At 68.9% G+C, this 222,785-nt stretch carries 230 protein-coding genes, 1 tRNA gene and 1 pseudogene (1 of these 232 running past the window's edge); 105 read left to right on the forward strand and 127 right to left on the reverse strand.

Annotated features, from left to right (window positions below; translation table 11 throughout):
- Positions 1-458 precede the first annotated feature (458 nt).
- On the reverse strand, positions 459-773 hold the full coding sequence (locus tag BM310_RS00005) for a non-histone chromosomal MC1 family protein (RefSeq protein ID WP_089803704.1): 315 nt from the start codon (positions 771-773) through the stop codon (positions 459-461).
- A gap of 243 nt (positions 774-1,016) precedes the next feature.
- Here BM310_RS00005 and BM310_RS00010 point away from each other — a divergent pair, with 243 nt between their 5' ends.
- The 4 genes from BM310_RS00010 to BM310_RS00025 all read left to right on the forward strand — a co-directional run bounded on the left by BM310_RS00010 (position 1,017) and on the right by BM310_RS00025 (position 3,977).
- Positions 1,017-1,214, forward strand: a complete 198-nt coding sequence (locus BM310_RS00010; protein WP_006055708.1) for a hypothetical protein — start codon at positions 1,017-1,019, stop codon at positions 1,212-1,214.
- Positions 1,215-1,223: 9 nt separating this feature from the next.
- On the forward strand, positions 1,224-2,333 hold the full coding sequence (locus tag BM310_RS00015; protein ID WP_089803705.1) for a quinone-dependent dihydroorotate dehydrogenase: 1,110 nt from the start codon (positions 1,224-1,226) through the stop codon (positions 2,331-2,333).
- A 56-nt stretch (positions 2,334-2,389) separates the two neighbouring features.
- A complete protein-coding gene (locus tag BM310_RS00020) occupies positions 2,390-3,670 on the forward strand; it encodes a DUF6498-containing protein (RefSeq protein WP_089803706.1) in 1,281 nt (426 codons plus the stop codon).
- A 100-nt stretch (positions 3,671-3,770) separates the two neighbouring features.
- Entirely contained in the window at positions 3,771-3,977 is a 207-nt protein-coding gene (locus BM310_RS00025; protein WP_089803707.1) for a hypothetical protein, read from the forward strand.
- A gap of 46 nt (positions 3,978-4,023) precedes the next feature.
- Here BM310_RS00025 and BM310_RS00030 read toward each other — a convergent pair whose 3' ends face one another.
- From BM310_RS00030 to pheS, 4 genes are all read right to left on the reverse strand, one after another.
- Positions 4,024-6,681 carry a valine--tRNA ligase gene (locus BM310_RS00030; protein WP_089803708.1) on the reverse strand — a complete coding sequence of 886 codons (2,658 nt, stop codon included), beginning with the start codon at positions 6,679-6,681 and terminating at the stop codon, positions 4,024-4,026.
- Positions 6,682-6,845: 164 nt separating this feature from the next.
- Complete coding sequence (locus BM310_RS00035) at positions 6,846-8,051, reverse strand: trans-sulfuration enzyme family protein (RefSeq protein WP_089803709.1); 1,206 nt, start codon at positions 8,049-8,051, stop codon at positions 6,846-6,848.
- A 181-nt stretch (positions 8,052-8,232) separates the two neighbouring features.
- Positions 8,233-9,966, reverse strand: a complete 1,734-nt coding sequence (gene pheT, locus BM310_RS00040) for a phenylalanine--tRNA ligase subunit beta (protein WP_089803710.1) — start codon at positions 9,964-9,966, stop codon at positions 8,233-8,235.
- On the reverse strand, positions 9,966-11,471 hold the full coding sequence (gene pheS, locus BM310_RS00045) for a phenylalanine--tRNA ligase subunit alpha (RefSeq protein ID WP_089806890.1): 1,506 nt from the start codon (positions 11,469-11,471) through the stop codon (positions 9,966-9,968). Before pheS ends, pheT begins: the two co-directional genes overlap by 1 nt.
- A 584-nt stretch (positions 11,472-12,055) precedes the next feature.
- Between pheS and BM310_RS00050 the strand changes: the two genes are divergently transcribed.
- Positions 12,056-12,463 (forward strand): hypothetical protein, encoded by a 408-nt coding sequence (locus BM310_RS00050; RefSeq protein WP_089803711.1) that lies wholly within the window; start codon positions 12,056-12,058, stop codon positions 12,461-12,463.
- A gap of 86 nt (positions 12,464-12,549) precedes the next feature.
- Positions 12,550-12,807, forward strand: a complete 258-nt coding sequence (locus tag BM310_RS00055) for an amphi-Trp domain-containing protein (RefSeq protein ID WP_089803712.1) — start codon at positions 12,550-12,552, stop codon at positions 12,805-12,807.
- A 36-nt stretch (positions 12,808-12,843) separates the two neighbouring features.
- On the opposite strand, the gene BM310_RS00060 is transcribed toward BM310_RS00055, so the two are convergent.
- Positions 12,844-13,992, reverse strand: coding sequence for an NAD(P)/FAD-dependent oxidoreductase (locus BM310_RS00060; protein WP_089803713.1), 1,149 nt, complete (start codon positions 13,990-13,992; stop codon positions 12,844-12,846).
- A gap of 112 nt (positions 13,993-14,104) precedes the next feature.
- Here BM310_RS00060 and BM310_RS00065 point away from each other — a divergent pair, with 112 nt between their 5' ends.
- Positions 14,105-15,073, forward strand: coding sequence for an ornithine cyclodeaminase family protein (locus BM310_RS00065; protein WP_089803714.1), 969 nt, complete (start codon positions 14,105-14,107; stop codon positions 15,071-15,073).
- Between the two features lie 6 nt (positions 15,074-15,079).
- On the opposite strand, the gene BM310_RS00070 is transcribed toward BM310_RS00065, so the two are convergent.
- A complete protein-coding gene (locus tag BM310_RS00070; RefSeq protein ID WP_089803715.1) occupies positions 15,080-16,696 on the reverse strand; it encodes a tryptophan--tRNA ligase in 1,617 nt (538 codons plus the stop codon).
- Positions 16,693-17,715: a tRNA-intron lyase gene (gene endA / locus BM310_RS00075; RefSeq protein ID WP_177232490.1), complete on the reverse strand. Its 1,023-nt coding sequence runs from the start codon at positions 17,713-17,715 to the stop codon at positions 16,693-16,695. Before endA ends, BM310_RS00070 begins: the two co-directional genes overlap by 4 nt.
- A 135-nt stretch (positions 17,716-17,850) precedes the next feature.
- On the opposite strand from endA, the gene BM310_RS00080 reads away from it, so the two are divergent.
- Positions 17,851-18,096, forward strand: coding sequence for a hypothetical protein (locus BM310_RS00080; RefSeq protein ID WP_089803717.1), 246 nt, complete (start codon positions 17,851-17,853; stop codon positions 18,094-18,096).
- Between the two features lie 81 nt (positions 18,097-18,177).
- On the opposite strand, the gene BM310_RS00085 is transcribed toward BM310_RS00080, so the two are convergent.
- Positions 18,178-18,918, reverse strand: coding sequence for an Sjogren's syndrome/scleroderma autoantigen 1 family protein (locus BM310_RS00085; protein ID WP_089803718.1), 741 nt, complete (start codon positions 18,916-18,918; stop codon positions 18,178-18,180).
- A 75-nt stretch (positions 18,919-18,993) separates the two neighbouring features.
- Here BM310_RS00085 and BM310_RS00090 point away from each other — a divergent pair, with 75 nt between their 5' ends.
- On the forward strand, positions 18,994-19,644 hold the full coding sequence (locus BM310_RS00090) for an HAD family hydrolase (RefSeq protein ID WP_089803719.1): 651 nt from the start codon (positions 18,994-18,996) through the stop codon (positions 19,642-19,644).
- Positions 19,645-19,785: 141 nt separating this feature from the next.
- Here the strand turns inward: BM310_RS00090 and BM310_RS00095 are convergent, their stop codons facing one another.
- Positions 19,786-22,137 carry a DEAD/DEAH box helicase gene (locus BM310_RS00095; RefSeq protein ID WP_089803720.1) on the reverse strand — a complete coding sequence of 784 codons (2,352 nt, stop codon included), beginning with the start codon at positions 22,135-22,137 and terminating at the stop codon, positions 19,786-19,788.
- A 512-nt stretch (positions 22,138-22,649) separates the two neighbouring features.
- Positions 22,650-23,336 carry a helix-turn-helix domain-containing protein gene (locus BM310_RS00100; RefSeq protein WP_089803721.1) on the reverse strand — a complete coding sequence of 229 codons (687 nt, stop codon included), beginning with the start codon at positions 23,334-23,336 and terminating at the stop codon, positions 22,650-22,652.
- Between the two features lie 294 nt (positions 23,337-23,630).
- Here BM310_RS00100 and BM310_RS00105 point away from each other — a divergent pair, with 294 nt between their 5' ends.
- The 10 genes and pseudogenes from BM310_RS00105 to BM310_RS00150 all read left to right on the forward strand — a co-directional run bounded on the left by BM310_RS00105 (position 23,631) and on the right by BM310_RS00150 (position 34,033).
- Positions 23,631-24,092 carry a hypothetical protein gene (locus BM310_RS00105; RefSeq protein ID WP_089803722.1) on the forward strand — a complete coding sequence of 154 codons (462 nt, stop codon included), beginning with the start codon at positions 23,631-23,633 and terminating at the stop codon, positions 24,090-24,092.
- A gap of 9 nt (positions 24,093-24,101) precedes the next feature.
- On the forward strand, positions 24,102-25,649 hold the full coding sequence (locus tag BM310_RS00110; RefSeq protein ID WP_089806892.1) for an alpha,alpha-trehalose-phosphate synthase (UDP-forming): 1,548 nt from the start codon (positions 24,102-24,104) through the stop codon (positions 25,647-25,649).
- A complete protein-coding gene (otsB, locus tag BM310_RS00115; RefSeq protein WP_143105080.1) occupies positions 25,642-26,520 on the forward strand; it encodes a trehalose-phosphatase in 879 nt (292 codons plus the stop codon). The genes BM310_RS00110 and otsB overlap by 8 nt, the downstream gene beginning before the upstream one ends.
- Positions 26,521-26,584: 64 nt before the next feature.
- Positions 26,585-27,523, forward strand: a pseudogene (lipA, locus tag BM310_RS00120) (lipoyl synthase); the annotation flags it as partial.
- 272 nt (positions 27,524-27,795) lie between these two features.
- Positions 27,796-28,899, forward strand: a complete 1,104-nt coding sequence (gene pdhA / locus BM310_RS00125) for a pyruvate dehydrogenase (acetyl-transferring) E1 component subunit alpha (RefSeq protein ID WP_089803725.1) — start codon at positions 27,796-27,798, stop codon at positions 28,897-28,899.
- Between the two features lie 3 nt (positions 28,900-28,902).
- Positions 28,903-29,898: an alpha-ketoacid dehydrogenase subunit beta gene (locus BM310_RS00130; RefSeq protein ID WP_089803726.1), complete on the forward strand. Its 996-nt coding sequence runs from the start codon at positions 28,903-28,905 to the stop codon at positions 29,896-29,898.
- Between the two features lie 3 nt (positions 29,899-29,901).
- Positions 29,902-31,485, forward strand: coding sequence for a dihydrolipoamide acetyltransferase family protein (locus tag BM310_RS00135; RefSeq protein ID WP_089803727.1), 1,584 nt, complete (start codon positions 29,902-29,904; stop codon positions 31,483-31,485).
- A complete protein-coding gene (gene lpdA, locus BM310_RS00140; protein WP_089803728.1) occupies positions 31,486-32,913 on the forward strand; it encodes a dihydrolipoyl dehydrogenase in 1,428 nt (475 codons plus the stop codon).
- 83 nt (positions 32,914-32,996) lie between these two features.
- On the forward strand, positions 32,997-33,512 hold the full coding sequence (locus BM310_RS00145; RefSeq protein WP_089803729.1) for a universal stress protein: 516 nt from the start codon (positions 32,997-32,999) through the stop codon (positions 33,510-33,512).
- An 86-nt stretch (positions 33,513-33,598) separates the two neighbouring features.
- The gene (locus BM310_RS00150) at positions 33,599-34,033 is read left to right on the forward strand and encodes a VOC family protein (RefSeq protein ID WP_089803730.1); all 435 of its coding nucleotides are present in this window, start codon (positions 33,599-33,601) and stop codon (positions 34,031-34,033) included.
- Between the two features lie 486 nt (positions 34,034-34,519).
- Here BM310_RS00150 and BM310_RS00155 read toward each other — a convergent pair whose 3' ends face one another.
- Together BM310_RS00155 and serB are read right to left on the reverse strand one after the other, a co-directional pair.
- Positions 34,520-35,020: a hypothetical protein gene (locus tag BM310_RS00155; protein ID WP_342714002.1), complete on the reverse strand. Its 501-nt coding sequence runs from the start codon at positions 35,018-35,020 to the stop codon at positions 34,520-34,522.
- Between the two features lie 151 nt (positions 35,021-35,171).
- Complete coding sequence (serB, locus tag BM310_RS00160; protein ID WP_089803731.1) at positions 35,172-35,822, reverse strand: phosphoserine phosphatase SerB; 651 nt, start codon at positions 35,820-35,822, stop codon at positions 35,172-35,174.
- A gap of 156 nt (positions 35,823-35,978) precedes the next feature.
- Between serB and serA the strand changes: the two genes are divergently transcribed.
- Complete coding sequence (serA, locus tag BM310_RS00165; RefSeq protein ID WP_089803732.1) at positions 35,979-37,571, forward strand: phosphoglycerate dehydrogenase; 1,593 nt, start codon at positions 35,979-35,981, stop codon at positions 37,569-37,571.
- Between the two features lie 51 nt (positions 37,572-37,622).
- On the opposite strand, the gene BM310_RS00170 is transcribed toward serA, so the two are convergent.
- Complete coding sequence (locus BM310_RS00170; RefSeq protein ID WP_089803733.1) at positions 37,623-38,165, reverse strand: hypothetical protein; 543 nt, start codon at positions 38,163-38,165, stop codon at positions 37,623-37,625.
- 84 nt (positions 38,166-38,249) lie between these two features.
- Complete coding sequence (gene thrC, locus BM310_RS00175) at positions 38,250-39,515, reverse strand: threonine synthase (protein ID WP_089803734.1); 1,266 nt, start codon at positions 39,513-39,515, stop codon at positions 38,250-38,252.
- 100 nt (positions 39,516-39,615) lie between these two features.
- Here thrC and BM310_RS00180 point away from each other — a divergent pair, with 100 nt between their 5' ends.
- Positions 39,616-40,803, forward strand: a complete 1,188-nt coding sequence (locus BM310_RS00180; protein WP_177232491.1) for an outer membrane protein assembly factor BamB family protein — start codon at positions 39,616-39,618, stop codon at positions 40,801-40,803.
- Positions 40,804-40,869: 66 nt separating this feature from the next.
- On the opposite strand, the gene BM310_RS00185 is transcribed toward BM310_RS00180, so the two are convergent.
- From BM310_RS00185 to BM310_RS00195, 3 genes are all read right to left on the reverse strand, one after another.
- Positions 40,870-41,241 (reverse strand): helix-turn-helix domain-containing protein, encoded by a 372-nt coding sequence (locus BM310_RS00185; RefSeq protein ID WP_089803736.1) that lies wholly within the window; start codon positions 41,239-41,241, stop codon positions 40,870-40,872.
- 152 nt (positions 41,242-41,393) lie between these two features.
- Positions 41,394-41,633, reverse strand: coding sequence for a hypothetical protein (locus tag BM310_RS00190; RefSeq protein WP_089803737.1), 240 nt, complete (start codon positions 41,631-41,633; stop codon positions 41,394-41,396).
- Between the two features lie 93 nt (positions 41,634-41,726).
- Positions 41,727-42,389, reverse strand: a complete 663-nt coding sequence (locus BM310_RS00195; RefSeq protein WP_089803738.1) for a DUF7519 family protein — start codon at positions 42,387-42,389, stop codon at positions 41,727-41,729.
- A 37-nt stretch (positions 42,390-42,426) separates the two neighbouring features.
- Between BM310_RS00195 and BM310_RS00200 the strand changes: the two genes are divergently transcribed.
- The gene (locus BM310_RS00200) at positions 42,427-42,735 is read left to right on the forward strand and encodes a hypothetical protein (protein WP_089803739.1); all 309 of its coding nucleotides are present in this window, start codon (positions 42,427-42,429) and stop codon (positions 42,733-42,735) included.
- A 45-nt stretch (positions 42,736-42,780) separates the two neighbouring features.
- On the opposite strand, the gene BM310_RS00205 is transcribed toward BM310_RS00200, so the two are convergent.
- Complete coding sequence (locus BM310_RS00205; protein ID WP_089803740.1) at positions 42,781-43,467, reverse strand: DUF5828 family protein; 687 nt, start codon at positions 43,465-43,467, stop codon at positions 42,781-42,783.
- A 91-nt stretch (positions 43,468-43,558) separates the two neighbouring features.
- Positions 43,559-43,774, reverse strand: a complete 216-nt coding sequence (locus tag BM310_RS00210; protein WP_089803741.1) for a hypothetical protein — start codon at positions 43,772-43,774, stop codon at positions 43,559-43,561.
- Between the two features lie 95 nt (positions 43,775-43,869).
- Between BM310_RS00210 and BM310_RS00215 the strand changes: the two genes are divergently transcribed.
- Together BM310_RS00215 and BM310_RS00220 are read left to right on the forward strand one after the other, a co-directional pair.
- Entirely contained in the window at positions 43,870-44,256 is a 387-nt protein-coding gene (locus tag BM310_RS00215; protein WP_089803742.1) for a cupin domain-containing protein, read from the forward strand.
- Positions 44,253-44,891: a hypothetical protein gene (locus BM310_RS00220; RefSeq protein ID WP_089803743.1), complete on the forward strand. Its 639-nt coding sequence runs from the start codon at positions 44,253-44,255 to the stop codon at positions 44,889-44,891. Before BM310_RS00215 ends, BM310_RS00220 begins: the two co-directional genes overlap by 4 nt.
- Positions 44,892-45,020: 129 nt before the next feature.
- Here BM310_RS00220 and BM310_RS00225 read toward each other — a convergent pair whose 3' ends face one another.
- The 3 genes from BM310_RS00225 to BM310_RS00235 all read right to left on the reverse strand — a co-directional run bounded on the left by BM310_RS00225 (position 45,021) and on the right by BM310_RS00235 (position 48,351).
- Positions 45,021-46,832 (reverse strand): carbon starvation CstA family protein, encoded by a 1,812-nt coding sequence (locus BM310_RS00225; RefSeq protein WP_089803744.1) that lies wholly within the window; start codon positions 46,830-46,832, stop codon positions 45,021-45,023.
- A 251-nt stretch (positions 46,833-47,083) separates the two neighbouring features.
- Complete coding sequence (locus tag BM310_RS00230) at positions 47,084-48,052, reverse strand: ArsA family ATPase (protein WP_089803745.1); 969 nt, start codon at positions 48,050-48,052, stop codon at positions 47,084-47,086.
- Positions 48,053-48,054: 2 nt separating this feature from the next.
- On the reverse strand, positions 48,055-48,351 hold the full coding sequence (locus BM310_RS00235) for a hypothetical protein (RefSeq protein ID WP_089803746.1): 297 nt from the start codon (positions 48,349-48,351) through the stop codon (positions 48,055-48,057).
- Between the two features lie 257 nt (positions 48,352-48,608).
- Here BM310_RS00235 and BM310_RS00240 point away from each other — a divergent pair, with 257 nt between their 5' ends.
- The 3 genes from BM310_RS00240 (at position 48,609) to BM310_RS00250 (ending at position 51,948) form a co-directional block, all read left to right on the forward strand.
- Complete coding sequence (locus BM310_RS00240; RefSeq protein ID WP_089803747.1) at positions 48,609-50,210, forward strand: lamin tail domain-containing protein; 1,602 nt, start codon at positions 48,609-48,611, stop codon at positions 50,208-50,210.
- Positions 50,207-50,521 carry a DUF3006 family protein gene (locus tag BM310_RS00245; RefSeq protein ID WP_089803748.1) on the forward strand — a complete coding sequence of 105 codons (315 nt, stop codon included), beginning with the start codon at positions 50,207-50,209 and terminating at the stop codon, positions 50,519-50,521. Before BM310_RS00240 ends, BM310_RS00245 begins: the two co-directional genes overlap by 4 nt.
- An 80-nt stretch (positions 50,522-50,601) precedes the next feature.
- Complete coding sequence (locus BM310_RS00250) at positions 50,602-51,948, forward strand: GTP-binding protein (protein ID WP_449271702.1); 1,347 nt, start codon at positions 50,602-50,604, stop codon at positions 51,946-51,948.
- A 37-nt stretch (positions 51,949-51,985) separates the two neighbouring features.
- Here BM310_RS00250 and BM310_RS00255 read toward each other — a convergent pair whose 3' ends face one another.
- The 5 genes from BM310_RS00255 to BM310_RS00270 all read right to left on the reverse strand — a co-directional run bounded on the left by BM310_RS00255 (position 51,986) and on the right by BM310_RS00270 (position 53,602).
- Positions 51,986-52,204, reverse strand: coding sequence for a zinc-ribbon domain-containing protein (locus BM310_RS00255; protein ID WP_089803750.1), 219 nt, complete (start codon positions 52,202-52,204; stop codon positions 51,986-51,988).
- 130 nt (positions 52,205-52,334) lie between these two features.
- A complete protein-coding gene (locus BM310_RS00260) occupies positions 52,335-52,742 on the reverse strand; it encodes an SRPBCC family protein (protein ID WP_089803751.1) in 408 nt (135 codons plus the stop codon).
- An 85-nt stretch (positions 52,743-52,827) separates the two neighbouring features.
- A complete protein-coding gene (locus BM310_RS00265) occupies positions 52,828-53,043 on the reverse strand; it encodes a hypothetical protein (RefSeq protein WP_089803752.1) in 216 nt (71 codons plus the stop codon).
- 3 nt (positions 53,044-53,046) lie between these two features.
- The gene (locus BM310_RS21120) at positions 53,047-53,184 is read right to left on the reverse strand and encodes a hypothetical protein (protein WP_177232492.1); all 138 of its coding nucleotides are present in this window, start codon (positions 53,182-53,184) and stop codon (positions 53,047-53,049) included.
- Between the two features lie 103 nt (positions 53,185-53,287).
- Complete coding sequence (locus BM310_RS00270; protein ID WP_089803753.1) at positions 53,288-53,602, reverse strand: hypothetical protein; 315 nt, start codon at positions 53,600-53,602, stop codon at positions 53,288-53,290.
- 58 nt (positions 53,603-53,660) lie between these two features.
- Between BM310_RS00270 and BM310_RS00275 the strand changes: the two genes are divergently transcribed.
- The 3 genes from BM310_RS00275 (at position 53,661) to BM310_RS00285 (ending at position 55,023) form a co-directional block, all read left to right on the forward strand.
- Positions 53,661-53,849, forward strand: a complete 189-nt coding sequence (locus BM310_RS00275; RefSeq protein ID WP_089806894.1) for a hypothetical protein — start codon at positions 53,661-53,663, stop codon at positions 53,847-53,849.
- A 143-nt stretch (positions 53,850-53,992) separates the two neighbouring features.
- Positions 53,993-54,673, forward strand: a complete 681-nt coding sequence (gene upp / locus BM310_RS00280) for a uracil phosphoribosyltransferase (protein WP_089803754.1) — start codon at positions 53,993-53,995, stop codon at positions 54,671-54,673.
- Between the two features lie 146 nt (positions 54,674-54,819).
- A complete protein-coding gene (locus BM310_RS00285) occupies positions 54,820-55,023 on the forward strand; it encodes a DUF7569 family protein (RefSeq protein WP_089803755.1) in 204 nt (67 codons plus the stop codon).
- 9 nt (positions 55,024-55,032) lie between these two features.
- On the opposite strand, the gene BM310_RS00290 is transcribed toward BM310_RS00285, so the two are convergent.
- The 5 genes from BM310_RS00290 to BM310_RS00310 form a co-directional block, all read right to left on the reverse strand.
- Positions 55,033-55,416: a hypothetical protein gene (locus BM310_RS00290; RefSeq protein WP_089803756.1), complete on the reverse strand. Its 384-nt coding sequence runs from the start codon at positions 55,414-55,416 to the stop codon at positions 55,033-55,035.
- 346 nt (positions 55,417-55,762) lie between these two features.
- Complete coding sequence (locus BM310_RS00295; protein WP_089803757.1) at positions 55,763-57,859, reverse strand: S9 family peptidase; 2,097 nt, start codon at positions 57,857-57,859, stop codon at positions 55,763-55,765.
- Positions 57,860-57,925: 66 nt separating this feature from the next.
- Complete coding sequence (locus tag BM310_RS00300; protein WP_089803758.1) at positions 57,926-59,059, reverse strand: NAD(P)/FAD-dependent oxidoreductase; 1,134 nt, start codon at positions 59,057-59,059, stop codon at positions 57,926-57,928.
- 67 nt (positions 59,060-59,126) lie between these two features.
- Positions 59,127-59,747 (reverse strand): IMPACT family protein, encoded by a 621-nt coding sequence (locus BM310_RS00305; protein WP_089803759.1) that lies wholly within the window; start codon positions 59,745-59,747, stop codon positions 59,127-59,129.
- 82 nt (positions 59,748-59,829) lie between these two features.
- Positions 59,830-60,333, reverse strand: coding sequence for an amino acid-binding protein (locus tag BM310_RS00310; protein WP_089803760.1), 504 nt, complete (start codon positions 60,331-60,333; stop codon positions 59,830-59,832).
- Between the two features lie 130 nt (positions 60,334-60,463).
- Here BM310_RS00310 and BM310_RS00315 point away from each other — a divergent pair, with 130 nt between their 5' ends.
- Positions 60,464-61,387 carry a prolipoprotein diacylglyceryl transferase gene (locus tag BM310_RS00315; protein WP_245778404.1) on the forward strand — a complete coding sequence of 308 codons (924 nt, stop codon included), beginning with the start codon at positions 60,464-60,466 and terminating at the stop codon, positions 61,385-61,387.
- Positions 61,388-61,459: 72 nt separating this feature from the next.
- Here the strand turns inward: BM310_RS00315 and hisB are convergent, their stop codons facing one another.
- Positions 61,460-62,071, reverse strand: coding sequence for an imidazoleglycerol-phosphate dehydratase HisB (gene hisB, locus BM310_RS00320; protein ID WP_089803761.1), 612 nt, complete (start codon positions 62,069-62,071; stop codon positions 61,460-61,462).
- A gap of 63 nt (positions 62,072-62,134) precedes the next feature.
- The gene (locus BM310_RS00325) at positions 62,135-62,893 is read right to left on the reverse strand and encodes a glucose 1-dehydrogenase (RefSeq protein ID WP_089803762.1); all 759 of its coding nucleotides are present in this window, start codon (positions 62,891-62,893) and stop codon (positions 62,135-62,137) included.
- A 198-nt stretch (positions 62,894-63,091) separates the two neighbouring features.
- Between BM310_RS00325 and BM310_RS00330 the strand changes: the two genes are divergently transcribed.
- Complete coding sequence (locus BM310_RS00330; protein WP_143105081.1) at positions 63,092-63,301, forward strand: hypothetical protein; 210 nt, start codon at positions 63,092-63,094, stop codon at positions 63,299-63,301.
- Between the two features lie 143 nt (positions 63,302-63,444).
- On the opposite strand, the gene BM310_RS00335 is transcribed toward BM310_RS00330, so the two are convergent.
- A complete protein-coding gene (locus BM310_RS00335; protein ID WP_089803764.1) occupies positions 63,445-63,999 on the reverse strand; it encodes a hypothetical protein in 555 nt (184 codons plus the stop codon).
- Positions 63,996-64,664 (reverse strand): DUF7344 domain-containing protein, encoded by a 669-nt coding sequence (locus tag BM310_RS00340; RefSeq protein ID WP_089803765.1) that lies wholly within the window; start codon positions 64,662-64,664, stop codon positions 63,996-63,998. The genes BM310_RS00335 and BM310_RS00340 overlap by 4 nt, the downstream gene beginning before the upstream one ends.
- Before the next feature lie 336 nt (positions 64,665-65,000).
- Here BM310_RS00340 and BM310_RS00345 point away from each other — a divergent pair, with 336 nt between their 5' ends.
- The 4 genes from BM310_RS00345 (at position 65,001) to BM310_RS00355 (ending at position 69,102) form a co-directional block, all read left to right on the forward strand.
- Positions 65,001-65,534 carry a DUF1102 domain-containing protein gene (locus BM310_RS00345; protein WP_089803766.1) on the forward strand — a complete coding sequence of 178 codons (534 nt, stop codon included), beginning with the start codon at positions 65,001-65,003 and terminating at the stop codon, positions 65,532-65,534.
- Between the two features lie 319 nt (positions 65,535-65,853).
- Positions 65,854-66,483 carry a DUF1102 domain-containing protein gene (locus BM310_RS20800; protein WP_143105082.1) on the forward strand — a complete coding sequence of 210 codons (630 nt, stop codon included), beginning with the start codon at positions 65,854-65,856 and terminating at the stop codon, positions 66,481-66,483.
- 135 nt (positions 66,484-66,618) lie between these two features.
- Positions 66,619-67,788 carry a signal peptidase I gene (locus tag BM310_RS00350; protein WP_089803767.1) on the forward strand — a complete coding sequence of 390 codons (1,170 nt, stop codon included), beginning with the start codon at positions 66,619-66,621 and terminating at the stop codon, positions 67,786-67,788.
- Between the two features lie 156 nt (positions 67,789-67,944).
- The gene (locus BM310_RS00355) at positions 67,945-69,102 is read left to right on the forward strand and encodes a DUF5305 domain-containing protein (protein ID WP_089803768.1); all 1,158 of its coding nucleotides are present in this window, start codon (positions 67,945-67,947) and stop codon (positions 69,100-69,102) included.
- Between the two features lie 4 nt (positions 69,103-69,106).
- Here BM310_RS00355 and hisA read toward each other — a convergent pair whose 3' ends face one another.
- The gene (hisA, locus tag BM310_RS00360) at positions 69,107-69,832 is read right to left on the reverse strand and encodes a 1-(5-phosphoribosyl)-5-[(5-phosphoribosylamino)methylideneamino]imidazole-4-carboxamide isomerase (protein WP_089803769.1); all 726 of its coding nucleotides are present in this window, start codon (positions 69,830-69,832) and stop codon (positions 69,107-69,109) included.
- Between the two features lie 239 nt (positions 69,833-70,071).
- Between hisA and glmM the strand changes: the two genes are divergently transcribed.
- Together glmM and BM310_RS00370 are read left to right on the forward strand one after the other, a co-directional pair.
- Entirely contained in the window at positions 70,072-71,436 is a 1,365-nt protein-coding gene (gene glmM, locus BM310_RS00365) for a phosphoglucosamine mutase (RefSeq protein WP_089803770.1), read from the forward strand.
- A 104-nt stretch (positions 71,437-71,540) separates the two neighbouring features.
- On the forward strand, positions 71,541-72,167 hold the full coding sequence (locus BM310_RS00370) for a GNAT family N-acetyltransferase (protein ID WP_089803771.1): 627 nt from the start codon (positions 71,541-71,543) through the stop codon (positions 72,165-72,167).
- Here the strand turns inward: BM310_RS00370 and BM310_RS00375 are convergent.
- The 16 genes from BM310_RS00375 to BM310_RS00440 all read right to left on the reverse strand — a co-directional run bounded on the left by BM310_RS00375 (position 72,144) and on the right by BM310_RS00440 (position 85,699).
- Positions 72,144-72,425, reverse strand: a complete 282-nt coding sequence (locus BM310_RS00375) for a hypothetical protein (RefSeq protein WP_089803772.1) — start codon at positions 72,423-72,425, stop codon at positions 72,144-72,146. The genes BM310_RS00370 and BM310_RS00375 overlap by 24 nt on opposite strands.
- A 3-nt stretch (positions 72,426-72,428) precedes the next feature.
- Positions 72,429-73,568 carry a DUF7118 family protein gene (locus tag BM310_RS00380; protein WP_089803773.1) on the reverse strand — a complete coding sequence of 380 codons (1,140 nt, stop codon included), beginning with the start codon at positions 73,566-73,568 and terminating at the stop codon, positions 72,429-72,431.
- Between the two features lie 3 nt (positions 73,569-73,571).
- Positions 73,572-73,937: a phosphoribosyl-AMP cyclohydrolase gene (gene hisI, locus BM310_RS00385; protein ID WP_089803774.1), complete on the reverse strand. Its 366-nt coding sequence runs from the start codon at positions 73,935-73,937 to the stop codon at positions 73,572-73,574.
- Positions 73,938-74,073: 136 nt separating this feature from the next.
- Entirely contained in the window at positions 74,074-74,460 is a 387-nt protein-coding gene (locus BM310_RS00390) for a hypothetical protein (RefSeq protein WP_089803775.1), read from the reverse strand.
- Positions 74,461-74,548: 88 nt separating this feature from the next.
- On the reverse strand, positions 74,549-75,508 hold the full coding sequence (locus BM310_RS00395) for an A24 family peptidase (RefSeq protein ID WP_089803776.1): 960 nt from the start codon (positions 75,506-75,508) through the stop codon (positions 74,549-74,551).
- A gap of 165 nt (positions 75,509-75,673) precedes the next feature.
- Positions 75,674-75,838: a DUF7331 family protein gene (locus BM310_RS21125; protein WP_177232493.1), complete on the reverse strand. Its 165-nt coding sequence runs from the start codon at positions 75,836-75,838 to the stop codon at positions 75,674-75,676.
- Positions 75,839-75,905: 67 nt separating this feature from the next.
- Positions 75,906-76,109, reverse strand: coding sequence for a DUF7576 family protein (locus BM310_RS00400; protein WP_089803777.1), 204 nt, complete (start codon positions 76,107-76,109; stop codon positions 75,906-75,908).
- A gap of 75 nt (positions 76,110-76,184) precedes the next feature.
- Positions 76,185-76,529: a HalOD1 output domain-containing protein gene (locus BM310_RS00405; protein ID WP_089803778.1), complete on the reverse strand. Its 345-nt coding sequence runs from the start codon at positions 76,527-76,529 to the stop codon at positions 76,185-76,187.
- Between the two features lie 88 nt (positions 76,530-76,617).
- A complete protein-coding gene (locus tag BM310_RS00410; protein WP_089803779.1) occupies positions 76,618-79,179 on the reverse strand; it encodes a bacterio-opsin activator domain-containing protein in 2,562 nt (853 codons plus the stop codon).
- Positions 79,180-79,325: 146 nt separating this feature from the next.
- A complete protein-coding gene (fer, locus tag BM310_RS00415; RefSeq protein ID WP_089803780.1) occupies positions 79,326-79,715 on the reverse strand; it encodes a ferredoxin Fer in 390 nt (129 codons plus the stop codon).
- 112 nt (positions 79,716-79,827) lie between these two features.
- A complete protein-coding gene (locus BM310_RS00420) occupies positions 79,828-80,982 on the reverse strand; it encodes an inorganic phosphate transporter (RefSeq protein ID WP_089806898.1) in 1,155 nt (384 codons plus the stop codon).
- Positions 80,983-81,052: 70 nt separating this feature from the next.
- Positions 81,053-81,184, reverse strand: a complete 132-nt coding sequence (locus BM310_RS21805; protein ID WP_281246514.1) for a hypothetical protein — start codon at positions 81,182-81,184, stop codon at positions 81,053-81,055.
- Entirely contained in the window at positions 81,181-82,491 is a 1,311-nt protein-coding gene (locus BM310_RS00425; RefSeq protein WP_089803781.1) for an O-acetylhomoserine aminocarboxypropyltransferase/cysteine synthase family protein, read from the reverse strand. The genes BM310_RS21805 and BM310_RS00425 overlap by 4 nt, the downstream gene beginning before the upstream one ends.
- A gap of 134 nt (positions 82,492-82,625) precedes the next feature.
- Positions 82,626-83,003, reverse strand: coding sequence for a hypothetical protein (locus BM310_RS00430; RefSeq protein WP_089803782.1), 378 nt, complete (start codon positions 83,001-83,003; stop codon positions 82,626-82,628).
- Between the two features lie 91 nt (positions 83,004-83,094).
- Positions 83,095-84,354, reverse strand: coding sequence for a homoserine O-acetyltransferase MetX (gene metX, locus BM310_RS00435; protein WP_089803783.1), 1,260 nt, complete (start codon positions 84,352-84,354; stop codon positions 83,095-83,097).
- Between the two features lie 61 nt (positions 84,355-84,415).
- Positions 84,416-85,699 (reverse strand): O-acetylhomoserine aminocarboxypropyltransferase/cysteine synthase family protein, encoded by a 1,284-nt coding sequence (locus BM310_RS00440; RefSeq protein ID WP_089803784.1) that lies wholly within the window; start codon positions 85,697-85,699, stop codon positions 84,416-84,418.
- 107 nt (positions 85,700-85,806) lie between these two features.
- Between BM310_RS00440 and BM310_RS00445 the strand changes: the two genes are divergently transcribed.
- Together BM310_RS00445 and ligA are read left to right on the forward strand one after the other, a co-directional pair.
- Positions 85,807-88,065: a HEAT repeat domain-containing protein gene (locus BM310_RS00445; RefSeq protein ID WP_089803785.1), complete on the forward strand. Its 2,259-nt coding sequence runs from the start codon at positions 85,807-85,809 to the stop codon at positions 88,063-88,065.
- Positions 88,066-88,173: 108 nt separating this feature from the next.
- Entirely contained in the window at positions 88,174-90,288 is a 2,115-nt protein-coding gene (gene ligA / locus BM310_RS00450; protein WP_089803786.1) for an NAD-dependent DNA ligase LigA, read from the forward strand.
- Positions 90,289-90,388: 100 nt separating this feature from the next.
- On the opposite strand, the gene BM310_RS00455 is transcribed toward ligA, so the two are convergent.
- From BM310_RS00455 to BM310_RS00465, 3 genes are all read right to left on the reverse strand, one after another.
- Positions 90,389-91,309, reverse strand: coding sequence for an ABC transporter permease (locus BM310_RS00455; protein WP_089803787.1), 921 nt, complete (start codon positions 91,307-91,309; stop codon positions 90,389-90,391).
- On the reverse strand, positions 91,306-92,340 hold the full coding sequence (locus BM310_RS00460; protein ID WP_089803788.1) for an ABC transporter ATP-binding protein: 1,035 nt from the start codon (positions 92,338-92,340) through the stop codon (positions 91,306-91,308). Before BM310_RS00460 ends, BM310_RS00455 begins: the two co-directional genes overlap by 4 nt.
- An 88-nt stretch (positions 92,341-92,428) precedes the next feature.
- Positions 92,429-92,719, reverse strand: coding sequence for a hypothetical protein (locus BM310_RS00465; protein ID WP_089803789.1), 291 nt, complete (start codon positions 92,717-92,719; stop codon positions 92,429-92,431).
- A gap of 117 nt (positions 92,720-92,836) precedes the next feature.
- Between BM310_RS00465 and BM310_RS00470 the strand changes: the two genes are divergently transcribed.
- The 3 genes from BM310_RS00470 to BM310_RS21675 all read left to right on the forward strand — a co-directional run bounded on the left by BM310_RS00470 (position 92,837) and on the right by BM310_RS21675 (position 95,349).
- The gene (locus tag BM310_RS00470; protein ID WP_089803790.1) at positions 92,837-93,244 is read left to right on the forward strand and encodes a DUF7344 domain-containing protein; all 408 of its coding nucleotides are present in this window, start codon (positions 92,837-92,839) and stop codon (positions 93,242-93,244) included.
- Between the two features lie 45 nt (positions 93,245-93,289).
- Complete coding sequence (locus tag BM310_RS00475) at positions 93,290-95,035, forward strand: excinuclease ABC subunit C (protein WP_089803791.1); 1,746 nt, start codon at positions 93,290-93,292, stop codon at positions 95,033-95,035.
- A gap of 173 nt (positions 95,036-95,208) precedes the next feature.
- Positions 95,209-95,349, forward strand: a complete 141-nt coding sequence (locus BM310_RS21675; protein ID WP_245778406.1) for a hypothetical protein — start codon at positions 95,209-95,211, stop codon at positions 95,347-95,349.
- A gap of 81 nt (positions 95,350-95,430) precedes the next feature.
- Here BM310_RS21675 and BM310_RS00485 read toward each other — a convergent pair whose 3' ends face one another.
- Positions 95,431-95,793: a hypothetical protein gene (locus BM310_RS00485; protein ID WP_089803792.1), complete on the reverse strand. Its 363-nt coding sequence runs from the start codon at positions 95,791-95,793 to the stop codon at positions 95,431-95,433.
- Between the two features lie 174 nt (positions 95,794-95,967).
- Here BM310_RS00485 and BM310_RS00490 point away from each other — a divergent pair, with 174 nt between their 5' ends.
- Positions 95,968-97,245 (forward strand): hypothetical protein, encoded by a 1,278-nt coding sequence (locus tag BM310_RS00490; protein WP_089803793.1) that lies wholly within the window; start codon positions 95,968-95,970, stop codon positions 97,243-97,245.
- A 182-nt stretch (positions 97,246-97,427) separates the two neighbouring features.
- Here the strand turns inward: BM310_RS00490 and mdh are convergent, their stop codons facing one another.
- The gene (gene mdh, locus BM310_RS00495; protein WP_089803794.1) at positions 97,428-98,342 is read right to left on the reverse strand and encodes a malate dehydrogenase; all 915 of its coding nucleotides are present in this window, start codon (positions 98,340-98,342) and stop codon (positions 97,428-97,430) included.
- Positions 98,343-98,508: 166 nt separating this feature from the next.
- On the opposite strand from mdh, the gene BM310_RS00500 reads away from it, so the two are divergent.
- Both BM310_RS00500 and BM310_RS00505 read left to right on the forward strand, forming a co-directional pair.
- Positions 98,509-99,222, forward strand: coding sequence for an Sjogren's syndrome/scleroderma autoantigen 1 family protein (locus tag BM310_RS00500; RefSeq protein WP_089803795.1), 714 nt, complete (start codon positions 98,509-98,511; stop codon positions 99,220-99,222).
- Between the two features lie 37 nt (positions 99,223-99,259).
- A complete protein-coding gene (locus BM310_RS00505) occupies positions 99,260-99,649 on the forward strand; it encodes a universal stress protein (RefSeq protein WP_089803796.1) in 390 nt (129 codons plus the stop codon).
- 35 nt (positions 99,650-99,684) lie between these two features.
- Here the strand turns inward: BM310_RS00505 and BM310_RS00510 are convergent, their stop codons facing one another.
- The 4 genes from BM310_RS00510 to BM310_RS00520 form a co-directional block, all read right to left on the reverse strand.
- Positions 99,685-99,894, reverse strand: coding sequence for a hypothetical protein (locus BM310_RS00510; protein WP_089803797.1), 210 nt, complete (start codon positions 99,892-99,894; stop codon positions 99,685-99,687).
- A gap of 101 nt (positions 99,895-99,995) precedes the next feature.
- Entirely contained in the window at positions 99,996-102,560 is a 2,565-nt protein-coding gene (locus BM310_RS00515; protein WP_089803798.1) for a DEAD/DEAH box helicase, read from the reverse strand.
- Positions 102,561-102,647: 87 nt separating this feature from the next.
- On the reverse strand, positions 102,648-102,779 hold the full coding sequence (locus BM310_RS21810) for a hypothetical protein (RefSeq protein ID WP_281246515.1): 132 nt from the start codon (positions 102,777-102,779) through the stop codon (positions 102,648-102,650).
- Positions 102,780-102,885: 106 nt separating this feature from the next.
- Positions 102,886-103,128 (reverse strand): ferredoxin, encoded by a 243-nt coding sequence (locus BM310_RS00520; RefSeq protein ID WP_089803799.1) that lies wholly within the window; start codon positions 103,126-103,128, stop codon positions 102,886-102,888.
- Positions 103,129-103,262: 134 nt separating this feature from the next.
- Here BM310_RS00520 and BM310_RS00525 point away from each other — a divergent pair, with 134 nt between their 5' ends.
- The 4 genes from BM310_RS00525 to BM310_RS21130 all read left to right on the forward strand — a co-directional run bounded on the left by BM310_RS00525 (position 103,263) and on the right by BM310_RS21130 (position 107,618).
- The gene (locus BM310_RS00525; RefSeq protein ID WP_089803800.1) at positions 103,263-105,689 is read left to right on the forward strand and encodes an ATP-dependent DNA helicase; all 2,427 of its coding nucleotides are present in this window, start codon (positions 103,263-103,265) and stop codon (positions 105,687-105,689) included.
- Positions 105,686-106,174, forward strand: coding sequence for a KEOPS complex subunit Cgi121 (gene cgi121, locus BM310_RS00530; RefSeq protein WP_089803801.1), 489 nt, complete (start codon positions 105,686-105,688; stop codon positions 106,172-106,174). Before BM310_RS00525 ends, cgi121 begins: the two co-directional genes overlap by 4 nt.
- Before the next feature lie 754 nt (positions 106,175-106,928).
- Entirely contained in the window at positions 106,929-107,384 is a 456-nt protein-coding gene (locus BM310_RS00535; protein ID WP_089803802.1) for a pyridoxamine 5'-phosphate oxidase family protein, read from the forward strand.
- A gap of 69 nt (positions 107,385-107,453) precedes the next feature.
- Positions 107,454-107,618, forward strand: a complete 165-nt coding sequence (locus BM310_RS21130) for a hypothetical protein (RefSeq protein ID WP_177232494.1) — start codon at positions 107,454-107,456, stop codon at positions 107,616-107,618.
- Between the two features lie 53 nt (positions 107,619-107,671).
- On the opposite strand, the gene BM310_RS00540 is transcribed toward BM310_RS21130, so the two are convergent.
- Positions 107,672-107,744: transfer RNA gene (locus tag BM310_RS00540), tRNA-Gln, on the reverse strand.
- A gap of 133 nt (positions 107,745-107,877) precedes the next feature.
- On the opposite strand from BM310_RS00540, the gene BM310_RS00545 reads away from it, so the two are divergent.
- Entirely contained in the window at positions 107,878-108,456 is a 579-nt protein-coding gene (locus tag BM310_RS00545) for an IMP cyclohydrolase (RefSeq protein ID WP_089803803.1), read from the forward strand.
- Between the two features lie 7 nt (positions 108,457-108,463).
- On the opposite strand, the gene BM310_RS00550 is transcribed toward BM310_RS00545, so the two are convergent.
- Entirely contained in the window at positions 108,464-109,678 is a 1,215-nt protein-coding gene (locus BM310_RS00550; protein WP_089803804.1) for an MFS transporter, read from the reverse strand.
- A gap of 129 nt (positions 109,679-109,807) precedes the next feature.
- On the opposite strand from BM310_RS00550, the gene BM310_RS00555 reads away from it, so the two are divergent.
- A complete protein-coding gene (locus BM310_RS00555) occupies positions 109,808-110,467 on the forward strand; it encodes a metallophosphoesterase family protein (protein WP_089803805.1) in 660 nt (219 codons plus the stop codon).
- Positions 110,468-110,499: 32 nt separating this feature from the next.
- On the opposite strand, the gene BM310_RS00560 is transcribed toward BM310_RS00555, so the two are convergent.
- Positions 110,500-111,294, reverse strand: a complete 795-nt coding sequence (locus BM310_RS00560) for a 2-oxo acid dehydrogenase subunit E2 (RefSeq protein ID WP_089806900.1) — start codon at positions 111,292-111,294, stop codon at positions 110,500-110,502.
- A gap of 64 nt (positions 111,295-111,358) precedes the next feature.
- On the reverse strand, positions 111,359-112,720 hold the full coding sequence (locus tag BM310_RS00565) for a tryptophanase (RefSeq protein ID WP_089803806.1): 1,362 nt from the start codon (positions 112,718-112,720) through the stop codon (positions 111,359-111,361).
- Positions 112,721-112,919: 199 nt separating this feature from the next.
- Between BM310_RS00565 and BM310_RS00570 the strand changes: the two genes are divergently transcribed.
- Positions 112,920-113,423, forward strand: coding sequence for an acyl-CoA thioesterase (locus tag BM310_RS00570; protein ID WP_089803807.1), 504 nt, complete (start codon positions 112,920-112,922; stop codon positions 113,421-113,423).
- 54 nt (positions 113,424-113,477) lie between these two features.
- On the opposite strand, the gene BM310_RS00575 is transcribed toward BM310_RS00570, so the two are convergent.
- The gene (locus BM310_RS00575) at positions 113,478-114,656 is read right to left on the reverse strand and encodes an aspartate kinase (protein ID WP_089803808.1); all 1,179 of its coding nucleotides are present in this window, start codon (positions 114,654-114,656) and stop codon (positions 113,478-113,480) included.
- Positions 114,657-114,867: 211 nt separating this feature from the next.
- Between BM310_RS00575 and BM310_RS00580 the strand changes: the two genes are divergently transcribed.
- The gene (locus BM310_RS00580) at positions 114,868-115,299 is read left to right on the forward strand and encodes a hypothetical protein (protein ID WP_089803809.1); all 432 of its coding nucleotides are present in this window, start codon (positions 114,868-114,870) and stop codon (positions 115,297-115,299) included.
- Positions 115,300-115,378: 79 nt separating this feature from the next.
- Here BM310_RS00580 and BM310_RS00585 read toward each other — a convergent pair whose 3' ends face one another.
- The gene (locus tag BM310_RS00585) at positions 115,379-116,986 is read right to left on the reverse strand and encodes a DNA-directed DNA polymerase II small subunit (RefSeq protein ID WP_089803810.1); all 1,608 of its coding nucleotides are present in this window, start codon (positions 116,984-116,986) and stop codon (positions 115,379-115,381) included.
- Positions 116,987-117,129: 143 nt separating this feature from the next.
- On the opposite strand from BM310_RS00585, the gene BM310_RS00590 reads away from it, so the two are divergent.
- Positions 117,130-117,954 carry a S26 family signal peptidase gene (locus tag BM310_RS00590; RefSeq protein WP_245778407.1) on the forward strand — a complete coding sequence of 275 codons (825 nt, stop codon included), beginning with the start codon at positions 117,130-117,132 and terminating at the stop codon, positions 117,952-117,954.
- Positions 117,955-118,161: 207 nt separating this feature from the next.
- Here BM310_RS00590 and BM310_RS00595 read toward each other — a convergent pair whose 3' ends face one another.
- On the reverse strand, positions 118,162-119,937 hold the full coding sequence (locus tag BM310_RS00595) for a Cdc6/Cdc18 family protein (RefSeq protein WP_089803811.1): 1,776 nt from the start codon (positions 119,935-119,937) through the stop codon (positions 118,162-118,164).
- 1,253 nt (positions 119,938-121,190) lie between these two features.
- Between BM310_RS00595 and BM310_RS00600 the strand changes: the two genes are divergently transcribed.
- From BM310_RS00600 to BM310_RS00620, 6 genes are all read left to right on the forward strand, one after another.
- A complete protein-coding gene (locus tag BM310_RS00600; RefSeq protein ID WP_089803812.1) occupies positions 121,191-121,832 on the forward strand; it encodes an Era-like GTP-binding protein in 642 nt (213 codons plus the stop codon).
- 65 nt (positions 121,833-121,897) lie between these two features.
- Complete coding sequence (locus BM310_RS00605; RefSeq protein ID WP_191452724.1) at positions 121,898-122,218, forward strand: DUF2073 domain-containing protein; 321 nt, start codon at positions 121,898-121,900, stop codon at positions 122,216-122,218.
- Positions 122,219-122,351: 133 nt separating this feature from the next.
- On the forward strand, positions 122,352-123,482 hold the full coding sequence (locus tag BM310_RS00610; protein WP_089803813.1) for an OapC/ArvC family zinc-ribbon domain-containing protein: 1,131 nt from the start codon (positions 122,352-122,354) through the stop codon (positions 123,480-123,482).
- A 290-nt stretch (positions 123,483-123,772) separates the two neighbouring features.
- The gene (locus BM310_RS00615) at positions 123,773-125,242 is read left to right on the forward strand and encodes an MATE family efflux transporter (RefSeq protein WP_089803814.1); all 1,470 of its coding nucleotides are present in this window, start codon (positions 123,773-123,775) and stop codon (positions 125,240-125,242) included.
- Between the two features lie 207 nt (positions 125,243-125,449).
- Positions 125,450-125,539: a hypothetical protein gene (locus BM310_RS21905; RefSeq protein ID WP_006055598.1), complete on the forward strand. Its 90-nt coding sequence runs from the start codon at positions 125,450-125,452 to the stop codon at positions 125,537-125,539.
- A gap of 119 nt (positions 125,540-125,658) precedes the next feature.
- Positions 125,659-126,468 carry a DUF7089 family protein gene (locus tag BM310_RS00620; protein WP_089803815.1) on the forward strand — a complete coding sequence of 270 codons (810 nt, stop codon included), beginning with the start codon at positions 125,659-125,661 and terminating at the stop codon, positions 126,466-126,468.
- A gap of 33 nt (positions 126,469-126,501) precedes the next feature.
- On the opposite strand, the gene BM310_RS00625 is transcribed toward BM310_RS00620, so the two are convergent.
- Positions 126,502-127,080 carry a DUF7090 family protein gene (locus BM310_RS00625; RefSeq protein ID WP_089803816.1) on the reverse strand — a complete coding sequence of 193 codons (579 nt, stop codon included), beginning with the start codon at positions 127,078-127,080 and terminating at the stop codon, positions 126,502-126,504.
- 178 nt (positions 127,081-127,258) lie between these two features.
- Positions 127,259-127,714: a DUF2391 family protein gene (locus BM310_RS00630; protein ID WP_089803817.1), complete on the reverse strand. Its 456-nt coding sequence runs from the start codon at positions 127,712-127,714 to the stop codon at positions 127,259-127,261.
- Between the two features lie 128 nt (positions 127,715-127,842).
- On the opposite strand from BM310_RS00630, the gene BM310_RS00635 reads away from it, so the two are divergent.
- Positions 127,843-128,523 carry a class I SAM-dependent methyltransferase gene (locus BM310_RS00635; protein ID WP_089803818.1) on the forward strand — a complete coding sequence of 227 codons (681 nt, stop codon included), beginning with the start codon at positions 127,843-127,845 and terminating at the stop codon, positions 128,521-128,523.
- A gap of 69 nt (positions 128,524-128,592) precedes the next feature.
- On the opposite strand, the gene BM310_RS21680 is transcribed toward BM310_RS00635, so the two are convergent.
- The 3 genes from BM310_RS21680 to BM310_RS00650 form a co-directional block, all read right to left on the reverse strand.
- The gene (locus BM310_RS21680) at positions 128,593-128,895 is read right to left on the reverse strand and encodes a Rieske 2Fe-2S domain-containing protein (protein ID WP_245778408.1); all 303 of its coding nucleotides are present in this window, start codon (positions 128,893-128,895) and stop codon (positions 128,593-128,595) included.
- 437 nt (positions 128,896-129,332) lie between these two features.
- On the reverse strand, positions 129,333-131,045 hold the full coding sequence (locus tag BM310_RS00645) for an ABC transporter permease (RefSeq protein WP_089803820.1): 1,713 nt from the start codon (positions 131,043-131,045) through the stop codon (positions 129,333-129,335).
- Positions 131,046-131,049: 4 nt separating this feature from the next.
- Positions 131,050-132,192 carry a thiamine ABC transporter substrate-binding protein gene (locus tag BM310_RS00650; protein WP_089803821.1) on the reverse strand — a complete coding sequence of 381 codons (1,143 nt, stop codon included), beginning with the start codon at positions 132,190-132,192 and terminating at the stop codon, positions 131,050-131,052.
- 180 nt (positions 132,193-132,372) lie between these two features.
- On the opposite strand from BM310_RS00650, the gene BM310_RS00655 reads away from it, so the two are divergent.
- From BM310_RS00655 to BM310_RS00670, 5 genes are all read left to right on the forward strand, one after another.
- Positions 132,373-133,374: an AI-2E family transporter gene (locus BM310_RS00655; RefSeq protein WP_089803822.1), complete on the forward strand. Its 1,002-nt coding sequence runs from the start codon at positions 132,373-132,375 to the stop codon at positions 133,372-133,374.
- Between the two features lie 146 nt (positions 133,375-133,520).
- Positions 133,521-133,658: a hypothetical protein gene (locus BM310_RS21135; protein ID WP_177232495.1), complete on the forward strand. Its 138-nt coding sequence runs from the start codon at positions 133,521-133,523 to the stop codon at positions 133,656-133,658.
- A gap of 274 nt (positions 133,659-133,932) precedes the next feature.
- A complete protein-coding gene (locus tag BM310_RS00660) occupies positions 133,933-134,598 on the forward strand; it encodes a helix-turn-helix domain-containing protein (protein WP_089803823.1) in 666 nt (221 codons plus the stop codon).
- A gap of 151 nt (positions 134,599-134,749) precedes the next feature.
- Positions 134,750-135,925 carry a thiolase C-terminal domain-containing protein gene (locus tag BM310_RS00665; protein ID WP_089803824.1) on the forward strand — a complete coding sequence of 392 codons (1,176 nt, stop codon included), beginning with the start codon at positions 134,750-134,752 and terminating at the stop codon, positions 135,923-135,925.
- A complete protein-coding gene (locus BM310_RS00670) occupies positions 135,922-136,353 on the forward strand; it encodes a Zn-ribbon domain-containing OB-fold protein (protein ID WP_089803825.1) in 432 nt (143 codons plus the stop codon). The genes BM310_RS00665 and BM310_RS00670 overlap by 4 nt, the downstream gene beginning before the upstream one ends.
- 146 nt (positions 136,354-136,499) lie before the next feature.
- On the opposite strand, the gene BM310_RS00675 is transcribed toward BM310_RS00670, so the two are convergent.
- On the reverse strand, positions 136,500-137,282 hold the full coding sequence (locus tag BM310_RS00675; protein WP_089803826.1) for a sulfurtransferase: 783 nt from the start codon (positions 137,280-137,282) through the stop codon (positions 136,500-136,502).
- Between the two features lie 242 nt (positions 137,283-137,524).
- Here BM310_RS00675 and BM310_RS00680 point away from each other — a divergent pair, with 242 nt between their 5' ends.
- Positions 137,525-138,385 carry a sulfurtransferase gene (locus BM310_RS00680; RefSeq protein ID WP_089803827.1) on the forward strand — a complete coding sequence of 287 codons (861 nt, stop codon included), beginning with the start codon at positions 137,525-137,527 and terminating at the stop codon, positions 138,383-138,385.
- A 118-nt stretch (positions 138,386-138,503) separates the two neighbouring features.
- Here BM310_RS00680 and BM310_RS00685 read toward each other — a convergent pair whose 3' ends face one another.
- Positions 138,504-139,988, reverse strand: coding sequence for a stage II sporulation protein M (locus BM310_RS00685; RefSeq protein ID WP_245778409.1), 1,485 nt, complete (start codon positions 139,986-139,988; stop codon positions 138,504-138,506).
- Positions 139,989-140,076: 88 nt separating this feature from the next.
- On the opposite strand from BM310_RS00685, the gene BM310_RS00690 reads away from it, so the two are divergent.
- Positions 140,077-140,694 (forward strand): transcription antitermination protein, encoded by a 618-nt coding sequence (locus BM310_RS00690; protein WP_089803828.1) that lies wholly within the window; start codon positions 140,077-140,079, stop codon positions 140,692-140,694.
- 190 nt (positions 140,695-140,884) lie between these two features.
- Here BM310_RS00690 and BM310_RS00695 read toward each other — a convergent pair whose 3' ends face one another.
- Together BM310_RS00695 and BM310_RS00700 are read right to left on the reverse strand one after the other, a co-directional pair.
- On the reverse strand, positions 140,885-141,154 hold the full coding sequence (locus tag BM310_RS00695) for a DUF7553 family protein (RefSeq protein ID WP_089803829.1): 270 nt from the start codon (positions 141,152-141,154) through the stop codon (positions 140,885-140,887).
- A 65-nt stretch (positions 141,155-141,219) separates the two neighbouring features.
- On the reverse strand, positions 141,220-141,495 hold the full coding sequence (locus BM310_RS00700; RefSeq protein ID WP_089803830.1) for a hypothetical protein: 276 nt from the start codon (positions 141,493-141,495) through the stop codon (positions 141,220-141,222).
- A gap of 147 nt (positions 141,496-141,642) precedes the next feature.
- Between BM310_RS00700 and uvrB the strand changes: the two genes are divergently transcribed.
- On the forward strand, positions 141,643-143,745 hold the full coding sequence (gene uvrB, locus BM310_RS00705; protein WP_089803831.1) for an excinuclease ABC subunit UvrB: 2,103 nt from the start codon (positions 141,643-141,645) through the stop codon (positions 143,743-143,745).
- 197 nt (positions 143,746-143,942) lie between these two features.
- Here the strand turns inward: uvrB and BM310_RS00710 are convergent, their stop codons facing one another.
- Positions 143,943-144,563, reverse strand: coding sequence for a DUF3426 domain-containing protein (locus tag BM310_RS00710; RefSeq protein ID WP_089803832.1), 621 nt, complete (start codon positions 144,561-144,563; stop codon positions 143,943-143,945).
- A 131-nt stretch (positions 144,564-144,694) separates the two neighbouring features.
- Here BM310_RS00710 and BM310_RS00715 point away from each other — a divergent pair, with 131 nt between their 5' ends.
- Positions 144,695-145,078: an NUDIX hydrolase gene (locus tag BM310_RS00715; RefSeq protein ID WP_089803833.1), complete on the forward strand. Its 384-nt coding sequence runs from the start codon at positions 144,695-144,697 to the stop codon at positions 145,076-145,078.
- A 253-nt stretch (positions 145,079-145,331) separates the two neighbouring features.
- A complete protein-coding gene (locus tag BM310_RS00720) occupies positions 145,332-146,414 on the forward strand; it encodes a sulfite exporter TauE/SafE family protein (RefSeq protein WP_089803834.1) in 1,083 nt (360 codons plus the stop codon).
- Positions 146,415-146,926: 512 nt separating this feature from the next.
- Here the strand turns inward: BM310_RS00720 and BM310_RS00725 are convergent.
- Positions 146,927-148,060 (reverse strand): SPFH domain-containing protein, encoded by a 1,134-nt coding sequence (locus tag BM310_RS00725; RefSeq protein ID WP_089803835.1) that lies wholly within the window; start codon positions 148,058-148,060, stop codon positions 146,927-146,929.
- Positions 148,061-148,165: 105 nt separating this feature from the next.
- Between BM310_RS00725 and BM310_RS00730 the strand changes: the two genes are divergently transcribed.
- Both BM310_RS00730 and BM310_RS00735 read left to right on the forward strand, forming a co-directional pair.
- Entirely contained in the window at positions 148,166-148,363 is a 198-nt protein-coding gene (locus BM310_RS00730) for a DUF7554 family protein (RefSeq protein WP_089803836.1), read from the forward strand.
- A gap of 73 nt (positions 148,364-148,436) precedes the next feature.
- Positions 148,437-148,949: a 2'-5' RNA ligase family protein gene (locus BM310_RS00735; RefSeq protein WP_089803837.1), complete on the forward strand. Its 513-nt coding sequence runs from the start codon at positions 148,437-148,439 to the stop codon at positions 148,947-148,949.
- A 27-nt stretch (positions 148,950-148,976) separates the two neighbouring features.
- Here the strand turns inward: BM310_RS00735 and BM310_RS00740 are convergent, their stop codons facing one another.
- The 3 genes from BM310_RS00740 to BM310_RS00750 form a co-directional block, all read right to left on the reverse strand.
- The gene (locus tag BM310_RS00740; protein ID WP_089803838.1) at positions 148,977-150,335 is read right to left on the reverse strand and encodes a cytochrome P450; all 1,359 of its coding nucleotides are present in this window, start codon (positions 150,333-150,335) and stop codon (positions 148,977-148,979) included.
- 156 nt (positions 150,336-150,491) lie between these two features.
- Positions 150,492-150,971, reverse strand: a complete 480-nt coding sequence (locus tag BM310_RS00745) for a hypothetical protein (protein ID WP_218156413.1) — start codon at positions 150,969-150,971, stop codon at positions 150,492-150,494.
- A gap of 95 nt (positions 150,972-151,066) precedes the next feature.
- Positions 151,067-153,223 carry an ATP-dependent DNA helicase gene (locus BM310_RS00750; RefSeq protein ID WP_089806908.1) on the reverse strand — a complete coding sequence of 719 codons (2,157 nt, stop codon included), beginning with the start codon at positions 153,221-153,223 and terminating at the stop codon, positions 151,067-151,069.
- A gap of 240 nt (positions 153,224-153,463) precedes the next feature.
- Between BM310_RS00750 and BM310_RS00755 the strand changes: the two genes are divergently transcribed.
- The 5 genes from BM310_RS00755 (at position 153,464) to BM310_RS21620 (ending at position 157,328) form a co-directional block, all read left to right on the forward strand.
- Positions 153,464-154,384, forward strand: a complete 921-nt coding sequence (locus BM310_RS00755) for a mechanosensitive ion channel family protein (protein WP_089803839.1) — start codon at positions 153,464-153,466, stop codon at positions 154,382-154,384.
- Between the two features lie 166 nt (positions 154,385-154,550).
- Entirely contained in the window at positions 154,551-155,051 is a 501-nt protein-coding gene (locus BM310_RS00760) for a histidine kinase (RefSeq protein ID WP_089803840.1), read from the forward strand.
- A 164-nt stretch (positions 155,052-155,215) separates the two neighbouring features.
- On the forward strand, positions 155,216-155,680 hold the full coding sequence (locus BM310_RS00765; RefSeq protein ID WP_089803841.1) for a histidine kinase: 465 nt from the start codon (positions 155,216-155,218) through the stop codon (positions 155,678-155,680).
- A 69-nt stretch (positions 155,681-155,749) separates the two neighbouring features.
- Positions 155,750-156,670: a DUF7537 family lipoprotein gene (locus BM310_RS00770; protein ID WP_089803842.1), complete on the forward strand. Its 921-nt coding sequence runs from the start codon at positions 155,750-155,752 to the stop codon at positions 156,668-156,670.
- 106 nt (positions 156,671-156,776) lie between these two features.
- Positions 156,777-157,328, forward strand: a complete 552-nt coding sequence (locus BM310_RS21620) for a hypothetical protein (protein WP_218156414.1) — start codon at positions 156,777-156,779, stop codon at positions 157,326-157,328.
- Positions 157,329-157,406: 78 nt separating this feature from the next.
- On the opposite strand, the gene argF is transcribed toward BM310_RS21620, so the two are convergent.
- From argF to BM310_RS00850, 15 genes are all read right to left on the reverse strand, one after another.
- Positions 157,407-158,306 carry an ornithine carbamoyltransferase gene (argF, locus tag BM310_RS00780; protein WP_089803843.1) on the reverse strand — a complete coding sequence of 300 codons (900 nt, stop codon included), beginning with the start codon at positions 158,304-158,306 and terminating at the stop codon, positions 157,407-157,409.
- Between the two features lie 5 nt (positions 158,307-158,311).
- Positions 158,312-159,373: a [LysW]-lysine hydrolase gene (locus BM310_RS00785; RefSeq protein WP_089806910.1), complete on the reverse strand. Its 1,062-nt coding sequence runs from the start codon at positions 159,371-159,373 to the stop codon at positions 158,312-158,314.
- 149 nt (positions 159,374-159,522) lie between these two features.
- Entirely contained in the window at positions 159,523-160,659 is a 1,137-nt protein-coding gene (locus tag BM310_RS00790) for an aspartate aminotransferase family protein (protein WP_089803844.1), read from the reverse strand.
- Positions 160,656-161,594: an acetylglutamate/acetylaminoadipate kinase gene (locus BM310_RS00795; RefSeq protein WP_089803845.1), complete on the reverse strand. Its 939-nt coding sequence runs from the start codon at positions 161,592-161,594 to the stop codon at positions 160,656-160,658. The genes BM310_RS00790 and BM310_RS00795 overlap by 4 nt, the downstream gene beginning before the upstream one ends.
- A 72-nt stretch (positions 161,595-161,666) precedes the next feature.
- Complete coding sequence (gene argC, locus BM310_RS00800) at positions 161,667-162,713, reverse strand: N-acetyl-gamma-glutamyl-phosphate reductase (RefSeq protein ID WP_089803846.1); 1,047 nt, start codon at positions 162,711-162,713, stop codon at positions 161,667-161,669.
- The gene (gene lysX, locus BM310_RS00805; RefSeq protein WP_089803847.1) at positions 162,710-163,588 is read right to left on the reverse strand and encodes a lysine biosynthesis protein LysX; all 879 of its coding nucleotides are present in this window, start codon (positions 163,586-163,588) and stop codon (positions 162,710-162,712) included. The genes argC and lysX overlap by 4 nt, the downstream gene beginning before the upstream one ends.
- Before the next feature lies 1 nt (position 163,589).
- Entirely contained in the window at positions 163,590-163,769 is a 180-nt protein-coding gene (lysW, locus tag BM310_RS00810) for a lysine biosynthesis protein LysW (RefSeq protein WP_089803848.1), read from the reverse strand.
- A 235-nt stretch (positions 163,770-164,004) separates the two neighbouring features.
- Positions 164,005-165,474, reverse strand: a complete 1,470-nt coding sequence (gene argH / locus BM310_RS00815; protein ID WP_089803849.1) for an argininosuccinate lyase — start codon at positions 165,472-165,474, stop codon at positions 164,005-164,007.
- Positions 165,475-165,477: 3 nt separating this feature from the next.
- Positions 165,478-166,734: an argininosuccinate synthase gene (locus tag BM310_RS00820; RefSeq protein ID WP_342714017.1), complete on the reverse strand. Its 1,257-nt coding sequence runs from the start codon at positions 166,732-166,734 to the stop codon at positions 165,478-165,480.
- 602 nt (positions 166,735-167,336) lie between these two features.
- Positions 167,337-168,536: a cation:proton antiporter gene (locus BM310_RS00825; RefSeq protein WP_089803851.1), complete on the reverse strand. Its 1,200-nt coding sequence runs from the start codon at positions 168,534-168,536 to the stop codon at positions 167,337-167,339.
- A complete protein-coding gene (locus BM310_RS00830) occupies positions 168,536-169,021 on the reverse strand; it encodes a cation:proton antiporter regulatory subunit (RefSeq protein WP_089803852.1) in 486 nt (161 codons plus the stop codon). Before BM310_RS00830 ends, BM310_RS00825 begins: the two co-directional genes overlap by 1 nt.
- 70 nt (positions 169,022-169,091) lie before the next feature.
- The gene (locus BM310_RS00835) at positions 169,092-169,715 is read right to left on the reverse strand and encodes a diacylglycerol/polyprenol kinase family protein (RefSeq protein WP_089803853.1); all 624 of its coding nucleotides are present in this window, start codon (positions 169,713-169,715) and stop codon (positions 169,092-169,094) included.
- 6 nt (positions 169,716-169,721) lie between these two features.
- Positions 169,722-171,512, reverse strand: a complete 1,791-nt coding sequence (gene glyS, locus BM310_RS00840; protein WP_089803854.1) for a glycine--tRNA ligase — start codon at positions 171,510-171,512, stop codon at positions 169,722-169,724.
- Complete coding sequence (locus BM310_RS00845) at positions 171,513-172,358, reverse strand: CBS domain-containing protein (protein WP_089803855.1); 846 nt, start codon at positions 172,356-172,358, stop codon at positions 171,513-171,515.
- Between the two features lie 118 nt (positions 172,359-172,476).
- Positions 172,477-172,968, reverse strand: a complete 492-nt coding sequence (locus BM310_RS00850) for a DUF7555 family protein (protein WP_089803856.1) — start codon at positions 172,966-172,968, stop codon at positions 172,477-172,479.
- A 124-nt stretch (positions 172,969-173,092) separates the two neighbouring features.
- Between BM310_RS00850 and BM310_RS21140 the strand changes: the two genes are divergently transcribed.
- The 3 genes from BM310_RS21140 (at position 173,093) to BM310_RS00860 (ending at position 179,016) form a co-directional block, all read left to right on the forward strand.
- Entirely contained in the window at positions 173,093-173,260 is a 168-nt protein-coding gene (locus tag BM310_RS21140) for a DUF7556 family protein (protein ID WP_177232496.1), read from the forward strand.
- A 179-nt stretch (positions 173,261-173,439) separates the two neighbouring features.
- A complete protein-coding gene (locus tag BM310_RS00855; RefSeq protein ID WP_089803857.1) occupies positions 173,440-173,859 on the forward strand; it encodes a PPC domain-containing DNA-binding protein in 420 nt (139 codons plus the stop codon).
- Positions 173,860-173,862: 3 nt separating this feature from the next.
- Positions 173,863-179,016 carry an LAGLIDADG family homing endonuclease gene (locus BM310_RS00860; protein WP_089803858.1) on the forward strand — a complete coding sequence of 1,718 codons (5,154 nt, stop codon included), beginning with the start codon at positions 173,863-173,865 and terminating at the stop codon, positions 179,014-179,016.
- Positions 179,017-179,269: 253 nt separating this feature from the next.
- Here BM310_RS00860 and BM310_RS00865 read toward each other — a convergent pair whose 3' ends face one another.
- Positions 179,270-180,568, reverse strand: coding sequence for an outer membrane protein assembly factor BamB family protein (locus BM310_RS00865; protein WP_089803859.1), 1,299 nt, complete (start codon positions 180,566-180,568; stop codon positions 179,270-179,272).
- A gap of 83 nt (positions 180,569-180,651) precedes the next feature.
- On the opposite strand from BM310_RS00865, the gene BM310_RS00870 reads away from it, so the two are divergent.
- The 3 genes from BM310_RS00870 to BM310_RS00880 all read left to right on the forward strand — a co-directional run bounded on the left by BM310_RS00870 (position 180,652) and on the right by BM310_RS00880 (position 182,325).
- On the forward strand, positions 180,652-180,942 hold the full coding sequence (locus BM310_RS00870; RefSeq protein ID WP_089803860.1) for a DUF7130 family rubredoxin-like protein: 291 nt from the start codon (positions 180,652-180,654) through the stop codon (positions 180,940-180,942).
- 90 nt (positions 180,943-181,032) lie between these two features.
- A complete protein-coding gene (locus tag BM310_RS00875) occupies positions 181,033-181,935 on the forward strand; it encodes a ketopantoate reductase family protein (protein WP_089803861.1) in 903 nt (300 codons plus the stop codon).
- A gap of 63 nt (positions 181,936-181,998) precedes the next feature.
- A complete protein-coding gene (locus BM310_RS00880; RefSeq protein WP_089803862.1) occupies positions 181,999-182,325 on the forward strand; it encodes a DMT family transporter in 327 nt (108 codons plus the stop codon).
- 28 nt (positions 182,326-182,353) lie between these two features.
- Here the strand turns inward: BM310_RS00880 and BM310_RS00885 are convergent, their stop codons facing one another.
- The 10 genes from BM310_RS00885 to hemC form a co-directional block, all read right to left on the reverse strand.
- Entirely contained in the window at positions 182,354-183,895 is a 1,542-nt protein-coding gene (locus tag BM310_RS00885) for a sulfatase (protein WP_089803863.1), read from the reverse strand.
- A gap of 66 nt (positions 183,896-183,961) precedes the next feature.
- Positions 183,962-184,330, reverse strand: a complete 369-nt coding sequence (locus tag BM310_RS00890; RefSeq protein WP_089803864.1) for a NifU family protein — start codon at positions 184,328-184,330, stop codon at positions 183,962-183,964.
- Between the two features lie 52 nt (positions 184,331-184,382).
- Positions 184,383-184,700 (reverse strand): DUF5783 family protein, encoded by a 318-nt coding sequence (locus BM310_RS00895; RefSeq protein ID WP_089803865.1) that lies wholly within the window; start codon positions 184,698-184,700, stop codon positions 184,383-184,385.
- Between the two features lie 141 nt (positions 184,701-184,841).
- Positions 184,842-185,288, reverse strand: coding sequence for an ester cyclase (locus BM310_RS00900; protein ID WP_089803866.1), 447 nt, complete (start codon positions 185,286-185,288; stop codon positions 184,842-184,844).
- 893 nt (positions 185,289-186,181) lie between these two features.
- Entirely contained in the window at positions 186,182-186,592 is a 411-nt protein-coding gene (locus tag BM310_RS00905) for a hypothetical protein (protein WP_089803867.1), read from the reverse strand.
- Positions 186,593-186,689: 97 nt separating this feature from the next.
- Entirely contained in the window at positions 186,690-188,126 is a 1,437-nt protein-coding gene (locus BM310_RS00910) for a DHH family phosphoesterase (protein WP_089803868.1), read from the reverse strand.
- A 68-nt stretch (positions 188,127-188,194) separates the two neighbouring features.
- Positions 188,195-189,361 (reverse strand): MFS transporter, encoded by a 1,167-nt coding sequence (locus tag BM310_RS00915; RefSeq protein WP_245778410.1) that lies wholly within the window; start codon positions 189,359-189,361, stop codon positions 188,195-188,197.
- Positions 189,362-189,412: 51 nt separating this feature from the next.
- Positions 189,413-190,156, reverse strand: a complete 744-nt coding sequence (locus BM310_RS00920) for a uroporphyrinogen-III synthase (protein ID WP_089803870.1) — start codon at positions 190,154-190,156, stop codon at positions 189,413-189,415.
- Entirely contained in the window at positions 190,153-190,911 is a 759-nt protein-coding gene (gene cobA, locus BM310_RS00925; protein ID WP_245778454.1) for a uroporphyrinogen-III C-methyltransferase, read from the reverse strand. Before cobA ends, BM310_RS00920 begins: the two co-directional genes overlap by 4 nt.
- A gap of 53 nt (positions 190,912-190,964) precedes the next feature.
- On the reverse strand, positions 190,965-192,158 hold the full coding sequence (gene hemC, locus BM310_RS00930) for a hydroxymethylbilane synthase (RefSeq protein ID WP_089803872.1): 1,194 nt from the start codon (positions 192,156-192,158) through the stop codon (positions 190,965-190,967).
- Positions 192,159-192,305: 147 nt separating this feature from the next.
- Here hemC and BM310_RS00935 point away from each other — a divergent pair, with 147 nt between their 5' ends.
- Positions 192,306-193,493: an outer membrane protein assembly factor BamB family protein gene (locus tag BM310_RS00935; RefSeq protein WP_245778411.1), complete on the forward strand. Its 1,188-nt coding sequence runs from the start codon at positions 192,306-192,308 to the stop codon at positions 193,491-193,493.
- A complete protein-coding gene (locus tag BM310_RS00940; RefSeq protein ID WP_089803873.1) occupies positions 193,490-193,951 on the forward strand; it encodes a hypothetical protein in 462 nt (153 codons plus the stop codon). Before BM310_RS00935 ends, BM310_RS00940 begins: the two co-directional genes overlap by 4 nt.
- Before the next feature lie 13 nt (positions 193,952-193,964).
- Here BM310_RS00940 and BM310_RS00945 read toward each other — a convergent pair whose 3' ends face one another.
- Positions 193,965-194,507: a hypothetical protein gene (locus tag BM310_RS00945; protein ID WP_089803874.1), complete on the reverse strand. Its 543-nt coding sequence runs from the start codon at positions 194,505-194,507 to the stop codon at positions 193,965-193,967.
- Between the two features lie 117 nt (positions 194,508-194,624).
- On the opposite strand from BM310_RS00945, the gene BM310_RS00950 reads away from it, so the two are divergent.
- The gene (locus BM310_RS00950; protein WP_089803875.1) at positions 194,625-195,386 is read left to right on the forward strand and encodes a YihY/virulence factor BrkB family protein; all 762 of its coding nucleotides are present in this window, start codon (positions 194,625-194,627) and stop codon (positions 195,384-195,386) included.
- A gap of 44 nt (positions 195,387-195,430) precedes the next feature.
- Here the strand turns inward: BM310_RS00950 and hemL are convergent, their stop codons facing one another.
- The 6 genes from hemL to hemB form a co-directional block, all read right to left on the reverse strand.
- Positions 195,431-196,768 carry a glutamate-1-semialdehyde 2,1-aminomutase gene (hemL, locus tag BM310_RS00955; protein ID WP_089803876.1) on the reverse strand — a complete coding sequence of 446 codons (1,338 nt, stop codon included), beginning with the start codon at positions 196,766-196,768 and terminating at the stop codon, positions 195,431-195,433.
- A 65-nt stretch (positions 196,769-196,833) separates the two neighbouring features.
- Positions 196,834-197,547 (reverse strand): CPBP family glutamic-type intramembrane protease, encoded by a 714-nt coding sequence (locus BM310_RS00960; protein ID WP_089803877.1) that lies wholly within the window; start codon positions 197,545-197,547, stop codon positions 196,834-196,836.
- Positions 197,548-197,647: 100 nt separating this feature from the next.
- A complete protein-coding gene (locus tag BM310_RS00965; protein ID WP_089803878.1) occupies positions 197,648-198,016 on the reverse strand; it encodes a P-II family nitrogen regulator in 369 nt (122 codons plus the stop codon).
- A 221-nt stretch (positions 198,017-198,237) separates the two neighbouring features.
- A complete protein-coding gene (locus BM310_RS00970; RefSeq protein WP_089803879.1) occupies positions 198,238-198,594 on the reverse strand; it encodes a P-II family nitrogen regulator in 357 nt (118 codons plus the stop codon).
- A complete protein-coding gene (locus BM310_RS00975; RefSeq protein WP_177232497.1) occupies positions 198,591-199,970 on the reverse strand; it encodes an ammonium transporter in 1,380 nt (459 codons plus the stop codon). Before BM310_RS00975 ends, BM310_RS00970 begins: the two co-directional genes overlap by 4 nt.
- 292 nt (positions 199,971-200,262) lie before the next feature.
- Positions 200,263-201,243, reverse strand: a complete 981-nt coding sequence (gene hemB / locus BM310_RS00980) for a porphobilinogen synthase (protein ID WP_089803880.1) — start codon at positions 201,241-201,243, stop codon at positions 200,263-200,265.
- A gap of 127 nt (positions 201,244-201,370) precedes the next feature.
- On the opposite strand from hemB, the gene BM310_RS00985 reads away from it, so the two are divergent.
- The gene (locus tag BM310_RS00985; protein WP_089803881.1) at positions 201,371-201,886 is read left to right on the forward strand and encodes a DedA family protein; all 516 of its coding nucleotides are present in this window, start codon (positions 201,371-201,373) and stop codon (positions 201,884-201,886) included.
- Positions 201,887-201,996: 110 nt separating this feature from the next.
- Here the strand turns inward: BM310_RS00985 and BM310_RS21145 are convergent, their stop codons facing one another.
- Positions 201,997-202,161 carry a DUF6757 family protein gene (locus BM310_RS21145; protein ID WP_167313653.1) on the reverse strand — a complete coding sequence of 55 codons (165 nt, stop codon included), beginning with the start codon at positions 202,159-202,161 and terminating at the stop codon, positions 201,997-201,999.
- A 65-nt stretch (positions 202,162-202,226) separates the two neighbouring features.
- Positions 202,227-203,057, reverse strand: a complete 831-nt coding sequence (locus BM310_RS00990) for a PHP domain-containing protein (protein WP_089803882.1) — start codon at positions 203,055-203,057, stop codon at positions 202,227-202,229.
- Positions 203,058-203,196: 139 nt separating this feature from the next.
- Here BM310_RS00990 and BM310_RS00995 point away from each other — a divergent pair, with 139 nt between their 5' ends.
- Positions 203,197-203,481: a DUF5789 family protein gene (locus BM310_RS00995; protein WP_089803883.1), complete on the forward strand. Its 285-nt coding sequence runs from the start codon at positions 203,197-203,199 to the stop codon at positions 203,479-203,481.
- Here the strand turns inward: BM310_RS00995 and BM310_RS01000 are convergent.
- On the reverse strand, positions 203,478-204,467 hold the full coding sequence (locus BM310_RS01000) for a DUF5784 family protein (RefSeq protein ID WP_089803884.1): 990 nt from the start codon (positions 204,465-204,467) through the stop codon (positions 203,478-203,480). The two genes, BM310_RS00995 and BM310_RS01000, sit on opposite strands and share 4 nt — an antisense overlap.
- A 100-nt stretch (positions 204,468-204,567) precedes the next feature.
- On the opposite strand from BM310_RS01000, the gene BM310_RS20810 reads away from it, so the two are divergent.
- Positions 204,568-204,741, forward strand: coding sequence for a DUF5786 family protein (locus BM310_RS20810; RefSeq protein ID WP_143105085.1), 174 nt, complete (start codon positions 204,568-204,570; stop codon positions 204,739-204,741).
- A gap of 4 nt (positions 204,742-204,745) precedes the next feature.
- Here BM310_RS20810 and BM310_RS01005 read toward each other — a convergent pair whose 3' ends face one another.
- From BM310_RS01005 to BM310_RS01015, 3 genes are all read right to left on the reverse strand, one after another.
- On the reverse strand, positions 204,746-205,471 hold the full coding sequence (locus BM310_RS01005; RefSeq protein WP_089803885.1) for a DUF7530 family protein: 726 nt from the start codon (positions 205,469-205,471) through the stop codon (positions 204,746-204,748).
- Positions 205,472-206,545: an NAD(P)H-binding protein gene (locus BM310_RS01010; RefSeq protein ID WP_089803886.1), complete on the reverse strand. Its 1,074-nt coding sequence runs from the start codon at positions 206,543-206,545 to the stop codon at positions 205,472-205,474.
- Positions 206,546-206,616: 71 nt separating this feature from the next.
- Complete coding sequence (locus tag BM310_RS01015) at positions 206,617-207,489, reverse strand: YkgJ family cysteine cluster protein (protein WP_089803887.1); 873 nt, start codon at positions 207,487-207,489, stop codon at positions 206,617-206,619.
- A 168-nt stretch (positions 207,490-207,657) separates the two neighbouring features.
- Here BM310_RS01015 and BM310_RS01020 point away from each other — a divergent pair, with 168 nt between their 5' ends.
- From BM310_RS01020 to BM310_RS01030, 3 genes are all read left to right on the forward strand, one after another.
- On the forward strand, positions 207,658-207,861 hold the full coding sequence (locus BM310_RS01020) for a DUF7561 family protein (RefSeq protein ID WP_089806916.1): 204 nt from the start codon (positions 207,658-207,660) through the stop codon (positions 207,859-207,861).
- Between the two features lie 124 nt (positions 207,862-207,985).
- On the forward strand, positions 207,986-209,842 hold the full coding sequence (locus tag BM310_RS01025; RefSeq protein ID WP_089803888.1) for a helicase C-terminal domain-containing protein: 1,857 nt from the start codon (positions 207,986-207,988) through the stop codon (positions 209,840-209,842).
- 358 nt (positions 209,843-210,200) lie between these two features.
- Positions 210,201-210,392: a DUF7317 family protein gene (locus BM310_RS01030; RefSeq protein ID WP_089803889.1), complete on the forward strand. Its 192-nt coding sequence runs from the start codon at positions 210,201-210,203 to the stop codon at positions 210,390-210,392.
- An 18-nt stretch (positions 210,393-210,410) separates the two neighbouring features.
- On the opposite strand, the gene BM310_RS01035 is transcribed toward BM310_RS01030, so the two are convergent.
- Both BM310_RS01035 and BM310_RS01040 read right to left on the reverse strand, forming a co-directional pair.
- A complete protein-coding gene (locus tag BM310_RS01035; RefSeq protein ID WP_089803890.1) occupies positions 210,411-211,541 on the reverse strand; it encodes a 60S ribosomal export protein NMD3 in 1,131 nt (376 codons plus the stop codon).
- A gap of 79 nt (positions 211,542-211,620) precedes the next feature.
- The gene (locus tag BM310_RS01040; RefSeq protein WP_089803891.1) at positions 211,621-212,250 is read right to left on the reverse strand and encodes a phosphoribosyltransferase; all 630 of its coding nucleotides are present in this window, start codon (positions 212,248-212,250) and stop codon (positions 211,621-211,623) included.
- Between the two features lie 180 nt (positions 212,251-212,430).
- On the opposite strand from BM310_RS01040, the gene htpX reads away from it, so the two are divergent.
- From htpX to BM310_RS01060, 4 genes are all read left to right on the forward strand, one after another.
- Positions 212,431-213,300, forward strand: a complete 870-nt coding sequence (gene htpX, locus BM310_RS01045; protein ID WP_089803892.1) for a zinc metalloprotease HtpX — start codon at positions 212,431-212,433, stop codon at positions 213,298-213,300.
- Between the two features lies 1 nt (position 213,301).
- The gene (gene pspAB, locus BM310_RS01050) at positions 213,302-213,907 is read left to right on the forward strand and encodes a PspA-associated protein PspAB (protein ID WP_089803893.1); all 606 of its coding nucleotides are present in this window, start codon (positions 213,302-213,304) and stop codon (positions 213,905-213,907) included.
- Positions 213,908-214,182: 275 nt separating this feature from the next.
- Positions 214,183-215,214: a DNA repair and recombination protein RadA gene (radA, locus tag BM310_RS01055; protein WP_089803894.1), complete on the forward strand. Its 1,032-nt coding sequence runs from the start codon at positions 214,183-214,185 to the stop codon at positions 215,212-215,214.
- A 130-nt stretch (positions 215,215-215,344) separates the two neighbouring features.
- Complete coding sequence (locus tag BM310_RS01060; RefSeq protein WP_089803895.1) at positions 215,345-215,701, forward strand: DUF7475 family protein; 357 nt, start codon at positions 215,345-215,347, stop codon at positions 215,699-215,701.
- Here the strand turns inward: BM310_RS01060 and BM310_RS01065 are convergent.
- Positions 215,698-216,537, reverse strand: coding sequence for a CDP-alcohol phosphatidyltransferase family protein (locus BM310_RS01065; RefSeq protein ID WP_177232498.1), 840 nt, complete (start codon positions 216,535-216,537; stop codon positions 215,698-215,700). The genes BM310_RS01060 and BM310_RS01065 overlap by 4 nt on opposite strands.
- 137 nt (positions 216,538-216,674) lie before the next feature.
- Here BM310_RS01065 and BM310_RS01070 point away from each other — a divergent pair, with 137 nt between their 5' ends.
- From BM310_RS01070 to BM310_RS01100, 7 genes are all read left to right on the forward strand, one after another.
- On the forward strand, positions 216,675-217,685 hold the full coding sequence (locus BM310_RS01070; protein WP_089803897.1) for a zinc-dependent alcohol dehydrogenase: 1,011 nt from the start codon (positions 216,675-216,677) through the stop codon (positions 217,683-217,685).
- Between the two features lie 36 nt (positions 217,686-217,721).
- Positions 217,722-218,099, forward strand: coding sequence for a 6-pyruvoyl trahydropterin synthase family protein (locus BM310_RS01075; protein WP_089803898.1), 378 nt, complete (start codon positions 217,722-217,724; stop codon positions 218,097-218,099).
- Positions 218,099-219,289, forward strand: a complete 1,191-nt coding sequence (locus BM310_RS01080; RefSeq protein WP_089803899.1) for a glycosyltransferase family 4 protein — start codon at positions 218,099-218,101, stop codon at positions 219,287-219,289. Before BM310_RS01075 ends, BM310_RS01080 begins: the two co-directional genes overlap by 1 nt.
- Complete coding sequence (locus BM310_RS01085; RefSeq protein WP_089803900.1) at positions 219,286-220,173, forward strand: hypothetical protein; 888 nt, start codon at positions 219,286-219,288, stop codon at positions 220,171-220,173. The genes BM310_RS01080 and BM310_RS01085 overlap by 4 nt, the downstream gene beginning before the upstream one ends.
- 280 nt (positions 220,174-220,453) lie before the next feature.
- Entirely contained in the window at positions 220,454-220,696 is a 243-nt protein-coding gene (locus tag BM310_RS01090) for a sulfurtransferase TusA family protein (RefSeq protein ID WP_089803901.1), read from the forward strand.
- Positions 220,697-220,752: 56 nt separating this feature from the next.
- The gene (locus BM310_RS01095; protein WP_089803902.1) at positions 220,753-221,895 is read left to right on the forward strand and encodes an NAD(P)/FAD-dependent oxidoreductase; all 1,143 of its coding nucleotides are present in this window, start codon (positions 220,753-220,755) and stop codon (positions 221,893-221,895) included.
- A 9-nt stretch (positions 221,896-221,904) separates the two neighbouring features.
- Positions 221,905-222,540, forward strand: coding sequence for a DUF1641 domain-containing protein (locus BM310_RS01100; protein WP_089803903.1), 636 nt, complete (start codon positions 221,905-221,907; stop codon positions 222,538-222,540).
- 24 nt (positions 222,541-222,564) lie between these two features.
- Here BM310_RS01100 and sufU read toward each other — a convergent pair whose 3' ends face one another.
- Positions 222,565-222,785: the 3' portion of a Fe-S cluster assembly sulfur transfer protein SufU gene (gene sufU, locus BM310_RS01105; protein WP_089803904.1), read on the reverse strand. The gene runs 199 nt beyond the window's last position; 221 of the gene's 420 nt are visible here — the last part of the coding sequence; its start codon lies beyond the right edge, outside the window — the gene reads right to left on this strand; it ends in the stop codon at positions 222,565-222,567.

Genomic DNA, 222,785 nt, shown 5'->3' on the forward strand with positions numbered 1-222,785 from the left:
GCGGCCGACGTGTCGGCGGTGGGGTCGAGGGCGTTCGGAGAGTGGCGCGCCGGGAGTGTCCCGGGGCGCCCCGCGTATTTCTACGAATGGCAGGGGAACATAAAAGGCCGTCGAACCGGCGGCGCTTCGTCATGCGGTTTCATACCTTCGTGGCCGCCCTGCCGCGAGGGCTCACGCGGGCGAGGGAAGTGACGCGTCGCTCAGCGGTCGAGTGCACGGAGATGTCGCGCGGTCGGAGGCCGGTCGCTCATCCCTCGCGTCTCACGTCGGGTCGGACCGGGTGGTAGCCGCGCGAGTGAGTCTCGTCAGGGGACGGCCAAAGCCGTGTCGGATGCGTGCGGACGAACCCCCTCGGCGGCCACCGACGCACGTCGCGTGGTCGGACGGTGCTGAACGGGCGGGACTGCGACGAGTCTCGCCTCTCGCGTGCGCGAAGAAAACGTCGGCGTCGTCCGGACCTACTCCTCGATGTGTTCTATCCCCTGTTTCGAGACGTTTCCTTTCGTGATGTCCCCCTCCATCCAGTCCGGTTTGTCGTCGGGGGCGTTGTCCACCCACGCCCACGCGTGGAAGATGTGTACCTTGTCGGTCCCCTTCTCGCGGAGCCGAATCTCTGTTGCGTGTTCCCGGGCCTCGTCCTCGGAACCGTGCGGGTCGAGTCGTCGGGCGGCCTTCAGGGCGGCTTGGCGGGGCATGCTTCCGGAGAAGACACTCGACTCCGTGCCGTCCTCCTCACGCAGTACGAAGTTCCGCTTACCGTCCTCGCGTACCATGGTTTGTGACCTCCATGGCAACCGAACACATGGTCCGGCTTAAATATATCGGCGAAAAATGGGGGGCGGCGGCGAGGTGCTTATAAAGAATCGCTCAGTCTGCGGTGCGTCCGTTCCGATTCGAAGAACGACCGACACCGAGCGCACCAGCGCCGTTTGTTTACAGGTTTGTTTACAGACTTGAGAACGGGTAGACAACACTTATGTATATCCTACGGCGAAGCATCGAACAGAGAGACCCCGATGGTCCGGAAAAAGAAGCTCAGCCCGAGTGGCGCGAAAGACGAGAACGGCGAGTACCACAACGTCCACGTGAACCTCCACGAGGACGAACTCGCCGTCGCCGGAATGGAGATTGGCGACGAGGTGTTCGTTCGAGTCCGCGACGGCAAGATCATCATCCAGAAGGCCGACCCCGACGAAGTCGAACACGACTTCTGACCGCGCCAGATGGAGCGACCCGTCTCGGACGACAGACGCACCGCACAGCGGCCATCACCTCTGCGCGGTCTCTATCGACTCTTCAAGCCCGTACTGTTCTCGTTACCGCCGGAGACGGCGCACGGACTCGTCCACCGCGGACTGCGTGCCGTCCAGCACACGCCCGTCGCCGACGCCCTCGCCGCGCGGTGTCGCGTGGCGGACGACAGACTCCGCACGGAGGCGTTCGGCGTCTCCTTCGACAACCCCATCGGCGTCGCCGCCGGGTTCGACAAGAACGCCGAGGTGCCCGACGTTCTCGGCGCACTCGGCTTCGGTCACGTCGAAGTCGGCGGCGTGACGGCGCGGGCGCAGGACGGGAACCCCCGCCCGCGGATGTTCCGCCTGCCCGAGGACCGGGCCATCGTCAACCGGATGGGGCTGAACAACGAGGGCGCGGACGCCGTCGGCGCGCGCCTCGCCGCGGGGCCGCGTCCCGAGATACCCGTCGGCGTCAACCTCGCCCTCTCGGAGTCGGCCACGCCGGCCGACGCGCCCGAGGACTACCGCTACACCTACGAGCGAGTGGCCGAACACGCCGACTACGTCGCGGTCAACGTCTCCTGTCCGAACAGCGAGGGGTTCCGCGACCTGCAGAACCGCGACTCGCTGGAGGCTATCCTCGGTGAACTCGTCGACGCCGGCGCCGACCCCCTGCTGGTGAAACTGTCGCCGGACCTCCCGGCTCCCGCCGTCGAGGACGCCCTCGACGTCGTCGCCGAGTACGGCCTTGACGGCGTCGTCGCCACCAACACCACCACCGACCGTCCGTCGGGACTGCGGAATCCGAACCGGGCGGAACGCGGCGGACTGTCGGGCGCACCCATCGAGGACCGCGCCACCGAGATGGTCCGCTTCGTCGCCGAGCGAACGGACGTGCCCGTCGTCGGCGTCGGCGGCGTCTCCTCGGCCGAGGGGGCCTACGCGAAGATTCGCGCCGGGGCGAGCCTCGTCCAACTGTACACCGGCCTCGTCTTCGAGGGACCGACGCTCGCGCACGACATCAACGAGGGACTGCTGGAACTCCTCGACCGCGACGGCTTCGACTCGGTGGACGAGGCCGTCGGCGCGGACCTGTAACCGGGCGTCCGACGGCGGACCGTAACCTGTTTGTCTCCCGACTCGTTCGCACGACTGTGCGTCGTCCCTCCACGCCGCGACTCGGACTCCTCGCGATTCTCGGGTCCAACGCCGTCGCACCGCTCGGTGTCCTGTTTCTCGGGTGGTCCACGACGGTTCTCCTCGCCGTCTTCGCCGTCGAAGTCGTCGCCGTCCTCTGCTGGTCGCTCGTGAAGATACCGTTCGCGCGGAAGCGCCCGAACGACGGCGTCGAGGACGACAGTCGGCTGTTCGGCCCGTTCCATGGCAAGCGCGGCAGCGTGACGCTCCCCGGACCGGTACCGCCGCTCTACCCGCGAAACCTCCTGCCGCTACTCGTCGCCGCGGCGTTTCTCGCACCGCTGGAACTCGGTCTCGTCCTCGGCCTGTTCGGACTCGCCGACCCGACGGTCACGGACGAGATGGTCGGGCGCATCGCCCTCGGCGGGGTGGGCGTGTTCGTCGGCCACGGCGTCGAGACGGCGAGCGACTACTTCCACGACGAGGGGTACAGACACCACTCGCCGCGGTCGGCGTTCTCGCCCGCGTTCAGACAGTTCTTCGCCGTCGGCGCGCTCCTGTTTCTCGCCGGGGCGGTGACGGCCGTCGGCACCGAGGCCCTCGTGACAGTCGTCGTCGTCGGGAAGTTCGCGCACGACCTCCGGACGTATCAGGTCGAACACGACCCGGAGAAGCGCGGACTGTTCGCCCGCCTGTTCGGGAGCGCGGAGACGGAGATAGCTCCCGTTCCGGTCGCCGTCCCCGCCGAGTCTCCGGCCTACCGGACGCGCCCCGGTCGTCTCGTGACCGGCTTCGACGCCGTCTACCGCGGCGTCAGGTACACCGTCACGAGTGCCGTCCTGTATCTCTACGTCCTCGTCGGGGCGGCGGTGTTCGTCGGCGCGCCGCAACTCGCCGTGTACCCGCTCGTCCTCGCGAGTGCGTTCGCGGCGCTGAGAGCGCTCTCCCGCTACGTCCGGGTCGGGACGGTCGAGTATCGCTGCTACGGCGACGTACTCGTCGTCTACGACACCGTCTTGGACGAACCGCAGGCCCGCCTCGAACGCGGGGCCGTGACCGGCGTCGCCGTCCGGACGGACGTCGTCGACCGACTGTTCGGGACGCGGACCGTCACCTTCGACGCGGCCACGGACGACGCCACGGCGGTTCGACTCACGGCACCCGACCCCGACGAGGTCGAAGACGACGCGAACGCGAACCGCCCGCTGACGCTCCCGCACGTCGAGGACGCGGCGGCCGTCGCCGAGGCGTTCGGCGTCGGGTGGCAGTTCGAACGCGACGTAGGCGGGACCGACTGACCGCGGCGGCCGGCGGCGACGGCCACCGCATCCGGGGCGTCTGCGGCCGCGACCGACCGCGGCCACCACCGTTATCGACGCGCCCGCAGACCACACGACCGTGCCAGACCTCGGCAACCCCGCCGGATTCGACCTCGCGACCGTTCTGACCGGGTCAGGACTCACACTCCTGCTGTCTGCCGGTATCGTCCGATACGGCGACCGATTCCAGTACACCGCCGCGGAACTGTACGGCATCGGCGGTGCCGCCCTCGTCGCCCTCGGCGTCCTGTTCGGACTCGTCCTCGTGGTGATGGGTCACCGGTAGCGACGGAGAAAAGGAGAGAAGGCGAGTCGTCGGAGTCGTCGCCGCTTCAGTCGCCGTGACGGACGATGACGACGGCGTCGCCCGCTTCGAGCATGTCGCCCTCGCCGGTGTACCTGCGCTCTTCCTCGATGGTGAACATCTCCGGGTCGAGTTCGACGCCCGCGGCGTGGAGTTCGCCGTCGACCACCTCGTACTCCTCGGCTTCGAGGGCGGCCTCGATGTCGGGCACCTGCGCGCCGAACTCCGGCCCGACCAGCGAGTAGTCGAGGTCGACGCCGGTGACGACCGACTCTATCTGCGGTTCCTCGTCCAGCGTCTCCAGTTCCTCGACGTGCATGACGCCGCTGACGTCCGCCTCGAAGCCGCGAACGTCGCCGTACACCTGCACCAGGTCGACCGGCGCGTTCATCGACAGTTGGTTGTCGCTCTTGTACTTGCGGAGGGCCCCGACGACGGCCATCGCCGTCTCGCCCGCCGCGAAGTCGGCGTCGAGTCCGAGCGGTTCGGGCCACGCCGTCCCGTGGACGCTCTCGTCGCCGTGCATCTCGCGCCACAGTTCCTCGGTGACGTGTGCGAGGACGGGCGCGAACAGTTTGAGGAAGCGACGGTGCGCCGTCCGGAGCGTGTAGGCCGCGGAGGCGTCGCCGCCGTCGCGGACGCGCTGTTTGGCGATTTCGAGGTAGTCGTCGCAGAACGTGTTCCAGAAGAAGCTCCGCAGGTCGTCGCGGGCCTTCGAGAACTCGCGGGTCTCCAGTTTCTCGGTGACGTGCTGAATCTCCCGGTCCAAAGAGGCCAGAAGCCACCGGTCGATGGCGCGCAACTCGTCGTGGTCGAACGTCTCGGGGGCGTCGTCGGTGAGGCTATCGACCAGTTTCGAGGCGTTCCACAGTTTCCGGAGGAGTTTCTCGCCCGCGCGGAGGCCCTTCTCGGAGTAGGGCAGGTCGTCGCCGACGGCCGACCCCGCGGCCCAGTAGCGCGCGGCGTCGACGGGGTACTTCGACATGACCTCGTCCGGCGAGACGACGTTGCCCTTCGACTTCGACATCTTCTCGCGGTTCTCGTCCAGGACCATCCCGTTTATCATCACGCTGTCGAACGGCACCTCGCCGGTGTGCTCGTAGCACTTGACGACGGTGTGGAACAGCCAGAAGGAGATGATGTCGTGGCCCTGCGGGCGCATATCGAACGAGTAGAGTTCCTCGCGGTCCAGCGTGGTCTCGCCGCTCTCGGCGTCCCAATCCCACCCGGCGTTGATGAGGGGCGTGAGCGACGAGGTGGCCCACGTGTCGAACACGTCGTCCTCGGGGACGAACTCGTCGTGGCCGCACTCGGGGCAGGCGTCGACGGGCGGGTCGTCGCTCAGGGGGTCCACCGGCAGGTCCTCGCGGTCGGCGACGACGACGTGTTCGCAGTCGCCGCAGTACCAGACGGGGAACGGGATGCCGGAGGAACGCTGCCGGGAGATGGACCAGTCCCACTGGAGCCCCTCGATCCAGTTCTTGTACCGCGTGAACATCTTCTCGGGGTACCAGTCCATCTCGCGGCCGGCTTCGAGGTACTCGTCGGTCTTGTCCAGCAGTTCGACGTACCACTGGTCTTTGACGAGGAACTCGACGCTCGTCCCGCAGCGTTCGTGGACGTTCACCGTGTGGGTGATGGCGCGGCGGTCCAGCAGTGCGCCCGCGTCGTCGAGGTCAGCGACGATTTCCTCGCGCGCCGCCTCCGAGGACAGACCTTCGTACTCGCCCGCGACGTCGGTCAGGGTGCCGGACTCGTCGATGGCGATGCGGAGGTCCAGGTCGTGCGCCTGGTACCACTCGATGTCGGTCTGGTCGCCGAACGTACAGCACATGACGATGCCGGACCCCGTCTCCAGGTCCACGCGTTCGTCCTCGATGATGGGCACCTCCTGTCCGAACAGCGGAATCCGCGCCTCCTCGCCGACGAGATGCTGGTTCGAGTCGTCGTCGGGGTGGACGAAGACGGCGACGCACGCGGGGAGCAGTTCCGGGCGCGTCGTGGAGATGACGAACTCCTCCTGGCTGTCGTCGGACTCCGTCCGACTGTCCGAGGAACTCCGTTCCTCGCTGTCCACGACTTCGAAGGCGATGTCGTGGAAGTGGCTGTCCTGTTCGTCGTCCTCGGTCTCGACCTGCGAGATGGCCGTCTCGCACTCGGGACACCAGATGGCCGGGGCGCGCTGGCGGTACTCGCGACCCTCGTCGTACAGTTCGACGAACGAGAGCTGCGAGATGCGCTGGACCTCCGGCGAGATGGTCTGGTACGTCTGCTCCCAGTCGATGGAGATGCCGAGGTTCTGCATCTTCTCGGTGAACTCGGCCTCGTAGCGTTCGCACACCTCGCGGCACATCTGTTGGAACTCGCGCCGGTCGTAGTCCTGATGGCGAACGTCGAGTTCCTCCTCGGTCAGTCGCTCCGAGGCGATGCCGTTGTCGTCGAAGCCGAACGGGAAGAACACCTCCTTTCCGCGCATCCGCTCGAACCGAGCGACGAAGTCCTGCAGCGTGAAGCCGTAGGCGTGGCCCCAGTGGAGACTCCCCGAAACCGTCGGCGGCGGCGAGTCGATGGAGAAGGCGGTGTCGGCGTCTACGGCGCTGTCGTCGTACGCGTACGTGTCCTCCTCGACCCACCTGTCTTGCCACTTCGCTTCGACCGTCTCGGGGTCGTATTCTCCGCTCGGCATTGATAGGAAAGTGTACCACCGGAAGGCGTGTTAAGTCACTCGATTGGTCGGGGGAGACGCCCCGAGCGTGCCGCCTGCGCCGACGGCCGGGACGGCGGACGCGGCGGTGACCGCGCGACCGGAGCGACGGACGGTGTGCCCGAGAAGACGGACGGCGTGGCCGGTCAGACGGCGTCGAGCGCGTTCGAGAGGTCCGCGAGCAGGTCCGCCTCGTGTTCGACGCCGACGGAGATGCGGAGGAGGCTGTCGGAGATGCCGAGCGAGTCGCGTTCGGTCTGCGAGAGCGGCGAGTGCGTCATCGACGCCGGGTGCTCGACGAGCGACTCGACCCCGCCCAGACTGACCGCCAGCGGGAAGTGGTCGAGAGCGGCGACGAACCGCGCGACCCCGTCGAGGTCCGTCCCCAACTCGACGGAGAGGACCCCGCCGTAGCCCGACATCTGCCGGGAGGCGAGTTCGTGTTGCGGGTGCGACGCCAGCCCGGGGTAGTGGACGGCTTCGACGGCCGAGTGGTCGGCGAGGAACTCGGCGACGGCCTGCGCGTTCGAGGCGTGCTTCTCCATCCGGAGCGGGAGCGTCTTCAGGCCGCGGAGGGTGAGGTAGGCGTCGAACGGCGCGAGCATGTTGCCCATCCCGACGCGTTGGAGGAACTGCACCTCCTCGAAGTACGCCTCGTCGTTCGTCGCGAGTGCGCCGCCGATGGAGTCCGAGTGCCCGTTGAGGTACTTCGTCGTCGAGTGGACGACCACGTCCGCGCCGAGTTCGAGCGGTCGCTGGAACTGCGGCCCGACGAACGTGTTGTCGACGCCGAGCGTCGCCCCGTACTCCTCGGCGACGGCGGCGACGGCCTCCACGTCGCAGAGTCGCAGCAGCGGGTTCGTCGGCGTCTCCATCCACACCAGCGACGTCTCCTCGCGCATCGCCGCCTCGACTTCCGCCGTATCACGCGCGTCCACGAACGTGGTCTCGACGCCGAGTCGATCCTCGAAGTAGCGCGTGAGCATCGACCTCGTACCGCCGTAGAGGTCCTCGAACGCGACGACGTGGTCGCCGGGTTCGACGGCCGCCGAGATGGCCGTCACGATGGCGGCCGTCCCGGAGGCGAACGCCAGCGCGTCGTCGGCGCCGCACAGCGCCGCGAGACGGTGTTCCAGCGCGTTCCGCGTCGGGTTCGAAAGCCGCGAGTAGAGATACTCGCCCGCGTCCGGGTCGAGCGTCTCCAGCGACGCATCGGGGTCTATCTCCGGCACCGCGTACGTCGAGGAGAGGTGGATGGGGACGGCCACGTCTTCGACGCCCGGGGCGGGTCGTTGCCCTCGTTCGCCGTAGGTCACGGCCAGCGTCTCGAATCGCTCGTCAGAATCGTTCATGAAAGATACCGCGCCGACGGCGTACTAAACATTTCGATGATTTCGAGAAAAATACTTGAAGATAATTTTGCCTCGCGTACGATTAGCTTGGGTTATTTTTCTCGGCCGCCGTCGGCACCGTAGTGGCACCGCGGCCGGCGAGCAGACGGCAAACGGTGCGAGACGACGAGACGCCGCCGGTCTACCGCAGTGCGTCGAGGTCGAACTCGAACGCCGCGACGGGCAGTTCCAGGTCGTGTTCGACCAGCACCGCAGGGTGAATCTCGCCGACGACGCCCACGTCCGCGCCGTCGACGACGACGCTGGCGACGCGGCCGTCGATGAACGACGGGTGGTCGGTGGCGGGCGTCTCCAGTTCGACGCCGAAGTCGCGGCAGAGCGTCTGGAGACGGGCCTTCGCGTCCTCGAAGGTGGCGTCGTGACGGGCGAGGACGCCGGCGACGTGCCGCCGTTCGGCGACGCGCGTGTTCACCGAGTCGTCGCGTTCGGCGACCAATCCGATTTCGGCGAGGTCCTGCGGGTACGCGCGGTGGGTGTTGTTCTCCAGGACCATCAGCAGGGAGGGGAGCGCCCACGTGCGGAGGATGGTGTAGTCCTCGCTGTACGGGCCGGTTATCTCCGCGGCGTCGCCGCCGCCGAGAACCGAACGTCCGGGTTCGACGCGCATCCGGTCGTACACCTCCGCCTCGCTGGTCATGTGGAAGTTCAGCATGTCCTCGAAGCCGAGTCCCACGAGGGAGTTGCGGGCCGCGTCCTCCAGTCGGGAGCGTTCGTGGCGGCCGCCGACCGTCCCCACGTTCGGATAGCGCGGTTCGAGTTCGTTGAAGCCGTACGCGCGTCCCACGTCGTCGATGAGGTCCAACGGGTGGAGCACGTCCACGCGGTACGGCGGAATCGACACCTCGTAGACCACGTCGTCGCTTTCGGCGTCCGCGTCGGCACCGTCGTCCGCGTTCGCGTCGAGGCCGGACCGTTCGAACAGGTCCACCACCTCGCGCGGTTCGAGGTCGACGCCGAGCATCGTCTCGATGCGGTCGTGCGAGACGTGCTTCGTGTCCACCTCGAAGTCCGGCCGGACGAGAGAGCCCGACTCGTACTCGACTTCGACCTCCTCGATGGTCGCGCCGCGCGCGTCGAGGGCGTAGCAGACGATGTTGCACATCCGGTCGATGGTCCACTGGTCGGTCCCCGTGAGTTCGACGAGCAGTTCGCGGGACTCGGTGGACACCTCGGTCCGGCGGCCGTTGATGACCGGCGGGAACGAGAACAGGCCGAGTTCGTCGTATATCGCCGGGTAGCGGTCGTACTCCGAGACGAGGTCGGCGTACGTCTGACCCGTCTGGTGGCGTTCGAGGACCTCGGCGGGCGTCATCTCCGCGTCGGCGTCGAGGGGGACGAACGTGTCGCCGTCGGGGTCGACGCCGGTGTAGGTGATGGAGTTGCCGCCCGACTCCTCGGTGAGCACCTCGCCCTTCAGCATCGTCAGGTCGTGGATGCCGATTGCGCCCTTCGCGCGCTTGCGGCCCATCGTCGCGTGCAGTTTCTCCTGCAGTTGGATGAGCGAGTCGAGGGCGTCCTCGTCCAGGTCGACCCCGCGGATTATCGCGCCGGTGACGTACGGCCGTTGGTCCGGCACGTCCTCGTCCACGACGAACGTGAAGTCGGGGTCGTTCGTCTTCGGGACGTAGACGCCGCGGGAGTCGCCGTACTGGTAGCGGAGCGACCGCGCGACGCCCTCCACGGAGAGCCTGTCGAGTCGGTCGGGGCCGAACTCCAGTTGGAACGCCCCCTCCTCGGTCTCGCCTTCGAACTCCAGTCCGAGGGCGAACAGGTCCTCCTTGAACTCCTCGTCGGACTTCTCGTCGTGCCCGGTCAGGTCGCGCAGTTCGTCGGGGTGAACGTCGACGACGGGCATTATCGGAGCACCTCCGTCTCGCGGAGCAGTTCGAGGTCGGACATCGTCCCGTGCACGTCGCGTATGTCGTCGAAGCCGTACATGAGCATCAGCAGGCGTTCCAGCGCGAGGCCCCACGCCATCACGTCGCAGTCGACGCCCAGCGGTTCGAGCACCTCGTCGCGGAACATACCCGAGTTCCCTATCTCTATCAGTTCGCCCGTCTCGGGGTGCCGTCCGAACAGTTCGAACGACGGCTCCGTGTAGGGGTTGTAGTGCGGCTTGAACTGGATGTCCGTGATGCCGAACTGCGCGTAGAACTCCTCGAAGGTGCCCATCAGGTCGCGCACCGAGAGGTCGTCGGCCATCACCCAGCCCTCTATCTGGTAGAACTCCAGCAGGTGGGTCGGGTCCAGCGTGTCGTTGCGGTACACCTTCTCGACGGAGAAGTACCGCTGCGGCGGTTCCAACTCGCCGACTTCGTGCCCCGAGAGGTAGCGCATCGACAGCGAGGTGGTGTGTCCCCGGAGGGCGATGGCGCGGGCGAAGTCCTCGGACCACGGCGAGTGGTAGCCGTCGCCGTCCGGGCCGACGCCGTTCCGGTGGGCGTCCTCGACCCGGTCGACCAGGTCCTCGGGCACCTCCTCGATGGGCGGCACGTCGAGGGCGAACCGGTCCCAGTGGGTCCGCGCCGGGTGGTCCTGCGGCATGAACAGGCAGTCGTTGATCCAGAAGTCCGCGTCGGCGTGCGGTCCCTCCATCTCCTGAAAGCCCATGCCGACGAGCACGTCCTTCACTCGGTCCGCGGTCTGTCGGAGGATGTGCGTCTTGCCGCCGCGCGCGTCGGGCGCGTCGGCCTCGACGTTGTACTCGGTGAACTCGACGTCCTGCCACTCGCCGGAGGTGAGCATCTCGGGGGTGAGGCGGTCCACCGTCTCCGCCGCCTCGACGCCCTCCATGAGGAGGGTGACGCCCGCATCGGTGAGGGTGACCGAGCGGACCGTCTCCTCGTGGCGTTCGACGAGGTTGCGCGAGACGAGTTGGTCGAGTGTGTCCTCGTCGTCGACCGTCTCGCCGTCCGCGAGGGCGGCCAGGGCGACGGACTCGGCGTCGCTCTCGGCGTCCGCGTCGCCGTCGGCGGCGAGTTCGCCGCCGTCGATGTCGCCGTAGCCCTTCCGGCCGAAGTTCGCGAGGGCGATATCCACCTCGGGGCCGCCCAGTCCGGCGGCGCCGATGACCTGCCCCATCGGAACCGGGTCGTCCGTCGCGCCCGCCTCGACGGCGGCGCGGTAGAGTCGCACCTCGGGGAGATCGGACTCGACGTACTCGCGGCCCTCCTCGGTGAGTTCGTGCGTCACCGCCTCCGCCTCCTCGACGGCGACGTAGCCCTCGTCGCGCAGTTCGAAGGCGGCCTGCGTCACCGTCTCGGGTTTCAGTCCCGTCTCGTCGGCGAGTTCGCCGACGGTCGTTGCGTCCGTCGCACTCGCGGCGTTCAACACCGCGACCTGTGATTCGGGTAGTTTCATTTCGTGTTCGCGTCGGTCGTTGTCGCGTCTACCGGCCGAAGGCCAGTTAGCAGTTCCGAAGCGCGCGAGCGAGACCGCTCGCACGGGGCCGGTTCGGGCGGTTTCGTCGCCGGCGGCCGTCGGGACGGCGTGTGCCGCGCCGACACCCGGCGACGAGTCCGCCGCCCTCACGAGCGCGATTGCATCGGTGCGACGGTGGTCGCCGCCGTCGCGGCAGCGACCCCGGCGCGAGACGACAATCGCGCTCGTCAGTCGACCCCGAAGAAGAAGCCGAACCCGTCGGTTGCGGTCGGTTCGGACGCGACGCCTCCGCCGTCGGTGGGTCCGGTCGGCATGGTCCCAACGAGCGAGTCGCGGGACAAAACGGTTCCGACTCCGTGCGACGGCGTAGCACGTCCGACGCGCGCCGTCGACGTTCGACGCCCCGCGTCGGTCTTCGACGCCGCGCGCCCCCGGCCCGCAGCTTCATGTCTGCCGCCGGACATCGATACACCGGGATGAGTGTGCCACGTCCGACTCGCTGGCCGCGACGCACCGGAGCGACAGAGTCGCCGTCTCGACCGACCGTCCGGAGGGGTCGATAGATGCTCGAACTCGAACCCCTCCTGCTGCAGGGGGGCGGTCCGAGTCGGTCGCTGGGCGGCGCGATATTCGTCTTCGTCGTCAACCTCCTCATCGGTGCCGTCGGTATCCACACCGGCGCGCGCCTCATCATCGACAGAGACGTGGGCTACGGGCGCGCGGTGTTCACCGCCTTCGTCGGTGCCCTCGTCTGGGCCGTCGTCGCGTTCTTCCTCGGGTGGATTCCGCTCCTCGGCCCGATACTCGCGCTCGCCGCGTGGATAGGGGTCATCAACTGGCAGTACCCCGGCGGCTGGCTGGCGGCGGCGACCATCGGCGGCGTCGCGTGGCTGGTGGCCGCCCTCGTCCTCTACGCCCTCGCGGCGCTGGGACTGTTCAGGTTCGCGGCGTTCGGCATCCCCGGCGTCTGACGCGGCACCGCCGCCGGGGCGGACGGCCCGTCGCGCCGACCGAGACGGCCGTGCGCTTTATTCGCGCACCGTCCTCAGCACCGGACATGGTCAGCAAGACGCTCAACGCGGAGAAACTCACGCGCGAAGAGGCCGCCAGCCGCCTGCGAGCGCTCGCGGACGCCATCGAGAGCGGCGGCGACGCGGACGTCAGCGTCGGCAACAAGCGGATACGGCTCAGCCCGCGGTCGTCGCTCGCCTACGAAATCGGCGTGCGCGAACGGTCGTCCATCCTCCGCGGGAGCAGAGAGAGCATCACCGTCACGATGGACTGGAAGGCCGCGTCCGGGCGACGGAGCGAGTAACCGTCCGGTCCGGCGTGACGGCGACGGGCGGCCCCCTCACGCCACGTTCTGTTCGACCAGTCCCTCGTCGTCGGCCTCGAACCGGTCCAGCGACAGCGCAGAGACGTCGACGTGCGAGGCCGCGCCGTCGAGACACAACTCGGCGACGCACCGGCCCGTCGCGGGGGCGTGCTGGAAGCCGTGGCCGGAGAACCCCGCGGCGACGACGAACCCCGGCGCCACCTCGTCCACGACGGCGTGGTGGTCGGGCGTGACGGCGTACAGGCCGGCCCACCCGTTCCGGACGCGCGTCTCGGGACCGAAGTAGCGCGCCACGTCCGCCGCGCGTTCGACCGCCTCGGCCGTCCACGCCAAATCGGGCGACTCCGAGAAGTCGTCGGGGTCCACGTCCGGGTCCTCGTCGGCGAAGTGGCCGCCGACGAGGGCCGTCCCCTCGCGTTCGGGGCGGAAGTATGCCCCCCTGTCGAGGTCGATGGTGAGCGGGACGGACTCGGGGAGGAGGCGTTCGGGTTCGACGACGGCGGCCTGTCGGCGGCGCGGCGCGACGGGGAGCGCCACGTCGGCGAGGCGGCCGACGCGTCTGGCCCACGCGCCGGCGGCGTTGACGACGGCGTCGGCCGCGAACGTCTCCGCGGGCGTCTCGACGCGCCAGCCGTCGCCCTCGCGGTCCAGGCCCGTGACCGGCGTCTTCGTCCGCACGTCCACGCCCGCCTCGTCGACGGCCCGCGAGTAGCCCTGCACCGCCGAGTGCGGGTCGGCGACGCCGTCGTCCGGGCAGTACGTCGCCGCGACGAACTCGTCGGCGCGGAGTTCCGGACAGACTTCGGTCGCCTCCGCGGGCGAGAGCAGTCGGCTGGGGACGCCGCGAGCCGTCTGCATCTCGACGTTCGACTCGAAGTCGGCGGCCGTCGACGCCTCGCGCGCGAGGAACAGGTAGCCGTTCCGCCGGTAGTCGATGTCGACGCCGAACCGCTCCTCGAACGACTCCCAGACGGGGACGCTGGCGACGGAGAGGTCGACGTTCACGGGCGTGGAAAACTGCATCCGAATCCCGCCGGCGGCCCGGCCGGTGCTGCCCCCGCCGAGTGTGCCGGCCTCGCAGAGCGTCACGTCCGCGCCGCGTTCGGCGAGTGCGTGGGCGGACGACAGTCCGACGACGCCCCCGCCGACGATGACGACGTGCATGGTCCCGCTTCGATTGCGGTGGGTATGAATGTCACCCACGGTAGCTGGCGACGAGCGAGCCCCTCGCCGCGCAGGCGGAAGAACGATTCGCCTCCGCGTCGAACGGGGAGACATGACCGACGTACGCGTCCTCTCGGACGAACGGGTCGCCTCGTTGCTCTCCCTGCCGGACCTCCTGCCCGAGATAGAGCGGGCGTTCGTGAAACAGGGCCGCGGCGAGGTCGAACGGCCGCCGCGGCCGCACTACTCAGTCGGGGCGGAGACGCCCGGCACCGCGCTGACGATGCCCGCCTACGTCCACGGCGACCCGACGTACGCGACGAAACTCGCCGCCGTCCACGAGTCGAACGCCGAGAAGGGACTGCCGACCGTGAACGCGCAGATTGCCGTCACGGACGCCGAGACGGGACTCCCCCTCGCCTACCTCGCCGGCACTCGCGTGACGAACGCGCGGACGGGGTGTATCGGCGGTCTGGCGGCGCGGGAACTCGCCGACGCCCCCGTCCGACTGGGCGTGTTCGGCGCGGGCGCGCAGGCGCGGTGGCAGACGCGCGCCGTCGCGGCGGCGACGGACCTCGAACGGGTGCGAATCTACTCCCCGTCGGACTCCCGCGAGGCGTGCGCCGCGGACCTGCGCGCGCGACTGCCGGACGTGGACGTGTCGGCCGTCGACTCGCCGGACGAGGTGCTGGCGGGGTCGAACGTCGTCGTGACGGCGACGACCAGCACCGAACCGGTGTTCGACGGCGACCGACTGGAGACGGGGACGCTCGTCGTCGCCGTCGGCGCGTTCACCCCGGAGATGCGCGAACTCGACGGGGTGACCGTCCGCCGCGCGAGTCGCCTGTTCGCCGACGTGCCCGAGGAGGCCGTCGAGACGGGCGACTTCGCCGAGGCGGGCGTGGAGGCGACGGACCTGACGCCGTTCTCGGACGTGTTCGAGGCGGGGACGGGCCGCGAGAACGACGGCGAGATAGTCGTCGTCGAGAGCGTCGGGTCGGCGGTGCTGGACGCGGTGACGGCCGGCCACCTGTACGAGGCGGCCGAAGAAGCGGACGCGGGAACGGTCGTCGAACTGTAACCCGAGTCAGTCGTCGCCGGGGGCGACGCCGCGGCGGCCCGACTCGGTGGAGATGTCGAGTTCGTCCAGCAGTTCCTCCATCTCCGCGCGCTTCTCCTGGTGGTCTGCGAGGAACTCCCGCATCAGTTCGGCGGCCTGCTCCTTGCACCCGCCACAGAGGCGTTCGCCGCCGACGCACTCGTCGTACACCTCCTTGGCGAACTCGTCGTCGTCGCCGGCCAGCAGGTAGGCGTACAGTTCGTAGACGGGGCACTTGTCCGCCTCGCCGCCGAGTTCGCGCTGTTTCTCGGCCGTCTCGCGCCCGCCCGTCGTCGCGGACTTCACCTTGTCGTAGCCCTCCTCGGGGTCGTCCAACAGGGAGATGTGACTCGCCGGAACCGACGAGGACATCTTCCCGCCCGTCAGCCCGGTCATGAACCGGTGGTAGACCGAGGAGGGGTGGACGAAGCCGTAGCCGCCGTGGTCGACTTCCACCTCGCGGGCGAGTTCGTCGGCGTCGGCGAACGACAGGTCGAAGGCGTCGATGTGCTCGTCGTAGCGGCGTTTCTCGCCGTCGATTGCCTCCACGAGGGCGTCGAACGCCGCGTCGGTGGCGTTGGCGTCGAGGAAGCGGACGCGCCGGCGGAGGGGTTCCATCCCGGCGTTCGTCAGTTTCTCGACGGCGCTCTCGCGGACGTCCTCGGCGACGACGACGCCGAGTGCGTCGAGGTTCGCCTCCGAGAGCCACTCGCCCGCCTCCTCACAGCGCGGCGTCTCGGGGTCCTCGGCGAACGCCTCGCGGTCCTCGTAGGCGGCGGCGACGAGCGAGCGTTCGGCGTCCGTCAGTTCGAAACTCGCGTACGCCTCGGTCACCTTGAAGAAGCGCATCCGGTCCGACAGGTCGCGGGCGAGGCGGACGTGCGGGTCCTGGTCGGGGCCGACGGGGATGACCGTCGGTTTCGGCTCGTCCAGTTGGGGGTAGAGGATGTCCGCCATCTGCGTGACGACCGACTGCACGTGCGAGACGTTCGTACTGCCGTCGAAGCCGTAGATGGCCTCGAACTCCGAGTAGTTCGCCTTCGACCCGAGTTCGAAGGCGAGGTCCTGCAGTTCGCGGTTGTCGGACTGCCGGTAGAGTTCGCCCTCCTCGGGGTCGAATCCGAGTGCGAGCAGCGACAGCAGGTAGTCGCGCGCGTGTTCGTCTATCTCCTCCCACGTCATGCCGCGCGCGGAGTGGGCCTCCAGGTCGGCGATGAGACCGTACGCGTCGCCGCCCTGCTGCTGATGCCAGATTATCTCGTCGAAGACGAGTTTGTGGCCGATGTGGGGATCGCCGGTCGGCATGAACCCCGAGAGGACCGCGAACGGGTCGCCGTCGCGCATCGCCTCGGCGACGGGCCGGTAGTCGCGGTGGCCGAAGATGACGCCGCGGCGCATCAGGTAGTGCGGGTCCGGAATCTCCGGGAGCACCTCGTCGAACTCCTCGATGCCGAACTCCTCGAACAGTTTGCGGTAGTCCGAGATTGTCGAGGAACCCCACGGGTCCAAGGCCACGTCGTCAGCTCCTTCCGCCGAGGTACCCCCGTCCGTGCGGGGGTCCTCGCGTCCCGACGCGTCCGTCTCGGTGTCGTGGTCTCGTGTCATGGGGTGAGTCGGGCTACCGAAAGCCAGTCTATTCCACCGTTGGCGTCGGTGAGCGCAAAAACCATTCGTTTCCGCACCCCGCCGGAGAGCCGCACGTCCAAGGAGAGGTCGCGGGGCAGGAACGCGTGGTCGGGCGCGACGACGCGCACGAGGTCCGCGGAGTGGCTCAGGTCCGACACCGTCTCGAAGTCGGTGTAGACGCGGAAGTCCGCGCCGAACTTGAACCCGCTCTTGGGGACGGCGCCGGCGTCTCTGAGCGCCGCGTAGGCGTGGAGGCGGCGGTCGAATCGGCCGCCCTCCACGTCGCGGGCGAGCGCAACCACCTCGTCGGCCGCCACGTCGATGACGCCGCGGCGCGCGAGGTACGCGCCCTCGACGAGCGACAGTTGGAGCGGACCCTCCTCGGCGTTGCGGCCGAACAGTCGCTGCCCGTAGAAGCCGTGTTCGTACACCTCGTCGGGCGACTCGTAGCAGACCACCCGGTCGAGCAACAGGTCGGCGTCGAGTCCCGCCGGCGGAGCGTAGTCGTCGGTGCCGCTCACGTCCGGGTCGGCGTCGGTGTCGAAGTACGTCAGGTCGCCGTCCTCGTCGACGATGGCGAGGACGACGTCGCCGAGAGAGGCGGCGGCGACGGGTTCCCGTTCGCCGGTGAGGCGGACGCGGTACTCCACGTCGCCGTCCGTCGGTCCCTTCCCGCGCGGGTAGACGACGAAGTCGACGCCGTCGGCGTCCTCGACGCCCGGCCAGTCCTCGCGCGCGGGCGAGAGGTAGAATCCCCTGTCCCTGAGGTCCTTGTAGACGACGAACTCCAGCACCGCGCCGGTCCGAACCAGGAACTCGCGGAAGTCCATCCCGTCGATGTCGTCGAGGTCACCGCGCGAGAGCAGGTGCGCCGCCTCGACCGGCGCGAGTTCGAGGCGGTTGCCGTCCAGCGGCCGGCCGTAGCCCCGAGCGTCGTAGAACCGCTGACGCGCGTCGTCCCCGACCCGAACGACGCCGTCGTGCAGTGTCGCGTCCATGTTGAGGAACGCGCCCGGCGTGGACATAGGGGCTACGATGCGGTGGCGTGGGTGCGAGAACGGACCGCGGAAGCTCCGGCACGGCGGGCCAGCGGACGGGGGCAGTTCTATCCCCGCGACGACCCATACAGCGGTATGGAAGACCACCGGGCGACGTTCGAAATCGACTCGAAGACCGACGCGCACGCCGTCGAACGACTGCTGGACCGCCTGTACGATTCGGTTCGAGAGGAGTCGCGGACGGTTCGCATGAACACGGAGGACTCGACGGCGACGCTGGCCGAGTTCGAGAGCGTCCGCGAGGCCGCCCGCCGTCCTCGGCCCGGCAGGCTGACCGTGGTCCTCGAACAGCGAGACGAACCGTTCGAGACGACCGACTGACCGGAACGACGCCGTACTCGGCCGCCCGCTCAGGCCGACCGACGGACGGCGAACACGCCCGTGAGGGGTGCGCTCGAACGCTCACCCGCCGAACGCCTCGCACGTCCCGTCGAGGCACCGCCGCCCGCGGGCCGTCTCGAACACGGGGAGTCCGCAGTCGCAGTCGGCGACGACGACGCCGGCGGGAATCGCGAACGCCGCCTCGCAGTCCGGGTACGCCGAACACCCGGCGAGGAGGCGGCCGCCGCGGCGGACGACGGAGAGGGGGGACTCGCAGTCCGGGCAGGTCCACTCGCCGTCGAACCGGTCGCGGACGGCGTCGTCCAGCGACTCGCAGGCGCGGTCCACGCAGAGTTCGAAGGCGGCGCCGCACTCGGCGCGCATCCTCGGCAGGCCGCAGTCCTCGCACGTCTCCTCCAGCACCGTCGCCCCCGCGGGGAGTTTGTACGTCGCGTCGGAGTCGAGTCCGACGACGGCGCCGCCGACGCGGACGAGTGGTTCGCCCGTCCGCGGGTGCGACCCGACGGGGACGCCCGCCTCGGTGGCCGGGTACTCCGCCCGTCCGCTCGACTCGTGACTCCGGACGCGGAGCACCTGGTCGCCCGCGCGGGCGACGAGTCCGAACCCGGCGTCGTCCGTCTCGACCGTGAGCGAGTCGGGGCGGGTCAGCCACGACACGGGCTGGTAGCCGTCCGCGTCGTGGACGAGGACGGTGCGGTCGGGTTTCACGACGACCACGACGCGTCCGCGCTGGGTACGGGCGCGCGAACCCTCGAACGTGGTCGTGCAGTCGCCGGCGAAGACGCGAATCGTCTCTGGCATGGGGTCGCTGGCCGCGCCCTGCGATAAAAACCGTCTCACGAAGACCTTTGAGTGATAGCGCCCCTTGAGGGAGGCATGGACGTCCCCGACGACGCGGTGTTGTTCGACATGGACGGCGTGTTGGTCGACTCAGAGACGTACTGGCACCGGTTCGAGGACGACTGGGTGTACGCGGAGGCCATCGAGTCCGGCGACCCCTCCCACGAGGAGGTGACGGGCATGAACTACCGCGAGATTCACGACTACCTCACCGCGGAGTACGGCACCACGGTGACCAAAGAGGAGTTCGTGGCGGCGTACGACGACCGCGCGCAGTCGCTGTACGGCGAGCAGGTCGAGTTGATGGACGGGGCGAACGACCTGTTCGACGCCATCCGCGCGGCCGGGCGGAAACTCGGCATCGTCTCCTCGGCGCCGCAGGCGTGGATCGGAATCGTCCGCGACCGGTTCGGGCTGGACCCCCTCGACCTGATTCTCAGCGCGGACGACATCGACGACCCGGGCAAGCCGGAACCGCACATCTACGAACACGCCGCGGCCGAACTCGGCCTCTCGCCGGGCGATTGCGTCGTCGTCGAGGACTCCGTCCACGGCGTCGAGGCGGCCGCCCGGTCCGGCGCGTTCACCGTCGCCTACCGCTCGACGCACAACGCCGAGTTGGACCTCTCGCGGGCGGACGTGGTGGTCGACGGTCCCGAGGAACTGCGTCGGACACTCCTCGACTGAGCGAGCGAGTGCGGTCGAGAACCGACGAGAGGCGACGAGAGCGCTCACTCCGATGCAGACGAGAGCCCGTAGCCGAGGCCAACCCCCCCGTTTCGCGTCGAGTAAACCCGGTGTTAGTTGCGAACGAGTCCGAGAGCGGTGTCAGTCCACGCGCACGGTGCGCGTCTCCGTGACCGGGTGGAGGGGGTCGTCCGGGAACGTCACCTCGACGCGGTAGGTCACCTCGTCGGCGGGCGCGCCGAAGACGCCGACGTGGACGCTCGTCTCGTCCGAGAGGTAGGTCCGCTTCGTCGTCATCTCCGCCTCGTTGTCCCCCGCGACGGCGGTCACGCGGACGCCCACGGCCGCGCCGCCCGCGCGGTTGCGGACGCGGACCTCGCACATCTGGTTCTCCCCCGTCGCGATGCTGTCGGGGAAGTCCCCCCAGACGATGTCGACGTCCGGGTGGGCGCGGGCGTTCTGCACCACCTGTCGCGCCACGCCGTCCGAGAGGCCCGCCCGCGTCAGTTCGGCGGTGCCGGCCTCGACCACGTCCCGCGGCGACCGGAGGCCGCCGGTGGCGAGTTTGCTCGCGCGGTTCGGCCCGATGCCGTCCACCGCGGTGAGGGCGACGGCGTCGCGGGAGACGCCGTGTTCGACCCGCGCCTCGACGCGGCGGGCGAGGTTCGCCGCGCGCGGCCCGGCGAAGGCGTCGAGGAACTCCCGGAGCGCCGAGAGCAGTCGGAGCGCGTTCTGCCGGATTATCCACGCGTCCGAGCGCAGGTCCGAGGGCGTGCTGTTCGACATCCCGGCGTGGAGGATGGCCAGCACCTTCCGCGGGCCGTCCTCCAGCGTCGTCTGGACGCCCGTGAGGACCGAGTCGACGGCGTCCACCTCCGACTGCCGGGCGGACACGTCGTGGAACTCCGCCGCTCCGGCGACCGCCTCCAGAATCGAGTCGTCGGTGATGGTGTCTCGCTCCGTGAGCGAGGCGAACCGGCGGGCGGTGTCGAGCCTGAGGTAGTACTTCGAGGCGAGGCGGCCGAGGCGCGTCGCCTCGATGGAGAGGTCCTCGCCCATCTCGACGAACCCGCGGGCGACGAGGGTTTCGAGCGTCTCGCGCACCCGGTCGCGGAGGCCGTCGAAGTCGTACCGGTCGGGCTTCGAGCGCGCGCGCTGGTAGTAGAACGTCGTCCGCAACCACGACATCACGTCCTCTAAGTCGCCGATGGTGCCCATCGCTATCTCGGCGTTGAGGTGGGAGTCGAGGTCCTCGGCGAGGCGGGACTCTATCTCCTTGCCCTCGCGGAGGAGTCGCCGGTACTTGTCGGCGTCCGAGCGGTCGCAGACGACCCAGCCGTACCCCACGTCGTCGTAGCCGGGGCGGCCCGCGCGCCCGAGCATCTGGAGGATGTCCAGCGGCGAGATGTCCACCTCGCCCTCCAGCGGGTCGTGGTACTTCGTGTCGCGGATGACGACGCACCGCGCGGGGAGGTTGACGCCCCACGCCAGCGTCGAGGTGGAGAACAGGAGCTGAATCTTCCCCTGCTTGAACCACTCCTCGACCCTGTCGCGGTCGTCTTTCGCCAGTCCGGCGTGGTGGAAGCCGACGCCGTCGGGGACCGCCTTCCGCAACGAGTCGTTGCTGAGTTCCTTGGCCTCGTTGTGGAAGTCGTAGTCGCCGCGCGCGCCGATGGGGATGTCCCGCTTGCCGATTTCGTCGCGGGCCTTGCCGGCGGCGCGGACGGTGTCCTGTCTGGAGGAGACGAAGACGAGGGCCTGCCCGCCGTCGCGGATGTGTTCCTCCGAGAGGTCGAGCGCGCGGTAGAGCCGCCGGTACTTGTCCGCGAAGGAGTTCTCGCCGTGCGAGTACGTCTTCACGCCGGCGTGCAGGTCCACCGGGCGGTAGTCGTCGCCGAACTCGAACGTCGTCTCCGGCGGCGCGTCCAGCCAGTTGGCCACGTCCTCGATGTTCGGCATCGTCGCCGACAGGGCGACGACGCGCGGGTCGCAGATGCGGCGCAGGCGGGAGACGGTGACCTCGAGGACGCCGCCGCGGGTGTCCGAGTCGAGGAGGTGGACTTCGTCGATGACGCAGCAGTCCACGTCGGTGATGAACGAGTAGCGCGCGGACTCGTGCTTCCTGGTGGCGGAGTCCGTCTTCTCGGGCGTCATGACGAGGATGTCGGCGCGTTCGGCGCGGCGGGGGTTCAGGTCGCGTTCGCCGGTGACGACGTAGACGGAGTAGCCGAGCGACTCGAAGCGTTCCCACTCGGACTCCTTCTCGTTCGTGAGGGCGCGGAGGGGGGCGATGAACAGGGCGGTGCCGCCGTTGCGGAGGGCGCGGCAGATGGCCAACTCGGCCAGCGCCGTCTTCCCGCTGGCCGTCGGGGCGGCGGCGACGACGTTGTCGTCGCGGTCCAGGATGGCGGGCGCCGCCTCCCGTTGCATCCGGTTGAACTCGTCGAACCCGAAGGCGTCGGCGAACTCGGGGACGACCGATTCGACCTTCACGCGAGCGACCTCCGAGGCGACGCGACAGCGAGAGTCATACGCGACACCCGGTTCTACGGACTAAAAGGCGTTTCTCCACGCGGACGCGAGCGGTCCGACGGCTGCCTGTGACGCCGAAGTAAAAATGGAAGTCGCGTTACGCGACACCGATGGCGGCCGCGACGAACGACCAGTCGGTGCCGGTCTTGGGCTCTTCTTTCTTCGATTCGGCTTTCGTTCGGTTACGGGGGTGCTTCCAGTTCACACCGACGTTAGGATTTACTCGCTCTTGAGTATTTCGAATATGTGATACGTCTGTCACGGTCTTCGATGGTCGATGCGAAACAGTCGTGAGGGACTGTCGGTCCGAGAACGGAAGGAGAGACCGTGAGAGACGGCGACGGTGCCGAGGACGGGACGGCGACGGGAGAAGCGAGGACGGGACGGCGACGGGGGGACCGAGGACGGGACGAGCGAAAACGAGGGGTGGAGCGGAGACGGTCACAGACCGGGACAGCGACCGACAGTCGCCGTCACTGGAGTCGTTGCTTGGTCGGTTCGCCGAACGAGGACTCGCCCACTTCGAGCGTGCTCTCGAGGAGGTTCTTGTGACCGCGCCGGAGTCGTTCGGAGACGGCCTGCTGGGAGATGTCGAGTTCGGCGGCGAGGTCACCCATCGTGACGTTCCGCGGGACGTCGAAGTAGCCCTGTCCGAGAGCCGTCGTGAGGACTTCGTACTGGTCCCTCGACAGGCCGTACTGGCCGCGGCCGACCGACCCGTCGAGTTCGTAGATGTGCTTGATGGCGAACGTCAGGTCGCGTTCCTCGCAGAACTGCGCCGTCTCCGTGAGCGAGTCCCGGTCCGGGAGGAGGACCCGGAGTCGCCACGTGCCCCGCCCGCCGTGCATCTCGAGGACGGCCCCCTCCTCCTCCAAGAGGAGGTGAACGACGACGAGGATGTCCTCCGTCCACTCCATCCGGTACAGTCGTTCGTCGCCCAGGTCGTCCACGAGGCGCCACGTCTCGACCGACGAGTCCGACGACAGCGACTCCTCGAACGCGTCCAACCCGTCGCCGGAGACGCGGACGTAGGGGACGACGGTGTTCTCGTTCGTCGCGGCGACGCGAATGACCTCCAGTTCGCCGTCGTCGAGGGCGGGTAGTGACTCGCCGAGTGCGAACTCGTCTGCGTCGAGTTCGACGGCCGCGATTGTGCTCATCGTCTGAGAACGCATCCGCGACGAGTATCAAAGCGTCGGCCACCCGATACGGTCTAGATTCGGTCACGAACGGGCCGCCTCGCAGTCCCGGAATTCGTCGACGTATCGTCGCTATCTTTCATGATACATACACGTTTCAAACAGTCGTTTCTCGACGTGTGTGGCCTTCCCGAGATTGTATGTGGCAGCCGATAGTGTCGAAACCAGATATAATTTCGCCCCTTCTGTTATAAAATCCAAGAATATACAACCACAATCAAGTACGGTGAGAGAGCCCATGTTTATTTCACCCCGATGGACCCCTACAAGAGACTCGACAGGGACCAGATGCCCTGTCACTGGCACGTCGTACGCTCGGACGACGGCATCGGCTTTCGGCACCGCGAACGCGACGTGACAGTCGAAGCCGTCGAGGCGGACGGTCCCCACCGAGAGTTCTCGGGTCGGTGGCAGTTGCGGTTCCGACACCGGGTCAACGAGGCGGAGTCGTGCCGAATCGTCGGGCACGTGACGAGCGAGTCCGAAGCGCTCGGCGCGCTGTTCTCGTGGATGGAGCGCATCAACGCCGCCGTCGAGAACTCCGATTCGGCGCTGAACGTCGCCAGCATCGGCCGGCAGGTCGCGTCGGACGTGACCCCCCAGAGCAGCACGCACTGGACGGCGTCCGACCAGCCCGACGACGGCGGCCCCCGCGGCCCGGGCCCGAACGACCGGCGACTGCAGGGCGGCGGTTCGCCCGAACGGGTGCGGAGGTGACAGGTGCTCATGTCTGAGACCCCAGCGGAAGCCGTCGACGATTTCCGACCGAGCGCCGAGAACGAGATGGAACCGACGCGAGGGACGCGTCGGGCCGGCGGGACCGAACGCGACCTCGTCGTCGTCTCGAACCGCGAACCGTACCAGCACGGGTACGACGCCGACGGCGGCGTCGTCGTCGACGAACCCGTCGGCGGACTGACCGCGGGACTCGACCCCGTGGTCCAGCGGACGGGCGGCGACTGGGTCGCGTGGGGCGACGGCGAGGCGGACGCCGTCGTCACCGACGAGGACGACTGCGTGGCGGTTCCGCCGGACGACGAACGGTACACGCTGCGCCGCGTCTGGCTGACCGACGACGAGGTGACGGACTACTACTACGGCTACAGCAACCGGGTCCTGTGGCCGCTCTGTCACGACCTGGTCGGCCGGGTCGAGGTCGAGCCGAGGTACTGGGAGACGTACGAGTCGGTCAACGAGTCGTTCGGCGAGGCGGCGGCCGAACGGGCGACCGAGGACTCGACCGTCTGGATACAGGACTACCACTTCTGCCTCGCGCCGAAGACGATTCGGGAGTCGCTACCCGAGGGCGCGAACACGGTCCAGTTCTGGCACATCCCGTGGCCGTCGTGGGAGACGTTCCGGGTCGTCCCCCACGCCGGGGAACTCGTCGAGGGACTGCTCGCGAACGACCTGCTCGGCTTCCACGTCGAACGCTACCGGGACAACTTCCTCGACTGCGCCGCCGCCCTCGACGGGACGCGCGTGGACCGCGAGGCCGGCGTCGTCCACGTCGACGGCCGGACGGTCCGCGTCGGCGCGTTCCCGATGGGCGTCGACGCCGAGCGAATCGCCTCGACGGCGGCGAACTTCGACCAGCACGCGTGGGCGCACCTCGCCGGGACGTACGGCATCGACCCCAACGTCGCCGTCGCCGTCGGCGTGGACCGCCTCGACTACACGAAGGGCATCCCCGAGCGAATCGGCGCGCTCGAACGCTTCTGGGAGGACCACCCCGAGTGGCGCGGCGAACTGACGTTCGTCCAGAAGTCGAGCCACAGTCGGTCGCGGATACCCGCCTACGAACGCATCGCCGAGGAGGTCACCGCGGCCGTCGACCGGGTGAACGACCGGTTCGGCACAGCGACGTGGCAGCCCATCGTCCACGTGGACGACCACCTCGACCAGCGCGAACTGTACGGGCTGTACCGCCACAGCGACCTCGCACTCGTGAGCCCCCTCAAGGACGGGATGAACCTCGTCGCCAAGGAGTACGCCGCCGCGCAGGTCGACGACGACGGCGTCCTCCTCCTGAGCGAGTTCGCGGGCGCACACGAGGAACTCGACGAGGCGGTACAGATCAACCCGCACTCCCGCGACGGGTTCGCGACGGCCATCCACCGGGCGCTGTCGATGTCCACCGTCGAACGCCGCCGCCGGATGCGGTCGCTGCGCGAACGGGTCCGCGACAACGACCTGGACGCGTGGGTGACGGACGTCCTCGACGCCGCGAGTCGGGACCCCGAGGCGCTTCGGGCGGGTGGTCGCGATGTCTGAGGCGCGGAGCGAGGCGCTGGACGCCGCGGTGGAGACGCTCGCGTCCCGCCTGCCCGAACGGGAGGAACTCCTCCTGTGTCTGGAGTTCGACGGGACGCTCGCAGTCCCGGGAGAGACCCCCGACGAGGCGACGGTTCGGCCGGAGATGCGCGCCGCGGTGGCGGAACTGCACAGTCGTCCGAGCGTCACCGTCGCGGTGACGAGCGGACGGCCACTCGACGACGTGCGGACGCGCGTCGACCTGCCGGGCGTGACCTACGCCGGCAACCACGGCCTCGAACTGCGCACCGAGGGCGTGCGGAACGTCCACCCGGTCGCGGAGACGTACCGGCCGGACGTGGACCACGTCTGCGAGGAACTCCGCGACGACTTCGCCGACGAGGCGAACGTCGCCGTCGAACACCGGGGGCAGACGCTGGCCGTCCACCACCGGCGCGTTCCCGACTCGCGCGTGCCCGCCGTCTGGAAGGCCGTCGCGCGCGCCGTCGGCGAGTTCGCCAGCGGGACGCTCGCGGTCCGCGAGGGCGCCGGCGAAGTCGAGGTCCGACCGGCCGTCGCGTGGGACAGGGGCAGCGTCGTCTCGTCGCTCCTGGACGAACGCGCCGCCTGTCTCCCCGTGTTCGTCGGCGACGCGCGGACGGACGAGGCGGGGTTCCGCGCGGTCGAACGCGACGGCGTCGGCGTCCGCGTCGGCGACGCCGAGGAACGGGCGACGGCGGCGACGGAGTTCGTCCGCGACGCCGACGAGGCGACGGCGCTCGTGGAGTGGCTCTGTCGGACGGGCGTCGAGCGACTCGGCGCACCGGGACCGACGACGCAGCGAGGGCCGGCGGCCGGCGCGACGGGCGACCGGTCCACGAAGTCCGACTGACGGAACGCGGGCCGAGCGGGGTCCGAGTAATCCTCACGCTTTTCACCTCTCCGACGAAGAAGTTCGTATGAGCGGCAGGCGGAAGCCCGACTGGTTGAAGATGCGCCCGCCGTCGGGGCGACGCTTCACGGACATCAAACAGACGCTGCGGGACCGCGACCTGCACACCGTCTGCGAGGAGGCGAACTGCCCGAACATGGGCGAGTGCTGGAGCGGCCGCGACGGCCCCGGCACGGCGACGTTCATGCTGATGGGCGACCGGTGTTCGCGCGGGTGTAACTTCTGCGACGTGGAGACGGGCGGGATGGAACCGCTGGACCCCGAGGAACCCGCGAACGTCGCCAGCGCGGTGGCGGAAATCGGGCTGGACTACGTCGTCCTCACGTCCGTGGACCGCGACGACTTGCCGGACCAGGGGGCCGCGCACTTCGCGCAGACCATCCGCGAGATAAAGCGCCGCGACCCGAGCGTCCTCGTGGAGGTGCTCATCCCCGACTTCCAGGGCGACGAGGACGCCGTCCGGAAGATAATCGACGCCGACCCCGACGTCATCGCGCACAACATCGAGACGGTCGAACGCCTCCAGTGGCCCGTCCGCGACAGGCGGGCGAACTACGCGCAGTCGCTGTCCGTCCTCGAACAGGTGAAGCGCGAGTCGGACATCTACACGAAGACGAGCGTCATGCTCGGACTCGGCGAGTACGACCACGAGATATACCAGACGCTGTCGGACCTGCGCGAGGCGGACGTGGACGTGGTGACGCTGGGACAGTACCTCCAACCGTCGCGGACGCACCTCGACGTGTTCGAGTACGTCCACCCCGACGCGTTCGAGACGTGGCGGCGGGTGGCCGAAGACGAACTGGACTTCCTCTACTGTGCGTCCGGCCCGATGGTCCGGTCGTCCTACAAGGCCGGCGAACTGTTCGTGGACGCCGTCGTCCGCGACGGCAAGTCGGTCGAACAGGCGCGCCGAGAGGCCCGGAGCGCGGCCGGCGACTGACACCGTATCGCACGACCGCGGCGCGACGCGACGACCGGCGGCGGTATCCTGCCCCTAATTCTACACGTTCGTCCATTATCGTCCACCGTCAGCCGCACATCGGGGATAAACGTCAGCGTTCTCGGCGTGAAAATTGACGGTTTCGATTTCTCGGGTGGGTGGTTTGAAACTCTGTCGCGTTGGTGGCAGTATTTCTGCCCATAGTAAACTATTTACGAAAACACTATACGCGGGGCGGGTGACCTGCGGAACATGAGAAGGTGGGTTCACCCATGAGCGTACTGCAGCGAGACCCGCAGGACATGCTTCGCGTCATCGACGAAGACGGGAACCCGGTCGGCGACGTCCCCGACCTGAGCGACGAGGAGTTGGTGACGATGTACCGGGAGATGTACCTGGCCCGCCACTTCGACACGCGGGCGGTGAGTCTCCAGCGACAGGGTCGGATGGGGACGTACCCGCCGTTGTCCGGACAGGAGGGGGCCCAGATAGGGAGCGCGTTCGCGTTGGACGAGGAGGACTGGATGTTCCCGAGTTACCGCGAACACGGCGCGGCCCTCCACCGCGGCCTCCCCCTGAAGCGGACCCTCCTCTACTGGATGGGCCACGAGAAGGGGAACCGCATCCCCGAGGACGTGAACATGTTCCCCGTCGCCGTCCCCATCGCGACGCAGGTGCTCCACGCGACGGGCGCGGGGTGGGCCAAGAAGTTGCAGAACGAGGACGAGGCCGTCCTCTGTTACTTCGGCGACGGCGCGACCAGCGAGGGCGACTTCCACGAGGGGCTCAACTTCGCGGGCGTCTTCGACACGCCGAACGTGTTCTTCTGTAACAACAACCAGTGGGCCATCTCGGTCCCCAGAGAGCGACAGACGGCCGCGGAGACCATCGCGCAGAAGGCCGTCGCCTACGGCTTCGAGGGCGTGCAGGTGGACGGGATGGACCCCCTCGCCGTCTACGCCGCCACGCGGGCGGCCGTCGACAAGGCGAAGAATCCCGGCGAGGGCGAACGCCGGCCGACGCTCATCGAGGCGGTGCAGTACCGCTTCGGCGCGCACACCACGGCGGACGACCCGAGCGTCTACCGCGACGACGACGAGGTGGAGAAGTGGAAGGCGAAGGACCCGATTCCGCGACTGGAGACGTTCCTCCGGGAGACCGGCCGCCTCGACGACGAGGCGGTCGAGGCGATTCAGGCCGACGTGAAAGACCAGGTCGCAGAAGCAATCAAGGCAGCCGAGGCCGAACCCCGACCCGAACCGGACGAGATGTTCACGCACGTCTTCGCTGAGATGACGCCCGAGATAGAGGCGCAAGCCGAGGCGTTCGCGGAACTGTACGCGGAGTACGGCGACGAAGGGTTCCTCCGAGAGTAAACAATGAGTCAGAGTCAACAGACGCAGAATCTCACGTTGGTACAGGCGGTACGGGACGGTCTCTACACCGAAATGAAAGCGGACGATAGCGTAGTCGTCATGGGCGAGGACGTCGGCAAGAACGGCGGCGTCTTCCGCGCGACCGAGGGCCTCTGGGACGAGTTCGGCGACGACCGGGTCATCGACACCCCCCTCGCGGAGTCCGGCATCGCCGGGACGGCCATCGGCATGGCCGCGATGGGGATGCGACCGGTCGCGGAGATGCAGTTCTCCGGCTTCATGTACCCCGCGTTCGACCAGATAGTGAGCCACGCGGCCCGCCTGCGCACCCGCAGTCGCGGCCGGTTCACCTGTCCCCTCGTCGTCCGCGCCCCCTACGGCGGCGGCATCCGCGCGCCGGAACACCACTCGGAGTCCAAGGAGGCGTTCTACGTCCACGAGGCGGGCCTGAAAGTCGTCATGCCCTCCACGCCGTACGACACGAAGGGGCTCCTCATCTCGGCCATCCGCGACCCCGACCCGGTCATCTTCCTCGAACCGAAACTCATCTACCGCGCGTTCCGCGGCGACGTGCCCGAGGACGACTACGAGGTGCCCCTCGGCGAGGCGGCCGTCCGCCGCGAGGGGACGGACATCTCCGTCTACACCTACGGCGCGATGACCCGGCCGACCCTCGAAGCGGCCGAGAACCTCGACGAGGAGGGCGTCAGCGTCGAAGTCGTCGACCTGCGCACCGTCTCGCCGATGGACGAGGAGACCATCGTGGAGTCGTTCAAGAAGACGGGGCGCGGCGCCGTCGTCCACGAGGCGCCGAAGACGGGCGGCCTCGGCGCGGAGATAACCGCGACGATTCAGGAGGAAGCGCTGCTCCACCAGGAGGCACCCATCACGCGCATCGCGGGCTACGACGTGCCGTACCCCCTCTACGCCCTCGAAGACTACTACCTCCCGTCGGTCGCACGGGTCGAAGAAGGTATCCGCGACGCGGTGGAGTTCTGAACGATGGCTACGAAGGAATTCAAACTGCCCGACGTGGGCGAGGGCGTCGCCGAGGGCGAACTCGTCACGTGGCACGTCTCCCCCGGCGACACGGTCACCGAGGACCAGGTGGTCGCGGAGGTGGAGACGGACAAGGCGCTGGTCGACGTTCCGTCGCCGTACGACGGGACGGTGAAGGAACTGCTCGCCGAGGAGGGCGAGATGGTCCCCGTCGGCACCGTCATCATCACCTTCGACGTCGAAGGCGAGGGTGACGAGGCCGCCGCCGAGAGCGAGGCGGGCGACGGTACCGAGGCGAGCGCAGACGCCGAGGCGACCGACGAGGGCGCGACGGCCGAAGAGACGGCGGAGACGGAGACGTCGTCCGGCCGCGTGTTCGCGTCCCCGAGCGTCCGCAAACTCGCGCGCGAACTCGACGTGGACGTGGCCGCCGTCTCGGGCACGGGTCCGAGCGGCCGGGTGACCGAGTCCGACGTGCGCGCGGCCGCGGAGTCCGACGACGAGGCGGAGACGGGCGGGCCGCGGGAGGTGTCGTTCTCCGGCGAGTCGGCCGTCTCGAAGCGCGGCGACGCCGGCAACGGCGAAGTCTCGTCGGCCGCGTCGGCGTCGCAGTCGGCGGCCGGCCGGGAGAAGACGCTGGCCGCGCCCGCGACGCGGCGCGTCGCCCAGGAGGAGGGCGTGAACATCGACGACGTGCCGGCGACCGAACGACGGGACGGCGAGGCGTTCGTCTCCGCCGCGGCCGTCCGGGAGTACGCCGAGGCCCAGCGCGCGGCACAGGAGGCCGACGCGGAGGCGCTTGCGGCCGAGGAGGGCGCCGGCGAGGCGGCCGAGGCGGCCGACGCGGAGACGGCGTCCGCCGCGACCGAATCCGCGGATGCGGCTCCCGCGGCCGGCGAACGCGTCCCCTACCGGGGCGTCCGCCGGGCCATCGGGAACCAGATGGAGACGTCGAAGTACACCGCCCCGCACGTCACGCACCACGACGAGGTGGACGTGACCGAGTTGGTCGAACTCCGCGAGGAACTGAAGCCCCTCGCCGAGGAACAGGGCGTCTCGCTCACGTACATGCCGTTCGTGATGAAGGCCGTCGTCGCGGCCCTGAAAGAGTTCCCGTTCATGAACTCCCAACTCGACGAGGAGAACGAGGAGATAGTGCTCCGCGAGGAGTACAACGTCGGCGTCGCCACCGCGACGGACGTCGGCCTGATGGTGCCCGTCGTCCACGGCGCGGACGGCAAGGGCCTGTTGGACCTCGCGCGCGAGATGAACGAGAAGGTGCAGAAGGCCCGCGAGCGGAAGATATCCCCCGACGAGATGCAGGGCGGCACCTTCACCATCACCAACGTCGGGGGTATCGGCGGCGAGTACGCGACGCCCATCATCAACTACCCCGAGGTGGGTATCCTCGCTCTCGGTGCCATCAAGGAGAAACCCCGCGTCGTCGACGGCGACGTCGTCCCGCGGAAGGTGCTCACGCTGTCGCTATCGTTCGACCACCGCGTCGTCGACGGCGCGGTCGGTGCGCGATTCACGAACAAGGTCAGGGAGTACCTCGCGAACCCCAAACTCCTCATGCTCGAATAAATGGTCGTTGGAGACATCTCGACAGGAACTGAGGTACTGGTCGTCGGCGCGGGACCGGGCGGCTACGTCGCCGCCATCCGCGCGGCGCAACACGGACTGGACACGACGCTGGTGGAGAAGGACGCCTACGGCGGCACCTGCCTGAACCACGGCTGTATCCCCTCGAAGGCGTTCATCACCGCGTCGTCGCTGGCCCACGAGGCGGGCCACGCCGAGGAGATGGGCATCCACGCGAACCCCGCGGTGGACATGTCGCAGATGCGCAGTTGGAAGGACGACGTGGTGGACGGACTCACCGGCGGCGTCGAGAAACTGTGCAAGGCCAACGGCGTCAACCTCATCGAGGGGACGGCGCGGTTCAAGGACGACGGCGCGGTGCGCATCGAACACGGCGGCGAGGGGCAGGGCTCCGAAACCGTCGAGTTCGAGCACTGCATCGTCGCCACAGGCTCTCGCCCGATACAGATTCCGGGGTTCGAGTTCGCCGACGACCCCATCTGGTCGTCGCGGGACGCACTCGCGGCCGACTCGGTGCCGGACGAACTCGTCGTCGTCGGCGCGGGCTACATCGGCATGGAACTGTCGACGACGTTCGCGAAACTCGGCTCCGACGTGACCGTCGTGGAGATGCTGGACGACGTGCTCCCGGGCTACGAGGACGACGTCGCCCGCGTCGTCCGCACGCACGCCGAGAGCCTCGGCATCGACTTCCACTTCGGCGAGGGCGCGAGCGGTTGGTCGCCCGACGGCGACGGCGTCGTCGTCGAGACGGAGACGGAGGACGGCGAGACGGCGTCGTACCACGCCGACAAGGTGCTCGTCGCCGTCGGCCGGTCGCCGGTCACCGACACCCTCGACGTGGCGAACGCCGGTCTGGAACCGAACGAGAACGGCTTCCTCGAGACGGACGACCGGATGCGGACGGACGTCGAGCACATCTACGCCGTCGGCGACGTGGTGGCCGACTCGCCGATGCTGGCGCACGTCGGGTCGAAAGAGGGCATCGTCGCGGCCGAACACGTCGCGGGCGAACCCGCGGCCTACGACGCGCAGGCCGTCCCCGCCGCGGTGTTCACCGACCCCGAGATAGGGACGGTGGGCATGACCGAGGCGGAGGCCGAGGAGGCGGGCTTCACTCCCGCCGTCGGCCAGATGCCGTTCAACGCCTCCGGGCGCGCGATGACGACGGGCCACACCGACGGCTTCGTCCGCGTCGTCGCCGACGAGGACAGCGGCTTCGTCCTCGGGGGCCAGATAGTCGGCCCCGAAGCCTCGGAACTCGTCGCCGAACTCGCACTCGCCATCGAGATGGGCGCGACGCTCGAAGACGTGGCCGGCACCATCCACACCCACCCCACCCTCGCCGAGGCGGTCATGGAAGCCGCCGAGAACGCGCAGGGACAGGCGATTCACACGCTGAACCGGTGAGCTAAGCCGCCGGGCAGCGCCCTCTGCTCTCCGCATCGAGGGCGACTAGAAGGCTATTTGTCGGATCGAGCGAATGTCGAAACATGGCACTTCTCGTCCCCTTCGACGGGTCGGAACTCGCGGCGGCGGCGCTCACGCGGGCGACGCAGTTCGGGTACGCCTTCGACGAGGACACCCTCGCGGTGAGCGTGATTCCCGACGGGAACGTCGAGTACGCCCGCGAGCGGGGGTGGCTCGACGCGGGCGAGGCGTTCGACCGAGAGACGGTGGTCTCGCGACTGCACGAACGGGTGGCCGACCGCAGTCCGAGCGCCGACTTCCAGTACGAGGCGGTGGACCGCTACGCGACGCCGGGGACGATAGCGAACCGGCTTCGCAAGGTGGCCAGACGCGAGGAGGCGTCGATGGTGTTCGTCGGCAGCGAGAACGCCGGCCACATCGTCACGACTCTCAGTAGCGTCGGGAGCAGAGTCGCCGCGGACGGAGCGTACGACGTGGTGGTCGTCCGCCACCGCCAGCCCCGCGAAATCCCCGCGCTGTCGGCGGCCAGCGAGCACCGTACGTCGGAGCCGAGGGTCGACCGCTCCGACGAGGACTGACCGGGGCGTCCCGACCGGTCAGACGCCGGTATCGTCCGCGGGAGCGTCAACTATAGCTATTCTTTCGACGCGCGTACGGGGAGTGTATGAGCAAGACACAGCAGCGAGCGGAGATAACCGGCCTGCGCATCGTCTCGCTGGTCGTCGACGACGTCGACGACGCCATCGAGTTCTACACGCAGACGCTCGGCTTCGAGGTGAAGGCGGACGACGACTTCGAGATGGACGGACAGGCGGGCCGGTGGGTCACGGTGGGTGTCCCCGAACAGGACGTCGAGATTTCGCTCGTCGAGGCCGAGGAACCGTACTACGACGAGAACACGCAGACGCTCCTGGAGTCGAAGCGCGGGACCGAGACGTGGTGGACGTTCCGGACGCCGGACTGCGAGGCGTCCGTCGCCGCCCTCCGGGACGCCGGCGTCGAAATCACGCAGGAACCGCGGACGTACCCGTGGGGCACCGAAGCGATGTTCGCGGACCCCTCCGGCAACCAGTTCAGCCTGTTCGAGTACGCCGAGTGAACCGTCACGGCCGCCGCGGTCACCCGGGTCCACCGCGGTCCCTTCGTCGCCGTCACTCCGTACTGTCTCACTCCAGCGTCACCGTCACTCCAGCATCGCCTCAGTCTACCATCGCCGTCACTCCAGCATCGCCTCAGTCTACCATCGCCGTCACTCCAGCATCGCCTCAGTCTACCATCACCGTCACTCCAGCATCGCCTCAGTCTACCATCGCCGTCACTCCAGCATCGCCTCAGTCTACCATCGCCGTCACTCCAGCATCGCCTCAGTCTACCATCGCCGTCACTCCAGCATCGCCGTCACCGCCGCGCGGACCTGCGACAGCCCGTTCTCCCGAAGCGCCCGCGGCAGCCGTCTTCGGCCGTTCTCGACCGCGTCTCTGAGCGCCGCCGTCGCCTCCCGTGAGACGCCTTCGCCGTGGCCGACGAGGACGCGTTCGGGGTCGTAGTCGAGGAGGAACCGGGGCGTCAGCAGTCGCTGGGTGAGTTACAGGCCGAGGCGTTCGTCGCCGACGGTGTAGGGCGAGGCGGTGCCGAGCGACTCCGGGACGTACAGCGTGTCGTCGGACGGCCGGTGGGCGACGCCCTCCGACCAGCCCGGAAACGGCGCGAGTTCGCGGACGCGGAAGCCCGAGTCGCCGAGGCGGCCGTCGAACCGTTCGACGGGGGCGTCGACCCGGTCCGCGACGCGCGGGAGCCACCGCGGGATCGACACGGGAACGTCGTGGCGGGCGGCGAACGCGCCGGCGTCGCGGGCGTGGTACGCCGAGAGGACGGCCACGCCGGCGACCGAACCGAGTTCGGCGACGGCGTCGTCGATTCCGGCGGCGTCGAGCGGGTCGAACAGCCAGACGCCGCCGCCGTCGCCGACGACGGCGTGACTCGCCCTGCGCGCCGTCTCCCGCGGATGGGAGAGCCAACTCAACCCGCGGTCCCAGTCGGCGGCGACGACGAAGTCGGCCGACGGCGACCGGTCGTACATCGTCATAGTTCGGCCGTCGACCGAGCGAGGTAAAAACGTGTCCCGAAGGGGCGAGAGTGCGTTCGGTGGGAGCGGTCTCTGCGGGCGGGAGACGGCGGGCGACGGAGGACGGGCGACGCTGCGGTCGGTGCCGCGCCCGCCGTCGTCCGCGTCGGCGCTACTGGTCGGACTTCGGCAGGATACTGTACCCCTCGAACACCTTGCCGAGGCGGTACATCGAGGCGACGACGGCGTCGCAGGACGGTCGGACGGCCGGTTTCGGGACGAAGCCGACGGAGAGGCCGGCGACTTCGAGCATCGGCAGGTCGTTCGCGCCGTCGCCGACGGCGACGGTGCGGGAGAGTTTCACGCCGAGGTCGGCGGCCAGCGACTCCAGCGCCTCGTCCTTCGTCCCCTCGACGAGCGGTCCCTCCACCTCGCCGGTGAGACGCCCGCCCTCGACGGGGAGACGGTTGGCGACGATAGTGTCCACTTCGACGCCCTCCGCCTCCAGAGCGCGTTCGACGCCGCGTTCGAAGCCGCCGGTGAGGATGGCGACGTGGTGGCCGGCGTCCCGGAGGCGGGCGATGAGGTCCGCGGCGCCCGGCCGGAGGGTCACGTCACCGTACGCCTCCTCGGCGGACTCCTCGTCGAGTCCGTCGAGGAGGGCGGCGCGTTCGCGGAGGCTGTCGGCGTAGGAGATCTCGTCGTTCATCGCGCGGTCGGTGATGTCGGCCATCTCGTCGGCCACGTCCATCCGGCGGCCGAGGAGTACCGTCATCTCCGAGTCCGAGAGCGTTCCGTCGAAGTCGAAGGCCACGAGTCGCATGTCCCCCACTTCGCTCCGCAGGGTTTGAAACCAACCCATCCAGTCGGACTCCGAACCGGCCCCGACGAGCGACCGGAGTGACGAACGTGAGCAGTTCACACAGCTAAAACCGCCGTCGAAGAAACCCTTAACCGCGGACATACGGTGGTTACGCGCATGAAGGTACTCGTCACAGACCCCATCGACGATGCGGGTCTGGAACGCCTTCGTGAAGCGGGTCACGAAGTCGAGACTGCCTACGACGTAGCGGGCGATGCACTGTTGGACGCGGTGGCCGACGCGAACGCACTCGTGGTCCGCTCCGGTACCGAGGTGACCGACGAGGTGTTCGAGGCCGCACCCGACCTCGTCATCGTCGGACGCGCCGGCATCGGCGTCGACAACATCGACATCGACGCCGCCACCGACCACGGTGTCATCGTCGCGAACGCGCCGGAGGGGAACGTCCGCGCCGCCGCCGAACACACGGTGGCGATGGCGTTCGCCGCCGCGCGGTCCATCCCGCAGGCGCACGCCCGACTCAAGACCGGCGAGTGGGCCAAGGGCGACTACCTCGGCACGGAACTGAACGCAAAGACGCTGGGCATCGTCGGCCTCGGCCGCGTCGGGCAGGAGGTGGCCAAGCGACTCGACGGCATCGGCATGGACCTCGTGGCCTACGACCCCTACATCAGCGAGGAACGCGCCGACCGCCTCGGCGCGGAACTCGTCGAGTTCGAGGCGTGTCTCGAACGCGCTGACTTCCTGACGGTCCACACGCCGTTGACGCCCGAGACGAAGGACCTCATCTCGACCGAGGAGTTGGAACTGATGGGCGGCGGCTACCTCGTCAACTGCGCCCGCGGCGGCGTCGTGGACGAAGCGGCCCTCGCCGCGGCCGTCGAGAACGGGACGCTCGACGGGGCGGCCATCGACGTGTTCGCGGACGAACCGGTCTCGCCGGACAACCCGCTGTTGACCGTCGACGAAGTCGTCGTCACGCCGCACCTCGGCGCGTCCACCGAGGCGGCACAGGAGAACGTCGCCACCTCAATCGCCGACCAGATAGACGCCGCGTTCCACGGCGAACCCGTGATGAACGCGCTGAACGCGCCGTCGGTCGACAAGAGCGCGTTCCCGCGCATCCGCCCCTACATCGACCTGGCGGAGACGGCGGGCAAGATAGCCGCGCAACTGCTCGACGGCCGCATCTCCAAGGTCGAAGTCTCCTACGAGGGCGACATCGCCGAGGAGGAGGTGGAACTCGTCACCGCCTCCGCGCTGAAGGGCGTCTTCGAACCGCTGGAGTGGCAGGTGAACGCGGTCAACGCGCCGAGCATCGCCGAGGAACGCGGCATCGACGTCACGGAGTCGAAGTCCCGACAGGCGGAGGACTTCCAGAGCCTCGTCACCGTCACCGTCGGCAACGACGAGAACTCGCTGTCCATCTGCGGCACCCTGTTCGCCGGGGACGACCCGCGCATCGTCCGCATCGACGGCTACCGCGTCGACGCCATCCCGCACGGCCAGATGCTCGTCGCCCGCAACTACGACAAGCCCGGCGTCATCGGCTTCATCGGCACCGTCCTCGGCGACAACGACGTCAACATCGCGGGGATGTTCAACGCTCGTCGCCACGAGGAGGGCGGCGAGGCAATCACCGTCTACAACCTCGACGACCCCGTCCCGGACGCGGTCAGAGAGAAACTGCTGGCGGACGAACGCATCACCGACGTGAAGTACCTCACGCTGAACGGCACGGACGAGTAGCGAACGGAGCGAGAACGAAGGACCGCTTTCGACTCGGTCGGACCGACGCCGTCAGAGACCCGACTGCCGCACCCACGCCTTGTAGCGCCGTCTGAGGCGCGTCCACTGCTCGTCGACCGTCTCGGCTAGCCGCCGGAAGACGGGCGTCGTGGATTCGGACGAGGCGCGCGACGCGGGCGGCGCCCGCGCGAGTTCTTCCGGCGACGGCGCTTCCGGTGACGGCGCTTCCGGCGACTGCGCTTCCGCCGACGCGGCGGCGTCCGGCGACGCGGCACCGTCCGCGTCGATGAGTCGCTCGTAGCGGTCGATGACGTCCTGTCGCTGGTCGCGCGTCTCCCGGAGCGTGCGGCGGAGTTCCTCGTTCTCGCGGCGTAACCGCGTCACTTCCTCTCTGAGTGACGACACGTTCCCGTGTCCGTCGGTCCGAGCGCTCAGTTCGTCTGTCCGAGCGCTCGGGTCACCGGTTCGCGCGTTCTGTTCGGCGTCTCCCGACGCGTCGCGGGGTTCGGTTCGCGACTCCTCGCGAACCGGGAACGTCCGCGACCCGTTCGACCCACCGCTCACCGTCCCGGTCGGCATCGTTGGCGAGGGCATGTCCGGGAGGAAGGACCGCGGCGGCAAGAAGTTACGTCAGACCGGCGTCATTCACAGTTCAGAAGGCGTGAGAGTCGAGTTTTCTTACTCTGCGCCGATGTGCTCCAGCACCTGTTCCGTCGAGTTCGGCACGGGTTCGGGTTCGCCGCCCGCCTCGAACGCCGCGTCGGGGTCCTTCAGGAGGTGCCCGGTGGTGAGACAGACCACGTCCTCGTCGGCGGCGACGACGCCATCACCGCGGAGTTTGCGGAGGCCGGCGACGGAGGCGGCGGAGGCGGGTTCGACGCCGATGCCCTCGCGCGCTAAGTCGCGTTGCGCCTCGGTTATCTCCTCGTCCGAGACGGCGACGGCCGTCCCGCCCGTCTCGCGGATGCCCGGGAGGGCTTTCGGGGCGTTGACCGGGTTGCCGATGCGGATGGCCGTCGCCCGCGTCTCCACCTCCTCCCAGCGCTTCGTGTCTGCCCACCCGTGCTCGATGGCCTCGACCATCGGAGCCGCGCCCTCGGCCTGCACGCCGGTGAGTTTCGGCACCTGTTCGGGGTCGAGCGACCCCGACTGGACGAGTTCGCGGAACGCCTTGTAGAGCGCCGAGGTGTTGCCCGCGTTGCCGACCGGCAGGACGATTCGGTCGGGGAAGCGGCCGTAGTCGTCGCGGAACTCCTCCAGAATCTCCAGCCCGATGGTCTTCTGTCCCTCCAGTCGGAACGGGTTGAGCGAGTTCAGGAGGTAGACCTCGCCGCGTTCGGCGAGGTCCTGCACGATGTCGAGACAGGAGTCGAAGTTGCCGTCGACTTCGAGGATGCGCGCGTCGTGGAGGGCGGCCTGTGCGATCTTCCCGGCGGCGACTTTGCCGGAGGGGAGCAGCACCAACGTCTCCATGCCGCCGCGGGCGCCGTAGGCGGCGAGGGCGGCGGAGGTGTTGCCGGTGGAGGCGCAGGCGAGGCGGCCCACGCCCAGTTCCTGCGCCACGCGGACGCCGACGGTCATGCCGCGGTCTTTGAAACTGCCCGTCGGGTTCATGCCCTCGTGCTTGATGCGGAGGGTGTCGACGCCGATGTCCTCGCGGAGGCGGGGCGCCTCGTGGAGGGGCGTGTCGCCCTCGGGGAGACTCACGCCCTCCTCGAACGGGAGCGCCGCCCGGTAGCGCCAGACGCCGCGGCCCTGCCCTTCGAAGTCGTCCAGCGTCGGCGGGTCCGCGTAGCGCACTTCCAACAGGTGGCCGTGGTCGCTCGTGTACCGAATCTCGTCGAACGGAGCGTACGCGTCGCCCGTCTCGATACACTCCAGCCACACGCCGTCGTCCGCGACGTCCGGGACGTCCGGCGCGGGAGCGGTGAGTTCGAGGCTCATTGTCCGAAGCGAGACGTTCGGCGGGCAAAAGGGGGACGGTTCGGGCGCGTACTGCCGTCGGAACGAAAGCGACATGTCGGTCCACCGCGAGTTTCCGCCGATGCCCTCCATCTCGCGACGCGGCGTGCTCGCCGGACTGACCGCGGCGGCGACGACCGGTCTGGCGGGCTGTCTCGGCGACGACGGCGCCTTCCCCGACGGCGACTGGCCGATGCCGGGACGGACGCCGCAGAACGCGAGCGCCCTGCCGGAGACGACGCTGCCGAACGCGGTGACGGAGGCGTGGGCGGCGCCCGTCGGGTCGTACTGGCAGAGCGCACCCGTCGTCTACGACGGCGACGTGGCGGTGGCGACCGGGTCGGAACTCGCCACGTTCGACGCGGACAGCGGCGACGAACGGATGACCCGGCCGCTGGACGCTGAGGTGTGCGCGAACCCGGCGTACGACGCCGCGACGGAGACGCTCGTCGTCCCGACGTACGACCACGGAACCGACGGCGACGGCGGGTCCGTCTCCGCGCACGACGCGGCGTCCGGCGAGGAGCGCTGGTCGCTCGACGCGGGCGACGCTCGCCCGTACAGCGTCCGAATCGCCGACGGCGTGGCCTACGTCCGCACCTCGACGGCGTGTCTCGCGGTGGCGACGGGCGACGGCGCCGTCCGGTGGCGGCGCGACGACTTCGAACCCGTCGCCTACGAGCAGTACAACGCCGGCGAGGACCTGAGCGCCAGCGTCGCACCGACCGTCGCGGGCGACACGGTGTACGTGACGGACGCCAACCGCGTTCGAGCGCTCGCCCGTGAGGACGGCCGGGAGCGCTGGCGGCTGTCGGCGCCGTTCGTCCTGTCCGCGCCCGCGTTCGACGACGACAGACTGTACGTCAGCGAGTACGCGGGCGACACCGCGGCGTTCGACGCCGACGGCGAGGAGGTGTGGCGCGCGCCCGTCAGCGGCGTGGCCGCCCCCTCGGCGGGGCCCGAGACGGTGTACGCGGTGGACGGCGAAATCGTCGCGCTGGACGCCGAGACGGGCGAGGAGCGGTGGCGGTGGGACCTGCGGGCCAGCACCGTGGACGCGACGCCGGTGGCGACGGCCGACGGCGTCCTCGCCGTCGGCAACCGGTCGGCGGCCCTGCGCGACCGGCGCCGGTTCGGCGGGTCGGGGAGTCGCGTCCGGTGGTCGCTGCCCGACCAGGTGTCGTACTTCGTCTCGCCGGCCGTCGGCGCCGGGCACCTGTTCGTCCTCGACCCGTTCCGGTCGCGACTCGTCGCGTACGAGTCGGCGTGAGGAGAGCGGCGGGACGGGTCGGAGACGGGAGCGACCCGCCGACGGCGACGGTGGCGGTGACGGCGGCTACTCGCCGCCGTAGTCGTCGATGCTGTCGTGGACCCGTTCGGCCCACTCGTCGAGTGCCTCGTGGAGCATCTCCTTGGCCTCCGGAAGCGGCGTGCCCGTGTACTGGTAGACGTAGCCGCCGGGGTCCAGCAGTCGGCGCTCCCGTCCGGCGAGTCCCTTCTCCATCAGCGTCGTCAGGGAGCGGTTGACGTTGCTCCGGTCCCTGTCGAGGATGTCCGCGAGTTCGGCCACGGTGCTGCCGGGGTTGTCGAGGAGGGTGAGGTACGTCCGACTCTCGTGTTCCTGCACCCCGAAGACGCACGCGAGTACGTGCTGGAAACTGGGGTCGTCCGTCTCGATGAGGTCCCCCATGTCTGGCGCGTCGCTCATACGTCGTATAGTCCGCCCGGCCGATTAAAAGGACCCGCCACCGGTAACGGGCGCGCCGACGCCGTGACGCGCGACGATGGACGCGTCGAATGCGGTAGATTCGACGAACGCGGCGGCCGCCCGAGTCGCGACGTCGACGGCTGTCGTTCGGTTCACTCGTCGCGGGCGTACCCCATCTTCAGGATGCAGTCGCGCATCCCCTCCTCGTCGGGGTGTTTGTGCAGCGTCGTCGGCGTGTCGCAGTAGAACGTCGTCCCGTCGTGGCGGAGCGACACCTCGTGGACCCCGCCCAGCATCTCGGCCTCCACGATGACGCGTCGGCCCTCGCGGAGCGCGTCGAGTATCTCGTCGGCCGTCAACTCGCCGGACTTCGCACGAAGTGGCTCGGGCATCGGCCGTACCGAGGGGCGTCTCGATATTTATAGTACCGTTCGCTCGCGCGGCGAACGGGAAGCCGGGGGCGAAAGCGGAGACGACGCGCCCGGTCAGTCGCGGACCGTCGCCACCGCGAGAGCGAGGAACGCCACGAGGGCGAGGAGCAACGCGAGTCGCGCGCGGCCCGCGGGGACCGAGAGCGGTCCGAGGACGTACAGCGAGAGCGACGCGAGGGCGACGGCTCCGGCGACGACGGCGACGCTCCCGGCGGCGTGGACCGCCTCGCCGCGGCGCGTCTCCGCGTCGGTGCCGAGCGTCGCGCCCACGTCCACGGCGTTCTCCCCCACGTCCCAGACGAGGAGGGCGGCCCCGACAGTCGCCACCGTGACGACCGGCGCGGCGTCGGCGACGGCCGCCAGCAACGCCGCGAGGAACAGCAGACCGCTCCCGAGGGCGAACCCGCCCGCGGCGGGCGGGACGACCCCGCGTTCGACGAGGGTGGCGACGACGGCGACGACGGAGAGGACGACGAACAGCGTCCCCGCCGCGACGCCGAGGAGCGTCGCGCCGACGCCGTAGCCAGTCGCGAACGCCCACAGTACGGTCCCCTCGGAGAACAGGCCGGTGGCGGCCGAGGCGACGGGCGGAATCAGGCTCGCGACGAAGACGAGCGACCCGACGAGGAGGCCGCCCGCCGCGGACGACAGCGTCTCCGGCGGGTCCGACCCCAGCCAGAACAGGACGAGCGAGTGGGCCGCCTCGGCGACGAACACCGCGAGCAGGAGCGCCGCGAGGAGGCCGAGCGGCCCGGTGACGACGCCGGAGCGGAGGAGGAACGCGACGCCGTCGCCGAGCGTCGAGAGCGAGGCGAGGAAGGCGTCGAAGGTCGCCCGCCCCCAGTCGGAACCGGCGAGGGCGGCGGTGCCGGCGACGAGGAGCCAGACGCTCCGGGGCCTCTGTTTCCTGCCGCCCGGGTTCGGAACCGACGGCGGCGACGACGGCGACGCACACGGCCGCGACGCGGACGGTAGTGCGGCCGTCGCCGCGCGGACGCATCCCTCGGTCGCGGAGCGACTGTCGAACCTGCGCGCGGTGGCGGCGTCGCTGGAAGGACGGTAAAGTGAAGAGGAAAAGAGAGCGGGGAGCGAACGCGGCCGGTCGCGGTCAGTTCGTCGTGTAGTTCGACTCCGTCTTGGACTCGGGGGGTTCGACGCCCTCGGCCGCCTCGGCCGTCGTCGTCTCCTTCTCGATGTCCACGTGCCAGCGGTCCACCTCGTCGTCGTACTCGCCGAGGCGACTGCTGACGTGCGACTTCAACTCGTCGTCGTTGACGTTCACCTCGAAGATGAACGTCACGTCGCCCTCACCGCGCGTGGACTTCTGGATGTTCGCGCTGATGAGTTCGTTGTCGAAGTAGTACGGGGCGAGTTGGGTCATCACCTTCCGGTAGACGGTGTCTTCGACCTTCCGCAGGGCCTTTCGGCCGGCGGAGTCGGCCGCGCGGGCGACGTAGCCGATGGACTCGCTCCAGCGTTCGACGGCGCCGTCGCTGTCGCCCTCGTCCACCTTCTGGTACGACTCGGACAGTTTCTCGCCGGCGGTCTGGAGGTCCTCGTTCGGGTCCTTCCCCGCCTTCTCGCCCTGTCCTTCGCCGACGCTGGCCTGCGCGGCCGTCTTCTCGTTGACGTCCTCGTTCAGCCGTTCGTGCGCCTTGGGGCGCCACTCGTCCCACTCCTCGAAGGCGTCGCTGTCCACGCCCGCCTCGCGGAGGGCACGCGTGATACGTTCGCCGTGCTCGACGACGTCACCCCACGACCCCCGCGTTTTGAAGCCGGAAACGCTCTCTTCCATCTCGATGGCAGGTCTAAGTCCGGAGGGCTATAAAACTCTACTTGCGTGTTGGTTCTCTGTCACACGTCGACGGGCGACACGAGACGCGTCGTCACCGACGGCCGTAGACCAACCGGGTGGCGGCGCCGTCGAGGCGCGAGACCAGTCGGGACGCCCACGCGGCGGGCGAGGTGGTCCGCAACTCGCGGTCGGACAGTTCGATTCGGTCCCCGTCGAACGGGTTCGACCCCTCGCTGCCGTCGTCTGCGGCGTCCACGACGGTGGACATCGCACACCGGCCGCAGGACTCGGTCTTCTTCCCGGACATGAGTGCTGTTCACGTGCGGTTGGGTGGCTCGCGGCTAAAGTGTTGGGACGGCGTCGCACCGAGGCGCTTTTTTAGCCGTACTCGCTTGACCCGGTATGGGATATCGTGTCGTGGACTGCGACGAGGTGGAGACGGTCGAGGACCGACCCTGCGAGATGCGACGGCTGTCGGCGGCGGCGGGGTTGGAGCACGTCGCCATCAACCGCTTCCGCGCGGCCCCCGGCGAGCAGGTGCCGCTGGCGTACCACTACCACGAGGAGCAGGAGGAGGCGTTCTACGTCCTCTCCGGCACGCTGTTCGTCGAGACGCCCGCGGAGACGTACGAGGTGCCGGCGGGGGACCTGTTCGCCGTCGACCCGAACAGCCCGCAGCGAGCGTACAACCCCGCGGACGCGACCGAGCCGGTGGAACTGCTCGCCGTCGGCGCACCCGCCGTCTCCGGCGACGCGGTGGCGTACGACCCGGAGGACGCGGCGGAATGAGCGAGGCGGCCGACGACGCCTTCGACCCGAAGGCCGCCGCCGAGGAGGCGGGCATCGACCTCTCGGACGTGCCCGACTGGGAGGACGAGTACCTCGACAGGGTGTCGGATCGACTGCTGTTCAACTACGACCTCGAACGCGGGCGGACGGTCGAGGGCGAGCGGTTCGACCTGTTCGGCGAGATGCGTATCGAGTCGGAGAAGCACTTCTTCCACCCGGCGCTGAACTACGCCAACCACGAGAGCCACGAGTTCCTGTTCGCCCGGCGCGTCGCCCACACCTCCGTCGGCGAACTGGAGCGACTGGTCGAACTCGCCCACGAACTGGCCGACGGCGACGACTGGTTCGTCGCCGACGAGGAACACTACGGCACGGACTTCACGTTCGTCGTCGTCGCCGACGAGATAGCCGACGACGTGCGGTCGTTCGTCGCCGACTTCTCCGACCGCAACCTCATCAAGTTCGGCTACTACGGCCACTACGAGGTGAACCTCGCCGTCGTCGCCCCCGACGAGGAAGACAGCGTCGCGAGCGACGGCGCGGACGTGGCGCAGGCGTTCACCCTCTGGGACGACGTGACCACGCCGAACCGCCGCGGCGTCGTCGCCCGCGTGCTGGACCGTCTGCGGCGCTGAACGACTTCTGAATCCGCCGTCGAAGAGCGATTTCCGAAGCGACGGTCTGAGCCGTCGCTGGCGAACGGCGAAAGAGAGAGGAGGAGGGCTCGGGCGGCGGGTCTCGTCTGCCGTCGCGTCGGCGACGGCTCAGTCGTCGCCCGGCGAGAAGCCGCCTTCGCTGGGGTTCTCGCGGACGCGCTGGATGTTCCGATAGCCCATCACGACCAGCGACAGCGCCAGGTAGATGAGCACGAACGCGATGAGTATCTGGACGACCGCCGACACCATCGCGAACGTCGTCGCCTCGGCCATCCACGCGCTGTCGAGGAACTTCGCGTAGATGTTGTCGTGGATGGCGAGCCACAGCAGGCCGATGACGGTGATGGTCACCATGACGACCATCGGGCCGCCGGTGCTGACGAGCTGCTTGGACTCGCTCCAGTTGGCCAGCCACACCGTCGCGGTGAGCAGCGCGAGCGCGGCGAGCAGCTGGTTCGCGCCGCCGAACAGTTGCCACAGCGTCAGCCACGACCCGCTCGTGATGAGGACGTACGCCGGGACGGCCTGCACGACGGCGTTCCCGTAGCGGTCCGCGGCGAACGACTCGACGGAGGACTCGGGCGTGCCGATTATCTCCTCCATCATGTACCGACCGAGGCGGACGGCCGTGTCCGTCGAGGTGAGGAGGAAGCTCACGAGGACGAGCGCCATGAACGGCCCCCCGAACGAGGTGGGGATACCGAAGCTCGTCAGGATGATGCCGCCGCCCGTCGCGAACGTCGGCAGTGCGAGTCCGATGCCGCCGCCGACTTCGGGCGCGACGAGCGCGACGCTGATGAGCGCGACGGTGGCGAGGAGGCCCTCGCCGAGCATCCCGCCGTACCCGATGAGGCGCGCGTCGGACTCCTGATTGAGCTGCTTCGAAGTCGTCCCCGAAGAGACGAGCGAGTGGAAGCCGCTGATGGTCCCGCAGGCGATGGTGATGAAGAGCAGCGGGAACAGCGGCGCGCCGGAGCGGCCGATGAAGCCGTAGAACGGTTCGAGGTTGGTCACGAGCGGCTGGCTCGACGTTCCGAGGACGGTCCCGACGATGATGGCGAGCAGCGCCCCGCCGACGCCGGTGTACAGCAGGAACGACGAGAGGTAGTCGCGCGGTTGCAGGAGCACCCACACCGGAAGCGCGCTCGCGAGCGCACCGTAGAGGAGGATGATGGGCACCCACGCCGCGGTGTTCGCGCCGAGCGACCCGGCGGCCGGAATCCACGACCCGCTCCCGCTGAACAGGACGAACGTCGACGCGGGAGCGCGCGACGCCGGTTCGAACAGCGCGAGGGGGTACTGCGTCCCCACCCAGACGCCGACGAACATCGCGGTGACGAACGCCACCGTCCCCGGGATGAACGGGAGGTTCAGCTGGTACAGGTACGCCCCGAGCAGCACGGCCAGCCCGATGTATATCAGGCTCGCCGTGGCCGCCTCGGGGTAGGCGTTGAACACGATGGCGACCACGAGCGCGAACACCGCCACGACGAGGATGATGGTCAGGAACGCGAACCACAACAGCATGTTCTTGCCGCGTTCGCCGACGTACTCGCCGATGATGTAGCCGATAGACTTCCCCTCGTGTCGGAGGCTGGCCGACAGCGAGACGAAGTCGTGGACGCTTCCCATCAGCGGGTTGCCGATGGCGATCCACGCCAAGGCGGGGACCCATCCCCAGACGACCCCCGCGGTTATCGGCCCCACGATGGGCGCTCCGCCCGCGATACTCGAATAGTGATGCCCGAGGAGTACCGGCTTCTTCGCCGGGACGTACTCCTGTCCGTCTTCGTACTTGTGGGCCGGTGTCGCACGACTGTCGTCGAGTTCGACGAACTGCGCGAGATATCTCGAATAGCCGAGATACCCCACCGAGAACAGCGCTAGCACCGCCGCCACGAGCCAGATGACTTGTACCATGGTGTCGAGCCTCATTCTTGCTCATGGAAAACCGTGACTTAATGCTAACGATTGTTACGTTCGAAACCGCTCGGAGAGTCGCCTCTACCGCGAGAATTCGGCAAAATACGCTCGTTCTCGCCGGCCGGTTTGTGGGAGGTCGTCCACCAACTTCGCTGAATTGTTCCGATTGTCCGAATTTCGCCGGAATAAAAGTCACGAGTCGTGCGGAGTCCCCCCAACGACGCCCGACGTGACCGCTTTTCGGGCAGTCAGGTTCGAGGTTCGACGGCGACGTCGATGTCGAGTTCGTCGGCCACCTCCGCCAGGAAGTCGCCCTTCACCTCCGAGACGCGGGTGACGACTTCGGCGACGACCGGATAGTCGAACGTCTCGTGGAGTTCCCGGAGGCGTTCGCGTTCGGTCTCGACTCTGTCTCGGAGGAAGCGCGCGCCGCGGCCCTCCTCGTGCGGTTCGGGTTCCGGGGTGAGGCGGTTGACCGCGAGGCCGCGAATCGTCAGGCCGTACTCCTCCAAGTCTTCGACGGCGCGGCGCGTCTCCCGGATGGAGAGTTCGTCGGGGTTGACGACGAGGAAGAAGGCGGCGTCCTCCCGGAGCGTCTTCCCGGCGAACTCGAACCGCTCCTTCCGGGTTCGGAGTCGGTCGAGGATGGGGTCGCCCTCCATCACGCGCCGGGGTTCGTTGTTGCCGATGGCCGCCTTCTCGTACAGGTCGATGGACTTCTCGCGCTTGTAGACGAGTCGGTCTATCCAGCCCTCCAGCAGTTCCGGAAGCGAGAGGAGGCGGAGGGTGCCGCCCGTCGGCGACGTGTCGAAGACGACCCGGTCGAACTCCTCGGCGGACCGCATCACCTCGATGAAGCGGTCCATCAGGGCCGCCTCGTACGCCCCCGGCGTCTGGTGGGCCATCTCTATCTGCCGGTCTATCTCGTTGACCATCGCGGGACTCACCTGGTCGCCCATCGCCCGCTTGGTCTCCATCAGGTGCCGTTCCACCTCGGTGTCCGGGTCCACCTCCATCCCGTAGAGGTTCTCCTCGCCCTCGACCGCCCGCGGGTCGTCGTCGAACTGCTGGTCGAACACGTCCGAGGTGCTGTGTGCGGGGTCCGTGGAGACGACGAGCGTTCGGAGGCCCTCGCGGGCGCACTTCAGCGCGTACGCCGACGACATGGTGGTCTTGCCGACGCCGCCCTTACCGCCGAAGAAGACGAACTTGCGCATCGTCAGAAGTGGTACTGGTGCCCCTTGCGTTCGAGAAGCGACCCGCGGTCCCACATCCGCCGTTCCCACGCCTCGAACTCGTCTTCGAGGTACGGCAGGAGTTCGGCGGTGTAGTAGGAGACGGGACTCGGGATGCCGAACGCCTCGGGGAAACACGCCAGCATGAACGCGTCCTCCTGGTCTTCGGCCTCCTGCTCTATCTTCTCGTACGCCGGGTGCGAGATGAGTCCGTGGTAGAACCCGCGAAGCCACTCCGCGACGGCCTCCCGGTACTCGGCGATTCGGTCCGCAAGTGTCATTGATTCACGTACCCCCTCGGCCGCGGAAAAGGGTATCGCTCACGGACGAACGCGCGGGTTCCGGGTCGTCCGCGCCGAAGACTGCCGGTCGTCTCGACGGCCTGGCAGTTCGGCGCGGAAGGGCCGGGCGCGACACACGGCCGGCGTTCGGGCGAGAGGCGGTCCGCGTTCCGGCCAACTACGCCGACTGTCGCGTCTGAACGAAGTTCACGGACGCCGCGACCGCCACTTTTGTCGTCGGGCCGTCACGTCTGCGCATGAGTTATCAGCGGTCGCTCGCGGTGGTCGCCGTCGTACTCCTCCTCGTCGTCGCCGGGTGCGCCGGCGCCCCCGGTGCGGCGACGGACGGGACGGGAGCGACGGCGCAGACGGACGCGCCGCAGGCGTCTCCGACGCCCGTTCGAGACACCGACTCGTCGACGCTGCGGACCGGGGCGGCGCGGAACGGGACCGCGGCGAACCTCACCGGGGCGACGAACGGGACGCTCGAAGTGCACTTCGTCCACGTCGGGCAGTCGTCGAGTACGCTGCTCGTCGCGCCGAACGGCGAGACGCTCCTCGTCGACACCGGCGACTGGCGCGACGACGGCCGCCACGTCCTCCAGTACCTGCGGGCGAACGACGTCACCCGCATCGACCACCTCGTCACCTCGCACGCGGACGCCGACCACGTGGGCGGGCACGCCGCCGTCGTCGAGTACTTCGAGACGGAGGCGGACGGCGTCGGCGCGGTGTACGACTCCGGCATCGTCTCGTCGTCCGAGACGTACGGCCGGTACCTCGACGCCGTCGAGGCGCACGACGTGCCGCTCTACCGGACGGGCGCGAACGACACGATTCCGTTCGGCGGCGTCGAGACGCGGGTGTTAGCGCCGCCGGCGGAACCGCTGGCAGACGGCCAGCGGAACGAGAACAGCGTCGTCCTCGCCGTCGAACACGGCGGGCACGAGTTCCTGTTCCCCGGCGACGGCGAGAACGAAGCCGAGTCGTACCTCGTCGGGCGTTACGGCGCGGCGCTCGATTCGACGGCGCTGGCTGCCGGCCACCACGGGAGTCGGTCGAGTTCGAGCGAAGCGTTCCTCGACGCGACGGCGCCCCGCGTCGTCGTCGTCTCCAGCGCGTACGACTCGCAGTACGGCCACCCGCACGACGAGACGCTCCGGCGACTCGCGAACCGGTCGGTTCCGACGTACTGGACGGGGACGCACGGCGACGTCGTCCTCCGGAGCGACGGCCGCAACCTGAGCGTCTGGACGCAGCGAAACGCGACGACGAACGCGACGCGACTCCGCTCCGCGCCGCCGGTCGAACCCGAGGCGAACGGGTCGGTGTCGTACCGCCGGTACTTCGTCGCCGCGAACGACAGCGAGGCGAACGAGTCGGTCGTCGGGACGCCGCAGACGGTGACGGCGATGCCGACGCCGACGCCGGAACAGACCGCGACGCCGACTGCGACGCCGGTGCCGACTGCGGCGGTCACTTCGACGCCCGCGTCGCCCTCCACCGTGACGGATGCGCCCACAGCGGGGACGCTGTCGCTCGTCGAGGTGCACGCGGACGCGTCGGGCGACGAGTGGGACAACCTGAACGACGAGTACCTCGTCTTCACGAACGCGGGCGACGCCGCACTCGACCTCTCGGGGTGGACGGTGCGCGACGAGGCGGACCACACCTACCGGTTCCCGGACGGCGTCACGCTCGACCCGGGCGCGTCGGTGACGCTCCACACCGGGACCGGGACGGATAGCGCGACCGACCGCTACTGGGGGTCGGGCGCGCCCGTCTGGAACAACGGCGGCGACACCGTCGTCGTGACCGACGACGAGGGGACGGTCGTCCTCAGGGAGACGTACTCGTGAGCGACCGAACCTACGGCGCCGTCCTCGACCGGTTCGAGGACGAGCGCGCGGTGCTGCTGCTCGAAGCGGACGGTACGACGACGGACGAACTCGTCGTCCCGACGGCGTTGCTCCCTCCCGAGGGTCGGCACCAGGACGCGCGGTTCACCGTCTCGGTTCGCGGGAGCGACCGGACCGAAATCGCGTACGAACCGGCGGAGACGCGTCGGCGGCGCGAGTCGGCCCAGCGCCGGTTCGACCGGCTCTCGGAACCGCTCTCGTCGGACGACGGCGGCGGTGCGGGCGGCCGAGACGGCGACGAGGACGACTGACCCCGTGTAGCGGCCGTCGCGTTCCGCGTCGGCGAGTCCGTGCGTTGATATACCGTGACGAACCAATCGCGGTTATGGGTCTGGGCACGACGGACGCGACGCCGGTGACGGTTCTCAGCGGCAGTCTCGGCGCGGGGAAGACGACGCTCCTGAACCACATCCTCCGGAACGCCGGCGACAGGGACATCGCCGTCCTCGTCAACGACATGGGCGAGTTGAACGTCGACGCCGAACTCGTCAGCGAGGAGTCGGAACTCTCCGTCGCCGACGGCACCGTCGCGGAACTGTCGAACGGGTGCATCTGCTGTGAACTCCGCGACGACCTCGAAACCGCGGTGGTCCGCCTCGCCCGCGAACGCGACTTCGACCACCTCGTCGTCGAACCCTCCGGCATCAGCGAACCCGCCCCGGTGGCCCGCCTGTTCACGGGCGGGTCGCCGGCGGCCGCGCAGTACGACGTGGACGCCGTCGTCGCCGTCGTGGACGCGCGCCTGTTCGCCGACACGTTCGACGGCGACGGCGCCCCCGAGAAGACGGTCGCCGAGGGCGGCGAAGGGGAACGGCGACCCCTCTCGGACCTCCTGGTCGAACAGGTGGAGTTCGCGGACGTCGTCGTCCTCAACAAGTGTGACCTCGTGACCGAGGCCGAACGCGCGCGGGTGGAGTCAGTCGTTCGCGCCCTCCGGCCGGACGCCGACGTCGTCGCCGCCGAGTACGGCGAGGTGCCGATAGACCGCCTCCTCGGCGTCGGCCTGTTCGACCCGCAGACCGCCGCCGAACGCGCCGGCTGGAAGCGGGTGCTGGACGCCGAGGAATCGGCGGACGACGCCGACGGTGGGCACGGTCACGAGGCCGAGGACCGTGAATACGAGGGGCACGACCACGAACACGGCGAACACGGCGGACACGCCGACCACGACCACCAGCACTCCCACCCCGAGGAGGAGTACGGCATCAACTCGTTCGTCTACCGCCGGCGGCGGCCGTTCCACCCCGGCAGAGTCGCCGCCGTCCTCGCGGACCTGCCCGACGCCGTCGTCCGTGCGAAGGGGTCGATGTGGGTCGCCGGCCGCGAGGACGCACACCTCACCTACAGTCAGGCCGGCCCGTCGGCGTACGCCGAGGTCACCGGCCGGTGGGTGGCGAGTCTCCCCGAGTTCGAACAGGACGCCTACCGGCGGAACCGCTCGGACCTCGGGTTCCGGTGGGACGAGGAGTGGGGCGACAGGCGGACCGGACTGGTGTTCATCGGCCGAGACGTGGACGAGGAGTCGCTGACGGCCGCCTTGGACGACGCGCTACTCACCGACGCGGAGATGGCCGCCGAGTGGGCGGCGTTCGAGAACCCGTTCCCCGAGGAACCCGGCGACCGGACGACGCTGGCGGAACCGACGCCGACGCCGGACTCGGGGCCCGTCCGGCGGTAGGGCACGTCGGGACGCATCGCGGCGCGTCGGAAACCCGTCAGCAGGCGCACCCGGTGGACCCGGGCGAACGTTCGAGGTCCATCTCGTCGCCGCAGTCGGGACACGCGGGAGCGTCGTCGCCGGCGTCCCGCGCGGGAACCCGTTCCGCGCAGTCGTGACACCAGTACGACCCCTGCACCTCACTCGTGCCGGTTCCGCGGTCCGGCGACTGCGTCGACGCCGCGAGCACGTCCTTGAGCGTGCCAATGATACTCATAGTCGTTCGTGATACTGTAGGGAGATAGTCGCCACCCGGTCGTGCGTCCACCGCGGACGACCGAAGCGAGGGAGCGACGCGTCGGCCGCGCGCCGCGACTCGGACACCGGTCGAAATCGGCGGTCGGACGTCAGACGTCGGCCGCGAGGGCGTCGAGGGCGCGTTCCAACTCGCCGCGGCGTTTCCACGCGGCGACGCGGTCGGTCAGGGAGGCAAGCGGCAAGCCGAGACTGACGGCCGACCGCGCGGTGACGGTGACGCCGCCGTCGGCGGGTTCGACGGTCACCGTCGTCTCCATCGCGTCGAACGGACCCGCCTCGCCCGCCTGTTCGTAGCGGAGTCCGTCCTCGCGCGTCCGGAAGCGGAGGGCGAACTCCACGCCGCGCGCGCCGACGACGACGACAGTCTCCGCACCCTCGTCGTGGACCTCGCGCACGTCGAAACTCCCCTCGTAGGTGACCATCGCCTCGGGCGTGAGTCGCCGGAGGACGGTCGGCTTCGACCGCGGGACGAACTGCGACGCCGTCACCTCGTGCATACACCGTCTGCCGTGACCGCCCGTGTATAGCTGACGACTCCGCCCGGCGTCGTGGGTGGGTCGAGAGCGAGCGTCGACGGCGCAGTTACCGAACGTCCGTGAGCGAGACGGCCGCCGACCGGTCCACCGTCAGCCACTCCGTCGCCATCCGGTGGTCTGCCGGCGAGAAGACAGTCAACTCGCGGGGGTTCGACGGGTCGCCGTACAGACACGCCAGTTCGAACTCCGGGGCGTCCTCCGGGCCGGCGTCGTTCGGCCCGGCGTCGTCGTTCGGTGCGGGGTCGGACGGGTCGGACGACATCCGTCAGGCCGCCCGCTTCGCGCAGTTCGCGCACCGCTTCCGCCGCGTCGAGACGTACTCCCCGCACTCCAGACAGCGGAACCGACTGCGTACGTACTCCGTGTGCGATTCGATACTCGTTCTTCCACCAGTTTCGGACATATACCATTCATACGCACATCTACTAATAGATTTTTTGGACGCTGAATAGCCTTTTATCGTTATTCGTGATGAGACAGGCACATCTATCGGTGTTCCCGTGCGGTCAGACCAACGGCAGCAAGAGGAGGAGGAACAGGGCGAACAGGAGCAGTCCGCCGTACCACAGTCGGCGGAACCGGGCGTCCACCGGGCGTTCGCCGCGGAGGGAGGGGTCGATCGTCCAGACGAAGCGATAGTAGGCTGCGACGCAGACGCCGGCGGCGACGAGGATGGAGAGCGGGACGCCGACGGCGAAGTCGACGCCGAGGGCGTCCAGATACAGCGGGCCGAACGAGATGCACAGGAGGACCCCCAAGCCCGCGACGACCACGAACGGGACGGGGTCGACTAGGTCGCCGCGTCGGTTGCGGGGTCGCATACGGGTTCGTACGCCCGAATTACAAAGAATCTAAGTGCGGGAGGTCGAAGCGTCGTGTATGGGAACTAGCCCCACGTCCCGCGGCGACCCGCGCGTGTTGTTCGCGATGAACCTCGTCCTCTCGTCGCTGTTCGCGGCCGTCGTCGTGTGGGGGCTGGACTTCATCGGGCTGTTGGAGTTGACGTTCGTGAACGTCGCGTCGTTAGCGCTCGTCCTGATGGCTGTCACGTACCTCGTGACGCGATGACGACGCGGTAACGACGCGGAGGGGTGCAGCGACCGAACGACAGTGGGACCGAGGCAGACTGCTTCGCGTGAACCTCCCGCACGAGTTTTCTCCGGCGGATTCATCGGCATTTATGTCGGTGGACGGCCCGCGTTTCGAACAACATGCCCATCGAAGACCGAGACGACGCGTACCTCATCACGCACGCGCTGGCGAAAGACACCCTCCTCAGACTCCGGGACGTCGAGACCGAACAGGTGGCGTTCCGGAAGGGGCTGGTGAAACTCGGCCGTATCTGCGGGTACGAGATAATAGACGGCGTGATGGAGACGGAGTACGTCACCGTCCAGACGCCGCTGACCGAGACCACCGGCGAGCGCGTGAAGGGGCTCGACGACGTGGTCATCATCAACGTCCTGCGGGCGGCGACGCCGTTCGTGGAGGGGCTGCTGAAGGCGTTCCCGCGGGCGAAGCAGGGCGTCATCAGCGCCGGGCGCGACGAGGAGGCCGGGATGGACGAGGACGGCGAGTTCCCCATCACCATCGACTACGTGAAACTGCCCGAGATAACCGAGAAGGACACCGTCATCGTCGCCGACCCGATGCTGGCGACGGGGAGCACGATGTGCGCCGTCCTCGACCACGTGCTGGAGAGCACCGCGGCCGACCCGACGGACCTGTTCGTCCTCTCGGCCGTCTCCGCGCCGGACGGCCTGCTCCGCGTCGGCGAGCAGTTCCCCGACGCCGACCTGCTCACCGTCGCCATCGACGACTACCTCGACGACGACGGCTACATCGTCCCCGGACTCGGCGACGCGGGCGACCGGGCGTTCCGCACGAAGTAGCGGCCCGTCACCTGCCCCCGCCCCCGGTTCTCACCTCACTCTCTCCGCTACCGCCCCTCCCGTCGCTCGGCCCCACCGCTCGTTCTCCGGTCCGACGCGTCGGTGGGGAACAACGACTATAGCGGCGGCCGATAGAGGTGGGACCGATGAGCGACACCGACCCATGTGACGCGTGCGGAGAGCAGGTGACGGACGCCCTCGCGCGCACGGTCAGAGTCTCCGTGGACCGCTCGGAAGTCGACAGCCAGCGACTCTGTCCGAACTGCTTCGCCGGATGGATCGAGCGCTACCGGACCGAGATGGCCTCCGGAGGGACGGGCGACGACGAGTCGGGCATCATCGTCGACTAGTTCGGACCGTCAGTCGTCGCCGGGGAGCGGTCGGAGGAGACCGTACCAGCACCGGTAGCAGACGGTGCCTACGCCTCGTCCGAGCCAGAAGCCGTCGCCGAACGCCGCCGGGTCCGCTGACCGGCGGCGGAGCGCCCGTTCGACCCCGATTTCGCAGAGGCCGAGGAGGAAGCCGCGACGGCGACGCGTCCGAATCCGCCAAGCGTCGCGGTCGTACAGCGAGAGGTGGACGACCTGACTCAGCGTGCCGGCCGCGAGGCCGGACAGAGCGTAGTCCCGGAGTTCGTCGCCCTCGTCGTGACGGCGCAGGACTCGTCTGAGCCACAGCGAGAAACCGAGCGTCGCCACGGCGACGGCCAGTTCGAGGCGGGCGCGAGTGCGTCGGGAGACCATGCGACCCGATACGGGGGATTCGCTCGTCAGTGTTGCGACGCGGGAGGCGGCGCGCCCGTCTCGCCTCACCTCAGAACCCCCTCGCTTCGGGTCGAACCTCGCCGCAGTCGGGCGGTCTCGTTTCGAACCGAACGAGTCGAAACGGACCACCGTCCCCGCTCCATGCGAAACGTACCCGTACCTACCCGAACCGTCCGAACCCATCCGAACCGAGTCGTACGCGGGCCCGTTCGGTCTGAACCCCTTCGCTTCGCCTCGAAAACGAGTGACTACGGTTCGGTGCCGTGTCCGAAACGGGGGTGCGAAACGGCCCCCCGGAGCGGTCGGGAACGGTATATAGGGGTGGTTACCGGCCGGCGGCGTCCGCGTCGGCGTCGTCGCCACCGCTCTCACCGTCGTCTCCACCGTCCTCGGCCGCCGAGAGGCCGTCGTCGCCGCGTTCGAGCGCTCTCGGTACGTCGTGATGGTCGGAGTAGCCGTCGAACCACCGGACGGTGCGTTCGAGGCGGTCCACGACGTGTCCGGGTTCGCCCGAACGCGACAGTTCGTGGCCCTCGCGCGGGTAGCGCACCAGGCGCGTCTCGACGCCGTTCTTCTTCATGAACAGGTAGAACATCTCGCCGTTGTTGACGGGGACGCGGAAGTCGTCGTCAGCGTGCATCACCAGCGTCGGCGTCGTCACGTCGTCGGCGTAGGCGACGGGCGACTGCTCCCAGAGGAACTCGGGCTCCTCCCACGGCGTCGTGTCGTAGTCGCCCTCGACGAGTTTGAACGCGTCCGTCGACCCGTAGAACGACGCGAGGTCGAACACGCCGCGTTGGGCGACGGCGCCGTCGAAGAAGTCGGTGTGGCCGACGATCCAACCGGTCATGTACCCGCCGAACGACCCGCCCGTGACGAACGCGTTCTCCTCGTCCACGTAGTCGCGTTCTGCGACCAGTTCGACGCCGTTCATCACGTCCGTCATCGTCACGTCGCCCCAGTCGGACTCGATGGCCATGCTGAACGCCTCGCCGTAGCCCGTGGACCCGCGCGGGTTCGACCAGAAGACGACGTAGCCGCGGGCCGCCAGCAGTTGGAACTCGTGCCACATCGTCCCCGACGCGGACCACATCGCGTGCGGGCCGCCGTGAATCTCGACCGCGAGGGGGTACGTCTCGTCCTCGCTGAAGTCCGGCGGCGTCAGCACCCAGCCCTGCACCTCGTCGCCGTCGGACTCGAACCACAGTTCCTCGGGTTCCTGCACGTCCACGTCGGCGAGGTAGTCGGCGTTCACCTCGGTCAGGCGCGTCTCCTCGCCGTCGGCGAACGCGAACACGTCGCCGCGGTGGTCCCACTCGCTCTTCGCGAGTGCGAGGACGGGCGCGTCGCCGTCCCCGCCGACCGAGAACCCGGTGGCGTGGCCCTCGTCGGCGAGGAGTTCGGGGTCTGTCGAGGCATCTGCGGCCACGCGACGGGCGACGTAGTGACCCTCGTCGGGCGTGAGGAAGTAGACGTGCTCCTCCGACGGCCCCCACGCGAACCCGGCCGAGAGGTCGACGGTCCGGTCGAGGTTCTCCGTTGGGACGACCGTCTCGTCTCTCTCGGGGTCGTACACTTCGAGGTCCGTGCTCCGCATCGACAGGCGTTCTTCCGGCGTGCGGCCGTAGGCGACGCGGCCGTCCGAGGCCACGTCCATCACGAGTCCCCAGCAGGTCGTCCGCGTCACGTCGGTCAGGTCGCCGGTGGCGAGGTCCACCGACTGGATGTCGATGACGACGCTGTCGTCGGGTTCGACGTCGCCCTGCGGGTACTTCACGCCGACGTAGAGCGTGTCGTCGTCGCGCCACGCGGGCGCCACGTGGTCGAGTTCGCCGTCGGTGACGCGTTCGACGCGGCCGTCGTCGGCCTCGCCGTCGACGTGGGCGAGGTAGACGTGGTCGACCGTGCCGTCGCGGTAGCGTTCGTGCTGGCGGTACACCAGTCGGTCGACGACCCGCGGGTCGGGCGTCTCGCGTTCGTACTCCTCGTCCGGGAGGGCGACGTCGACGCCCGCCTCGCGTTCCGCCTCGGTCGTCGCCTGCTGGAAGGCGATGCGGGTGCCGTCGGGACTCCACTCGATGCCGGAGACGCCGCCGGGAACGTCGGTCACCCGTTCGGCCTCGCCGCCCGCCATCGGGAGGACCCACAACTGCGGTCGGTCGTCGTCCGCGCCGCGGGTGGAGACGAAGGCGAGTCGGTCGCCGGACGGACTCCACCGGGGCGCGGAGTCGACGCCCTCGCTGATGGTGAGTCGGCGCGGGTCGGCGCCGCCGTCGGTCGGGACGACGTACACCGTCTGTTCGTACGATTTCTCGTCCGTCGGCACCTTGCGGACGAACGCGACGCGCGTCCCGTCGGGAGAGACCTGCGGGTCCTCGACCTGCACGATGTCGTGGTAGTCCGTCGCGGAGACCGGATTCATGCCCCGGCTTTCGACACGTCCGGTGAAAGTGTTACGCCCACCGGCGGAGACGGCCGCGAGGTCGCCTCAGAACCGGCCGACGCCGAACCGCTCGCACTCGGACGCACCGTCACCGCGCACCGCGTCGGCGACCAGTTTCCCGCTGTACGGACCCAACTGCAGGCCGGTCGGGCCGTGTCCCGTGCAGAGGTACGCGCCCGAGACGCCCGGAACCGGCCCGAGGACGGGCAGACCGTCGGGGGTCAGCGGCCGCAGACCGACGCGTTCCTCGCGCACCGCGGCGTCGGCGAGGCCGGGCGCGACGCGGACCACCTCTTCGAACACCTCCAGGAGTCCCTCGACGGTGGTCTGCGGGGCGTAGCCCGCGCCGGTCTCTCGGGTCGCGCCGGCGACGACGCGCCCGTCGTCCCACGGCACCAGGTACTGCTCGCGGAACGCGCTGACGATGGGCCAGTCCTCGGTGTCGGCGGCGACGTCGAGGTGGACTATCTGCCCGCGTTGCGGTTCCACCGGCACCTCGACACCGAGTTGCGACGCGAACGTCTTCGACCACGCGCCGCCGGCGACGACGACGTTCGCGGCGTCGATTCGCTGGCCGGATTCGAGTACGACGCCGCGGACGGTGTCGGCGGCGACGGAGAGCCGTTCCACGCTCGCCTCGCGCGTCCGGAGTCCGTGCGTCCGCCCCGCCCGCCGGAGTGCCCCCTCGAACTCGCGGCCGTCGACGCGCGCGGCGTCGTCGGAGCGGAACGCCCGTTTCGGCTCCGCCAGCGGCGGAAACGCCGCCTTCGCCGCCGCTGGGTCGAGTTCGTGAACCGTCCCCGGTTCGGGCGTCCCGAGTCGCGCCTGTCGGTCCCGGACGCGTTCCAGTGCCGCCTCGTAGGCGTCGACTTCGGCGTCGTTCAGGGCGGCGGTCAAGAGGTCACATTGCGTGTAGCCGTGCGGGCCGTCCTGCTCCCGTTCGAGGGCCGCGACCAACTCCTCGTAGTAGTCGACGGCCTCGACGGCGAACTCGACCCACGTCTCGTCGTCCCGGCTGGTCGTTCCCGGCGAGAGGATACCCGCGCCGGCGTCGGTGGCGCGGCCCTCGTCGCGGCGGTCCGCGAGAAGCGTCTCGACGCCCGCACGTGCGAGGTGGTAGGCCACGGACGACCCGACGATGCCGCCGCCGACCACGACTGCCTCGTATCGGTCGGTCATGGTGCTGGGCACGGCGGCCCGCGGCGTGATACTGTCGGTGCCGGCGGTGCGGGTGGGCGAGTCGGAGTCACTCGATGTCGGCCCGACCGCTGGTCGCACTTCGAATCCGGTCGCGCAGGTCCGCGGCGTCCTCGACGGACGCGCGCACCGCGAACGACACGTCCGCCTCGTAGTCGGCGTCGAACTCGACGCCCGCGCTCTCCAACAGGCCGCGCACGGACCCCGAGTCGTCGTAGGCGACGGTGACGGCGAACGTCTCGTGCGGCACCTCCTCGACGGTGCCGGCGTCGGCGACGGCGTCCTTCACGCCGCGGGAGTACGCGCGCGCGAGGCCGCCGACGCCGAGGTTGGTGCCGCCGTAGTAGCGCGTGACGACGGCGACGACGTTCCTGATGTCCTGTTGCACGAGGACGTTCAGCGCGGGCTTGCCCGACGACCCGGAGGGTTCGCCGTCGTCCGAGGAGTACTCGCGGAGCATGGTGCTCCCGCCGGACGATTCGCCCCCGGCCGGGACGCGGTAGGCGGGGACGTTGTGCGTCGCGTCGGGGTGTCGCGCCTCTATCTGCTCGACGAACGCCTCCGCCTCCGCGACGGTGTTCGCGCGGTCCACGTAGCCGACGAACTCCGAGCCGCGGACCTCGAAACTGGCCTCGCCGGGGCCGGCGACGGTGCGGTAGGCGTCGGTCATGGACGAAGTTGGCGCGGGTTCGGTCAAAAGGGTTCGGTCGCGGCCGGGTCGGGTCGGGCCGGGGCGGGTCGACGAGGGGCCGTCAGGCGATGCTGATTCGCCGGACGAACGAGAGTTCCGAGAGTTCGTTCAGCAGGTCACCGGGCAGGGGTTCCTCCGTGACGAGGTAGAGTTTCGGGTCGTCGGTGAACTCGGGGTCCTCGCTGATGGTCTGGCGGATGGAGATGTCGTGGTCGGCGATGCGAGAGGTTATCTCGGCGACGATACCGGGCGCGTCGGCGTCGGCCACTTCGACGGTCAGGACCGAGAGGTCCAGCACGGGCGCGAGGTCCATCAGGCTCGGAATCGACGAGATGTTCTGGAAGATGCGGCGCAGGTCCTCGTCTTCGAGGATGGCGCTCGTCGTGGAGTCGACGACCCGGCGGTCGACGCCGATTTCGCGGGCGATGCCGGTGTTCGGTATCTCGATGCCGCCGGAGACGACGCGGCCCTCGTCGTTGACGGAGAACCCCCGTTCGAGGAGGAGGCGGATGACCGCCTGTTGGCTCGGACTCCCCTCGAACTTCCGCATTATCTCGTCGAACATTCCTCGCGGGGAGATAGACGCCGGGAGTCATTAATGCACACGTTCGACGCCGTTGCTCGCCGGACGCCGAAGCCGTCCCCCACTGACGCCGGCGGCAGGGTTTAACCGCGTTCCGAGAGACGACTCGCGTATGCCCATGCGTCAACTGCGCACCTGCGACTTCTGCGGCGACGACGCCGCCGGAATCTACGAGGTCCTGCCCGCGGAACTGTCCCCGACGGAGGCCGAACAGCGTCGCGTCGTCCTCTGCGACGACTGCTTCGGCACGCTCGAAACGGTCGTCAGCCCGCTTCTCGCCCGACTGGGTATCGAAGAGACCGGCGGCGACTCGGGCGCCGAACGACGGAGCGCCTCGCCCGAACCCGTCCCGGCGGCTTCGGAGTCGGACGAACGCGAGGGTGGAGAGCGACGAGAGCGCCCCCTCGACCCCGCGGCGACCGACCGGTCGACGGACGAGACGCAGACGACGACTGCCGCCGGTGACGAGGGAGACGCCTACGTCGACGCCGAGACCCTCACCGGAGAGGACGCGGACGCAGCGACGACCGGCGCCGAGGACGGAGAATCCGCGGAGGCCGCCGCCGAGGACTACGAGGTGGAGGACGCCGCCGCGGACGCCGAGGAACCGCCCAGAGCGCACGCCGACGCGGACGACGCGCCCGGCGGCGACGACGCGTCCGACGGCGACGGGGACGCCACCGACGACGCGGACGCCGAAGTCGACGAGGAGGAACCGAACGCCGACTACGAGGTGGACGACCCGGACCGGAAGCAGGACGCCGAGGATCCGGCCGAGGACTACGAGGTCACCGAGGAGGAGACGGGCGAGGGGGGCGACGACGACGGCGCGGAGTCCGTCGGGTCGGAGCCGCCCAACTTCAGGAAGGTGATGCGCCTGTTGAACAACCGGGAGTTCCCGGTGGACAGAGCCGAGATAACTGACATCGCGAGCGGAGCCTACGACTTGGACCGGAGGCAGGTGGACGACATCATCGACCACGCGGTCCAGCGTGACGTGTTGGCCGAGGACGACGGCCAGTTGCGCAAGGCCTGAGCGCCCGGAGACCCGCGACGGGCGGCGTTCGCGGCGGGGCGGGCCGCACCCGCGTCGCCGCGGCGTGGGCGTTCAGAGTTCGCCTTTCGTGCTGGGCGTGTCGCTCCGGCGGGGGTCCACGCGGGTGGCGTCGTCGAGCGACCGGGCGAGCGCTTTGAACAGCGCTTCGACCTCGTGGTGGGCGTTGTCGCCGCGCACCTCCGCGTGGAGCGCCAGGCCGGCGTGCATCGCCAGCGAGTAACCGAAATGCCGCGCCATGTCGCTGGTGAAGTCGCCGATGGACTCCTGGGAGAACTCGCCGTCGAACGCGAAGTGCGGTCGTCCGCTCACGTCCACGACGACGCCCGCGACGGCCTCGTCCAGCGGAACCTGCCGGTCGGCGTAGCGGACGATGCCGCGCTTGTCGCCGAGGGCCTCCGCGAGGGCGTCGCCGAGGACGATGGCCACGTCTTCGACGGTGTGGTGGTCGTCGATGTGCAGGTCGCCGTCGCACTGAACCGTCAGGTCGAACAGGCCGTGCTTGGCGAACGCTTCGAGCATGTGGTCGAAGAAGCCGATGCCCGTGTCGACGGCGGCGTCGCCGTCGCCGTCTATCGTCAGCGTCACCTCGATGGTCGTCTCGGCCGTCTCGCGGGAGACGGCGGCCGTCCGCGACGTGGCGTCCGCGTCGGCGTCGTCGCTCATACTCGCGTGTCGGCGGCCGCCGGTATCACGGTTGCGCTCTCGGCGACGAAAAAGGACGCTCGGTCACTGGGCGACGTACCCGCCGTCGACCGGCATCGGGACGCCGGTGACGAAGGACGCCTCGTCGGAGCAGAGCCACACCACCGCGGCGGCTATCTCCGACGGGTCGGCGGCGCGCTTCATCGCCTGGGGCGCGACGATTCCCTCCATGGCGGCGTCGTCGCCGCCCGTGAACCGCGAGACCATCGGCGTGTCGACGACGCCCGGACAGACGGCGTTGACGCGGATGCCGTCGTCGGCCACCTCGACGGCGACGGACTTCGTGAGTCCGACGACGCCGTGTTTCGAGGCGTAGTACGGGCTCAGGTCCGCCGCGCCGACGAGGCCCGCGATAGACGCCGTGTTGACGATGGCGCCGCCGCCGCGTTCGCGGAGCGCGGGAATCTCGTGTTTCGTGCAGAGGAACACCCCGCCGAGGTTGACGTCGACGACGCGCTTCCAGTCCTCGAACGACTGGTCGGTTATCGGCCCCGGCGTCCCCTCGATACCCGCGTTGTTGAACGCGACGTCGAGGCCGCCGAACGTCGAGACGACGTCGTCGACGAGGGCCTTCACGCTCTCCTCGTCGCTCACGTCGACCGCGAAGAACTCCGCCTCCCCGCCGGCCTCGGAGACGAGACGTACCGTCTCTTCGCCCCCTTCCTCGTCCAGGTCCGCGACGGCAACCGTCGCCCCGGCCTCGGCGAATCGAAGCGCCGTCGCCCGTCCGATACCCGACCCAGCGCCCGTCGCGAGCGCGACTTTACCGCTGATTCCGTCCATTGAACTCACCGGTGACGTTCGTCACCGCCGCTAGAAGGCGCCGGGATAGCATATCGATTCCGCAGAAATACCCGAGATACCCGTATATATGGCAGTTTTTCTCGGATTGGGAGCCGAATCGTGCGTTCTTCTCGGTCGTCCGGTCGGGTCGTTACCTCGCCGCTCGCCGTCTGACGCTCGTCTGCCGGAGATTCATGGATGTCGGCTTCCGACGTAGGAGACACCATGGGCGTGAAGGGAGCGGTACTGGCGCTGTACACGCTCGGACTCGGGTGCCTCCTCCTGTTCGAACAGTCGGGGACGGGGACGGCACTCGGCGTCGCACTCATCGCACTCGTCTCGACTGCCGTCGTCGCGAAACTCACCGCGCGCGGCCCGACCGGCAGAAGCGGACGCCGCGACCTGTGACCGCGACACCGAGGGGTCGGAAGGCCGCCCGGTAGCGCGCCGCGAGTGCGTGGCGTGGAGAGGCGGCCACGCCCGCGTTTCGCCCGACTCGTCGCCCACGCGTCCCGTTCTCGGTCGTCGTTCTCGCGTCCCCACGGTACCCCTCACGCCTCGCAGGGCACCGGGCGGGTGAACGCTATCCTGACGTCTTCGCTCTGGACGACGACGCGGACCCTGTCGTCGCAGGCGACTGGCGTGAGGGTGGCCGTCGCCTCGTCGTCGACGACGACGCGGTCCGAGACGGTCCGTACGTCGCCGTCGCGGGTGCCTTCGACGCTCACCACGGCGACGAAGCCGCCGAGGTCGGGCACCCGGTTCGTGACGGTCACGAACAGCGTGCGCGCCGTCGGCGCGGCGGCCGGCAGCGACTCGCCGCTTCGACCGACGGCTCCGTTCGCCGCCGGCGTCCCGTTCCGAACGTCCGAGGCGACCCGCGTTCCGTTTGCGGCCGGCCGGGACCCGTTCGCCCGGACGCTGGCGTTTCCGGGACTGGGTCGCTCCCGTTCGAGACGCATCTCGACGCCCACGTACGCGCTCGCGTCCGAGGCGACGGTTCCGGTCACCCCACGGTCCGCCTGCGTCGCGCTCAGACTCCCCGTCGGTATCGCCGTCAGGACCACGATACCGGCGGCGACGAGGAGTATCCCCGCTCGCCTCATCGGTCGGTCGCCTCCGGCGGCGGGCCGTCGTGCCCGACGTGCATCCGCGTCCACGTGTCGTAGGCGAACACCGCGCTGGACGTGAGCGACGTCACCGCGACGAAGACGGCCAGCGACTCGTGGGAGAGTCCCGAGAGCACCGGGACGCCCACGAGCGAGCCGAACACGACGGCCGAGAGTATCGAGGAGACCAGCAGCAGGTACGGCCCCCAGGCCAACTCACGACCCGACGTGGTCTCCAGATAGATGTTCACCGCTTCGGCGCGGTCGGTGAGTTCGACGACGCTCTCCTCGCGGTCGAACTCGACGAAGCCGAGGTCCTCCAACTTCGGCGCGTGGAACTGCGACAGCGACGTGTGCACGTTCTTCCGGTCGGCGTACGACAGGCTCTCGGCGTCGATTCCCCGCTCCCACGCCGTCACCTGCGCGGAGAGGTCGGCCAACTCCACCGGTTCGTCGGCCCCCTGCTGTTTCAGGTAGTGGATGACGAACCGGCGACGCTGGTTGCTCAGCGCCTCGAACAGCGCCTCGTGCGTCGGCTGTCGGTCGTCCCCCCGCGCTCCGTCGTCCGCCTCGTCGTCGTCGGTCACCGCATCCGCGGGCGACGACGACTCGCTCGCCTCGCGATACTGCCCGTTTTCGGTCAGGTGAGTCCCCTCACTCATCGTGACCCCCCTGACGCTGCCCCACTTGTCATCGCAGCCACACCAATGGAACCGGGGTCTTTAGTTACACACCGGGGGAGTCGGCCCCCCGCGTACGAAGGCCGCGTGTGCGCGACCCGCAATCACACCCATCGTTCGATTAAGCCGGCGTGAAACTCAGTTCCGCGGGACGACCGCATCTGTCTGAGAGTCGCCGCGTGCCGACCTGTCGGCGTCGGGACGCGTTTGCGTCGAGCGTGGACCGCGTTCGTCACGCGACGTTCGAACTCTAACAATAGGTTCGGCGAGCGTCGACGGAGGTGAGCGCCGCGAACGCACTCGCGGGGCGGACACACCATGCAACGACGAACGTTCATCGGGGGACTCGGGGTACTGGCCGCGGCGGGGAGTGCGGTGTTCGGCACCGCCGCCGTCTCGAACGTCACGGCGGAGCGAAACATCACCGCCAGCGTCGCGGGCGACGGCAGCGCGTATCTGGAGATACGCGAGGGCGCCGCCAACGGCTTCGCCGTCGAGAACTTGGACGGCGCGTTCCGCCTGAACTTCGCGAACGACCCGGACGGCGGCAACGGCCTGAACGAGGACGCCGTCAGTTCGTTCGACGACGCGTTCCGCATCAACAACACCGGCGACGAGACGCTGGCGGTTCACATCGAGGACGGGAAGGACCGCATCGAGTTCTACTTCGGCGAGGACGCAAGCGACGGGGACTACGGCAACGACACCACGGTGACGACGACCCTCGAACCGGGCGACGACCCGTTGATGGTCGGCGTCCGCATCGACCTACGGGACGTGGCGGCGGCGGGCGTGTTCGCCGGCGACGACGACTTCACCATCGTCGCCGAGGACGTGGACGACAACGCCTGAATCGCCGACCCCCTCTTTTTCGAATCGCGTCAAGGCGGCGAGCGTTCGCTCGGCTTTCGAACCGAATCGGGCCGTATCGAGGGAATACGCGGGTTTAATCCGACGTGAAGGTTCGGCGACCGGTCGCCTCTCGTGGGGGAGGGGTCCGTTTGCGGGGGACCAATCGAGGCGAACGGCCGGGCGCGGAGTCGGTTGGCGGCGCGCCGGGAGCGCGTTCGTCAAGAAATGTTCGAACTGTAACAATATGGCGTCCGGTCCACGTGGGAAGTGAGCACGACGGGTCGCGGTGGCCCGGGTGCGACAGGAGACAACTACGACAATGCAACGACGAAAGTATCTGGCCGCGTTGGGATCGCTTGCCGCCGGTGGGGCGGCGATGACTGGGACTGGGGCGTTCGCATCCGTTCGAGCAGAACGGAATCTGAATGTTAGCACTGCTGGGGATCTCAGTGCCTACCTAGGTCTCAAACCGACTAGCGAATACACAAATCTCGATAATGGGAAACTCAATATTGAATTTTCAGGAGGTAACGGGGAAGGTGGACAGGGCCTGAATAAGAACGCAGATACTCTGTTCGCGAACGTATTCAAAATCGTTAATCAGGGTACGAATACAATAAGAGTCCAACTTGGCGATGATGATGACCAGAGTTCATTAATTGGATCGCTTCCGGACGGACCAATGGCCGTATTCTACTCATTTAGCGGTCTCAGCTCGCCGAATGTGTCGAATTTCACGCCCTTTGACGCAAGTCCGGCCCCCAGTTACTACCCCAGTTCAGACGTTACTAATCAAGATCTGTCACCGGGTGATGAAATGTATGTTCACATGGGGTTCTACCTAAACGCCGATACTCAAGAACTGGGCGGTGCCTCGACCAATATCGTTGATGTTCCCGACGATATCGGGATTTATGCTGATTCGACGCCTGATTCAGACGGATTATAGAAGTCGAACTCACTACCCGCATATTTTAATTGGATAGCCGTCGAGGAGAAGAACTGCCAATTACGCAGAGATCACACCATCGATAACTACAAAGATAGATGAACTATCGTAAAATATTTGTAATTTTCTAAATCGATGAATGTAAACCAGATATTTCACGACAGCTTGAAACTTCTTGCTCTCTGCTTGATACTCGCTCTCCTCGTCGGCGCCGCCCTCGGCCAACCAGTCCTCCTCGGCTACGTCGAAACCGGCTCCATGTCCCCGACGATGGAACCGGGCGACGGCTTCGTCGCCGTCCCCTCCGCCCTCACCGACGAACCCGAGGCGGGCGACGTCGTCGTCTTCCGCGCGGAGGAGATACAGGGCGGCGGCCTGACCACCCACCGAATCGTCGGGGAGACGCCACAGGGATACGTCACCAGAGGCGACGCGAACCCGTTCACCGACCAGGACGGCGACGAACCGCCGGTGAAAGAGGCGCAGATAGTCGCCGAGGCGTGGCAGGTGGGCGGGAACGTCGTCGTGATTCCGCAGTTGGGCACCGCAGTGACGGGAATCCGCGGCGCCGTCGAGACGGTGCAACGGACCGTCTCCTCGCTACTGGGGACGCGCGCCCTCCTCGGCCCGCAGGGACTCGCGTACCTGTTCTTCGGCGCGACGGCCCTCTACTACCTCGTCGGCGAACTCCGCGGCGACGGGCGGGAGCGTCGGCGTCGGGAGACGAACCGCGACGGGGGTATCGACCCGCGCCTGTTCGCCCTCGGCTTCACCCTCCTCCTCGTCGGCGGCGCGACGGCGGCGATGGTCGGACCGGCGGGCACACAGCAGTACGGCGTCGTCAGCGCGGAGTTCGACTCCGAGCGACCGACGGTGATTCCGGCGGGCACGTCCGCGAACGTCACCTACGCCGTCGGCAACGGCGGGTCCGTCCCCGTCCACGTCTTCCTCGAACCCGCCAGCGAAGGCGTGGCCGTCCACCCCGAGGAACTGACCGTCGACGGCCGGCGCGTCGCCAACGCCACGGTGACGCTGTCGGCGCCGCCGCAGACGGGGTACTACCGCCGGTTCGTCACTGAACACCGCTACCTCGCGGTGCTTCCCCACTCCGTGACGGAGTCGCTCTACCGGGTCCACCCGTGGGCACCAATCGTCGCCATCGACGCTCTCCTCGGCGTGCCGTTCTACCTCCTCGCAGTCGCTCTCGTCGGCACTGGACGAGTGCGGAGTCGGAGTCGGAACCGAGCGGTGCCGATGCGGCGGCGGATTCGACGGGCGGTGCGGGGCCTGTACGCCCGCGAGTGACCGGCGCGCTCCAACGTCACGCCTGTAACGAGACCTGAAACTACGTTACCCACGACGTTACTATCGTGTTACTCTCTCGACAGACGAGCGATGTCTGACTGGGAGATTCGGGCACGGGGAGTGATAACAGGCAACTTCGCGCTGGTGGTCGGGTGTATGCTCGTCCTCGCCGCGGCGGGCGGGTGGGTGACGTACGCGACTCACGTCGACCCGGGGACGCACGTCGAGGAGCGTCCGGGAGCGTGGTGGGAGACGACGGCCGAGTTCGGCCACGCCGCGACGGTCACAGAACCGAACCCGGTGTACCCCGTCGGCGCCACGCTGACGGACCGGTCGGCGTACTACGGTGCCATCGCGCCGCGACTCGACGGCAACTTCACGTACGGGTACGCCGCCAGCGAGGGCGGGTCGCTGACCCTCCGCGTCGACGCGGACGTGGTGTTGCAGGCCGTCGAGCGGAACCAATCCGGGGCGGTCCAGACGCGGTACTGGCAACGGACGCGGAACCTCGGCGAGTCGGAGGCGCGCGGCGTCGCACCCGGCGAGTCCGTCCGCGTCCCGTTCTCGTTCAACGCCACCGAACTCGCACGCGAGACGGACCGGATAGACGAGGAACTGGGGGCGTCACTGGGCGAAACCGAAGCGCTCGTTCGCACCACCGTCACGCTCACGGGGACGGTGAACGGGGAGTCCGTCGACCGGACCGAGCGGTACGCCCTGCCCGTCGGACTGGGGAACGCGTACACCGTCGAGGACCCGGGGCCGACGACCGACCGGCACGCGCCGACCCGGACGGTCACCGTGCCGAACCGGTACGGACCGGTGCGGCAACTCGGGGGGCCGGTGCTCCTCGGCGTCGGACTGGGCGGCGCCGTCGGACTCGTCTGGGCGCGCCGGCGGGGCCGTCTGGCGCCGCCGACGCCGGCCGAGACGGAACGGCTCTCGTTCCGCGAGGCCCGGTCGGAGTTCGACGAGTGGATTCACGCCATCGACCTGCCCGCCTCGGCGTTCGAACGCCCCCGCGCGGAGGCCGAGTCGCTCGCGGACCTCGTCGACTTCGCCATCGACACGAACAGCAGCGTCGTCGAGGACGCCGAGGCGGGGACGTACTACGTCCTCCACGACGGCTACCTCTACACGTACGCCCCGCCGGCGTTCGACCGTCCGGACGACGGCACCGGTGACGGCGAGAGCGGCGGTGCGAACGGCGACGGTGACGGGGAGAGTGACGCGATGGACGGCGGAGAGCGCCGACCGGACGACGCCTCCGAGTCGGCGACGGCCGCGTCGGCGGACGGAGAACGGTCGCCGTAGCGCGTCAGACGTCGTTCGCGTCGCGGAGCGTGAACGCGCCCTCGTACAGGGCCGTCCCGACGACGGCGGCGGCCGCGCCCGCCTCCTTCAGCGCCCGGACGTCGGAGAGCGAGGCGACGCCGCCGGAGGCGACGACGGGGATGTCGACGGCGTCGACGACGCGGCGGGTCACGTCCGTCTGGACTCCCTCTAGCTTCCCCTCCACGTCCACGTCGGTGAACAGAATCGCGCCCGCGCCGAGTTCCTCGTAGCGCGCCGCGGCCTCTGCGGGGTCCAGTCCCGTCCCCTCGGTCCACCCGGAGACGACGACTTCGCCGTCCCGCGCGTCGAGGCTCACCATCACGGAGCCGGGGTGCGTCTCGCTTATCTCGGCGACCACGTCCGGGTTCTCCACGGCGGCCGTCCCGAGGATGACGCGTTCGACGCCGAGTTCGAGGAGTTCGCGGGCGTCCGCGGCCGTCCGGATGCCGCCGCCCAACTGGACGGGCACGTCGACGGCGGCGACGACGGCTTCGACGGCGTCGGCGTTCTGGCGTTCGCCCTCGAACGCGCCGTCCAAGTCGACCAGGTGGAGCGTGGACGCGCCCTCGTCCACCCAGCGTTCGGCGGCCGCGACGGGGTCGCCGTACCGTTTCTCCGTGCCGCGTTCGCCCTGCACCAACTGGACGACTTCGCCGTCCTGCATGTCTACCGCCGGAATCACCTCGAACGTCGGGAACGCCTCTGACATGCGAGAGCGTGGGCGCCCGGCGCGCCTAAAGTCACCGAAGGCGGCGGGGCGGGGGCGGTGACGGCGACGGCGGCGGGAAGTGGGTGGTGACGGCGACGGCGGCGGGAAGGGGCGGTGACGGCGGACCGAGCGGAGTCGAACGACGGACGGCGACGAGTCGGACGCGACGGGTGCGAACGAAACCCGCCGGAGGGTACGATTCGCAACCGCTTTGATGCCGGGCGAATCAGCAACTGGTAATGAAACTGTTCGGTTCGAGCGGGACCCGTGGCGTCGTGGGGGACGGCCTCACGCCCGAGTTCGTCCTGCGCGTCGCCAAAGCGGCCGGGACGGTCTGGGGGTCGGACCGTGCGGTGGTCGCGCGCGACACGCGAACGACCGGGGAGATGTTCTCGAACGCCGCCGCGAGCGGTCTCACCAGCGTCGGCGTGGACGTGGACGTGCTGGGCGCCGTCCCCACGCCCGGCGCGGTCCGCTACTGCGGGGCCGAGGAGGTTCCGGCCGTGGTCATCACGGCCTCTCACAATCCGCCGGAGTACAACGGCATCAAACTCGTCGGCGACGACGGCGTCGAACTCGCCGTCGCCGACCTCGAACGCATCGAGGACCACGTCCTCGCCGAGGAGTTCGCCACCGCGTCGTGGGACGAGGTGGGCGAGATTCGGCACGTCGACTCGGCGAACCGCGAGTACGTCGAGGACCTCCTGACCGCCATCGACGGCGACGCCATCGCGGACGCGGACCTGACCGTCGCGCTCGACCCCGGCCACGGCGCCGGCTGTCTCACCAGCCCCGACTTCTTCCGCGAACTCGGCTGTGAGGTCGTCACGGTCAACGCCAACCCCGACGGCCACTTCCCCGGCCGCGAGTCCGAACCCGTCGGCAGCAAACTCGGCGACCTCTGCCGCCTCGTGAAGGCCAGCGACGCCGACGTGGGCATCGCGCACGACGGCGACGCCGACCGGGCCGTCTTCGTGGACGAGGCGGGCGAGTTCGTCGCCGGCGAAGCCTCGCTGGCCGCCCTCGCCGCCGCCCACCTCGACGAGGGCGACACCACCGTCGCCGCCGTCAACGTCTCCCAGCGTCTCGTGGACGTCTGCGACGACGTCGGCGCGAACCTCGAACTGACGCCCATCGGCGCGACGAACCTCATCACGCGGATTCGCGACCTGTGGGCCGAGGGCGAGTCCGTCCCCATCGCGGGCGAGGGCAACGGGGGGATATTCTTCCCGAACTACCGACTCGTGCGCGACGGCGCCTACACCGCCGCGAAGTTCCTCGAACTCGTCGCCGACCGGCCGGTGAGCGAGGTCATCGCCCCCTACACCGACTACGTGAACGTCCGCGTCAACCTCGCGTACGAGGACGAGGCGGAACTCGAAGCGATGCTGGAGGCGGCCCGCGACTACGCCGAGTCCTCGGAGGCGACGCCGAACACGACGGACGGCTACCGCCTCGACTACGGCGACGCGTGGGTGCTCGTTCGGCCCTCCGGCACCGAACCGAAGGTGCGCGTCTACGCCGAGGCCCGCGATGAGGGCCGCGCACGCGAACTCGCCGGCGGCGCCGAGGCGGCCCTGCGCGCCGCGATCGACGACTCCTGAGAGGGGCCACACCGCACCCGGACCGAGCCGAACCCGGCACTCGGCGGCCGACGGAGTCTGTCCGGTCGTGTCACCTTTTACGCACGAATCCGTCTAGCGCCGTGATGCAGGGTCCCGTGACCGTCCGCCCCGTCGCCTCGTTCGCGGAGTACTGCGACGCCATGCGGACGTGGCGTCTCGCGTGGCGCGCCGCGTTCGACCACATCCTCCCGGCCGCGTCGCTGCCGGCCGCGGACGTACCCGCCGACCGACTGGACCGACTCGAAGCGGCGTACGAGGACGTGACGCTCCACGACGACGTGTTCGTCGCCACGGCCGCCGGCGCGGGGGCGGCCGGCGCAGACTCGTCGCCCGCCGCCGCGAACTCGCCGCCCGCCGACGCCGACACCGGTGTCGTCGGGTTCGCACACGCCGTCTGGGACGCCGACCGCACGGAGTCGTTCGTCCCTGCCGACGATGCCGAACTGCGCGCACTGTACGTTCGCCCCGACGACTGGGGCGACGGCGTCGGCTCCGCCCTCCTCTCGCACGTCGAACGGGCCGCCCCCGCCGACGGCGACGCGCGGCGACTCGTCCTCCAGACGTTCGCCGACAACGAGGACGGCCGCGCGTTCTACCGCGCCCGCGGCTTCGATGCGGTCGGCGAGGGCTCGTACGAGGTGGACGACGAGTCGTATCCGACGGTGGTGTTCGCGAAGTCGCTGCGGCTAGAAACTGAGGAGGCCGAATAGGCAGACCACCGCGCCGAGGGCGAGGAGGGCGACGCCGCGTTCCACGGAGACGTCCTCGGCCGGGTCAGCGGGCATCTCGGGCCGTTCCTCCGGCGGGAGCAACCACGCCATCGGCGCGTCGTCGACGCCGGTCACGTTCTCGGCGGGGTCGTCCGGTCGGTTCACGCGGGCGACGGCGCGCCGCAGTTCGAGCGCCCGCGCGCCGTAGTAGAAGCAGGCGAACCCGGAGAGCAACGCGAGGACGCCGACGGCGGACATCGGTCAGCCGCCGTCCTCGGAGAGCGCCTCGGCGAGTGCGTCGCGGGCGTCGCGGAGTTCGGCCAGGTCCGACTCGACGGCGCCCGAACGCAGTCGCTCCAGTTCGTCGTCGGTGAGTTCCGTCCGCGCGCGCGTCGCCGTCCGGAGTCGCTCGTAGTCGTCGCGGCGAGTCAACTCGCGGACCCGTCGGAGCGCGGCTATCGTCTCCTCGTCGGCGAACCGCGACAGCACGGAGACGAGTTCGTTCGCCCGCCGGCGAAGCGTCTCGGCGTCCGGCGGCGGCGACGGCACGCGGAGGGGGCCGGCGTCGAGGCGTTCGAGGTACGTCCGGTGGACGGCGACGGACGTCTGGAGCATCGCCGGGTCCTCGGCGTAGTGGTCGAGTTTCGACCCGGTGTAGTCGGCGTAGTCGAGGAGCGTCGGAATCGGTTCGTCGGCGTCGGGGCTCTCGCGGGCGAACTCGCGCAGGTCCCGCGGCGGCGAGCGGAACTCGACCAGCGGGTACCACTCGGCGGCCTCGACCACCGACAGCACCTCGCGGATGGACGCCGACGACTTGAACGACCGGAACTCCTCGGTCACGCGTTCGTCGTACGCCTCGATGGGGTCGCGCAGGCGTTCGACCGGCGCGTCCACGTCCGCCTCGCCGAGTTTCACCAGTCGTTCCAACTCCTCGATTCGGTCGTCGAGGTCGTTCAGGAGGAGTTTCGCGTCGCGCCGCGCCTCCGTGAGAGCGTCCGTCGTCTCCGTCCTGCGGTCGAGGCGGTCGACGTACGCCGCGGCCGGTTCGAGGTCCGCGCGGGCCCCCTCGAAGTCGCGTTCGCGGAGGCGACGGCGGTCCATCCGGTCGGCCGCCGCCTCGAACGCGTCGCGGTCGGGCAGGTCCTCCGGCAGGTCCTCGACGAGTCCGAGGAACTTGTCCTGGAACTCGACGTACGCCTGGAAGTCGCCGGTACCGACGGCGGACTCCTCGTAGTCGTCGAGGAGGCGAGTCGCCTTCCGGTAGGCGTCGGCGGCCGCGACGACGGACTCCTCGCCCGTCTCCGCGATGGCCGCCTCGGCGTCGTCGCGGTCAGCGCGCGCCGCGAGCAGTCGCTCGCGCAGGTCGTCCGCATCGTCGGCGTTCGGCGTCTCGTCGGACATCGGTCAGTAGACGTCGTCGGGGTCGAACACTGTCTCGCCCACCTCCTCGCCGTCGACGGTGCGGTAGAAACACGAGCGGTGGCCGGTGTGGCACGCCCCGCCGGTCTGGTCGACGAGGTACAGCAGGGTGTCCGCGTCGCAGTCCACGCGGACCTCGCGGACCGACTGGGTGTGCCCGCTGGTCGCGCCCTTCTCCCAGAGTTCGTCACGACTGCGGGAGTAGTAGTGCGCTCGGCCCGTCTCGCGCGTGCGTTCGAGCGCCTCGGGCGAGACGTACGCGAGCATCAACACTTCACCGGAGTCGGCGTCCTGCGCGACGGCGGGGACGAGTCCGTCGTCGCCGAAGTCCACCTCGACGTCCTCGGTCATCGACTCGAATCACGGCGTAACCGCCGATATGTCTTGTGTCACGACGACGCGCGGTCCACGCTCGCAGTCGCCGCCCAGTCGTCCCCTCGTCGCCGCCCTGCCGTCCCCTCGTCGCCGCGCCGCCCGCGGGCCGCCGTCAGTCCGCCGACGCCGACGACTCCGCCGCCTCCTCGGAGCGCTCGACCGACCGCCGGCCGAGGACCATCCCGATGCCGACGGCGAAGAAGACGGCGCCGAAGACGAGGACGACGAGGGCCCAGCGGAGCGAGTCGGGCAGTTCGACGCCGGCGTTGACGATGCCGAACGAGACGGCGACGAAGAGGACGGCGGGGAGTCCGTCCGCGAGGGAGGCCCCGTCCGAGTCGCCCGACCACGCCTCGCGCTCCCGGAGGAGGAGGGCGCACCCGCCGGCCCAACAGACGCCGGCGTTGGCCGCGAGAAGCGGGGCTGAGGAGAGCCAGTACGCGACGGCACCGCCGAGAAGACCCCCGAGAATCCCGGCGGCGCGGGTGCTGCGCGACATGGCCTCGTGTGGTCGCCCGACCGAGAAAAGTGAGTCGCCCGCGGCGGCCGGCCCCACCGACGTGCCGACCGACCCTTCGACGCGGCAGTCAGACCAGACCGAGTGCGCCGACGATACCGAACACGATGTCGCCGTAGGTGAACGCGACGACGGTACCGAGGAACATCGGGACGATGAACGGGATGCCCGGCGAAATCCACACCGACTCGCGCGTCGTCACCACCTGCAGGCCGTCGCGGAGTTTCTCCGGCGTCGTGCCGTACGCCGTCGAGTCGATGTCCGCTAAGAACGCCTCCGCGCCCCACGGGTCCGCCTCGGCGACGGTGCCGCCGTCGACGGCCATCCCGTCGCCGACGGCGCCGTCCGTCGGGTCGTGCGTCTCGGTGATGCTCGTCGGGTCGCGGTGCCTGTCGGGGTGTTCGCGGAGTTCCGACAGGCTCGTCCCCCGCCAGCGGAGGTACATCCGCAGGGCGTCGATGTCGAGGCCGTTGCGGGTGTAGCCCGTCGTCGTCTCGAACAGGCGGCCGTGCGCCGTCGACAGCGACGAGACGGGGATGCGGCGGCCGAGGAACATCAGCGGCAGTTCGACGGTTCCCTCGAGGAGGTTCCGCGCGGCGAGGGCGAGCGGATAGCCCACCGCCAGCACGACGGTGTTCGTGAGGACGGTCATCGAGAACACGCCGAGCGTCGTCCTGACCGTCGGGAGTGACAGTCCCGGCAGGAGATACTGCGGAAAGGTCGGCAGGAGGACGGCGATGGTGATGAGCGCTTTCGCGTCCGCCCCGCCGAACCCGCCGAGTCGCCAGAACAGGTACGAGAGGGGCGCGACGAACAGGAGGCTGATTCCCACGCGGAGGAAGTAGAGTTGGTCGGCGGGCCTGAACGCCAGGTGAGACAGCGAGTCCCACGCGAGGAGGAGGACGCCGAGAACGACGAGCGGATACCACACGACTGAGGGGACCCGTCGCGTCTCGACGTCGCGCCACGCCGCCCACCCTAACAGGGGGACGATGGCGAGACGAAGGATGTCGGGTACGGACGCGAACATAGTGGGCGAAGGAGTCCGGGGGGAGTTATCGTTTTGGAATTCTGAAACGCGCCGGACAGGAACCGGAGGCGTCGGGGGAGCGACCGGGGGACGCGACCCGGCGGGCGTCGTCGCGTTCGCTCGCGGTGTCGCGTCCGGTCGCGGGTCGACCCGTGCTGCGTCGCGTCACCGTTCGACGGCGACGGTGTGGGTGGACTGGAGCCACGCCCGGTGGTTCTCGGCGTCCTGAACGATGCAGACGGTGGTGCCGTCGTCGTCGTACTGGATGAATCTGTAGCGGCCGCGGTTCGTCGCGTTCGATGCGGGTTCGGTGTCGGTGTCGGTGGGCATGGATGGGTGTGTGGTGTCGGCAGGTGGTACGTCGGGAGTCGGTCGGCGGGGGGTACGTCGCGGACGGTCAGTCAGCGTCGTCGGTCCACGCGACTCTGCAGTCCTCGCTGCAGAACAGGTAGACCGTCGAGGGGTCGTCCGGGGCAGTCGCGGCGAGGTGGCGGCGGGAGGGGTCTATCTCGGCGGCGCAGGTCGCACAGCGCTTCAGATACGTTCCGTCGCGGGGGTGCTGCGACGCGTCGGCGATCTCCTGGTCGGGTGAGTCTGTCACGGGAGATCGACCTCCTACCTCGTCACCCGGACGCGTCCCACGCGCGGGGAACCCGCGTCGGCGGTCCGCCTCGCGTTATCGGTAGTTTGCATCGTATCGGTCGCCGGCCGCCGAGTTCGCGTCGGTGCCGAGCGAGATGGGCTGGTCGACGTCGGCGGGCGTGGGCGCGCGCGTCACCGAGACGCTCCCGTCGCTGTCGACGGCGACGCTGCAGCCCTCGTAGCGGAACGTCAGGTAAGCGTCGTGTTCAGCCGTTTCGCGGGCGGGACCGAACAGCGTTTCGAGAGCGTCCGTCTCGACCACGTTCCCCAACGGGTCGAGTTCGAGCGGCGGGGTGTTCGTCAGGTCGGAGACCGTCTCGACGATAGTGAAACAGAGATCCTCTTCGGGGCGTACGGTGACGTTCTTTCGCTCGTTCATTGGGTTACATCGTTCCGTACGGACGAAGCGGGCATGTTCCTGTGGCGTATATAGATAGAGTCCGCCCCGACGGGAGGTGTATATTGATTCAGGCGTCGGGGTCGTCCGTCTCGTCGCTCCCGAACACCAGCGAGAACAGTTCGTGCTCTCCCTTTCGGATGTGTCGGTTCACGGTGGGCTGGGACACGTCGAGAATCTCGGCGACCTCTCGCCCGGTCGCCCGCCGCGGCCAGTCGAAGAAGCCGGCGACGAACGCCGTCCGGAGGACCTCCTCCTGCCGGTCGGTGAGTCGCTCCCGGTAGAGCGCGCGGAACTCCGACTCGGTCTGAATCGGCCGGTCGAGTTCCCGGCGCGCGACGAGTTCGACGCCGTCGTACGCTTGCAGGAACATCTCCAAGAACGCGCGGATGTCGCCGGTGCGCGGGAGTTCGACCGTCAGCGTGGCTCTGTCGGCCGTCGCCGTGAACGCCGTCGGGTGCGCGCCGTAGCCGAGGAGCGTCGCGAAGAAGCTCTCGTCTTCGAGCGTTGCCTCGTACAGGTAGCCGTCGTCGCGTTCGGCGAGGAGGTTCGCGTCGCTGATGTACGGCATCTGAGTCGCCTGCGACAGGACGGTGTCGGGGTCGACGCCGTCGACGACGAAGAACGAGCGAATCGTGCCGTCGCCCTGTTCGACGAGGGCGTCGAGCGAGAACCGCCCCTCGGTGTCGGCGACGTGCGTGACCGGCGGAACCGACGGGTCGTCGATGCGGAACTCCAGTTCGACCGCCTGGTCGCCGACGAGCGCTTTGCGCCGTTCCAGCGCGTTGATGGCGAACCCGATGGTCCGGCCCAGTTCGCCCAGCACCTCCACCTCCAGTTCGTCGAAGACGCCGGGGCCCCCCGCGTAGAGGTTCAACACCCCGTACAGCGTCTCTTTGTACACGAGCGGTATCGAGATACCCGCTCGGAGGCCGCGCTTGAGCGCCTGCGCGCGCCACGGTTCGAAGGGCGGGTCGGTGTGGAAGTCGTTCTGTACCTGCGGTTCGTGCGTCCGGAGTGCCCGACCTGCGGGCCCCCGACCCGTCGGTTCGTCGGCGGCGGCGGTCACCGTGATGTCGTCGAGGTAGCCGCGTCCGACGCCGGCCGACGCCACGGGGACGAGTTCGCCGCCCACCGTCTCCTGTTCGCCGATCCACGCGAAGCGGTACGGCTCCGCGTTCGCCAACTGCGTGCAGACGACTTCCTCTATCTCCTCGCGGGAGGTGGCCTCGGTCAGCGCCCGCGTCATGTCGCGGATGACGTCGTTGATGCGGTTCACCCGTTCGAGCGTCTCCGTCCGCGCCTCCAGTTCCGCCGTCCGTTCGCGGAGGCGTTCCTCCCGGTCGGTCCGCTCCAGCGCCGCCCTGACGTTGGCGACGAGGATGTTCGCGAGGACGACGTCCGTCTCGGAGAACGCGTTCGGCTCCGTCTCGCCGGTGACGAACACGCCGTACTTGCCGATGGGGAGGAGGATGGCGCTGCGGAGCGGCGTCTCCGAGACGTCGCGTTCGGCGGGAAGGTCGTCGAACGCCGCGCTGGAACTGGTGGCGTACACCTCCCACGGCAGGTCGGCGTCGGATGCGAACAGCGACCCCTCACCGACGAGGTTCGCCGCGGCCTCCGTCCGCGCAGTGACGACGAGTTCGCCGCGCTCGTCGTACAGTTTGATGTCGGACACCGGGAGGTCGAGCGTCTCGGCGGCCGCGCGGACGGCCAACTCGCTCACCTCCTGTGACGTCTCGGCCGTCGCCAGCGCCTGCGCCGTCTCGTTGAGCGACGCCAGTTGCGCCTCCCGGCGTCGGCGCTCGGAGATGTCGCGGACGACGCCGACGCGGCCGGACTCACCGCCTCCCAGCGGAAACGACGAGATGTTGGTCTCCACGGGCACCTCTCCCCGCGGCGTCTCCAGCGTCGTCTCGTACGTCACGTCGCCGCCGTCCGCGTTCGCCGATTCGAGCAGCGCGTTCACCTCCTCGTGAGTCTCCTCGCTCGTCACCGCCGTCGCGTGCGCGCCGACGAGTTCCGTCCGTGGGCGGCCGACCAACTCGACGAACGCCCGGTTGACGGCGACGAACCGACCCGCCTCGTCGAGGACGTACAGGCCGTCGCGGACGGTCTCGACCATCGCCTCGTACCGCTCTAACTCCCGTTCGCGACGCTGTCGGTCGGTCGAGGCGGGCGCGTCGCCGGCGGACCGACGGTCGTCGGGCGCGTCCGCTTCGGGCGCCGCCGAACTCGGCTCGGTCGCCGAGGCGACGACGTGGTCACCGAGGACCGAGACGTGGTCGGCGCTCCCGTCGTGGACGTACGCGTCGATGCCCGCGGCGCGCGCCCGCCGGAGGAGGTCCGGCGAGTGCTCGTCGCCGTACAGAATCGTGGCGGCCGAAGGCGACCGGTCGCGAACCGTCGCGAGGTACTGGACCGCGTCGACGCCGTGGAGGTCGGCGCGGACGACGACGCAGTCCCGCGGTTCCGCGGCGAGTGACCGGTCGGCTGCCGCCCGCGACGGGACGGTGTCGAGGGCGACGCACGGATGTGTATCTCGGAGCGCCGAGCGGACGGACTCGGCGCGGTCGGGGTCCGAATCGACGTAGAGCGTCGAGATGGGGTCGCTGTTCAGGGGGGATGCCACGACGGGGTATCAACAGCAGACTTGTGACGGGGACCTGATAAGCGTCGTGGGCGGTCGGTCGAACGGCGGTGCCCGTGCCGACGGTCGACGCGAAAGAAAAATTCGAGGCTGTGTCGCTCGCCTGCAGCGTGCGACGCGAGAGCGTCTTAGATGACGCGGTTCTGGAGGTAGTCGAGGTGCTTCGCGTTGTAGACGATCTTGACCTCGTCGGTCTCCGGCGAACCGATGCAGGTGAGACGGACGTTCTTGTCAGAGACCTCCTCGTCGGAGAGAATCTGCTGCATGTCCATCTCGATTTCGCCCTCTTTCACGATGGCTGCGCAGTTCGCGCAGGCGCCGGCGCGGCACGAGAAGGGCCAGTCGTAGCCCTGTGCCTCCGCGGCTTCGAGGATGTACTCGCCCTGGTTGACTTCGAGAGTGCCGTAGTCCTCGTCGCCGAGGCCGGCGTCCGCTGCGTTCTCGAAGAGGTCGTCGTCATCCATGTCCCAGCCGTTGTCGTCGAGTACTTCGTAGTTGAGGTATTCTACCGTGGGCATCACCGTTCGGTTCGCGACCCATGCCATTAGACTTTGCTGTTTTTCCCGCGCAGTGATCCGATTTCAGACGCTCAGCGGCCGAAATCGTGCGAACTAGTACCGTGCGAGCGGGTCAGATGGGGGACACGGAGAACAGCGCGTAGGAGGCGAGGGCGGACAGCGAGGGCGTGAGCAGCCAGAAGAAGATGACCCGTCCGGTCGTCCCGGGGTCGAACAGGTCGGAGCCGGCGAGGTCCGTCTCCTCCTCCTGTCCCATCGGCGGCACGTCCTCGCGCGTCTCCGTGGTGAGCGCGTTCACGGACATCTCGGGCGTCTTGCCGCCGAGCGCTTCGCCGATGGTGACCGTCCGGGTCGCCCGGCCCCAACCGAGCCCGACGATGCACATCGTCGCCGAGACGGCGAGACTCGCCGGGATGCCGATGTACGAGAGGAAGGCGATGAGCGACGCCGAGACCGTCTCGACGATGAGGGCCGCGAGGATGGGCAACTCCGTAAGGTCGTTGCCGACGGTGTCGAGCGTCCGGCGGGCGATGGTGAACGCGCCGAGGCCGATGGCGCCCGCGCCGAGGAGGATGCCCTCGTTGATGCCGAGTGCGCCGTTGCCGACCAGCGGTGCGACGGCGTTCGCGGCGTTCGACGCGCCCGCCGAGTACGCCATGTAGCAGGCGATGGCGACGACGAGGACGGTGCTCCCGGCCTCGCGCGGCGTCGTGTTCGGTCCGAGCGTCGGCGTGGGGAACCCGTCCCGGTCGAGTTCCACCAGCGGCCCCGGCGAACTGTCGAGTTTGAGCGTCGCGTCGAGGTACGGGTAGACGTACCGGCCGACCATCGCGCAGATCCAGAACGCGATGACGGGGGCGACGATCCACCACGAGACGATTTCGAGCATCACGCCCTCGTCGAGCGTTCCCGTGGCGACGCCGAGGCCGGCGATGGCGCCGACGGCGGTCATCGAGGTGGAGGCGGGGACGCCGAACGTGTTCGAGATGAGGAGGGCGAGGCCGACGAAGAAGAGGACGGCCACGCTCGCGGCGAGGGTGAACTCGCTCTGCGGGACGATCTGTCCGCCCATCGTCTTGATGACCTCGCGGCCGGCGGTCCACGCGCCGAGGAGGGCGAACGCCGTCATGAGCGTCGCCGCGAGCAGTTTGCTCAGGAGCCCGCTCCCGACGGCCGGACCGAAGGCGACGCCCGTGGACGACCCGCCGATGTTGAAGCCGACGAAGGCGGCGACCAACAGACCGACGACGAGGAGTATTTCGACCACGGACGCACGTTCGGCGGTGTAGTGGATAAGCGTCATCATCCCGCTTCGGCGGCGTCGGACGCGCCGCCGGTCACGCGCCGACGGCCGACCCGACGAGCGAGAGGGCGGCGTTGGCGACGTTCGACGCCGCCGCGAACGCCGTGGAACGACCGGTCGCGGCGACGAGGAGCGAGCCGCTCGGGTCGTCGTCCGGCGCGTTCACTCCGTCGCCGCCTCGATGGCCTGCGACAGGTCGGCGACGATGTCGTCGGCGTCCTCGACGCCGACCGAGAGGCGGACCATGTCGGGCGTGACGCCCGCGGCGACCTGTTCCTCCTCGGTCAACTGCTGGTGGGTCGTCGAGGCGGGGTGGATGACGAGCGTCTTGGCGTCGCCGACGTTGGCGAGCAACGAGGCGAGTTCCACCTCGTTCACCGTCTCGCGGGCCGCCTCGTAGCCGTCGGCGAGGCCGAACGTTATCATGCCGCCGTAGCCGCCGTCGAGGTACTCCGACGCCTCCGCGTGCGTCTCGTGGGACTCCAGACCGGGGTAGTTCACCCACGACACCGCGTCGTGGTCCTCGAGGAACTCCGCGACGGCCATCGCGTTCTCGCAGTGCCGGTCCATCCGCATCGGGAGCGACTCCACCTTCTCCAGCGTGTTCCACGCGTCGAACGGCGACTGGGCGCTCCCCAGGTCGCGCAGGCCGCGGGCGATGGCGGCGTAGGTGAACGCCGCGTCGCCGAACCGTTCCGAGAAGTCGACGCCGTGGTAGGCGGGGTTCGGCTTCGCGATTTCGGGGTAGTCGTCGGCGTACTCGGCCCACGGGAACGACCCGCCGTCGACGAGGACGCCGCCGATGGTGGTGCCCGCCCCGTGAATCCACTTCGTCGTCGACTCCCAGACGAGGTCCGCGCCGTGTTCGAGGGGGCGGCAGAGGTACGGCGTCGCGAACGTGTTGTCCACGAACAGGGGGACGCCGTTGTCGTGGGCCACCTCGGCCAACTTCTCGAAGTCCGGCGTGACCAGCGCGGGGTTGCCGATGGTCTCGACGTGGACGAACGCGGTGTCGTCGTCGATGGCCTCGTCGTAGGCGTCGTAGTCCAGCGTGTCCACGAACTTCGTCGTCACGCCGCGGCGCTCGACGGTGTGCGTCAGGTAGGTGTACGTCCCGCCGTACAGCGACGACGAGGAGACGATGTTGTCGCCCGCCGAGGCGAGGAGGAACGTCGCGAGGTCGAACGCGGCCATCCCGGACGCCGTCGCCGCCGCGCCGACGCCGCCCTCCAGCGAGGCGAGTCGCTCCTGCAGCATCGCCACCGTGGGGTTCATCAGCCGCGAGTAGATGTAGCCCTCCTTCTCCAGGGCGAACTGGCTCGCGGCGTCCTCGGCGTCGTCGAAGACGTAGGAGGTGGTCTGGTAGATGGGCGGCGCGCGCGAACCCGTCGCGGCGTCCGGTTCCTGTCCCGCGTGGAGACTCCGCGTGCTGAAGCCGGGCGTCTCGGTATCGTCGTCTGCGTCGTCGGACATACGGTGCACGACGCACGAGGCGGTGTTAAAACGGGCTGTCGGCTGCAAGACCCGCCGGACTCGGTGACGCGAGCGACCCGACGGCTTCTGACGCGACCGACCCGTCGACGGCGACGACGCCGCGGGCGGCCCGTTCAGGCCGCGTCCGGGCGGTGTCCGTTCAGCGACGCGCCGGCGAAGAACAGGACGAGACCGACCGCGAGGACGGCCAGCGCGACGGGCCACGCGAGGAGGGGGAGCGCGAGGACGACGAACCCGACGACGGCGAGGAGGCCGCCGACGGAGACGGCCGCGGCCCGTCCCCGCCCCGCGACGACGGCGAGGCCGACGACGGCGAGGAGGACGCCGCCGACGCCGAGAAGGTCGAACGCCGTCAACGGCCCGACCGTATCCGGTCGGGTGCCCAGCGTGAAGTTCGGCGCGGCGGCGACGAGTCCGAAGTAGGCGACGGCGGCGCCGACGAGGGCGACGACGAACCCGCCGACGCGACCGAGAGAGCGAGCGAGCGACATACCGGGACGGTCGGCCGGGGACGGCAAAGTCGCTTCGGGTCGGGGGTGGGCAGGACGGCGTGGGTCACACCGCGCGGCGCGCCGACGGCGACTACCGACTGAACAGCGAGGAGTGGACGGGCGCGAAGTCCCGGTCGTCGGGGAGCGACTCGGGTTCCTCCTCGGTGTCGTGGACCGACCGCCCTTCGACGCCCGATTCGAGGAAGTCCCGGACCGGCGGGCCGACCTTCTCCGGTTCGACGAGGAAGGCGTCGTGGCCGTGGTCGGACTCGACGACGTGGTGGGCGACGGGGACGGACGTCTCGCGGAACGACTCCGCGAGCGACTCGGCCTGTTCGGTCGTGAAGTGCCAGTCGCCCGTGAAGGAGAGCAGGAGCGCCTCGCCCTCGAAGGCGGCCACCGCGTCGGCGTCGTCCTCGTAGCCCTCCGAGAGGTCGTAGTCGTCCATCGCGCGCGTGAGGTAGAGGTAGGAGTTGGCGTCGAACCGTTCGACGAACTTCTCGGCCTGGTAGTCGAGGTACGACTCCACGTCGCGGTAGGGGAAGAACGACGCCGCCGGGTCGGTCGGGAACGAGTCGCGTTGGGCGTCGCGGCCGGCGGCGCGGCGGCCGAACTTCCGCTCCATCGACGCCTTCGAGAGGTACATCACGTGGCCGAGTTGGCGCGCGAGTGCGAGGCCGTCATCCGGCGTCTTCCCCCCGTCGGACGAGTCCGACGACCCGTCCGACTCGGTGCCCTCGTCGGAGACGCCGTAGTAGTCGCCGCCGTTCCAGTTCGGGTCGGTGGTGATGGCGCGGCGGGCGATGGCGTCGAGAGCGAGACACTGCGGGTCCAGACGCCCGGCGGTGGCGACGGCCAGCAGGTAGCGCACGTCGTCGGGGTAGCGCTGGACCCAGTCGAGGGCGTTCATGCCGCCGACGCTCCCCCCGACGACGGCGTGCAGGCGGCCGACGCCGAGTTCGTCGAGGAGGAGTCGCTGCGAACGCGTCCAGTCGCCCACGGTGACCGGCGGGAAGTCGGTGCCGTAGGGGTCGCCGTCGGGTCCCTCCGAGGCCGGTCCGGTCGTCCCGTAGCAGGACCCGGGGACGTTCGCGCAGACGACGTAGTACTCGTTCGTGTCGATGGCCTTGCCGGGGCCGACGATGTCGTTCCACCACGCGCGGGCCTGCCCGGCCGTGTCGGAGCCGTAGCCCGCGACGTTCTGACTGCCGGTGAGGGCGTGGCAGACGAGGACGGCGTTGTCGCCGGTGAACTCGCCGTAGGACTCGTAGGCGACTTCGAGCGAGGGAATCTCCACGCCGCACTCGAAGTCGAACGCGCCGAGGTCGACCGTGCCGCTATCGGTCTTCACGCCGGACGCACCTCCGTCGGGCGCGCCGTCGCGGCGGGCGCGTGCGTCGTGACCGCGGCTATCATCGCGCCGCCTCCGCGGCCCGCCGAATCGAGCGGTCCAAGTCGGCGATTACGTCCGCGGCGTCCTCGATGCCGACCGAGAGGCGCAGCATGTCGGGGCCGACGCCCGCGGCGCGTTGCTCGTCGGCGCTCAACTGCGCGTGCGTCGTCGAGGCGGGGTGGATTATCAGCGTCTTCGCGTCGCCGATGTTGGCGAGGAACGAGGCGAGTTCGGTGTTCTCGCAGGTGGCCTTGGCCGCCTCGAAGCCGTCTGCGAGGCCGAACGTCACCATGCCGCCGTACCCTCCCTCCAGATACTCCGTCGCCTCCGCGTGCGTCTCGTGGTCCTCGAACCCGGGGTACGACACCCACGCCACGTCGTCGTGGTCGCGGAGGAACGTCGCCACCTCGCGGGCGTTCGCGCAGTGTTTCTCCATCCGAAGCGGGAGCGTCTCCAGTCCCTGCAGCGTCTGCCACGCGTCGAACGGCGACTGCTGGTTGCCGAGCGTCCGCAGCGACCGCTGTCTGGCGGCCGCCGCGAACGCCCGGTCGCCGAACCGCTTCACGAAGTCGACGCCGAACGCCGGGTTCTCCCCGGACAGTTCGTCGTAGTCGGCGTGCTCCCACGGGAACGTCCCGCCGTCGACGAGGACGCCCCCGACCGTCGTCCCCGACCCGTGAATCCACTTCGTCGTGGACTCCCAGACGATGTCCGCGCCGTGTTCGATGGGGCGACAGAGGTACGGGGTCGCGAACGTGTTGTCCACGACCAGCGGTGCGCCGGCCGCGTGGGCCACGTCGGCCAGTCGCTCGAAGTCCGGCGTCTTCAGCGAGGGGTTGGCGATGGTCTCGACGTGGACGAACGCGGTGTCGTCGTCGACGGCGTCGGCGTAGCCGTCGTAGTCCAGCGTGTCCACCACGCGCGTCTCGACGCCCCGCCGCGTCGCCATCTTCGTGAGGTACGTCGAGGTGCCGCCGTACATGTCCGCCGAGGCGACGACGTTGTCGCCCGCGGAGGCGAGGATGCTCGTCGCGGCGTCGAGGGCGGCCATCCCCGAGGCGGTGGCGACGGCGGCGACGCCCGCTTCGAGGGCGGCGAGCCGGTTCTCGAGCACGCGCGTCGTCGGGTTCGAGATGCGCGAGTAGACGTCGCCCTCCGCATCCAGCGCGTAGAGGTCGGCGGCGTGGTCGGCGTCCTCGAACACGTACGACGTCGTCTGGTAGATGGGCGGCGCGCGCGAACCCGTCGCGGCGTCCGGCTCCTGCCCGGCGTGGAGGCTCCGGGTGTGGAACCCGTGTGTCATATACAACACGCATATTCTTTGAGAGAGATATAACCTGCGGTTACAGCACGGTCGGCCGCGACCCCCCGACCGAAGCCCTTTTTCGCTCCGCCGGGAGTGTCCGACTCATGTCGAGTCAGGCGGGCGTGGAGGACGCCCGAATCGAGGTGGGGTACGACGCCGCGGTGTACGAGCGTCTTCGGGGCGGCGACCCGAACCCCGACGCGGCCGTCCGCGTGGTCTGCGGCGGACGGGTCCTCGTCAGCGGTCGCGACGGCCTCCGCTGGCACTGTGCGCAGTTGGTTCGCGCGCTGGAGCCGTTGTTCGAGGACGAACCCGCGACCGTCGAGTTCTACGAGGCGGACGAGTGCTACCACCTCGTCCCCGACGGCGACGCGGTTCGACTCCGCTGCGAGCGGACGGCCGACGACGGGGACGCCGGACCGTCGGCCGTCGTCGACCGGGAGGCGTTCGTGACGGAACTGCTCCGCACCGTCGAGACGTTCTGCGACGTGGTCGTCGGCGCGAACCCGGCGCTCGCCGACGAGGTGGCCGAGGTACGCGAACGCGCCGGCGACGCCCGCGTCGCCGCCGCCGGCTTCGGCGACTGGGGCCTCCCGGTCCGACTCCTCGATACGGAGCCCGAGACGGCGCACGGCGGCACCGTGTACACGCAGACAGCCGTCCTCGCCGTCGGAGACGCCCGGTTCGGCGCGTTCGACGGCGACGTGCTCGCGGACGAGGAGTCCCGCGACGCGCCCGCCGCCGCCCGACTGTGGCTCTCGGACCCCACCGCCGTCGAACGCGGCGCGGACGTCGGCCTCCACGTCGAACCGAACCCGGACGCACTCGCGTGGCACGACCACGCGTTCTCCGGGGAAGTGGTGGACGTGGCCGACCTCCCCGCGTCGGCGCGGACGCCCTCGGACGACAGCCCGGACCGGCGCGCCCTCCTCCACGTCGGCGCGGGCACCGTCGCGTTCGACCCCGACGCGGTGGCCACCGCGGCCGAGGGGACCGCCGGAGACGACGAACCCCCCGCGGTCACCGTCGGCCAGCGCCTCCGCCTCCGCGCCGCCAGCGTCCACCTGAGCGACGTCGTCGTCACCGACGCCCCGTCGATGGCGGACCGCACGGAGGCGGAACTGAGAGACGCGCTCTCCGACCCGGCGCGTCGGGCCGCGGCCGCGACCGAACTCGCCCGGCGCGACGCGGAGGACGCCGCCGCGGCCATCACCGACTGTCTCCGGACCGACCCGCCGGCCTCTGACCGCCGCGCCCTCGTCCGCGCGCTGGACGTCCTCGCCGACGAGTCGGCCGTGCCGGGACTGATCGAACGGCTGGGCGACGCGGACCCCGACGTGCGACGCGCCGCCGCCGTCGCCCTCGCCACCGTCGGCGACCCGGCGGCGCTGGACCCCCTCTTGGCCGCCGTCCGCTCGGAGTCCGACTCGGCCACGCGGCGCGCCGTCGCCCGCGCCGCCCGCGACGTCGACCCGACGAGGGCGCTCGACCACTTCGCCTCGCTCGTCCGCACCGACAGCGACCCCGCGGTGCGCGAGAGCGTCGTCCGCGTCCTCGGCGGGACCGGCAACGTCCACGCCGAGGCCCTCGTCGTCGAAGCCGTGGACGACCCGGACCCCGACGTCGCCCGCGAGGCCATCTCGGCCGTCCGGTGGTTCACCGACGAACGGCCCGTCGGCGGCCTGCTCCGCCGCCTCGGGGACGACGACCCGACGGTCCGCGTCGCCGCCGCGGACGCCTTCGTCGAACTCGGCGCGCGGGCCGCCCACTACCACGACGGCGACGAACTCTCCGCCGAGACCCGGACGCGCGTGGTCCGCGCGCTCTTAGACCGACTGGACGACGAGAACGCCGCCGTCAGGAGGACGGCGATGGAGGCGCTCGGGTCGCAGGCTCATCCCGAGTCGGTGATGCCGCTCTGTGCGGCCTACGACGACGACGAGGCGTGCCGGCCGGCGGCCGTCGACGCCCTCGGGCGCATCGGCGACCCGCGCGCGATTCCCACCGTCGTCGCCGCACTCGACGACGACGACCCGGGCGTGCGGCGGCGCGCCTGCCGCGCCTGCGCCCGCCTCGGCACGAGTGCGGGCGTCCCCCGCCTCGGCCGCCTCGCGCGGGCCGACCCGCGACTGGCCGTCCGGGTCGAGGCCGTCGAGGCCCTCGGTCACGTCGGCGACGACAGGGACGAGGTGTTCGAGGCGCTGGAGGCCGTCCTCGACGACGGCGAGGCCGACCTGCGCTGGGAGGCGGTGACGGCGCTCGGCCGACTCGACCATCCGCGGGCGCGGTTCGTCCTCCGGCAGGTGGTCGAGGACGACCCCGACGAGTCCGTCAGGGAACGGGCCCGCAGTCGGCTGGAGTGACGCCGGCCTGAACCGGCGAGTCGTCGTCGGACCGCGTTCGCCAGTCTCCTCGACCCCCGTTCGTTCGCCTCCAGATGACTTTTCGCGTCGGAGTCCGACGTGCCGACAATGAGCGACGAGGCGGCCGACGCCGACGGCGAACTGTCGTCCGACGAACTGGAGTACGCCGACCCGGAGAACCCGTACCTCGCGGACCCCGACACCGACTTCGAACCGGTCGAGTCGCTCTCGACCAGTGCGGCCGAGGGGCAGGTTCGCCTCCTCCGCGACGCCGTCCGCGAACACGACTACCGCTACTACGTCGCGGCCGACCCCCTCGTCGCCGACCGGACGTACGACGCCCTGTTCGACCGCCTGCAGGAACTCGAAGACGCGTTCGGCTTCGACGACGAGGCGAGTCCCACCCGGCGCGTCGGCGGGGAACCGCTGGACGAACTCGACACCGTCGAGCACGTCGCGCCGATGCTCTCTATCGACCAGTCCGTCGAGGAGGCGGACGTGCGCGACTTCGACAGGCGCGTCCGGGACGCCGTCGGCGACGTGACCTACGTCTGCGAACCGAAGTTCGACGGCCTCTCGGTCGAAGTCGTCTACGAGGACGGCGAGTACGTCCGCGCGGCCACCCGCGGCGACGGCGAACGCGGCGACGACGTGACCCGACAGGTGCGGACCATCCGTTCGGTCCCCCTGCGACTCCGCGGCGACCACCCGGACTTTCTCGCCGTCCGCGGCGAGGTGTACATGCCGAAGGACGCGTTCCGGGAGTTGAACCGCGAGCGAACCGAGGCGGGCGAGGACGCGTTCGCCAACCCGCGCAACGCCGCCGTCGGCACCCTCAGGCAGTTGGACCCGTCGGTGACCGCCGAGCGACCGCTGGACTGCTTCTTCTACGACGTCCTCGACGCCAGCGAGGTGCCCGACACGCAGACGGAGACGCTGTCTCGACTGGAAACGTGGGGGTTGCGGACGAACGACCGCGTGGCGTCCGCCGACACCATCGACGACGCCGTCGCCTACCGCGACGACCTGATGGCCGACCGGGAGGACCTGAACTACGAGATAGACGGCACCGTCGTCAAGGTGGACCGGCGGGACCACCGCGAGCGACTGGGCGAGACGAGTCGGTCGGTCCGGTGGGCGTTCGCCTACAAGTTCCCCGCCCGGTCGGAGGTGACGACGGTGACGGACGTGGTGGTGCAGGTGGGGCGGACGGGTCGGCTCACCCCCGTCGCCCTGCTGGAACCCGTCGACGTGGGCGGCGTCACCGTCTCGCGGGCGTCGCTACACAACCCCGACGAAATCGAGCGACTGGGCGTGAACGTCGGCGACGAGGTGCGAATCAAGCGCGCGGGCGACGTCATCCCCGACGTGGAGGAGGTGGTCGAGAAGCGTTCGGCGGGGACGTTCGACTTCCCCGACGCGTGCCCGGTCTGCAGCAGTCCGGTCGACCGCGAGGGACCGCTGGCGTTCTGTACCGGCGGGCTGACATGCGAGGCGCAACTGGTGCGCGCCGTCGACCACTACGCGATGCGGGGCGCACTCGACATCGAGGGCCTCGGCGGCGAACGCGTCGAGCAGTTGGTCGACGCCGGCCTCGTCGAGAGCCTGCCGGACCTCTACCGCCTCGAACGCGACGAACTCGCGGAACTGGAGGGCTGGGGCGAGACGAGCGCGGACAACCTCGTGCGCGAGATAGAGGCGGCGAAGTCGCCCTCGCTGTCGAACTTCCTCGTCGGCCTCGGCGTCCCCGAGGTGGGCGGGGCGACTGCGCGCAACCTCGCCCGCGCGTTCGGCAGTCTCGACGCCGTGATGGACGCCTCCACGGAGGAACTGGAGGCCGTCGACGACGTGGGGCCGACCGTCGCCGAGCGGATTCGCGAGTTCTTCGCCAACGAACGGAACCGCGACGCCGTCGCGGAACTGCGGTCGCTCGGCGTCGAACCCGAGACGGAGGCGACGGCGGGCGGCGACGAACTCGACGGCCTCACGTTCGTCTTCACCGGGTCGCTGTCGGTGACGCGGAGCGAGGCGCAGGAACTCGTACAGTCCCACGGCGCGAACGCCACGTCCAGCGTCTCCGGCAACACCGACTACCTCGTCGCCGGCGAGGACCCCGGGCGGTCCAAGCGCGACGACGCCGACGCGAACGACGTGCCGGTGCTGGACGAGGAGGGGTTCGCCGCGTTGCTGGCCGAGAAGGGAATCGACTACCCGCCGGCGTGAGCGGCGACGGCGAGTCGGGGCGACGATGGGCCGGAGCGACGACGACGCGTTCGCTCGGCGGTTCGAGAACGATAACCGACGAGACGAGACGGTCGCCCGCTCAGAGGTCCTCGCGCTGGAAGACGTAGTAGCCGACGACGGTGGGGACGATAATCCACGCCAGCAGGATGGTCATCATCGCGCCGCCGGAGAGGTACGCCGGCACGCCCGCCTCGAGGACCGGCGAGATGACTATCTGCTCGCCCGTCGTCGCGCCGACGAGGCGGGCGCGGGCGGCACCGTAGTACACCTGCGCCGTCAGCGTCTCGTACGTCCGGAGCGGGTTGAGGTACTTCAGGAACAGTCCTATCTTCACCCGCGTGACGTTCTCCAGTGCGCCGGCGCCGGCCTGCTCGAACGCGTAGTTGACGAGCTTCGGGATGCCCTCGGCGATGGGCTTCCAGAGGATGCCGAAGATGAGGTACAGTCCAAGCGTCGCCAGCGTCGCCTCGCGGTTCGAGTCGGCGACGGCGGAGATGCCGAGGCCGACGGAGACGAACGCGATGGCCAGGAGCGCCGTCAGCGCGACCATCGGGACGAACGAGCCGTAGCCGATGCCCGTCCCGGTGGCCACGAGAACGACGAACGCGACCAGAAAGCCCGCGAGGAGGGCGGCGACGACGACGGCGCCGCGGCCGAGCAGTTTCCCGACCACGAGGTCGCGGCGGGAGTTCGGCAGCGACAGGGCGAGCTTTATCGTCCCTGTCTCGCGCTCCTCGGTTATCGACCCGTACGACGTCGAGAGGGCGATGAAGCCGAGGACGAGGGCGAGCAGTCCGGGGAACGAGAGGCTGAAGATACCGAGGTCGACGAAGAAGCCGAACAGGTTCGAGGCGTCCTTCAGTTCGGCGGGCAGGAGGAAGCCGAACGCCAGCAGCGCCGCGCCGCCGACGAACAGGACGAAGAAGGCCGTCGCGCCGTGGAGCCACCGCGAGCGAATCGCGTCGTCGAACTCCTTGCGGGCGACCGCTTGCCACGTCATGCGCGCACCTCCGCCTCGTCGTCCGACTCGTCGGCCGCGTCGTCCTCGGCCGTGCCGTGACCGGTGTACGAGAGGAACAGGTCCTCCAGTGACGCCTCGCGGGTCTCGAAGTCGGTCACCTCCAGTCCCTGCGACTCCAGTTCGGCGATGACGGCCGTCTTGGCGTCGCCGGCGCAGGAGACGACGAGTGCGTCGTCTTCGGCCTCGACGGCGACGGAGCGGACGCCGTCGAGGGCGGTCAGAGCGTCGGCGTCGACGGCGGCGACGTCGCCCGCGACGCTGACCGAGAGCGTCGAGTCGGCGTCGGACTTCGCGCGCAGGCTATCGATGGTGTCGACGGCGACGAGTTCGCCCTCGCGCATGATGCCGACGCGGTCACAGACCGCCTCGACCTGTTCGAGGATGTGGCTGGAGAAGAACACCGTCGTGCCGCGTTCGGCCTCCTCGGCGACGATGTCGCGCATCTCCTTGGCCCCCGCGGGGTCGAGTCCGCTGGAGGGTTCGTCGAGGACGAGGAGGTCGGGGTCGCCGACGAGAGCCATCGCGAGGGCGAGGCGTTGACGCATCCCCTTCGAGTAGCCCCCGGCCTTCCGACCGGCGGCGTCGGCGAGTCCGACCCGGTCGAGGACGGTTTCGACCGCCGCGTCGGCGTCGTCGAGGCCCTTCGACTCGGCGGCGAACGCCACGTGTTCGCGGCCGGTGAGGCGGTCGTACACGTCGAATCCTTCGGGGAGGACACCGGTTCGAGCGCGGACCTCGACGCTCTGGTCGTGGGCGTCGAAACCGAGGACGCGTATCGTTCCTGCCGTCGGGCGAACGAAGTCGAGGAGCATGTTGATGGTCGTGGACTTCCCCGCTCCGTTCGGACCGAGGAAACCGAACACTTCGCCTTCCTCGACCGTCAGCGAGAGGTCCCTGACCGCGGTAACGTCGTCGGAACGCTCGGCGTCCCGGGCGGCGTCGACGAGGCGTGAGAGTCTCCCACCCTCCTCGAACCGCTTTGTCACCGCGTCGAGTTCGATGGCGGCCATGGGCGTGGGTAGTCAGGTCCCGGGATAAAGTGTTTGGTGCGAGAATCAAGCCTGAGACTGACGACCCGCCGGCCGGCGGTGCGGTCGGTCAGAGTTCGTCGTCGGGCGCGTGCGCCGCCCGGACGCGTTCGACCTCCTCCCGGTAGCGGTCGCGCGTCGCCTCGTCGTCGACTGGTTCGAGGTCCGACGCCGCCACCGTCGTCGCGGCGGTGGTCTCCACGTCGCGTTGGCGCATGATGGTCGCGGATATCTGCTTGCGCCGCACGCGCCCGCCGTCCGGCGTCGCGTACACGAGGTCGATGAGGCCGCGGTCGGTGTACGTCCGTTCGACCAGCCAACAGCGAACCGTCTCCGCCGCGTCGGTGTCCGAGTCGCTCATACCGTCGCCTCGGTCAGCGGACGTTTGTAGCTACCGACGGGACCTGTCTTCGGGTGTGAAATAGAGATTCGTCGTGAGTAAACGTTATCTACTACTAGTTCAGTTGACACCATAGAGATGGGGACGGAAGCCTTGAATACGCTGTACGAACTGCTGTCGTCCGAGCGACGGCGTCTGGCGCTCGGGGCCCTGATCGACGCAGAGACCCCGCTCGTCAGAGAGGAACTCGCGCGGCGAATCGCAGTTCGTCGGGACGGCCGGGACGCCGAGGCGGCGAGCGAGACGGCCGTGAACGAGGTGGCCATCTCGCTCGGCCACGTCCACCTGCCGAAACTGGTGGCCGGCGGACTGGTGGACCGGACCGGTGACGACCGGTACGGCGTGACCGAACTGGGACGGTCCGCCGAGTGCGCCGCGTGCGCGTTCGAGACCAGTCTGGCGAGCGACGTCGAGGCGTTCGACGGCGAGTTGCGCCCCTCGGCCGCGCGTCGCGCCGTCTCCCTCGAGCGAGACGACGACTGCTGACCGCCGCGCGTCAGCCTCAAGCCCGTCGGGCCAGTACCCCGTGTGATGGACGCGAGCGACGTTCGCGAACGCGCGGCCGGCCTGCCGACGGGCCCCGGCGTCTACCAGTTCCTCGACGGCGACACCGTCCTCTACGTCGGGAAGGCCGTCGACATCCGCGCGCGGGTCAGGTCCTACGCCGACCCGCGGGGCGAACGCATCCGGCAGATGGTCGAACGCGCGGGGGCCATCGACTTCGCCGTCACGGACACGGAGACGCAGGCACTCCTCCTCGAAGCGAACCTCGTCAAGCGACACCAACCCCGGTACAACGTCCGCCTGAAGGACGACAAGTCCTACCCGCTGGTCCAACTCACCGACCACGCCGTCCCCCGAATCGAGGTGACGCGCGACCCCGAGGAGGGCGCGACGGTGTTCGGCCCGTACACCGACAAGGGGCGCGTCGAGACGGTGGTGAAGGCGCTCCGCGAGACGTACGGCGTCCGCGGGTGTTCGGACCACAAGTACGCCAATCGGGACCGACCCTGTCTCGACTACGAGATGGGGCTGTGTACCGCCCCCTGCACGGGCGAAATCTCCGAGGACGCGTACCGCGACGACGTGGAGAGCGTCGTGCGGTTCTTCGAGGGCGAGACGGGCGTGCTGGCGGACCCCCTCCGGCGGGAGATGGAGGCGGCGGCGCAGGCGGAGAACTTCGAGCGCGCGGCGAACACCCGCGACAGACTCGAAGCCGTCGAGTCGTTCCACGGCGCGGGCGAGGAAGCCGTCGCGTCGCAGTCGGACGAACGCGCGGTGGACGTTCTCGGCGTCGCCATCGAGGGGGACGCGGCCACCGTCGCGCGCCTGCACAGCGAACGCGGCCAACTCGTCGACCGGTCGCGCCACCGCCTCGACGCGCCCGAGGGCGGCGAGCGGTCGGCGGCCGTCCTGTCGGCGTTTCTGACCCAGTACTACGCCGAACGGGAGTTGCCCGACGCCGTCCTCCTGTCGGAACGGCCGGACGACGACGACGTGGTGGAGTGGCTGAACGTCGAGGGCGTGCGCGTCGGCGTCCCCGGCGCGGGCCGGGAGGCGAAACTGGTCGACTTGGCGCTGAAGAACGCCCGCCGCGGGCCGACGCGGGACGACGGCCTCGCCGCACTCGGGGAGCGACTCGGCACCGCTCGACCCGCGCGCATCGAGGGGTTCGACGTGAGCCACGCGCAGGGGAAGGCCGTCGTCGGCAGCGACGTCTGCTTCGTCGAGGGCGACGCCGAGAAGGCCGACTACCGCCGGAAGAAACTGCCCGAGCGCAACGACGACTACGACAACATGCGGGCGCTGATTCGCTGGCGCGCCGAACGCGCCGTCGAGGGGCGCGACGACAGGCCGGACCCGGACCTCCTGCTCGTCGACGGCGGCGACGGGCAACTCCGGGCGGCGACGGACGCCCTGAGCGAAGTCGGCTGGGACGTCCCCGCCGTCGCCCTCGCGAAAGACGAGGAACTGGTAATCACGCCCGACGGCGTGTACGACTGGCCGTCGGACGCCCCGCACCTGCACGTCCTGCAACGCGTCCGCGACGAGGCGCACCGCTTCGCCGTCCAGTACCACCAGACGCTCCGCGACGACGTGCGGACCGTGCTGGACGACGTGCCCGGTATCGGCGAGAAGACGCGGCGCGCCCTCCTGCGGCGGTTCGGCAGCGTCGAGAACGTGCGGGCGGCGACGACGGCGGACCTGACGGACGTGCCCGGCGTCGGCGAGAAGACGGCGGCGGAACTCCAGCGGCGACTGTCGGGCGGCGAGTGAAGCGCGGGAGCGGGTGGTAGCGACGAATCCCCGACGCCGACAGCGGGTCCGTCGACCTGAGCGGCGAACGGTCGCCGCGCGCCCGGACCGACGGCGAGTACGCCGTCAGCGGCGGTCACTCCGAGTTCGTCTACCGCGTCGCCGAACCGGCCGCCGGCGAGTGGACGCTCCGAGTGACGCCGGAGAACACCATCGGCTTCCAGTACGAGATAACGCGCGAGGAAGCCACCGAGAGCGGCGACGGCGCCGGTGACGACGGTTCCGGTGACGACGCCGCCGGTGACGACACCACCGACACCGAGACGGACGCGTAACCCCGAACCGACACCGAACCGCCCGAATCGGTTCCGAGTCGGTTCCGAATCGGCTCCGAACCGACGCCGAATCGCTCTTTTTCAGGCGCGCGCCCAGTCCACCGCCTCCTGCGGCGTCTCCGGCGTCTCGACGACGACGTTCGTCCCGCGGAGACGCCCCCGGAGCGCCACCTGTTTCGCCGGCGGCCCGACGAAGGCGGCGCGCGAGACGCCGAGCGACTCCATGCGGGCGGCCAGCGAGTCGAAGCGCTCGAAGAACCACTTGCTGATGCCGCCCGACTCGCTCAACACGAACACCGACGCGCTCACGTCGGGCCGCGAGAGGACGTTCTGGACCGTCTCGAAGAACTCTTCGAGGAGGACGCCGCCGCTGGCTTCGAACTCCGTGAGGTCGAACAGGGCGACGCCGTCCCCCACGTCGTACCGGTACACGTCTGCGCTCATGGTTCCCGACGACGGCGTGCGCACGCCTAACTACGCACATCATATCGGACGGGTAACGGGCCGTTAACCCCGAGCGACGCGGAGTTACCGGCCGACTGATTCTCTGCCGGGGACGCGCCCGCGCGCCGGCCACCGGGTAGAAGATATTTAGTCCGGAACTGACAATCGTCTCGCGTGAACGGTCCCTCCCTCTCGCGCCGGTCCCTCCTCCGCGGCGGCGCCGTCGCCGGCGTCGCCGCCCTCGCCGGGTGCGCCGCCGTCGGCACGTCCGCACTCCCGTCGCCGAACGGCGCGGCGTACAGCGACGTGGCGCACGTCCGCGAGGCGCACCGCGACGCCGCCGTCGGACACCTCCGAAGCCTCCTCGACCGGGGTGCGCCGATAGTCGAACGCGCCGCGGAGGCCGGCGCGTTCGAGGACACCAGGCTCTCCGTCGACCCCGGCTACCTCGACTCGGCCCGCGAGTTCCTCGACGGGCGGACGCCACCGACGTTCGACACCGTGAACGAAGTGCGGTACCACGTCACGTACGTCGCGGAGACGTTCGGTGCCGCGGCGGCCGCACTGGACGACGTGCGCGTCGGCGGCGACGACTCGCACGCGACCGTCGGCCCCGCACCCGGCATCGCCGACCTGCGCGAGACGATTCGCTACGCGGGCGACGACCCGGCGACGGCCGTGGCGTGGGTCGAACTCGTGGAGTCGTGGCTCCACGTGGCGATGGTCGCCGGCGGGAACGCCGAGGTGGACCGCGACGAACTGGCGGAACTGGACGAGGCGGTCCGCGAACGAGCGCTCGCGCGCGCCGTCCGGAACCGCGAGCGGTCGGTTCGCTACCTGAGCGACGCCCGGCAGTTCTACCGAACCTTCCGGAGCACGCTGGACGACGCGGCGTCGCTGGACCTCGCGTCGGCCCGCGAGACGTACCGCGACCGGACGGCCGGCGCGTCGCACGACCACGAGTGGTACCGCGCCCGGCGCGTCGCCGAAGACGCCGCGTCGCCGCCGCCGCGGGCGACGGCGCTGAACCGGGTGCTGACGCTCCGACCGGGCGAGAACAGCCTCGACGACGCCGAGTGGGCGCACCAGGACGGCCTGCACGGACTGGAGACGGTGCGCCTCGCCGAGGCCGTCGCCGAGTTCGCGGGGTTCGACACCGGGCGGGCGGCGGTCGAACGGGTGGCGGAGGAGTCGTCCGTCCCCGGCGGACTGCTGTTCGAGACGAAACGGCGGGCGGTCCAGCGCGCGTACCGAGTCGCCTCGACGGGCGACGTCTTCGAGCGCTGTCTCCTGCGTCGGGCCCTCCTGTACCTCTCGAAGGGCGACCGGTTCCTCGTCGAGGAGGACGGCGTCGCCGACCACAACCCGCGGGCCCACGCGTTGGCGTGCTACGGCGTCGCGGGCGGCGTCGCGGACGCGATTCCGGCGGCGGCGAGCGTCGTCACCGACTGAGTCGCCGCGCGGGCGCGGACGGGAGCCGGAGGGAGAAGCGAGTTCGGGCGGCCCCGCACGGCACCGCGTCCGGCGGCGGCGAGCGTCTCGTGGCCGCGGCTCCGCGTCGGACCGTCGTGCGCAAAAGTGAGGCGTCTCCGTATCTGCGGTGCGCCGCCGCGACTGACGGCGCACGTTTCGGCTTACGCGATTTTGTCGTACTGGTCGCGGAGTTTCTCCGCGGCGTCGTCCATCAGGTCCCGTTCGTAGTCGTCCAGGTCCCACTCGACGACTTCCTCGATGCCGTCGGAGCCGAGTTTGACCGGGACGCCGAACGCGGTGTCCTCGTAGCCGTACTCGCCGTCGAGTGCGAGCGACCCCGGCAGGACTTCGCCCGTGTCGTTCAGGATGGCCTCGACCATGTGGGCGACGCCCGTCGCGGGCCCCCACTGGGTCGCGCCCTTCCGGGAGATGACGTCCATCGCGGACTCCTGCAGGTCCGAGAGAATCTCCTCGCGTTCGTCGGCGGTGAACTCGGGGTCCGCGCCGTCGACGCGGACCTTCGAGAACACGGGCACCTGCGCGTCGCCGTGTTCGCCGAGGATGGTCGCCTCGACGTTCTTCACGGGTACGTCGAAGCGCTGACTGAGGACGTAGCGGAAGCGCGCCGAGTCGAGTCGGCCGCCGAAGCCGACGACCTTGTGTCGGTCGCGGTCGCCCGCCTCGTACAGGTGGCGGTTCAGGAGGTCCACCGGGTTCGAGGTGGTGACGGAGACGAAGTCGTCGTTGTGTTCGGCCAGCGAGGAGCCGATGTCCTCCATGATGGGCGCGTTGTCGCCCGCGAGGTCGATGCGGGTCTGGCCCTCCTTCCGCGGAATCCCGGCCGTGATGACCACCACGTCGGAGCCGGCGGTGTCCTCGTAGGTGCCCTGGTACACCTCCGTGTTCGAGTCGTACGCGATGCCGTGGTTGGTGTCCGCTGCCTGCCCGACCGTCTTGTCCTCCATGTCCGGGATGTCGACGAAGACGAGTTCGTCCACGACGTCCCGAAGCGCGAGGTTGTACCCGGCGGCGGCGCCGACAGTGCCGGCGGCCCCGACCACGCTAACTTTCGTCATACCACGTAAACGACGCCGCGGATTCCGATTAAACGCTTCGGAACGGCCTTCTCCGCGGCTGTACCGTCGTAACAGTGTTCGTCGTTCGTCGAATATCCGAGCGTTCGCTCGGGTGCGGCCCCGCTTCCCGGAGGGTTTTTCGACGCACGGCGCATTCGTGGCGTGTATGAGCGACTTCGACAAGGAAGCGGAGCGACAGCGCCTCCGCGAAAAATACGAGAAAGACACGGAGCGACGGGAGGAGACGCAGCGGATGAGCGAACTCCTCCTGCAGGGCGCGACGATGACGAACAGCCACTGCAACGAGTGCGGGACGCCCATCTTCCGGTATCAGGGGACGGAGTTCTGCCCGAACTGCCAGCACAAGCAGGCGAGCGCCGCCGCGGAGCAGGCGGACGCCGCCGCCGCGGAGGTGGCCGAGGGGCAGGCGGAGGCGAACGGCGCGACGACGCCGCCGGCGACGGCGGACGGCCAAGCCGACGCGGAGGGAGCGACCGAATCGGGCGCTGCCGACGCGGACGCTTCGGGGACGGCGGAGACACCGACCGCCGAGGCGGCGTCGCCGCAGTCGGCGTCGCAGTCCGGGTCGGGCGCGCCGACGCCCGCCTCGGCGGCGACGCGGACGGACGAGGCCGTCTCCGGGGTGGAGACAGAGACTCCCGCGACGACGGCAGACGCGACAGCGACGGACGCGACAGCGACGCCCGCGACGACGGCGCCGGAGACGGGTGCCTCGATGCAGACGGCGCGCGAGTCGCTCCTCGAAGCCGTCACCCGGCACGCGCGACGGGCGACGGCGGCGGACGAACCCCGTCGGGCCAAACAGCACCTCGAAGCGGCGCGCGAGGCGGCCGAAGCGCTCGACGCCCTCGGGCGATAACACCTACCTCTTTGCATCTCCCTTCCGTACGGCGGATATGAAGATTCTCGCCCCCATCGACGGCTCCGACTGCAGCATCCGCGCCGTGGAGTTCGCCGTCGAACTCGCGGTCCGATTCGACGCCGAACTCCACGTCGTCCACTTCTCCGACAGCGAGACGGACGCGACGGACATCGTGCTGGACCGCGCGCGCGACGCCATCGCGGGTACCGACTTAGACTCGGAGCCGGAACTGTCGCTCCTGGAGTTGGACGTCGTCCCCGGAAATCAGGTCGGCAAGGAGATTCTGCGACTGGTGCGCGAACGCGACGTCGACCACGTCGTGATGGGACACCACGGCTCCGGCACCATCGAGCGCGCCATCCTCGGGAGCGCGGCGGAGACGGTGGTGCGTGACGAGAGCGTTCCCGTCACCGTCGTCCCCTGAAGCCCCGAGTCGCGACGGGCGGTCGGTGGCCCGTCTCAGGCCGTCTGCGCGTCCGCCGAGAGCGCGTTCGCCGGGCCGGGCGTCCGGTCGCGGGAGCGTTGCGCGTAGTCGTACAACGCGCGCTCAGACTGGGGCGTCGGCGTGCTGACGCCCACCCGTTCGGCGTCGGTCGGCGAATCCGTCTCGTGTTGCGGATCACCGTAGAACGACGGCACCACACCGCAGCCTGAGAAATTGGTACTCATTCTGTAGTAAATACTTGGTGTCGAGAGGATATAGTCGTTGCTCCGACAGTTATCGCGTGAAGCTCGTTCGCAGAATCTGAGAGCTGCGGTGCGGGGGTCGGCTACTCGTACGCCGACCCGACCACGTCGCGGATGCGTTCGGCCGTGACCGACCCGACGCCGGACACCTCCAACAGGTCGTCCTCGCGGGCGGTCATCACCGCCTCGACGGTGCCGAACTCCTCCAGCAGAGTGCGGGCGGTGACGGGACCGATGTCCGCGATGGCGGAGACGACGTACTCCTGCTGTTCGGCGAGCGTCTTCGCGCTCTTGCCGCCGTGGACGCTGACGGAGCGTTCGCGCTCGGTCTGTTCGCGCGTCGCGATGGTCTCGAGGAGTTCGGCCGTGTCGTCCTCGTCGCGCGTCTGGAGGACGCTCACGTCGAAGTCGACGGCGAGTGAGGCGAGTGCGCCCCGAATCGCGCCGGGGTGGACGTTCCGCTCCTCGTAGATGCCCTCGCCTTCGAGAATCAGGATCGGTCGCGCGTAGGCCCGCGAGAGGTCACCTATCTGCTCGAACAGCGACCGGTCGCCACCGGTGAGCGTGTCGAGGAAGTCCGCGACGGACTTTCGCTCGACGGCGACGCGGTCCGAGAGGACGTAGTCGCCGACGGCCAGCGTCTCCAGTCGCGTCTCGACGCCCTCGCGCGTCGAGAGGTCCTTCGCGATGTTCGAGTCGAGTTCGCGCTGGTCGACGACGATTTCGACCGTCTCGTCGTCCCGTCCCGCGGTGGCGACGGTGCCGTCGCGTTCTTCGACCGGGGCGTCCCCGTCTTCCTCGTCGGCGCGGGCTATCTCCTCGTCCGTCGCGGCGAACGCGTCCAGTCCCGCCTGCCCGTCGCCGTCGTCGCCATTCGCGTCGGCGTCGGCGGACGCCGCGGACTCGCTCGCGTCGCCGTCGCCCGTCTCCCCCGTGGCCGGCGACTGCGGCGAGGCGTCGGGCGTCTCGGCGGGCGCGGCGGCCGTCTCGCCGTTCGACGCGCCGCCCGCCTCCGTCGCCGCACCGTTCGCTCCCGCCTTCGTCGCCGCGGCGTCGCCGGCGAACGCGTCCAGCCCCTTCTGGGAGTCGTCGAGTTCCTCCTCCACCTCGTCGGCGACGCCCTTCAGGTCACGGAGTTCCGACTCCATCTCCTTCTCGCGGCGGCGAGAGATCCAGAAGTACGCCTCGTCGCGCGTGTTCTCGGCCATCAGGACGACGACGCGCCCCTCGGCCTGCCGGCCGGTCCGGCCCTTCCGCTGGATGGAGCGAATCGCCGTCGGGACGGGTTCGAAGAAGAGCACGAGGTCCACCTCGGGCACGTCCAGACCCTCCTCGGCGACGGAGGTGGAGACGAGCACCTCGAACTCGCCGTTGCGGAACTCGTCCAACGTCTCCTGTTGCTCCGTCTGGGTCATCCCGTCCGACCCCTCCCTGTCGCCCTGCCCGACGAACCGCCGGACGTCGAACGACTCCGAGAGGAACTCCGTGAGGGCCTCGGCGGTGTCGCGCGACTCGGTGAAGACGATGACGCGCTGGCCGCCCTCGATGCCGAGCGTCTGCGCGAGGAGGATTCTGGTACGAGAGAACTTCGGGTGCAGGCCGTCGAACGACTCGGCCTTCCGCATCGCCTCTCTCACTTTGGGTTCCGCGACGAGTCGCTGACTCGCCTTCGACGCGCCCGACGAACGCGCGGCGTTGCGCTGACGCTCGAAGTACCGGCGGACAGACTCGACGGACTGCGTCTCGACTAGTTCGACGGCGCGGCGGAGTTTCATCACCTCCGCGTGCGTGGACATCCCCTTGTAGCCCTCCGACTGGTCGTTGTTCATCAGCTTCTGCAACTCCGCGCGCATCCCGTTCAACTGCTTCTGCGAGACGTCCGGACTCGTCGTGTTCGTCACGCCGAGGGACTTCAGCTTCTCCAGTCGGTCCGTGATGACCTCGTTGAGCGCGTCGCGTATCCCGAGAATCTCGTCGGGGAGTTGGATGCGTTCCCACTCCACGTCGGTGTCGTAGGTGTACTCGTCGACGTCGGCGTCCTCCTCGGTCATCACCTCCACCTCGACCAGACCGAGGTTCTCGCACACTTCGAGGATGGACTCCTCGTCGCCGCCGGGTGAGGCGCTCATCCCGGTGACGAGGGGGTGCTCGGCGTCGGCGTGGTAGCGCTCGGCGATGTAGACGTAGGCGTAGTCGCCGGTGCCGCGGTGGCACTCGTCGAACGTGAGATGCGTCACGTCGCGGAGCGACACCCGGTTGCCGATGAGGTCGTTCTCCACCACCTGCGGCGTCGCGATGACGATGCGGGCGTCGTCCCAGAGGGCCGCCCTGTCGTCCGGGCGGACGTCGCCGGTGAAGACGACGATCTCGTCGTCGGGTATCTGGAGGGCCTCGCGGTAGAAGTCGGCGTGCTGCTGGACCAGCGGTTTCGTCGGCGCGAGGAAGAGCGCCTTCCCGCCCACCTCGTGGAGTCGTTCGGCGGTCACGAGGAGGCTGACCGTGGTCTTGCCGAGACCCGTGGGGAGACAGACCAGCGTGTGCGCGTCGCGGGCGGCGCTCGCCAGTCGAATCTGATACAGCCGTCGCTCGATGAACGACGGACTCAAGAGCGGATGGTCTACGTGCGAGGGGTCGTCGGCGGCCGCCATCGACCCTCGCTTCGGTGCGGTGGCGGTTAAGCGTTGGCGAACCGTGGCGAAAGTGAACGCCGTCGGCTCACCGCGTCTCGGGTGGTCTCAGCGGCGTTCGGGGTCGTCGTCCCAGACGGACCGCGGCGGTTCGTCCCTCTCGTCGACGGCGTCCGGGACGGACTCGCCGACGAGGTCGGCCCACTCGGCGAGGTGGTGGTCGCGGGTCTCTCGGGTCATTGGCTCTCGGGAGAAAGGGTCACGGCGTGCGTATATAACGATTGTGCCTGTGTATCACAATTCTGGAACGACCGCAACGAACGCCCCCCGCTCTCGGGTGCGGCCCTCAGACGACCTGTTCGCCGTCGTCGTCGTACAGTTCGATGGCGTCGACGGGACAGACGCGGGCGGCGAACTTCGCGTCGAACTCCGCGTCCTCCGGGACTTCGAGTTCGAAGACGTCCTCTTCGACCTCCTCGGCGCCGACCAGGTCGGCCTTGCCCGCGTCGAGGTTCTTCTCGAACGCCTCCCACTCGTCGACGCACTGGAACATCCCGATGCAGGTGTCGCGGTCGTAGCGAATCTTCATGCGCGGTGCTTCGGCGAGGGCGTACAAAGCGGTGACGACGCGGGGGCGTCAGCGTCGCGGACGACGCGCCGCCACCGGCGACTCGCGCCGCGGGGTCCGACCATTTAAACCGGGTGACGGCTTACTCCGGCGCAATGAGACCGGAGGACGTGCCCGGCTTACCCGAGGGGGTGCCCGAGCAGTTGCAGTCGGAGGGCATCGAGGAACTGTACCCCCCGCAGGCCGAGGCGGTGGAGGCGGGCGTGACGGAGGGCGAGAGCGTCCTCGCCTCCATCCCGACGGCGTCCGGCAAGACGTTCGTCGCGGAGATGGCGATGCTGTCGAGCGTCCAGCGCGGCGGGAAGGCGCTCTACATCGTTCCCCTCCGCGCGCTGGCCTCCGAGAAGAAGGCCGAGTTCGAGCGCTGGGAGGAGTTCGGCGTCGACGTGGGCGTCTCCACCGGCAACTACGAGTCCAGCGGCGAGTGGCTCTCCTCGCGGGACGTCATCGTCGCCACCTCGGAGAAAGTGGACTCGCTCATCCGGAACAACGCGCCGTGGGTGAGCGAACTCTCCTGCGTCGTCGCCGACGAAGTCCACCTCGTCGACGACAGCCACCGCGGGCCCACTCTCGAAGTCACCCTCGGCAAACTCCGGAAGATAAACCCCGGCCTGCAGGTGGTCGCCCTCTCGGCCACCGTGGGCAACGCCGACGAGGTGGCCGAGTGGCTGGACGCCACCCTCGTCGAGTCCGACTGGCGGCCCATCGACCTGAAGATGGGCGTCCACTACGGCAACGCCGTCTCGTTCGACGACGGGAGTCAGCGGGAGGTGCCGGTTGGAAAGGGCGACCGGAAGACGAACGCCCTCGTCGCCGACGCGCTGGACGAGGGAGGGTCCTCGCTCGTCTTCGTCAACTCCCGGCGGAACGCCGAGGCGGCGGCGAAGCGACTGAAGGACGTGACCGCGCGGTATCTCACCCCCGAAGAGGAGGGGGAGTTGGCCGAACTCGCGGGGGAGATACGCGACGTCTCCGACACCGAGACGAGCGACACCCTCGCGAACTGCGTGGCGAAGGGCGCGGCGTTCCACCACGCCGGACTCGCCGCCGACCACCGCAGTCTGGTCGAGGACGCCTTCCGCGACAGACTCGTGAAGACGGTGTCGGCGACGCCGACGCTGGCCGCCGGCGTGAACACGCCGAGTCGACGGGTCGTCGTCCGCGACTGGCAGCGCTACGACGGCGAGTTCGGCGGCATGAAACCGCTCGACGTGCTGGAGGTCCACCAGATGATGGGACGGGCGGGCCGCCCCGGACTCGACCCCTACGGCGAGGCCGTCCTGTTGGCGAAGGACGCCGACACGCGCGACGAACTGTTCGAGCGGTACGTCTGGGCCGACCCCGAGCCCGTCCGCTCGAAACTGGCCGCCGAACCCGCCCTGCGGACGCACCTGCTCGCCACCGTCGCCTCCGGGTTCGCCCACACCCGCGAGGGACTGCTGGAGTTCCTCGACCGGACGCTGTACGCGACGCAGACGGACGAGCCCGGCCGACTCGAACGCGTCACCGACACCGTCCTCGACTACCTCGAAGCGAACGGTTTCGTCGAACGCGAGGACGGCACCGTGAGCGCGACGTCCGTCGGCCACACCGTCTCGCGACTCTACCTCGACCCGATGAGCGCGGCGGAGATACTCGACGGACTGGAGTGGGCCGCCGACCACCGCGAGGAGAGCCTGCGGAAACTCGAAGGCGTCGAGTCGGCCTCCGAACCCGCCGAATCGGGCGGCTTCCAGCGCGCGAGCGAGATGGTCGACGACGGAGACGGCGACGACGCGGGGTCGTTCGAGACGGACCGGACGTATCCGACCGCGCTCGGCCTGTTCCACCTCGTCTCGCGCACCCCGGACATGTACCAGCTCTACCTCAAATCCGGCGACAGAGAGACGTACACCGAGGAGTGCTACGAGCGCGAACCCGAGTTGCTCGGGAAGACGCCCTCGGAGTACGAGGACGTGCGCTTCGAGGAGTGGCTCTCCGCGCTGAAGACCGCCCGACTGCTCGAAGACTGGGCGAGCGAGGTGGACGAGGACCGGATAACCGAACGCTACGGCGTCGGCCCCGGCGACATCAGAGGGAAGGTCGAGACGGCGCAGTGGTTGCTCGGCGCGGCGGAGCGACTCGCCGGGGAGTTGGACCGCGCTTCGACCGTCGCCGTCCGCGAGGCGAAAAAGCGCGTCGAGTACGGCGTCCGCGACGAACTGCTCGACCTCGCCGGGGTCCGCGGCGTCGGGCGGAAGCGGGCCCGCCGACTGTTCGAGGCCGGCATCGAGACGCGGAACGACCTGCGCGAGGCGGACAAGTCCGTCGTCCTCGCCGCGTTGCGGGGGCGACGGAAGACGGCCGAGAACGTCCTCGAAGCCGCCGGCCGACGGGACCCCTCGATGGACGACGTGGACGAGGCCGAGGGCGTCTCCGACGCGACGTTCGAACGGGCGAGCGGTCGGACCGACGGCGAACGGGACGAAGGCGACGACGCCGACGACCCGCAGGAACAGGCCAGTCTGGGTGATTTCGGGTGAGGTTCGTCGAGGGCGTCGCGACCGTCGAGGAAGTGGACGCGTTCGTCGCCGCCGTGGGCGCAGTCGCCGACGAGACGGGCGCGACCGTGCAGGTGTTCGACGCGCGGTACGTCGTGAGCGAGACGCACCTCCGCCGCGCCGTCGAACTCGCGGACCGCGCCATCGAACGGGGCGAGAACGTCGCCCGCGACAGGGCGGTGGAGATTCTCTTGTACGCCGCCGGTCGGCGGCAGATAGACGACGCACTGGCGATGGGCGTCTCCGCGGGGGAGACGGCGGTGGTGGCAGTCGTGGACGGCGGCGACGAGAGCGAGGCGGCGGCGCGACTCCGTGACCTGTTCGCCCCGCGACAGACGCTCGGCCGGTACGACGAGGAACGCGTCCGCGAGTTCTTCGACGTGACCGACGCCGAACTCGCGACCGTCGACGGCGATATCGAGCGTCTCGTCTGCGAGCGGGTGGCGCTTCTGAACGTCGAGAAGTGAGCGAACCCCTTCGTTTCGTGTGGAGAATCCGAGCCGTCGCTCGCGGCCGATACCCCTTCGTTTCGACTGGAGAACGGGAGACTGCGCGTGTGTTCGGCGTCGAGACGAAACGCGAGGACGGCGACGCCGAACCGAACTGGGGATTACCGACTAACGGGAGCGGGGACTAAAACGATTCGAATCGAGAGCGCCGGTGGCGGTCCGACGGCGACCGGTTCGACGGTGACCAGTTCGGCGGGGGTCGACGGTGTTCGCTTCGACGGCAGTCGACGTCGCGACCCGTCGGCTTGTATTCACAGTCAATACCCTACGTCGGCGGCGGCGGAACGACCGGACGCCCCGTTGGACGGGGCCCCTCACGGCTCTGGAGGGTGATCCCCGCGTGTTCTCGTCCGCGGGCACTTCCGCGCCGGAGCGACCGGCGCACGTGGCGACGCGCTTCTCACACCGGTTAGCCGGTCCATACTTGTATGGGAGACGCGAGTAGGTCGGCCCGATGGCCCCACACGCCGTCGAATCTCGCGTCTGCCTCGACTGTGCTCGCGACGACCTCGCGCGGGAAGACGAGGTCCTCGAACGCTGCCCCGACTGCGGCGGACCGATTCGATAGCCCGGGCGGTCGGCGCACGCATCCGCGGCGTGGGGGGAGCCTGCGCGATTCGCCGGGACGAACGTCGAACAGTCTCCGTTCGGAGACTGTCAACCGGCTGAACGGACGGTAGTCGTTATTCCTCTGGACCGAATACTGTCACCTATGGAAGAATTCCGCTGGACGCGGCTGACGGACGACGAAGTGGACGCGTTCCTCGGCGACGGCGGCACGGGGACGATATCGTTCGCGACGGACGCCGGGGACCCGCCGTTCACGCTCCCCGTCTCCTACGGCTACGACGAGGCGTCGGGCAGTCTCTACTTCCGACTCGCCTTTCCGCCGGGGACCGGGAAGGACGACGTCGTGGAGAACCCCCTCTCGTTCGTCGTCCACGACCGGACGGGCGACGGGTGGCAGAGCGTGGTCGCGGCGGGGGAACTGGAGGAACTGTCCGACCTGCCGTACGAGTCGAGCGCGGTGCAGGCGATGTGGGCCGTGAGCATCCCCAAAGTCGACATCTTCGACGTCCCGCCCGGAGACATCACGTTCCGGTACTTCCGACTCGTCCCCGACGAACTGTCCGGGCGGAAGGCGGTCGGTGACGAGTTCGACGACTGACGCCGGACGGCGGGCGTCGGGTGCCGGGCGTCGGGTCCCGCTTTTGGTCGCGCGGCCCCTAGGAGGGTCGTGCTCAGACCGAGGTTCTTCGCCTGCGACCGGTGCGACACCGTCTTCGCGGACCCGGAGCGACCGCCGTACTGCGATTCCTGCGGCGAGCCGTCGCTCACGGAGATAACGCGGGCCTTGCAGGCCGACCGGTACTTCACGCGGGCGGACGAGCGTCGTCGGTGACGGTAGCCGTCCGTCGACGGCGTGAACGCTCGACGGTGAGAGTTCGAGAGAAGTAGTCCCACCAGGATTCGAACCTGGGTCGTTGCCCCCAGAAGGCAACAGGATTGGCCACTACCCCATGGGACTTCGGTCGCACCAGTTCGTAACGCGGGAGCCTTTGTAAGCGTTGCGCGTTCGGAGCGCCGTGCCACGCACCGGCATACAGGACGAACGTGCACAATCCACCACCTATTTATCGTCAGTCTATGCACTCACGTGTATGTACGTCGGACGGTTCATCGTCGTCGGTCCCGACTTCGCAGCGTATCGCGTCTCATCCCGGTCGTTCCCCAACCGTCGAGTCGTCGAACGCGACGGGACGCTCACCGTCGCGCCGACGCCGGACGCGCCGGAGACGGACAACCCCTACATCGCCTACAACTGCGTCCGCGAGGGCGGTGAGGGCGTCGTCGTCGGCAACGGGTCGCACGTCGACCCCATCGCGGAGAAGTTGGACCTCGGCTACCCCGCCCGCGACGCCCTCGCCGAGTCGTTGCTCGCACTCGACTACGAGAAGGACGACTACGACACGCCGCGTATCGCCGGTGTGGTGGGCGAGGAGTCGTACGTCGGCATCGTCCGCAAGGACGCCCTCCTCGTCCGCCCCGTCGCGGAGAACCCGATGCTCGTCGCCACCTACGAGGAGGACGACCCCGCGGTGGTCGTGTTCGACGGCGAGGGGTCGCCCGCGGACCTCGCCGAACGCGCCTACGAGATGGACTACGAACACGCCGTCTGCGCCGCCGGCGTCACCTACGACGACGGCGACGTGAGCGTCGGCTTCTACAACGGCGAGTAGTCGGGCGTCAGTCCGACTGCGCCGACGTCGGCAGTCTGAGCGTGAGGAGGACGACGACGACCAGCACCGCGGCCAACAGCAGGTAGCCCTCGTCGAAGTAGCCGCGGTCCGCGATGCCGCCGAACAGCACCGGCCCCGCCGCGCCCAGCGTCGCGACGGAGGTGCGGACGACGCCGAGACCGGTGCCGCGGACGTCCTCGGAGAACGCCTCCGAGAGGAACGACTGCGTGATGGCGCCCGACCCGAGCATCGTGCTCACGACGGCGGTGACGGCGGCGAGCGACCAGAACCCCTCGACGAACGGGAGCAGTGCGAGGCCGACGATGGGTCCGACGAGGACGGCGACGAGGGCGTTCCGCATGCCGATTCGGTCGTAGGCCGCCCCCGCGAGCGGTTTGACGAGGACACCGACGGCGAAGAACCCGCTGAACAGCAGCCCGGCGGCCGACGACGAGAGTTCCTTGACTTCGACGAGGTACGTCGGGTACAGCCCGGTGAACGACTGCCAGATGAGGATGTACAGAAACAGGATGAACGAGACGAACAGCAGGTTCGAGCCGCGGAGGTCGGCGACCACGTCGCGAAGGCCCGCGGACGGGGCCGGGTCGGCCGCGTCGTCGGCGTCGGGAGCCGACGGGAGCGTCGCCCAGACGAACAGTCCGGCGACGAGGAGGAGCGGAACGATGAACAGCAGGCCCGCCTGCCAGACGAACGCCGCCGCGAGTACCCCCGCGACGGGCGGAAGTACCGTCTGCCCGAGGTCGCCAGTCGCCATCGTCACGCCGAGCGCGCTCCCGATGCGGTCGGGGTAGATGTCCGAGAGGATGGTGATGCGCGCGATGGGGTAGAGCGACTGGCCGAGTCCGACCAGTCCGGTCGCGGCGAACAGGACGAGGGCCGTCGGAGCGGTCACGACGACCACGAGCGCCGCCGCGACGACGACAGCGCCGGCGGTCATCACCGACCGCTCGCTGTACCGGTCCGCGAGGACGCCCCCGGGCAACTGTCCGACGGCCGAACCGAGCCACAGCACCGTCACCAAGAAGCCGGCGACGGTGAGGCTGATGTCGAACGACTCGCGGAGGTAGGGGAGCAACACGGGGTAGACCATCCGCGCTCCGAGCAGTATCCCCCACCCGCCCGCGATGGCGACGAGCGACGGCCCCCGCCCGTCCGCCCACAGCGCCTTCGCCTCTCGTACGACGGACTGGAGGACGCGCATGCGACGATAGTCCGTGCTACCCGGAGTCCGGTGATAAGTATTCACGTACCCGTGGTTCTCACCGGCTGTTCCGGACGGGACGACGCCGCGCCCACGGCCGTTTTGGGCGTCGCGTGCGTAGCCCCGAGCATGCGAGTCGCCGTCATCTCGGACGTGCACGCGAACCGGGTCGCACTCGACGCCGTCCTCGACGACGTACCCGACGTGGACGCGACGGTCTGTGCGGGCGACGTGGTCGGGTACAACCCGTGGCCCGCCGAGTGCGTCGCCGCGCTCCGCGACCGAGACGTGCCGACGGTGATGGGCAACCACGACAGGGCCGTCGCCTCGGACTCGACGTTCCGGTTCAACAGCATGGCCGCCGCGGGCGTCGAGTACGCTCGCGCGGAACTGGACGACGACGCCCTGTCGTGGCTCTCCGCCCTCCCGGACGAACGCACGGAACTGGACGGCCGGGTCAGACTCGTCCACGACCACCCGTGGATTCAGGACAAGTACACCTACCCCGAGGAGTTCCACGCGGACTTCCTCGACGACGAGGACGTCCTCGTGTTGGGGCACACGCACGTGCAGGATCACCGCGTGTTCGACGAGGGAATCGTGATGAACCCCGGGAGCGTCGGCCAACCCCGCGACGGCGACCACCGCGCGGCCTACGCGATACTGGACTTAGACGACCTCTCGGTCGAGGAACGGCGCGTCGACTACGACATCGAGGCGGTCGTGGAGGCGGTCGAGGAGGCCGGCCTCCCCGAGCGAATCGGGACGCGGTTGTACGACGGACGATAGCGACGACGGACGATAGCGACGGCGACGGACCGCTACGACTCGTCGGCAGGTAATTCGAGGCCGTGAGCGCCCTCGACGAGTTCGCGCAGGCGTTCGACGAACCGGGCCGCGGGCGCGCCGTCGACGACGTCGTGGTCCACGGTCACCGTGAGGTGGAGGAACTCCCGCGGTTCGAGTTCACCGTCGACGTACCGTGGCTTCTCGGAGATGCCGCCGACCGTCAACTGGAGCGGGTAGTTCGTCGGCGTGACGCCCCACCCGCCGCCCGACCCGAACATCCCCACCGACGTGACGCCGACGGTTCCGGCGACCCGCTTCCACAGACGCGGGGACCACCGCGGGAGACGGTAGAACTGTCGGCGCACGACGCCCGGGAGTCGCTCCGAGAGCGAGAGCAACGACGACCAGCCGGTGGACGGCCGTGAGCGCTGTGCGGCCCGAATCTCTCGATGGACGGACGCGAGCGACCGGTCGTTCACGCGCCTGAGAACTCGCGGAACACCCAGTTTCTCCCCGTCCACCGTCGTCTCCACGACGACCATCACGTCCACGTCTTCGAACCCGACGAGTCGCCCGCGCCAGTCGAGGTATCGCTGGACGTTCGGGTGGTCGCGAACCGCCCGCCCGAGGCAGTGGACGAGGAACGCCGTGAACGACGTGCGAGTTCCGGTCGCGTCCGCGGCGTCGTCGATTCGTCGCCGCGCCTCGGTCACGTCGAACTCGACGAGTCCGTGGACGTCGTTTCGCCTCCCGGCCATCCGCATCGCGTCGACCACCGTTCGTCGACCGACGGGGAACGGTTCGGTTCGACTGCCATCGCCGTTCATGTCCGACTGTTGGGGGACGGACAGCATACGTCCAGCGGAGGGGGCGGGTGGAAGGCGGTGGCCGTCAGTCCGCCGTCGACGACGCCTCGGTCGGTTCGAGGCGCGCCGAGAAGTGTCGGAGTTCGCGCATCGACGGTTCCTCGACGATTTCGAGGCCGCCGTAGGATTCGGCCGACTCCTTCACCGCGGCGGCCGTCTCCGCGACGTGTTCGAGGTGTTCGCGGGAGTACGTCCGGCGCGGGAGGGCGAGTCGCACGAGGTCCGGTCGGTCGGTTCCGGGGAAGGCGAACCCGCCGAGTTCGACGCCGCGGACGCCGCCCTCCAGATACAGGGCGCAGACGAGTTCCTGCCCGGGGAACTGCTCTTTCGGGACGTGCGGGAGGACGGACTCGGCGTCGACGTAGACGGCGTGGCCGCCGGTGGGTTCGTAGACGGGGACGCCGGCGTCGGTGAGCAGACGGCCGAGTTCGGCCACCTGTTCGACCCGTTCTTCCACGTACGGCGGTTCGACGGCCTCGCGGAGGCCGACGGCCATCGCCGCCACGTCGCGTCCGGCGAGGCCGCCGTAGGTGGGGAAGCCCTCGTAGAGGATGCCGCGTTGCTTGGCCGCCTCGAACAGGTCGGGGTCGTCCATCGCGGCGAAGCCGCCGATGTTGACGAGGGCGTCCTTCTTCCCCGACATCGTCACCGCGTCGGCGTAGGAGAGTTGCTCGCGGGCCACGTCGGCGACGGAGGCGTCCGCGAACTCCGCCTCGCGTTCGCGGACGAAGTGTGCGTTCTCGGCGAACCGGCAGGCGTCGACGACGAACGTGGCGTCTATCTCGTCGGCGAAAGCGGCCACCTCGCGGGTGTTCTCGACGCTGACGGGTTGACCGGCGACGGAGTTGTTCGTGATGGTCTGGACGACGACCGGAATCGACTCCGCGCCGACTTCCTCGACGAGTTCCCACCCCTTCTCCAGGTCGAAGTTCCCCTTGAACGGGTGGTCGGCGTCGGGGTCGGTCGCGAGTTCGTGCGGACAGTCCACGGGGTCGGCCCCCTGGTTGGCGACGTGGGCGCGCGTCGTGTCGAAGTGGGCGTTGTTCGGCACCACGTCGCCCTCCTCGACGAGGACGCCGTAGACGACGTTCTCCGCGCCGCGGCCCTGATGCGTGGGGACGACGTGGTCGAACCCCATCACGTCGCGGACGGCCTTGCGGAGTTCGTCGAAGCTTCGACTGCCGGCGTAGGCCTCGTCGCCGCGCATCATCGCGGCCCACTGGTCGGCGCTCATCGTGCCGGTGCCGGAGTCCGTCAGGAGGTCGACGTAGACGTCTTCGGCGTCGAGATTGAACGCGTTGTACCCCGCCGCCTCGAGTGCCGCCTCGCGGTCCTCGCGCGAGGGGAGGTGGATGGGTTCGACCATCTTCGCCTTGTAGGAGCGCATGGAGGCACGGACGCCGGCCGGCGTGAAGGTCGTTCCCGACGATAATCGGGAGCGGACGGCCAGTTCGGGGGAACGATGCACGAACTCGTCCGTCGTCGTCCGAAGCCGACGACCGACGGGGGAAGGCGACAGTTGTGAAATCTCAGTTTCAATAGAACAAATGAGATAGCGTTTTGTGCGGGCGGGGGCTGGCACCCGTATGGCGACCCAACGAACGGACGGCGAGGCGGTGTCGCTACGGGAGTCGTTCACGGAGATGAGCGAGATACTGATGCCGAACGACACGAACAACCTCGGACGCGCCCTCGGCGGGACGGTGCTCCACTGGATGGACATCTGTGGGGCCATCGCCGCCCGTCGGTTCTCGAAGCGACAGGTCGTCACGGCGTCGATGGACCACGTCGACTTCCTCGCGCCGATCGAACTCGGCGACGTCGTCACCGTCACGGGCTACGTGTTCGACACCGGGCGGACGAGTATGGACGTGCACGTGGCCGTTCGGGCGGAACGGCCGAGCGACGGCGTGCGGCGTGAGACTGCGAGTTCGTTCTTCAGTTTCGTCGCCCTCGACGAGACGGAGTCGCCCGCCGCCGTCCCGACGCTTCGGTGTCCGTCGGCGTCACAGACAGGGCTCCGGGACGAGGCGCTCGAACGCCGGAACCGTCGCCGCGCGGAACTGGCCGACGAACTCGGCGGGGAGTGACCGGGAACGGGCGGCGGGCGTCGAGAACGATGCAGACGGCGGCGCGAACGGCGCTCAGAACTCCTCTTGGACGATCTTCAGCGTCTCCTCGCGGTCGTCCCACGCGACGAAGATGGCGACGGAGGTGGCGGAGGTGATGACGTCGTGGATGTTGATGCCCGCCTCCGAGACGGGTTGGACGATGTCGAGCATGACGCCGGGGCGGTTCGGCAGTTCGCCGCCCGTGACGCGAATGACCGCGATGTCGTCGTCGACGGTGACCGACGAGAGCGACGGTTCGTCCACGACCTTCTCGTGCAGGAGGTTCTCGGCCTCCTCGGCGAGGTCCTCGCTGACGTAGAACGTCACAGAGTCCATCCCGGAGGCGACGGCGTCGACGTTCACGTCGTGTTCGCGGAGCGCCTGCGAGAGGTCCGCGAGGATGCCCGGCCGGTTTCGGATGGAGCGACCGGCGACGGTGACGCAGGCGAGGGGGTTCTCCTGCATGTCGATGAGGTTCTGGAACTCGCCCTCGATGAGGGTGCCGCCGGTCAGGAGGTCACCGTGCTGGTAGTGGACGACTCGGACGGCCAGGTCGTCGTCCTTGTACGAGAGCGCGGAGGGGGCGACGACTTCGGCCCCGCGGAACGAGAGGTTCCGGAGTTCGTCGACGGTGATGCGACCGACGTTCCGCGCGCCCTCGACCACGTGGGGGTCGCCGGTCATGACGCCCTCGACGTCGGTGACGATGACGACTTCGTCGGCGTCCATGTAGCGACCGAGCATGACGGCCGTCGTGTCGGACCCGCCGCGGCCGAGCGTGGTTATCTCGCCGTCGTGGTTCTGCGCGAGAAAGCCCGTGACGACGGGGACTACGCCGTCGAGTCCGGCGGCGAGTTCGGCGGCGCGTCGTTTCGTCTCCTCGACGTCGACTTCGCCGACGTCGTCCGTGATGACCGGCCACGCCTCGGAGCCGGGTTCGACGAACAGCGCGTTCACGCCGCGGGCGGCCAGCGCCGCCTTCAGCATCCGGACGCTCGTCCGTTCGCCCATCGAGACGATTTCGGCGCGGTCGCGGTCGTCCGCCTCGAACTGTATCTCGTCCAGCAGGTCGTCCGTCGTGTTCCCCATCGCGGAGGCGACGACGGCTATCTCGTGTCCCTGTTCGACCGCGGCGGCGATGGAGTCCGCCGCGCGGTTGATGCGGTCACCGCTGCCGAGGGAGGTCCCCCCGAACTTCGCGACTACTCGCACGGTCGTTCCTCCGGTCGATTCGGGCAGCGAGACTGGTGCGTAGGCATTGCCGGGGGTAGCGCAGGACCGCGTATAACTGTGTCTCCCCCTTCAACCGTTGCCGACGCCGACAGTCCGGAGGTCGTGAAGCAGTCGGGTCGAACACGGCCGACTGCGCTGGAACCGACCGTCCGAGAGTTGTCTTTATCCGTGCAGGGTGGTAACGCACGGTATGGACGCGGAGGTACGTGACGCCCTGGAGACCGACGCCGAATCGTTGGCCGCCATCGCCGACGTTCCGACAGACGTGATGCGAAACGTCGTCCACGACCGCACGGTCCGCGTCGCGGAACGACACCGCGAGACGACGGACCCGAACGCCGACGCCGACTCGGCCGACGCGGAACTGCTCGGCTTCGTCGCCTTCGACGTGCGCGGGGGGACGGTCCACGTGACCCAGATCGGCGGGTCGGCCGAGGCGGTCGAACGACTCCTCGGCGAACCCGTCCGGTTCGCCTCGAACGAACGGTTCGACGTGGAGTTTCTCGCTCCGATGTCGGAGACGGAGGTTCAGGAGGCCGCCGAACGCGCCGGCTTCGACCGAGTCGGCGACGGTCCTCGGTTTCTGGGCGAGGAGACGGTGAAGTTCCGGATGGACCCCTGACCGGCGACGGAGACGCGGTCGGCGTCGCTCGAACGGGCCTCGGGAGAACGTTCAGACGGTCAGGAGAACGTTCGGACAGTCAGGAGAACTTGCGGACGGTCATGTCTAAGGTGTCGAGGTCCACGATGGGGGCGTAGCCCGAGTCGGGGTCGATGTTGACGGACTTCTGGAAGTCGGTCTGCGCCTGCCAGCACCCGGAGTTGACGGCGAGGACGTTGTGGTACTTCCCCCAGCCGAGTTTGTGGACGTGACCGGTGTGGAAGATGTCGGGCACCTCCTCCATGACGAGGTAGTCCTGCTTCTCGGGTGCGAGACGTGTGTGACCGCCGTACTGCGGGGCGACGTGCCGCTTCTTCAGCAGTTGGTACATCGCCTTGTGCGGGTCGTCGTAACTCGCCGACTCGGCGGGGAGTTCGGCGATGACCTCGTCCAGGGAGACGCCGTGGTACATCAGCACGTTCACCCCTTCGAGGGTGACGGTGGAGGGGTTGCTGGTGATGCGCGCGTCGTGGACGTCCATGATGTCGCGGAGTTCCTCGTCGAAGCCGGGTTGAGGTTCCGCCAGTCGCACCGCGTCGTGGTTCCCCGGAATCATCACTATCTCGATGTCACCCGGTACCTCCTTGAGGTGTTCCGAGAACTGCTCGTACTGGTCGTAGATGTCGACGATGTCCAACTCCTCGTCCTGATTCGGGTAGACGCCGACGCCCTCGACCATGTCGCCGGCGACGAGGAGGTACTCGACGCGTTCGGCCTCCTCGGTGTGGAGCCAGTCTGCGAAGCGGTGCCACGCGTCCGCCATGAACTCCTGGCTGCCGACGTGGACGTCCGAGATGAGGGCGGCCTGCACGTGTCTGTCCGCCGTGTTCGGCCGGTACGTCCGCGGCACGTCGGGCCAATGCATCGAGTCGACGAACATGATGCCCGCGTCGTCCGATAGCGTTCCCTCGACGGCGATGCACTCGTCCATCAGGAGTTCGTCCACGCCGGCGGCGAAGTCGCGGTCCTTCATCACGAGACAGGGGAACGTCCCCGTCGTGTCCTCCAGTTCGACCAGCCAGTGACCGCTGGCGGTCGACCGGATGTCGTTGACGAGTCCGACCATCGCGGCGTCGCTCCCGCCGGACATCGACTGGATGGCCTCGGCCGGCCGGTGGTTCACCCGGCCGCGGAGTTGCCGCGAGAGTTTCTCGTAGCGGTCCTTGAACACCTTCACGAAGTCGGCGTACTCGCCGGTCCCGGTACTCTGTCCGGTCATGTCGCCCGTGATGGACAGCGACCGGAGCGACGGGTCGGACCGACGACCGCTCGGTGACTCCGTCGTTTCGGGTGGAGCTGAATCGGCCGCTGTTCCCTCGACTGCGGTCGAATCTCCAGTCGAAGTGGAGGGGTCTACGGAGGGTTCCGCAGAGGACTCTGTGGACGGGTCGCCGGCGGCGCGTTCGGAGGCGGCGGGCGAGTCGGGTGTGGAGACGGGCGCGTCGGTGGCGTTCGGGCCGCCGTCGAGGACGGCGCGGACGTCGTCGGCCGTGACGCGGAACGCGTCGGCACCGGCGTGTTCCACCGCCCGCGCGAGCGTCGTCTCGGGGTCGGCCGCGCCCGCGATGAGCGTCACGGCCTCCCGTTCGGCGTTGTAGCCGTGACGAGCGAGTTCGCGGACGACCAGCGTCGGCGTCTCCAGAGGCACACCGGTCGAAGGACGACGCCGAAGAAAAGCATATTGAAAGTCGAGGCGGCGCGAGGCGAGGGAACGCGACGGGCGAACCCGACCGACAGGCGAGGTGGTCGTTCCCAGAAGGTTGAAACTGGGCGACGGCGAAAGCAGGGTAGATGAACGACGACCAGGGCGAGACGGACGTCGGCGACGACGCCCCTCGCCCGGAACCCGACGCGACGAGCACCGAGTCGTCGGACACGCCCCTCCACCGGTTCCTCCACGCACAGGACGGCATCCTCCTGTTCGTCCGCGAAGTGCTGGTCAGCGTGTCGGCCGTCGTCGCACTCGGACTCGTCCTCTACACCATCAGCGGCGTCTGGCCGCCGATGGTCGCCGTCGAGAGCGGCAGCATGGAACCGCACATGCACCGCGGTGACCTCGTGTTCATCACCGCGCCCGACCGCTTCTCGCCCGACTACGCCCTCGACGACACGGGCGTCGTGACGGCCGACGTGGGAAGCCAGCGCGGTCACGCGTCGTTCGGCGGCGCGGGGTCGGTCGTCGTCTTCGACCCGCCGTCCAGATACGGGTCCCCCATCATCCACCGCGCGCACTTCTACGTCGAGGAGGGGGAGAACTGGTACGGCGAGACCGACCCCGACTACGTCAACGCCGAGAACTGCGAGCAGTTACAGTACTGTCCCGCACCGCACGCGGGGTTCATCACGAAGGGCGACGCGAACGCTCGCTACGACCAGGCCAGCGGTATCGCCGAACCCGTCAAGACCGAGTGGATAGACGGCGTCGCGCACCTCCGCGTGCCCTACCTCGGGTACGTTCGACTCGAACTGGCGGGGGCGTTCGTTCCGACGCCGGTGGCGGCCGACGCTCCGGTCGAATCACCCGACCGAGCGGTGAACGCGTCCGCGACGGTCGCCGACGCGACGGCTGGACCCCCGGACTTCGAGTCCACCAGACGGACCGTCTCGGTTGCGTAACTGTCGCGGATCTGTCGGATAGGTGTCGATTTCTGCGCCGAGCGAACCGGTTCGAGAGCGGTGGCTGAGAACGGAGTCGAGGATCGAGGAACCGGGTGCCGGTTCGAGTCGAACCGACGCCCTCGTCGTCGGTCGTCTCCGTTCTGGTGTCGTCGTCTACCCCGGTCGGTCGTCGTCGTTCGTCGCGACTCGGATACAGTCGCGCGGTCAGTTGTCGAACCGGGCCTGTACGAACGGTTGCGCGTTCTCGATGTCGCCGAGGCGGGAGTCCGAGAGGAGGACCGCCTCCGTCTCGTCGATGGGGACCGACAGCGAGATTTCCTTCGTGCGACCGTAGCGACCCTTCGAGACGACGACGGCGTTGACGATGCCGAGCATGTCGAGTTCGGAGATGAGGTCCGTCACGCGGCGTTGCGTGAGGATGTCGGCGTCTATCTCCTCGCAGAGTCGCTTGTAGATGTTGAACACCTCGCCGGTGTTGATGTTGCGGACGCCGTTCTTCTCCAGGAGGATGATGGCGAAGAGGACTATTTTGGACTGCGTGGGGAGCGTTCGGACGACTTCGACGACGCGGTCCAACTCTATCTTGTCCTGCGCCTGCCGGACGTGCGCCTCCTCGACGGTGTCGGCCTGCCCGCGTTCGGCGAGTTCGCCCGCGGTTCTGAGCAGGTCGAGGGCGCGGCGCGCGTCGCCGTGTTCCTGCGCGGCGAAGGCGGCGCAGAGCGGAATCACGTCCTCGGTGAGTGCGCCCGATTTGAACGCCACGTCGGCGCGGTGCTGGAGGATGTCGCGGAGTTGGTTCGCGTCGTACGGCGGGAACACGATCTCCTCCTCGCCCAGACTGGACTTCACGCGCGGGTCGAGGAAGTCGGTGAACTTCAGGTCGTTCGAGATGCCCATGATGGAGATGCGCGAGTTGTCCAACTCGGAGTTCATCCGCGAGAGGTTGTAGAGGGTGTCGTCGCCGGACTTCTCGACGAGTTTGTCTATCTCGTCCAGCATGATGACGACGACGCGTTCGTTGTAGTCGACGGCGTCGAAAAACGTCGAGTAGACGCGGTCGGTCGGCCACCCCGTCATCGGCACCGTCTCCATCTCCTCTCGGTCGGTCTCCAACTGGTCGATTCGCTCCTCGACGTCCGACAGCGAGTCGAACGCGGTGTCCGCCAGCAGGTCCGGCGTCTCTCGCGCACGCGTGCGAAGGTCTTCCAGACGGTCGAGTTCGTCCTCGATGACGCCGAAGTTCTTCTCGATGAACTTGTTGGCCAGTTGGGCGAGGACACGGTACTGGGTGTCCGTCACCTCGCAGTTGATGTACTCGACTTCGCAGGGGACGTCGTACTTCTGGGAGGTCGACTCCAGTTCCTGACTGACGAACTTCGCACTCGCCGTCTTCCCCGTCCCCGTCTTCCCGTAGATGAGGATGTTCGACGGCGTCTCCCCGCGGAGGGCGGAGACGAGAATCGTCGCCATCTGATTTATCTGCTCGGTTCGGTGGGGGAGTTCGTGCGGCGTGTACGACGGGCGCAGGACCTCCTTGTTCTCGAAGATGGGTTCACCCGAGAGCAGGTCGTCGAACAGGCCGCGACTGTCGCTGCCGCCCTCGTCGAGGACGACTTCGTCGAGACTCACGTCCGTCGACGGGTCGTCCGCCACCTCGTCGTCGGCCCCACTCGGTCCGATACTCTCCTGGATGTCGATGTCCTCGGCGGTGACCGGGTCGTCCCCCGCGTCGTCGCTTACCGGTCCGTCGCTCTCCGCGTCGTCGTCCGTCGTCCCCCCGCTCTCCGCGTCGGCCCCTCGGTCGTCGTCCGCGACGGTACCGTCGTCACCGACGCGTTCGCCGTCGCTCTCGCCGTCGGCGTCGGACGAGGCGGAGGCGGACGACTCGCGGCCGTCGCCGGACGGAGCGTCGTCGGCCGTCGAGTGATTCGTCCGCCCTTCGCCGTCGTCGTCGTCGCGTCTCGATGTATCGTCGTCCATGCGTGAATCCCCCCTATTTCGACTGGAAGACGCTCCGTCAGCGGCCCGCAACCGGCAGAATGCCGCGTGAAACTGCGGCATTCGGTGAGAAGGCCGACGGTGGAACGTCCAGATGATGCAGACGAACCAGACGAACAGGTGCTACAAAAAACTTGTCTATCAGTAGCCCCGTGTCCGTCGGTGAGTCCCCAGAAGTACCGGTGCTAAATACAAGGACACTAGTAGAATATAGTGATTCGAGCCGATGTATGAGGCTATACGGACGAAACGGCGGGGTTCGTCGAATCGACCCGTGACCGAATAGAGAGAAAGCGTCGTCGTCGCGAGAACGAGTCGTTCTTTTGCGGTCACGTCCTTCCCCTCCGGTCACGTCCTCTACGTGGCAGTTTGGCGACACGAAGAGGCGTCGCAGAACTCGGGTACGGGCGCGTTCGACTGGAAGTCGGGGGATGGCCGTCGACGAAGGGGACCGTTTCGGGTGAAGTCACTCCACTATACCCTCTCGAATCGGACGATACAGGGGATTTCACGGGGGCACGGGTCGTCTGGACTCGAAGTCGAGGGGAGTGGCACCTCCCCCACCCCTTCGTTTCGGGTGGAACGGTCGAGACGGGGGGAGGGGGGTCGCGCCGACTTCTTCGAAGCGGGAGTTTTATGTATATATACATTCAACGATACCCGTAGTAGAGAAAAAGCGATTATTTCTACTCTGTCTCTGCTGTATTAACCTAGTGCTAGGCTCGGCTCGCGTCCCTCCGGGGGCTTCCCGACGAGTTCCACTCGAAACGAAGGGGTGGGGGTGTGTCGGAGGTGATGGTGGGACGAGACGACACGGAGGGACAACACGGAGGGACGGCAGAGGGAGACGGCGCGGAGAGAGGACGTTGGGTCGGCGTTCTGGGAGGCAGTCAGTCGTTCGAATCGAAACGGAGGGTAGTACCGCCGGGATACCGGGTGGGGGAACGACTATGCGAGCGAAGCGGCTGGAGGGGAGCGTCGAACGCGAAGCGAACGTCAGTCAGGACCGATGGGACCGTGAAGACCAGCGACGCGGCGAGTCGTCGGGAGCCGGCCGCAACTGTCCGCTCTCGGCGGACCTCGGTCGTCGTGTACGTCGATGTTAATCTCGGTTCGGTCGGATAAAGCAGAGGTAAATGTGACCGGCGTCTGACGTAGTGCTTAAGTTAGTTCAGAAATGTGGGTACTTCATACGCCCCTCCGCGATGATAAGTCGGGAGGTGCGGGAGGACAGGATGGGACTGCTCACAGAACTTAGAGACAGCATCTCACGGGTCGTCGACCGGATGTTCTCGGACGCAGAGCCGAGACGAATCGGCATCTACGGACCGCCGAACGCCGGAAAGACGACCCTCGCAAACCGTATCGCCCGTGACTGGACCGGTGACGCCATCGGCCCCGAGAGCCACATCCCGCACGAGACGCGTCGCGCGCGCCGAAAGGAGAACGTGGAGATAGAGCGCAACGGGAAGAAAGTCACCATCGACATCGTCGACACGCCGGGGGTCACGACGAAAGTCGATTACAAAGAGTTCCTCGACCACGACATGCAGAAAGACGACGCCGTCCGTCGGTCCCGTGAGGCCACGGAGGGCGTCGCCGAAGCGATGCACTGGCTTCGCGAAGACGTCGACGGCGTCATCTACGTGCTCGACAGCACCGAAGACCCGTTCACGCAGGTCAACACGATGCTCATCGGCATCATCGAAAGTCAGGACCTGCCCGTACTCATCTTCGCGAACAAGACCGACCTGGAGGAGTCGAACGTCCAGCGCATCTCGAACGCGTTCCCCCAGCACGAAACGGTGCCGCTCTCGGCACTCGAAGGAAACAACATGGACGAAGTGTACGACAAGATAGCGGAGTACTTTGGGTGAGTACCGTGCCTGAAGTCACATCCGGCGACGACGGGGTGCAGATTGACCTCATCAGTGCCGCCCGCATGGAAGGGCTGGCCAGCATGGAGAAGATCCGTCTCATCCTCGACGGCGTCCGCGACGGGAACATCGTCATCCTCGAAGAGGGACTCTCGCCGGACGAGGAGTCGAAACTCATCGAAGTGACGATGACGGAGATAAGCCCCGACGAGTTCAACGGAATCGAAATCGAGACCTATCCGCAGTCGAAGGGCGGGCAGGGCTTCCTCGGCCGACTGATGGGCAAAGAGGACACCAAGAAGCTCACCGTCATCGGCCCGGCCAACCAGATTCAGACGCTCCACAAGGACGAGAACCTCATCAGCGCGCTCGTCTCGCGGAAGTAGCCGACGCCGCGTCTTCGCCGACCCACGCTCGACCACCAACCCAACCAACCCAACCCACGCCGGCGGCGCGTCTCGACCGACGGATTCGGACGCTCGGCGGCCGCGACAACACACACGACGAGAACGGACACACATGCCCCACCAATGTACGAACTGCGGGAGGGTGTTCGCCGACGGCTCGAAAGAGATGCTGTCGGGGTGCCCCAACTGCGGCGGGAACAAGTTCCAGTTCAGCCCCTCGGGCTCCGGGAGCGACGCCGCCGCGTCCACCACCGACAGCCGAACGGCGTCGTCCGACGCGACGCCGTCGTCGGGGCGCGCCGCCGACGCCGATGCGGACACCGACACCGCCACCACTGACCGAGAATCCGCCGACGACGACGCGGGTTCGACGACGTGGAGGCGCGCCGCCTCGCGGGCGGCCGACGCCGTCGACCCGCGTTCCGGGAGCCGACGGTCGGACTCCGGCGACGACGACGGCGGGCGACCCGACGCACCCGGACGCGACACCCAGAACCGACAGACGGACAGCTCGAACGACCTCGACGACGCTCGCCGCCGCGGGCAGTCGCTCCGTGAGTGGGCGAACTCGCGCGGCTTCGCGAGCGAAGTCGAAGGCGCGGACGACGAGACGACGCTCCGTGAGAACCGGCGGCGGACCGGCGACGCGCAACGACGCCCGCCGGAACGACGGCCGGAGCCCGAGTCGTCGCCGTCTCCGAACGCGTCCGAGTCGTCGCCGTCTCCGAACGCGTCCGAGTCGCCGCCCGACTCGGCACCGACTTCCGACACCTCGACGGCGTCGCCCGATACGGCACCGACGCCGTCCGAGTCGTCGGCACCGTCTGAACCGTCCACGACGCCGTCCGACACACCGCCGACGCCGTCCGACACCCCCACCGATACGTCTACGGACGAACCGTCGGTGTTCGGCGACGAGGTGGAGGACGACGCGCAGGCGAGCGCACGGTCGGACGTGGTGTCGCCGGACGAGATTCGCGCGGCGTCGGAGAACGCCGACGACAGACCCTCGGACGCGGACGGCCGGGTCATCGAACCGCAGAGCGACGACCGCCCGGACCTCGACGAACTCCGCGAGGAACTGAACGACCAGTTCGAGAGCATCAAAATCGTCGCGCCGGGCGAGTACGAACTCAACCTGATGGAACTGTACGACCGACCCGAGTACATCATCTCGCTCCGCGAAGACGGCCGGTACGTCATCGAAGTGCCGGACACCTGGGACAGCCACGACGACCGCTGATTCGTCGCAGTCGCGGTCACGCGGTCGATTCCCCCCATCCATTCCCATCCCACCGACTTCCGCGCTCCCGTTCTTCTTCTCCCCGGTTTCGCTCCCGCCGCCTCTCCGGTTCGTTTCGACTCCTGCGCTCGTTTCGACTTCCCCGCTTTTCGCCGCGTTACCCCTTCGTTTCCACTCGAACCGGGTCGCTCGGCCGACTCGACTTCCCGCACCCGTCTCCAATCCCCCCGGTACCGGTGCTATCCGCCGGTTGCTGAACCAATAGGCGGCCGAAGTCCCACCTTTCGACGATGGCATCGTCCCTCCAGCGTCGCGCCCACGACGCCCTGATGTGGTTCCCCGCGCTGTTGGCCCGCCTCGGCCTGGTGGACCGCGAGAAGGGGTCGCGGGCGTTCGACCTCGCGGTTCCGGTGATGGTCACCGGCGGGATGCGGACGCTGCTCCGCATCGCCGACTTCCTGATGGTGAGCCTCGCACTCGGCGAGGCGGCGGTGGCGGGACTCGAACTCGGCTTTCAGTACTACTTCATCCCGTTCGGACTCGCCCTCGCGCTGACCAGCGGTACCATCAGCGTCGTCTCGCGGGTCGTCGGCGCGGGCAACTACGACGCCGCGGACTTCGCGGTGAAGCAGTCGCTGTGGCTCTCGATTCTCCTCTCCGTTCCCATCACCGCCGCCGGGTGGGTGTACGCGACGCCGCTCATCGACCTCCTGACGAACGACCCGGCGGCCATCGAACTCGGGAGCGCGTACCTCCGAATCGTGATGTTGTCGGTGACGTTCCGCTTCTGGAGTATGATCGCCGCCCGCGCTCTCGCGGGCGTCGGCGACACCCGGACGCCGATGTACGTCCGCCTGCTGACGCTCCCGACGAACGTCGCGCTGAACGCCGTCCTCATCTTCGGCCTGTTCGGCGCGCCGGCACTCGGTGTCGAAGGCGCGGCGTGGGGCACCGTCGCCGCCAACACGCTCGCGGCGGTCATCTTCTTCGGACTGCTCGCCTCCGGGCGGTGGGACGTGCGACTCCGCCTCGGCGGCAAGCAGTGGGACTGGGGCGTCGTGGCAGAAATCGTCCGCGTCGGTCTCCCCCTCGCCGGGACGCGGCTCTCCCGGACGTTCGGTCGGTTCCCGTTTCTGTTCGTCCTCGGCGTCCTCGGCACCGACGTCGTCGCCGCGTACGCCATCGGTCGGCGCGTGATGCTGCTGGCGCTCATGCCGGCGTGGGGCTACTCCACGGCCGCCTCGACGCTCGTCGGACAGGCGGTCGGCGGCGGCGACGACGCCGAGGCGACGGAGTACGGCTGGCAGACGCTCCGCATCGCCCTCGTGACGCAACTGCTCATCGCGGCGGTCATCTTCCTCGCCGCCGAGCCACTGGCGCAGGTGTTCGGCGCGGGTAACGTCGCTCTCACGACGACGTTCATCCGCGTGTTCGGCCTCGGCGTGGCCGGGTTCAGCGTCTCGCGAACGATGCGCGGTGCCCTCCGCGGCGCGGGCGACACCCGCTGGCCGTTCTACGGCGGTCTGCTCGGGACGTACGTCGTCCGTCTCCCCGTCGCCTTCGCCGCACTCCCCGTCGGGTTCGCCGTCTCGGCGTTCGGCGTCACCGTCGCCCCCGGACTCGGGTGGGCGCTCCCGGCCGTCTACGCGGCCATCCTCGCCGACATGTACGCCCGCGCCGTCGTCAACGGGGCGCGGTACTACAGCGGCGAGTGGCTTCGCGTCGCCCGGGAGTCGAACGTCGGCTCTGCGGCCGACTGAGCGACGCCCCGACGGACCGGACCGACGCGGCCAACCGACCGCCGGTTCCGGCGTCGACTCTCCGCGTTCGGGCCGTCTGCGCCCCGCGAACCCCTCCGTTTCCACTCGAACCCGAAGTGAACTCGAATGCGAGTGATGTCCTCGCCGGTCGGGACGACGGTGGCCGATATTGAAGCCTTTAAGCGCCAGCACTCTCTGCGTGACAGTATGAGCCAAGCGACGAAGATCGTCATCGGAACCGTCGGTGTCGCCGCGTTTCTCGCTATCGCACTCCTCGCCGTCCTCGCGTTCGGGTAGGCGGACGCGAACCGGTAGGCGGACGCGAACCGGTAGGCGGACGCGAACTGGTCGGCGGACGCGAACTGACCAGCGAACGCGAACGCACCGCTGAAGGTGGCGCGGTTCGAACCGCGTCCATGTTCGAATCCCGTGACCTCGCAGACGACGTCGCCGCCGTCCGCGACGAACACGCCCCGGACGCCCTCGTCCTCTCGGCGGCGGCGGACTTCGAGACCATCCCGCCCGCCGCGGCGGAGGACCTGGGTCTCCTCGTCGATTCGCTCGACCCGGCGACGTATCCGGCCGACTGGCTCCCGGACGACGCGCCCGCACTCCTCGTCCGCTATGCGGGCGGCGACTTCACCATCGGGATGCCGGGCGACGGTACCGTCGTCTGGACGCGACAGACCGTCCCGCCGTGCGTCGTCGCGAAGAAACGCGCGGAGGGGACGCCGACGGACTTTCTGGACTTCCTGTTCGCCGAGGCGTTCGTCCAACTCGGTGCCGGCGTGCCGGAACAGTTCCTCCCGTTCTTCGGCGAGCAGTACCGCGAACTCGACGCCGCGGTTCCCCTCCCGCCGAACGACGTCTACCAGATAGCGGCGGCCCTGTACGAGGCGTGGGTCGGACTCCAGACGCGGCCGACGTTCGATTCGTGGGAGTCGGACCACCCGCGACTGTACGACGCGTGGCGCGACGCCGGCCAGCGACTGGAGGGGCGACTCGACACCCTACCGCGCGCCGTCGCCCGCGGGAACACCTCGTTCGCGGAGGCGACGGAGTACGCCTGCTCGGCCGTCAAACACGGACTCGACCTGCCCGCACCGTTCGCGGCCCTCGACACGGAGGCGTACGTCGAGTACGGCCCGAGTTACGGTGTCCGCTGGGCGAGGAAGACGTTCGAGCGACTCGAGACGGACACCGACACGGACGCGGACGAAGTCTGAGACTGCCGGTCAGCCCCGCGGATTCTGCCCGCCTCAGAAGTCGCTCGTCACGATGCCGTCCACGTCGAGTTCGACGACGCCCTCGAACAGTTCGCGGAAGCGTTCGAGCGTCGCCTCGTCGTGAACCTCGTTCGAGAGGTGGAACAGGCCGACGGCGTCGTGTTCGTCCAACAGGTCGAGCAGTCGCTTCGTCGCCTCGTAGGCGCCGTCCACGTCGGCGTAGTAGGCCATCTCGGTCACCGAATCCACGCTGACCCGGAGTTTGCCGTCGTGCGATTCGAGGAAGTTGCGCGTCTGTTCGACGATGCCGTCTAAGTCGTCCGGCGCGGAGACATAGTGGACGTTGTCGGACCCGCGGCGGGAGTAGCCACGTTCGACCGAGAGCGTGTCGAGGATGACGGCGCGGGACTCGTCCACGTCGTAGTGTTCCAGTTTCTGCTCTACCTCGCGGGCCGTCGTCCGGGTGGAGACGACGAGGAAGTGGTCGGTGTCGGTCTTCAGAAAGTCGGTGTCGATTCGGTCCGTCTCGCCGATGCTCGGATGCAGGAGAAGAATGCCCGTGCCGCCGGGAATCGTGTCCGGCGTGTTCTCGATGGCGAGGGTGTAATCCATACCAGATTCTCCGACCGGGGAACCTTAAGACTGCGGGTGAGTCTCTGTCGCATCCGGCGATTCGCGGACCGCGAACCCCCCTCCGGCGTCGCCATCTCCGTCGCCGGTTCCGTCCGCACTTCGGTTGTTGCCGTCCGCACTTCGGTTGTTGCCGCCTCGGCGCTCTCACAGTACGAAGTCAGAACACGCTGTCGGCCGTCGCGGCGCCGATGACGCTGAACACCGCACCGATGCTCGCCGCCTTCAGCGTGACCCTCAGCACGTCGAGTTGGAGGCTCAACCCGAAGAACGTGTCCGCGTCGCCGGCCATCTCCGAGAGGAACGTCCCCGGCGCGTCGAACGCGAGTGCGAGGATGAGCACCGAGAGGTAGGCGACGAGGATGAGCGAGACGAACCGGGCGGGGACGCCGAGGAGTTCTCGTTCCCGGTCGGGGTCCCTGTCGTCCGCCTTGTAGAGCGCCCCGTACCCGACGGTGAGGACGATGACGGCGGTGAGCAATCCCTGCACGACCGACATGCTGGCCGCGAGGTTCCACACCTCCTCGGTGACGACGAACGGTCCCGCGAGCAGGAACCCCCCGACGACCTGTTGGGCCGTGTCCGCGAGTGCGAACCGGCGGCGTCTTCCGACCATGCCCCGATGCTTGCGACGCCTCGGCATAAACCGTCCGGCGCACTCTCTGCCCCGCCCCGCCGCACGCGACGGGCCGGTCGGCGTCCCGAATCCAGTCACGTTTAGTCGTCCGGCGACGACCCGACCGTATGAGCGTCAGAGACGAGTTCGACGCGTGGGCCACCGACGGCCGCGACAAGGGGATGGAGGAGCGACACTGGCACACGGCCAAGCACGTCCTCGCGCGGATGCCCGTCGAGTCGGGCGACGTGGTGTTGGACCTCGGATGCGGCAGCGGATACGCCGGCCGCGCCCTCCGCGAGACGAAGGACGCGGGGCGCGTGTACGGACTGGACGGCGCCCCGGAGATGGCGCGCAACGCCCGGTCGTACACCGACGACGAGAGCGTCGACTTCCTCGTCGGCGACTTCGACGAACTGCCGTTCGCCGACGACAGTCTCGACCACGTGTTCTCGATGGAGGCGTTCTACTACGCCGCCGACCCCGACCACGCACTCGCCGAAATCGCGCGGGTCCTCCGCCCCGGCGGGACGTTCTTCTGCGCGGTCAACTACTACGAGGAGAACGAGGCGTCCCACGCGTGGCAGGAGAACATCGCGATAGAGATGACGCGGTGGTCCCGGGAGGAGTACCGCGAGGCCTTCCGCGATGCCGGCCTCTACGTCGCCGAACAGGACAACGTGCCGGACCTGGAGATAGAGATTCCGCCCGCGGAGGCGTTCCCCACCGAGAACTGGGAGACGCGCGAGGCGATGGTCGAACGCTACCGGACGCTCGGGACGCTTCTGACCGTCGGCGTCGCGCCCTGACTCTCCGACTCAGTCGCCGGCGACGTCGCGCCCTAACGAACCGTCGGCGCTACGCCTGACCCTCGCGACTCAGTCGCCGTCGGACGCCGTCGGCAGGTCGCCTACTACCGGCCCGTCTATCACTGACCCGTCGCAGTCGAAGTGCGACCCGTGACACCGACAGTCCCGCGTCCGGTCGCCGTCGTTCCACTCGACGAGACAGCCCATGTGCGGGCAGACGGCGGAGACGGCGTGCAGGTCCGCCTCGTCGTCGCGGTGGACGCCGCGCACGTCGCTGCCGTCTCGGAGCACCGTCGCCTCCCTCGGCGCGAGGACCCGCACCTCCTCGGACCGGGGCTTCGTCACCCGGTCGCCGGCGAACGAATTCGCCACCTCGGCGTTCTCCTCGACGAACTCGTTCGCCGCCGACGACGGCCCGAGGCGGTCCGAAACCAGTAGGCGTCTCGGTCGGCGGTCGGGTCGGTCTCGGCCGGTGAAGTGTCGTAGGGCATGGGTACGCCCCGCTGTGAACGAGATAGCCGTGGTAGCGAGGCGTCGGGGAAACTCCTGCTGGTCGCGCGTCCGAACTCCCGCTCGGTTCGACCCCTTCGTTTCGAGTGGAGATTGTGACTGGTCAGCGTCCGGATAGTCGCGTCCGCACCGTCCGACCGGCGTGTTCGCGCCGCCTCGGTGGCCGGATTCGAGCCGTTCGAGTGGCCGGATTCGCGTCCATGCGTTCGATTGGGATGGACTCGACGGAGACGGTCGAGACTGCAGTGGAACCGGTCGGTATCAGTCGCGAAGACGGCCGAAACGGCCGAGTCAGGCGGTCACAGTCCGCCGCGTTCGCCGGTCCGACCGCCGAAGCGTTCGATGACGACGAAGCTGAGGCTGGTGACGACGAGGAGGACACAGCCCATCGCCGTGGCGGGGCCGAGTCGCCGTCCCAGATAGCGCTCGACGGCGACGGGCATCGTGTAACTGGCCGACCCCTCCGCGAGAATGACCGTCGAGTCGAACTCGCCGATGCTGATGGCGAACGCGAACGCCGCGCCGGCGACGACGCCCGCGGCGACCAGAGGGAGTTCCACGTCGAGGAGGGCGCGGACGCGACTCGCGCCCAGCGTCCGCGACGCCTCCACGAGGCGGGGGTCGAGGCCGCCGAGGAGGGGGGCGACGTTGCGCGTCACGAACGGGTACGCGCCGACGGCGTGGGCGGCGACGATGGCCAACGCGCCCGTCACCTGCACGCGGGTGCCGAACACGTCGACGCCGAACACCAGTCCCCGGAGGAGGCCGAGGCCGACGACGATGCCCGACACCGTCAGCGGTGCCATCGAGAGGGCGTCGATTACCTTCCGCCCGCGGAACTCCCGCGTCGTCAACACGCTGGTGACGACGCCCATCGGGAGGGCGAGAGCGAGCGTTCCGAGGCCGAAGACGAGCGAGTTCCTGACCGCCGAGAGCGGCCGAACCTGATAGGTCGTCCCCGTCTGCTGGCGTTCGACGAGGAACAGGTAGTGGTCGAGCGTGAACCCGCCCTGCGGTCCGGTGACGCTGGCGAGGAGCATCGACGCGATGGGGGCGACGAACACCACGACGGCGACGACGCCGTACGCGAGGACGGCCAGCGTGGTTCCGAGTTCGGGGAGCGACGGCGCGGACGGCCACACCGACCGACGACGCTGCGGGCGCGCGCCGCGACTGCCCGACGCGCGACTCCCCTCGTAGCGGAGGTAGGCGTACGTCAGCGCCAGCGAGATGGCCGTCTCGACGGCCGCCAGCGACGCCGCCTCCGCGAAGGCGAGGTTCTGGACGCGCGAGTAGATGAACACCTCGACGGTGGCGAGTTGGAAGCCGCCGAGGGCGAGGACGATGGGGAAGGAGGCGAAGGTGAAGATGAACGTGAGCGTCGCGCCGACGGCGACGGCGGGGAGCAGTTGCGGGAGGACCACGTCGAGGAAGGCGCGACGCGGCGACGCGCCGAGCGTCCGGGCCGTCTCCACGGCGGAGGCGTCCACGCTCTCCCACGCCGCCGTCGCCACGCGCGTGACGAGGGGTGCGTTGTAGAAGGCGTGGGCGACGATGATGGCGGGCAGCGAGTAGAGCATCGTGAACTCGGGGAGTCCGAGGGCGGACAGCGCGCGGTTGAGCGTCCCGTTCTGCCCGAACGTCGCGACGAAGCCGATGGCGACCATGATGGAGGGCATGACGAACGGGAGGATGGTGAGCGAGCGAAGTGTCTCCCGGCCGCGGAAGTCGAAGCGCGACAGCACCCACGCGCCGGGGAGGCCGAGGGCGACGGAGGCGACGGTGGAGAGCAGCGCTTGGTACGCGGTGAACCGGAAGATGCCGAGGTAGAACGGCGACGTGAGCACCTCGACGAGGGGGGTCAGCGTCCACTCGCCGGAGACGCGCACCGCGTCGACGAACACCGTCCCGACGGGGTAGTAGAAGAGGACGAACAGGACGACTGCGGTCACGGCGGCGACGAACGCCAGCGCCCGCCGTTCGACCCCTCGGGCGAGTGCCGCGACGCTCACCCGTTCAGTTCCCGACGAACTGCCGTTCCCACGCGCTGGTCCACTCACTGAGGTTGTCTCGGAGCGTGTCGTAGTTGAAAGTGACTGCTTCGGGGGGTTCCTGCGCGTACTTGGCGAACGACTCGGGCAACTCCGCCGTCGTCGTCGCCGGGTACTGGACGTTGCGGACGGCTATCTCCGCCTGCACGTCCGGCCGGAGGACGAAGTCCATGAACGTCCGAGCGAGTTCGGGCCGGTCGGTGCCCTCGAACATCGCCATCCCCTCGGGGTTGGCGTAGCCCTGGTCGTTCAGGAAGCGGAGTTGGTGCTTCGCCAGGTCCTCGCCGGAGTCGTGGGCGTACACCTGGTCGGTGGAGTAGGAGACGACCATCGGCGCCTCCCCGTTCGAGTAGGCGGTGTAGGAGGTGGACCAGTCCTCCAGCACGCGCACGTCGTTCTCCTTCAGCCCCTGCCAGTAGTCGAGGAAGCCGTCGCGCCCCTTCGCCGCGACGGTGTGCAGGAGGAACGCCTTACCCGTCGCACTCGAGACGGGGTTCTGGGTCAACAGGTCGCCCGCGAACTGGTCCTCCAGCAGGCCGTCGAACGTCGCCGGCGCGGAGAAGTCGCCGTCGCCGAACGTCTCGTCGAAGACGAGGCAGATGTAGCCCGTGTCGTACGGGACGGCGCGTCCCTGCGGGTCGAACTCCAGCGACTCCTTCACCGTGTCGCGCCGTTCGAGGCCGTCGACGGGGGCGAAGAGCGGGGCGTCGAGATTCTCGTCGATGCGGATGAGCATGTTCACGTCCAGCCCAACGTACAGGTCCGACGGGATGTCGACGCCGCGGGCGGCGCGTTCGATGTAGTAGTTCACCTCGCTGTCGGGCGTCTCGTAGCGAATCGTCGCGTCGAACTCCGACTCGAAGGCGTCCTTCAACCACGGGCCGGGACTCGTACTCGGCGCGTCCACGAACGCGCCGTACGTCGCGACGACCAACTCCGGCGTCTCCCCGCCGGCGGTGCCCGTCGTCGTCCCCGTCTCACTCGCCGTCGTGCCGCCCGTCGTCGTCGTGCCCTCGTCCGCCGTGGTCGCGCCGCCGTCGCCGAGACACCCGGTGAGAGCCGCGACGCCGCCTGCTCCCGCCGTCGTCAGGAAACTGCGTCGTTTCATTACCAAGTAGTTCCACCCGGTGATACTTAACGCGTGTCATCGCGAGCGACTGCGGGCGTCGGCGCCGAGGGGCGTCCGTCGACGGAGAGGCGCGACGAGTCTGTCGACGGAACCGCCGCGTCGAACCGTCGCGCCGCGTTTCGGAGGAACGACTTTGTACCTCCACAGATACCTCCGGTCGTGACACTCGACCGTCGGTACGTGTTCGGCGGACTGTTCGTCCTCACGGGCGTCGCCGCCGCGTTCCTCCTGCGTTCCGTCCTCGGCACCGTCTTCTTCGCCGTCACCGTCGCCTACCTGCTGTGGCCGGTCCGACAGGCGCTGGTCCGGCGCGGACAGTCGTTCCGGGTGGCGAGCGGTGTGGCGACTGTGGGGGCACTTCTGGCCGCGCTCCTCGTCCTCTCGCCGTTGGTCGTCGTCGTCTACCTCCGCTTCGACGCGCTCGCGTCGCTCTTGGACCTCATCCCCTCGGACGTCGTCTTCGAACTGTTCGGGATGACGTACCGGTTCACGCTGGCGGAGGTGTCGACGTTCGCCGTCGCGTACCTCCGGCGACTGGCGACGGCCGCGGCGGCGGCGACGCCCGTCCTTCTCGTGAAGGCGACGCTGTTCGTCTTCCTCGTCTACTCGCTGCTCTACCACGGCGAGAAAGCCCAGCGCGCGGCGCTCGCCGTCGTCCCGTCGTCGTACCAGCCGGCCGCCAGAGCCCTGAACGAACGCGCCCGCGACACGCTGTTCGCCATCTACGTCCTGCAGGCCGCGACGGCCGTCGGGACGTTCGTCCTCGCCCTGCCGGTGTTCTACCTGCTCGGCTACGAGGCCGTCGTCACGCTCGCCACCGTCGCCGCCGTCCTCCAGTTCGTCCCCATCCTCGGCCCGACGCTCCTCCTCGCGGGGTTGGCGGCGTACCAACTCGCCATCGGGCAGACGGTGGCGGCACTCCTCGTCGTCTTCGTCGGCGGTGCCGTCGTCGCGTGGCTTCCGGACGTGCTCATCCGACCGCGCCTCGCCCAACAGACGGCGCACATCCCCGGCAGCCTCTACTTCGTCGGTTTCTTCGGCGGCGCTCTCACCCTCGGCGCCGTCGGTATCGTCGCCGGTCCCCTCGCCGTCGGCCTGTTCGTCGAGACGGCGTCGCTGCTCACCGGCGAACTCCACGCCGTCCCCGTCGACGACGAGTGAAGTCACGGGGCTCGTTCGAGCGGAGGTGGTCACGCACCGAAACCCGCTCGCGGCGTCCTCCATCCCGGCCTCTCGCGAACTCTATATAAACGGGTTATACGAATAAGCTACAGAACGATGCAGTTACGGGCCTTCTATTCGGGTATATGGCACAGAGAACCCGTGCCGACGACCGAGGCAGCGCCACCGAATTAGAACTCTACCTCCCCGCCGGGGTCAGCCCGTCGTTCGACGGCAGTTGGTTCGACCGACTGTGGGCGAGGCTGTTCGACTATCGCGTCTGAGACGCCGACGTCGCTCCGAACGAACGCGCTGACACCGTCGACTCGGAGGTAGCGTGTATTCTCGCCCGCCCGACTCTCCCGGTCTGACCGCCGCGTACGAGACGTGAGAGAGTGAACGGTCTCGTCGTGTCCGGGAATCGCGACCGACCCAGTTAAGCCCCCACACGGTCACCGCTACGACCACGGCAGCGAGCGGTGTCGCGTCGATCGTCACCGAACGTCTCGACACCCCTCGTCGCGAGATTCGAAACTGCACACCACTCCCCTGTAGAACATGACCGACATCAAAGCGGTCGTCCGGGTTCAGCACCCCGACATCGTGCTCTCACAGACGGTCGATCACGACCGAAGCTCGACGGTCAAGTCGGTGTCAGAAGCGGGCACTGACCCGACGTCGGGGAAGTTCTTCTATCACATCGAGTCGTCCGACTTCTCCCAGTTCGAAGACGGACTCCGGAACGACAGCACCGTCGCCGAGTTCGAACGCGTCAGCGAAACCAGAGACGAGAAGGCAATCTACAGCTTCGAGTACACGGACGAAGCGAAGGTCCTCTCGCCGGTAGTCTCGGCGGCGAACGGCGTCATCCTCGACATGGAGAACGACGGAAGCGCCTGGATACTGACGGTGTGGATACCCGAGCGAACGGAGTTGGTCCACCTCTGGGAGTACGCACAGGAGAACGACATCGACATCGAATTACTGCGCGTGAACGAGTACGCCAGCCTGGGTACGACGGACGCCGGGTTGACCGACAGCCAACGGGACGCACTCCTCGTCGCACTCGAAACGGGGTACTTCGAAGAACCGCGGGACGCGACGCTCGGCGACGTCGCCGCCGATTTGGACATCTCTCAACCCGCGGCCAGCGGCCTCCTCCGACGCGGAATCAAGCGACTCATCGTGTCATCTCTGCTGGACGACGAGGAATCCCCGGACTGACCGTCGACGACTCGTGCGACGGCGACGGTGACGCCCGAGGAACTTCGGGAGCGCGTACGATAGTACTTAGCTGTTTCCCACGACTCGACAGTTCAGCCGCCGAGAAAATGCGAACAGATAACAGGGCTCGTCGTGACCGTGGTAGGGACGAATGCCAGAGCCAGTCATCGCGTCGGTCGGCGCCTCGCCGATCGGCCGCACGGACCTCCCGGGTCGCGACCTGTTCTCGGTCGCCCTCGCGGAGGCGTTCGACGAACTGCCCGACCCCGCCGACGTCGTGGAGGCGATGTACGTCGGCAACCAGTCGGAGAGCTACGAACACCAGATAATGCACGGGACGCTCCTGGCCGAGTGGGCCGGCCTCCGTCACGTCCCCGCCGAACGAGTCGAGGGATGCGCCGCCGCGGGTGCGCTCGCGCTGCGTAACGCGGTCAAGGACGTCCGCAACGGCGAGCACGAGGCCGTGCTCGCCTGCGGCGTCGAGAAGATGACGTCCGCGGGTACCAGCGGCGCGACGGACGCGCTGTCGGCTGCGTTCGACCGCGCCATCGAGCAGCGCTCCGGCGTCACCGCGCCCAGCCAGTACGCGCTCCTCGCCCAGCGGTACCTCCACGAGACCGACGCCACGGAGCGCGACCTCGCCGAAATCGCGGTGAAGAATCACGCCAACGCCGCTCGCAACCCCCGAGCGCAGTTCCCGAAGGAGATCGACGTGGCGACGGTTCTGGACTCCGACCCCGTCGCCCCGCCGCTGAAGCTCTACGACTGCGCGCCGGTCGGTGACGGTGCCGCGGCCGTCCTCGTGACGACCGCCGAGTTGGCGGCCGACCTCGACTGCCCGCAGGTGCGCGTCGCGGGTAGCGGGGCCTCCGCGAACAACATCGCGGTCGCAGAGCGGAACATGACCGACATCGCGGGCGCTCGCGTCGTCGCCGAGACGGCCTACGAGGAAGCGGGTATCGACGCCGCGGCCGTCGACATCGCGGAGGTCCACGACGCCTTCACCGTCTGCGAGGCGTTGCTCGCGGAGGCCGCCGGCTTCGCCCCCTCGGGAACGGGCTATCAGAGCTACCGGGAACCAGCCGAGCGAGCGGACGGCTGGACGGACGTGCAGTTGAGTCCGAGCGGTGGCCTGAAGGCCCGGGGCCACCCCATCGGCGCGACCGGCCTCCTGCAGGCGCTCGAAGCCTACGAACAGCTCACGGGGGCCGCGGGTGACCGTGCGGTCGAGGGTGCCGAGACGGCCCTCCTGCTCAACGAGGGGGGCGTCGCGGACGCCGTCACCGTCGGCCACGTGCTCACGACGACGGAGGCGGAGGCACGATGACCGACGCCGACCTCGACGCGACCGACCCGCGGACGCTGCCGGGTTTCTTCGACGCCCTCGCGGACGGCGAACTCCTGGGCGGAGTCTGCGCGGACTGCGGACAGGTCCTGTTGCCGCCGCGGCCTGCCTGTTACGCCTGCGGCAGTCGCGCCGTCGACGTCGAACCGCAGTCGCCCGAGGGGCGGGTCTTCTCGTACACGGAGGTCCACACGCCGCCGCCGGCGTTCGCGGCGGACGCGCCCTACACGGTCGCCGTCGTGGAACTCGCGGACGGCGGCCGCCTCCTCGGGCGCGTGGCCGCCGACTACGCCGACGTCGACATCGGCGACCCGGTCGAACTCACGGTGCGCGAGCCGACGAGCGCGGAGCAGGAGGCCGCGCTGGACTACGAGGAGGACTGGCCGGTCCACGTCTTCGAGCTTCGGTGAGAGTCGGGCCCCCGGCTCCACGCCGGTCCGCCGGTGGTCGAACAGGTCGGTCGACGACCCGCTTCGGTTCCGAGCGGGCGCGATAGGCCGTCGCGTGTCCGACACGAGCCGGACGCTCCGACGGATTCCGGAGGACGCCGGCCGTCTCAGGCCGTCTCGACCGGTCCGCCGCGGTCCTCCCACTCGGTGAGGCTCCCCTCGTAGAACGCCACGTCCTCGTAGCCGAGCGAGCGCAAGACGACGTAGGTGTGGCTGATGCGCCGGGCGGTGTTGCAGTAGAGGACGACGCGTCTGTCGGGGGCGATTCCCGCGTCCGCGAGGGCGGCTTCGAGTTCGTCGGCGGACTTCAGCCCGCGCGTCTCGTCGTCCACGAGTTCCCGCCAGTCGAGGTTGACCGCGCCGGGGAGGTGGCCCTCCTCGAACTCCCAGTCCTCGCGGGTGTCCACGACCACGCAGTCGGGGTCGTCCAGACTGTCGCGGACGAACTCGTAGTCCACCAGCGGCGACCGCTCGGGGTCGCGCACCTCGTACGCCGTCGCCGTCACCGCGGAGACGTCGGTGGTCGTCTCCCGGTCACGGTTCCACGCGCTGTAGTCGCCGTCTAGGAGGTGCAGGCGGTCCGGCGGGTGGCCGTACAGTTCCGCGGTGACGAGAAAGCGCGCGGCGAACACGCCGTGAGTGTCGTCGTAGGCGACGAGGTGGTCGTCCGGACCGACGCCCGCCCCGGACAGCAGCGACTCCCACGCGTCCGCGCCGGGGAGCATCCCCTCGTCGCCCTCGGACGACCGGAACTCGTCGAACGGGACGTTGACGGCGCCGGGGAGGTGGCCGATGCCGTCGAACTCCCACGCGTCTCGGACGTCCACGAGGCGAATCTCGTCGCGTCGTGACTCGACCCAATCGGGCGACACGACGACGTTCTCGTACATGCGACGACGTATTCACCCCGGCGTCTTCAACCCGGCTGGTGGGAGTGTCGTTCGCCGGACGTCCGAGAAACAAGAATTCCTTGCCGCTAATCGACCGCAGTTCCGTGTTCGCCCGCCGTCGCCGCGTCCTCGGACGTGACGCGCCCGATTAATGCGGCAACATCGTCCGCATGGCGCGATGATGGGCAGTACACGCCGTAGATGGGGGGATTAAGCCGGATGCGCTCCTAGAAGGGTACGTAATGTCAACCGACGGTTACGCGAAGGACGTGCTCGTCTCGGCGGATTGGGTGGAAGACCACCTCGACGAGTTCCAGTCCGACGACCCGGCGTATCGACTCGTGGAAGTGGACGTGGACACGGAGGCGTACGACGAGGGCCACGCCCCCGGCGCCATCGGCTTCAACTGGGAGACGCAACTGCAGGACCAGACCACCCGCGACATCCTCACGAAGGAGGACTTCGCGGACCTGCTGGGCGGTCACGGCATCTCCGAGGACTCCACCGTCGTCCTCTACGGCGACAACTCCAACTGGTTCGCCGCCTACACCTACTGGCAGTTCAAGTACTACGGCCACGACGACGTCCGCCTCCTGAACGGCGGCCGCGACTACTGGCTGGAGAACGACTACCCGCTGACCGAGGAGATCCCCGACTTCGACGCCGTCGAGTACGCGGCGAAGGGGCCGTTCGAGTCCATCCGCGCGTACCGCGACGACGTGCAACACGCCGTCGACGAGGGCCTGCCCCTCGTGGACGTTCGCTCGCCCGAGGAGTTCTCCGGCGAGATTCTCGCGCCCCCGGGACTGCAGGAGACGGCCCAGCGCGGCGGCCACATCCCCGGCGCCTCGAACATCTCGTGGGCGGCGACGGTCAACGACGACGGGACGTTCAAGTCCGCCGAGGAACTCGACGCACTGTACGGCGACGAGGGCATCGACGGCGACGAGACGACCGTCGCCTACTGCCGCATCGGCGAGCGCTCCTCCATCGCGTGGTTCGCGCTCCACGAACTGCTCGGCTACGACGAAGTCGTCAACTACGACGGCTCGTGGACCGAGTGGGGCAACCTCGTCGGCGCGCCCATCGAGAAGGGCGACTGACTCGGACGCGCCGACCGAACCTGCCTCGGGCGGTTCGACGCCGCGGCTCCGACCACTTTTTGCGCACCGCCGACCGGACGTCGCGATTTCGTGAGAGCGCGGCGTCCGTCGAGGCGGCCTAGCCGCCGAGGACGAACGACGCGACGGCGGGCGTGAGGAACGCCTCCACGAACGCGGCGACGACGAACAGCGGAACCAGTCCGAGGAGGACGCGGTAGGCGCGGCGCACCGCCGCCGCGACGCCGTCGGCGGTGGTCCGCCCGCGCGCCGCGCGGTAGCCGACGCCGCCCAGCCAGAGGCCCAGTCCGCCGCCGAAGACGAGGGCCGGCACCTCGACGACGCCGTGCGGGGCGACCAGGGCGGCGAACGCGACGGGGTCGAACACGCCGCCGAGAGCGCCGACGAGCACGCCGTTGAAGCCGAGGTTCACCACCGCGGGCACGCCGACGGCGATACCGCTGTAGGCGGTGTCGGCGGCGACGAGCCAGTTGTTCGCGGCGAGGTTGACGAACGTCCCCACCGGGAACGCGCCGAACACCTCGCCGACGCCCTCCCGGATGGGCAGCGACGTGTCGTACCGCGCGGTGGCGGCCCACCCGCCGGCGACGCCGCCGCCGAAGACGACGGCCGAACCGAGGTTCGCCAGCGGGTGGTCGCGGACGAACGCGCCCAGCGAACGCAGGCCGCCGCCGAACGCCGCACGACCCCGGTCGAGGAGCGCGGGCGTCGCCGCGCTCGACAGGTCGCGTTCGGCGTACAGCGCCGTCTTGAAGCCGTCCAGTACCGGGCGGACCAGCACCGTCCCGACGAGTGCGGTCACGCGCGTCGCCCCGGCCAGCGAAGCGATGCCGGCGACGGTCACCGTGACGAGGAGGGCACCGAACGCGACGGCGACGTAACCGACGAACGCCTCGGGGCGGCGGAACGGGAACCCCGCGCTCCGGCGGACGGCAGCGACGACGCCCACTCCGTCCACGACGACGGCCTGTTCGGCGAACGCGAACAGGGCGACGACGACCAGCACGAAGAGGATGGCCAGCAGACCGCCGAGCAACAGGGCGACCACTCCCGCCGCGGCGGAGACGGTCGCGAGGCCGAGTCCGAGGAGGCCGACGGGCACCGTGACGGCGGCCAGTGCGACGAGGAGGAGGAGACGGACGCCGAGGAGGGTGAGCCAGTCGCTTCGCGCGCCGACGAGTGCGGCGCGGACGCCGTCGTCGTCGCGGAGCAGTCCGAAGACGGCGTGGAGCGTCGCGGCTCTCGCCGCGCCCGCGACGACGACGGCGAGGAGCGTCGACGCGAGGACGCCGGCGGCGACCAGCAACAGCACGTCGGCCGAGACGAGACTCTGCATCGCATCGACGAGTCCCGGCGAGACGGACTGCGGGTCCACAGAGTCGGCGTCGAGGCCGTCGAGTTCGCGGAGGAGGGCTCCGAGGCGGCCGTCCGCCGCGACGAGGGCGAACGCGGCCATCCCGGCGAGGACGAGTGGGACGCGGGCGACGCCGTACAGTCCGGTCGCGAGGAGGTACACGGGGAGGACCGACGCCGACCGCTCCGTGAGCAGTCGGCCGCCGGCGCGGAGGGCGGTCGTGACGTTCACGGTCGTGTCGTCTCGCCGAACCGTCAAATGGCTACGGGTGTCGAACCTCAACGATGGCTACAAGCGGCGACGCGTCGTACCACGGGGTATGGACGGAACCGACCTCGCAGACCGCGTTCGCGACGACCACGAGACAGCCTTCTCCCGCCTCGGGTCCTCGAAGGCCCTGTACGCCCTCACCGCCGGGGAGATGGAAGCCGACGCCGTCAGGGCCGCCGCCGCGGACGACCAGTACGCCGCCGCCGACCTGTTGGACGACTGGGCGATGGTCGAACACGGCGACGCCGCCCCCCTCCTCGCGGACCTGGCCGAGGAGACGCGCGACCACGCCGAGTCGGTCGAACCCGACGGCTACGAACGGGGCGACGACCCCGCCCTCTACGACCGCCTCGCCTTCGAGGACGACACGCCGGGCCGCCTCGGCGGCCTCCTCGGCCGGTACCTCGTCGTCGCCGAGTACGCCGGGCAGATGGTCGGCTTCTTCGTCGGCGACGCCGACCCCAAGGCCGCCGCGGAGTTCCGCGAACTCCGCACCGCCGTCGAGGACGAACGGGACCGAGTCGTCGAGACCCTCGACGACGTCTGCGAGAGCGACGACGACTGGGATGCCGCGGGCGACGCCGCCGCCGCCGTCGTCGAGGCGGCCTACGACGACTACGTCGAGACGCTGGAGAGCATGGGCGTGAAACCGAAGAACGTCTGCTGACCCGGGTCCTCTCCCGAGGCTTGGCAGCGTCGCCGAGGACGACACGCCCGCCCGCCGACCCCCTCGTTTCCGGTCCGCGTCTCCCCGTGACCGACTCCCGACGCGACGCAGTCTCCCGTTCTCGTCGCTTCTCGGTTCGTGCGAACCGTTCTCAGTCTCCACGCGAAACGGAGGGGTTCGAGAACTGCTCTCAGACGCCCGCGACGCCCTCGCGGTACTCCGACACCTTGTCTCGGGCGGACTCGACCTTCTCTCGGACGCCGCCGTCGGACTGGTCGGCTATCTCCGCGAGGGCGTTCATGTGCCGGGCGAGTCGGCCGTGGTCGGGGCCTCGGTCCGCCGACGCGAGTTTCGAGAGCGTCTCGGCCTGTCCCTCGATGCGTTCTCTCAGGTCGCCTTCCGCCGCCTCCGCCGCCGCGGTCAGGTCGTCGCTCGCCGCTTCGAGTAAGTCACGCGTCATGCGAGAAGAGAGGTCGGCTCCGAGCAAAAAACGGCCGGTCGTCGCGACGAACCGTCCGCACCCGTTCAGTCGTCGTCTCGGCGGTGGCGCAGGTAGATGGCCACGGCGAGTATCGTCTGCGGCCACTGGCCGACGAACAGGGCCCGTTCGGTGTCGCCCTTCACGTAGTACTGGTACATCGAGTAGAGGATGGACGCGACGGCCCCGAAGAGGAACAGGTCGCTGCCCTTCGCCTCCTCGACGTCTTCCTCGACGTTCGTCTCGACGCTCTGTGCGACGTCGTCTGCCGTCTGTTCGAGTTCGTTCTCGCTCTCCGTCGAAGATGATTGAAACAGGCTCATCCACTAAAATCGAGCGAATGTATTCGGTTAATTATATCGGCGAGCGACTTTTCCGTCTCCCTCCCTGCACCCCCGCTCAGCCGCTGTGACCGGCGAGACGGTTCCACCACCGCGCGGCTAAAGTGCCTCCGCCACGTTGACCGAACGATGAGTGATACGTCCGGTTCCGGCGGCGCCCTGACCCCGGACCATCCCGAGGTGGACCGCGAGTTCCGCGTCGACGCGCCGTTCGACCCCGCCGGGGACCAACCCGACGCCATCGAGCAGTTGGCCCGCGGGTTCGAGGAGGGGATGGAGAAGCAGACGCTCCTCGGCGTCACCGGGTCGGGGAAGACGAACACCGTCTCCTGGACCATCGAAGAGGTACAGAAGCCGACGCTCGTCATCGCGCACAACAAGACGCTCGCCGCGCAGTTGTACGAGGAGTTCAAGAACCTCTTCCCCGACAACGCGGTGGAGTACTTCGTCTCCTACTACGACTACTACCAACCGGAGGCGTACGTCGAACAGACGGACACGTACATCGACAAGGACATGTCCATCAACGAGGAGATAGACCGCCTGCGCCACTCGGCCACCCGGTCGCTCCTCACCCGCGACGACGTCGTCGTCGTCGCGTCCGTCTCGGCCATTTACGGGCTGGGCGACCCGTCGAACTACACCGACATGTCGCTCCGACTGGAGGTTGGCGACCGGATGGACCGCGACGAGTTGCTCGCCCGTCTCGTGGACCTGAACTACGAGCGAAACGACGTGGACTTCCAGCAGGGGACGTTCCGCGTCCGCGGCGACACCGTCGAGGTGTTCCCGATGTACGGCCGCTACGCCGTCCGCATCGAGTTCTGGGGCGACGAGGTGGACCGGATGCAGAAGCTCGACCCGCTACAGGGCGAGGTCAAGTCGACCGAACCAGCCGTGATCATCCACCCGGCGGAGCACTACTCCATCCCCGAGGACCAACTGGAACAGGCCATCTCGGAGATAGAGGAACTGATGCACGACCGCGTCCGCTACTTCGAACGGCAGGGTGACCTCGTGGCCGCCCAGCGAATCGAGGAGCGGACGACGTTCGACATCGAGATGCTGCAGGAGACGGGCTACTGTTCGGGCATCGAGAACTACTCGGTCCACATGTCGAACCGGGAGTCCGGCGACCCGCCGTACACGCTCCTCGACTACTTCCCGGACGACTTCCTGACGGTCATCGACGAGTCCCACCAGACGCTCCCGCAGATTCGCGGCCAGTTCGCGGGCGACAAGGCGCGGAAGGACTCGCTCGTGGAGAACGGGTTCCGCCTCCCTACGGCGTACGACAACCGGCCGCTGACGTTCGAGGAGTTCGAGGAGAAGACCGACCAGACGCTGTACGTCTCCGCGACGCCCGGCGACTACGAACGCGAGCACTCCGAGCAGATAGCCGAGCAGATCGTCCGCCCCACCCACCTCGTCGACCCGAAGGTGGAACTCGCCGACGCGACGGGGCAGGTGGACGACCTGATGGACCGCATCGACGAACGCATCGAACGCGACGAACGGACGCTCGTGACCACGCTCACGAAGCGGATGGCCGAGGACCTGACCGAGTACCTCGAAGAGGCCGGCGTCGACGTGGCGTACATGCACGACGAGACCGACACGCTGGAGCGACACGAACTCATCCGCGACCTCAGGCTCGGTCACATCGACGTGCTCGTCGGCATCAACCTCTTGCGCGAGGGACTGGACATCCCCGAAGTCTCGCTGGTGGCCATCCTCGACGCCGACCAGGAGGGCTTCCTCCGGTCGACGACGACGCTCATCCAGACGATGGGGCGGGCGGCCCGAAACGTCGAGGGCGAAGTCGTCCTCTACGCCGACGAGACGACCGACTCGATGAAGGCGGCCATCGAGGAGACCCAGCGTCGCCGCGAGATTCAGCGGGAGTTCAACGAGGAACACGGCCACGAACCGACGACCATCGAGAAGGACGTCGGCGAGACCAACCTCCCCGGCAGCGAGTCGCGGTCCGCGCGGTCCTCGACGGACCAACCGACCGACGAGGACGAGGCGCGCGAACAGGTCGAGTACCTCGAAGAACGGATGCAGGAGGCCGCGGAGAACTTGGAGTTCGAACTCGCCGCGGACATCCGCGACCGCATCCGCGACGTCCGCCGCGAGTTCGACCTGTTCGACGAGGAAGACGGCGTCGAACCCGAGGCGGACCCGCTGGACGCCGACGACGACGGACTCGCGCCGCCGGACGACTTCTGACCGCCTCGACCGGCGGACCGTCGCCGTCGGACGCGACTGCACCGTTGTCGGACGCGGACCTGTCGCTGCCGGATGCGACTGCATCGTTGCCGGACATGAGATGCGTCGCTCCCCGTCGAACGGGTCGCAGAAGTGTGTGACACGCTGGGAACGAGAAGGCCCGCGCGTCGGTCGTGTCGCACCGAAGTCGCGTCGGCTTAGGAACTCGTCGTCGTCGTCTCGTTCATGCTCGTGCCGGTGGCCGTGCCGTTACCGGTCTCGTTGCCGACCGGTTCGTCGTCGGCCGACTGGGCACGGTCGCCGTCGAGTTCGACCGTGTACTTCCGCACTTCGTTCATCTTCGCCTCCTCGAAGACGACGTCGAACTCCCACTCGGCGCCGGCTTCCAGCGTCTGCATCTGCTCCTCTTCGGTCTCGTCGATGAACTCGTAGAGGACTTCGCCCTGGTCGTCCTGCAGCGTCACTTCGACTTCGACGGACTCGTAGGGCACGTCGCCCGTGTTCTCGACGGTCCCGCGGAGACCGACGGCGCTCGCTTCCTCGTAGAGCTCCTCGCTTGCGACCTGAAGCCCCTCCGGGTCGTCGTCGAGGATTTCGCTGTCGAGGTCGCCGAGGTCGTCGCTCTCCGTACCGGTACCGTCGCTCGTCGTGCCGGTGTCTTCGCTCGTCGTGTCGGCGCCGCTGGTCGTCTCCGTGGCGCCGCCACCTGTCTCCGTGTTTCCACTCGAAGTGCCCGAACAGCCCGCCAGCGCGCCTCCGAGCATCGTCGCACCTGTCGCCTTGATGAACTTTCGACGGAACATAGTCGAACTAAGCATCCCAGTGTACCGGAGTGAGCGGGTTAAGTTCGGTGGCCGAGATTATGAATTATACTAATATCGGCCGTAAAAATTGTGTATCGTCGGCGGGGGCCGAACGTTTACTACCGCGTCCGTCCGACGACTACGCGATGGTCGTCTTCGCCGCCGGCGGTGTCCTCGAACGCGACGACGGGCGGCGGTGCGTCCTCCACCGACCGCGATACGACGACTGGGTGCTGCCGAAGGGAACGGTCGAACCCGGCGAGTCGCTGGTGGAGACGGCGCTTCGAGAGGTCACCGAGGAGGCCCAGTGCGACGTGGCACTCGGACCCGTCGCCGGCCGTTTGCAGTACGACGTCGCGGCCGGACCGAAAGTCGTCGTCTTCTGGCGGATGTCGCTCGTCAGAGAGCGGCCGTTCCGGGCGAACGCGGAGGTGGACGAGCGAACCTGGTTCGCGCCGGCCGACGCCTGCGACAGGCTCACGTACGACAACGAGCGCGAACTCCTCCGTCGGACCCTCGACGAGCGCTGACTCGGGTATGGTACTAGGTCTCTATGACCTTCTCTAACCTCAAGACTTTTCACCGATTCGTCGTTAGGGCCGCGTCACGATGGTTTGCACTTCGACGAACCAGAGCGTCGAACTCGACCGTCACGTCCCGCTCCCCACGGGGGGGATCTCCTGAATGCCTGTTCGCACCGACGCCGCGCCGAACAGCCACGCTGCACTCGTTCTCTCCGCTCGGTCACGACCGGACGCCGGTCTGACCCACTGATACACACCAATGAGCTCTAGTTCCTACAGCCGACTGCAGAAGTCGTTCTTGAGGCACCAGCACCTGTTCGTGCTCCTCGCGCCCGTGGCGTTCGTCACCGGCGTCCTCTTGGCCGCGCCGACGGGCGGCGCCGGGGGAATGGACTACTGGCTGGACTACTGGTGGCTGTTCCCGGTGTTCCTCACGGGCGCGACCATCGTGAACACCGTCGGCATCAGCGGGTCGGCGCTGTTCGTGCCGTTCCTCATCTTCATCTTCCCGCTGTTCGCCCAACCGCTGCAACCGGCGACCATCGTCAAGGTGGGCCTCATCAGCGAGGCGTTCGGCCTGTCGAGTTCGTCGGTGGCGTTCGTCCAGTACGGGCTGGTCGACCGCCGACTGGCGCTGACGCTCGTCGGCGGGTCGGTTCCGTTCGTCGTCGCGGGCGCGTTGCTGTCGTTCGTCATCCCCGAGGTGGTGTTCCACTCGCTGCTCGGAATCGCCCTGCTGGCGGCGTCGTACCTGCTGTTCCGCGCCGACCTGGGCCACGGTTCCGAGAGCAGCGACGACTCCGAGGCGGTGGCCGACGGCGGCCAACCCCGTGACCTGCCGAACGACGCCGGCAAACTCGGCCCGGCGGGCGTCCGAACGGACGACGACGGCACCGTCACCCGGGTGGACCGCGAGGGCGACGACTACACGTACACCCGCGGGGGCTACCTCCGTCGCTTCGGCAACTACAGCATCGGCGGACTGTTCCAGGGGCTGGCCGGCTTCGGCGTCGGCGAACTGGGCATCATCTCCATGCTCGGGACGAAAGTCCCCGTCCGCGTCGCCATCGGCACCAACCACATCGTCGTCGCACTCACCGCCGTCCTCGCCTCTCTCGTCCACGTCTTCGGCGGCGGACTGGTCGGCGGCCACTCGCTGAGTCTGGCGACGACGCCGTGGAACATGGTCGTCTTCACCGTCCCGGCGACGGTCATCGGCGGCCAGATTGCGCCCTACGTGTCGAACGCGCTGGAGACGGACACCATCAAGAACGGCGTCGGCGTCCTGTTCGCCGTCATCTCGGTCGCGCTGTTCCTCATGGCCGCGGGCAACGCCTTCTGACGGACGCCCGCCGGCCGACTACTCGTTCTCGTCGGGGTCGCCGTCTTCGTCCTCGTCGACGAGTCCCTCGCCGTCGAGCATCACGCTCTCGCCGTCCGCGCCGGCCATAGTCGGACGCCCGCCGCGACTCGCACAGGCGTGTGGGCCGAACGCGACGACCGGGGGGAGTCGGACCCACCCGACGGCGACGGCTGGTCGTCGTCACACGGTCAGAACGAGCGAGACGCGCGCGTCGGTCGGTCGTTCGGCCGCCCCGCAACTCGACGCTACCCGGTGGCCGTCCGCTACCGTCGTTCGGCCGGCCGTCCCGTCCGCATCTCGACGTAGCGACGGGGCCACGTCCGGAGGTGGCGCTTCAGTCGAGCGACGACGCCGTCCGAGGTAGGCTCTGGTCGCGGTACCGATGCTCCTTGCGGCCCAGTCGAACCGCGTTCGTGGCTCATGTGCTAACCAAGTGCATGATTGTTCATAAACGTTGTGCGACGCGGCCGTCGACGGCCGAGACCGGCCGGTCAGTTCCGCTCGGCCTCTTCGAGGCGAATCTCCGCCTCGCCGGTGTCGCCGTTCGTCAACGCCTGCACCTCCCCGAGTATCTCCTCGATGTCGTCGAGGCCGATGAGTTCGCGCGTCTCCGCGTCGAAGTCGCGACTCTCCAGCGCCGACGACTCCTGCACGTCCGAGTCGGTGAGTTGCCGGCCGTAACGGCCCAGGAGGCTGGTGAGTTCCTGCGGGAGGACGTACGTCGTGGAGGGCGATTCGCCGATGCGGCGCAGGGACTCCAGCCCTCTGTCCACGATGGCGCGTTCGCCCATCGACTCGGCGGATTTCGCGCGAAGGACCGTCGAGATGGCGTCGCCCTGCGCTTCGAGAATCTGACTCTGTTTCTCCCCCTGCGCGCGGATGATGTTCGACTGCTTCTCACCCTCCGCCCGTTCGACGGCGGAGCGTCGTTCGCCCTGCGCTTCGAGAATCATCGCGCGGCGACGGCGTTCGGCGGACGTCTGTTGTTCCATCGCGCTCTGCACGTCCGGCGACGGTTTCACCTCGCTCACCTCGACGGACTCGACTTCGACGCCCCACTCGTCGGTCGGGTCGTTCAACTCCCGGTGGATGCGGCGGTTTATCTCGTCCCGGCGCGACAGCGTCTCGTCGAGTTCCATGTCGCCGATGACGGCTCGGAGCGACGTCTGCGAGAGGTACGACACGGCCGTCTTGTAGTCCTCGACTTCGAGGAACGCCTTCCGGGCGTCCTTCACGCGGATGTAGACGAACGCGTCGGCGGTGACGGGCGAGTTGTCCTCGGTGATAGCCTCCTGCGGCGGCACGTTCAGCGTCTGCGTCCGCATGTCGAACGTGTACGCCCGCGAGACGAACGGCGGGACGATGTTCAGTCCCGGTTCCAACAGGCCTCTGTAGTCGCCGAACACCGTCAGCGCGCGCTTCTCGTAGGCGTTGACGATTTCGACGGCGCTGAACACCGTCGCGACGAGGAGGACGAGGGCGAGGACGCCGACGAGGGCGACGGGGTTCAGGCCGAACACCGCCAACGCGAGGACGAACGCGGCCACGAGTCCCACACCGGTCAGGAGCCAGTCCGGCGGCCCCTGTGCGGACATGCGCCCGAGTTCGCGAAAGAGGTTGGCCATACCCGTCTCTTAGTGCCGACGACATTAAGCTACGTCCCTCGTTCACACGCGCCTGAAACCGTCGCTCCCACAAGACATTTCGAGTTCGGGGACTATTCGACGCACATGCTCCCCGGAACGCGCGGCGACGTCGACGTCGAGGACCTCCTGAAGCTGATTCTGGTTCTCGTCGTCGTCTGGCTCGTCCTCGAAATCGTCGGCGGCGTCCTCGGCATCCTCGGACACCTCCTCGGCCCGCTCCGACCGCTCCTCGGCCTCGTCGTCGTCGCCCTCATCGTCCTCTGGTTGCTGGACCGCCTCTGAGCCTCCGACCCCGTCGACGGCGGTCCGCCCGACAAATCCGACGACTTTTCACCGCCGACGCCGACGCTCGGACGTGTTCAGCCTCAACGTGCCCGTCCCCGGTCAGGTCGAACGCCTCGCGGCGGACCTCCACCCCGCGCTGACCGCGTTCGACAGCATCCGCGAACGCCACTCGCTCGTCGTCAAGCGGTTCGACACGAGCCTCGACCCCGACGCGGACTCGCTCCCCCGTCTCCGCGAACGCCTCCGCGAGACGCTCCGGGGCGTCGCTCCGTTCGAGGCGCACGTCGACGGCATCGACTACTTCGAACGACCCACCCGCGGCGAGGGACCGGTCGTCTACCTCCGCGTCGAGAGTTCGGGGCTGTACGACCTGCACGGGCGACTCTGCGAGTCGTTCGGGACGGTGCCGGAGATGGAGGGCGACGACTACACGCCGCACGTCACCCTCGCTCGCGGCGGCCGCATCGACGACGCCGCGGCACTCGCCGACCGCGAGATAGACGAGATTCGCTGGACCGTCGGCGAGGTGGGCGTCTGGGACTCGCGGTACCGCGAGGACGCCGCGCGCATCCCGCTTCGGTGACGATGCGGTGACGCCGACGCTCGACGCCTACCGCCGTTGCAGTCGCATCCCCATCGGCTCCTCGGGGTGCATCGTCAGCGACCCGCGGAGGTCGAACGGTCTGTCGCGCACGTAGTCGAGTTCGTACTCCTGCGCGACGGTGGCGAGGATGAGTTGCGCCTCCATCATCGAGAACCGCTTGCCGATGCAGTGCCGCGGGCCGCCGCCGAACGGGAAGTACGAGAAGCGCGGCCGCTTCGCGCGGCGTTCGGGGAGCCAGCGGTCGGGGTCGAACTCGTCGGGCGCGTCGTACCACCGCGGCGACCGGTGGACCACCCACTGCGGGAGCATGATGGCCGACCCCGCCGGGACGCGGTAGCCGCCGAGGCGCACGTCCACCTGCGGTTCCCGGAAGATGACGTACACCGGCGGGTACAGCCGCATCGCCTCCTGCAACGCGCGTTCGAGGTAGTCGAACCGCCGCACGTCGGCGACGGTGGGCGTCTCGCCGCCACACACCTCGTCCACCTCCGCCTGCACCGCCGCCTCCGCCTCGGGATGCTGCGAGAGGAGGTAGAACGCGTACGTCAGCGTCAGCGCGGTGGTGTCGTGCCCCGCCAGCAGCATCGTCATCATCTCGTCGCGTATCTGCTGGTCGGTCTGCTCGTTCCGGTTCTTCGCGCGCAGGAGGACCGACAGGAGGTCCATCGGCGGGCCGTCCTCGCCCGCCACCGCCGCCGCGGGGTCGTCCTCCGTGCCGCGGCGTTCGGCGACCACGTCGTCGATGACGCCCTCCAGAATCGAGATGGACTCCTTGTACTCGCGGTTCTCCCGCGTCGGCGCCCAGTCGGGTATCAAAAACCGCATCGGGTCCGGCTCGAAGCGCTTGCCGAGGGGTTCGAGGTTCTCCTGCACCGTGCGGACGCGTTCGTCCGGGAGCGACGACCCGAACATCGCGTCCACGATTATCTTCACCGTGACGCGGGCCATCTCCAACTGCACGTCGCGCACCTCTCCGTCCGCCCAGCCGTCGACCATCGCCGTCGCGTGTTCGGTCATCGTCTCCCCGAGCGAGTCGATGCGCCGGGGGTCGAACGACGGTTGGGCCAGTTCGCGCTGCTTGCGCCACGTCTCCCCCTCGCTCAGGAGCAGTCCGTCACCGAGGAGCGTCCCGATGGCGTCGTCCTGAAAGTCCGGCTTGTGGTACTTCGCGTCGTCGGACACCAGCACCCGCTCGATGTCGGCGGGGTTGGTGAGCATGTACGTGTCCAGCGGACCGAGTCCGAAGTACACCACGTCGCCGTACGCCTCCGACACCTGCGTCAGAAACGTGAAGGGGTCCTTGGCGTACTGTCGGCTGTTTCCGAACAACGGCACGCCCTTGGGCCCCGGGGGTCGGGTACTCATCGGATGGGGGTTAGCGCGGACGCGTATGAACGACTCGGATGTGCTAGAATCTGACAGGTCAGTCCGACGCGCCCGACCGCGTCGTTCGGGGGCGTTCGACCGGACAAATCGGGGCCGATGCGACCGCGAGAGCGAAGCAACGCGGTCGTCGAAGGCTCACGGCCGTCGCTCGAACAGTCGGCCGAACAGGAACGGGTACGTCGCCATGGCGATGGGGACGAACACCCACACCCGACCGGCCAGCAGGTTGTAGTCCGCGAGGAGCACGCTCCACGGCGTCCCCATGACGTAGTGGCCGAACCCGAACTCGAACAGCACCGTCAGCGTCGCCCACAGGAGCCCGATTGCGACGAGTTCTCTCGCCGAGTGGCCCGCGTACCGGTCGAAGTAGAGGTACGCCACCACCGCGAGAGCCGCGAGTAACGACACGGTACTGAGCACGTGCCCCGCGTAGTCGCCGACGGCCGGCGCGAGGACCACCTCTCGGAACGTCGCGTTGAGGAGCGCGACGACCACCAGACCGACCCAGGCCGCGGCGGCGGCGGCCAGCCGAATCGGTCGGAGGCGGCGCTGGCTGTCGGTCGTCGTGCCGGCCGAACCGTCGTCCCTGTACGTGGTCTCTGTCATGTCCTTCACCAAGTGCAGAGAGGTGCTCTCGGACGAAAACGGCCGCACCCGATTCTCACCGGCTGAGACGGACGGCGACGCCCGCCCCCGTGCGCTCGCCCCCGTCAGGGCCGCGGCGGTTCGCCGTCGTAGGCGTCGTGGTCGTTGTAGAAGTTCAGCATCGCGAACTTCAGCTTCTCGGTAGGAACGTCGACGAGTTCGGCGCGCTCCTCGGACGGGAACGTCGACCGCACGCCGTACTTGCCCATCTGCGAACTCGCCCGCGTGTAACGTTTGTCGGCGAGGACGCGGACGCCGAAGTCCTCCGGCGACCGGATGACGCGGCCGAGGGCCTGTCTGGTCTTGCGGATGGTGGGAATCTCGACGGCGTAGCGCCAGCCCGCCTCGCGACGACCGCTGTACACCCGGTCGTAGGCGTCCTGAATCGCCTCCATCCGCTCGGAGAGGTGCGGGTAGGGCACGCCGACGACGACGACGGTTCGCGCGTCGTCGCCGTCGAAGCTCACACCCTCCGCCAGCGTCCCCCACAGCGAGGTGAGCAGCACCGCTCCCTGACTCGCGACGAACTTCGACCGTATCTCCTCCGTCGGCGTCCCCGCCTCGTCGAGGAACAGGCGGTCCGTCACGTCCATCCGCGACTGCAGTCGCTCGTGGTATCGCTCGGCCTCCGCGTACGACGGGAAGAACACGAGCGCGTTCCCGGGCGTGAAGCGCGCGGCGTCGGCCAACACCTGCGTCAGCGTCTCCTGCGTCGCCGGTTCCTCGCGCTCGGAACTGAACAGCGCGGGCGTCTGCACCGCGAGCGTTCGCCGGTTCTCCTCGGGGTACGCCAGTTCGTACGCCATCGTCGCCGGGTCCGACAGGCCCAACACGTCCTCGGTCACGTCGAACGGCCGGAGCGTCGCCGACATGAGGATGCTCGCGTGCACCTCCTCGAACAGCGTCTCGGTCACCTCCCGCGGGATGCAGGTGTAGAGTTCGGCGCGTCCGTACACCTCCTCGGTACCGCCGTCGCGGCGGACCGAACACATCGGGTGCTGGCCCAACTTCGCGCCGTCGGCCATCCACGCGGCGACGAACTCGGCGGCCTGCAGCGTCTGGCACTCCTTGCGCGTCGTCGTCTCGCCGTCCCTGTACGCCTCCTCGTACTCGTCGTCGAGGCGCTTACCCAACTGGAGGGCGAGGTCCGCCTCCGTGCTGATTCCGCGGCCCTCGTACCGGTCCAGGAAGGCGAGCGTCAGGTCGTCGCGCCTGTCGTGGTTGGCGATGGGCAGGTCGTACCAGTTGTCGCCGACCTGTTCGCGTTCGCCGAAGCCGAGGGCGTCGTCGTACGTCTCCCGGAGTGCGTCGAGGAACGCCCCGAGGACGTTCTCCGCGGCGTCGGCGCGGGAGTCGTCCGCGTCGTCGAGTTCGCTCAGCGCGCTCTCGAGCGTGTTCTCCGTGAGCGTGCGACTCGCGTGGTCGCGGGCGGCCGACTCGATGTTGTGCGCCTCGTCGAAGACGGTGATGACCTCCTCCGGGTCGCGGTCCAGCCACCGGAAGAACTGCTCGCGGATGTTCGGGTCGAGCAGGTGGTGGTAGTTGCAGACGACGAGGTCTACCTGCTCCATCCCCTCCTTCAGCAGTTCGTAGCCGCACAGCATCCGCTCGTCGGCGTACTCGTAGATGTCCTCGGGCGTCCGCACGTCGTCGAACAGCCACGAGAAGAACGCCTCGGTGTCCTCGGTGAGGTTGTTGTAGTAGTGCTCGCAGACGTTCCCCTCGCGCAGGTCCTCGAGTTCGTCTTCGAGGTCGTCGAGTTCGTCCGTCACGGCCGTCCGCGCGTCCGCCGCGCCCTGTTCGCCCTGCCGCATCCGGTCCACGAGGGCGTCGGCCTGTTCGGACAGTTCCGCCACGTCCTCCTCTTTCTCCACGAGACTCCGCGTCGTGTCTCGGAGCGTCTGGCACTCCTGGTACTCAACGTCGATGTGACACATCGACGACTTCCCCTTGAACACGACGGCGCGTATCGGCTCCGTCCGGGTGATGGCGCGCGCGTCCTCGACGAACTGGCGCATCTGCTGGTGGACGTTCGTCGTGATGACCACCGTCTTGTCCTCCCGTCTGGCGTACTCGAGGGCGGGAACCAGCGCCGAGAGCGTCTTGCCCGTCCCCGGCGCCCCCTCGACGAGGACGTCGCGCTCCGATTCGAGGGCCTCGGCGATGCCGTCCATCGCCTCCTCCTGGTTCGGGTACGGGCGGTCGTACGGGAAGAACCGCATGTGTCCGCTCGTCTCTGCCACGGTGCGTCCTAACGCCCCATCGGTTATAATCTCCCGGTTGGGTACGCGTTCCGACGGGTTTCGTTCGACGTCAGCGCCGGACGGCCGACGGGGAGCGTTGGCCCCCGCGAGCGACGTTGCCGGGGTCGCCCCGACCGAAAATCGACGCCCTCGCCGCCCCGATTCGGCCAGAACGGTCGCAACTGTTTTTATGTGCTAGCAATTACCAATGTCCGTAACATGTACGCTTCCAGTGGCCTGCCGGCGGCCCCGTTACAGGCGGACCCGATTCCCGACTCGCTGAACGAACTGCTCGCCCAGTACGGCGGGCTCGTCGGGAAGGTAGTCGCGTTCGTCCTCGCGTTCGTGGTCGTCTGGCTCGTCGCTCGGGTCGTCCTCGTGCCGTTGGCCAACCGGGTGCTCAGAGAGCGCGGGTACGACGAGACGGTCCGCAGTCTCGCCGACAGCGTGTTCGGCGCGCTGGCGCTGCTTCTCGCCCTCGCCGTCGCGTTCACCGTCGCCGGGTTCGGCAGCATCATCGCGGCGTTCGCGACGCTCGGCGGCGCGTTGGCGCTGGCACTCGGTTTCGCCGCGCAGGACCTGCTGGCGAACTTCGTCGCCGGCGTGTTCATCCTGAAGGACAAGCCGTTCGAGGTGGGCGACTGGATAGAGTGGAACGACATGTCGGGGCGCGTCGAGGACATCGACCTGCGCGTCTCCCGCGTGAAGACGTTCGACAACGAGCAGATCACGGTGCCGAACGCCGAACTCGCCAACAACGCGGTGAAGAACCCCGTCGCCTACGACCGACTCCGGCAGAAGTTCGTCTTCGGCATCGGCTACGACGACGACATCGACCACGCGAAGTCCGTCATCGTCGACGAGGCGCGCTCGAACCCCGACATCATGGACGACCCGGCGCCGGACGTCCGAGTGACCGAACTCGCCGACTCCTACGTCGGCCTCCAGTCGCGCTTCTGGATCTCGGACCCCTCGCGCGCCGACTTCGCGCGGGTTCGCTCGAACTTCGTGCAGGCGGTCAAAGAGCGTCTCGACGCCGAGACCATCGACATGCCGTACCCGTACCGCCAACTCACCGGCGCCGTCGAGACGACGGCCACGGTGACGGAGTCGTCCGCCTCGCCCGCGACGGACGACTGACGCGGAACTCCGCGCCGCGGGTCGATTCTCCCCTGTCCTGCCGTTGCGCCGGACTGTCGCCCCGTCGCGTACGTTCGTCCCGGGTTCGCGCTCCCGCACTCTCGTGTGCGCGCCGCGGACCTGACCGAGAGAGGGTTTTCTCCTCGGGGAACCTCTAGGACCTGTCATGTCCACGAAAGCTACCGGCAGTGCGGTCGAAGGCGGCGAACAGATACTCGACGAACAGCCCGAGATACTCACCGGAGTCGAGAGCTGGCAGGCCGGCGTGGGCGCGGGTCTGCTCGGTGCCGTCGCGTTCGGCGCGGTGATGGCCATCGTCGCACCGGGTGCGTTGACGGCCGCCATCCCCGCGATGTACGGCCTCACCGGCGGCGCCGCGGGGACGTTCGTCCACCTCGCCCACGGCGCGATTCTCGGCGTCGCGTTCGCGGCCATCCTCCGCGCGCGCCCCGACTTCGGGTCGAACCTGACTCGCGCGACCATCGCCGGCGCGGCGTACGGCGTCGTGCTCTGGGTCGTCCTCGCGGCGTTCGTGATGCCGGTCTGGCTCTCCGCCGTCGGCTTCGCGGGCGCGCCGCCCCTCCCGTCGTTCGACCCCATCAGCCTGGCCGGCCACGCGCTGTACGGTATCGTCCTCGGCGCGGCGTACCCCCTGCTGCGCCGGTGAGCGCCCGGCCAGAACACCTCCAGAACCGTACATTAAGTTTTTCCGACACCGCTACCGACTAACCGGCAATATTCCCTCCCTCTCGACGTAAAGCTATCCCCATCGTGCGGCGGCGACACCGCGCCGAGATGACGTTATGCGGTCGGTGCACGCTACTGAATAGCATGGCAACCGAGACAGCCACACAGACGGTCGAATCGACCTCGAACGGCGACTGGCAGGCGGGCGTCGTCGCCGGCGTCGCCGCGGGAATCGCGATGGGGGCCCTGATGGTGATGCAGATGCGGCCCGTCCTCGAAGTGGCGATTCCGTCGATGTACTTCCTCAGCGGCGGCCTCGCCGGCTTCACCATCCACGTCGCACACGGTGCGGTTCTCGGCGTCGTCTTCGCCGCCATCGCAGCGACGCGACCGGACCTCTCGACGGGCACGAGTCTCGGACTCGGCGTCGCCTACGGCGTCGTGCTCTGGGTCGTCCTCGCCGTCCTCGTCATGCCCGTCTGGCTCTCCGTCGTCGGGTCGCCCGCGAACCCGCCGCTGCCGAACGTGAACGTGACGAGCCTCGTCGGCCACGCCGTCTACGGCGCGGTCCTCGGCGCGGCCTACCCCGCGGTTCGGGGCCGACTCTGAGCGTCGGCCCCCGGGCCGAGTCGTCTCTCTGAGTCAACATTTTTTCACACCGGCGGACGGACGGGGGGTATGGTTCCCAGGTCGTTCGCCGCCCTCGCAGTCGCAGCGATGCTCCTGCTCGCCGGCTGTGGCGCGCTCTCGTCGTCGCAGGAGGCGCCCACCGAGCAACCGCCCGTGACCGAATCGGTGACGGAGTCGACGGTGACCGAGGCAGCGTCCGCCGCGCCCGACTCCGCCGCGTCGACGGCCGAGACGACGGCGTCGCCGACGGAGACGCCCGACCCCGACGCGGCCGCCGACGTGGAGTGGGTAGAGTGGAACGCGTCGCTGCCGGCCGCGTTGCCCCCGGGCGTGAACGAGTCGGGCGTCGACGCCGACACGCTCCTCGCCGCCCACGGGGAGTCGCTCGCCGACACCGGGTTCGTCGTGACGCGAAACACCACGGGGCAGTCGGCCGACGCGGCGCAGTCCACGTCCGGGAGCGTCCACGCCCGCGTGACGGCGAATCGCTCGGAGGCGCTCCTCCGGTACGTCACCGGCGGCCCCGACAGACAGGTGTACCTGACCGACGACCGACTGTTCGTCCGGACGGTCCGAGACGGCGAGACGCGGGTTCGCAGCGGTGAACGGACGCCGAACGCCTCGTCGGTCCCGGACGACTTCCGCTTCGACGGCGACGTGGCGACGTTCGTCGAGAACGCCGCGCACGAACCCGTCGGCAGCGTCGTCCGCGACGGGCGGACGCTCGTCGTCCTCGAAGCCGACGCCGAGGACGCGCGCGGCCTGTTCGGCCCCGAGGGCGAACTCGACGGCGACGTGACCGCGCTCCGGTCGCAGGTCCTCGTCGCGCCGAACGGCACCGTCGTCGAACACCGCGCGCTCCTCACCGTGACGGAGGCGGGCGGCGACGCCACCACCACCACCTATCGCTACGCCGTCGAAACCGGGACCGTCACCGTCGAGCGTCCGGCGTGGGCGACCGAGGAGTAGCGGACGAGCGAACGCCGAGCGGACGCCCCGAAGCGGTCACCGACGCGGACAGTCGACTTCGGGACGCAAACAGCCTCTTGCGTGTCGCGGGCCGAACACGAAGCCCATGTTTGGTGCCTACGCGCTCGGCAAGCGGGCCGCAAAGTTCGGCTACAAGCGATTCGGCGTCCCCGGCGCCGTCGCCTCGGGCGGGGCGGCACTCGTCGGCTACGTCGCCGTGCGACGCGCGCTGAAGTCGCTCACGAATTCCGGCGACGTCACCTCGGCCGTCGACGCCGAGACGATAACGCGCGCCGTCGAGGAGGACGGCCTCTCGGCGGTGACGGACAGGGCGACGCTCGAAGCGGCGGTCGACGAGGAAGAGTTGGACGCCCCCGTCGACATCGACGAACTCCGGTCGTCCGCGGCGGTGGAGTCCGAAACGCTGACCGATTCGGACGACGCCGTCGACGTCGTCGGTTCGCAGGACGACGTGGACGTCGTCGACCCGTACCGGGAGACGGCCGCCGACTCGGACGACGTGGACGTCGTCGACGTGGTGGACGAACCGGACGGCGACGGGATGGACGAATCAGACGGCGACGGGATGGACGAATCAGACGGCGACGGGACGGACGAATCGGACGCCGACGCGGACGACGAGCACAGCGAGAAGTAGCCCGCACCGTCGCCGTTCGCTCGGCGTCGCCCGTCCGGTCCCATCCGCCGCGCATCCGCGCTTTCTCCGACGGGACGACTACTCGTCCAGCAGTTCGACCAGGAGGCCCTTCTGGGCGTGCAGGCGGTTCTCCGCCTGGTCCCAGACGAGGGCGCGGTCGGATTCGAGGACGTCGTGGCTTATCTCTTCGCCGCGGTGGGCGGGCAGACAGTGCATCACCTTCGCGTCCGTCCCGTCCAGCAGCGACTCGTTCACCTGATAGCCCTCGAACGCGGCGAGTTTCTCGTGTCGCTGGGACTCCTGTCCCATCGAAATCCACACGTCGGTGTACACCACGTCCGCGTCGGCGACTGCCTCTTCGGGCGTGTCGGCGACGGTCGGTTCGCCGCCGTACTCCGCGGCGTGCGCCAACACGTCGTCGTCGATGCCGTAGTCCTCGGGCGTGGCGACGGTGAGGTCCAGTCCCGCCATCGCACAGCCGAGGACGAACGACTGGCCGACGTTGTTGCCGTCGCCGACCCACGCCGCCTGCACGCCGTCGAAGCCGCCGAACGCCTCTCTGATGGTGAGGAGGTCCGCGAGCGTCTGGCACGGGTGCGCGTCGTTGGTCAGGCCGTTGACGACGGGCACCTCGGCGTACTCGGCTATCTCCACGAGGTCCGCGTGCTCGAACAGGCGGGCCATCACCACGTCCACGTAGCGCGAGAGGACCCGCGAGGTGTCCGACAGCGGTTCGCCGTGACCGAGTTGGATGTCCTCGGGGCCGAGGAAGATGGCGTGGCCCCCCAACTGCGTCATCCCCGTCTCGAAGGAGATGCGCGTCCGGGTGCTCGGCTTCTCGAACAGCATCCCGAGCGTCTGGTCCTCGAGTCGGGTGTCGTCGGCGCCCGACTTGACCGCCGCCGCGCGGTCCAGGACCGCGTGCAGTTCGTCCGTGCGCAGGTCGTCGATGTCGAGGAAGTGTGTCGTTTCGAGCATCCCTGTCACTCCGTCAGCGTCTCGCAGACGCCGGTCAGCACGTCGATGGCGGCGTCGTACTCCGCCAGGTCGAGGTGTTCGTTCGGCGCGTGGTCGAGGTCCGAGTCGCCGGGGCCGTACGTCGCCATCGGGCAGTCCCACTGCCCCGCGAAGATGTTCATGTCGCTGGTGCCGGTCTTCCGCAGGAGGCGGGGGTCGCCGTCCTCCTGTCGGATTGCGACGCGGAACGCCCGCGCCACTTCCGTCCGGGGACTCGTCATCACGGGCGGGATGGGCTTCTCCCAGTGGACGCTCCCCTCGGCCAGTTCGCCCTCGGCGACCTCTTGGACGTCCTCGATGGTGAGACGCGGGGGGACGCGGAACTGCACGTCCACCGTCGCCTCGACGGCCAGTCCGTCCTCGGTGGGGCCGCCCTCGAAGTTCACGGGCTTCGTCGTCACGGTGTCGAAGACGCCCTCCTCCTCGCTCTCGAAGAAGTCGGCGACGCGCGACCACCAGTCGACCGCCGACTGGATGGCGTTGTTCTCCGGGCGCGAGGAGTGGCCGAGTTCGCTCGTGGCGACGTACGTCCCCGAGAGGAACCCGCGGTAGCCGAGCGTGATGCCGTCCCAGCCCGACGGTTCGCCGTTGATGAGGGCGTCGGGTTCCGCGCGGTCCTCCAGCAGGTGCCACGCGCCCGTGGAACTCGTCTCCTCCTCGACGACGCCGGCGAACGAGACGCCCGTCTCGACGGCCGCGACGGCCATCGACGCGAGGGGGCCGGTGGCGTCCACGCTGCCGCGGCCCCACAGCACGCCGTCCTCTATCTTCACGGGCACCTCGCCGGGCACGGTGTCGATGTGCGAGGTGAGAAGCACCGAGTCGTCGGCGGGCGCGCGGACGTTGCCCACCTCGTCGATCCACACCTCGCGGTCGTGCGCCTCGAAGAACGCCTTCAGCACCGCGGCCGCCTCGGACTCGTCGCCCGACACCGACGGCGTCGAGACGAGGTCCGCCAGCAGCGTCTGCGCCTCGTTCAACCCCTCGGTGAGGTCGGCCTGTACGTCGAACGGTTCGGCGTGCATCATCTCTCTCTCCTCGTCTGTCCTCTGTCCGTTCGTCTCCGCGGCCGCCGTCTGTCCGTTCGTCTCCGCGGCCGCCGTCTGTCCGTTCGTCCGCCCTTCGCTGGCCGCGTCGTCGGCCTCGGCGCGTTCCTCCTCGGTGAGATGGATACCGCTCATCCCGTCACCTCCACGAACGCGTCGACGAACTCGTCGGCGTGGTCCTCCGTGACGACCAGCGGCGGCAACAGGCGCACGACGGTCCGCCCGGCGGGCAGCGCCAGCACCTGTTCGGAGATGGCGAGGTTCTTCAGCACGCGGTTCGCCCCGCGCTTCACCTGCACACCGAGCATCAGGCCCTGCCCGCGCACCTCGCGCACGGGCAGGTCGTGTTCCTCCGCCGCGGCGGTTATCTCGCTCTTGAGGTACTCGCCGACGGCGGCGGCGTGACTCGGGTAGTCCTCCTCGACGATGGTGTCGAGGGTGGCGTTCGCCGCCGCGCAGACGACGGGGCCGCCGCTGAACGTCGACCCGTGGTTGCCTGGGTCGTCGGCTATCCAGTCGGCGACCAGCGTCGCGCCGAGGGGCAGGCCGTTGGCGATGCCCTTCGCCGAGGTGAGGATGTCGGGCGTCACGCCCGACTGCTCGCAGGCCCACAGCGTCCCCGTCCGACCGACGCCGGTCTGAATCTCGTCGAACGCGAGGGCCGCGCCCGCCTCCTCGGTGAGTTCGCGGGCCGTCTGCAGGTACTCCGTCGTCGCGGGGTGGATGCCGCCCTCGCCCTGCACGGGTTCGAGGAAGACGGCCGCCGTCTCCTCGTCCACCGCCGCCGCCAACTCCGCCTCGTCGCCGTAGGTGACGAACTCCACGTCGCCCGCCAGCGGTTCGAACGGCTCCTTGTACTTGTCCTTCCACGTCATCGCCAGCGCGCCCATCGTCCGGCCGTGGAAGCCGCGCTTCGTGGCGACTATCTTCGAGCGACCCGTCGCCGAGCGCGCGAACTTCATCGCCGCCTCGTTCGCCTCCGTCCCGGAGTTGCAGAGCCAGACGTTCTCCAGTCCGTCGGGGGCGACGGCGGCCAGTTTCTCGTACAGTTCCGTGCGGGCCTCGACGGGGTAGGAGGCCTGCACGTACGTCAGCTTCTCCGCTTGTTCCTGCACCGCCTCGGTGACGGCGGGGTGGGAGTGGCCGAGTGCGGCGACGGCGTACGACGCGCCGAAGTCGAGGTACTCGGTGCCGTCGGTGCCGTACAGGTAGGCCCCTTCGCCGGACTCGATGCCGATGGGTTTCTCGGAGAACACGAAGCCGCTCATGCGTCCACCTCCTCGACGAGGGCCGACGCGTGGACGTGGGTGCCGCCGCCGCGAATCGCCTCCACGACGGGGTCGTTCACGTTCGCGGACGCGACGATGACCTTCGAGGCCCCGCCGGTCAGCGCCTCTTTCGCCGCCATCACCTTCTTCGTCATGAACCCCTCCGCGGCGGACTCCAGCGCGGCGAACTCCTCGGCCGTCTCCACCCGGTCGATGAGCGTCGCCTCGTCGTCGGGGTCCTCGTAGACGCCCGTGACGTCCGTGAGGACGACCAACTCGGCGCCGAGTGCGCCGGCGACGGCGGCCGCCGCGCGGTCCGCGTCGGCGTTGACCGCGACGCCGTCGTCGGCCAGCATGGGGACGGTGACGACGGGGACGTAGCCGTCGCCGAGGAGCGTCTCCAGCAGGTCGGCGTTCACGTCCGTTATCTTCCCGGAGTGGTCGCCGCGCTTGATCTTCTTCTTGCCGTCCTCGACGACGCGCACCGCGGACTTGCGCGGCCCCGTCAGGAGGCCGCCGTCGACGCCGGAGAGGCCGAGGGCGTCCACGCCCGCCCCGCGGAGCGTCGTCACGAGGTCCGTGTTCAGTTTGCCGGGCATCACCATCGAGAACACCTCCATCGTGCGCTCGTCGGTGAAGCGCCCGACGACGCCCGACGGCGTCTCGACGTAGGTGGGTTCCTCGCCGAGTTCTTCGAGGGTGTCGTCCACCGCGGTTGACCCGCCGTGGACCACGACCACGTCGCGGCCGTTGGCGACGAGGTGCGCCACGTCCTGGACGGCACCGGCCGGGTCCACCGCTCGTGCGCCGCCGACTTTGACGACGACCGGCGGTTCGTCCGCCGGCACGGTGCCGCCGTCGGCGCAGAGGGTGGCGTCGTTGTCGGCCAGTTCGTCGTGTAGCGAGGCGAGTTCGTCGCGGGTGTAGCGTGTCATCGGTGGTGTGAAACTGTGTGTGGTGGGTCGGATGCGAGTCGGGTGCGTGGTCCGGTCAGTCTGCGGTTCGGTTCAGGGCGCGCCGACCGGGTGGAGTCCGGTGAACTCCAGTCCGGCCGTCTCCTCCAGGCCGAGGGCGACGTTCGCGGCGTGGACCGCCTGCCCGGCGGAGCCCTTCATCATGTTGTCGATGGCCGAGAAGACGACCACCCGGCGGTTCGAGGGGTCGAGTTCGAAGCCGACTTCGGCCGTGTTCGTCCCCGCCACCGCCTTCGGTTCGGGGTAGCGGTAGACGCCGCCGCCGCCGGCGACGGTGCGCACGAACGGTTCGTCGGCGTAGGACCCCCGGTAGGCCTTCCACATGTCGCCCTTCGAGACGGGCGCGTCGGGGAAGACGTGACAGGTGGCGCTCGCGCCGCGGACCATGTCCACCGCGTGGACGGTGAACGAGACGGAGAGTCCGAGGAACTGCTCTATCTCGGCCTCGTGGCGGTGGCCCGTGGGCGCGTACGGGCGGACGATGCCCGAGCGCTCGGGGTGGCTGGAGGCGTCGCCGCCGCCCGCGCCGCCCTCCGAGGAGCCGACTTTCACGTCCACGACCACCTGCTCGTCGCCCGACAGCACGCCGGCGTCGAACAGGGGCTTCAGGCCGAGGATGGTCGCCGTGGCGTTGCACCCGCCCGACGCGATGAGGTCGGCGCCGGGGAGGTTCTCGCGGTTTATCTCCGGCAGGGCGTACTCGGCCTGCTCCAGATACTCGGGGCAGACGTGTCCGTCGTACCACTCGTCGTACTGCTCCTCCGTGTCGAGGCGGAAGTCCGCCGAGAGGTCCACGACGGTGTCGGCGGCGTCGCGGAACGCGTCGATGTGCTGCATCGAGACGCCGTGCGGCGTCGCCGCGAACAGCACGTCGACGGATTCGAGGTCCTCGGGCGAGGTGAACCGCAGGTCCATCTCGCGGAGGTTCGGGTGGACGTGGCCGACGGTCTTGCGCTCCTTCGAGCGACTCGTCGCCTGCGCCACCTCGAAGTCGGGGTGTTGGTACAGGAGACGGAGCAGTTCGCCGCCGGTGAAGCCGGTGCCGCCGACGACGCTCGCGGTGTACGTCGCTTCGCTCATGCCGTCGTCGCCTCTGCGACCGTCTCGTCGGCCTCGACTTTCGCTTCCAGCCAGTCGACCACCGCGGCGGGCACGTCCGTCTCGACGGCGTCGTTCAGCGCCTTGAACTCGACGGTGTGGTTCACCTCGTGGACGGTGTAGTCCTCGCCTGTCTCCATGAGGTCCACGCCGAGCAGTCCGCCGCCGACGGCGTCCGACGCCTGCTGGACGAGTTCCCTCGCGCGGTCGTCGAGTTCGAACGCCTCGGCCTCGGCTCCCTTCGCGGCGTTCGTCAGCCAGTGGTCCGACGAACGCGTCATCGCGGCGACGGGGTCGCCGTCGACGGCGACGACGCGGATGTCGCGGCCGGGCTTCTCCACGAACTCCTGCACGTAGAACACCTTGTGCTGGTAGTGACCGAGCGTGGCCTTGTGTTCGAGGATGGCCTCGGCGGCCGAGGGGGAGTCTATCTTCGCCATCAGGCGACCCCACGACCCGACGACGGGCTTGAGGACGCAGGGGTAGCCGAACTCCTCGATGGTCTCCATCGCGGCGTCGGTGGTGAACGCGACTTCGGTGTTGGGCGTGGGGACGCCCGCCTGCTCCAAGGCGAGGCTGTTCTTCACCTTGTCCGCGCACACCTCGGCCGTCTCCGCGGCGTTCACCACGGGCACGTCGTAGGCGTCGAGGAACTGCGTCGCGTAGAGGCTCCGACTCGTCGCCAGACAGCGGTCGAGCACGACGTCGATGTCGTCGAACGCCGCCGGCGGTTCCGAGATGTTGAACTGCTCCTTCCGGACGTCTATCTTCGCCACCTCGTGACCGCGCTCGCGAAGCTCGCCGAGGAGGAGCTTCTCGTCTCTGCGAATCCGGGAGTAGAGCAGCCCAACCTTCATCTTACTCGCCCCAGTCCTCTTCGAGTTCGGGCGCTTCCTCCAGTGTCACGGGGTCGAGCGAGACGACTTCCAGCTCTGCGCCCGTGGCGGGACTGTCCACGATTTCGCCGACTTCGACGTCGGCGGGGAGTTCGATCGCTTCTCCGGTCAGCGGGTCTTCTGCGGTAATGGTGTCTGCCATCGTACTCGTCGCTGGGCGATGTGGAGACTTAAACCCATCGAACTTATCATCGAAATTAAAAGAACGGAGACGGCTCTATCGGCAGAAATCGGGGGAGCGAACGGGTCGTGTGAAATCTGTGTCGGATTTCATATGTTATTCGTCCCCGGACGGGGACGGTCGTCGTGGCGGTCGCGGGACCGGTCGAAGCGGCTTCGCGTCGATGCGGCGCGCGGCCGTCTGCGTCGTGTGTGTCTCAGTCACGGGTCCTCACCTCTACCTCGGTCGCGAGTCGCTCCGCCGCCGAGTCGAGCGCTTCCCGGCGGTCCGCGAGGGTCGTGCGGTCGGCGTCGACGTCCGCGCCCGCCTCGTCGAGTTGGGCCGCGACCGCGGCGGGTGCGGGTCCGCCGGGGGAGTCGCGACTCTCGACGCTGTGGACGGGGTCGAGCGCTCGCTGCACGTCTGCACGGCTCACGTATTCGAACAGGGAGGCATCTAACACTTCATCCGCGGATGCGTCAAGTGTTGCGAGATCCGGCGTCCCGTCGGCGCGTTCGGCGGCGGCCGCGACGACTTCGTGCGCCGTGCGGAACGGCAGGCCGGCCATCGCGAGTGCGTCCGCGACGCCCGTGGCCGTCGAGAAGCCGTCGCCCGCGGCGGATTCGAGCGTCTCGGCCGGCCAGTCGGCCGACGACACCGCGCCGGCGACGACGGCCGTCGCCTCCGACACCGCGTCGACCGTCTCCCACGCGTGCGGCGTCGCACGCTGCAGGTCGCGGTTGTACGCGCGCGGCAGGCCCTTCAGCGTCGTCAACAGGCCCGAGAGCCCCGACGCCGCGTCGCCCGCGGTGGCGCGGACGAGTTCGAGCGTGTCGGGGTTCACCTTCTGGGGCATGATGGAGGAGGTAGACGAGTAGTCGTCCGACAACTCGACGAACCCCTTGTTCGCGAAGATGACCACATCTTCGGCCAGACCGGACAGCGTCGTCGCGTGCGTCGCCAGCGCCGACACCGACTCGATGAGGAAGTCACGCGCCGACGAGGCGTCCATCGAGTTGCGCAGGACGCCGTCGAACCCCAGCAGTTCGGCCGTCCGCTCTCTGTCCACGTCGAACGGCGTCCCGGCGAACGCGGCGGCCCCGAGGGGCGACTGGTTCGTCCGGTCGTAGGCGTCGAGGAGGCGGGCGGTGTCGCGGGCGACGGCCGCCTCGTACGAGAGGAGGTAGTGTGCGACGGTGGTGGGCTGGGCGGGTTGCAGGTGCGTGTAGCCCGGCATCACCGTCTCCACCTCCGCCTCGGCGGCCGCGAGGAGCGACTCGCGGAGCGCCAACGTCGCCTCGACGGCCGACAGGAGGTCCTCGCGCAGGCGGTGACGGATGCACGTCGCCACCTCGTCGTTGCGACTGCGGGCGGTGTGCATCTTCCCGCCGTCGGGACCGACGCGCTCGACGACGGCCGTCTCGATGGCTTCGTGGACGTCCTCGCCCGCCGGGAGGGCGGCGTGGCCCTCGCTCTCGACGGCGTCGAGGGCGGCCAGAATCTCGGCGGCCACGTCGGACTCGACGATTCCCCGTTCGTCGAGCATCACGACGTGCGCGCGGTCCACCGCCACGTCGGCGGCGAAGATGCGCTCGTCGGCCGCGAGGCTCGACATGAACGCGCGGGCGGGGCCGCCGCTGAACCGGTCGCGGCGGACGACTCCCTCGTCGGCTCCCTCCTCGCTCATCGTCTACTGGCTCTCGTCGTCGGCGTCGTCTGCGTCCCCGCCGTCGGTGGCGAGTTCGGGCTTGTCCTTCGTCGCCTTCGCCACCGCGGCGTTGGCGAGGCGGGACTGGAAGCCGTGGTACTTCGCGACGCCGGTGGCGTCCTCCTGCGTGATGCCGTTGACCGTCTCGGTGTTGAACGAGGCGGCCTCCTCGGAGTAGACGGCGTAGTCGGAGTCGCGGGCGACGGGGCGCGCGCGGCCGCCGTCGAACTTGATAGTCACCGTGCCCGTGACGCGCGTCTGCGTCTCGCCGATGAAGCCCTCCAGCGCCTTCACGAACGGCGCGTCGACGAGGCCTTGGTAGCCCTTGTTGGCCCACTGCTGGTCGATCTGCTCTTTGAAGTCGCGCTCCTCCTTCGTGAGGACGAGTTGTTCGAGGCCCTCGTGAGCGGTGAGCAGGGTCGTCGCGGCCGGGTGCTCGTAGTTCTCGCGCACCTTCAGGCCGAGCATGCGGTCCTCCATCATGTCCGTGCGGCCGACGCCGTACTGCCCGGCGAGGTCGTTGAGGTGTTCGATGAGGGCGGCGGGTTCCATCTCCTCGCCGTCGACGGCGACGGGGTAGCCGTTCTCGAACGTGATGTCGACCGTCCCCGTCTCGCCTTTCGGCGTCTCCGTCCACTCGTAGATGTCCTCCGGCGGGACGTAGCCGGGGTCTTCGAGTTGACCGCCCTCGATGGAACGGCTCCAGAGGTTCGTGTCGATGGACCAGACGCCGTCGTTACCGGCCTTCACGGGCAGGCCCTTCTCCTCGGCGTACTGCTTCTCCCACTCGCGGGTGAGCCCCATCTCGCGGACGGGGGCGACCACGTCCAGGTCGGAGGCGCGCCAGATGACCTCGAAGCGGAGTTGGTCGTTCCCCTTCCCGGTACAGCCGTGTGCGAGGGCGTCGCAGCCCTCCTCCTGCGCCACTTCGAGGATGGCGTTGGCGATGACCGGGCGCGCCAGCGCCGTCCCCAGCGGGTAGCCCTGATACGTCGCGTTCGCGCGAACCGAGTCGAAACAGAGGTCCGCGAACTCGTCTTTCGCGTCCACGACGTGCAGGTCCAGTCCGTGCGCGTCGGCCGTCTCCTGAGCCTCCTCGAACTCCGATTCGGGTTGGCCGACGTCCACGGTGACGCCGACGACTTCGTCGTATCCGTACTCCTCTTTCAGCAGTGAGACGCAAACTGTGGTGTCCAGTCCGCCGCTGAACGCGAGTGCAACGCTTGTCATATCTCTCAGTCGTCGTTCGGGGGTGATAAATTACACGATGTTAAATGCCGAAAACAAAGGGTAGAGACGCCTATACGGGAGCTGAGCGCTTTTGGGTGAGTCCGATAATCCGTCGAAAGTGTAGTATAGTTGGCCCTAAAGGGCCGGTCGTCGTCGTCGCGCGCCGCCGTCGCGCGCCGGGGAGAGAATCGTCGTTTCGGACGCCGAGGCGCCCGAAGCCGCGGCTCCCGGAGCGTCGCGGACGGCGACTGTGGGGAACCGCGTCATTGCACAGTCAAAGCGAGTACGTCGTATTAATAGCTTTCGGAGGTGCAACGCTTGCCGCGCAAAATACGGTCGTCCCCGCTTCGGGAGGGGGTCCGTCTCTGCCTGAGTAGCCACCGCACGTCGGTCAGGTGACCCGACGTCGGACGCCCTCGGGCGGACGCCGTCCGTCCGCCTCAGTCTGCCGCTTCCAGCGCCAGTTCGAGTATCGTCTCCGTGTCGAACAGCGCGAACGCGACGCCGAGGACGACTACCGCGACGATACCGAGCAGAAGCCACTCTACTGGTGTCATCGCAGCAGATTGTCGGTGTTCGGAGAGTAAGTGCTTGGTGGCCGGGACCCGCCGTCACGCCTCCGCGCCCGTCCGGTCGCCGCGGAACACGAGTCGCTCGACGAACTCCGAGCGCTCCATCAGCACCGTCCCGAGACCGCTCATGACGAGGACGTAGCCGACGGCGAACGCCGGAATCACCTCCCGCATGACGGGCGTGGTGCCGGACGCGGCGAGGGCGGCGATGACCAGCGAGAACTCCCCCCGCGGCACCATGCCGACGCCGACGCGGAGCGACCGGCGCTTCGAGAGGTCGTAGACGCGGCCGCCGAGGTAGCCCGAGACGACTTTCGCGGGCGTCGTCAGCGCCACCGCGAGGACGAGGGGGACGGCCGCCGCCACGAGGATCGTCGGGTCCGTCCCCACGCCGATCCAGAAGAAGAACACCGCGCCGAACACGTCCCGGACGGGGGCCAGCAGGCGCTCTATCCGTTCGCGGTGGCCGCTGGTGGCGAACCCCATCCCGACGAAGAACGCCGCGACGGCCTCGCTGACGCCGAGTACGAGCGCCGCGCCCGAGATGGGGACGACGACGGCTAGCGTCCGGAGGACGAACGCCTCCCGTCCCGTCCCGTCGAGGACGCCCGTGAACAGGCGAGTGCCGTACTGGACGGCGACCAACAGCAGTCCGAGGAAGCCGAACGCGACGGCCAGCGACCGACCGACGCTCCCCAGTCCGCCCTCGCCGCCGAGGACGAGGGAGGTGACGACGGCGAGGTAGACGGCGATGAACAGGTCCTCGAACACCAGCGTTCCTAGCATCGGTTCGGCCTCCGGGTTCGCTATCCACCCGAGGTCGATGAGCGACTTCGTGATGATGGCGCTCGAGGAGATGTAGACGATGCCGCCGAGCAGGAGCGACTCCACGAGCGACCACCCGAGGACGAGGCCGATGGCGATTCCCAAGGGGAGGTTCACCGCGATGTCGGCGACGCCGGCCCGCGTGATGCGCGTCCGCGATTCGAGCAGCCTGTCGAGGCTGAACTCCAACCCGAGGAAGAACAGGAGGAGGACGATGCCCACCTCGGCGAACAGCGTCACCACCTCCCCGTTCGTGACGTACGGCAGACCCATCCGACCGGCGACGAACGGGCCGGCGAGGACGCCGCCGACGACGTACAGCGGGATGACCGACAGCCCCAGACGGAGGGCGAACGCGCCCGCCACGGCGACGACGACGAACAGTTGCCCGAGTTCGAGGAGTTCCGCCGCCATCAGTCGCCGCGCACCATCGAGAGCAGGTCGCGGCAGGCGTCCGTCTTTCCGATGACCACGAGCGTGTCGCCCGCTTCGATGGTGGCGTCGCCGCCGGGCGAGACGACGACGTCGTCGTCGCGTTCGATGGCGATGACGGACGCACCGGTCGCCTGCCGGAGGTTCGACTCGGCCAGCGTCGTCCCCACCACGGGCGAGTCGTCGCCGACTTCGACCCACTCCAGCAGGGTGTCCTCGCCCAGCAGCGTCTCTATCGTGTCCGTCTGCACGGGCTGGAAGTACGCCCCCTCCAGGAGCGTCCCCACCTGCCGCGCGAGCTTGTCGGACAGTTCGAACAGCTTCTTGGAGTCGCTGTCGGCGTCCGGCCGGCGGAACACCTCGCGCTTCCCGCTGTTGTGCGTCACGATGACGAGGCGGCCGCCGTCGCCCAGTTCCACCTCGTGTTTCTTTCCGACGCCCGGAAGGTCGCTCTCGTAGACAGTCACGGGCCGTGGTTCGGCGTCCGGCGACAAAAGCGCTCCCCGCCGACGCGGACGCGGCGACCGACTCGCATCCTCACACGACCGCCGCCGCACCCGTCGCCGCGAGGACGGCCGCGATACCGAGACACGCCGCCGGCGGAATCGAGGCGTTGTCGTCGACGACGTACCCCCACACGACCGGCTTCACGCCGTCGGCGACGGTGGCCCCGACCGACCCCGCGGCGGCGGCGACGACGCCGACGGCCCCGGCGACGGGGTAGAGGACGGGGACGCTGACGGCCAGACAGACCGCGAACATGGCGGCCAGCGTCCGCAGGCGCTTGGGTTCGCCGGCCTCCCGCGTCCGGCCGAGCAGGCCGCTCACTGGGTCGCCGACGGCGAGCATCAGCATCCCCGGCACCGCGACGTGGGGTTCGAAGACGAGGACGACGCCGGTCATGCTGTACACGTAGAGCGCGTACCCCGCCAGGTTCGTCTGCTCGTACGAGCGGGTGAGTTCGTCGTAGATGGCCCAGTCGAGGCCGACCTGCAGGCGGAGGACCTCCAGCACGGTGACGACGCCCGAGAGGACGACCATCAGGAGCGTCAGGTGCGACCACGAGAGGACGCCCGCGAGGTAGCCGAGGGGGACGGACGCACCGCTGGCGTGGACGAGACGGCGTTTGACCTCGCTCTTCGAGAGGGACCCGAGGTGCACCGTGGGTCAGGCGTCGGTGAGTTCGTCGTACTCGGCGGCCACGTCGTCGAACGTCCGGTCGCCGCCCCGAACCGCGCCGAGTTCCGCGGCGAGTTCGGAGACGGGGACGCGGACCTGCCGGCCGGAGTCGCGTTCGCGGATGGTGACGGTGGTCTCGCCCTCACCTTCGAGGCCGTCGCGGTCGACGGTGATGCAGAACGGCGTGCCGACCTCGTCCTGCCGGCGGTAGCGCCGGCCGATGCTGCCGGAGTCGTCGTAGACGACCGAGAGGCCGGCGGCGCGCAGGTCGGCGACGACGTCGTCGGCGAGTTCGACCAGTTCGTCGACGTTGCTCACGAGGGGGAACACGCCCACGTCGCGCGGGGCGATTTCGGGCGACAGCGACAGGTACGTCCGTTCCTCGCCGTCCACCTCGTCCTCCTCGTACGCGTGCGCGAGGAGCGTGTATATCGTCCGGTCGACGCCGAAGGAGGGTTCGACCACGTGCGGCGTGACGTGTTCGCCGCTTATCGTCTGCTCTTCGACCGAGAAGTTCGTCACGTCGGTGGCGACGGCGTACGACTCGCCGGCCACCTCGACGGTCACCTCGTCGGCGTCGAAGGCGTCGGGGTCGCGTTCGGCCAACGTCTCCAGCGCCGCCTTCACGTCGCCCGCCGCGCCGCCGAACTCGGGACCGAGGACGGACATGTCGGGATCCACGACGGCGCGTTCGACCGTCTTCGGTTCGTCGTACTGCCGGAACACCGTGTAGTCCTCCTCGGAGTACTCGGCGTGCTTCGACAGGTCGTAGTCCGACCGGTAGGAGAAGCCGGCTATCTCTATCCAGTCGCCGTCCACCTCGCTCTCGGCGTCCCAGCAGTCGCTGGAGTAGTGCGCGAGTTCGCCGGGCAGGTGCTGACGGAACCGGAAGCGGTCCGTGTCGACGCCGATTCGCTCGTACCACTCCTGTGCGACGCCGAGGAAGTAGCCGACCCACGCGTTCGCGACGACGCCCTCGGCGACGGCGTCGCCGACGGTGGTCTCGACGTACTCGCCGTCGTCGGCCTCCTGTTCGGACGCCGGGTAGAGGGTGACTGCCACGTCCTCGACCGACGACAGGTCGGGTTCGTCGCGTTCGGGGTCGACGAACTGCTCCAACTCCGCCTGCGTGAACTCCCGCGTGCGGACGATGCTCTTGCGCGGCGAAATCTCGTTGCGGTAGGCGCGACCCACCTGCGTCACGCCGAACGGGAGGCGGTTGCGGGCGTACTCCTTGATGCGCGGGAACTCCACGAAGATGCCCTGCGCCGTCTCCGGGCGGAGGTAGCCCGGCGTCGAGGAACCGGGGCCGATGTTCGTCTCGAACATGAGGTTGAAGCTCTCGACGGACTGGCCGGCGAGTGCGGCGCCGCAGTTCGGACAGACGAGGTCGAGGGCGGCTATCTCCTCGGCGGCCGCCTCCAGCGACAGCGTCTCGGCGTCTTCGAGGTCGGAGTTGTCCTCGATGAGGTGGTCCGCGCGGTGGGACTCGCCGCACTCGGCGCACTCGACCAGCATGTCGTCGAAGCCGTCGAGGTGGCCCGACGCCTCGAAGACCGGTTCGGGCATGACCGTCGGCGCGTCTATCTCCATGTTGCCCTCCTGTACGGCGAACCGGTCGCGCCACGCCTCCTCGACGTTCGACTTCAGCGCGGCGCCCTGCGGGCCGTAGGTGTAGAAGCCGGCGGTGCCGCCGTAGGACTCGTTGGAACCGAAGTAGTAGCCGCGCCGCTTCGCCAACTCGGTGAGGCGTTCGCCCTCGGTTCGGTCCGCACCCATCTACAGCGCCTCCAGCAGGTCCACGTCGCGGACGATGCCGACGAGTTGGTCGCCGCTGACGAGCGGAATCTGCTCGATGTCGTTCGTGATCATCGCCTGCGCCGCCTCGACGGCGGACGTGCGCTTCGAGACGGTGACCATGTCCGTGCTCATGAACGTGGCGACGGGTTCGGTCGGTATCTCGACGTTCCGGGTCGGGATGTAGCGACTGCCGACGCCCTTGATGCCCTCCCACATCCACTCGTCGTCCTGGTTCGCCACGGAGTCGCCCGTCTCGTCCTCGCCCTCGACGACCCGGGCGACGTCGATGATGTCCACCTCGGTGAGGATGCCGGACATCACGCCCGACTCGTCGAGCGCGACGGTGTAGGGGACGTTCGCGTAGAATATCTCGCGCTCGGCGACGGTCAGGGGGGCGCCCTCGTACGTCGTGTTCACGTCGAGCGTCGCCACCTCGTCGGCCGTCGCGTCGAGGTCGACCTGACTGCGGGCGATGGCGCGAATCACGTCCGTGACGGTGACGATGCCCTCCAGTTCGCCGTCGACGACGGGGACGCGGCGGGCGTTCTGCTCGACCATCAGGTGAGCTGCGTCCTCGATGGACGTGTCGGCCGTCGTCGTCGGCACGTCGTGCATCAGGACGGCCAGTTGGTTCTCGTCGGGGTGTTCGATGAGGTCCTGTCGGGTGACGAGGCCGCGGTACGCCTCGCCGTCGTCGGTCTGCTTGACGACCGGAACGGACGAGAAGCCGCGCTCTTGGAGATACTCCAGAACGTCGTCGCGGGTGCCGGGGAGTTCCACGGTCACCACGTCCTCTCGCGGCGTCATCGCGTCGGCTACATTCATACCCCGTCGTACTTGCCGCCACCTCTTGTAGTCTGCGAAGGCGTGCGACGCGCTCCCGTGGGCGTCTCGCCCCGTCTTCCGGGCCGTTCGGCGTCGGCCCGCCGCCGCCGGCACCACCTCAGACGGGCACGACCTCGAACACCGTCTCCAGCACGTACGACCCCACGAGCGCCCAGATTCCGCCGAAGAAGAGACGAAGCCCCCACGACGCCCGGTGGGCCGGGTCCGGCGCGAGCGAATCGGGCAACAGCGTCGGCGGCCCGCTTGCGGCGTCCGCCGGCGGGTCCGACCGCTCTGCGCTCTCGTCGCGCCCGGCGTCCCCGTCTCGCCCGCCGCCGCGGTTCCACGGGCGGCGCGGCCGCAGGGCGAGGAGCGACCCGCCCATCGCGAGGAAGCCGAAGACGAACAGTCCCCGCTTGAAGCCGACGAGTCCGTTGCCGACGACGAGGCCGACGACGCCGAGGAGGGCGGCGCCGAGGAGGGCGAGGACGACGCCCCACGTCGCGGCGTCGAGTGTCGTTCGAGCGAGTCGGTCCGCCGTCGGCGTCGCGTCGTCCGGGCCGGCGTCGCCGTTCGGGCGGGAGTCCACGGTGTCCGAATCGAGGTCCATGCGCGGTGTGTGGGCCCGTTGGGCGAGCGAGCGGGTAGGCGTTGCCTTCGTCTCCCGACCGGATTCTGAGTGTCGGTGATGTCGTTCCGACGAATTTATGTATGATTGTTACAGACTATCATACATGACGCCGAATGTGGCGGCTGCGTCCGACGCGTCGCGCACCGAGGTCATGGCCTCGGTGGACTCCACCCCTGCCCGGTCGGAGTTCATTATCGCAGACATCTCCTGCGACAACGCGTGGCTCTCGATGGCAGCGGCGGAGGCGCCGTCACTTCGAGACTGGGCCTGAGGCCCACGAGTCGGCGGGCGCGGCACGTCCGCCGGTTCCACCCGACCCACGATTCTCCGGAGCGACGCGCCGCCGGCGTTCGCTCCCGCGGTTCTCGCCGTCGCCGAGCGGTTGCGACGCCGACCGGTCTCGGCCGCGAACACTGAACACTTTTGACGCTCCCACGCAAGCACCAGTCTATGAACTATCGGGCAGTCGAATCCAGTCGAGAGTTCCTCGTCTCGCTGGACAACGGGGCGGACTGGCGGGAGGAGATAGAGGAGTTCGCGCAACTGGAAGACATCGAGTCGGCGTGGTTCAACGCCATGGGCGCGGTGCAGGACGCCGAGGTGTGGTTCTACGACCAGGACGACCAGGAGTACCAGTCGGTCCAGTTCGACGAACCGCTGGAAGTCGCCGCCTGCGTCGGCAACGTCGCGCTTCTGGACGGCGAACCGTTCGCGCACACCCACGCCGTCCTCTCGCGGCGAAGCGGGCAGTCGCTGGCGGGCCACCTCAACGCGGGCACCGTCTTCGCCGGCGAAGTGTACCTCCGCGCGTTCGACGAACCCCTCGAACGCGAACACGACGACGTGACCGACCTCGACCTCTGGTTGTAAGCCGTGCACGAGGACGACGAACGGTACTTCGCGCGGATCGAGGACCGTCTCGACGAGGCGTTCGACCGCGCCCGCGCCGCGAAAGGACAGGGACGTGACCCGCGGCCCGAGGTCGAGATTCCGGTCGCCAAGGACATGGCCGACCGCGTGGAGAACATCCTCGGAATTCCGGGCGTCGCCGAACGCGTCCGCGAACTGGAGGGGGAGATGTCCCGCGAGGAGGCCGCCCTCGAACTCGTCAACGACTTCGTCGAGGGCAGCGTCGGCGACTACGATTCCCGTGCGGGGAAGGTCGAGGGGGCCGTCAGAACCGCCGTCGCACTCCTCACCGAGGGCGTGGTCGCCGCCCCCATCGAGGGCATCGACCGCGTGGAGATTCTGGAGAACGACGACGGCACCGAGTTCGTCAACGTCTACTACGCCGGCCCGATTCGCTCCGCCGGCGGCACCGCGCAGGCGCTTTCGGTCCTCGTCGCCGACTTCGCCCGGTCGCTCCTCGGCATCGAGGAGTACGAGGCGCGCGACGTGGAGGTGGAACGCTACGCCGAGGAAGTCGCCCTCTACGACAAGGAGACCGGCCTGCAGTACTCGCCGAAGGACAAGGAGACGAAGTTCGTCGCCGAGCACATGCCCATCATGCTCGACGGCGAGGCGACGGGCGACGAGGAGGTGTCCGGGTTCCGCGACTTAGAGCGGGTCGACACCAACTCCGCCCGCGGCGGCATGTGTCTCGTCATGGCCGAGGGTATCGCCCTCAAGGCCCCGAAGATTCAGCGCTACACGCGCCAACTCGACGAGGTGGACTGGCCGTGGCTACAGGACCTCATCGACGGCACCTACTACGACGACGGCGGCGCGGACGACGGCGACGACGCCGAGGCAGACGACGGCGACGACACGGCGACCGACGACGCCGACGAGGGGGAGACGCCCGACTCGCCCGACCCGGCCGGTCCCGCCCGCGTCGAACCCGCCACGAAGTACCTGCGCGACCTCATCGCCGGCCGTCCCGTCTTCGGCCACCCCAGCGTCGCGGGCGGGTTCAGGCTCAGATACGGCCGGTCGCGTAACCACGGCTTCGCGACGGCGGGCGTCCACCCCGCGACGATGCACCTCGTGGACGACTTCCTCGCGACGGGGACGCAGATAAAGACCGAACGCCCGGGGAAGGCCGGCGGCGTCATCCCCGTCGACTCCATCGAGGGGCCGACGGTCAGACTCGCCAACGGCGACGTGCGCCGCATCGACGACCCCGCGGAGGCCCTCGAAGTCCGCAACGGCGTCGAGGAGATTCTCGACCTGGGCGAGTACCTCGTCAACTTCGGCGAGTTCGTCGAGAACAACCACCCCCTCGCGCCCGCCGCCTACGCCTACGAGTGGTGGGTGCAGGAGTTCGAGTCCGCGGGCGCGCCCGTGCAGGCCCTCGAAGACGACCCGAGCGTGGACCTCGAACACCCGACGCCCGACCGGGCGTTCGAGTGGGCGACCGAGTACGACTGCCACCTCCACCCCGACTACACCTACCTCTGGCACGACGTGAGCGTCGGGGCGTTCGAGACGCTGGCCGCCGCCGCCGCCTCGGGTCGCATCGTCGACGTGGAGGCCGACGGCGGCGCCGAACCCGGTTCGACGTCTCGTCGGACGGAGTCCGACGGCGGCGTGGTCGTCCGCCCCGACGACGCCGGCCCGGCCGACGGCGTCCTCGAACTCGACCGCACGCCGGAACTGACCCGGACGCTCGAATCACTCCTCGTCGAACACACGCAGACCGAGGAGACCCTCCGCGTCTCCGAGTGGCGACTGCTCGTCCGTTCGCTCGGACTCACCGCGGACCTCGAACGCACGTGGGACGGACTCTCGGCGGCGGCGCGCGAGTGGGACGGCGGCGACAACGCGGTGAAGGCCGTCAACGAAGTCGCGCCGTTCGACGTGCGCGAACGCGCTCCCACCCGCATCGGCAACCGGATGGGCCGCCCCGAGAAGTCCGAGTCGCGCGACCTCTCGCCGGCCGTCCACACGCTCTTTCCCATCGGCGAGATGGGCGGCAGTCAACGCGACGTGGGCGAGGCGGCCCGCGGCCGCAACGACCAGGGCGTCCGCGGCGAGGTGAACGTCCTCGTCGGCGAACGGGCCTGCCCCGACTGCGGGACGCACACGTACAAGAACCGCTGTCCGGACTGCGAGACGCACACCGAACCGCACTACGAGTGCGAGGAGTGCGGCACCGTCGTCGAACCCGACGAGTCGGGGCGCGTCTTCTGCGACCGCTGTGAACGCGAGGTCGAGAGCCCCGACTGGTTCTCCATCGACGTGGCGACGGAACTCCGAAACGCCTTGGAGAACGTCGGCGAACGCGAGTCGGCCTACCCCATCCTGAAGGGCGTGAAGGGCCTCACCTCCTCGAACAAGACGCCCGAACCCATCGAGAAGGGCGTCCTGCGGGCGAAACACGACGTCTCGTCGTTCAAGGACGGCACCGTCCGCTACGACATGACCGACCTCCCCGTCACCTCCGTCCGCCCCGCGGAACTGGACGTGACGGCCGAGCACTTCCGCGAACTCGGCTACGACACCGACATCGACGGCGAGAAACTCCGGTTCGACGACCAACTGGTCGAACTGAAGGTGCAGGACGTCGTCCTCTCGGACGGCGCGGCCGAACACATGCTACAGACGGCCGACTTCGTCGACGACCTCCTGGAGAAGTTCTACGGGTTAGAGCCGTTCTACGAGGTCGAGGAACGCGACGACCTGGTGGGCGAACTGGTGTTCGGGATGGCGCCGCACACCTCCGCCGCCGTCGTCGGCCGCGTCGTCGGCTTCACCTCCGCCGCCGTCGGCTACGCGCATCCGTACTTCCACGCCGCCAAGCGGCGGAACTGCTTCCACCCCGAGACGAAGGTGTGGTACCGCGACGAGAGCGACGAGTGGCACCACGACCGGATTCGGGAGTTCGTGGAGGCGCGCCTCGACGACCCGAGCACCGACGACTTCGGAACGCTCGTGCAGGAACTCGACGGCGACGTGTTCGTCCCCTCGATAGACGAGCACGGGGACGAGGTGGTACGACCGGTCGAAGCGGTGTCGAAACACCGCGCGCCCGACCACATGGTCCGGATCGAGACGCGGAGCGGTCGGGAGGTGACGGTGACGCCGGACCACGACGTACACGTGTTCGACGGTGATGGTATCTCATCGAAGCGAGCCTCCGAGTTAACGACCGACGATCACGCTATCGTACCGGACCGTCTAGCGTCCGTTGACGTCGGTCGTGGGATTCCTGAGTTCGACCTTCTCGACGAATTCCTCTCGCTCGACGAATTCCCCGTCGACAGGCTCACGGTCCGTGGACTGGACAAAGACGCACTGTACGATCTGTTCGAGAGCGCTCTTTCCGACCGCTGGGACGGAACGTTCTATCCGCTTCAGAGTACCGCAGACTACCTCGGAGTGACGAAAAAGAGGCTCGGCAATTATCTGTATCGGGAGAGTATCCCCGTCTCGATTCTGTCTGAACTGTTCGAGACGAGAGAGGAACTCCTCTCGCACATCCCGGACGACGTTCGACTCGGGATGAAACACGGCCGTACTGCCATCGACAGGCGCGTGCACGTGGACGCGGACGTCGCTACCCTACTCGGTTACTATGCCGCGGAAGGATTCGCACGGGAACAGCAGACGCCGAAAGGGACCATCCACCAGACGACTATCTGCGGTACGGAGCCAGAGGCCCGCGACTACTTCGTGGAAACTCTGCGAGACGCGTTCGGTGTCGACCCGTATCGCGAAAACGAGGCAAAAGTCACAGTCTCTGGGCGTCTCCTGAGAACGTTCTTCGATACCGTACTCGAGGCTGGCGTGTTCGCAGACGAAAAGCGCGTCCCACAGTTCGTCTTCGACGCACCGGACTCACTAGTCGAAGCGTATCTCCGCGGCTACTTCAGCGGAGACGGGACCGTCGACGCTAACGCCTTGAAGGTATCTGCGACGACCGTCAGTTCCGAACTCAAAGAGGACCTTCTCGCGCTATTCACCCGTCTGGGGATTACTGCGAAAGCCGACATCCTGGAACCAACTCTCTTACGCGAGAAGTTCCCCGATTACTACGATGTCGGTGACCAGTCGATGTCGGCGTCTTCCTACGTCGTCCACATCACCTCGTCCGACGCTGTACGGTTCGCTCGACGGATCGGGTTCCACCTGACGCGGAAAGAGCAGCAACTCCAATCACAGGTAGATTCCGTCTCGCCGGCCGCACGGCGTGCATTCGACGGTGGAAACGGCGATTATCTGGTCGAGTCGATCGTCTCGGTCGAGTCCGTCGCTTCGGACGTCGACCACACGTACTGTCTCACGGTCGAGGAAACTCACTCGCTCATCGCAAACAACCTCTCTCAAAAGCAATGCGACGGCGACGAAGACTGCGTCATGCTCCTCATGGACGGCCTCCTGAACTTCTCGAAGGAGTACCTCCCCGACAAGCGCGGCGGGCAGATGGACGCGCCCCTCGTGATGTCCTCGCGCATCGACCCCTCCGAGATAGACGACGAGGCGCACAACATGGACATCGTGCGGCGGTACCCCGAGGCGTTCTACGAGGCGACGTTGGAGATGGCGGACCCCGGCGAGGTGGAGGACCTCATCCAACTCGGTGAGGACACCCTCGGCACCGACGACGAATATCGCGGCTTCGACCACACCCACGACACCACCGACATCGCCCTCGGCCCGGACCTCTCGGCGTACAAGACGCTCGGGTCGATGATGGACAAGATGGACGCGCAGTTGGAACTCGCGCGGAAACTCCGCGCCGTCGACGAGACGGACGTGGCTGAACGCGTCATCGAGTACCACTTCCTGCCGGACCTCATCGGCAACCTCCGCGCGTTCTCCCGGCAGGAGACGCGGTGTCTCGACTGCGGCGAGAAGTACCGCCGGATGCCGCTGACCGGCGACTGCCGGGAGTGCGGCGGCCGAGTGAACCTGACCGTCCACCGCGGGTCGGTGAACAAGTACATGGACACCGCGATTCAGGTGGCCGAGGAGTTCGACTGCCGGCCGTACACGAAACAGCGGTTGGAGGTGCTGGAGAAGAGCTTAGAGAGCGTCTTCGAGAACGACAAGAACAAGGCGTCGAAGCTGGGCGACTTCATGTAACCCCAGCTTTTTGCACACTCGGGTCGCGCAGAGCGCGACCGCTCGTCGCAAAAAGCTGGACCAAAAAGACTCCGCGAGACTCGGCCTTCGGCCTCGCTCGCGGTCCGACTCCCTTCTCTCTCCGCCTCCGCACGGCACCGCATCCGCCACCGCTCCGCCCGCACAGCACCCCGCATCCGCCCCGCACCGCTCCGCCTCCGCACTGCACCGCATCCGCCCCGCACCGCATCGCCCCATCTCCGCATCTACTCGGCTACTCCGCCGGCCCGATTCCGTGCAGGCCGTCGGCGGCGTCGACGTACACCGCCCCGTCGACGGGCGTGATTCCGTCGATTCCTCGGTTCACCGTGTCCGCGACCCGTACCTCCGGCGTCCCGTACGACCACAGGCCGTCGCCCGTCGTCGCGTCGTAGGCGTACAGCGTCCCCGCACTCGTCGCGTACAACACGTCGCCGGTTCGAGCGAGTGGGACGGCGCGACGACCGAACGAGCGGACTTCCGCGCCGTCGTCGACGTCGAGGGCGACGAGCGTCTCGTCCGCGTCGAGGAGGTAGACGACGCCGTCGGCGACCACCGGCGGACCGTCCCAGCGCCCGGTGTCGGCCTGCCATCGGACGCTCCCGGCGGCGGCGTCGAGCGCGTACAGTCGGTCCGGGCCGTCGCCGCCGTCCGCACGGCCCGCGACGAACGCCGTCTCGCCGGCGACGACGACGTTCGCCCAGCGGTCGCCGACGACGTCGGTCCTGAATCGCTCCGCTCCCGTGTCGAGTTCGACGGCGTGAACGTCCTCGCCCGTGTCGACGAACGCCGCGCCGTCGCCGACTGCCGGGGTCGAGTGCGAGTCCGCGGCCGCCGTGTACGACCAGCGCGGGGTCCCGTCGAAGTCGAACGCCGCGAGTCGGGCGCGCGCGCCGGAGAAGCCACCGCTGTTGACGAGGAGTGCGTCGTCGGCGACGGTCGGCGCGCCGTGGATACCGTCCATCTCCGGCCCGCGCCACAGGACTTCGTCGCGGCCGGTGGCGAGACAGAACACCTCGACGAACGTCGTGACGAACGCCCGGTCGTCGTCGACGGCGGGTGGGCTGTTCACCGCGTAGGAGACGAGTTCGGTCCGCGAGCGGAGTTCGGCCGTCGCGGGGTCGCGCCGGGCGAACGTCGCCGGGTCCTCACGGGTGCGAACGTTGAACAGCGTCCCCTCCGCGACGCTCGGCGCGTGTCCGGCGTCCAACGCCCAGTGGCCCGTCGCGTCCCGGAGACCCGCGGTGTCCGGCGCGTAGCCGGTGTTGCCGGCGTCGAAGCGGTACTGCGGCCACGACCCGTTCGGATTCAGCGGCGGGTCTCCGGGCGGCGTCCGCGTGAGGCGTTCGTCCGGGCCGTCCGTCGGCCCGTACGTCTCGGTGTCGGGCGGCGATTCGGTCGGCGTCGCCGTCGGCGGTCGGGTCGGCGAGTCCGTCGGGGACGACGCGTCGCCTCCGCGCGAGGTACACCCCGCGGTGCCCGCGAGGGCGAGGCCGGCCAGTCGGAGGACCGCGCGTCTGGATGGAGGGCGCATACATCGGCGTTCGGCGAACCCCGGTGAGTACCTTGTGGAGGCCGCGGCCGGGATTTATGCCGTCGCCCGTCGAAACCTCTCACATGGCCGACGAGAATCCCACAGTCACGGTCGGAACGACCGTCTACACCGAAGACGGAAGCGCGCTCGGCACCGTCCGCGGGTTCGACGACGACGGCCTCTTCGTGACGACGCGCGAGGGCGTCGCCAGCCTCTCGGTCGAACACGAACGCGCCGGCCACGAGTTCGGCGGGGCGGAACTGATGTGGCGGTGCACCCAGTGCGGCGAGATGGGCGACATCGAGGAACTCCCGGAGTCGTGTCCGAACTGCGACGCGCCGAAAGAGGACATCTACTACTGGACCGAGGACTGACTCGCGAGCGACGAGGCCGGCCGGGCGGCCGTCGCGCCGGTCGGACCGTCGGACCCGTCCGCTTTTTTCGCCCCGCGCCGATGGCTCCGCATGGACGTACTCGTCTTCGGCGCCGGAAGTCTGGGCACCCTCGTCGGCGCACTCCTCGCGCGGGTCCACGACGTGACGCTCGTCGGCCGGGAGCCGCACGTCTCGCGCGTCGCCGAACGCGGCGTTCGCGTCTCCGGTGCGGTCGAGGACCGGACGCGACCGGACGCGACCACCGACGGCACGGGCCACAGCGCGGACCTCGCCGTCGTCACGGTGAAGTCGTTCGACACGCCCCCGGCGGCCGACGCGCTCGCCACCGGCAGTTTCGACGCCGTCCTCTCCCTACAGAACGGACTCACCGAGGGCGAACTCGCGGCGCGACTCGACGCGCCCGTCCTCGCCGGCACCGCCACCTACGGCGCGCGACTGCGCGACCCCGGCCACGTCGAGTGCACGGGCGTCGGGCGCGTCGTCCTCGGCGCGAGACGGGGCGGCACCGACCCGCACGCCGAACGCGCCGGGAAGGCGTTCCGCGACGCCGGCATCGAGACGCTGGTCGCCGCCGACATGCCGCGGCGACGCTGGGAGAAACTCGCGGTCAACGCCGGCGTCAACGCCGTGACCGCCCTCGCGCGCGTCGAGAACGGCGCTCTCGCCGACGGCCCGGGGTACGAACTGGCGCACCGCGCGGCCCGCGAGACGGCCCGCGTCGCCCGCGCGGAGGGCGTATCGCTCTCGAACCGTCGCGCCCGGCGGGCGCTGGACGAGGTGGTCGCGGCGACGAGTGCGAACCGGTCGTCGATGCTGCAGGACGTGGACGCGGGCCGACGAACCGAGGTCGAGGCCATCCACGGCGTCGTCGTCGAACGGGCCGAAACCCACCGGCTGGCCGCCCCGACGAACCGGACGCTGGCCGACCTGTTGCGGACGTGGGAACGGGGTCGGGGGGTCCGGAGCGAGTAGTAGCCGTCGCCGACTCGAATCGAAGCCGCGCCGGTCAAGGGACTCCGCGCCGAACCCTCTCGCGTGAAGCAACAGACTGCGTGGCTGGTCCTCGTCGGCGCGGCGTTCTTCGAGACGGCGTGGGCCGTCGGACTGGAGTACGCCGACGGTTTCTCGAACCTCCGGGCGACGGCGTTCGTCGTCGTCGCCCTCGTCGTGAGCATGGCCGGCCTCGCGAAGGCCGTCGAGGTGCTGCCGGTCGGAACGGCCTACGCCGTCTGGACCGGCATCGGAGCGGTCGGCACCGTCCTCGTCGGCATCGCCCTGTTCGACGAGTCCACGTCGCCGGTCCGACTCCTCTGTCTCGTCGCCATCGTCGCCGGCGTCGTCGGCCTCCGGTTCGCGGCCTGAACGCCGCGAACGGCCGACTTCGCGCCGCTCACTCCAGATAACCGAGGTCGCGGAGGCGTTCCTGTGCCTCGTCGTCCATCTGCTCGACCGAGTCGTCGGACACGTCGTCGTCGAGGGCGTCCGTCCACGCGCCGCCGACGTTCGACTCGAACGCCGAGAGCGCGGCCTCCGTCCCCTCGACGGCGTCGTCGTCGCCTCCCGCGAGGTTCTCCGTCTCTCCGGGGTCGTCGTCCAACCGGTACGCCTCGTCGGGGATGCGGTCGATGCGGACGTACTTGGCGTCGGTGCGCCGCGCCGCGCGCATGCGCGAGTAGAACCGGGAGTCCTCCGGGAGCGTGATGCCCGCGCTCGACGCCTTCTCCTCCAGTTGCTTCAGTTCGACCACCGGGCGGGAGTACTCCACGAACGCGTACTCGCCGTCGCGAACCTGTCCGGGGTCGTCGTTCGACGCCCGCGAGAACTCCCGGTAGGAGGCCGAGAGCAGCGACCGGGTCCGGTCGAGTGCGACGACGTCGTCGCCGGGCGAGGCGGGCGTGCCGCCCTCCACGTCGAGAGCGTCCAGCACCGTGTGGTAGAGGTCGACGAGTTCGACCTGGTCGTCCCGGCGGTCAGCCTCCAGTTCGGGGTGTTTCACCAGCAGGGGGACGTTCACGAGCGGGTCGTACAGACAGAACTCGTGGCCGTACAGGTCGTGTTCGCCGTGGAGTTCGCCGTGGTCGGCGCAGACGACGACCATCGTGTCGTCCCAGCGGCCGGTCTCCTTCAGCCAGTCGAACAGGCGGCCGAGTTGGTCGTCGATGTGGGCGATTTCGGCGTCGTACAGGCCCCGGATGGCCTCCCACTCGTCGTCGTCGATGTCGCGCGCCCCCGAGTTGTACTCCTTTGAGTTCTGGCAGACTTCGGTCGAGTCGACGCCCGGCGCGAACTCCTCGGCGAACTCCTCGGGCGGGTGGTACGGCAGGTGGGCGTCCATGAGGTTGATGAACGCGAACGACCGCTCGGACCCCTCGACGAACTCCATCGTCCGGTCGACGACGGCGGGCGTCTTCGAGTCGGCGCCGCCGCCGCCGGCGAAGTACTCGTGGGCGGTGTTGCCGAGGCTGACGAGTTTGTCGGCGACGGCGCGGAGGGCGTCGTTGTCGTTCATCGTCTTCCACGCCTTCGCCAACGGGCCGGAGAGGAACTCCCCGGGCATCACCTCGAAGAAGTTGTCCTGGTGGGAGAAGCCGTCCGTCAGGTGGGTGTACGGCGTTATCCACGCGTTCGAGGAGTAACAGGCGGTGTCGTAGCCGGCGGCCGACAGCGTCTCCGCGAGGGTGGTCGCACCCTCCAGATACGGGTTCTCCTGGTCGGCGCCGTGGTGGGAGGGGTACATCCCGGTGAACAGCGACGCGTGGACGGGGAGCGTCCACGGTGCCGGGGCGACAGCCTCCTCGAACACCGTCGCTTCCTCCGCGAACGATTCGAGGTTCGGCGTGGTCGGCCGGTCGTACCCGTACGGCGTGAGTCGGTCCTTCCGGACCGTGTCCATCACGACAAAGAGAACGTTCTCGGGCGACTCGGTGCTCATACTCTCCCCTCGCGGGGACGGAATGAAAGAGGCTCCGGTCTCGTGCGTCGCCGCAGCGGGGACCGATCAGAAGGGCGCTTGCGGGCCTTCGTCGCCGTCGCCGCCGTCGTCGCCGCTCGATTCGCCGGGGAACGAGGGGGACATGCCGCCGCCGCCGTGGCCGCCGTCACCGGTCATTCCCGTCTCGGCGTTCACCGTCTCTATCTCGGGAATCTCCTTGACCATCCGGCTCTTGATGGCCTGGATGGTCATCGGCGAGATACCGCACCCCGAGCAGGCCCCACCGAGCATGATGGTGACCTCGCCCGCCTCGCGGTCGAGGTGCTGGATGGCCGCGGAGCCACCGTGCATCTGAATCTGCGGGAAGTTCCGGCGCAGGAAGTTGGTGACGCGCTCTTTCAGGTCGTCGTCGGCGTTGGTCGCGTCCGTGCTCATGTCTCGCGGTTCGGGATGGACTGGCTTAGGCCTTTGGTTCGGGGGGGACGACTCAGCCGTTCAACCCGAAGACGCGACGGTGTTCGGCCGCCAACTCGTCCAGATACCGGTCCAACACGGCGTCGAGTTTCTCGTCCTCGACGACGACGCCGGTCAGTCGCTCCTTCGGGTTCTCGGGCAGTTGGACGTAGAAGTCGCCGTCCTCGTACATCGGCTCGGACTCGTTCAGAATCTGCTGGTCGATTGCGTGGATGAGCGTCGAGTCGTACTCGTCGTTCATCGTGTTGAACGCGTTCTTGTACGCCCGCTGGAGTTGCGGGAAGTAGTTCGCGTACTTGTCCTCGAACTTTTCGGGGTCGAAGTCGGCCATACTCCGGATTTCCCGCTCGAGAAGAAAAGTCGGACGGTTGGTGAACGCCGTCGCGTTCGTCCGTCGGATGGGCGACGACGCCCCCGAACGTCCGCGGTTCCCTCCACCACCACGTCGAGTCGGAACCGCTCTCCCGACGGTTCAGGCCGTCGGTGCCTCGGGTATCGTCCCGAGTTGCGTGAGGAGTCCGAGCATGTCGTAGTACCACCACGCCTCGACTATCTCCTCTCCCTCCATCTCGTAGACGGTGACGCCCGACCACTCGACGGACTCGCCGGTCGGGGGCACGCCGAACGCCGAGAGTTCACCCTCGTTCGTCCCGCGGGCCACCCACCGGGCGACGATGGCATCGTCGCCGACGACGACGCCTTCGACGTCCACCTCGAAATCGGGGAACGCCGTGCGAATCTCCTGCACCCACTGCTTGAACGCGTCTCGCCCCTCGTAGTCTGCCGTCTGCGGGACGTCGTGGACGACGACGTCGTCCGCGAAGTGTTCGTCCGCTCCGTCCACCTCCCCCCGATTCCAGACGGTCTCCGTGTACTCCCGTTGCAGTTCCTCGGCCCTCGTTCGAACGGACTCGTCCATGTTTCTCTCCCCCGAGACGACGATACGTTCCCTCCAACAATCAATTACCTCACACTTCTTCGCCGCGGAGAATCAGAGCCCGATTCTTACCGACTGCAGTGCGTACCTTCAGAGACGGCGACTGCACTCCATTCTGTATCGCATCATGTAATTTACTCGGACCCGGCGGTCGATTCGACCGTTCTCGCCACGCCGGCGCGTGAGCACCCGAGAGGCGGTCTCTCGTCCGTCTCGGGGGCGGGGTTCGACCGACCGTCCGAGAACGGCCGGTCGGCGACGCGCCCTCGCCGGACGCTCACTCGGGTCGCTCCGGCGAATCCCCTCCAGACCGATTCACCGCAGAACGGAGTCGTCACGGCGCGACGGTCGGAATGCACGGTCGAGACACGGACCGGTTCCGGCAGGACGGAGGGCCGTCACCGGGTGGGGACGGCGGTGGTCTCCGCCGACGCGGACCGGGCCGTCCCGCTCTGCCCGTCCAACGACCGGGCGATTGTCTCGACGGCCGAGCCCACGGTACGGTTGCCCCGAGTATGCCTCGATTCCGGTGTGCGAGCGCCGGACTGCGCCGCCCGTACGTTCGCTCGTCGCCCGTCCTTCGGAGACGACCATCCGTTCGCGCCCGCCGTCGTGCGCGTCTCCCGAAGCCCCCACCTCACCCGCTGGCGTCCTCCGAATCCGTTTCACGCCCGGAGTACCGCCGAAATCGGCGCGCTGGAGGCGCTCGAATGCCGTCGAGGGGATTTCGACATCGGGAGTCGTTCTCCACAATATACCAACTAACGCTATATCGAATCCGAAAGAGACGCGGACGACCCGGCGACTGGCCGTCGACTCGGTCGGACCGGTCGCTCGTCGGCTCGAACTCGACGACCGACCCGCAGGGCGCAGAATCAGGGGAACGACGACCCGCCGACGGAGACGGTCACGCTCTCGACGAACGCGCCGGTGTTGTCCGTGGCGGTGAGCGTGGCGGGCTCGCCGACCGGCAGGCGAACGTCGCTCACGTTGGTCTGCCCCGCGGCCACCGTGTCGCTCCAGACGCTACTGCCGTCGCTGTCGACCACTGCCAGTTCGCGGACGTTGCGTTCGGTCGTCGCGCTCTCGGTCAGTTTCACCGACGCGACGGCCTTGTTCGCCGTCCACGACTCCGACAGCGAGACGGACTCGAACACGTTCGACGCGTCGACGCCGTCGGTGCGGAGCGAGAGACCGGTCGTCACGCACCCGCCGAGTGCGGCGGCGCCGACGGTGGCGAGGCCTGCGAGCAGTCGTCTCCGCGTAGGCGAGGGTTCCGTATCCATGTAACCACGGCCGAGCGACCGTACGTGGTCCTCGCTCGGCGCTCGCTTAGGCGGTTCGGCCGTTTCCCCGCCTTCGTTCGCCGACCGGTCTCCGGCCTCACTCGAGTTGTTCGCCGACGATTCGGTCGGCTTCCGCGACGAAAGTCTCGCGGGTGCCCGCGGGGATGGTCGCGCCCGCGGCGACGTCGTGGCCGCCGCCGTCGCCGCCGACGGCCCGCGACGCCTCCCGCATCACCGTCGAGAGGTCCAGTCCCTGCCGAACGAGGACGTGCGACCCGCGGGCGGACACCTTCACCTCGTCGGCGGACTTCTCGGCGAACGCGAGGATGGGGACGTCGCCGCGGATTCCCGCCGCGCCGACGGCCATCCCGGCGACGATGCCGACGATAGTCTCGCGGATGCGCGTCCCGGCGTCGAACCACTGGACGTTCTCCTCGACGGTGACGCCCTCGTTCTTCACCCACTGCAGCCCCTCCGAGAGGTTCCGACGGTGGTTGCGCAGGAGTTTCCGCGCGCGTTCGAGCGCTTCATCCCTGTCGCCGAGGCACACGGCCAGTCCCACGTCGGCGCGTTCGTACCGCGCGGTGGCGTTCAGCAGGGTGGAGAACTCGCTCACGTCGCGGAGTTCCGTCCCCTCTTCCTCGTCCAGCAGCGAGTACGTCGTCCCCACCAGGTCGTCGATGCGGTTCGCGGGCACGCCCGAGGCGATGGCGCGGCGCATCAGCGCGCTGACGACGGTCTTTCGCTCCGCCATCGACAGGTCCACCCACCGCCGCCAGTCGCCGTCGGTCTTCAAGTCGAGGTCGAGTTCCGAGAGGAACTCGATGGCGCCGTTCTGGTCGTTCGAGATACCGGGGATGCGCACGTCGCTGGCGTACTCTAAGAACTTCGGGAGCGGACGGGTCTGCCGTCCGTAGATGACGAGGTCGGTGGCCTCCTCCAGCACCCCCGCTTCGACGCCGTCGGCGACGATGCCGGCGTTCGCACCGTGGAGGCCGCCCTGCGAGTTCTGCATGTCGCCCACCGCGCCGACGACGGCGAGGCCCGCCAAATCGCGGTTCGCGCCGTCTGCCGGTTCCAGCGCCCGCGCGAGGACGTAACTCGCGCCCGCGCCGGACAGTTCCGACGCGCCGTCGATGCCGAACCGGAGGGGGTTGAGGTGGTAGTCGGTGTCGGCGTCGGCCGGTTGGTGGTGGTCGGCGATGACCGGGTCGAAGTCGCCCGCCCTCTCGTGCGCCGCGATGACGTCCAACTGCCCGCTGCCGAAGTCCGTGAAAAGCACCGTCTCGTACTCCGTCGCGGCTATCTTCGCCACCTCCGTCTCGTCCAACTGCTTCGAGAACACCGTCTCGAACGGGATTTCCGCGCGTTCCAGCGCCGTAGCGGCGATGGCGGCACTCGTCAGGCCGTCGGCGTCGATGTGCGAGGCGAGGAGGACTCGGTCGGCGTCGCGCAACCGCGCGGCGCAGTCGGCGGCGTGGTCTTCCATCTCCGGCACCGGGCCGTCGGCCGTCGTGACACCGTCCGCGCTCATACGGGGGAGTTTCCGCGCTCTCGGATTTAAACCTGCGCTCTACCGGTTCCTCGGTTCGGCGGCGCGGCTCACAGCCGCCGTCTGACGGCGAACAGCAGGGCCGCGCCGGCGACGGTGACGACGGCGACGAACGCCCACGCCGTCCCGTAGCCCGGTCCCTCGACGACGAGTCCGAACGCGGGCGGCGCGAGCAGTCCCCCGGCGTTCAGCGCCGTCTGTCCGCCCGCCGTCGCCGCGCCGATGTCGTCGTCGGCCACCACGTCGCTCAGGCAGGAGTAGAAGACGCCCGTCGAGCCGTGGATGGTGACGCCGAGGCCGACGAACACGGCGACGGTGACGAGGAGCGACCCGCCGACGCCGACGAGGACGGCGAACAGTCCGGCGGCGGCGACGGACTGCCCGAGGGCGACGGTGGCCGCACCGCGCGCACCGCCGAGGCGGTCCGCCAGCGTCCCCGCGCCGATGCGGCCGAGGCTGCCGACCACCTGCGTCGCCGCGAGGACGGCGCCGCCGACGGCGACGCTCGCGCCCACCACGTCCTCGACGTAGAGGACGGTGTAGCCGAGCATCGAGTAGATGGCCGCGCCGACGAAGAAGCCCGCGGCGACCAGCGCCACGTAGGCGCGGTTCGACCGCAGGCCGCCCAGTTCGGGCCACGTCAGGTCGCCGCTGCCGGGCTTCCCGCCGTAGACGACGGCGAACCCGACGGCGTAGACGCAGGCGAGGACGGCGACGACCCAGAAGCCCACCTGCCACGCGGCGACGGCGGCGACGCCGGTGACGAGCAGCGACGCCGCGCCGCTCCCGGCGGTGACGCCGACCTGTTTCAGCCCCATGGCGAGGTTCGACCGGCCGGGGGGCGCTCCGGCGACGATGCCGCGGTTCGTGCCGGGCATCGCAACCGAGTACGCCACCCCGAGGAGCGCGCCGGCGACGAGCAACAGCGCGTAACTCGGCGCGAAGGAGACGCCGACGGTGGCCGCGGCGAGGGCGACGAGGCCGACGGCCATCACCGGCTTCTCGCCGTAGCCGTCCACGGCGGCACCGCTCGGGAACAGCGACACCGTGTAGCCGAGTAGCGCCGCGGTGAGGAAGACGCCGACCAGCGACTCCGTGAGGCCGAACGACTCGCGGAGGAAGCCCGTCGCGGCGAAGATGCTGTAGTAACAGAGGCTGGCCGCCGTCTGCCACCCGGCGACGACGCCGACGGTCCGCCACGACCCCGACTCGCTCACGCGCACCTCCCAGTCGTCGCCCGCACCCAGAGGCGTTCCCCTCTCACGGTGTCACTCGTGGTACGTCGGTGCGGCCGCTTCGACGACGGCGCAGGCCAGTTCCTCGAAGTCGGCGTTCTCGGGGACCACGTCCACGTCGATGCCGTGCGACGCGGCCGTCTCCCGCGTCGGCGGCCCGATGACGCCGACGACGAGTCCGTTCAGTCCCTCGACGGCCTCCTCGCGCACGCCGCGTTCGGCGGCGGCGTCGAGGAAGTTCTCGACGGTCAGAGAGGAGGAGAAGCAGACGCCCTCCAACTCGCCGCCGGCGGCCATCACCGTCGACTGCCCCGCGCCCTCGGGACGGACGAGTCGGTACAGCACCGTCTCGTGGACGTCCGCGCCCGCGTCGCGCAGGCCGTCGACGAGCACGTCGCTGCCGTGGTCGCTCCGGGCGACTTCCACCGTCGCGCCCGCCACCTCGTCGCGCAGGCGTTCGACCAGTCCCGCCGAGGTGTACTCCGCGGGGACGACGTCGACGGTCCACCCGGCGTCGCGGGCGGCGTCGGCCGTCGCGGGACCGATGCAGACCAGCGTGGCGTCGCCGGGGTCCCACCCCGACTCGGCGAGCAGTTCGACGCCCGTCTTGCTCGTGAGGACGACGTACGCGCCCGGTTCGGGCGTCGCGCCGGTCGGTTCGACGGCGAGCATCGGGTCGGGGACGGGCGTCGCGCCCAGCGAGTCCAGCAGTTCGACGGCGTCGGCCATTCGGTCGTCGTCCGGGCGGAAGACGGCCACGCGGACCTGCTGGCTCACTCGTCTCCCCCCTCGCCCTCGGGCGTCGCCGCCGCGTCCGGCGAGTCCAGTTCGCCCGTCCGGTTCCGGAGGAACTCGACCACGCGTTCGCGCGTCGCGGCCACTTCGCCGACGACGGTGACGGCCGGCGGCTCTATCTCCGCCTCGTCGCGGACGCCGACGATGGTCTCCAAGGTGCCGGTGGCGACGCGCATCTCGGGCCACGTCGCGCGTTCGACCAGTGCAACGGGCGTCTCGGGGTCCATCCCGGCGTCCCGGAGCGCGGCGGTGTAGTCCGGCAGTTTCCCGACCCCCATCAGGACGACGAGGGTGCCGCCCGTGGCCGCCAGCGCCTCCCAGTTCACCGCCGACTCCTCCTTCGTCGGGTCCTCGTGGCCCGTGACGAACGAGACGGAGGAGGCGTGGTCGCGGTGGGTGACGGGGATGCCCGCCGTCCCCGGGCCGCCGATGGCCGACGTGATTCCGGGCACCACCTCGAACGGGATTCCCTCGGCGGCGAGGTGTTCCATCTCCTCGCCGCCGCGGCCGAAGACGAACGGGTCGCCGCCCTTCAGGCGGACGACGGTCTTGCCCTCGCGGGCGAGTTCGACCAGTCGCTTGTTCGTGTACTCCTGCGGCGTCCACTCGCCGCCGGCGCGCTTGCCCACGTCCTCCCGTTTCTCCTCCGGGATGCGCTCCAGAATCTCCGGGCCGGGGAGCTTGTCGTGCAGCACCACGTCCGCCGTCTCCAGCAGACGCGCGGCCTTCACCGTCATCAGGTCCGGGTCGCCCGGACCGCTGCCGACGAGGTAGACGGTGCCGACGGCCGTCACGCCCCGTCCACCTCGCCGTCGGCGTCGAGTTCGCTTCGCTCGTCGTCCGTCTCGGCGCGTGCCCCGCCGCCGACGCTGTCGGCGTCCGCGTCGTCCCGCGCCGCGGCGATGAGGTCGGCCGCGCCCCGGTCGGCCAGCGAGTCGGCGAACTCGGCGGCCGCGTTCGCGTGGTCGCGCACCGGCAGGTCGCGACTCGCCTTCACCTCCTCGGTGCCGTCGGCCGAGAGGACGCGCGCGGTGACGTGGACGTACTCGCCCTGCAGTTTCGCGTGGACGCCGATGGGGGCGATGCACCCGCCGCCGAGTTCCGCGAGGACGGTCCGCTCGACGGTGGTCGTCACGCGCGTCCGCGGGTCGTCCAGCGCCTCGCGTATCCGGTCTAACTGCTCGTGGTCGCTTCGGGTGGTGACGGCGATGGCGCCCTGTCCGGGCGAGGGGACGAACTCCGTCGGCGGGAGGCGTTCGTACTCGACGCGGTGGAGCAGTCCCGACCGCTGGAGGCCCGCCTCCGCGAGGACGATGGCGTCGTACTCCGTCTCCACGTCGCGTTCGAGCGCGCGACGCTGTATCTCGCTCAGGTCGTCGAACCACTCGTCGATGGAGCGGTCGAACTCGGTATCGTACTCCTCGCCGGACGCCGACGCCTCGGCGGCGTTACCCTTCTTCTCCCGGTCGTCGTCGACGCGCGCGGCGTGTTCGCGCTGGAGTTCGGGCGCGAGCAGTTTCTCCACGCGGGTGTCGACGTTGCCGCGCAGGGGTTCGACCCGCAGGTCGGGCCGCGCGGCCAGAATCTGTGCCTTGCGCCGGAGCGACGAGGTGCCGACGACGGCGTCGGCGGGGAGGTTCTCCAGCGACGTGCCGTCGGGCGTGAGAAGCAGGTCGGTCGCCGGTGCGCGTTCGGGGACGCCGGTGACGACGAGGTCCGCGGGGCGTTCGGTCGGCATGTCCTTCATCGAGTGGACGGCGGCGTCGGCGTCGCCGTCGAGCACCCGTTCGTCGAGGGCGCGGACGAACGCACCCGTCTTCCCCAGCCGATGGATGAGTTCGTCGCGTATCTGGTCGCCACGCGTCTCCACCTCCATGAGGTCGACTTCGAACCGACGGTCGGCGAGTGCGTCCCGCACGCTCGCCGTCTGTCGGAGTGCGAGGTCTGACCCTCGCGTCGCCAGTCGGAGCGTCCCGCGTTTCATATCTGTCCGAACGTGGGCGCCGGTGGGTGAAAAGCCCACCAGTTCGCGTTCGCGGGCGTGACGCGGTGTCGTGCCGGGGGGACCGCGCGACGGCGGTCGGTCGACCACACCGGAGCGGCTAACTGTCGGTCGGCCGTCCACTCCGGCGTGCGCCCTCCCCGCCTCACCCGCCGTCGCCTCCTCGTCGCGGGCGGCCTGTCGCTCGCGGCCAGCCTCGCCCTCGACCCGTCGCTCGTCGTCGCCGACGACGCCGGTTCCGAAGCGGTCACCGACTGGCCGATGCCGCGGCGCGACCCCGCGCGGACCGGGTTCGACCCCGCCGGCGTCGCCCCGCGCGGCGACCTCTCGGTCGCGTGGGAGGCCCCCGTTCCCGACGCGGCGTATCGCACGCGGTCGCTCGCCGTCGCCGACGGTGCCGTCTACGCCGTCGGACGCGACGCCGTCGTCGCCCGCGACGCCGCCACCGGGACGCTCCGCTGGCGCTTCGACGGCCGGAAGCGACCGTGGCGCGAGTCCCTCCAGTTCTCGTCGCCGCCGCTGGCGTCCGACGGCGGCCTTCTCGTCGCCGCCGAGACGGAGGTACTGGAGTTCGGTACCGCGTCCGGACGCCTCCGCTGGTCGTACGACGAGACGACGAGCGTCGAGACCCCGCTCCTCGCCGCCGGGAGCGTCTACTGCCCGGACGCCACTGACGGGACCGCCGTCCTCGACGCGACGACCGGACTCCCGCGCGACCGGTCGCCGCTTCGGACGGAACTCGACCCGCTGGCGTTCCGCGGCGGCCTCCTCGTCGGCCGCGGCGACGCCCCGGACGAACTCGCGGCGGTGGACGCCCGGACGGGTCGCCGCGAGTGGCGACTGACGCTCGGTGTCGCCGACCCCTCGTCGCTCTCGCCGTGCGTCGGCCGGGACGCCGTCTACTACGGGAGCGGCCCGCTGTACGCGGTTTCGCTCGGCGACGGCGACGTGCTGTGGGAGGGCGACGTCGGCGTGCGACGCTCGGCCCTCCGGCCCGTCACCGACGGCGACCGGGTGTTCGTCGCGGCCGGCGACGGCGCGTCGCCGTTCGCTGCCGCCCTCGACGCCGCGACGGGCGACAGACTGTGGCGGACCGACGTTCCGGTGCCGCGCGACGGTCTCGCCGCCGTCGTCGGCGAGACGCTGTACCTCCCGACGAGCGACGGGTTCGTCGCCCTCGACGCGACCGACGGGGCGGAGGTCGGCCGGTTCGAGGCATCGACCGACGAGGGCGACGTTCGCTCGCCAGTCGTCGCGGACGGCACCGTCTACGTCGGCGTCGGCGGGACGCTGTACGCCGTGGAGGGTTCGGCGTGACGGACGACCGGAGCGCGGAATCCGGAAGCGACCCGAGCGCGGAATCCGGCGGCGACCGGAGCGCCACCGGCATCGTCGTCGCCGGCGTCGCCGACTTCTTCGGCCTCGTCTGGCTCTGGATCGCCTTCGGGACGCTGTTCCGACCGCTCTCGGTCGTCGTGAACGCCGCGCTCGTCGCGGACCCGTTCTCGTTCGGCCAACTCGCCGTGCAGGCTCCGACGCTCGCCGCCGTCGCCGTCACGAACGCGCGGTATCCGGACGCCTCCGCGCTCAGAATCTGGCTCGTCGGCCTCGCCTCGACGTTCCTGTTCGTCGCCTGCGCGGCCCTCGCGGGGACGCTCGACCCGCCGACGAGCGGGTCCGTCGTCGTCGTGGTTCGACTCGTCCTCCTCTGGGCCGGGTCGCTCGCCCTCGTCGTCGCCGCGGCCCGCTACCGATGGGCCGAGCGAGGCGCGTGAGGCGTCGGGGCGCTTACGGCGTGCCGACGGCCACGTGCCGCCGGTAGAGGTAGTAGATGGCGAGGGGGACGCTCACCGTGAACGCCGTCAGGACGACGCCCGCGAGGGCGACCAGCCCGTACAGCAGGGGGTCGGGCGACCACGGCGACGCCGGGTCGTCCGAGAGCGCTCGCGCGTCCACGTAGACGGCGACCGGAAACATGACCGAGAGGACGAGGCCGACGAGTGCGGCGACGCCGCCGGCGACGACGGCCAGTCCGACCGTCAGCAGGCCGCCGGTGAGGAACACGTCGAACAGGAAGCCGACGAAGAACAGCACGCCGCCGACCGCCGAGAGGACGAAGAAGACGAGCGGTGCGGCGATCCAGTACCACCAGTTCGAGTCGACCGACGCGTACGGGAGCAGGTCGCCGACCGGGTCCTCGTAGTCGCCGGTGTCGGCGGCAGGTTCGACGCCGCCTGCGCCGGCGTCGGGTTCAACGCTGCTCGCATCGGCCTCGGGTCCGGTGCCGTCCGCGCCCGCGTCGGCGTCCGCGGAAGTGGAGGGGTCGTCCATGCTCGAACCGACGGGGCGCGGGGACAAAAAGCCGCGACCGGGTGCCGAGCGACGCCGCGACCGGTCGCGCGTCGCCGGGCGAACAGACCTTTGACGGTTCGAATCCTACCGTGGGCCATGTCCCGCCCGGGCGATTCTGTCCGCGTCGCGTGGACCGTCGTCAAACGGGCGCACGCTCACGACGTCAAGTATCCCGCGGCCTCGCTGGCGTACTACGGCTTCGTCTCCCTGTTCCCGTTGCTCGTGCTCGCGCTGGCCGTTCTGAGCCGTCCCGAGGCCGCCTGGATTCAGCGGGCGACGCCGACGTTTCTCTCCCCGGCGACGCGACAGTTGGTGTACGAGGCGACGGCGAACGGGGCGGGTCGAGAGGGGGCGACGCTTCTCGCCGTCGCCGTCCTCCTGTGGAGCGGAGCCAACGTCACCGTCGGCTTCCGGTCGGCCGTCGAACGCGCGGAGGGCGGCGTCGCGTCGTCGCTCGCGGGGCGACTCCGAGACGGTGTCTGCATCCTCGGGTCGCTCGTCCTCGCGGTGGCCGTCATCGTCGCCACGAGCGCGCTGTTCTCGATATTCCCGACGGGACGGGTCGTCGAGGCAGCGACGCTCGCCGCCCTTCTCGCGGCGCTGACCGTCGTCTTCCTCCCCCTCTACTACGCTCCGTCCCGCCGCGTCACGTCGCTCCGCGGGGCGCTTCCGGGGGCCGTGACCGCCGCCGTCTGTTGGACCTCCATGCTCGCCGTCGTCCACGTCTACGCGGTCAACGCGGACCGCTACGCCGTCTACGGCGTCGTCAGCGGCATCGTCATCGTCCTCACGAGCCTCTACGTCGGCGCACTCGTCCTCCTCGTCGGCGTCGTCGTCAATGCGACGGTGGCCGAGTAGGCGGGGAAGCTCCTCCTCCGGTCCGTCGTCCCTCTTCCGCCCGACTACAGCGCCTCTTTGTACGCCTCGAGCGTCGTCTCGATGTCCTCGTCGGTGTGCGCGTAGGAGACGAACTGCGACTCGAACTGGTTGGCGGTGAGGAAGACGCCGCGCTCTTTCATCTCCTGCCAGAAGATGCGCTCCCAGCGTTCGGTCTCCGCGTCGGCCACGTCCGCGCCGTTCTTCGGGCAGTAGTCGTAGCGCGGGCAGTCCTCGCGCTGTTCGCACCCCGCGGGACAGCAACCGTCGAGGTCGGACGGCCCCTCGCGCGTGAACACGGTCTTGAACATCGAGTCGGTACCGACGACGGTGTACGCGGGCGCCTGGTCCTCCACGACGTCGGTGAGTCCGCGGCGGAGTTTCTCGCCGAGGCGGTTCACGTGGTCGTACACGTCGTTCTCGGCGGCGTACTTCAGCGACTCGTAGCCGGCGGCCATCGTCACCGGGTGGCCAGAGAACGTCCCCGACTGGAACACGTCGCCGGCGGGTGTGAACTGTTCGAGTATCTCGGATTTGCCGCCGATTGCGCCGACGGGGAAGCCGCCGCCGACTATCTTCCCGAACGTCGTCACGTCGGGCGTGACGCCGAACTTCCCCTGTGCGCACTGCAGGCCGCCGACGCGGAACCCGGTGATGACCTCGTCGAATATCAGCAGCGACCCGTGCGCCTCGGTCAGGTCGCGGAGGTGTTCGAGGTAGCCGTCCACGGGCAGCACGATGCCGTTGTTGCCGAGGATGGGTTCGGTGAGGACGGCGGCGACGTCGTCGCCGTGTTCCTCGAACACCTCGGAAATCGCCTCGGCGTCGTTGAACGGCACCGGAATCGTGTGCTGGGCGAACGACTCGGGGATGCCGCGCGTGCTCGGGTGGACGTCGCCGGGTTCGCCCTCGACGAGCGTGGACTCCTGCGCGCCGTGGTAGCCGCCCTGCATGACGACTATCTTGTCGCGGCTGGTGTAGCCGCGGGCGAGACGGACGGCCGAGACGGTGGCCTCGGTGCCGGAGTTGACGAACCGCGTCATCTCCACCGAGGGGACGTGGCGGGCGACGAACTCCGCGAGTTCGACCTCGACTTCGGTCGGCGCGCCGTACATCGGGCCGTCGGAGGCGTGCGACTGGACGGCCGCGCGGACCGGGTCGGGCATGTCGTGCCCGTAGAGGAGGGGGCCGTAGCCCATCACGTAGTCGAGGTAGCGGTTCCCGTCGGCGTCGACGACGTGGGCGCCGTCGCCGCGTTCGACGAAGAACGGATACGGTCGCGTCGCGCGGACCGAGGAGTTCACGCCGCCGGGGATGACCGACAGCGCTCGGTCGTACAGGTCCCGGGACTCGTCGTGGTTCATGCGCGGAGCGTTGGCGGGGTACGAAAAAAGAAGTACGGGGTTCGGCCGTCGAACCCCGGCGCGACCTACTGTTCGCCCTCCAACCAGCGGACGACCGACGGCGTCTCCTCGTCGTCCTCCTCCTCTATCGGCGCGTAGCGGTCGGCGACGACCAGTCCGACGGCGTCGTTCAGCGCGTGGATGGCGATGAGGGCGGGTAACGAGCGGAACCAGAGGTACAGCAGGGTGGTGACGAGCGCTGGTTGGGCGATGCGGAGGACGGCCTGCCGGTCCCACGTCTCGCCGAGGTGACCGAGCGTGAACGCGACGAAGGAGACGACGCCGGCCAGCGGGAGGCTCCCCGTGAGGGCGGTGATTCGCTCGACTGCGTAGCCGTGGTACGGTATCTCCTCGGTCACGCCCGCCGTCACGGCGACGAACAGGCGTTCCGACAGGGACAGCGACGCGAACGAGCCGATGCCTCGCGCGAGGCTCTCGCCGCCGTCGCCGACGCGGGACCACAGCGGAGCGAGAAGCAGGTTCGTCCCCAGCATCACCGCGAGTCCGCTGCTCACCTGCCAGACGAACAGCCACGGCGACCCGACGCGCCACCCGATGGAGGCGAACGTCTTCCCCTCGGCGGCGACGACGAGGACGATGACGGCGGGGACGACCCACTTCCAGGCGTGTTCGGCGAGTGTGCCGCCGGACAGGTCGAACCGCTCGCGGAGTCGGTGTAGCAACTCGAAGCCGACGAGCGCGACCACGAGTCCGACGGCGGTGACCGGCGTCAGTTCCACGTTCGCTCACGGGATGGGGGAACGCTTGGGTCTTTTCGTCTCTCACGACCTCCGCGGGCGTCCGTCGTCGGCCGCGTCCTGCGACGACCGAGCGACCGGCTCAGACCGCGTCGCGGCCGGTCTTCCCGGTGCGGACCTGGACGGCGTCGTCGACGGGGAGGACGAACACCTTCCCGTCGCCGGGGTCGCCCGTGCGCGCCGCGTCGGCGATGGCGTCCGCCACGTCCTCGGCGGGAACGTCGGCGACGACGCACTCTACCTTGACCTTCTGGTGGAGGTCGACGGTGTACTCCTCGCCGCGCCACTGACTCTTCGTGGCGGGTTGGGACCCGCGACCGGAGACGTTCGTCACCGTCAGCGACGGCGCGCCGACGTCGGCCAGCGCGCGCTTCACCTCGGAGAGCTTGTCGGGCCGAACGACGGCCATGACCAGCTTTATCTCGCCGTCGTTCGGCAGGTCAGCGCTCATGGTTCACTCGTCCTCCTCTACCGTGGTAGTCTTTTGCACCCGTCTGTCCCCCACTATCGGCTAGCAGTCGAAGCCAGACGGAACGTACTCTGCCGTCCCACAGCCGTCGCCAAAATCCGCTGCGCGCGTCGTCTCAGAAACGTATCGAAAACCCCGACGAGCAGTTCCGGTCGGTTCGGTCGGTTCGGCCGTGCGGGCGACGCCGTCCCCGTGCGCGGGACCTACACCGCGTCCATCCCCTCCTTTCCGGTGCGGACCTGCACGGCGCTGTCGACGGGGAGGACGAACACCTTCCCGTCGCCGGGTTCGCCGGTGTGTGCCGCCTCGCGGATGGCCTCCACCACGTCGTCGGCGGGGATGTCGGCGACGATGCACTCTACCTTGACCTTCTGGTGGAGGTCGACGGTGTACTCCTCGCCGCGCCACTGACCCTTCTTGGCGGGTTGAGAGCCGCGGCCGGAGACGTTCGTCACCGTCAGCGACGGCGCGCCGACTTCGGCCAGACCGCGCTTCACGTCGGCGAGTTTGTCCGGGCGGATGACCGCCATGACCATCTTGATCCCGTCGTTGTCGCTCATTCGTCGTCACCTCCGCTCACCGCACCGCCGTCGGTCCGCACGTTCGACCCGCCGTCGGCCATCGGGCTCTCGCCGTCGGCGACGAACTCGGGGTAGACGGAGACGCCGTGTTCGCCGAGGTCCAGTCCCTCGGCCTCTTCGCCTTCGGAGACGCGCAGTCCGACCGTGAGGTCGAGGGCGTACAGCACGACCCCCGAGGCGGCGACGGTCCAGGCGGCGATGACGACGACGCCGAGGACCTGCAGCAGCAGCTGGTTCACCGAGAACCCGCCGACCGCGAACACGGGGATGAGCGCCGTCCCCACCGCGCCGGCGACGCCGTGCACCGCGAAGACGCCACAGACGTCGTCGACCTTCAGCGTGTCCACCGTGAAGCGGAACGCGGGCAGGACGAGGAAGCCGCCGAGGCCGCCGAGGAGCGCGCCACCCCACCACGTCACGTGCGGGACCGCGCCCGTGACCGCCACGAGACCGGCCAGCAGTCCGTTCGCCGTCCAGAGCGGGTCGGGTTTGCCCTGGTAGCGGGCGGACATGAGCATCGCCATCGCACCGCCAGCGCCCATGCCGAGGGTGGTGACGAGGGCGACGCGACCGAGCGCCGCGCCCATGAACGTCAGGCTCCCGTCGTCGCCGACGGCGAGGATGGTCGCCTGCGTGCCGACGTTGAAGCCGTACCAGCCGAACGCGAGGATGAACGTCCCGAGGACGGCCAACAGCATCGAGTGACCCGGGATGGGTTGGCTCTCGCCGTTCTCGTCGTAGCGTCCCTTGCGCGCGCCGACCATCTTCGCGGCGACCAGACCGGCCACCCCACCGCACATGTGGACGACCGTCGCGCCGGCGAAGTCGAGGTAGCCCGTGCCGAGGATGCTCCCGAGGTACCCGCCGCTATCAGGCCCCGCGAGCAGGCCGCCGCCCCACGTGAAGCCGACGACCACGGGGTAGATGATGGCCACCATCAGTATCGTGAACAAGACGTACGCGTCGAAGTCCATGCGCTCGGCGACGGCGCCGGAGACGATGGTCGCGGCGGTCATCGCGAACACCGCGCCGAATAGCCAGCCGATCCACGCCGTCGGGTCGTTGACGTACGCGAACGCGCTGGCGACGCTGAACGACCCGGAAGAGGTCAGCCCGCCCACGATGGTCGCGACCCCCGCACCCACGACGAAGTAGGTGAGCGTGCCGAGTATCCAGTCGTTCATGTTCTTCATCAGGACGTTCCCGACGTTCTTCGCGCGGACCTGCCCCGCCTCGAGGAGGGCGAAGCCGGGCTGCATGAAGAAGATGAGGAACGTCACGACCAGCACCCAGACGTTGTTGACGCCCGACGCGATGGTCGAGGCGTCGGCCTGCAGGAGGACGCTCACGACCATCCCTCCGCCGATGGACAACCGTCTATTATTTCGCCCACTTCCGCTTCGTTCGTGCTCATATTCACGCGAGAGAGTCATGGGAAAGAACTACATAAGTGTATGTGACCAAATTGTCCATTTATGGGGTCCGTTATTGGACGTGCGGCCGATTTGGGTAACAATATAATGGGTATAAGGGAAACTACTGTCCGATTCGACCACTGATTGCCCAAGATATCTGGACGTACGTTCACGCAAAATCTGCCGAACCGGACGAATCGGCTCGCGCGCGGCCGGCCGGTAACGAACGACTTCAGAGCGCCGCGGCGACGTCCTCGGCGAAGTAGGTGAGGATCAGGTCCGCCCCCGCCCGCTTCATCGCGAGGAGCGATTCGAACGCCGTCGCTTCGAGGTCCAGCCAGCCCTTCTCCGCGGCGGCGTGAATCATCGCGTACTCGCCGGAGACGTTGTAGGCGGCGACGGGGTGGTCGAACTCCTCGCGCACGGCGCGGACGACGTCGAGGTACGCCAGCGCCGGTTTCACCATCAACACGTCCGCGCCCTGTTCGACGTCGAGTCGCACCTCGCGCAGGGCCTCCCGCCCGTTCGCGGGGTCCATCTGGTAGTGCCGCCGGTCGCCGAACGCGGGCGCGCCGTCGGCGGCGTCGCGGAACGGCCCGTAGAAGGCGCTCTCGTACTTCGCGGCGTAGGACATGACGGGGACGCTCTCGTGCCCATCGGCGTCCAACGCCTCCCGAATCGCGCCGACCATGCCGTCGGTCATCGAACTCGGCGCGACCATGTCCGCGCCTGCCCGCGCGTGCGAGACGGCCGTCTTCGCCAGCAGTTCGAGCGTCTCGTCGTTCTTCACGGTCAGCGTCGGGTCCGTCTCGGCCTCGTCCTCGACGACGCCGCAGTGGCCGTGGCTCGTGTACTCACAGAGGCAGACGTCCGTGACGACGTACGCGTCCGTCGCCGCCGTCACGCGCCGCGTGGCCTCCTGGACGACGCCGTCCTCGGCCCACGCGCGGGTCCCGCGTTCGTCCTTCGACTCGGGGATGCCGAACAGCATCACCGCCTCGACGCCGGTGTCGAGAACCTCTTGGACGCGCGCGACGGCCTCCGAGACTGGGACGCGTTCGTGCCCCGGCATCGACTCGATTTCGACCCGTTCGTCCGTCGTGGCGTCCACGAAGACGGGCGCGAGGAGGTCCGTCGCCGAGAGGTTCGTCTCGCTGACGAGCGACCGGATGCCGTCTGTCCGCAGGCGTCGCGGGCGGTCGGTGAGGTTCATACGCGCCGTTCGAACCGCACCGGAAAAACCACGTCGCTCCCGGCGGTTCGGGGCGCGTTCGGGCACTCACTCCGGTGCGGACGACAGAGCGAAACTGGTTTCAACGACTCGGGGATACACCCTCTCGATGCAGTCTGCCCTCCAAGTGGCTCAGATGCCGGACGAACTGCAGGCCCTGTTGAACTCCGAGTGGGCCTACGTCGTCCTGTTCGGCGTCTTCCTCTTGGAGGGGGCGATGCTGATGTACTTCATGCCGAGCGAACTCATCGTCCCGGCGTCTCTCGTCCTCCTCGGCACCGACGCCGCCGCCCCCGTCATCGGCGTCGCCGTCGTCGGCGCCACCATCGGCCAGTACGGCCTGTTCAAAGTCGCTCAACGCGGCGGCCGGGAGTACCTCCTCCAGAAGCGGTGGTTCAAGATCAGCGAGTCGAAACTGAACAAGTTCGACGGCTGGTTCGAGCGCTGGGGTCCCGTCGTCGTCCCCGTCAGCAACTCCTTCCTGTTCACGCGCGGGATGCTCACCGTCCCCGCCGGGTTCGCCGAGATGGACGACAAGAAGTTCGTCGCCCTCTCGGCGGTGGGCACGCTCTCGTTCGAGGTGTTACTGGCGGCACTGTTCCTCTACTTCGACACGCTGTTGTGACGGCGACGAGCGAGATGCCGGTCAGAAACGGCGTCGGCTTCCCGTCCACTCACGTCGGTCGTTCGGTCGATTTCTACTCGACGTCGACCGCGTCCTCGTTCATACAAGATTCACTCGGTGCGGTCGATATCGATTTGCTCCCGCAGGGCGGCGAGTTCCTCGGAGTCGGCGAGTTCCTCGACACGCTCTCGGAAGTGCCGTTCGCAGAGACCCACCTTTATCCCGTCCTTCTCGGCGGCGTACGCGGCGTCTCGGTCGCAGTAGTGGCACTTCATACAACCCCTTCGGGCTTCACCTGATTTAACTCTACGCTCCCGGTTATCGGCGACGAGAGTCCGCGTCAGACGCCCGGCACGCGCGCGGCGAACGCGGCGAACGACTCCGCGTCGGGACCGGCCACGCCGAGCGTTCTGTCGTGCGCGTCGCTCCCGCCGGTCAGGAGCAGGTCGTTCTCGGCGGCGACGCGTTCGACCAGTTCGCCGTCCGCCGCCGCCGCACTCCCCTCGCCGTAGGGGTAGAATCGCTCGACTGCATCGAGGTCGGCGGCGCGGTCCAGCGCCGCCTCGGGGTCCGGGTACCGAAACGGGTGCGCGAGGCCGACGACGGCGCACGACTCCCGCAGGGCCGTCACGCCCGTCTCGAAGTCCGGGACGTACCGCTGGACGTAGCAGGGGCCGTCGTTCCCGATGAGGTGTTCGAACGCCCCCTCGTAGTCGTACGGGGCGTCGCTCTCGTCGATGGCGCGGGCGACGTTCGGCCGGCCGATGCCCTCGCGCAGTTCGACGTCGAGTTCCACGTCCAGATGCGACTCGACGCGTTCGACCATCTTCCGGCCGCGTTCCTTCCGGTCGGTCTGGATTCGCTCGGTCACCGCGCGGAGCGTCTCGGTGTCGCGGACGCCGTAGCCGAGGAGGTCCAGTCGCTGTGCGGGCGTCTCGACGCGCAGTTCGACGCCGCGTATCACCGTCACGCCGTCGCGTTCGGTTACGGGGGCGTCGAGGGACGGGTGGACCCGGTCGTGGTCGGTCACCGCCACCACGTCGATGCCGGCCGCCGCCGCCGCCGCGGGGAGTTCGGGCACCGTCAGGACGCCGTCCGACGCCGTCGTGTGGAGGTGGAGGTCCGCCACGGGCCGTCCCTCGTCGCCGTCGCCGTTCCGGTCTCGAGTCACGACTGGGCCTCCGCGGCCGCCCGGGAAAGCGTTTTCGCCCCGACCTTGTATGTGATATATTGTTGTATAAGGTCCTTTATGTGTAAAATCACGATAATGGAAAACCATTAAGAATAGTGCTCGGGTAGGACTGCCTGTAATGCGCCTGAACCGAACCGACGAAGTCATCGACGCCCACGAGTTCCCCGCGACCACCGAAGAACTCATCGAGGCGTTCGGCGACCAGACCATCGAACACCCCAACGGCAGCGAACGACTCGCGGACGTGCTCGCCCGCGCGGGGTTCGAGACGTACACCTGCGCCGACGATGCGCGGAACGCCCTCCTCTGCGGCATGGGCCACGAGGCCATCGGCCGCCGCTACTACAGCGACCGAGACGTCTCTACCTTCGGCGAAGACGGCCCGCAGCAAGTCTCCTTCTAGAACGGGACGTCGAGGGGAACGCTTCCTTTCGTGTAGCCCTCGAATCGACCGTCCGGCCGGACGCGGAAGACGACGGCCGGCCGATGGTGAACCTCCGGTTTCTCGGCGTGGACGGACCGCCACTCGTCGTCCGGGAACGACGAGCAGTCCACGAACAGGACGACGCCGCCGCCGTGTTCCTGCAACTGCCCGCCGGACTTCGTCTCGGCGGTGTCGCGCACGGCGGCGACGGGCGTCCCGGCGCTTCGCTTGCTCGTCGGTAGCGGCCGCGTCACCTCGACGAGGGTACCCTCGCCGTTCCGGGAGGCCCGGTAGTCGATGGCGTGCCCGGTGGTGACGTCTATCTCGGGGACGATGTCGTAGCCCGCGTCAACGAGGAACTTGCCGGCGTTGAACTCGCCCATCGCGGCGGTCATCCGCGTCAGGTCGAGGTACTCCGAGGTACCCAGTTTCCCGGCCATCACCTCCCGGTCGTCGTCGAGGACGCCCGTCGCGAGGAACTCCTCGTAGAAGGACAACGCCTCGTCGCGCGTCGCGTCGGGGAAGCCGGCGGCGTGGTCGTCGAAGAACGACCGGGTCGTCTCCCGGCCGTCCTTCGAGAGGAAGACGGGGAGGAAGAACCACGAGAGGTGGGGGTAAGGTTCGAGCCACGGCGACTCCTCGTGCAGTTGGGCGGTCAGTTCGCGCGTCACCCACCGCGAGACGTCGTCGGGGACCTCTGTGAACCCCTTCTTGTCCGTCCGCCAGAGCGTCTCGGGCGTCTCGGTGTTCCCCATCCAGTAGGCGACGTCGTCGTTCCACAGGAACAGGGCAACGTCTCCGTTGTCCATCTCGAACCGCGCCGCGTCGAAGCCGTCCGGGGGTTTGAACCAGGGCGTCTCCCACGTCGCGCCGAGGTTCGAGTCGAGGTCGTCGTAAATGTCGCGCCGGACGCGGGTCTCGTCCCACCGTCCCGGCGCGTAGCGAAATCGCAGAGGGCGTGCCACACGCCCAGTTATCGGTGAACGGGTATATCGGTTCCGCGTCGATGGCCGCGTATGTCACCGATAATTATATGTGAGTAAGCTTCACAAGGTAAACTGTAACATGTCAATGGGTGCCTACGACGAAGACGAACACGAGCGCCGAGAGCGGAAGAACGGCTCGGTCGACACGACGTTCGACGACGACCGAACGGTGTACCACGGAGAGGTCACCTACGACTCCGGCGACTCCGCGGAAGCACTCCTCGACAAGTTCCGCGAGATGAAGGGGAACTAGCCAGTCACTCGATTCTCACCGTCACCGCCGCGACTGTCGAGACGACAGTGACGGCGACGACGTGGCCCGCCACGGCGAGCAGCAGCACTTGCTGGTCGAGGATGAACGGGACGAGTGCGAGTTGGGCGACGCCGAAGACGACGTTCCAGCCGTCGGCGACGCGGAGCGTCCGCGCCGTCGCGGGGTCGACGGTGTAGCGCCACGACCCCCACAGCGAGACGATGGCGGCCCACCACGACGTTCCGATGCGGTAGCAGAGGTCCCACAGGACCAGGAGCGCCAGGTAGACGACGACGACGGGCGGTTCCGCGCCGAACAGCGACGTGAACAGCGCCGACCCGCCCTGACGGGTGTCGTAGACGAACAGGTGCGTCACGAGGGCGACGAACGCGAGGACGCCGAGGACCACCTCGATGCTCGACCCGAACAGGAGGCGCGTGTACGCCTCGGGGAGGTTCGTCTCCCGCGTCGTGCGGCCCATCCGGAGCATCACGACGCTCCCGACGGCGGCGACGCCGACGGCGATGGTACCGGGCACGACGGCCTCCCAGAGGTCGTACGCCCACGCGAAGAAGAGGACGAACACCTGGAACAGACCGAGTTGTAGGGCGATGGCCTCGCCGTCGGTCAGGTGGATGCCCGGGAGGGCGCCGACGATGCTCTCGTACACCCACGTCTCGCCGAACTGCGTGCGGGAGAGCCTCGTCTCCCGCGAAGCGCGCGGCGCCATTCAGCTGTCGGCCGCGCTCGCGCTCGATTCGGCGTCCGTCTCGCCCTCGCGTTCCGCCCCGTCGTCGGCCGCCCCCTCGACCGTCTCGACGGGCGAGGCGGGCACCGCGTCCTCGGCCGCCTCGTGTTCCCCGAGGGCGCGTTCGACCGACTCGTCGAACGACGTCAACGTCACGTCGACGTACCGCTTGATGCTGTCGTCGCGGACGACGACGGGGTTCTTCAGCCCCTCGATGAGCGGCCGGGCCACCGACGCCGGCACGTCCGTGACGAGGCTGACCCAGTACGAGGAGAGCCGCGGCGTCAACACCGGCACGGAGACGAGGTGCGTCCGGTTCCCGAGATGTTCGCCGACGCGGCGCAGCACCTCCCCGTAGGTCAGCACGTCGGGGCCGCCTATCTCGTAGGTCCTGTCGGCCGTCTCCGGCACGTCGAGGACGCCGACGAGGTAGGCCACCACGTCGTCGACGTAGATGGGCTGACACTCCGTGTCGACCCACCGCGGCGTCAGCATCACCGGCAGACGGCCGGCGAGTTGCCGAATCACCTCGAAACTCGCGCTCCCGTCGCCGACGATGATGGCGGCTCGCAGCGTCGTCAGGTCGTAGTCGCCCTCGCCGAGGATGAACTCCACCTCGCGGCGCGACTGCAGGTGCGGCGAGAGGCGGTCCCGCTCCTCGCCGAGGCCCCCGAGGTAGACGACGCGCCGCACGCCTGCCGCCGAGGCGGCGCGCTCGAAGTGCCGGGCGGCCCGCCTGTCGCGTTCCTCGAAGTCCGACCCCGACTGCATCGAGTGGACGAGGTAGTACGCCGCCTCGATTCCGAGGGCCGAGAGGCAGTCTGCGAGGTTCTCGGCGGTTTCGCCGCCGCCGTCGTCGCTGTCTCCGCCGCCGCCGTCGACGATGCGGTAGTCCGACGCCGTCAACAGGTCGCCTTCGACGACCTGAACCTCCGCGGGTAGGTCCGCGCCCGACGCGTCCCGGGTGAGGGCCGACACCTCGTGCCCGGCGTCGAGGAGGGCGCGGACGAGGCGGCTGCCGACGAATCCGGTCGCGCCCGTCACGAGTACTCTCATGTCGTGTCGATAGGCCGGAACGGTGTTAACAGTTCTCGCTCACGCGGCTCGGAGCGGCCGCCCCGACGAGACTACGCCGCGTCGTCCCACCCGGGCGTCTCCGGCGCGCCGCGGGCGACTTCCACGCTCTCGCCGGCGGGCGCGTCGTCAGCGTCGACGCTCCCGGCGAGTTCGGTCCACGCCTCGACGGCCTCGCCCGCCCACGACGCCGCGTCGAGGACGCTCTCGCGCGCCGCCGCGGCGCGGGACTCGTCCACCTCCGTCGACCCGGGACGGGACCCGACGGCGACGCCGACGAACGCCGCGCGGTCCGCGTCGGTCAGGTCGCCGCGCCGCATCCGTTCGACCGTCCCCGCGAGTTCGTCGGCGTCGGGGTAGGCGAACAGCTTCGACCCGACGGCGTGCGGCCCGAGGAGCAGGCCGCTCACGTCCGGCGCGTCGGCGTCGAGGAGTCTATCGCCGCCGAACGCCTCCTCGACCCGTTCGCACTCCGACCGCTGGTCGAGGGCGAGATTGTGTCCGGGGTAGTCGGCGCACTCGTCGGGGTACAGGTCGTCGTCGTGGATGCGACACTGCAGCGTCTCGGGGTCGAGGAAGACGCAGGCGTCCAGCCACGTCCGCTCGGTGCCGAACGGCGCGACGGGCTTCGGCGGCTTCCGCAGGCCGACGAAGAACGCCGGCCGGTCGCCGACGGCCGCCACCCTGACGCCGTCCACCTCGACGGCGGCGTCCGACTCGTCGTCCGCCGCCCACATCCGCGGGACCAGCACGTCGCCGAAGCCGGCCCGCACGAACGCCGCCACCTCGTCGCGCGTCAGCGGCACGAGGTTGTACACGTCGTCCAGCGGTCGCCGCGGGCCGCGACGCTCGTGGTCGGAGGGCGCGGGCGACACCGGGCGCCAGTCGATGCAGCAGCCTGCGCAGCCTTCGCAATCGACGTCCATACCTGTGTGCTACGTTACCGCCGCACAAGAAAGGCCGTCTCGGTCGCACGCGCGGCATCTGCGTCCCGTCGCCGGCGGCCCGGGTCCCGAACCGGGACCGACTCCGCCGCGGGAGCGGTGGCCCGGACAGACCGACCACTCTTGTCGTTCGACGCCGTCTCCTCGGACGTGACCAAAGAACCGTGCGACGGCTGCGGGAAGTCCGTCCGTATCGGCGGCGGCATCGGCGACTTCTGGTCGTTCTCGAACGAGTCCACGCAGGGAATCACGCTCGAACTGGAGGACGGCGGCGAGTTCTTCCTCTGCTACGACTGCATCGACCGCCTGCCCGAGGACCGGGCGGTGACGACGGCGGACGTTGAGGGCCTCTGAGATGCGGACGACGCCCGTCGCCCCCGCGCCGGCGTCTCGCTCGCTCCCGTCTCCTCACCTCTCCTCCCCCCTCGGCCCCCGCCGGGAGCGAACCTTTTAGGCCGGGTGGGCGACAGTCTCCGACGTGGACCCCGACCGAATCCTGCCGTCGTTTCCGGCCCCCAGTTACCGCGGTGCGCAGGAGGACGCCCTCCGCGACATCCGCGACGCGTTCGCCGACGGGAACGACGTCGTCCTCGTCCGCGCGCCGACGGGGAGCGGAAAGTCGCTCCTCGCGCGGGCCATCGCCGGCGCCGCGCGGACGACGGCGGAGGCGAAGCCGGCGCAGGCGACGGACGCCTACTACACGACGCCGCAGGTGTCGCAGTTGGACGACGTGGCCGAGGACCCCCTGCTCGACGACCTGAGCGTCATCCGCGGCAAGTCCAACTACACCTGCATCCTCAACGGCGAGACGGACACGCCCGTCGACCGGGCGCCGTGCGCCAGACAGAAGGGGTTCGACTGCACCGTCCGGCACCGGTGTCCGTACTTCTCGGACCGCGCCATCGCCTCCAACCGGAACATCGCGGCGATGACGCTGGCGTACTTCATGCAGACCGCCGGCTCGGACGTGTTCCGCCAGCGCGACGTGGTGGTGATAGACGAGGCGCACGGGCTGGCCGAGTGGGCCGAGATGTACGCCACCATCGACCTGAGCCCCCGCACCGTCCCCGTCTGGGACGACGTGGGCGTCCCCGACGTGACCGCCGCGGACGACCCCCTCGAACGCACCGTCCGGTTCGCCGAAGCCCTGCTGGGCGTCTGCTCGAACGCGAAGGACGAACTCCTGCGGAAGCCCGAACTCACGCCCGAGGAGGCGGCGCGGCGCGACCGGTTGCAGGAACTCCGCTCGGAACTGAAGTGGTTCGTCGAGGACTACCGCGACCCCGAGAGCCCGACGACGTGGGTGGTGGACCAACCCGACGGCGAGGGCGAACCCGTCACGGTGAAACCGCTGGACCCGGCGCGCTACCTGAAACACACCGTCTGGGACCGGGGGAACCGCTTCGCCCTCCTCTCGGCGACGATTCTGAACAAGGAGGCGTTCTGCCGGGGCGTCGGCCTCGACCCCTCGAACGTCGCCCTCGTCGACGTCGAACACACGTTCCCCCTCGAGAACCGGCCGCTGTACGACGTGACGCAGGGGAAGATGACGTACGAACACCGCGACGACACCCTCCCGAAGATCGCTCGCCTCCTCGTCCGACTGATGGCGAAACACCCCGACGAGAAGGGACTCGTCCACTGCCACTCCTACGCCATCCAGTCGGCGTTGCGGAAGCGACTCGCGCAGTTGGGCCTCGGGAACCGCGTCCGCGGCCACGACAAGGCGAACCGCGACGCCGAGTTGGAGTCGTGGAAGGCCTCCTCGGGCGCGGACGTGTTCCTCTCGGTGAAGATGGAGGAGGCGCTCGACCTGCGCGGGGACCTGTGCCGCTGGCAGGTCGTCTGCAAGGCGCCGTACCTCAACACGAACGACTCGCGGGTCGCCCGCCGTCTCGAAGACGGGCAGTGGTCGTGGTACCGGCGCGCGGCGCTCAGAACCGTGATACAGGCCTGCGGCCGCGTCGTCCGCGCGCCGGACGACTACGGCGCGACGTACCTCGCGGACTCCTCGCTCCTGCAGTTGTTCGACCGCACCCGGTCGGAGATGCCCGACTGGTTCGAAGCGCAGGTCGAGGAGATGACGACGCCGGACCTACCCGAGTTCGACCAGGAGGCCGCCGGTGGCCGCGGTCGGTCGTCGGGGTCGCGGTCCTCGGGCACCCGGTCGTCTCTCGGGTCTTCGGGGTCCGCGTCCGGGTCGTCGAACCCGTCTTCGAACGGGTCACGCGGGACCGGTGAGAGCGGCCGAACCGACGGCTCTCGCGGCCGGTCGGACGACGCCGACGACGGCCGGTCGAACCACCCCCTCTCCGACGTCTGGGGCGACGGCTGACTCCCCCGGAGACGACCACCCCCGCTCAGAACAGGAGACTGGCCCCGTACGCGAACGTCGAGCCGATCATCAACACGACGAGTATCAACGCGAGTATCTGCTGTCGGTCCACACCTCTCGTCACCACCCGGGGGATTTCAATCTTTTCGCCTGACCAGTCCGAGTGGCAGCATTTACACCGAACGCAACCGACGGACGGACGTTTACTTAATGATTGTTAACTGCATTATGCGTATGCTCTATTGTAGGCCGAATAATGCTCCAATCAACGCATTAATTTCGCCCTACCGTCTCGGTCTGTCAAGCGTTCTCACGAAATAGTTAACACCCTCGGGTCTGTCTGTGGGAGCATACGGCCATGCACAATCACGCCCTGACGGCCGCGATGACGCTGTACAAAAGCGGAACGCTGACACTCTCGCAGGCGGCGACCAGAGCGGGTCGCTCCGAGGAGGAACTCGTAGTCGCGCTCCGCCGACACGACATCGACGTCCGGGAAGAAGGGGACCTGACGGCGGCGACGGCGGACAGCCCGGTGCGAGCGGACTAACCGTCGACTCGCGGACCGTTACGCCGACTCGTCGGTCCGTTCGACCATCTCGTCGGGGAGCACGTGGAGTCCGGCGCGACTCTTGAGGACGTGGACCGACCCCGCCTCGTCGTCGAAGTAGTCGGGCCGCGCTATCGTTTTCGACTCGTACGTCTCGGGGTCGAGCACCTGCACCGCGTTCTCGTCTTCGACGGTGACCACAGTCGTCTCCGCGGCGTCCTCGACGGTGCCGACCCGGCGCGCGTCGGGCGTCTCGCCCTCCTCGAACTCCGACTCGTACTTCTCACCGCTGGCGAGGCGGACGCCCTTCAGGTTACCGCGGACGCTTCGGACCAGCACCGGTCCCTCGTCGTCCTCGGGGTCGATGACGTCGCCCGGCGTGAACTTGGGCAGTCGGACGGCGTAGGTGACGCGGTACACCTCGTTGCCGTCGCCGTCCTCGGTAACGAGCGTCGGGTACTCCTCGAAACTCCCCCCGAGTTCGCGGACGACGTGCTTGGCCACGCCGCCGCCCATCTGGTTCGTGGATATCTTGATGTCGGGGCCGTCGCCGGACTCGGTTATCTCGGAGATGAACGCGTTCCTGTCGCCCGTCTCCTCGCGTTCGGCGATGTACGACTCCGCGATTTCGATGGCTCGCTGCGCCTCCTCCTCCGTCGGGTCGCGGTCCGTCGCCCGAACCTGCACGACGCTGGAGTAGTAGCCGCCGGCGATGCGGCCGCACCGCTTGCACGTCTGCCGCGATATCTTGACCGGCACGGTCACCGTCTCCTCGACGTGCGTGTCGCGGACGAACCCGGTGAACGTGCAGTGCATCCGGATGGTGTTCTGGTCGACCTGCTCGGGTTCGACGCCCCACTGCACGTCCTCGGCGCTCAGGTGGACGCCGAGCGCTTCGGACACCTCCTCGACGGCGACGTCGGTGTAGTCCTTCGCACCCACGTCCACCCATCGGTTCCCCCTGTGGACCGCGCCGCACTGCGAACAGACGCGGACCTCGATGCGGTCTGGCGCGTCCACGAGGTCGAAGTCCTCGAAGTAGCACGCGTCGCAGAGCACCGCGTCTCGGTCGCGGGGCATCCCGGGGAGCGGTTCGGCACGCTCCGGCACGGGGTCCCCACAGCGCGGACAGAAGTCGGCTGAACTCATTCGCCGTCACTAGCGGACGAGCGCGTTTAAGAACGACGGAGTCCGCGTCTCGCGGGCCGTCGCGCCGGACGCGTCCCCGTCACCCCTCCGCGGCCAGATACGTCAACGCCTCCTCGTCGGTCACCTGACCGAAGTCCCGATAGTGGTAGCCGACGGCCGAGAACTGCTCGGGTACCTCCACGACCACCACGTCGTCGGCCTCCTCGCGCAGGCGCGGAATCGTGGACGCGGCGGCGACGGGCGTCCCGAAGACGACGCGTGCGGCGCCGCCCTCGCGGACCTGCTTCAGGCACGCCAACGCCGTCGCGCCCGTCGCCACGCCGTCGTCCACGACGACGACGTGCTTGCCGGACACGTCCGGGAGGGGGTCGCCGCCGCGGTACTCGCTCACCTTCTCGCGGGCGACGCCGGCCTCTCGCTCGCGTTCCGCCTCGACGTACCCCTCGTCGACGCCGAGTCGGTCGACCAGCGACTCGTTCAGCCACAGACTGCCGTCGCCCGCGACGGCGCCGATGGCGAGTTCGGGGTTGCCCGGCGCGCCCACCTTCGACGCCACCACCACGTCCAACGGCGCGTCGAGGGCGTCCGCGACGGCGCGGCCGACGGGGAGACCGCCGCGCGGGATGGCCAGCACGAGGTCCGGCGTCACCGCCGCTTCGCGCAGTCGTTCGGCGAGTCGTCCGCCCGCCTCCGTGCGGTCTGTGAACATGTCTGAACGTACGCCGGCCGCCGACAAAAATCACCGCGCCGTCACGACCCGGACGCGAGGGTACTCACGCCGTCGTCTGCGGCGTCGCACGGCGGATTCCCGGTCGAACGGCGGCACGCGCGGGCGGGCGACACGTTACGCTCCAACAACGTTTAGAGCGACGAACGCGAAGTTGAGCGCATGGATTGGAAACCGGACTGGGGACTTCGCGGGCGGATGGTGCTCACGATGTTCCTGCTCTTCGCCCTGTACATCGTCTTCGTCGGGGCGCTCGCGGCGACGCGGAACTGGTTCATCCTGCCGTTCGTCGGGGTGTTCCTGCTCGCCCAGTTCTTCTTCAGCGACAGACTCGCGCTGTACAGCATGGGCGCGAAGGAGGTGTCCGAAGAGGAGTACCCCGAACTGCACGGGACCATCTCGCGACTCTCCCAGCAGGCCGACCTGCCGAAACCGAAGGTTGCCGTCGTGGACTCGCGCATCCCGAACGCCTTCGCGACCGGCCGGTCCCAGAAGAAGGCGGCCGTCGCCGTGACGACGGGCCTGCTCCGGATGCTCGACAGAGACGAGTTGGAGGGCGTCCTCGCGCACGAACTCGCGCACGTGAAGAACCGCGACGTGATGGTGATGACCATCGCCTCGTTCCTCTCGACGGTCGCGTTCATGATCGTCCGCTGGGGCTTCTGGTTCGGCGGCGGCAGTCGCGACCGGCAGGGCGGCGGCATCATCGTCGCTATCGCCGTCTCGCTGGTCGTCTGGATCGTCTCGTTCGTCCTCATCCGCGCGCTCTCGCGCTACCGCGAGTACGCCGCGGACCGCGGCGCGGCCGTCATCACGGGCCGGCCCTCGGCGCTCGCCTCGGCGCTGATGAAGATATCCGGCAACATGGAGAACGTGCCGAAGGACGACCTGCGCGAGCAGTCGGAGATGAACGCGTTCTTCATCATCCCCATCAAGAGCGACTTCATCGGCCGCGTCTTCAGCACGCACCCCTCGACGGAGAACCGCATCGAACGACTCCGCGACCTGGAACGCGAGATGGAGACGGCGTAAGATGGGACTGTTCGACTCGCTCCGCTCCATCCTCGGCACGAGCGCCGAGGCGGACGCCACGCGCGACGCGGACCCCGAGGACCTGTTCGGCATGAGCACGGCGTACATCACGATGGAGGCCGACCTCGGATTCGAGTCCGTCGGCGCCGCCGCGCTCTGCTTCTCCTCGGTGGACAGCACCGACTTCGCCGAGACGGTCGAAGAGGTGGAGACCATCCTCAAGGCCGGCGAGGAGGAGACGGGCACCGACTTCCGCCTCCGCGAGGACTCTCACGGGTGGGAGTGGGTCGTCCTCGAGGACGACGACCCCGAGGACCTCGTGACGAGCGTCCACTTCGCCGCCGACGAGTTCATCGAACGCGGCTACGGCTCTCGACTGCTCGCCGCCGTCTTCGGCTTCGAACGCGACGACGACCGGGCCTACTGGATCTACTCGTTCCGCCGCGGGGCCTACTACCCGTTCGCCCCCGAACGCGGCCGCGAGCAGAACGACCGCGTCCTGCTGAAACTGGAGTCGGTGCTGGACGGCGAACTCGAACTCGAACCGGACAAGGAGTACTGGTACCCGATGTGGTCCGACCGGTCCGGCGGCCACCCCTGGGAGTAGCGCCGACGGCCCGCGTCTGACTCCGCGCCACCTCTCGCCCCCTCGTCGCGTTTCGACTCCGTCGCCACTCCTCGATTCTGTCCTTCCCTCCGTCCCGCTCTCACTCCGCGCGTCGCTCACCGCCTCTCGCTCTCCAGTCTCGACGCCGTTCGGGACCACATCGGGCTTAAACGTTCACGAGTTCTTGAACGCCGGCCCGCCGCTGTCCGTCAGTTTCACTTCCACTCCGCTGTTAACGAGGCTTTATGTGGCCGTGGGCCGCAGGTCCGTATACGATGCCAGAAGACGACCTCGAAAGTCTCCCGGGCGTGGGCCCCGCTACCGCAGACAAACTCGTCGACGCCGGTTTCGAGAGCTACCAGGCTATCGCCGTCGCGAGTCCCAGCGAACTCTCCAACACCGCGGACGTGGGTGAGTCCACCTCCTCGGACATCATCAACGCCGCGCGTGAGGCGGCCGACATCGGCGGCTTCGAGACCGGTTCGATGGTCCTCGAACGACGCCAGCAGATCGGTAAACTCAGCTGGCAGATTCCCGAAGTCGACGAACTCCTCGGCGGTGGACTGGAGACGCAGTCCATCACCGAGGTGTACGGCGAGTTCGGTTCCGGGAAGTCGCAGGTGACCCACCAGATGGCGGTCAACGTCCAACTGCCGCCCGAACACGGTGGCCTCGGCGGGTCCTGCATCTTCGTGGACTCCGAGGACACGTTCCGTCCCGAACGAATCGAGGACATGCTCTTCGGCCTCGACGACGAGAAGCTTCAGGCCACGATGGACGACCGGGAGATAGAGGGTTCCCCGGACGACGAGGCGGCGATGGAGGAACTCCTCAGCGACGTCCTCGACAAGATTCACGTCGCGAAGGCGTTCAACTCCAACCACCAGATTCTGCTCGCCGAGAAGGCCAAGGAACTCGCCCGCGACCACGAGGACGACGAGTACCCCGTCCGTCTGCTCTGCGTGGACTCGCTGACCGCGCACTTCCGCGCGGAGTACGTGGGCCGCGGCCAACTCGCCGAACGGCAGCAGAAACTCAACAAGCACCTGCACGACCTGATGCGCATCGGCGACCTGTACAACACGGCCGTCCTCGTGACGAACCAGGTGGCTTCGAACCCCGACTCGTACTTCGGTGACCCGACACAGCCCATCGGTGGCAACATCCTCGGCCACACCTCGACGTTCCGCATCTACCTCCGCAAGTCGAAGGGCGACAAGCGTATCGTCCGCCTCGTGGACGCGCCGAACCTCGCCGACGGCGAGGCGGTCATGCGCGTGCAGGACGGCGGTCTGAAGCCCGAGTAGACCGCTCTCGGTCTCGACGCTCCACCGCGCTCCCTTTCCCCTCTCACATCTCCGAGCGACGGCGTTCCGATCCGTCGAGTGTCTCTCGCGGCACCGACTGTTAATGTCTCTGCGCACTAACAGGTCGGGCATGTCGTCGCGCATCGACACCGCCTCGCTCACGACGGTGCACTACGTCGGTATCGCCCTCGCCGCCCTCTCGGGCGTCGTCCACCTCGTCCTCGGCGTCGCCGCCCTCCCGTCGGCGTTCGGCGTCTCCTTTCTCGTCGCCACAGTCGGGTTCGCCGTCGGCGTCGCCATGGTGGTCCTGAACGTCCGCCGCCGACTCGCGTACCTGGTCGGTATCCCGTTCGTCCTCGGACAGGTCGCCATCTACGCCGTCACGGTGGTTCAGGGACTGAACCAGCTCTCTCCGGTCGCCGTCGTCGACAAAGTCGCCCAACTCGCCCTCGTCGGCGTCCTCGTCGTCCTCCTCCGGCGCGACTAGGGGAACGGGCGCTCCCGCCGGCCCGAGACGACGAACCAGTCGCGGAGGAAGTTCCCGAGGAACGGGAGCATCGTCGCCGTCGCCAGCGTCCACGCGGCCCAGCGCGGAACCACCGGCGCGAGCGCCACGGCCGTCGTCGCCATCTGCACGCCCGCGAGGACGCGACGGGGGGTACTGTGCGGGAGTTCGAAGACGGGAAGCCCCCGCCGCCGTCGCACCCGTTCGCCGAGGAGGAACAGGTAGCGGGCGACGCCGACGAGGAGGTACCACGGCGGGAGTGACCCCGCGACGACGCCGACGAGGGCGGCGACGAGGAGTCCGGCGGCGTCGACGTTCATATCCAGCGACGCCCCGAGGAGCGTCGTCCGGCCGCGCAGACGGGCGATGGCGCCGTCGAGGGCGTCGAGCGCCGCGACGGACCCGTAGAGGAGGGCGGGGAGCCAGCCGAACGGCGTCGGGACGACGAGCAACCCGGCGAGGAAGGCGACGAGTGCGCCGCGGCAGAGCGTCACCGCGTTGGCGACGCCGAGCGACTCGAACGCTCGACGTCCCTCGGCCGGGCGGTTCCGGTCGGTGCGCAGTCCGGCGAATCCGACGACGGCGGCCACCCCCGACGCCGCGACGACGGCCCACGGGAGTCCCGCGCCCGGCACTCGACGCTCGCCGACGACGGCGACGACGGCGGTACACGCGGCGAGTCCGACGCCGAGGGAGAACAGTTGTCGGGTCGTTCGTCGGGCGCCCGCGCCGGTACCGGACTCCGCGCTGGTACCGGACGGCGCGTCGGCACCGGCGTCCGCGTCGACGCCGGGCGTCACTTCGGCCTCGTCGCTCACGGTCCAGCGTAGGACCCGTGCGATGGTGAACGTTCCCCCGCGCGACAGTTTTACCCCGTCGCCGTCGTCAGTTTGGGTATGACTCGACCGACAGCGGACGGAACCGCGCCGCACTCGCCTCTCCCGGGCGTGCACACGTGACGGGCGCCAGACGAGTGCGGTTCACCGGTCCGCGCTCCGTCGAGGTGGCGAGGGAGCCGGTTCCGTCGCCGGACGACGGCGAGGTGCTGGTGGAGACGTCGACGTCGGCGGTGAGTCCCGGCACCGAACTCCTCGTCTACCGCGACGAGGTGCCCGACGACACGCCCCTCGACGAGACGATAGACGCGCTGAACGAACCGTTCGCCTATCCTCTCTCGTACGGGTACGCGGCCGTCGGCGTCGTCGCCGCCGTCGGCGACGCCGTGGACCCCTCGTGGGCGGGCCGGCGCGTCTTCGCCTTCCACCCGCACGCGAGTCACTTCTGCGCCGACCCGGCGTCGCTCGTCCCCCTGCCGGACGCCCTGTCCGACGAGGACGCCGCGATGCTGGCGACGATGGAGACGGCGACGGGGTTGGTGATGGACGGCCGGCCGCGCGTCGGCGAACGCGCCGCCGTCTTCGGGCAAGGCGTCGTCGGCCTCGTCACCACCGCGTTGCTGTCGCGGTTCCCCCTCTCGGAACTGGTCACCGTGGACTGCCACGCGCCGCGTCGCGAGCGGTCGCGTTCGCTCGGCGCGGACGCGTCGTTCGCCCCCGAGGAAGTGCCGGGAGCCGTCACCGACCGGTTCGCCGGCGACGGGCGCAGCGACCTCTCCTTCGAACTCTCGGGGAACCCCGACGCCCTCTCGGACGCCCTGTCGACCACCGGCGACGACGGCCGCCTCGTCGTCGGGTCGTGGTACGGCGAGAAACGCGTCTCGCTGGACCTCGGCGGGCGGTTCCACCGGAGCAAGATACGCATCCGGTCGAGTCAGGTCAGCCGAATCGACGCCGACCACGCCGGCCGGTGGGACAAGGACCGCCGTCTGGACTACGCCCTCGATGCCCTCGCGGACCTCGAACCGTCGTCGCTCGTCACTCACCGGATTCCGGTCGCGGAGGCGGCCGACGCCTACCGGTTGCTGGAGCGAAACCCCGCGGCCGTGCAGGTGTTGTTCACCTACTGACCGCAGTTTTACGGCATCGCCGGCCGATTACCGGGTATGTACGCCGTCACCGTCGTCAGACCGCTCGTCGCGCAGCACGCGCTGACCGTCCCGGACCCCGGCCCGGAGGGGGACCCCCACTCGCACCGCTACCGCGTCGAGGTGGAACTGACGGGCGAGGCGCTGAACGAGTACGACTACCTCGTCGACATCGACGCCGTCGAGGCGGCGCTGGACGGCGTGGAGTCGCGGTACGCGGACGCGTTCCTGAACGACCTGCCCGAGTTCGAGGGGTACAACCCGAGCGTCGAACGCTTCGCGCGGGTGATTCACGACCGACTCGCCGACGAACTCGCCGCCGACGCGGTGGCCGAGACGACGGTCACCGTCTGGGAGGACGACGTCGCCAACGCCGCCTACACCGCACCGCTCTGATGCGCGTCGCCCTCGTCGTGCCGGGGTCGGTGGACGCCACCTCCGGCGGGTTCGCCTACGACCGGGCCCTCCTCGAGGAACTCCGCGCGGCGGGCGACGAGGCGCGCGTCGTCTCCGTCCCGTGGCGACGGTATCCGCTCGGCGTGGTCGACGCACTCTCGACGCCGCCCCTCGGCGACGCGGACGTGGTTCTCGCCGACGAACTCGCCCACCCCGCGCTCCTCCGCCTCGACGCCGACGCGCCGGTGGTCGCCCTCGTCCACCACCTCCGCTGCGACGCCACCGAGGGCCTCCCTGCCGCCGTCGCGCGGACGCTCGAACGGCGGTTCCTCCGCGGGTGCGACGCGGCCGTCTGCACGAGTCGGGCCACCGCGCGGTCGGTCGAACGCCACGCTCCCGGCCTGCCGACGCACGTCGCCCCGCCGGCCGACACGCAGTTCGACCCCGCGGTGACGGCCGACGAGGTGGCCGAACGCGCCCGCGAGGACCCGTTCCGCGTCGCCTTCGTCGGCAACCTCGTCCCGCGGAAGGGCGTGCTGACGCTCCTCGACGCCCTCGCCCGCCTCGACGCCGGGGGCTCCGCCCCCTCGTGGCGCGCGACGTTCGTCGGCGCACACGCAGACGAGACGTACCTCCGGCGCGTCCGCGACCGAATCCGGCGACACGGCCTCGGCGACGCAGTCCGTCTGTCCGGGTCGCTCCCAACCGACGAGACGGCGGCCGTCCTCCGCGAGAGCCACGTCTACGCGATGCCCTCGACCCACGAGGGGTTCGGCATCGCCTACCTCGAAGCGATGGGGTTCGGCCTCCCCGTCGTCGCCTCGGCGTCCGGCGGCGCCTCGGACCTCGTGGACGGCGAGGCGGGCGTCCTCGTGGACCCGGGGGATGCGGCGGCCGTCGGCGACGCACTCGCCGGGTTCGCGGCCGACCGAGAGCGTCTCGCGGCGGCGGGGCGGGCGGCACTCGACCGCTACCGCGCGCACCCGTCGTGGACCGAGACGGTGGCCGACCTCCGAGGATTCCTCGGGGACGTCGCCGCGATGGGGGCCGAGGCGACGGCAGACGACGAGGAACGAACGGCAGACGACGAGGAACGAACGGCAGACTGCGACGAGGCGAGGCCGGACACCGACGGGGCGACGTCGGACGCCGCGGGTCACCGGCGGACCCGCGCGGAGGGGGAGCGATGAAGGGGGACGACCGGCGCTACCTCCTCGCGAAGGAGACGGTCGACGACCGAGCGTTCGACCCCGGCGTCCGCCGACGCGTCCGGACGGACCTCGCCGGGCGGTCCGGCGACGTTCGCCTCCTCGACGCGGGCGCCGGGACGGCCCCGTTCCTCCGCCGTCTCCTCGACTGGCCGGACCCGCCGGACCTGACGTACGTCGCCGTCGACGCCGACGCCGACGTCCTCCGCCTCGGCCGCGACCTGACCGCGGCGGCGGCGCGGGACCGCGGGTGGGCCGTCTCGGACGCCGGCGTCTTCGACGGACCGGGCGAGACGGTGGGGTCGCTGTCGCTCCGCGGCGAGAGTGCGATAGACGCCCGGTTCGTCCGCGGCGACGCCCTCGACGCCGCCGACGCGGGCGGGTGGACGTTCGTCCTCGCGCAGGCGTTCGTGGACCTACTCGGACCGGCGGGCGTCGACCGACTGCTCGACGGCCTCGACGCTGGCGGTCGGTTCTCCTTCCCCATCACGTTCGACGGCGGGACGGCGTTCTCCCCGTCCCACGAGGCCGACGACGAGGTTCTCTCGGCGTACCACGACACCATGCGCGGCGACGACCGACTGGGGTCGCGGGCGGGCCGCCGACTCGAACGCCACCTCGGCCGGCGCGGCGTCGAGTTCGTCGCCGCCGACGCCGACTGGGCGGTTCGTCCGGTCGACGGCGCGTACCCGGCGGACGAGGCGTACTTCCTCCGCGTCATCGTGGACACCGTCGCCGACGCGGTTTGGGGGCGGGTCCCGCCGGCGACGAGGACGGCGTGGCACGCCGCACGCACGGCGCAACTCGACGACGGGCGACTCGGGTACGACGCGCACAACCGGGACGTGACCGGCCGCATCGACTGAGGGGCCTCGTCGACGCGATGCCCGTCGAGACGCGCGGTGCCGACACCGACGAATCTTGTACGTAACGAGAACTCGTGAACGGGTGGGCGAATCGGTCAGTTCCGAACCGGAGCGGATACCAGCCGAACGGAACGATGCCGGAGCAAGCGCCGAGACGATTCTCACGGTATTGGAAACAGACCACAATATTATCCGCCGTGGCTCCTAACGACTAACCGTGACCCCATCATGAACAGATTCCCAGCGTCCCGACGGAACTGGAGCCTTCGAGGTGACGACAATGAGTGAATCGATATCCCCCGACGTGACGCTAGACCAACGCGGTGCCGGCTGCCCCGGTCCCCTGATGGAGCTGGTCAGTGCGATCAAAGACGCCGACCCCGGAACCGTCATCGAACTGCAGACGAGCGACGCGGGTTCGAAAGACGACGTCCCGGAGTGGCTGGAGAAGGCCGGCCACGAACTCCTCGCGATGGAGGAACACGACGACTACTGGAGCATCTACGTCCAGAAGTCGTCGTGACCGCTCCGGGATAGTTTGAACAGCTCGCTGAACGAACCCCTCACCGATCCAATACAATGACAGAACGAATTGCAATCGTCGGCGGCGGAACCGGCGGCTCGGTCCTCGCGAACCGACTGGCAGACGGTCTCGCGTCGGAACTGGACGCGGGCGACGTCGAAGTGACGCTCGTGAACGAATCGACCGACCACGTCTACAAGCCGGTCTGGCTGTACGTCGCCTTCGGTCAGCGCGACGTGTCCGACGGCGTCAGACCCCTCGCGGACCTCGTCGATCCGCGGATCGACCTCGTGTACGACCGCGTCGAGGGCATCGACACCGACGGGAAGCGCCTGACGCTTCGCGACGGCTCCGACCTGTCGTACGACCACCTCGTCCTCGCGACGGGGGCGACCATCACCCCCGAGGAGGTGCCCGGACTGGTCGAGGGGGCGCACAACTTCTACAGCGCCGACGGCGCGGAGCGACTCCGCGACGCCCTCGCGGACTTCACCGAGGGTCACCTCGTCCTCTCCGTCGTCGGGTCGCCGCACATGTGCCCGGCGGCCCCCGTCGAGTTCGTGATGATGGCGGACGAGTGGTTCCGCGAACGCGGCGTCCGCGACCAGGTGGACATCACCTACACGTACCCCATCCAGCGACTCCACGGGAAGGTGCCCGTCCACGACTGGGCCGAACCGCGCTTCGCGGAACGCGACATCGACGCGGTCACGTTCTTCAACGCGGAGGAGGTCGACCCCGAGGCGGGCGTCGTCCACTCGATGGAGGGCGAGGAACTCGACTACGACCTCCTCGTCGCCATCCCGCCCCACCGCGGCGACGAACTCGTGATGGACTCGGGCCTCGGCGACGGCGGGTGGGTCGAGGTGGACAAGCACACGCTCGAAGCGAAGCACGCCGACGACGTGTACGCCCTCGGCGACGCGAGCGACGTGCCGGCGCCGAAGGCCGGCAGCGCCGCCCACTACCAGGCGTCCGTCGTCGCCGAACGCATCGCCAGTCGCGTCCGCGACCGGGTGCCGACGGCGACGTACGACGGGAAGACCGTCTGCTTCCTGGAGGCGGGCATGGACTCGGCGACGTTCCTCTCGTTCGACTACGAGACCGAACCGGTCGTCAGAGACGAGTCGAAGTTCGTCCACTGGGCGAAACTCGCCTACAACGAGTCCTACTGGCTCACCGCCCGAGGGTTACTCTGAGGTGATACCATGAGCGAATCCAACTCCGAAGTCGAGTTCGAGGCGGCGACGACCGACCTCGAACGCGCCATCGAGGAGAACCCCGAGGCGGTCGCCCGCTTCGTGGAACGACTCGACGTGGTGAACGAACTGCTCGACGTGGTCGAACTGGGAAGCGGCGCGCTCGAAGACGACATGGTGGCCGAACTCACCGGGACGGCGGCCACGCTGGCCGAGGCGGGCGACGCCGCGGCCACGCCCGAGACGGTCCGCCTCGCGGCGGCGGTCGGCGAGAACGGCGACGAACTGTCCGAGGCGCTGGAGACGCTGGTCGAACTTCAGCGCTCGGGGACCCTCGACGACGTCGTCGCACTCGCCGACGTCGTCTCGCTGGCCTCCGGCGCACTCGAAGACGACATGGTGGCCGAACTCGCCTCGACGGGGTCGGCCCTCGGCGAAGTCGTCGACGAGGCGTCCGACCCCGACACCGTCCGGGGACTGACGGTGCTCGTGCGGGCGGTCGGACGGGCGAGCGACCCGGACGACCCGCCGGAACCCATCGGGCTCCGGGGCGTGATTCGGGCCCTGCGAGACGGCGACGTTCGGGCTGGCGTCGGCTACTTCGTCTCGATAGCGAAGTCGGTCGGCGCGTCGCTGCGCCGGTGAGAAACGGCGGAGACGGGCGGCCGGCTACTCCTCGGTCGTCGTCGTGGCCTCGTCGGCGTCGCCCTCGTAGATGGCGGCGCCGTCCTGTGCCACCTGCCGAGCGAGGACGGCGCACTTGATGCGCATCGGCGAGATGTCGACGCCGAGCATCTCGGTCACGTCGTCGGTGTCCATCTCCTCCAGTTCCGACAGCGTCGTCCCCTGCAGTCGCTCCGAGAGCATGCTCGCGGAGGCCTGACTGATGG

Origin of the sequence: Halogeometricum rufum (assembly GCF_900112175.1) — an archaeon.
Taxonomy (GTDB): Archaea; Halobacteriota; Halobacteria; order Halobacteriales; family Haloferacaceae; genus Halogeometricum; species Halogeometricum rufum.

Bases quoted from the DNA above. Each gene is read 5' to 3' on its own strand.
- BM310_RS00555 (WP_089803805.1), top strand. From the start codon at position 109,808: ATGCGAGTCGCCGTCATCTCGGACGTGCACGCGAACCGGGTCGCACTC.
- BM310_RS00215 (WP_089803742.1), top strand. From the start codon at position 43,870: ATGGGATATCGTGTCGTGGACTGCGACGAGGTGGAGACGGTCGAGGAC.
- BM310_RS00660 (WP_089803823.1), top strand. From the start codon at position 133,933: ATGACCGACATCAAAGCGGTCGTCCGGGTTCAGCACCCCGACATCGTG.
- BM310_RS00565 (WP_089803806.1), bottom strand. From the start codon at position 112,720: ATGCGCTCCTACAAGGCGAAGATGGTCGAACCCATCCACCTCCCCTCG.
- BM310_RS00855 (WP_089803857.1), top strand. From the start codon at position 173,440: ATGAACTATCGGGCAGTCGAATCCAGTCGAGAGTTCCTCGTCTCGCTG.
- pheT (WP_089803710.1), bottom strand. From the start codon at position 9,966: ATGCCCGTCGTCGACGTTCACCCCGACGAACTGCGCGACCTGACCGGG.
- BM310_RS00275 (WP_089806894.1), top strand. From the start codon at position 53,661: ATGGGAACTAGCCCCACGTCCCGCGGCGACCCGCGCGTGTTGTTCGCG.
- BM310_RS00180 (WP_177232491.1), top strand. From the start codon at position 39,616: ATGCCCTCCATCTCGCGACGCGGCGTGCTCGCCGGACTGACCGCGGCG.
- BM310_RS00380 (WP_089803773.1), bottom strand. From the start codon at position 73,568: ATGTCCGACGAGACGCCGAACGCCGACGATGCGGACGACCTGCGCGAG.
- BM310_RS00755 (WP_089803839.1), top strand. From the start codon at position 153,464: ATGTACGCTTCCAGTGGCCTGCCGGCGGCCCCGTTACAGGCGGACCCG.
- BM310_RS00035 (WP_089803709.1), bottom strand. From the start codon at position 8,051: ATGAACGATTCTGACGAGCGATTCGAGACGCTGGCCGTGACCTACGGC.
- BM310_RS01030 (WP_089803889.1), top strand. From the start codon at position 210,201: ATGCACAATCACGCCCTGACGGCCGCGATGACGCTGTACAAAAGCGGA.
- BM310_RS00370 (WP_089803771.1), top strand. From the start codon at position 71,541: ATGCAGGGTCCCGTGACCGTCCGCCCCGTCGCCTCGTTCGCGGAGTAC.
- BM310_RS00590 (WP_245778407.1), top strand. From the start codon at position 117,130: ATGAACGACGACCAGGGCGAGACGGACGTCGGCGACGACGCCCCTCGC.
- BM310_RS00505 (WP_089803796.1), top strand. From the start codon at position 99,260: ATGAAGATTCTCGCCCCCATCGACGGCTCCGACTGCAGCATCCGCGCC.
- BM310_RS01010 (WP_089803886.1), bottom strand. From the start codon at position 206,545: ATGAGAGTACTCGTGACGGGCGCGACCGGATTCGTCGGCAGCCGCCTC.
- BM310_RS00795 (WP_089803845.1), bottom strand. From the start codon at position 161,594: ATGACACGCTACACCCGCGACGAACTCGCCTCGCTACACGACGAACTG.
- BM310_RS00605 (WP_191452724.1), top strand. From the start codon at position 121,898: ATGGAAGGGCTGGCCAGCATGGAGAAGATCCGTCTCATCCTCGACGGC.
- BM310_RS00525 (WP_089803800.1), top strand. From the start codon at position 103,263: ATGAGACCGGAGGACGTGCCCGGCTTACCCGAGGGGGTGCCCGAGCAG.
- BM310_RS00205 (WP_089803740.1), bottom strand. From the start codon at position 43,467: ATGGAAGAGAGCGTTTCCGGCTTCAAAACGCGGGGGTCGTGGGGTGAC.
- BM310_RS00670 (WP_089803825.1), top strand. From the start codon at position 135,922: ATGACCGACGCCGACCTCGACGCGACCGACCCGCGGACGCTGCCGGGT.
- BM310_RS01080 (WP_089803899.1), top strand. From the start codon at position 218,099: ATGCGCGTCGCCCTCGTCGTGCCGGGGTCGGTGGACGCCACCTCCGGC.
- endA (WP_177232490.1), bottom strand. From the start codon at position 17,715: ATGGACGCGACACTGCACGACGGCGTCGTTCGGGTCGGGGACGACGCG.
- argC (WP_089803846.1), bottom strand. From the start codon at position 162,713: ATGAGCGAAGCGACGTACACCGCGAGCGTCGTCGGCGGCACCGGCTTC.
- BM310_RS00600 (WP_089803812.1), top strand. From the start codon at position 121,191: ATGGGACTGCTCACAGAACTTAGAGACAGCATCTCACGGGTCGTCGAC.
- BM310_RS01005 (WP_089803885.1), bottom strand. From the start codon at position 205,471: ATGGCGCCGCGCGCTTCGCGGGAGACGAGGCTCTCCCGCACGCAGTTC.
- BM310_RS00905 (WP_089803867.1), bottom strand. From the start codon at position 186,592: ATGGATACGGAACCCTCGCCTACGCGGAGACGACTGCTCGCAGGCCTC.
- argH (WP_089803849.1), bottom strand. From the start codon at position 165,474: ATGAGCGAGGAGGGAGCCGACGAGGGAGTCGTCCGCCGCGACCGGTTC.
- upp (WP_089803754.1), top strand. From the start codon at position 53,993: ATGCCCATCGAAGACCGAGACGACGCGTACCTCATCACGCACGCGCTG.
- BM310_RS00715 (WP_089803833.1), top strand. From the start codon at position 144,695: ATGGTCGTCTTCGCCGCCGGCGGTGTCCTCGAACGCGACGACGGGCGG.
- BM310_RS00150 (WP_089803730.1), top strand. From the start codon at position 33,599: ATGAGCAAGACACAGCAGCGAGCGGAGATAACCGGCCTGCGCATCGTC.
- BM310_RS00740 (WP_089803838.1), bottom strand. From the start codon at position 150,335: ATGAGTACCCGACCCCCGGGGCCCAAGGGCGTGCCGTTGTTCGGAAAC.
- BM310_RS00230 (WP_089803745.1), bottom strand. From the start codon at position 48,052: ATGCGCAAGTTCGTCTTCTTCGGCGGTAAGGGCGGCGTCGGCAAGACC.
- hisA (WP_089803769.1), bottom strand. From the start codon at position 69,832: ATGTCAGAGGCGTTCCCGACGTTCGAGGTGATTCCGGCGGTAGACATG.
- BM310_RS00010 (WP_006055708.1), top strand. From the start codon at position 1,017: ATGGTCCGGAAAAAGAAGCTCAGCCCGAGTGGCGCGAAAGACGAGAAC.
- BM310_RS00595 (WP_089803811.1), bottom strand. From the start codon at position 119,937: ATGGACGACGATACATCGAGACGCGACGACGACGACGGCGAAGGGCGG.
- pdhA (WP_089803725.1), top strand. From the start codon at position 27,796: ATGAGCGTACTGCAGCGAGACCCGCAGGACATGCTTCGCGTCATCGAC.
- BM310_RS00425 (WP_089803781.1), bottom strand. From the start codon at position 82,491: ATGTCCGACGACGCAGACGACGATACCGAGACGCCCGGCTTCAGCACG.
- BM310_RS00610 (WP_089803813.1), top strand. From the start codon at position 122,352: ATGCCCCACCAATGTACGAACTGCGGGAGGGTGTTCGCCGACGGCTCG.
- BM310_RS00105 (WP_089803722.1), top strand. From the start codon at position 23,631: ATGGACCCCTACAAGAGACTCGACAGGGACCAGATGCCCTGTCACTGG.
- BM310_RS00135 (WP_089803727.1), top strand. From the start codon at position 29,902: ATGGCTACGAAGGAATTCAAACTGCCCGACGTGGGCGAGGGCGTCGCC.
- BM310_RS00675 (WP_089803826.1), bottom strand. From the start codon at position 137,282: ATGTACGAGAACGTCGTCGTGTCGCCCGATTGGGTCGAGTCACGACGC.
- BM310_RS00750 (WP_089806908.1), bottom strand. From the start codon at position 153,223: ATGCGGTTCTTCCCGTACGACCGCCCGTACCCGAACCAGGAGGAGGCG.
- glmM (WP_089803770.1), top strand. From the start codon at position 70,072: ATGAAACTGTTCGGTTCGAGCGGGACCCGTGGCGTCGTGGGGGACGGC.
- BM310_RS00330 (WP_143105081.1), top strand. From the start codon at position 63,092: ATGTCGGCTTCCGACGTAGGAGACACCATGGGCGTGAAGGGAGCGGTA.
- BM310_RS00890 (WP_089803864.1), bottom strand. From the start codon at position 184,330: ATGAGCACGGACGCGACCAACGCCGACGACGACCTGAAAGAGCGCGTC.
- BM310_RS00350 (WP_089803767.1), top strand. From the start codon at position 66,619: ATGAATGTAAACCAGATATTTCACGACAGCTTGAAACTTCTTGCTCTC.
- BM310_RS00725 (WP_089803835.1), bottom strand. From the start codon at position 148,060: ATGGCCAACCTCTTTCGCGAACTCGGGCGCATGTCCGCACAGGGGCCG.
- BM310_RS00265 (WP_089803752.1), bottom strand. From the start codon at position 53,043: ATGTCGTCCGACCCGTCCGACCCCGCACCGAACGACGACGCCGGGCCG.
- BM310_RS00355 (WP_089803768.1), top strand. From the start codon at position 67,945: ATGCTCGTCCTCGCCGCGGCGGGCGGGTGGGTGACGTACGCGACTCAC.
- cobA (WP_245778454.1), bottom strand. From the start codon at position 190,911: ATGACGGTGAAGGCCGCGCGTCTGCTGGAGACGGCGGACGTGGTGCTG.
- BM310_RS00430 (WP_089803782.1), bottom strand. From the start codon at position 83,003: ATGTCGCTCGCTCGCTCTCTCGGTCGCGTCGGCGGGTTCGTCGTCGCC.
- serB (WP_089803731.1), bottom strand. From the start codon at position 35,822: ATGCGACTCGTGGCCTTCGACTTCGACGGAACGCTCTCGGACTCGGAG.
- BM310_RS00270 (WP_089803753.1), bottom strand. From the start codon at position 53,602: ATGCGACCCCGCAACCGACGCGGCGACCTAGTCGACCCCGTCCCGTTC.
- BM310_RS00680 (WP_089803827.1), top strand. From the start codon at position 137,525: ATGTCAACCGACGGTTACGCGAAGGACGTGCTCGTCTCGGCGGATTGG.
- BM310_RS00770 (WP_089803842.1), top strand. From the start codon at position 155,750: ATGGTTCCCAGGTCGTTCGCCGCCCTCGCAGTCGCAGCGATGCTCCTG.
- BM310_RS00790 (WP_089803844.1), bottom strand. From the start codon at position 160,659: ATGAGCGGCTTCGTGTTCTCCGAGAAACCCATCGGCATCGAGTCCGGC.
- BM310_RS00185 (WP_089803736.1), bottom strand. From the start codon at position 41,241: ATGAGCGACGCGCCAGACATGGGGGACCTCATCGAGACGGACGACCCC.
- BM310_RS00465 (WP_089803789.1), bottom strand. From the start codon at position 92,719: ATGAGCGACTCGGACACCGACGCGGCGGAGACGGTTCGCTGTTGGCTG.
- BM310_RS00765 (WP_089803841.1), top strand. From the start codon at position 155,216: ATGGCAACCGAGACAGCCACACAGACGGTCGAATCGACCTCGAACGGC.
- BM310_RS00090 (WP_089803719.1), top strand. From the start codon at position 18,994: ATGGACGTCCCCGACGACGCGGTGTTGTTCGACATGGACGGCGTGTTG.
- BM310_RS21145 (WP_167313653.1), bottom strand. From the start codon at position 202,161: ATGAAGTGCCACTACTGCGACCGAGACGCCGCGTACGCCGCCGAGAAG.
- BM310_RS00760 (WP_089803840.1), top strand. From the start codon at position 154,551: ATGTCCACGAAAGCTACCGGCAGTGCGGTCGAAGGCGGCGAACAGATA.
- BM310_RS00220 (WP_089803743.1), top strand. From the start codon at position 44,253: ATGAGCGAGGCGGCCGACGACGCCTTCGACCCGAAGGCCGCCGCCGAG.
- htpX (WP_089803892.1), top strand. From the start codon at position 212,431: ATGGATTGGAAACCGGACTGGGGACTTCGCGGGCGGATGGTGCTCACG.
- serA (WP_089803732.1), top strand. From the start codon at position 35,979: ATGAAGGTACTCGTCACAGACCCCATCGACGATGCGGGTCTGGAACGC.
- BM310_RS00315 (WP_245778404.1), top strand. From the start codon at position 60,464: ATGCCCATGCGTCAACTGCGCACCTGCGACTTCTGCGGCGACGACGCC.
- mdh (WP_089803794.1), bottom strand. From the start codon at position 98,342: ATGACGAAAGTTAGCGTGGTCGGGGCCGCCGGCACTGTCGGCGCCGCC.
- BM310_RS00895 (WP_089803865.1), bottom strand. From the start codon at position 184,700: ATGGCCGACTTCGACCCCGAAAAGTTCGAGGACAAGTACGCGAACTAC.
- BM310_RS20810 (WP_143105085.1), top strand. From the start codon at position 204,568: ATGTCAATGGGTGCCTACGACGAAGACGAACACGAGCGCCGAGAGCGG.
- BM310_RS00635 (WP_089803818.1), top strand. From the start codon at position 127,843: ATGAGCGTCAGAGACGAGTTCGACGCGTGGGCCACCGACGGCCGCGAC.
- BM310_RS00285 (WP_089803755.1), top strand. From the start codon at position 54,820: ATGAGCGACACCGACCCATGTGACGCGTGCGGAGAGCAGGTGACGGAC.
- BM310_RS00520 (WP_089803799.1), bottom strand. From the start codon at position 103,128: ATGAAGATTCGCTACGACCGCGACACCTGCATCGGGATGTTCCAGTGC.
- BM310_RS00445 (WP_089803785.1), top strand. From the start codon at position 85,807: ATGTCGAGTCAGGCGGGCGTGGAGGACGCCCGAATCGAGGTGGGGTAC.
- BM310_RS01015 (WP_089803887.1), bottom strand. From the start codon at position 207,489: ATGGACGTCGATTGCGAAGGCTGCGCAGGCTGCTGCATCGACTGGCGC.
- BM310_RS00630 (WP_089803817.1), bottom strand. From the start codon at position 127,714: ATGGTCGGAAGACGCCGCCGGTTCGCACTCGCGGACACGGCCCAACAG.
- BM310_RS21135 (WP_177232495.1), top strand. From the start codon at position 133,521: ATGGCACAGAGAACCCGTGCCGACGACCGAGGCAGCGCCACCGAATTA.
- BM310_RS00510 (WP_089803797.1), bottom strand. From the start codon at position 99,894: ATGAGTACCAATTTCTCAGGCTGCGGTGTGGTGCCGTCGTTCTACGGT.
- BM310_RS00550 (WP_089803804.1), bottom strand. From the start codon at position 109,678: ATGCGCGTCCTCCAGTCCGTCGTACGAGAGGCGAAGGCGCTGTGGGCG.
- BM310_RS00260 (WP_089803751.1), bottom strand. From the start codon at position 52,742: ATGCACGAGGTGACGGCGTCGCAGTTCGTCCCGCGGTCGAAGCCGACC.
- BM310_RS00910 (WP_089803868.1), bottom strand. From the start codon at position 188,126: ATGAGCGCGGACGGTGTCACGACGGCCGACGGCCCGGTGCCGGAGATG.
- BM310_RS01100 (WP_089803903.1), top strand. From the start codon at position 221,905: ATGAGCGAATCCAACTCCGAAGTCGAGTTCGAGGCGGCGACGACCGAC.
- BM310_RS00950 (WP_089803875.1), top strand. From the start codon at position 194,625: ATGTCCCGCCCGGGCGATTCTGTCCGCGTCGCGTGGACCGTCGTCAAA.
- BM310_RS21905 (WP_006055598.1), top strand. From the start codon at position 125,450: ATGAGCCAAGCGACGAAGATCGTCATCGGAACCGTCGGTGTCGCCGCG.
- BM310_RS00300 (WP_089803758.1), bottom strand. From the start codon at position 59,059: ATGACCGACCGATACGAGGCAGTCGTGGTCGGCGGCGGCATCGTCGGG.
- BM310_RS01085 (WP_089803900.1), top strand. From the start codon at position 219,286: ATGAAGGGGGACGACCGGCGCTACCTCCTCGCGAAGGAGACGGTCGAC.
- BM310_RS00850 (WP_089803856.1), bottom strand. From the start codon at position 172,968: ATGGACCTCGATTCGGACACCGTGGACTCCCGCCCGAACGGCGACGCC.
- lysW (WP_089803848.1), bottom strand. From the start codon at position 163,769: ATGGCAGACACCATTACCGCAGAAGACCCGCTGACCGGAGAAGCGATC.
- BM310_RS21120 (WP_177232492.1), bottom strand. From the start codon at position 53,184: ATGTCCGAAACTGGTGGAAGAACGAGTATCGAATCGCACACGGAGTAC.
- BM310_RS00005 (WP_089803704.1), bottom strand. From the start codon at position 773: ATGGTACGCGAGGACGGTAAGCGGAACTTCGTACTGCGTGAGGAGGAC.
- BM310_RS00650 (WP_089803821.1), bottom strand. From the start codon at position 132,192: ATGAAACGACGCAGTTTCCTGACGACGGCGGGAGCAGGCGGCGTCGCG.
- BM310_RS20800 (WP_143105082.1), top strand. From the start codon at position 65,854: ATGCAACGACGAAAGTATCTGGCCGCGTTGGGATCGCTTGCCGCCGGT.
- BM310_RS00620 (WP_089803815.1), top strand. From the start codon at position 125,659: ATGTTCGAATCCCGTGACCTCGCAGACGACGTCGCCGCCGTCCGCGAC.
- BM310_RS00440 (WP_089803784.1), bottom strand. From the start codon at position 85,699: ATGACACACGGGTTCCACACCCGGAGCCTCCACGCCGGGCAGGAGCCG.
- BM310_RS00255 (WP_089803750.1), bottom strand. From the start codon at position 52,204: ATGAGTATCATTGGCACGCTCAAGGACGTGCTCGCGGCGTCGACGCAG.
- BM310_RS21810 (WP_281246515.1), bottom strand. From the start codon at position 102,779: ATGACCCGAGAGACCCGCGACCACCACCTCGCCGAGTGGGCCGACCTC.
- BM310_RS00210 (WP_089803741.1), bottom strand. From the start codon at position 43,774: ATGTCCGGGAAGAAGACCGAGTCCTGCGGCCGGTGTGCGATGTCCACC.
- BM310_RS00060 (WP_089803713.1), bottom strand. From the start codon at position 13,992: ATGCACGTCGTCATCGTCGGCGGGGGCGTCGTCGGACTGTCGTCCGCC.
- BM310_RS00390 (WP_089803775.1), bottom strand. From the start codon at position 74,460: ATGTCGCGCAGCACCCGCGCCGCCGGGATTCTCGGGGGTCTTCTCGGC.
- BM310_RS00720 (WP_089803834.1), top strand. From the start codon at position 145,332: ATGAGCTCTAGTTCCTACAGCCGACTGCAGAAGTCGTTCTTGAGGCAC.
- BM310_RS00985 (WP_089803881.1), top strand. From the start codon at position 201,371: ATGCAGTCTGCCCTCCAAGTGGCTCAGATGCCGGACGAACTGCAGGCC.
- BM310_RS00975 (WP_177232497.1), bottom strand. From the start codon at position 199,970: ATGGTCGTGAGCGTCCTCCTGCAGGCCGACGCCTCGACCATCGCGTCG.
- BM310_RS00965 (WP_089803878.1), bottom strand. From the start codon at position 198,016: ATGAGCGCTGACCTGCCGAACGACGGCGAGATAAAGCTGGTCATGGCC.
- lpdA (WP_089803728.1), top strand. From the start codon at position 31,486: ATGGTCGTTGGAGACATCTCGACAGGAACTGAGGTACTGGTCGTCGGC.
- BM310_RS00690 (WP_089803828.1), top strand. From the start codon at position 140,077: ATGGACGGAACCGACCTCGCAGACCGCGTTCGCGACGACCACGAGACA.
- BM310_RS00085 (WP_089803718.1), bottom strand. From the start codon at position 18,918: ATGCCAGAGACGATTCGCGTCTTCGCCGGCGACTGCACGACCACGTTC.
- BM310_RS00535 (WP_089803802.1), top strand. From the start codon at position 106,929: ATGGAAGAATTCCGCTGGACGCGGCTGACGGACGACGAAGTGGACGCG.
- lysX (WP_089803847.1), bottom strand. From the start codon at position 163,588: ATGAAGGTTGGGCTGCTCTACTCCCGGATTCGCAGAGACGAGAAGCTC.
- BM310_RS01090 (WP_089803901.1), top strand. From the start codon at position 220,454: ATGAGTGAATCGATATCCCCCGACGTGACGCTAGACCAACGCGGTGCC.
- BM310_RS00900 (WP_089803866.1), bottom strand. From the start codon at position 185,288: ATGGACGAGTCCGTTCGAACGAGGGCCGAGGAACTGCAACGGGAGTAC.
- hemB (WP_089803880.1), bottom strand. From the start codon at position 201,243: ATGAACCTCACCGACCGCCCGCGACGCCTGCGGACAGACGGCATCCGG.
- BM310_RS01035 (WP_089803890.1), bottom strand. From the start codon at position 211,541: ATGAGTTCAGCCGACTTCTGTCCGCGCTGTGGGGACCCCGTGCCGGAG.
- glyS (WP_089803854.1), bottom strand. From the start codon at position 171,512: ATGGGTGCGGACCGAACCGAGGGCGAACGCCTCACCGAGTTGGCGAAG.
- otsB (WP_143105080.1), top strand. From the start codon at position 25,642: ATGTCTGAGGCGCGGAGCGAGGCGCTGGACGCCGCGGTGGAGACGCTC.
- BM310_RS00235 (WP_089803746.1), bottom strand. From the start codon at position 48,351: ATGACACTTGCGGACCGAATCGCCGAGTACCGGGAGGCCGTCGCGGAG.
- BM310_RS00580 (WP_089803809.1), top strand. From the start codon at position 114,868: ATGGACGCGGAGGTACGTGACGCCCTGGAGACCGACGCCGAATCGTTG.
- BM310_RS00130 (WP_089803726.1), top strand. From the start codon at position 28,903: ATGAGTCAGAGTCAACAGACGCAGAATCTCACGTTGGTACAGGCGGTA.
- BM310_RS21620 (WP_218156414.1), top strand. From the start codon at position 156,777: ATGTTTGGTGCCTACGCGCTCGGCAAGCGGGCCGCAAAGTTCGGCTAC.
- BM310_RS00885 (WP_089803863.1), bottom strand. From the start codon at position 183,895: ATGAGCACCGAGTCGCCCGAGAACGTTCTCTTTGTCGTGATGGACACG.
- BM310_RS00110 (WP_089806892.1), top strand. From the start codon at position 24,102: ATGTCTGAGACCCCAGCGGAAGCCGTCGACGATTTCCGACCGAGCGCC.
- BM310_RS00375 (WP_089803772.1), bottom strand. From the start codon at position 72,425: ATGTCCGCCGTCGGCGTCCTCGCGTTGCTCTCCGGGTTCGCCTGCTTC.
- BM310_RS00295 (WP_089803757.1), bottom strand. From the start codon at position 57,859: ATGAATCCGGTCTCCGCGACGGACTACCACGACATCGTGCAGGTCGAG.
- BM310_RS00170 (WP_089803733.1), bottom strand. From the start codon at position 38,165: ATGCCCTCGCCAACGATGCCGACCGGGACGGTGAGCGGTGGGTCGAAC.
- BM310_RS00455 (WP_089803787.1), bottom strand. From the start codon at position 91,309: ATGACGTGGCAAGCGGTCGCCCGCAAGGAGTTCGACGACGCGATTCGC.
- BM310_RS00145 (WP_089803729.1), top strand. From the start codon at position 32,997: ATGGCACTTCTCGTCCCCTTCGACGGGTCGGAACTCGCGGCGGCGGCG.
- thrC (WP_089803734.1), bottom strand. From the start codon at position 39,515: ATGAGCCTCGAACTCACCGCTCCCGCGCCGGACGTCCCGGACGTCGCG.
- BM310_RS00845 (WP_089803855.1), bottom strand. From the start codon at position 172,358: ATGAATGTAGCCGACGCGATGACGCCGCGAGAGGACGTGGTGACCGTG.
- BM310_RS00225 (WP_089803744.1), bottom strand. From the start codon at position 46,832: ATGGTACAAGTCATCTGGCTCGTGGCGGCGGTGCTAGCGCTGTTCTCG.
- BM310_RS00460 (WP_089803788.1), bottom strand. From the start codon at position 92,340: ATGGCCGCCATCGAACTCGACGCGGTGACAAAGCGGTTCGAGGAGGGT.
- BM310_RS00615 (WP_089803814.1), top strand. From the start codon at position 123,773: ATGGCATCGTCCCTCCAGCGTCGCGCCCACGACGCCCTGATGTGGTTC.
- BM310_RS00290 (WP_089803756.1), bottom strand. From the start codon at position 55,416: ATGGTCTCCCGACGCACTCGCGCCCGCCTCGAACTGGCCGTCGCCGTG.
- argF (WP_089803843.1), bottom strand. From the start codon at position 158,306: ATGCTCGAAACGACACACTTCCTCGACATCGACGACCTGCGCACGGAC.
- radA (WP_089803894.1), top strand. From the start codon at position 214,183: ATGCCAGAAGACGACCTCGAAAGTCTCCCGGGCGTGGGCCCCGCTACC.
- BM310_RS00470 (WP_089803790.1), top strand. From the start codon at position 92,837: ATGGGGACGGAAGCCTTGAATACGCTGTACGAACTGCTGTCGTCCGAG.
- hisB (WP_089803761.1), bottom strand. From the start codon at position 62,071: ATGAGCGACGACGCCGACGCGGACGCCACGTCGCGGACGGCCGCCGTC.
- BM310_RS00475 (WP_089803791.1), top strand. From the start codon at position 93,290: ATGGACGCGAGCGACGTTCGCGAACGCGCGGCCGGCCTGCCGACGGGC.
- BM310_RS00100 (WP_089803721.1), bottom strand. From the start codon at position 23,336: ATGAGCACAATCGCGGCCGTCGAACTCGACGCAGACGAGTTCGCACTC.
- BM310_RS00545 (WP_089803803.1), top strand. From the start codon at position 107,878: ATGTACGTCGGACGGTTCATCGTCGTCGGTCCCGACTTCGCAGCGTAT.
- BM310_RS00310 (WP_089803760.1), bottom strand. From the start codon at position 60,333: ATGTTCGACGAGATAATGCGGAAGTTCGAGGGGAGTCCGAGCCAACAG.
- BM310_RS00730 (WP_089803836.1), top strand. From the start codon at position 148,166: ATGCTCCCCGGAACGCGCGGCGACGTCGACGTCGAGGACCTCCTGAAG.
- BM310_RS00665 (WP_089803824.1), top strand. From the start codon at position 134,750: ATGCCAGAGCCAGTCATCGCGTCGGTCGGCGCCTCGCCGATCGGCCGC.
- BM310_RS00825 (WP_089803851.1), bottom strand. From the start codon at position 168,536: ATGGCGGCGGAACTCCTCGAACTCGGGCAACTGTTCGTCGTCGTCGCC.
- BM310_RS00305 (WP_089803759.1), bottom strand. From the start codon at position 59,747: ATGACCGACGCCTACCGCACCGTCGCCGGCCCCGGCGAGGCCAGTTTC.
- BM310_RS00995 (WP_089803883.1), top strand. From the start codon at position 203,197: ATGCGCCTGAACCGAACCGACGAAGTCATCGACGCCCACGAGTTCCCC.
- BM310_RS00240 (WP_089803747.1), top strand. From the start codon at position 48,609: ATGAGTTATCAGCGGTCGCTCGCGGTGGTCGCCGTCGTACTCCTCCTC.
- BM310_RS00055 (WP_089803712.1), top strand. From the start codon at position 12,550: ATGGTCAGCAAGACGCTCAACGCGGAGAAACTCACGCGCGAAGAGGCC.
- ligA (WP_089803786.1), top strand. From the start codon at position 88,174: ATGAGCGACGAGGCGGCCGACGCCGACGGCGAACTGTCGTCCGACGAA.
- hisI (WP_089803774.1), bottom strand. From the start codon at position 73,937: ATGACCGAGGACGTCGAGGTGGACTTCGGCGACGACGGACTCGTCCCC.
- BM310_RS00050 (WP_089803711.1), top strand. From the start codon at position 12,056: ATGCTCGAACTCGAACCCCTCCTGCTGCAGGGGGGCGGTCCGAGTCGG.
- BM310_RS00485 (WP_089803792.1), bottom strand. From the start codon at position 95,793: ATGAGCGCAGACGTGTACCGGTACGACGTGGGGGACGGCGTCGCCCTG.
- BM310_RS00345 (WP_089803766.1), top strand. From the start codon at position 65,001: ATGCAACGACGAACGTTCATCGGGGGACTCGGGGTACTGGCCGCGGCG.
- BM310_RS01075 (WP_089803898.1), top strand. From the start codon at position 217,722: ATGTACGCCGTCACCGTCGTCAGACCGCTCGTCGCGCAGCACGCGCTG.
- BM310_RS00155 (WP_342714002.1), bottom strand. From the start codon at position 35,020: ATGACGATGTACGACCGGTCGCCGTCGGCCGACTTCGTCGTCGCCGCC.
- hemL (WP_089803876.1), bottom strand. From the start codon at position 196,768: ATGAACCACGACGAGTCCCGGGACCTGTACGACCGAGCGCTGTCGGTC.
- BM310_RS00870 (WP_089803860.1), top strand. From the start codon at position 180,652: ATGGCCGACGAGAATCCCACAGTCACGGTCGGAACGACCGTCTACACC.
- BM310_RS00875 (WP_089803861.1), top strand. From the start codon at position 181,033: ATGGACGTACTCGTCTTCGGCGCCGGAAGTCTGGGCACCCTCGTCGGC.
- BM310_RS00340 (WP_089803765.1), bottom strand. From the start codon at position 64,664: ATGAGTGAGGGGACTCACCTGACCGAAAACGGGCAGTATCGCGAGGCG.
- fer (WP_089803780.1), bottom strand. From the start codon at position 79,715: ATGCCCACGGTAGAATACCTCAACTACGAAGTACTCGACGACAACGGC.
- BM310_RS00625 (WP_089803816.1), bottom strand. From the start codon at position 127,080: ATGGATTACACCCTCGCCATCGAGAACACGCCGGACACGATTCCCGGC.
- BM310_RS00865 (WP_089803859.1), bottom strand. From the start codon at position 180,568: ATGCGCCCTCCATCCAGACGCGCGGTCCTCCGACTGGCCGGCCTCGCC.
- pspAB (WP_089803893.1), top strand. From the start codon at position 213,302: ATGGGACTGTTCGACTCGCTCCGCTCCATCCTCGGCACGAGCGCCGAG.
- BM310_RS00065 (WP_089803714.1), top strand. From the start codon at position 14,105: ATGACCGACGTACGCGTCCTCTCGGACGAACGGGTCGCCTCGTTGCTC.
- BM310_RS01095 (WP_089803902.1), top strand. From the start codon at position 220,753: ATGACAGAACGAATTGCAATCGTCGGCGGCGGAACCGGCGGCTCGGTC.
- BM310_RS21140 (WP_177232496.1), top strand. From the start codon at position 173,093: ATGACGCCGAATGTGGCGGCTGCGTCCGACGCGTCGCGCACCGAGGTC.
- hemC (WP_089803872.1), bottom strand. From the start codon at position 192,158: ATGAAACGCGGGACGCTCCGACTGGCGACGCGAGGGTCAGACCTCGCA.
- BM310_RS00500 (WP_089803795.1), top strand. From the start codon at position 98,509: ATGAGCGACTTCGACAAGGAAGCGGAGCGACAGCGCCTCCGCGAAAAA.
- BM310_RS01060 (WP_089803895.1), top strand. From the start codon at position 215,345: ATGTCGTCGCGCATCGACACCGCCTCGCTCACGACGGTGCACTACGTC.
- BM310_RS21125 (WP_177232493.1), bottom strand. From the start codon at position 75,838: ATGCCCACCGACACCGACACCGAACCCGCATCGAACGCGACGAACCGC.
- BM310_RS01040 (WP_089803891.1), bottom strand. From the start codon at position 212,250: ATGTTCACAGACCGCACGGAGGCGGGCGGACGACTCGCCGAACGACTG.
- BM310_RS00560 (WP_089806900.1), bottom strand. From the start codon at position 111,294: ATGAACGGCGATGGCAGTCGAACCGAACCGTTCCCCGTCGGTCGACGA.
- BM310_RS00070 (WP_089803715.1), bottom strand. From the start codon at position 16,696: ATGACACGAGACCACGACACCGAGACGGACGCGTCGGGACGCGAGGAC.
- BM310_RS00710 (WP_089803832.1), bottom strand. From the start codon at position 144,563: ATGCTTAGTTCGACTATGTTCCGTCGAAAGTTCATCAAGGCGACAGGT.
- BM310_RS00785 (WP_089806910.1), bottom strand. From the start codon at position 159,373: ATGATGCACGCCGAACCGTTCGACGTACAGGCCGACCTCACCGAGGGG.
- BM310_RS00695 (WP_089803829.1), bottom strand. From the start codon at position 141,154: ATGACGCGTGACTTACTCGAAGCGGCGAGCGACGACCTGACCGCGGCG.
- BM310_RS00030 (WP_089803708.1), bottom strand. From the start codon at position 6,681: ATGCCGAGCGGAGAATACGACCCCGAGACGGTCGAAGCGAAGTGGCAA.
- pheS (WP_089806890.1), bottom strand. From the start codon at position 11,471: ATGAAACTACCCGAATCACAGGTCGCGGTGTTGAACGCCGCGAGTGCG.
- BM310_RS00190 (WP_089803737.1), bottom strand. From the start codon at position 41,633: ATGCCCGAGCCACTTCGTGCGAAGTCCGGCGAGTTGACGGCCGACGAG.
- uvrB (WP_089803831.1), top strand. From the start codon at position 141,643: ATGAGTGATACGTCCGGTTCCGGCGGCGCCCTGACCCCGGACCATCCC.
- BM310_RS00395 (WP_089803776.1), bottom strand. From the start codon at position 75,508: ATGTTCGCGTCCGTACCCGACATCCTTCGTCTCGCCATCGTCCCCCTG.
- BM310_RS00335 (WP_089803764.1), bottom strand. From the start codon at position 63,999: ATGAGGCGAGCGGGGATACTCCTCGTCGCCGCCGGTATCGTGGTCCTG.
- BM310_RS00700 (WP_089803830.1), bottom strand. From the start codon at position 141,495: ATGAGCCTGTTTCAATCATCTTCGACGGAGAGCGAGAACGAACTCGAA.
- BM310_RS00080 (WP_089803717.1), top strand. From the start codon at position 17,851: ATGGAAGACCACCGGGCGACGTTCGAAATCGACTCGAAGACCGACGCG.
- BM310_RS00405 (WP_089803778.1), bottom strand. From the start codon at position 76,529: ATGAACGAGCGAAAGAACGTCACCGTACGCCCCGAAGAGGATCTCTGT.
- BM310_RS00515 (WP_089803798.1), bottom strand. From the start codon at position 102,560: ATGGCGGCCGCCGACGACCCCTCGCACGTAGACCATCCGCTCTTGAGT.
- BM310_RS00570 (WP_089803807.1), top strand. From the start codon at position 112,920: ATGGCGACCCAACGAACGGACGGCGAGGCGGTGTCGCTACGGGAGTCG.
- BM310_RS00970 (WP_089803879.1), bottom strand. From the start codon at position 198,594: ATGAGCGACAACGACGGGATCAAGATGGTCATGGCGGTCATCCGCCCG.
- BM310_RS00945 (WP_089803874.1), bottom strand. From the start codon at position 194,507: ATGGACGACCCCTCCACTTCCGCGGACGCCGACGCGGGCGCGGACGGC.
- BM310_RS00325 (WP_089803762.1), bottom strand. From the start codon at position 62,893: ATGGACGGAATCAGCGGTAAAGTCGCGCTCGCGACGGGCGCTGGGTCG.
- BM310_RS00015 (WP_089803705.1), top strand. From the start codon at position 1,224: ATGGAGCGACCCGTCTCGGACGACAGACGCACCGCACAGCGGCCATCA.